Source organism: Roseobacter sp. HKCCD5988 (genome assembly GCF_037830355.1).
Lineage (GTDB): Bacteria > Pseudomonadota > Alphaproteobacteria > Rhodobacterales > Rhodobacteraceae > M30B80.
The window spans coordinates 399,913-628,825 of sequence record NZ_JBBLYJ010000002.1; the positions used below are offsets into that span (position 1 = coordinate 399,913).

Annotated in this window: 225 protein-coding genes, 5 tRNA genes, 1 other RNA gene, 5 pseudogenes and 1 riboswitch (2 of these 237 running past the window's edge); of the genes and pseudogenes, 133 read left to right on the forward strand and 103 right to left on the reverse strand. The window is 56.1% G+C overall.

Features of this window, described 5'->3' with window-relative positions:
* Positions 1–500, reverse strand: partial view of an adenylosuccinate synthase gene (locus AAC636_RS10040; protein WP_340301399.1) — the beginning only. The gene continues 796 nt to the left of window position 1, outside the view; only the first 500 of its 1,296 coding nucleotides appear in the window; it begins with the start codon at positions 498–500; its stop codon lies off the left edge, out of view.
* A 283-nt stretch (positions 501–783) separates the two neighbouring features.
* Here AAC636_RS10040 and secG point away from each other — a divergent pair, with 283 nt between their 5' ends.
* The 10 genes from secG (at position 784) to AAC636_RS10090 (ending at position 11,997) form a co-directional block, all read left to right on the forward strand.
* Complete coding sequence (gene secG / locus AAC636_RS10045; RefSeq protein WP_340301400.1) at positions 784–1,167, forward strand: preprotein translocase subunit SecG; 384 nt, start codon at positions 784–786, stop codon at positions 1,165–1,167.
* Positions 1,168–1,359: 192 nt separating this feature from the next.
* Positions 1,360–3,003 carry a CTP synthase gene (locus AAC636_RS10050; RefSeq protein WP_340301401.1) on the forward strand — a complete coding sequence of 548 codons (1,644 nt, stop codon included), beginning with the start codon at positions 1,360–1,362 and terminating at the stop codon, positions 3,001–3,003.
* A gap of 20 nt (positions 3,004–3,023) precedes the next feature.
* Complete coding sequence (rlmJ, locus tag AAC636_RS10055) at positions 3,024–3,812, forward strand: 23S rRNA (adenine(2030)-N(6))-methyltransferase RlmJ (protein WP_340301402.1); 789 nt, start codon at positions 3,024–3,026, stop codon at positions 3,810–3,812.
* 40 nt (positions 3,813–3,852) lie between these two features.
* Entirely contained in the window at positions 3,853–4,290 is a 438-nt protein-coding gene (locus AAC636_RS10060; RefSeq protein ID WP_340301403.1) for a tellurite resistance TerB family protein, read from the forward strand.
* Between the two features lie 74 nt (positions 4,291–4,364).
* Complete coding sequence (locus tag AAC636_RS10065; protein WP_340301404.1) at positions 4,365–5,699, forward strand: glutamine synthetase family protein; 1,335 nt, start codon at positions 4,365–4,367, stop codon at positions 5,697–5,699.
* A gap of 66 nt (positions 5,700–5,765) precedes the next feature.
* On the forward strand, positions 5,766–6,455 hold the full coding sequence (locus AAC636_RS10070; RefSeq protein ID WP_340301405.1) for a type 1 glutamine amidotransferase: 690 nt from the start codon (positions 5,766–5,768) through the stop codon (positions 6,453–6,455).
* Complete coding sequence (locus AAC636_RS10075) at positions 6,452–7,819, forward strand: glutamine synthetase family protein (RefSeq protein ID WP_340301406.1); 1,368 nt, start codon at positions 6,452–6,454, stop codon at positions 7,817–7,819. The genes AAC636_RS10070 and AAC636_RS10075 overlap by 4 nt, the downstream gene beginning before the upstream one ends.
* Positions 7,816–9,117 (forward strand): NAD(P)/FAD-dependent oxidoreductase, encoded by a 1,302-nt coding sequence (locus AAC636_RS10080; RefSeq protein ID WP_340301407.1) that lies wholly within the window; start codon positions 7,816–7,818, stop codon positions 9,115–9,117. Before AAC636_RS10075 ends, AAC636_RS10080 begins: the two co-directional genes overlap by 4 nt.
* Positions 9,118–9,249: 132 nt before the next feature.
* Entirely contained in the window at positions 9,250–10,476 is a 1,227-nt protein-coding gene (locus tag AAC636_RS10085) for a DegT/DnrJ/EryC1/StrS family aminotransferase (RefSeq protein ID WP_340301408.1), read from the forward strand.
* 144 nt (positions 10,477–10,620) lie between these two features.
* Positions 10,621–11,997, forward strand: a complete 1,377-nt coding sequence (locus tag AAC636_RS10090; protein WP_340301409.1) for an aminotransferase — start codon at positions 10,621–10,623, stop codon at positions 11,995–11,997.
* On the opposite strand, the gene AAC636_RS10095 is transcribed toward AAC636_RS10090, so the two are convergent.
* Genes AAC636_RS10095 through yajC form a run of 4 tightly spaced genes read right to left on the reverse strand, consistent with a single transcriptional unit; the run spans position 11,994 to position 15,347 of the window.
* A complete protein-coding gene (locus AAC636_RS10095; RefSeq protein WP_340301410.1) occupies positions 11,994–12,347 on the reverse strand; it encodes an Mth938-like domain-containing protein in 354 nt (117 codons plus the stop codon). The genes AAC636_RS10090 and AAC636_RS10095 overlap by 4 nt on opposite strands.
* A gap of 22 nt (positions 12,348–12,369) precedes the next feature.
* Positions 12,370–13,338, reverse strand: a complete 969-nt coding sequence (gene secF / locus AAC636_RS10100) for a protein translocase subunit SecF (protein ID WP_340301411.1) — start codon at positions 13,336–13,338, stop codon at positions 12,370–12,372.
* Between the two features lies 1 nt (position 13,339).
* Positions 13,340–15,007, reverse strand: a complete 1,668-nt coding sequence (secD, locus tag AAC636_RS10105) for a protein translocase subunit SecD (RefSeq protein ID WP_340301412.1) — start codon at positions 15,005–15,007, stop codon at positions 13,340–13,342.
* 58 nt (positions 15,008–15,065) lie between these two features.
* Positions 15,066–15,347 (reverse strand): preprotein translocase subunit YajC, encoded by a 282-nt coding sequence (yajC, locus tag AAC636_RS10110; RefSeq protein ID WP_340254518.1) that lies wholly within the window; start codon positions 15,345–15,347, stop codon positions 15,066–15,068.
* A gap of 335 nt (positions 15,348–15,682) precedes the next feature.
* On the opposite strand from yajC, the gene serS reads away from it, so the two are divergent.
* From serS to AAC636_RS10130, 4 genes are all read left to right on the forward strand, one after another.
* Positions 15,683–16,975 carry a serine--tRNA ligase gene (gene serS / locus AAC636_RS10115; RefSeq protein WP_340301413.1) on the forward strand — a complete coding sequence of 431 codons (1,293 nt, stop codon included), beginning with the start codon at positions 15,683–15,685 and terminating at the stop codon, positions 16,973–16,975.
* On the forward strand, positions 16,959–17,684 hold the full coding sequence (locus AAC636_RS10120) for a hypothetical protein (RefSeq protein WP_340301414.1): 726 nt from the start codon (positions 16,959–16,961) through the stop codon (positions 17,682–17,684). The genes serS and AAC636_RS10120 overlap by 17 nt, the downstream gene beginning before the upstream one ends.
* Positions 17,685–17,748: 64 nt before the next feature.
* The gene (locus AAC636_RS10125; RefSeq protein ID WP_340254509.1) at positions 17,749–19,161 is read left to right on the forward strand and encodes a helix-turn-helix domain-containing protein; all 1,413 of its coding nucleotides are present in this window, start codon (positions 17,749–17,751) and stop codon (positions 19,159–19,161) included.
* A 71-nt stretch (positions 19,162–19,232) separates the two neighbouring features.
* On the forward strand, positions 19,233–19,682 hold the full coding sequence (locus AAC636_RS10130; RefSeq protein WP_340301415.1) for a CoxG family protein: 450 nt from the start codon (positions 19,233–19,235) through the stop codon (positions 19,680–19,682).
* Between the two features lie 49 nt (positions 19,683–19,731).
* On the opposite strand, the gene AAC636_RS10135 is transcribed toward AAC636_RS10130, so the two are convergent.
* The gene (locus AAC636_RS10135; RefSeq protein ID WP_340256430.1) at positions 19,732–19,971 is read right to left on the reverse strand and encodes a YdcH family protein; all 240 of its coding nucleotides are present in this window, start codon (positions 19,969–19,971) and stop codon (positions 19,732–19,734) included.
* Positions 19,972–20,112: 141 nt separating this feature from the next.
* Between AAC636_RS10135 and AAC636_RS10140 the strand changes: the two genes are divergently transcribed.
* On the forward strand, positions 20,113–21,081 hold the full coding sequence (locus AAC636_RS10140; RefSeq protein WP_340301416.1) for a Gfo/Idh/MocA family protein: 969 nt from the start codon (positions 20,113–20,115) through the stop codon (positions 21,079–21,081).
* A 58-nt stretch (positions 21,082–21,139) separates the two neighbouring features.
* Here the strand turns inward: AAC636_RS10140 and AAC636_RS10145 are convergent, their stop codons facing one another.
* The 5 genes from AAC636_RS10145 to AAC636_RS10165 all read right to left on the reverse strand — a co-directional run bounded on the left by AAC636_RS10145 (position 21,140) and on the right by AAC636_RS10165 (position 25,957).
* Complete coding sequence (locus tag AAC636_RS10145; RefSeq protein WP_340301417.1) at positions 21,140–22,963, reverse strand: M3 family oligoendopeptidase; 1,824 nt, start codon at positions 22,961–22,963, stop codon at positions 21,140–21,142.
* Between the two features lie 102 nt (positions 22,964–23,065).
* Positions 23,066–24,073 carry an endonuclease/exonuclease/phosphatase family protein gene (locus AAC636_RS10150; protein ID WP_340301418.1) on the reverse strand — a complete coding sequence of 336 codons (1,008 nt, stop codon included), beginning with the start codon at positions 24,071–24,073 and terminating at the stop codon, positions 23,066–23,068.
* Positions 24,074–24,766: a molecular chaperone DjiA gene (locus tag AAC636_RS10155; RefSeq protein ID WP_340301419.1), complete on the reverse strand. Its 693-nt coding sequence runs from the start codon at positions 24,764–24,766 to the stop codon at positions 24,074–24,076. It abuts the gene before it with no gap.
* 60 nt (positions 24,767–24,826) lie between these two features.
* Positions 24,827–25,306: a GNAT family N-acetyltransferase gene (locus AAC636_RS10160; protein ID WP_340301420.1), complete on the reverse strand. Its 480-nt coding sequence runs from the start codon at positions 25,304–25,306 to the stop codon at positions 24,827–24,829.
* Positions 25,307–25,339: 33 nt separating this feature from the next.
* Positions 25,340–25,957, reverse strand: coding sequence for a VOC family protein (locus tag AAC636_RS10165; protein WP_340301421.1), 618 nt, complete (start codon positions 25,955–25,957; stop codon positions 25,340–25,342).
* Positions 25,958–26,068: 111 nt separating this feature from the next.
* Here AAC636_RS10165 and AAC636_RS10170 point away from each other — a divergent pair, with 111 nt between their 5' ends.
* The 5 genes from AAC636_RS10170 to AAC636_RS10190 all read left to right on the forward strand — a co-directional run bounded on the left by AAC636_RS10170 (position 26,069) and on the right by AAC636_RS10190 (position 30,571).
* A complete protein-coding gene (locus AAC636_RS10170; protein ID WP_340254487.1) occupies positions 26,069–26,662 on the forward strand; it encodes a 5-formyltetrahydrofolate cyclo-ligase in 594 nt (197 codons plus the stop codon).
* 10 nt (positions 26,663–26,672) lie between these two features.
* Complete coding sequence (locus AAC636_RS10175; protein ID WP_340301422.1) at positions 26,673–27,485, forward strand: TIGR00282 family metallophosphoesterase; 813 nt, start codon at positions 26,673–26,675, stop codon at positions 27,483–27,485.
* 84 nt (positions 27,486–27,569) lie between these two features.
* The gene (locus tag AAC636_RS10180; RefSeq protein ID WP_340301423.1) at positions 27,570–29,351 is read left to right on the forward strand and encodes an SLC13 family permease; all 1,782 of its coding nucleotides are present in this window, start codon (positions 27,570–27,572) and stop codon (positions 29,349–29,351) included.
* A gap of 15 nt (positions 29,352–29,366) precedes the next feature.
* Positions 29,367–29,750 carry a hypothetical protein gene (locus tag AAC636_RS10185; RefSeq protein WP_340301424.1) on the forward strand — a complete coding sequence of 128 codons (384 nt, stop codon included), beginning with the start codon at positions 29,367–29,369 and terminating at the stop codon, positions 29,748–29,750.
* An 80-nt stretch (positions 29,751–29,830) separates the two neighbouring features.
* Complete coding sequence (locus tag AAC636_RS10190) at positions 29,831–30,571, forward strand: YebC/PmpR family DNA-binding transcriptional regulator (protein ID WP_340301425.1); 741 nt, start codon at positions 29,831–29,833, stop codon at positions 30,569–30,571.
* A gap of 60 nt (positions 30,572–30,631) precedes the next feature.
* Here AAC636_RS10190 and AAC636_RS10195 read toward each other — a convergent pair whose 3' ends face one another.
* Both AAC636_RS10195 and AAC636_RS10200 read right to left on the reverse strand, forming a co-directional pair.
* On the reverse strand, positions 30,632–31,339 hold the full coding sequence (locus AAC636_RS10195; protein ID WP_340301426.1) for an HAD hydrolase-like protein: 708 nt from the start codon (positions 31,337–31,339) through the stop codon (positions 30,632–30,634).
* A gap of 149 nt (positions 31,340–31,488) precedes the next feature.
* A complete protein-coding gene (locus AAC636_RS10200; protein WP_340301427.1) occupies positions 31,489–32,409 on the reverse strand; it encodes a DMT family transporter in 921 nt (306 codons plus the stop codon).
* Between the two features lie 132 nt (positions 32,410–32,541).
* Here AAC636_RS10200 and AAC636_RS12505 point away from each other — a divergent pair, with 132 nt between their 5' ends.
* Complete coding sequence (locus tag AAC636_RS12505; RefSeq protein ID WP_445322562.1) at positions 32,542–32,775, forward strand: LysR family transcriptional regulator; 234 nt, start codon at positions 32,542–32,544, stop codon at positions 32,773–32,775.
* Positions 32,676–33,398 (forward strand): LysR substrate-binding domain-containing protein, encoded by a 723-nt coding sequence (locus AAC636_RS10205; RefSeq protein ID WP_340301428.1) that lies wholly within the window; start codon positions 32,676–32,678, stop codon positions 33,396–33,398. The genes AAC636_RS12505 and AAC636_RS10205 overlap by 100 nt, the downstream gene beginning before the upstream one ends.
* A 7-nt stretch (positions 33,399–33,405) precedes the next feature.
* Here the strand turns inward: AAC636_RS10205 and rpoH are convergent, their stop codons facing one another.
* The gene (gene rpoH, locus AAC636_RS10210; protein WP_340244363.1) at positions 33,406–34,299 is read right to left on the reverse strand and encodes an RNA polymerase sigma factor RpoH; all 894 of its coding nucleotides are present in this window, start codon (positions 34,297–34,299) and stop codon (positions 33,406–33,408) included.
* Between the two features lie 280 nt (positions 34,300–34,579).
* Between rpoH and AAC636_RS10215 the strand changes: the two genes are divergently transcribed.
* Positions 34,580–36,166 (forward strand): gamma-glutamyltransferase family protein, encoded by a 1,587-nt coding sequence (locus AAC636_RS10215; RefSeq protein WP_340301429.1) that lies wholly within the window; start codon positions 34,580–34,582, stop codon positions 36,164–36,166.
* Here the strand turns inward: AAC636_RS10215 and AAC636_RS10220 are convergent.
* Entirely contained in the window at positions 36,163–37,194 is a 1,032-nt protein-coding gene (locus AAC636_RS10220; RefSeq protein WP_340301430.1) for an RluA family pseudouridine synthase, read from the reverse strand. The genes AAC636_RS10215 and AAC636_RS10220 overlap by 4 nt on opposite strands.
* Here AAC636_RS10220 and AAC636_RS10225 point away from each other — a divergent pair.
* Entirely contained in the window at positions 37,193–37,522 is a 330-nt protein-coding gene (locus AAC636_RS10225) for a DUF6476 family protein (RefSeq protein ID WP_340301431.1), read from the forward strand. The two genes, AAC636_RS10220 and AAC636_RS10225, sit on opposite strands and share 2 nt — an antisense overlap.
* Positions 37,523–37,543: 21 nt before the next feature.
* Here the strand turns inward: AAC636_RS10225 and AAC636_RS10230 are convergent.
* A tRNA-His gene (locus AAC636_RS10230) sits at positions 37,544–37,620 on the reverse strand.
* Between the two features lie 140 nt (positions 37,621–37,760).
* Here AAC636_RS10230 and AAC636_RS10235 point away from each other — a divergent pair.
* The gene (locus tag AAC636_RS10235) at positions 37,761–37,949 is read left to right on the forward strand and encodes a DUF6324 family protein (RefSeq protein WP_340301432.1); all 189 of its coding nucleotides are present in this window, start codon (positions 37,761–37,763) and stop codon (positions 37,947–37,949) included.
* On the opposite strand, the gene AAC636_RS10240 is transcribed toward AAC636_RS10235, so the two are convergent.
* Positions 37,950–38,408 carry an MmcB family DNA repair protein gene (locus tag AAC636_RS10240; protein WP_445322572.1) on the reverse strand — a complete coding sequence of 153 codons (459 nt, stop codon included), beginning with the start codon at positions 38,406–38,408 and terminating at the stop codon, positions 37,950–37,952.
* A 96-nt stretch (positions 38,409–38,504) separates the two neighbouring features.
* Between AAC636_RS10240 and ssrS the strand changes: the two genes are divergently transcribed.
* Positions 38,505–38,660, forward strand: a non-coding RNA gene (gene ssrS / locus AAC636_RS10245) — 6S RNA.
* Positions 38,661–38,675: 15 nt separating this feature from the next.
* Here ssrS and AAC636_RS10250 read toward each other — a convergent pair.
* From AAC636_RS10250 to AAC636_RS10260, 3 genes are all read right to left on the reverse strand, one after another.
* Positions 38,676–38,987, reverse strand: a complete 312-nt coding sequence (locus tag AAC636_RS10250) for a hypothetical protein (protein WP_340301433.1) — start codon at positions 38,985–38,987, stop codon at positions 38,676–38,678.
* A 111-nt stretch (positions 38,988–39,098) separates the two neighbouring features.
* Positions 39,099–39,596 (reverse strand): transcription antitermination factor NusB, encoded by a 498-nt coding sequence (nusB, locus tag AAC636_RS10255; RefSeq protein WP_317655558.1) that lies wholly within the window; start codon positions 39,594–39,596, stop codon positions 39,099–39,101.
* A gap of 106 nt (positions 39,597–39,702) precedes the next feature.
* Positions 39,703–40,293, reverse strand: coding sequence for a riboflavin synthase (locus tag AAC636_RS10260; RefSeq protein WP_340301434.1), 591 nt, complete (start codon positions 40,291–40,293; stop codon positions 39,703–39,705).
* A 129-nt stretch (positions 40,294–40,422) separates the two neighbouring features.
* Here AAC636_RS10260 and AAC636_RS10265 point away from each other — a divergent pair, with 129 nt between their 5' ends.
* Positions 40,423–40,761 carry a capsular polysaccharide export protein, LipB/KpsS family gene (locus AAC636_RS10265; RefSeq protein ID WP_340301575.1) on the forward strand — a complete coding sequence of 113 codons (339 nt, stop codon included), beginning with the start codon at positions 40,423–40,425 and terminating at the stop codon, positions 40,759–40,761.
* Here the strand turns inward: AAC636_RS10265 and ribD are convergent.
* Positions 40,758–41,867, reverse strand: a complete 1,110-nt coding sequence (gene ribD, locus AAC636_RS10270) for a bifunctional diaminohydroxyphosphoribosylaminopyrimidine deaminase/5-amino-6-(5-phosphoribosylamino)uracil reductase RibD (RefSeq protein ID WP_340301435.1) — start codon at positions 41,865–41,867, stop codon at positions 40,758–40,760. The genes AAC636_RS10265 and ribD overlap by 4 nt on opposite strands.
* Before the next feature lie 6 nt (positions 41,868–41,873).
* On the reverse strand, positions 41,874–42,341 hold the full coding sequence (gene nrdR, locus AAC636_RS10275; RefSeq protein ID WP_317655566.1) for a transcriptional regulator NrdR: 468 nt from the start codon (positions 42,339–42,341) through the stop codon (positions 41,874–41,876).
* A gap of 276 nt (positions 42,342–42,617) precedes the next feature.
* On the opposite strand from nrdR, the gene rpmB reads away from it, so the two are divergent.
* From rpmB to AAC636_RS10305, 6 genes are all read left to right on the forward strand, one after another.
* A complete protein-coding gene (gene rpmB / locus AAC636_RS10280; protein WP_340254438.1) occupies positions 42,618–42,908 on the forward strand; it encodes a 50S ribosomal protein L28 in 291 nt (96 codons plus the stop codon).
* A 49-nt stretch (positions 42,909–42,957) separates the two neighbouring features.
* Positions 42,958–43,482, forward strand: coding sequence for a hypothetical protein (locus tag AAC636_RS10285; RefSeq protein WP_340301436.1), 525 nt, complete (start codon positions 42,958–42,960; stop codon positions 43,480–43,482).
* Positions 43,479–43,964 carry a copper chaperone PCu(A)C gene (locus AAC636_RS10290; protein ID WP_340254432.1) on the forward strand — a complete coding sequence of 162 codons (486 nt, stop codon included), beginning with the start codon at positions 43,479–43,481 and terminating at the stop codon, positions 43,962–43,964. Before AAC636_RS10285 ends, AAC636_RS10290 begins: the two co-directional genes overlap by 4 nt.
* A gap of 119 nt (positions 43,965–44,083) precedes the next feature.
* A complete protein-coding gene (lepA, locus tag AAC636_RS10295; protein ID WP_340301437.1) occupies positions 44,084–45,883 on the forward strand; it encodes a translation elongation factor 4 in 1,800 nt (599 codons plus the stop codon).
* Between the two features lie 290 nt (positions 45,884–46,173).
* Entirely contained in the window at positions 46,174–46,356 is a 183-nt protein-coding gene (locus AAC636_RS10300; protein ID WP_340301438.1) for a CTP synthetase, read from the forward strand.
* 16 nt (positions 46,357–46,372) lie between these two features.
* A complete protein-coding gene (locus tag AAC636_RS10305) occupies positions 46,373–46,861 on the forward strand; it encodes a cytochrome b (RefSeq protein ID WP_340301439.1) in 489 nt (162 codons plus the stop codon).
* On the opposite strand, the gene AAC636_RS10310 is transcribed toward AAC636_RS10305, so the two are convergent.
* Positions 46,858–47,610 carry an alpha/beta fold hydrolase gene (locus AAC636_RS10310; RefSeq protein WP_340301440.1) on the reverse strand — a complete coding sequence of 251 codons (753 nt, stop codon included), beginning with the start codon at positions 47,608–47,610 and terminating at the stop codon, positions 46,858–46,860. The genes AAC636_RS10305 and AAC636_RS10310 overlap by 4 nt on opposite strands.
* A 42-nt stretch (positions 47,611–47,652) precedes the next feature.
* Positions 47,653–48,564 (reverse strand): pirin family protein, encoded by a 912-nt coding sequence (locus AAC636_RS10315; protein WP_340301441.1) that lies wholly within the window; start codon positions 48,562–48,564, stop codon positions 47,653–47,655.
* 171 nt (positions 48,565–48,735) lie between these two features.
* Between AAC636_RS10315 and AAC636_RS10320 the strand changes: the two genes are divergently transcribed.
* Positions 48,736–49,245, forward strand: a complete 510-nt coding sequence (locus AAC636_RS10320; RefSeq protein ID WP_340301442.1) for a hypothetical protein — start codon at positions 48,736–48,738, stop codon at positions 49,243–49,245.
* Positions 49,246–49,270: 25 nt separating this feature from the next.
* Here AAC636_RS10320 and AAC636_RS10325 read toward each other — a convergent pair whose 3' ends face one another.
* Positions 49,271–50,707 carry a Glu/Leu/Phe/Val family dehydrogenase gene (locus AAC636_RS10325; RefSeq protein ID WP_340301443.1) on the reverse strand — a complete coding sequence of 479 codons (1,437 nt, stop codon included), beginning with the start codon at positions 50,705–50,707 and terminating at the stop codon, positions 49,271–49,273.
* A gap of 266 nt (positions 50,708–50,973) precedes the next feature.
* Between AAC636_RS10325 and AAC636_RS10330 the strand changes: the two genes are divergently transcribed.
* The 7 genes from AAC636_RS10330 (at position 50,974) to rpoD (ending at position 60,536) form a co-directional block, all read left to right on the forward strand.
* Complete coding sequence (locus AAC636_RS10330) at positions 50,974–51,312, forward strand: TadE/TadG family type IV pilus assembly protein (protein WP_340301444.1); 339 nt, start codon at positions 50,974–50,976, stop codon at positions 51,310–51,312.
* 73 nt (positions 51,313–51,385) lie between these two features.
* Positions 51,386–52,639 carry a sarcosine oxidase subunit beta family protein gene (locus AAC636_RS10335; RefSeq protein WP_340254414.1) on the forward strand — a complete coding sequence of 418 codons (1,254 nt, stop codon included), beginning with the start codon at positions 51,386–51,388 and terminating at the stop codon, positions 52,637–52,639.
* Positions 52,640–52,653: 14 nt separating this feature from the next.
* Positions 52,654–52,929: a sarcosine oxidase subunit delta gene (locus tag AAC636_RS10340; protein ID WP_340301445.1), complete on the forward strand. Its 276-nt coding sequence runs from the start codon at positions 52,654–52,656 to the stop codon at positions 52,927–52,929.
* A complete protein-coding gene (locus tag AAC636_RS10345) occupies positions 52,919–55,858 on the forward strand; it encodes a sarcosine oxidase subunit alpha family protein (protein ID WP_340301446.1) in 2,940 nt (979 codons plus the stop codon). Before AAC636_RS10340 ends, AAC636_RS10345 begins: the two co-directional genes overlap by 11 nt.
* Positions 55,851–56,414, forward strand: coding sequence for a sarcosine oxidase subunit gamma (locus AAC636_RS10350; RefSeq protein WP_340301447.1), 564 nt, complete (start codon positions 55,851–55,853; stop codon positions 56,412–56,414). Before AAC636_RS10345 ends, AAC636_RS10350 begins: the two co-directional genes overlap by 8 nt.
* Positions 56,415–56,492: 78 nt before the next feature.
* Complete coding sequence (gene dnaG / locus AAC636_RS10355; RefSeq protein ID WP_340301448.1) at positions 56,493–58,445, forward strand: DNA primase; 1,953 nt, start codon at positions 56,493–56,495, stop codon at positions 58,443–58,445.
* Positions 58,446–58,538: 93 nt separating this feature from the next.
* Positions 58,539–60,536 (forward strand): RNA polymerase sigma factor RpoD, encoded by a 1,998-nt coding sequence (gene rpoD, locus AAC636_RS10360; RefSeq protein WP_340301449.1) that lies wholly within the window; start codon positions 58,539–58,541, stop codon positions 60,534–60,536.
* Positions 60,537–60,594: 58 nt separating this feature from the next.
* On the opposite strand, the gene meaB is transcribed toward rpoD, so the two are convergent.
* Positions 60,595–61,584, reverse strand: coding sequence for a methylmalonyl Co-A mutase-associated GTPase MeaB (gene meaB, locus AAC636_RS10365; protein ID WP_445322563.1), 990 nt, complete (start codon positions 61,582–61,584; stop codon positions 60,595–60,597).
* A gap of 85 nt (positions 61,585–61,669) precedes the next feature.
* On the opposite strand from meaB, the gene hrpB reads away from it, so the two are divergent.
* Positions 61,670–64,078, forward strand: a complete 2,409-nt coding sequence (gene hrpB / locus AAC636_RS10370) for an ATP-dependent helicase HrpB (RefSeq protein WP_340301450.1) — start codon at positions 61,670–61,672, stop codon at positions 64,076–64,078.
* Positions 64,079–64,080: 2 nt separating this feature from the next.
* Here the strand turns inward: hrpB and AAC636_RS10375 are convergent, their stop codons facing one another.
* The gene (locus AAC636_RS10375; RefSeq protein WP_340301451.1) at positions 64,081–66,375 is read right to left on the reverse strand and encodes a xanthine dehydrogenase family protein molybdopterin-binding subunit; all 2,295 of its coding nucleotides are present in this window, start codon (positions 66,373–66,375) and stop codon (positions 64,081–64,083) included.
* A gap of 210 nt (positions 66,376–66,585) precedes the next feature.
* Between AAC636_RS10375 and AAC636_RS10380 the strand changes: the two genes are divergently transcribed.
* Positions 66,586–69,489, forward strand: a complete 2,904-nt coding sequence (locus tag AAC636_RS10380; RefSeq protein ID WP_340301452.1) for a valine--tRNA ligase — start codon at positions 66,586–66,588, stop codon at positions 69,487–69,489.
* A 68-nt stretch (positions 69,490–69,557) separates the two neighbouring features.
* Here the strand turns inward: AAC636_RS10380 and AAC636_RS10385 are convergent.
* The 5 genes and pseudogenes from AAC636_RS10385 to AAC636_RS10405 all read right to left on the reverse strand — a co-directional run bounded on the left by AAC636_RS10385 (position 69,558) and on the right by AAC636_RS10405 (position 74,303).
* Positions 69,558–69,634 (reverse strand) — tRNA-Met (locus tag AAC636_RS10385).
* A 70-nt stretch (positions 69,635–69,704) separates the two neighbouring features.
* The gene (cueR, locus tag AAC636_RS10390; protein WP_317655599.1) at positions 69,705–70,109 is read right to left on the reverse strand and encodes a Cu(I)-responsive transcriptional regulator; all 405 of its coding nucleotides are present in this window, start codon (positions 70,107–70,109) and stop codon (positions 69,705–69,707) included.
* Positions 70,109–72,547, reverse strand: coding sequence for a heavy metal translocating P-type ATPase (locus tag AAC636_RS10395; protein WP_340301453.1), 2,439 nt, complete (start codon positions 72,545–72,547; stop codon positions 70,109–70,111). Before AAC636_RS10395 ends, cueR begins: the two co-directional genes overlap by 1 nt.
* Positions 72,548–72,616: 69 nt before the next feature.
* A pseudogene (locus AAC636_RS10400) lies at positions 72,617–72,958 on the reverse strand (sugar phosphate nucleotidyltransferase); the annotation flags it as partial.
* Positions 72,959–73,097: 139 nt separating this feature from the next.
* On the reverse strand, positions 73,098–74,303 hold the full coding sequence (locus AAC636_RS10405) for an aminopeptidase P family protein (protein WP_340301454.1): 1,206 nt from the start codon (positions 74,301–74,303) through the stop codon (positions 73,098–73,100).
* Between the two features lie 163 nt (positions 74,304–74,466).
* Here AAC636_RS10405 and AAC636_RS10410 point away from each other — a divergent pair, with 163 nt between their 5' ends.
* The 5 genes from AAC636_RS10410 to AAC636_RS10430 are packed head-to-tail and all read left to right on the forward strand — an operon-like array spanning position 74,467 to position 79,552.
* Positions 74,467–75,405 (forward strand): ABC transporter permease, encoded by a 939-nt coding sequence (locus AAC636_RS10410; protein ID WP_340301455.1) that lies wholly within the window; start codon positions 74,467–74,469, stop codon positions 75,403–75,405.
* Entirely contained in the window at positions 75,402–76,223 is an 822-nt protein-coding gene (locus AAC636_RS10415; protein ID WP_340301456.1) for an ABC transporter permease, read from the forward strand. Before AAC636_RS10410 ends, AAC636_RS10415 begins: the two co-directional genes overlap by 4 nt.
* Complete coding sequence (locus AAC636_RS10420) at positions 76,220–77,818, forward strand: ABC transporter ATP-binding protein (RefSeq protein ID WP_340301457.1); 1,599 nt, start codon at positions 76,220–76,222, stop codon at positions 77,816–77,818. Before AAC636_RS10415 ends, AAC636_RS10420 begins: the two co-directional genes overlap by 4 nt.
* Positions 77,815–78,555, forward strand: coding sequence for an SDR family oxidoreductase (locus tag AAC636_RS10425; RefSeq protein WP_340301458.1), 741 nt, complete (start codon positions 77,815–77,817; stop codon positions 78,553–78,555). The genes AAC636_RS10420 and AAC636_RS10425 overlap by 4 nt, the downstream gene beginning before the upstream one ends.
* A 10-nt stretch (positions 78,556–78,565) precedes the next feature.
* Positions 78,566–79,552, forward strand: coding sequence for a P1 family peptidase (locus AAC636_RS10430; RefSeq protein WP_340301459.1), 987 nt, complete (start codon positions 78,566–78,568; stop codon positions 79,550–79,552).
* On the opposite strand, the gene ruvB is transcribed toward AAC636_RS10430, so the two are convergent.
* The 6 genes from ruvB to AAC636_RS10460 form a co-directional block, all read right to left on the reverse strand.
* Positions 79,553–80,587, reverse strand: coding sequence for a Holliday junction branch migration DNA helicase RuvB (gene ruvB / locus AAC636_RS10435; protein ID WP_317655609.1), 1,035 nt, complete (start codon positions 80,585–80,587; stop codon positions 79,553–79,555).
* Between the two features lies 1 nt (position 80,588).
* Entirely contained in the window at positions 80,589–81,272 is a 684-nt protein-coding gene (ruvA, locus tag AAC636_RS10440) for a Holliday junction branch migration protein RuvA (RefSeq protein ID WP_340301460.1), read from the reverse strand.
* A complete protein-coding gene (ruvC, locus tag AAC636_RS10445) occupies positions 81,269–81,772 on the reverse strand; it encodes a crossover junction endodeoxyribonuclease RuvC (protein WP_340259885.1) in 504 nt (167 codons plus the stop codon). The genes ruvA and ruvC overlap by 4 nt, the downstream gene beginning before the upstream one ends.
* Positions 81,773–81,858: 86 nt before the next feature.
* Positions 81,859–82,731 carry a 50S ribosomal protein L11 methyltransferase gene (locus AAC636_RS10450; protein ID WP_340301461.1) on the reverse strand — a complete coding sequence of 291 codons (873 nt, stop codon included), beginning with the start codon at positions 82,729–82,731 and terminating at the stop codon, positions 81,859–81,861.
* Between the two features lie 7 nt (positions 82,732–82,738).
* Positions 82,739–83,989 carry an MFS transporter gene (locus tag AAC636_RS10455; RefSeq protein WP_340301462.1) on the reverse strand — a complete coding sequence of 417 codons (1,251 nt, stop codon included), beginning with the start codon at positions 83,987–83,989 and terminating at the stop codon, positions 82,739–82,741.
* Positions 83,990–84,035: 46 nt separating this feature from the next.
* Positions 84,036–85,436: a YcjX family protein gene (locus tag AAC636_RS10460; protein WP_445322573.1), complete on the reverse strand. Its 1,401-nt coding sequence runs from the start codon at positions 85,434–85,436 to the stop codon at positions 84,036–84,038.
* Positions 85,437–85,567: 131 nt separating this feature from the next.
* Between AAC636_RS10460 and truA the strand changes: the two genes are divergently transcribed.
* The 14 genes from truA (at position 85,568) to folD (ending at position 100,993) form a co-directional block, all read left to right on the forward strand.
* Positions 85,568–86,347, forward strand: a complete 780-nt coding sequence (gene truA, locus AAC636_RS10465; protein ID WP_340301577.1) for a tRNA pseudouridine(38-40) synthase TruA — start codon at positions 85,568–85,570, stop codon at positions 86,345–86,347.
* Entirely contained in the window at positions 86,344–88,524 is a 2,181-nt protein-coding gene (gene selD, locus AAC636_RS10470) for a selenide, water dikinase SelD (protein ID WP_340301464.1), read from the forward strand. Before truA ends, selD begins: the two co-directional genes overlap by 4 nt.
* Positions 88,525–88,566: 42 nt before the next feature.
* On the forward strand, positions 88,567–89,202 hold the full coding sequence (locus AAC636_RS10475) for a hypothetical protein (RefSeq protein ID WP_340301465.1): 636 nt from the start codon (positions 88,567–88,569) through the stop codon (positions 89,200–89,202).
* Positions 89,203–89,204: 2 nt separating this feature from the next.
* On the forward strand, positions 89,205–89,594 hold the full coding sequence (ybgC, locus tag AAC636_RS10480) for a tol-pal system-associated acyl-CoA thioesterase (protein WP_340301466.1): 390 nt from the start codon (positions 89,205–89,207) through the stop codon (positions 89,592–89,594).
* A 182-nt stretch (positions 89,595–89,776) separates the two neighbouring features.
* Positions 89,777–90,469, forward strand: coding sequence for a protein TolQ (tolQ, locus tag AAC636_RS10485; protein ID WP_317655619.1), 693 nt, complete (start codon positions 89,777–89,779; stop codon positions 90,467–90,469).
* Entirely contained in the window at positions 90,469–90,960 is a 492-nt protein-coding gene (gene tolR / locus AAC636_RS10490) for a protein TolR (RefSeq protein WP_340301467.1), read from the forward strand. Before tolQ ends, tolR begins: the two co-directional genes overlap by 1 nt.
* A gap of 5 nt (positions 90,961–90,965) precedes the next feature.
* The gene (locus tag AAC636_RS10495; protein ID WP_340301468.1) at positions 90,966–91,973 is read left to right on the forward strand and encodes a hypothetical protein; all 1,008 of its coding nucleotides are present in this window, start codon (positions 90,966–90,968) and stop codon (positions 91,971–91,973) included.
* Entirely contained in the window at positions 91,970–93,316 is a 1,347-nt protein-coding gene (gene tolB, locus AAC636_RS10500) for a Tol-Pal system beta propeller repeat protein TolB (protein ID WP_445322564.1), read from the forward strand. Before AAC636_RS10495 ends, tolB begins: the two co-directional genes overlap by 4 nt.
* A gap of 125 nt (positions 93,317–93,441) precedes the next feature.
* Positions 93,442–93,939 (forward strand): peptidoglycan-associated lipoprotein Pal, encoded by a 498-nt coding sequence (pal, locus tag AAC636_RS10505; protein ID WP_340301469.1) that lies wholly within the window; start codon positions 93,442–93,444, stop codon positions 93,937–93,939.
* A 5-nt stretch (positions 93,940–93,944) separates the two neighbouring features.
* Positions 93,945–94,826, forward strand: a complete 882-nt coding sequence (gene ybgF / locus AAC636_RS10510; RefSeq protein WP_340301470.1) for a tol-pal system protein YbgF — start codon at positions 93,945–93,947, stop codon at positions 94,824–94,826.
* Entirely contained in the window at positions 94,817–96,118 is a 1,302-nt protein-coding gene (gene tilS / locus AAC636_RS10515; RefSeq protein ID WP_340301471.1) for a tRNA lysidine(34) synthetase TilS, read from the forward strand. The genes ybgF and tilS overlap by 10 nt, the downstream gene beginning before the upstream one ends.
* An 80-nt stretch (positions 96,119–96,198) precedes the next feature.
* A complete protein-coding gene (gene ftsH, locus AAC636_RS10520; RefSeq protein WP_340301472.1) occupies positions 96,199–98,115 on the forward strand; it encodes an ATP-dependent zinc metalloprotease FtsH in 1,917 nt (638 codons plus the stop codon).
* 202 nt (positions 98,116–98,317) lie between these two features.
* Complete coding sequence (locus tag AAC636_RS10525; protein WP_340244439.1) at positions 98,318–99,994, forward strand: formate--tetrahydrofolate ligase; 1,677 nt, start codon at positions 98,318–98,320, stop codon at positions 99,992–99,994.
* Between the two features lie 105 nt (positions 99,995–100,099).
* Entirely contained in the window at positions 100,100–100,993 is an 894-nt protein-coding gene (gene folD, locus AAC636_RS10530) for a bifunctional methylenetetrahydrofolate dehydrogenase/methenyltetrahydrofolate cyclohydrolase FolD (RefSeq protein WP_340301473.1), read from the forward strand.
* Here folD and pdeM read toward each other — a convergent pair.
* From pdeM to AAC636_RS10545, 3 genes are read right to left on the reverse strand one after another with little or no spacing between them, the layout of a single operon-like run.
* A complete protein-coding gene (gene pdeM, locus AAC636_RS10535) occupies positions 100,983–101,657 on the reverse strand; it encodes a ligase-associated DNA damage response endonuclease PdeM (RefSeq protein WP_340301474.1) in 675 nt (224 codons plus the stop codon). The genes folD and pdeM overlap by 11 nt on opposite strands.
* Positions 101,658–101,698: 41 nt before the next feature.
* Positions 101,699–104,104 (reverse strand): ligase-associated DNA damage response DEXH box helicase, encoded by a 2,406-nt coding sequence (locus AAC636_RS10540; protein WP_340301475.1) that lies wholly within the window; start codon positions 104,102–104,104, stop codon positions 101,699–101,701.
* A 42-nt stretch (positions 104,105–104,146) separates the two neighbouring features.
* Positions 104,147–104,308, reverse strand: a complete 162-nt coding sequence (locus AAC636_RS10545) for a hypothetical protein (protein WP_340301476.1) — start codon at positions 104,306–104,308, stop codon at positions 104,147–104,149.
* 38 nt (positions 104,309–104,346) lie between these two features.
* On the opposite strand from AAC636_RS10545, the pseudogene AAC636_RS10550 reads away from it, so the two are divergent.
* Positions 104,347–104,472, forward strand: a pseudogene (locus tag AAC636_RS10550) (lytic transglycosylase domain-containing protein); the annotation flags it as partial.
* 3 nt (positions 104,473–104,475) lie between these two features.
* Here the strand turns inward: AAC636_RS10550 and AAC636_RS10555 are convergent.
* The 3 genes from AAC636_RS10555 to AAC636_RS10565 all read right to left on the reverse strand — a co-directional run bounded on the left by AAC636_RS10555 (position 104,476) and on the right by AAC636_RS10565 (position 107,023).
* Positions 104,476–105,102: a CoA transferase subunit B gene (locus AAC636_RS10555; protein ID WP_317655652.1), complete on the reverse strand. Its 627-nt coding sequence runs from the start codon at positions 105,100–105,102 to the stop codon at positions 104,476–104,478.
* A gap of 3 nt (positions 105,103–105,105) precedes the next feature.
* A complete protein-coding gene (locus AAC636_RS10560; RefSeq protein WP_317655654.1) occupies positions 105,106–105,810 on the reverse strand; it encodes a CoA transferase subunit A in 705 nt (234 codons plus the stop codon).
* Between the two features lie 100 nt (positions 105,811–105,910).
* Positions 105,911–107,023: a class II histone deacetylase gene (locus AAC636_RS10565; RefSeq protein ID WP_340301579.1), complete on the reverse strand. Its 1,113-nt coding sequence runs from the start codon at positions 107,021–107,023 to the stop codon at positions 105,911–105,913.
* Positions 107,024–107,121: 98 nt separating this feature from the next.
* Between AAC636_RS10565 and AAC636_RS10570 the strand changes: the two genes are divergently transcribed.
* Positions 107,122–107,388, forward strand: coding sequence for a DUF167 domain-containing protein (locus AAC636_RS10570; RefSeq protein ID WP_317655655.1), 267 nt, complete (start codon positions 107,122–107,124; stop codon positions 107,386–107,388).
* On the opposite strand, the gene AAC636_RS10575 is transcribed toward AAC636_RS10570, so the two are convergent.
* Both AAC636_RS10575 and AAC636_RS10580 read right to left on the reverse strand, forming a co-directional pair.
* A complete protein-coding gene (locus AAC636_RS10575; RefSeq protein ID WP_340301477.1) occupies positions 107,385–108,263 on the reverse strand; it encodes a DMT family transporter in 879 nt (292 codons plus the stop codon). The two genes, AAC636_RS10570 and AAC636_RS10575, sit on opposite strands and share 4 nt — an antisense overlap.
* 9 nt (positions 108,264–108,272) lie before the next feature.
* Entirely contained in the window at positions 108,273–108,512 is a 240-nt protein-coding gene (locus AAC636_RS10580) for a hypothetical protein (protein WP_317655657.1), read from the reverse strand.
* 128 nt (positions 108,513–108,640) lie between these two features.
* On the opposite strand from AAC636_RS10580, the gene AAC636_RS10585 reads away from it, so the two are divergent.
* Positions 108,641–109,354, forward strand: a complete 714-nt coding sequence (locus AAC636_RS10585; protein WP_340301478.1) for a M57 family metalloprotease — start codon at positions 108,641–108,643, stop codon at positions 109,352–109,354.
* Between the two features lie 9 nt (positions 109,355–109,363).
* Here AAC636_RS10585 and rimO read toward each other — a convergent pair whose 3' ends face one another.
* Positions 109,364–110,722, reverse strand: coding sequence for a 30S ribosomal protein S12 methylthiotransferase RimO (gene rimO / locus AAC636_RS10590; protein WP_340298447.1), 1,359 nt, complete (start codon positions 110,720–110,722; stop codon positions 109,364–109,366).
* Between the two features lie 209 nt (positions 110,723–110,931).
* Between rimO and AAC636_RS10595 the strand changes: the two genes are divergently transcribed.
* Together AAC636_RS10595 and AAC636_RS10600 are read left to right on the forward strand one after the other, a co-directional pair.
* Complete coding sequence (locus AAC636_RS10595; RefSeq protein ID WP_340301479.1) at positions 110,932–112,896, forward strand: AsmA family protein; 1,965 nt, start codon at positions 110,932–110,934, stop codon at positions 112,894–112,896.
* A gap of 3 nt (positions 112,897–112,899) precedes the next feature.
* On the forward strand, positions 112,900–113,364 hold the full coding sequence (locus AAC636_RS10600) for a lytic transglycosylase domain-containing protein (RefSeq protein ID WP_340301480.1): 465 nt from the start codon (positions 112,900–112,902) through the stop codon (positions 113,362–113,364).
* 29 nt (positions 113,365–113,393) lie between these two features.
* On the opposite strand, the gene AAC636_RS10605 is transcribed toward AAC636_RS10600, so the two are convergent.
* Positions 113,394–114,380, reverse strand: coding sequence for a 2-hydroxyacid dehydrogenase (locus AAC636_RS10605; RefSeq protein ID WP_340301481.1), 987 nt, complete (start codon positions 114,378–114,380; stop codon positions 113,394–113,396).
* A gap of 201 nt (positions 114,381–114,581) precedes the next feature.
* Between AAC636_RS10605 and AAC636_RS10610 the strand changes: the two genes are divergently transcribed.
* Entirely contained in the window at positions 114,582–115,196 is a 615-nt protein-coding gene (locus AAC636_RS10610; protein WP_340301482.1) for an SH3 domain-containing protein, read from the forward strand.
* On the opposite strand, the gene AAC636_RS10615 is transcribed toward AAC636_RS10610, so the two are convergent.
* The 6 genes from AAC636_RS10615 to AAC636_RS10640 form a co-directional block, all read right to left on the reverse strand.
* Positions 115,193–116,233, reverse strand: coding sequence for a HesA/MoeB/ThiF family protein (locus AAC636_RS10615; protein ID WP_340301483.1), 1,041 nt, complete (start codon positions 116,231–116,233; stop codon positions 115,193–115,195). The genes AAC636_RS10610 and AAC636_RS10615 overlap by 4 nt on opposite strands.
* On the reverse strand, positions 116,233–116,703 hold the full coding sequence (gene dut, locus AAC636_RS10620) for a dUTP diphosphatase (RefSeq protein WP_317655669.1): 471 nt from the start codon (positions 116,701–116,703) through the stop codon (positions 116,233–116,235). The genes AAC636_RS10615 and dut overlap by 1 nt, the downstream gene beginning before the upstream one ends.
* The gene (gene coaBC, locus AAC636_RS10625; RefSeq protein WP_340301484.1) at positions 116,703–117,905 is read right to left on the reverse strand and encodes a bifunctional phosphopantothenoylcysteine decarboxylase/phosphopantothenate--cysteine ligase CoaBC; all 1,203 of its coding nucleotides are present in this window, start codon (positions 117,903–117,905) and stop codon (positions 116,703–116,705) included. Before coaBC ends, dut begins: the two co-directional genes overlap by 1 nt.
* A gap of 75 nt (positions 117,906–117,980) precedes the next feature.
* The gene (murJ, locus tag AAC636_RS10630) at positions 117,981–119,558 is read right to left on the reverse strand and encodes a murein biosynthesis integral membrane protein MurJ (RefSeq protein WP_340301485.1); all 1,578 of its coding nucleotides are present in this window, start codon (positions 119,556–119,558) and stop codon (positions 117,981–117,983) included.
* A gap of 5 nt (positions 119,559–119,563) precedes the next feature.
* Positions 119,564–122,389, reverse strand: coding sequence for a [protein-PII] uridylyltransferase (locus AAC636_RS10635; RefSeq protein ID WP_340301580.1), 2,826 nt, complete (start codon positions 122,387–122,389; stop codon positions 119,564–119,566).
* Positions 122,352–123,506: a penicillin-binding protein activator gene (locus AAC636_RS10640; protein WP_340301486.1), complete on the reverse strand. Its 1,155-nt coding sequence runs from the start codon at positions 123,504–123,506 to the stop codon at positions 122,352–122,354. Before AAC636_RS10640 ends, AAC636_RS10635 begins: the two co-directional genes overlap by 38 nt.
* Positions 123,507–123,609: 103 nt before the next feature.
* On the opposite strand from AAC636_RS10640, the gene rsmI reads away from it, so the two are divergent.
* From rsmI to gshB, 3 genes are all read left to right on the forward strand, one after another.
* Positions 123,610–124,506 carry a 16S rRNA (cytidine(1402)-2'-O)-methyltransferase gene (gene rsmI / locus AAC636_RS10645; RefSeq protein ID WP_340298432.1) on the forward strand — a complete coding sequence of 299 codons (897 nt, stop codon included), beginning with the start codon at positions 123,610–123,612 and terminating at the stop codon, positions 124,504–124,506.
* Entirely contained in the window at positions 124,503–124,856 is a 354-nt protein-coding gene (locus AAC636_RS10650; protein ID WP_340301487.1) for a YraN family protein, read from the forward strand. Before rsmI ends, AAC636_RS10650 begins: the two co-directional genes overlap by 4 nt.
* A gap of 78 nt (positions 124,857–124,934) precedes the next feature.
* A complete protein-coding gene (gene gshB, locus AAC636_RS10655; RefSeq protein WP_340301488.1) occupies positions 124,935–125,879 on the forward strand; it encodes a glutathione synthase in 945 nt (314 codons plus the stop codon).
* Here the strand turns inward: gshB and AAC636_RS10660 are convergent.
* The 3 genes and pseudogenes from AAC636_RS10660 to cobU all read right to left on the reverse strand — a co-directional run.
* Positions 125,876–125,992: pseudogene (locus AAC636_RS10660) on the reverse strand (hypothetical protein); the annotation flags it as partial. The gene gshB and the pseudogene AAC636_RS10660 sit on opposite strands and share 4 nt — an antisense overlap.
* A 115-nt stretch (positions 125,993–126,107) precedes the next feature.
* A complete protein-coding gene (locus tag AAC636_RS10665; RefSeq protein WP_340301489.1) occupies positions 126,108–126,683 on the reverse strand; it encodes a histidine phosphatase family protein in 576 nt (191 codons plus the stop codon).
* Positions 126,683–127,303: a bifunctional adenosylcobinamide kinase/adenosylcobinamide-phosphate guanylyltransferase gene (cobU, locus tag AAC636_RS10670; RefSeq protein ID WP_340301490.1), complete on the reverse strand. Its 621-nt coding sequence runs from the start codon at positions 127,301–127,303 to the stop codon at positions 126,683–126,685. Before cobU ends, AAC636_RS10665 begins: the two co-directional genes overlap by 1 nt.
* 38 nt (positions 127,304–127,341) lie before the next feature.
* Here cobU and AAC636_RS10675 point away from each other — a divergent pair, with 38 nt between their 5' ends.
* Entirely contained in the window at positions 127,342–128,223 is an 882-nt protein-coding gene (locus AAC636_RS10675) for an RNA polymerase factor sigma-32 (RefSeq protein ID WP_317655681.1), read from the forward strand.
* A gap of 123 nt (positions 128,224–128,346) precedes the next feature.
* Here the strand turns inward: AAC636_RS10675 and AAC636_RS10680 are convergent, their stop codons facing one another.
* Positions 128,347–129,030 carry a rhomboid family intramembrane serine protease gene (locus AAC636_RS10680; protein WP_340301491.1) on the reverse strand — a complete coding sequence of 228 codons (684 nt, stop codon included), beginning with the start codon at positions 129,028–129,030 and terminating at the stop codon, positions 128,347–128,349.
* A gap of 116 nt (positions 129,031–129,146) precedes the next feature.
* Between AAC636_RS10680 and trpS the strand changes: the two genes are divergently transcribed.
* From trpS to AAC636_RS10755, 15 genes are all read left to right on the forward strand, one after another.
* Positions 129,147–130,169 (forward strand): tryptophan--tRNA ligase, encoded by a 1,023-nt coding sequence (trpS, locus tag AAC636_RS10685; RefSeq protein ID WP_340301492.1) that lies wholly within the window; start codon positions 129,147–129,149, stop codon positions 130,167–130,169.
* Positions 130,170–130,262: 93 nt separating this feature from the next.
* Positions 130,263–130,745, forward strand: coding sequence for a VOC family protein (locus tag AAC636_RS10690; protein ID WP_340301493.1), 483 nt, complete (start codon positions 130,263–130,265; stop codon positions 130,743–130,745).
* Between the two features lie 177 nt (positions 130,746–130,922).
* Positions 130,923–131,078 (forward strand): hypothetical protein, encoded by a 156-nt coding sequence (locus tag AAC636_RS10695; RefSeq protein WP_340298422.1) that lies wholly within the window; start codon positions 130,923–130,925, stop codon positions 131,076–131,078.
* A gap of 34 nt (positions 131,079–131,112) precedes the next feature.
* Complete coding sequence (locus AAC636_RS10700; protein WP_340301494.1) at positions 131,113–131,982, forward strand: branched-chain amino acid aminotransferase; 870 nt, start codon at positions 131,113–131,115, stop codon at positions 131,980–131,982.
* 73 nt (positions 131,983–132,055) lie between these two features.
* Positions 132,056–132,511 carry a universal stress protein gene (locus AAC636_RS10705; protein ID WP_317655687.1) on the forward strand — a complete coding sequence of 152 codons (456 nt, stop codon included), beginning with the start codon at positions 132,056–132,058 and terminating at the stop codon, positions 132,509–132,511.
* Between the two features lie 88 nt (positions 132,512–132,599).
* The gene (locus tag AAC636_RS10710) at positions 132,600–133,163 is read left to right on the forward strand and encodes a NifU family protein (protein ID WP_340301495.1); all 564 of its coding nucleotides are present in this window, start codon (positions 132,600–132,602) and stop codon (positions 133,161–133,163) included.
* 6 nt (positions 133,164–133,169) lie between these two features.
* On the forward strand, positions 133,170–133,814 hold the full coding sequence (tsaB, locus tag AAC636_RS10715; RefSeq protein ID WP_340259846.1) for a tRNA (adenosine(37)-N6)-threonylcarbamoyltransferase complex dimerization subunit type 1 TsaB: 645 nt from the start codon (positions 133,170–133,172) through the stop codon (positions 133,812–133,814).
* The gene (gene rimI / locus AAC636_RS10720; RefSeq protein ID WP_340301496.1) at positions 133,811–134,236 is read left to right on the forward strand and encodes a ribosomal protein S18-alanine N-acetyltransferase; all 426 of its coding nucleotides are present in this window, start codon (positions 133,811–133,813) and stop codon (positions 134,234–134,236) included. The genes tsaB and rimI overlap by 4 nt, the downstream gene beginning before the upstream one ends.
* A 154-nt stretch (positions 134,237–134,390) precedes the next feature.
* Positions 134,391–135,407 carry a BMP family lipoprotein gene (locus AAC636_RS10725; protein ID WP_340254243.1) on the forward strand — a complete coding sequence of 339 codons (1,017 nt, stop codon included), beginning with the start codon at positions 134,391–134,393 and terminating at the stop codon, positions 135,405–135,407.
* Between the two features lie 56 nt (positions 135,408–135,463).
* Positions 135,464–136,993, forward strand: a complete 1,530-nt coding sequence (locus tag AAC636_RS10730; RefSeq protein WP_340259845.1) for an ABC transporter ATP-binding protein — start codon at positions 135,464–135,466, stop codon at positions 136,991–136,993.
* Positions 136,983–138,107 carry an ABC transporter permease gene (locus AAC636_RS10735; RefSeq protein ID WP_340301497.1) on the forward strand — a complete coding sequence of 375 codons (1,125 nt, stop codon included), beginning with the start codon at positions 136,983–136,985 and terminating at the stop codon, positions 138,105–138,107. Before AAC636_RS10730 ends, AAC636_RS10735 begins: the two co-directional genes overlap by 11 nt.
* Complete coding sequence (locus AAC636_RS10740) at positions 138,104–139,351, forward strand: ABC transporter permease (RefSeq protein ID WP_340301498.1); 1,248 nt, start codon at positions 138,104–138,106, stop codon at positions 139,349–139,351. Before AAC636_RS10735 ends, AAC636_RS10740 begins: the two co-directional genes overlap by 4 nt.
* A gap of 77 nt (positions 139,352–139,428) precedes the next feature.
* Positions 139,429–140,217, forward strand: coding sequence for a purine-nucleoside phosphorylase (locus AAC636_RS10745; RefSeq protein WP_340298415.1), 789 nt, complete (start codon positions 139,429–139,431; stop codon positions 140,215–140,217).
* A gap of 68 nt (positions 140,218–140,285) precedes the next feature.
* Complete coding sequence (locus AAC636_RS10750) at positions 140,286–141,206, forward strand: sulfite exporter TauE/SafE family protein (RefSeq protein ID WP_340301499.1); 921 nt, start codon at positions 140,286–140,288, stop codon at positions 141,204–141,206.
* A 2-nt stretch (positions 141,207–141,208) separates the two neighbouring features.
* Entirely contained in the window at positions 141,209–141,958 is a 750-nt protein-coding gene (locus AAC636_RS10755) for a TIGR02186 family protein (RefSeq protein WP_340301500.1), read from the forward strand.
* Here AAC636_RS10755 and AAC636_RS10760 read toward each other — a convergent pair.
* Positions 141,935–143,470, reverse strand: a complete 1,536-nt coding sequence (locus AAC636_RS10760) for an ATP-dependent DNA helicase (RefSeq protein ID WP_340301501.1) — start codon at positions 143,468–143,470, stop codon at positions 141,935–141,937. The genes AAC636_RS10755 and AAC636_RS10760 overlap by 24 nt on opposite strands.
* A gap of 214 nt (positions 143,471–143,684) precedes the next feature.
* Between AAC636_RS10760 and AAC636_RS10765 the strand changes: the two genes are divergently transcribed.
* Positions 143,685–143,996 (forward strand): hypothetical protein, encoded by a 312-nt coding sequence (locus tag AAC636_RS10765; RefSeq protein WP_340301502.1) that lies wholly within the window; start codon positions 143,685–143,687, stop codon positions 143,994–143,996.
* Here AAC636_RS10765 and doeB read toward each other — a convergent pair.
* Both doeB and doeA read right to left on the reverse strand, forming a co-directional pair.
* Entirely contained in the window at positions 143,993–144,976 is a 984-nt protein-coding gene (gene doeB / locus AAC636_RS10770; protein ID WP_340301503.1) for a N(2)-acetyl-L-2,4-diaminobutanoate deacetylase DoeB, read from the reverse strand. The genes AAC636_RS10765 and doeB overlap by 4 nt on opposite strands.
* Positions 144,973–146,151 carry an ectoine hydrolase DoeA gene (doeA, locus tag AAC636_RS10775; protein WP_340244512.1) on the reverse strand — a complete coding sequence of 393 codons (1,179 nt, stop codon included), beginning with the start codon at positions 146,149–146,151 and terminating at the stop codon, positions 144,973–144,975. The genes doeB and doeA overlap by 4 nt, the downstream gene beginning before the upstream one ends.
* Positions 146,152–146,361: 210 nt before the next feature.
* Between doeA and AAC636_RS10780 the strand changes: the two genes are divergently transcribed.
* Positions 146,362–147,732: an aspartate aminotransferase family protein gene (locus AAC636_RS10780; protein WP_340301504.1), complete on the forward strand. Its 1,371-nt coding sequence runs from the start codon at positions 146,362–146,364 to the stop codon at positions 147,730–147,732.
* Positions 147,733–147,908: 176 nt separating this feature from the next.
* Here AAC636_RS10780 and AAC636_RS10785 read toward each other — a convergent pair whose 3' ends face one another.
* A complete protein-coding gene (locus tag AAC636_RS10785) occupies positions 147,909–148,892 on the reverse strand; it encodes a sterol desaturase family protein (protein WP_340254217.1) in 984 nt (327 codons plus the stop codon).
* A 192-nt stretch (positions 148,893–149,084) separates the two neighbouring features.
* Between AAC636_RS10785 and AAC636_RS10790 the strand changes: the two genes are divergently transcribed.
* Both AAC636_RS10790 and AAC636_RS10795 read left to right on the forward strand, forming a co-directional pair.
* Positions 149,085–149,396 carry a UxaA family hydrolase gene (locus tag AAC636_RS10790; protein WP_340301505.1) on the forward strand — a complete coding sequence of 104 codons (312 nt, stop codon included), beginning with the start codon at positions 149,085–149,087 and terminating at the stop codon, positions 149,394–149,396.
* Positions 149,397–149,406: 10 nt separating this feature from the next.
* Positions 149,407–150,606 (forward strand): UxaA family hydrolase, encoded by a 1,200-nt coding sequence (locus AAC636_RS10795; protein ID WP_340254211.1) that lies wholly within the window; start codon positions 149,407–149,409, stop codon positions 150,604–150,606.
* Between the two features lie 83 nt (positions 150,607–150,689).
* On the opposite strand, the gene AAC636_RS10800 is transcribed toward AAC636_RS10795, so the two are convergent.
* Both AAC636_RS10800 and AAC636_RS10805 read right to left on the reverse strand, forming a co-directional pair.
* On the reverse strand, positions 150,690–151,748 hold the full coding sequence (locus tag AAC636_RS10800; protein ID WP_340301506.1) for a YeeE/YedE family protein: 1,059 nt from the start codon (positions 151,746–151,748) through the stop codon (positions 150,690–150,692).
* Positions 151,749–151,757: 9 nt separating this feature from the next.
* Entirely contained in the window at positions 151,758–151,934 is a 177-nt protein-coding gene (locus AAC636_RS10805) for a hypothetical protein (RefSeq protein WP_340301507.1), read from the reverse strand.
* 379 nt (positions 151,935–152,313) lie between these two features.
* Between AAC636_RS10805 and AAC636_RS10810 the strand changes: the two genes are divergently transcribed.
* Positions 152,314–153,012, forward strand: coding sequence for a hypothetical protein (locus tag AAC636_RS10810; protein ID WP_340301508.1), 699 nt, complete (start codon positions 152,314–152,316; stop codon positions 153,010–153,012).
* A 418-nt stretch (positions 153,013–153,430) separates the two neighbouring features.
* Here the strand turns inward: AAC636_RS10810 and AAC636_RS10815 are convergent.
* Together AAC636_RS10815 and AAC636_RS10820 are read right to left on the reverse strand one after the other, a co-directional pair.
* Positions 153,431–153,506, reverse strand: a tRNA-Ala gene (locus tag AAC636_RS10815).
* A 100-nt stretch (positions 153,507–153,606) separates the two neighbouring features.
* Positions 153,607–153,942 (reverse strand): TIGR02300 family protein, encoded by a 336-nt coding sequence (locus tag AAC636_RS10820; RefSeq protein WP_317655704.1) that lies wholly within the window; start codon positions 153,940–153,942, stop codon positions 153,607–153,609.
* A 132-nt stretch (positions 153,943–154,074) separates the two neighbouring features.
* On the opposite strand from AAC636_RS10820, the gene AAC636_RS10825 reads away from it, so the two are divergent.
* A complete protein-coding gene (locus tag AAC636_RS10825; RefSeq protein WP_340301509.1) occupies positions 154,075–154,794 on the forward strand; it encodes a M48 family metallopeptidase in 720 nt (239 codons plus the stop codon).
* Positions 154,795–154,816: 22 nt separating this feature from the next.
* Entirely contained in the window at positions 154,817–155,470 is a 654-nt protein-coding gene (locus tag AAC636_RS10830) for a GntR family transcriptional regulator (RefSeq protein WP_340254193.1), read from the forward strand.
* A 188-nt stretch (positions 155,471–155,658) separates the two neighbouring features.
* Here the strand turns inward: AAC636_RS10830 and lpdA are convergent, their stop codons facing one another.
* The 3 genes from lpdA to AAC636_RS10845 form a co-directional block, all read right to left on the reverse strand.
* Positions 155,659–157,047: a dihydrolipoyl dehydrogenase gene (lpdA, locus tag AAC636_RS10835; RefSeq protein WP_340301510.1), complete on the reverse strand. Its 1,389-nt coding sequence runs from the start codon at positions 157,045–157,047 to the stop codon at positions 155,659–155,661.
* Positions 157,048–157,212: 165 nt separating this feature from the next.
* On the reverse strand, positions 157,213–157,614 hold the full coding sequence (locus AAC636_RS10840; RefSeq protein WP_340301511.1) for an MAPEG family protein: 402 nt from the start codon (positions 157,612–157,614) through the stop codon (positions 157,213–157,215).
* Between the two features lie 29 nt (positions 157,615–157,643).
* Positions 157,644–158,435, reverse strand: a complete 792-nt coding sequence (locus AAC636_RS10845) for an SseB family protein (protein ID WP_340301512.1) — start codon at positions 158,433–158,435, stop codon at positions 157,644–157,646.
* 128 nt (positions 158,436–158,563) lie between these two features.
* Here AAC636_RS10845 and AAC636_RS12510 point away from each other — a divergent pair.
* The 4 genes and pseudogenes from AAC636_RS12510 to AAC636_RS10860 form a co-directional block, all read left to right on the forward strand.
* Positions 158,564–158,725 (forward strand): annotated as a pseudogene (locus tag AAC636_RS12510) (capsule biosynthesis protein); the annotation flags it as partial.
* Between the two features lie 5 nt (positions 158,726–158,730).
* The gene (gene kdsA, locus AAC636_RS10850; protein ID WP_340301513.1) at positions 158,731–159,564 is read left to right on the forward strand and encodes a 3-deoxy-8-phosphooctulonate synthase; all 834 of its coding nucleotides are present in this window, start codon (positions 158,731–158,733) and stop codon (positions 159,562–159,564) included.
* Between the two features lie 24 nt (positions 159,565–159,588).
* Positions 159,589–161,085 (forward strand): phosphomannomutase/phosphoglucomutase, encoded by a 1,497-nt coding sequence (locus tag AAC636_RS10855; protein WP_340301514.1) that lies wholly within the window; start codon positions 159,589–159,591, stop codon positions 161,083–161,085.
* An 80-nt stretch (positions 161,086–161,165) separates the two neighbouring features.
* A tRNA-Gln gene (locus AAC636_RS10860) sits at positions 161,166–161,240 on the forward strand.
* A gap of 86 nt (positions 161,241–161,326) precedes the next feature.
* Here AAC636_RS10860 and AAC636_RS10865 read toward each other — a convergent pair.
* Positions 161,327–162,208: a carbon-nitrogen hydrolase family protein gene (locus AAC636_RS10865; RefSeq protein WP_340301515.1), complete on the reverse strand. Its 882-nt coding sequence runs from the start codon at positions 162,206–162,208 to the stop codon at positions 161,327–161,329.
* The gene (locus tag AAC636_RS10870; RefSeq protein WP_445322565.1) at positions 162,205–162,927 is read right to left on the reverse strand and encodes an arylesterase; all 723 of its coding nucleotides are present in this window, start codon (positions 162,925–162,927) and stop codon (positions 162,205–162,207) included. Before AAC636_RS10870 ends, AAC636_RS10865 begins: the two co-directional genes overlap by 4 nt.
* On the opposite strand from AAC636_RS10870, the gene AAC636_RS10875 reads away from it, so the two are divergent.
* The 22 genes and pseudogenes from AAC636_RS10875 to AAC636_RS10980 form a co-directional block, all read left to right on the forward strand.
* Entirely contained in the window at positions 162,926–163,627 is a 702-nt protein-coding gene (locus AAC636_RS10875) for an ABC transporter ATP-binding protein (protein ID WP_340301516.1), read from the forward strand. The two genes, AAC636_RS10870 and AAC636_RS10875, sit on opposite strands and share 2 nt — an antisense overlap.
* Positions 163,624–166,164, forward strand: coding sequence for an ABC transporter permease (locus AAC636_RS10880; protein WP_340301517.1), 2,541 nt, complete (start codon positions 163,624–163,626; stop codon positions 166,162–166,164). The genes AAC636_RS10875 and AAC636_RS10880 overlap by 4 nt, the downstream gene beginning before the upstream one ends.
* Positions 166,113–166,997, forward strand: coding sequence for a serine/threonine protein phosphatase (locus AAC636_RS10885; RefSeq protein WP_340301518.1), 885 nt, complete (start codon positions 166,113–166,115; stop codon positions 166,995–166,997). Before AAC636_RS10880 ends, AAC636_RS10885 begins: the two co-directional genes overlap by 52 nt.
* Positions 166,998–167,309: 312 nt before the next feature.
* Entirely contained in the window at positions 167,310–168,248 is a 939-nt protein-coding gene (locus AAC636_RS10890; RefSeq protein ID WP_340259821.1) for a hydrogen peroxide-inducible genes activator, read from the forward strand.
* A gap of 119 nt (positions 168,249–168,367) precedes the next feature.
* Complete coding sequence (locus AAC636_RS10895; RefSeq protein ID WP_340301519.1) at positions 168,368–168,634, forward strand: hypothetical protein; 267 nt, start codon at positions 168,368–168,370, stop codon at positions 168,632–168,634.
* Positions 168,591–169,379 (forward strand): Ldh family oxidoreductase, encoded by a 789-nt coding sequence (locus AAC636_RS10900; RefSeq protein ID WP_340301520.1) that lies wholly within the window; start codon positions 168,591–168,593, stop codon positions 169,377–169,379. The genes AAC636_RS10895 and AAC636_RS10900 overlap by 44 nt, the downstream gene beginning before the upstream one ends.
* The gene (locus tag AAC636_RS10905; RefSeq protein WP_340301521.1) at positions 169,376–170,338 is read left to right on the forward strand and encodes a LysR family transcriptional regulator; all 963 of its coding nucleotides are present in this window, start codon (positions 169,376–169,378) and stop codon (positions 170,336–170,338) included. The genes AAC636_RS10900 and AAC636_RS10905 overlap by 4 nt, the downstream gene beginning before the upstream one ends.
* A gap of 651 nt (positions 170,339–170,989) precedes the next feature.
* Positions 170,990–172,861 carry an acetate--CoA ligase gene (acs, locus tag AAC636_RS10910; protein ID WP_445322574.1) on the forward strand — a complete coding sequence of 624 codons (1,872 nt, stop codon included), beginning with the start codon at positions 170,990–170,992 and terminating at the stop codon, positions 172,859–172,861.
* A gap of 17 nt (positions 172,862–172,878) precedes the next feature.
* A complete protein-coding gene (locus tag AAC636_RS10915) occupies positions 172,879–173,565 on the forward strand; it encodes an adenylate kinase (protein ID WP_445322566.1) in 687 nt (228 codons plus the stop codon).
* A gap of 98 nt (positions 173,566–173,663) precedes the next feature.
* A complete protein-coding gene (locus AAC636_RS10920) occupies positions 173,664–173,924 on the forward strand; it encodes a DUF4212 domain-containing protein (protein ID WP_317655725.1) in 261 nt (86 codons plus the stop codon).
* 15 nt (positions 173,925–173,939) lie between these two features.
* Positions 173,940–175,709 carry a sodium:solute symporter family protein gene (locus AAC636_RS10925; protein ID WP_340301524.1) on the forward strand — a complete coding sequence of 590 codons (1,770 nt, stop codon included), beginning with the start codon at positions 173,940–173,942 and terminating at the stop codon, positions 175,707–175,709.
* Positions 175,710–175,829: 120 nt separating this feature from the next.
* Positions 175,830–177,644, forward strand: a complete 1,815-nt coding sequence (locus AAC636_RS10930) for a DUF294 nucleotidyltransferase-like domain-containing protein (RefSeq protein ID WP_340301525.1) — start codon at positions 175,830–175,832, stop codon at positions 177,642–177,644.
* Positions 177,645–177,697: 53 nt separating this feature from the next.
* Positions 177,698–178,225, forward strand: coding sequence for a hypothetical protein (locus AAC636_RS10935; protein ID WP_340301526.1), 528 nt, complete (start codon positions 177,698–177,700; stop codon positions 178,223–178,225).
* Positions 178,226–178,264: 39 nt separating this feature from the next.
* A complete protein-coding gene (locus tag AAC636_RS10940) occupies positions 178,265–180,253 on the forward strand; it encodes a 3'-5' exonuclease (protein WP_340301527.1) in 1,989 nt (662 codons plus the stop codon).
* Positions 180,254–180,453: 200 nt separating this feature from the next.
* Complete coding sequence (ffh, locus tag AAC636_RS10945; RefSeq protein WP_317655730.1) at positions 180,454–181,947, forward strand: signal recognition particle protein; 1,494 nt, start codon at positions 180,454–180,456, stop codon at positions 181,945–181,947.
* Positions 181,948–181,959: 12 nt separating this feature from the next.
* Complete coding sequence (locus AAC636_RS10950) at positions 181,960–182,265, forward strand: chorismate mutase (RefSeq protein WP_317655731.1); 306 nt, start codon at positions 181,960–181,962, stop codon at positions 182,263–182,265.
* Between the two features lie 41 nt (positions 182,266–182,306).
* A complete protein-coding gene (rpsP, locus tag AAC636_RS10955) occupies positions 182,307–182,816 on the forward strand; it encodes a 30S ribosomal protein S16 (RefSeq protein WP_445322567.1) in 510 nt (169 codons plus the stop codon).
* 238 nt (positions 182,817–183,054) lie between these two features.
* Positions 183,055–183,579, forward strand: a complete 525-nt coding sequence (rimM, locus tag AAC636_RS10960) for a ribosome maturation factor RimM (protein ID WP_340298370.1) — start codon at positions 183,055–183,057, stop codon at positions 183,577–183,579.
* Complete coding sequence (gene trmD, locus AAC636_RS10965) at positions 183,569–184,393, forward strand: tRNA (guanosine(37)-N1)-methyltransferase TrmD (RefSeq protein WP_340301528.1); 825 nt, start codon at positions 183,569–183,571, stop codon at positions 184,391–184,393. The genes rimM and trmD overlap by 11 nt, the downstream gene beginning before the upstream one ends.
* Positions 184,394–184,659: 266 nt before the next feature.
* Positions 184,660–185,046: a 50S ribosomal protein L19 gene (gene rplS / locus AAC636_RS10970; RefSeq protein ID WP_340301529.1), complete on the forward strand. Its 387-nt coding sequence runs from the start codon at positions 184,660–184,662 to the stop codon at positions 185,044–185,046.
* Positions 185,047–185,060: 14 nt separating this feature from the next.
* Complete coding sequence (rpmE, locus tag AAC636_RS10975; protein ID WP_317655736.1) at positions 185,061–185,282, forward strand: 50S ribosomal protein L31; 222 nt, start codon at positions 185,061–185,063, stop codon at positions 185,280–185,282.
* A 172-nt stretch (positions 185,283–185,454) separates the two neighbouring features.
* Positions 185,455–185,655: pseudogene (locus AAC636_RS10980) on the forward strand (division plane positioning ATPase MipZ); the annotation flags it as partial.
* A 142-nt stretch (positions 185,656–185,797) separates the two neighbouring features.
* Here the strand turns inward: AAC636_RS10980 and rpsA are convergent.
* The 13 genes from rpsA to miaB form a co-directional block, all read right to left on the reverse strand.
* Complete coding sequence (gene rpsA / locus AAC636_RS10985; RefSeq protein WP_340301530.1) at positions 185,798–187,477, reverse strand: 30S ribosomal protein S1; 1,680 nt, start codon at positions 187,475–187,477, stop codon at positions 185,798–185,800.
* A 208-nt stretch (positions 187,478–187,685) separates the two neighbouring features.
* Positions 187,686–188,282, reverse strand: a complete 597-nt coding sequence (locus AAC636_RS10990; RefSeq protein ID WP_340301531.1) for a (d)CMP kinase — start codon at positions 188,280–188,282, stop codon at positions 187,686–187,688.
* A complete protein-coding gene (gene aroA / locus AAC636_RS10995; protein WP_340301532.1) occupies positions 188,279–189,631 on the reverse strand; it encodes a 3-phosphoshikimate 1-carboxyvinyltransferase in 1,353 nt (450 codons plus the stop codon). The genes AAC636_RS10990 and aroA overlap by 4 nt, the downstream gene beginning before the upstream one ends.
* Positions 189,632–189,707: 76 nt before the next feature.
* Positions 189,708–190,409 (reverse strand): tRNA (guanine(46)-N(7))-methyltransferase TrmB, encoded by a 702-nt coding sequence (trmB, locus tag AAC636_RS11000; protein WP_340301533.1) that lies wholly within the window; start codon positions 190,407–190,409, stop codon positions 189,708–189,710.
* 59 nt (positions 190,410–190,468) lie between these two features.
* Positions 190,469–191,650: a methionine adenosyltransferase gene (metK, locus tag AAC636_RS11005; RefSeq protein ID WP_317655744.1), complete on the reverse strand. Its 1,182-nt coding sequence runs from the start codon at positions 191,648–191,650 to the stop codon at positions 190,469–190,471.
* 6 nt (positions 191,651–191,656) lie between these two features.
* Positions 191,657–191,706, reverse strand: a riboswitch (SAM-SAH riboswitch).
* Positions 191,707–191,724: 18 nt separating this feature from the next.
* Positions 191,725–193,245 (reverse strand): apolipoprotein N-acyltransferase, encoded by a 1,521-nt coding sequence (lnt, locus tag AAC636_RS11010; protein WP_340301582.1) that lies wholly within the window; start codon positions 193,243–193,245, stop codon positions 191,725–191,727.
* A 2-nt stretch (positions 193,246–193,247) separates the two neighbouring features.
* A complete protein-coding gene (locus AAC636_RS11015; RefSeq protein ID WP_340301534.1) occupies positions 193,248–194,147 on the reverse strand; it encodes a hemolysin family protein in 900 nt (299 codons plus the stop codon).
* Positions 194,148–194,191: 44 nt separating this feature from the next.
* Complete coding sequence (ybeY, locus tag AAC636_RS11020; protein WP_340301535.1) at positions 194,192–194,686, reverse strand: rRNA maturation RNase YbeY; 495 nt, start codon at positions 194,684–194,686, stop codon at positions 194,192–194,194.
* An 11-nt stretch (positions 194,687–194,697) separates the two neighbouring features.
* The gene (locus AAC636_RS11025) at positions 194,698–195,717 is read right to left on the reverse strand and encodes a PhoH family protein (RefSeq protein ID WP_317655747.1); all 1,020 of its coding nucleotides are present in this window, start codon (positions 195,715–195,717) and stop codon (positions 194,698–194,700) included.
* Between the two features lie 124 nt (positions 195,718–195,841).
* Positions 195,842–196,168, reverse strand: a complete 327-nt coding sequence (locus tag AAC636_RS11030; RefSeq protein ID WP_340301536.1) for a hypothetical protein — start codon at positions 196,166–196,168, stop codon at positions 195,842–195,844.
* An 11-nt stretch (positions 196,169–196,179) separates the two neighbouring features.
* Entirely contained in the window at positions 196,180–196,548 is a 369-nt protein-coding gene (locus tag AAC636_RS11035) for an OmpA family protein (protein ID WP_340301537.1), read from the reverse strand.
* A 39-nt stretch (positions 196,549–196,587) separates the two neighbouring features.
* Positions 196,588–196,764, reverse strand: coding sequence for a hypothetical protein (locus tag AAC636_RS11040; RefSeq protein WP_340301538.1), 177 nt, complete (start codon positions 196,762–196,764; stop codon positions 196,588–196,590).
* A 205-nt stretch (positions 196,765–196,969) separates the two neighbouring features.
* Entirely contained in the window at positions 196,970–198,292 is a 1,323-nt protein-coding gene (miaB, locus tag AAC636_RS11045) for a tRNA (N6-isopentenyl adenosine(37)-C2)-methylthiotransferase MiaB (RefSeq protein WP_340244573.1), read from the reverse strand.
* A gap of 153 nt (positions 198,293–198,445) precedes the next feature.
* On the opposite strand from miaB, the gene AAC636_RS11050 reads away from it, so the two are divergent.
* Positions 198,446–199,330, forward strand: coding sequence for a hypothetical protein (locus tag AAC636_RS11050; protein WP_340301539.1), 885 nt, complete (start codon positions 198,446–198,448; stop codon positions 199,328–199,330).
* 80 nt (positions 199,331–199,410) lie between these two features.
* Here the strand turns inward: AAC636_RS11050 and AAC636_RS11055 are convergent, their stop codons facing one another.
* The 4 genes from AAC636_RS11055 to AAC636_RS11070 all read right to left on the reverse strand — a co-directional run bounded on the left by AAC636_RS11055 (position 199,411) and on the right by AAC636_RS11070 (position 204,021).
* Positions 199,411–199,884, reverse strand: coding sequence for an Hsp20 family protein (locus AAC636_RS11055; protein WP_340244575.1), 474 nt, complete (start codon positions 199,882–199,884; stop codon positions 199,411–199,413).
* 153 nt (positions 199,885–200,037) lie between these two features.
* Positions 200,038–201,360 (reverse strand): glycolate oxidase subunit GlcF, encoded by a 1,323-nt coding sequence (gene glcF / locus AAC636_RS11060; RefSeq protein WP_340301540.1) that lies wholly within the window; start codon positions 201,358–201,360, stop codon positions 200,038–200,040.
* Positions 201,361–201,378: 18 nt separating this feature from the next.
* Entirely contained in the window at positions 201,379–202,518 is a 1,140-nt protein-coding gene (locus AAC636_RS11065; RefSeq protein WP_340301583.1) for an FAD-binding protein, read from the reverse strand.
* A 63-nt stretch (positions 202,519–202,581) separates the two neighbouring features.
* On the reverse strand, positions 202,582–204,021 hold the full coding sequence (locus AAC636_RS11070; protein WP_340298353.1) for an FAD-linked oxidase C-terminal domain-containing protein: 1,440 nt from the start codon (positions 204,019–204,021) through the stop codon (positions 202,582–202,584).
* Between the two features lie 122 nt (positions 204,022–204,143).
* Between AAC636_RS11070 and AAC636_RS11075 the strand changes: the two genes are divergently transcribed.
* A complete protein-coding gene (locus AAC636_RS11075; RefSeq protein ID WP_340301541.1) occupies positions 204,144–204,554 on the forward strand; it encodes a CopD family protein in 411 nt (136 codons plus the stop codon).
* Here the strand turns inward: AAC636_RS11075 and AAC636_RS11080 are convergent.
* Genes AAC636_RS11080 through AAC636_RS11095 form a run of 4 tightly spaced genes read right to left on the reverse strand, consistent with a single transcriptional unit; the run spans position 204,541 to position 211,325 of the window.
* A complete protein-coding gene (locus tag AAC636_RS11080; RefSeq protein ID WP_340301542.1) occupies positions 204,541–206,631 on the reverse strand; it encodes a hypothetical protein in 2,091 nt (696 codons plus the stop codon). The genes AAC636_RS11075 and AAC636_RS11080 overlap by 14 nt on opposite strands.
* 3 nt (positions 206,632–206,634) lie before the next feature.
* Positions 206,635–209,430, reverse strand: coding sequence for a DUF4159 domain-containing protein (locus AAC636_RS11085; protein ID WP_340301543.1), 2,796 nt, complete (start codon positions 209,428–209,430; stop codon positions 206,635–206,637).
* Complete coding sequence (locus AAC636_RS11090; RefSeq protein ID WP_340301544.1) at positions 209,427–210,323, reverse strand: DUF58 domain-containing protein; 897 nt, start codon at positions 210,321–210,323, stop codon at positions 209,427–209,429. The genes AAC636_RS11085 and AAC636_RS11090 overlap by 4 nt, the downstream gene beginning before the upstream one ends.
* The gene (locus AAC636_RS11095; protein ID WP_340301545.1) at positions 210,324–211,325 is read right to left on the reverse strand and encodes an AAA family ATPase; all 1,002 of its coding nucleotides are present in this window, start codon (positions 211,323–211,325) and stop codon (positions 210,324–210,326) included.
* 112 nt (positions 211,326–211,437) lie between these two features.
* On the opposite strand from AAC636_RS11095, the gene AAC636_RS11100 reads away from it, so the two are divergent.
* Positions 211,438–212,004: a DUF1285 domain-containing protein gene (locus AAC636_RS11100; protein ID WP_340301546.1), complete on the forward strand. Its 567-nt coding sequence runs from the start codon at positions 211,438–211,440 to the stop codon at positions 212,002–212,004.
* 86 nt (positions 212,005–212,090) lie between these two features.
* Here the strand turns inward: AAC636_RS11100 and AAC636_RS11105 are convergent.
* A tRNA-Arg gene (locus AAC636_RS11105) sits at positions 212,091–212,167 on the reverse strand.
* Positions 212,168–212,214: 47 nt separating this feature from the next.
* Positions 212,215–213,606, reverse strand: coding sequence for a sensor histidine kinase (locus AAC636_RS11110; RefSeq protein ID WP_340301547.1), 1,392 nt, complete (start codon positions 213,604–213,606; stop codon positions 212,215–212,217).
* A gap of 243 nt (positions 213,607–213,849) precedes the next feature.
* On the opposite strand from AAC636_RS11110, the gene rpmH reads away from it, so the two are divergent.
* From rpmH to yidD, 3 genes are all read left to right on the forward strand, one after another.
* Complete coding sequence (gene rpmH / locus AAC636_RS11115; RefSeq protein WP_317657449.1) at positions 213,850–213,987, forward strand: 50S ribosomal protein L34; 138 nt, start codon at positions 213,850–213,852, stop codon at positions 213,985–213,987.
* A gap of 95 nt (positions 213,988–214,082) precedes the next feature.
* Positions 214,083–214,442, forward strand: coding sequence for a ribonuclease P protein component (gene rnpA / locus AAC636_RS11120; RefSeq protein WP_340259786.1), 360 nt, complete (start codon positions 214,083–214,085; stop codon positions 214,440–214,442).
* On the forward strand, positions 214,443–214,691 hold the full coding sequence (yidD, locus tag AAC636_RS11125) for a membrane protein insertion efficiency factor YidD (RefSeq protein WP_340301548.1): 249 nt from the start codon (positions 214,443–214,445) through the stop codon (positions 214,689–214,691).
* Here the strand turns inward: yidD and AAC636_RS11130 are convergent.
* Positions 214,673–215,197 (reverse strand): DUF3833 domain-containing protein, encoded by a 525-nt coding sequence (locus tag AAC636_RS11130; protein WP_340301549.1) that lies wholly within the window; start codon positions 215,195–215,197, stop codon positions 214,673–214,675. The genes yidD and AAC636_RS11130 overlap by 19 nt on opposite strands.
* 129 nt (positions 215,198–215,326) lie before the next feature.
* Between AAC636_RS11130 and ttcA the strand changes: the two genes are divergently transcribed.
* The 7 genes from ttcA (at position 215,327) to AAC636_RS11165 (ending at position 221,646) form a co-directional block, all read left to right on the forward strand.
* The gene (gene ttcA, locus AAC636_RS11135; RefSeq protein WP_340301584.1) at positions 215,327–216,172 is read left to right on the forward strand and encodes a tRNA 2-thiocytidine(32) synthetase TtcA; all 846 of its coding nucleotides are present in this window, start codon (positions 215,327–215,329) and stop codon (positions 216,170–216,172) included.
* Between the two features lie 105 nt (positions 216,173–216,277).
* Positions 216,278–218,101 (forward strand): membrane protein insertase YidC, encoded by a 1,824-nt coding sequence (yidC, locus tag AAC636_RS11140; RefSeq protein ID WP_340301550.1) that lies wholly within the window; start codon positions 216,278–216,280, stop codon positions 218,099–218,101.
* Complete coding sequence (locus tag AAC636_RS11145) at positions 218,098–218,844, forward strand: MOSC domain-containing protein (protein WP_340301551.1); 747 nt, start codon at positions 218,098–218,100, stop codon at positions 218,842–218,844. Before yidC ends, AAC636_RS11145 begins: the two co-directional genes overlap by 4 nt.
* On the forward strand, positions 218,841–219,497 hold the full coding sequence (yihA, locus tag AAC636_RS11150) for a ribosome biogenesis GTP-binding protein YihA/YsxC (protein ID WP_317657443.1): 657 nt from the start codon (positions 218,841–218,843) through the stop codon (positions 219,495–219,497). Before AAC636_RS11145 ends, yihA begins: the two co-directional genes overlap by 4 nt.
* A gap of 90 nt (positions 219,498–219,587) precedes the next feature.
* Positions 219,588–220,451: an acetylglutamate kinase gene (argB, locus tag AAC636_RS11155; RefSeq protein ID WP_340301552.1), complete on the forward strand. Its 864-nt coding sequence runs from the start codon at positions 219,588–219,590 to the stop codon at positions 220,449–220,451.
* Between the two features lie 41 nt (positions 220,452–220,492).
* The gene (locus AAC636_RS11160; RefSeq protein WP_340301553.1) at positions 220,493–221,143 is read left to right on the forward strand and encodes a ferredoxin; all 651 of its coding nucleotides are present in this window, start codon (positions 220,493–220,495) and stop codon (positions 221,141–221,143) included.
* Positions 221,140–221,646: a SixA phosphatase family protein gene (locus AAC636_RS11165; protein WP_340298338.1), complete on the forward strand. Its 507-nt coding sequence runs from the start codon at positions 221,140–221,142 to the stop codon at positions 221,644–221,646. Before AAC636_RS11160 ends, AAC636_RS11165 begins: the two co-directional genes overlap by 4 nt.
* Positions 221,647–221,652: 6 nt before the next feature.
* Here the strand turns inward: AAC636_RS11165 and AAC636_RS11170 are convergent, their stop codons facing one another.
* The 8 genes from AAC636_RS11170 to crcB all read right to left on the reverse strand — a co-directional run.
* Positions 221,653–222,453 (reverse strand): amino acid ABC transporter ATP-binding protein, encoded by an 801-nt coding sequence (locus tag AAC636_RS11170; protein WP_317657439.1) that lies wholly within the window; start codon positions 222,451–222,453, stop codon positions 221,653–221,655.
* A gap of 12 nt (positions 222,454–222,465) precedes the next feature.
* On the reverse strand, positions 222,466–223,782 hold the full coding sequence (locus AAC636_RS11175) for an amino acid ABC transporter permease (protein WP_340301554.1): 1,317 nt from the start codon (positions 223,780–223,782) through the stop codon (positions 222,466–222,468).
* A 1-nt stretch (position 223,783) separates the two neighbouring features.
* The gene (locus AAC636_RS11180; RefSeq protein WP_340301555.1) at positions 223,784–224,998 is read right to left on the reverse strand and encodes an amino acid ABC transporter permease; all 1,215 of its coding nucleotides are present in this window, start codon (positions 224,996–224,998) and stop codon (positions 223,784–223,786) included.
* Positions 224,999–225,133: 135 nt separating this feature from the next.
* Positions 225,134–226,153: an amino acid ABC transporter substrate-binding protein gene (locus AAC636_RS11185; protein WP_340254049.1), complete on the reverse strand. Its 1,020-nt coding sequence runs from the start codon at positions 226,151–226,153 to the stop codon at positions 225,134–225,136.
* Between the two features lie 232 nt (positions 226,154–226,385).
* Positions 226,386–227,117: an ATP12 family chaperone protein gene (locus tag AAC636_RS11190; protein WP_340301556.1), complete on the reverse strand. Its 732-nt coding sequence runs from the start codon at positions 227,115–227,117 to the stop codon at positions 226,386–226,388.
* Positions 227,114–227,797, reverse strand: coding sequence for an HAD-IA family hydrolase (locus tag AAC636_RS11195; RefSeq protein ID WP_340301557.1), 684 nt, complete (start codon positions 227,795–227,797; stop codon positions 227,114–227,116). Before AAC636_RS11195 ends, AAC636_RS11190 begins: the two co-directional genes overlap by 4 nt.
* Entirely contained in the window at positions 227,794–228,858 is a 1,065-nt protein-coding gene (locus tag AAC636_RS11200) for an RluA family pseudouridine synthase (RefSeq protein WP_340301558.1), read from the reverse strand. Before AAC636_RS11200 ends, AAC636_RS11195 begins: the two co-directional genes overlap by 4 nt.
* Positions 228,855–228,913, reverse strand: partial view of a fluoride efflux transporter CrcB gene (crcB, locus tag AAC636_RS11205; RefSeq protein WP_340301559.1) — the final stretch only. 322 nt of this gene lie beyond the right edge of the window; only the last 59 of its 381 coding nucleotides appear in the window; its start codon lies beyond the right edge, outside the window — the gene reads right to left on this strand; the stop codon is at positions 228,855–228,857. Before crcB ends, AAC636_RS11200 begins: the two co-directional genes overlap by 4 nt.

Genomic DNA, 228,913 nt, shown 5'->3' on the forward strand with positions numbered 1-228,913 from the left:
AGTGCGCGATCAACACGGGCGATCAAGGTGGCCTCATCCGCCAGATCCGCAACCCGCACCGAACGGCGACCAACCTTATCTTCATAGGCAGGGCCGATCCCGCGGCCTGTGGTGCCGATTTTGGTGCCAGCGCTAGCCGCATCTTCGCGGGCACGATCCAACTCACCATGGATTGGCAGGATCAGCGGGGTATTCTCCGCAATCATCAATGTTTCAGGGCTGATGGTCACACCATCTTGGCGGATCTTGCCGATCTCTTCGATGAGGTGCCAAGGATCTAGAACAACGCCATTTCCAATAACGCTCAGCTTGCCGCCGCGCACCACACCCGAAGGCAGCGCGTTGAGTTTGTAGACCTTGCCGTCAATAACCAATGTATGGCCTGCGTTATGCCCGCCTTGAAAGCGGCAAATCACATCTGCGCGCTCGCTGAGCCAGTCGACAAGCTTGCCCTTGCCTTCATCCCCCCATTGCGCGCCAACAACCACAACATTCGCCATTTTACGATCCGTCCTTATCCGCAGGCCAGAATGGCCGGCTCTTGCAAACGATGGCGTCTATAACGACACGCAGCCTCGGTGAAAAGCGCGAAACGCATAGCCCGCCTGCAGCAGAACGCGGGACGGGCCCGCATCCTTGGGTCATGGAACTGTCATATGTGTTGCAATATTCAAAGGATTCGCCTTAAAGTTGTGAAACTCTTGGCTTGCGGCGGCGGGTCGCATCCCCTAAGTAAGCCGCGAAAAGTGACGGATTGTCACAGACACGCACCTGAGGCCGCTCATGGAAAATATCGTTCTCGTCATCCATCTTATCCTTGCAATCTGCTTGATTGCCGTGGTGCTTTTGCAGCGCTCCGAAGGGGGCGGCATGGGCCTTGGTGGCGGCGGTGGTGCAGGCGGTGGTCTTATGACAGGCCGTCAAGCGGCAACAGCCCTCAGCAAACTCACATGGGCCTTTGCGACTGCGTTTCTAATTACATCGGTCACATTGACTATTTTGGCGGCGCAAAACTCGGCCACCACATCTGTGCTAGACCGCATTGGCACATCAGCCTCCGCTGACGGGGCCGCAACCGATGGCACAAGCGACAGCGCGCCCGCAGCAGATAGCCTTCTGCCCCCAGCATTGGGGGATGCGCCTGCGCTGCCGCCACGGGCGGAATAACGCAGCATCTAAAATTAATTCACCGCAAAGACCCAATAAATATTGGGTCTTTGTTATTTTTAGCCACATGATATAGCGCTGACCGCTTGCCCTAAGGACACGAATCCTGATACCGTCAAATCCCGTGATACAGGTGGCAAACGCGGTCTATTTCCAACAGACAAAATAGCCCGCGCGGGAGAATACAGGTATATGGCACGATACATTTTTATCACGGGTGGTGTGGTCTCTTCGCTTGGCAAGGGCCTCGCGTCAGCCGCGCTTGGTGCATTGCTACAGGCACGTGGCTACACCGTGCGTTTGCGCAAGCTTGACCCCTATCTCAACGTTGATCCTGGGACGATGTCGCCCTTTGAGCATGGCGAAGTTTTCGTGACCGATGATGGTGCGGAAACCGATCTGGATTTGGGCCATTACGAGCGCTTCACAGGCGTCTCTGCCCGCGCGACAGACAGCGTCTCATCAGGCCGTATCTATTCCAACGTTTTGGAGAAAGAGCGCCGTGGTGATTACCTAGGCAAAACCATCCAAGTGATTCCCCACGTCACCAATGAGATCAAAGATTTCATCGCCATCGGCGAGGATGAAGTGGATTTCATGCTGTGCGAAATCGGCGGCACGGTCGGCGATATCGAGGGCCTGCCGTTTTTTGAGGCGATCCGTCAATTCGGCCAAGAGCGCCCGCGTGGCCAGTGTATCTTTATGCACCTGACCCTGCTGCCCTATATCAAAGCATCGGGTGAGTTGAAAACGAAGCCCACCCAACACAGCGTAAAGGAGCTGCGCTCTATCGGGCTTGCCCCCGATATTTTGGTATGCCGTTCTGAGGGGCCGATCCCGCGCAAAGAGCGGGAGAAGCTTGCGCTATTTTGCAATGTGCGCCCCGATAGCGTGATTGCCGCACAAGACCTCAGCACGATTTATGATGCACCTTTGGCCTATCACCGCGAAGGGTTGGATCAGGCGGTGTTGGATGCTTTCCAAATCGCCCCCGCCCCGAAACCAGATCTCAGCCGTTGGGAAGATGTATCAGATCGTATCCACAATCCCGAAGGCGAAGTGCGCGTGGCGATTGTTGGCAAATACACGCAGTTGGAAGATGCCTATAAATCTATCGCCGAGGCGCTGACCCATGGCGGCATGGCCAATCGCGTCAAAGTGCGCGCCGAATGGATTGATGCCGAGATTTTCGACCGCGAAGATCCTGCGCCACATCTTGAGGGCTTCCATGCGATCCTTGTCCCTGGTGGGTTTGGCGAGCGCGGAACAGAGGGCAAGATCAAGGCTGCAGAATTCGCCCGAACCCGCAAGATCCCCTATTTGGGCATCTGCTTGGGTATGCAAATGGCGGTGATCGAGGCTGCGCGCAATCTGGCGGGCATGGTCAAAGCAGGGTCGGAGGAATTTGATCACGAAGCGGGTCAAAAGCGGTTCGAGCCGATTGTGTATCACCTCAAAGAATGGGTGCAGGGCAATTATAAAGTCACCCGCAAATCAGATGATGACAAAGGCGGCACGATGCGTTTGGGTGCCTATGATGCGGTTCTCGCAGAAGGCAGCCGCGTAGCCGAGGCCTATGGCACAACCGCCATCGAGGAACGTCATCGCCACCGCTATGAAGTCGATATCAAATATCGTGATAAACTTGAAAAATGCGGTCTGCTCTTCTCGGGCCTTTCGCCCGATGGGAAACTGCCCGAGATTGTCGAGATCAAAGACCACCCGTGGTATATCGGGGTTCAGTTCCATCCAGAATTGAAATCGAAACCCTTCGCACCGCACCCGCTGTTCCGTGACTTTGTGCGGGCGGCCAAGGATGTCAGCAGGCTTGTCTAAGCCTGCCTGACAGGCCCGCGATGCTGTCTTATCAACATATCTATCATGCGGGCAATTTGGCCGATGTGCATAAGCACGCGGCCCTCGCATGGGTATTGGATTACCTGACGCGCAAAGACAAACCGCTGAGTTATCTTGAAACCCATGCGGGGCGGGGGCTTTATGATCTTGCCGCCCCCGAAGCCGTAAAAACGGGCGAGGCAGAGGCAGGCATCGCCCGCTTGCGCGCAGGTTTTGAAGCAGATCATCCTTATGCGACCCTACAGAAAAAAATTGCCGCAAAATACGGCCCACAGGCCTATGCGGGTTCCCCCCTTTTGGCGGCTGAATTATTGCGGCCTATGGATAATTTACATCTCGCGGAATTGCATCCTCAGGAACATGAGGCCCTGCAGGCGGCAATGATCCAAGCGGGCGGGGCGCAGCTCTATCGCCAAGACGGGTTCGAGATGGCGCAATCCATTTGCCCACCTGATCCACGGCGTGGCCTGATGTTGATTGATCCCTCTTATGAGGTGAAGACCGACTATGCCCGCATCCCAAAAATCATGGGTCAGTTGGCGCGCAAATGGAATGTTGGGATTATAATCTTGTGGTATCCGATCCTCGCAAACACAGCCCATCAGCCGATGGAAACAGAGTTACGCCAAACCTTTCCTGATGCGATGCTCCACCGCCAAACCTTCCCCCCCGCCCGCGAAGGGCATGGGATGATTGGCTCGGGCCTGTTTATTCTCAACCCGCCTTTCGGCATGGAGGCCGCATTGGCCGAGATTGCAGCGGTGTTTGTAAAAGCCAAGGCGCATTAGGCGGGTTCTCTTATCGCAAAAACAGCTTATATTGGGGCCTATGTTTGCAGATCTCCTTCGCCGCCTTGGCGCGCCCAAACCAGAACCCATCACTGACAGCGATGCGCGGCTGGCGCTTTGCGCCTTACTCGTGCGTCTTGCGCGCAGTGACGGCGATTATGCCCAAGCGGAACGCGCAAAAATCGCGGAAACCTTAGCGGCGCGCTACCGCCTTGACCCGTCAGGCGTTGATGCCCTGATCCATGAGGCCGAGGCGGTTGAAGCAGAAGCCCCAGACACGGTGCGCTTTACACGCGCAATCAAGGAGTCGGTCGCCTATGAAGATCGGATTGTGGTGATTGAGGCCCTTTGGGCGATTGCCTTAGCCGATGGGCACCGCAGCGCGGATGAGGACGCGCTATTGCGTATGGTGGGGCCCATGTTGGGGATCAACGACCGCGACAGCGCCCTTGCGCGCCAACGTGTGGCCAAACTTTAGGCAGGCGCGGAAATTACGCGCAAGCCTGCGCGAATTTCGCTGCCATTTCAAAAATGCCGCGCTAGACTGGCCGCATGAGCAGCTATCTCAACGATAATCCTGAGATCAAAACGATCCGTGTTGCGGCCTCTGATCTCAATGGTCAGCCGCGCGGAAAACGGATTGCGCGGCGCTATGCGCAAAAAGCATGGGAAAATGGAACACGCTTTCCCTTCTCCGTCATGAACCTTGATATTTGGGGCGAAGATATCGATGACAGCCCGCTTGTCTTTGAAAGCGGTGATCCCGATGGTCTGCTTCTGCCGACCGAGCGGGGCTTTGTGCCAATGCCATGGCTGAGCAATCCAACCGCGCTGTTGCCGCTTTGGATGTTCCACGAAGATGGCCGCCCCTTTGCGGGTGATCCGCGCCACGCGCTGGCGCGGGTTCTAGATCGGTATAAGGCGCTTGGCCTGACCCCTGTTGTGGCCACTGAGTTGGAATTTTACATCATTGATGATCGCGGTCCCGACTTGCGCGTGCCGCCATCGCCCCGCTCAGGCAAAAGACGCAATCAAGCCGAAATTCTGGCCCTCAGGCAGCTTGATGCCTTTGATCAGTTCTTTACCGAAATTTATGATGCCTGCGAGGCGATGGATATACCCGCCGACACATTGATTTCCGAAGCAGGCCCCGGACAGTTCGAAATCAATATGATGCACCAATCCGATGCTTTGAAGGCGGCGGATGACGCGTGGCTGTTCAAGCTTTTGGTCAAAGGCGTTGCGCGCAAATACGGCTTTGCCGCCTCGTTTATGGCGAAACCCTACGAAGATTACGCGGGCAACGGAATGCATATGCATTTCTCGGTTCTTGATCAGCAGGGGCGCAATATTTTCGACAATGGCAGCGCCGAAGGATCAGAGGCGCTGCACCATGCCATTGCGGGGTGTTTGAAAGGGATGGCGGGGTCTATGCTGATCTGCGCCCCCCATGCCAGCAGCTATGATCGATTTGTGCCAGGCGCCCATGCGCCGACCGCTTTGGCGTGGGGTTATGAGAACCGCACAACCGCGCTGCGGGTTCCCTCTGGCGCGCCTGCCGCGCGGCGGATCGAACATCGGGTCGCAGGGGGCGATGTGAACCCCTATCTCTTGGTGTCCAGTATCCTTGGTGCGGCACTCACGGGGATTAAGGGCAAACTCACACCCCCCGCGCCCACCCATGGCAACGCCTATGATGCGGCGAGCCCGCATTTGCCCACCACATGGGGTGAGGCCATCGCGGCCTTTGAAGACTGCCAGATGACCGCGCAAATCTTTCCACGGGAGTTGGTTGCAAACTACCTCGCCACCAAGCGTCAAGAGATGCATTACATGGCCGAGCTTTCACCCGAAGAGCAGATGCAACTCTACCTCGACACTGTCTAAACTGCCCCCTTGCCGAAGGATGCGCGGCGGCGTAGCCTTTGGATATCCTTTTTTTACAGGCCACCCATGATCATTGGCATTTTACAAACAGGCCATATGCCTGACGAATTGAAACCTGATTTTACCGATTACGCGCGGCTTTTTGCCCAGCTTTTAGACGGGCAAGATTTCGAATTCCGCGTCTATAACGTGGTCGATATGGAGTTTCCCGCAGGCATATTTGATGCCGATGGGTGGCTCATTACTGGCTCACGTCATGGGGTCTACGAGGATCATCCGTTTATCCCGCCGCTCGAGGCATTGATCCGCGACATCCACGCCGCACGCATTCCTTTGGTTGGGGTATGTTTTGGGCACCAAATCATCGCGCAGGCCCTTGGCGGGCGGGTTGAAAAATTTTCAGGCGGCTGGTGTGTCGGACGGCAAAAATACCACCTCAAAGATGGCCGCAAATTGCATTTGAACGCATGGCATCAGGATCAGGTCATTACCCCCTGTGACGGCGCGGAAACCCTTGCCTCGAATGAATTTTGCGCCCATGCGATGCTGTCTTACGGGGGGCATACCTTTACTGTGCAGGCCCATCCAGAATTCGGGGCTGATGTGATTGCGGGGTTGATTGTACATCGGGGTCAAGGGATTGTGCCCGCCCCCCTCTTGCAGCGCGCCAAGGCCGAGCTGTCAGCCCCTACCGATAACGGGATTTTGGCTGAACAGATGGCCAGCCTATTCAAAAGCGCCAAGGTGCCTGCATGAGCAGCGTTTATGACAGTTTTCTTGACAAGCTTCCTGAGGTTGCGCGCAGTTTTCTAGAAAATCGCCGCTTGGACGAGGTGGAATGTATCGTCTCCGACCTTGCAGGTGTTGCGCGTGGTAAGGCCATGCCCGGCCAGAAATTTGCAAGCCAAACCCAGTTTTACCTGCCAAATTCTATCTTCTTCCAAACGATCACGGGGGATTGGGCGGATGCCTCGCCCGATGGGTTCACTGAACCTGATATGGTGTTGACCCCTGATTGGGATACTGCCCTGCCTGCGCCATGGACAGCCGATTGGACGCTACAGGTGATCCATAACATTCATGACCAACAGGGTCAGATGGTGCCTTTTGCCCCGCGCAATGTGCTGCGCCGCGTGGTCGAAATGTATAACGCCAAAGGGCTCGCGCCGATTGTGGCGCCTGAGATGGAATTTTACCTCGTGGCCCCAAACACCGACCCCGCCCGCGAGATCGAGCCACCTATGGGCCGCTCAGGGCGGCGGGCTGCCGCCCGACAGGCCTATTCCATGTCTGCGGTCGATGAATATGGCCCCGTGATTGACGATATCTACGACTTTGCCGAAGCCATGGGCCTTGAGATTGATGGTATTTTGCAAGAGGGCGGCGCAGGCCAAATTGAGTTGAACCTCCGCCATGGCGACCCTGTGCGATTGGCAGATGAGATTTTCTATTTCAAGCGCATGATCCGCGAGGCCGCGTTGCGCCACAACTGCTATGCCACCTTTATGGCGAAACCGATTGAGGGTGAGCCCGGTTCAGCGATGCATATCCATCATTCAGTGGTGGATATGGCCACAGGGCAAAATATGTTCTCGACCCTGTCAGGTGATGAAACGCCCGAATTTCTACATTTCATCGCAGGGCTGCAGAACAACCTGCCTGCTGCGATTGCCCTACTAGCCCCATATGTAAACAGCTATCGCCGCTATGTCCCTGATTTCGCGGCCCCCATTAACCTTGAATGGGGCCGCGATAATCGCACGACAGGCCTGCGTGTGCCCGTGTCCGACCCTGCAAGCCGCCGTGTCGAAAACCGCCTGCCAGGCATGGATTGCAACCCCTATCTTGGGATTGCCGCCTCTCTGGCCTGCGGTTTGATCGGGCTGCAAGAGAGCAAAATGCCAAGCGCAGAATTCAAGGGCGATGCCTATCAAGGCGATGACAATATTCCCCGCGGTCTTGGCGATGCTTTGGATTTATTCGTGGAAAACGCGGCAATGACCGAAATCCTCGGGCCTGAATTTTGTAGCGTCTACAAGACAGTCAAAGACCTCGAATATAAAGAATTCCTGCAAGTCATCAGCCCTTGGGAACGCGAGCATCTTTTGTTGAACGTATGAACCCGCTCTATCGCAACGACATTTCGGGACATCATGCCCCCTCTTGGTATGCGGCCTCAGTGCCTCCCGCGCCTGATCGGCCCGCATTGGCGGATACGATCCGCGCTGATGTGGCCATCTTGGGCGCAGGGTTCACAGGTCTTTGGGCGGCCCTAACCCTTGCTCGCCGTGGCGTGCGGGTTGTGGTTCTAGACGCGCATCGCGTGGGGTTTGGGGCATCGGGACGCAATGGCGGGCAGGTGCATTCTGGCTTTAACAAAGGGCAAGATTGGCTTGAGGCGCGGCTTGGGGCCGATGCGGCCCGCGCCTTGTGGGCCCTTAGCGAAGCGGCGAAGAAAAACCTGCGCGATTTTTGCGAGACCCACGCGCCCGAAGCAGAATATCGCTCAGGCATCGCGCATGGCGCCTATCGCATGGCCGAGCGGGATGAATTGGCCCGCGAGGCAGATTATATGGCCCGCACCTATGGTCATGAAATCCATGTGATGGATCGTTCCCAATTTGCAGAATTGGTCAAATCCCCGCTTTATCGCGGTGGCACGCTTGACCCAAGCGGCGGACATCTGCACCCCTTGGCTTATGCCCAAGCCCTTGCCCGCGCGGCCGAGGCCGAAGGGGCGGTCATCCACGACTGCAGCGAGGTGACAGAAATTGTCCGCGGGGCAAAGGCAACCCTGAAAACCACCAAGGGCAGCGTCATAGCAGATCACGTGATTGTCGCAGGAAATGGATATCTGCCCAATATTCTGCCGCAAGTGAATGCGGCCGTGATGCCCATTAACAGTTTCATCGCTGCGACCGAAGCCCTGCCCCAAAAATGGCAAGAGGTGCTGAGCCAAGATATTGCCGTGGCGGATAGCAAATTTGTTGTGAATTACTATCGCTTCAGCGCAGATCGGCGGTTTCTATTCGGCGGACGGGAAAGCTATTCGATTGGCTTTCCCGATGATATCTCCACCGCGCTTGTCGCACGGATGCATCGCCTATTCCCTCAGCTTGAGGGGGTGAAGATCGACTATGTTTGGGGCGGCGCGCTTGGCATCACCCCTACCCGTTTGCCGATGGTCAAGCGCATCGCGCCCAATATCATCGCCGCTGGCGGGTTTTCGGGACAGGGTGTTGCGCTGTCAGGCATGGCGGGGCGCGTTATGGCCGAGGCTATTTTGGGGGATGGGCGCGGGCTTGAGACAGTCGCAACTCTTCCCACGCCCCGCTTTCCAGGTGGCAGCGCATTGCGCGCGCCAATCCTTGCCCTTGCAATGACATGGTTCGCTTTGCGCGACCGATTGGGAATTTAGCGTTGCGTCACTGATGCCACAGACGCATGGCGAATTGCCCTGACCGCCCCAGTGTCACAAAAGCTTCGCTAGATTTTGAACCGCGTTTTATGTAAAGATTTTTGAAAGGGACTTTTTCAAAAAGGTGAAATCATGACCGTTGCGCCAAATGTTTATGTCGCAGAACCGATCCCCGAAGCCGCGCGTGCCGAGATCGACCGCCTTCTGCACTCTGGCGACCTGTTCCGCTACACCGCCCCCGCCGATGCGCCTGTTGCGCTGCTTGAGCGCGAATTTGCAGATTTGATGGGCGTGAAATACGCGCTAGCGGTGTCCTCTTGTTCCGCCGCGCTGTTTTTATCGCTCGAGGCGCTTGGCCTGAAGCAGGGCGCGCGGGTGATTATTCCTGCCTTCACCTTTGCCGCTGTCCCCTCGTCCATCGTGCATGCACGGATGCAGCCTGTATTGGTCGAAGTGGGCGAAAACTACCGCATTGACTTGGACGATTTCACAGCCAAGATCGACCAAAATATTGATGCGGTTTTGATCAGCCATATGCGCGGCCATACATCTGATATGGATGCCATCAAGGCGCTGTGTGACGCGCGCAATATCCCCGTGATTGAGGACGCGGCCCATTCGCTTGGCACGCTATGGCATGGCGAAAAAATTGGCACCATTGGCAAAGTTGGGTGTTTCTCTTTCCAGTCTTATAAAATGATCAACGCGGGCGAAGGCGGGATTTTAATCTCGAATGATCCCGACCTGATTGCCCGCGCTGTGATCATGTCAGGGGCCTATGAACATAATTGGAAAAAGCACAAAGGCCCGAATGGTCAAAATGACCAAGAATTGGCTGAGGCCTTTGCACGTTGGCAAAACCAATTGCCGCTTTACAACATGCGCCTGCAAAACCTGTCTGCCGCAGTGATCCGTCCGCAATTGCCTGAATTGGCGCGCCGTGTGCGCGATGGCCTTGCCAATCACGACTATGTCGCGGGTGAGTTGAACAAATCACCTTGGCTGAATGTGCCCCCTGCCTTGGCGCCAGAAACACGCGCACCAGATTCTATCCAGTTTAATCTGGTGGATTTTGCGCGCGATGAAGATGCGGTCGCCTTTCAAGATGCAGCAGCAGCACGCGGCGTGAAGGTGCAGGTCTTTGGCCTATCGACCGACAATGCCCGTGCGTTTTGGAACTGGCAATTCATTCCCGGTGAGAAGCCTGATCTGCCAAAGACCCGCGCGATGTTGATGCGCGCCTGCGATGTGCGCCTGCCTGCCCGCCTGACACGCAGCGAGCTTGACTTTATCATTAACGCGCTGGTGATGGCGGCTGAAGATGTGATGGGGTCAGAGGAGGCCGCCTACGGCACGTAACACAGCACCCCTGATCCAATAGCAAGACAGGCCCGCGCACAATTTTGCGCGGGCTTTTTATTATGGCTTTGGCGCGTTTGCCCAATTGCAGCAGCGCAGATGCGGCGCTAGCCTCTGCACAGACACGCTTGAAGGAGTGACCAGATGCCCGCGCATGATCATAGCCCGCTCAATTCATGGGAAGCCCGCGCTGAAGAATATAGTCTTTATGGCTTTACCGATCTGCCATCCGTTCGGGATCGTGGCACTGTCGTTTTAACCCATGGCGAGGGGCCTTATGTGTTCGACACAAACGGCAAACGCTATTTGGACGCGAACTCTGGCCTTTGGAATATGGTGGCGGGGTTTGATCACAAAGGTTTGGCCGAGGCCGCCAAGGCGCAATATGACCGCTTTCCTGGCTATCACGCCTTTTTCGGGCGGATGTCAGATCAGACTGTTGCTCTCTCTGAACGTCTGATTGAGGTATCCCCCTTTGACAGCGGCAAGGTGTTTTACACCAATTCTGGGTCTGAGGCGAATGACACCATGGTCAAGATGCTATGGTTCATGACACAGGCCGAGGGGCGGCCACAGGGGCGCAAGATTCTGACCCGCAAAAATGCCTATCATGGCGTTACCGCGGTTTCAGCCTCGATGACAGGCAAACCTTACAACAGCCTCTTTGGTCTTCCGATGGAGGGGTTCATCCACCTGACTTGTCCGCATTACTGGCGTGAAGGGCGCGCAGATGAAACCGAGGCAGAATTCAGCGCCCGCCTTGGCGCAGAATTGGAGGAGGTCATCACGCGGGAAGGTGCCGACACAATCGCAGGGTTTTTCGCAGAACCCGTCATGGGTGCAGGCGGCGTGATACCCCCCTCAGCAGGCTATTTCCAGATCGTGCAACAGATCTTGCGCAAGCACAACATCCCTCTCATCGCAGATGAGGTGATCTGCGGCTTTGGTCGCACGGGCAACATATGGGGATGCGACACTTATCAGTTTGTGCCTGATGCTATTATCTCCTCCAAGGTGCTGACCGCAGGCTATTTCCCGATGGGCGCCGTGATTTTAGGGCCAGAATTATCCGCGCGACTGCAATCCACCATCGACCCGGTCGAGGAATTTCCGCACGGCTTCACCGCCTCAGGCCATCCTGTGGGCTGCGCCGTTGCGTTTAAGGCAATCGATGTGGTTCTGAACGAGGGATTGGCCGATATGGTAAAGATCGGCGCACCCCGCATGGAGGCAGGTCTTCGCGAGATCGCGAAGCACCCAAATATCGGCGAGTTGCGCGGGATCGGCTATATGTGGGCGCTTGAGGCGGTGCAGGATCGCGCCACAAAAACCCCCTTTGCCTCTGATTTATCGGTCAGTGAGCGCATCGCCAACACCTGCACGGATCACGGCCTAATTTGCCGCCCCTTGGGACAGTCCGTGGTTCTATGTCCGCCGTTCAATCTGACCAATGGGCAAATGGACGAAATGTGCGACAAGCTGAACAGCGCATTGAACGCCGTGTTTCGGGAGGTTGCCTAAACAGGGAGTAGGGCCGCACCGATGCGCCGCCCCTCGCCAAGGAGCACATTATAGCTGCGCGCGGCTGAGGGGCTGCCCATCACCTCCACACCCAATCCCGCGCCTTCAAGTGCCGCGCGTAGTTTGGCGGGGATATGCGCAATTTCCGCCCCTGTGCCAATCAGCAAAACATCAATTAAACCCGCCGCTGCAAGCAGGGGCGCGTGATCATCATAGCCGCCCCAATCCTGCCGCCCATTGGGCAAGATCAGCTGAGCGCCGTGATAGACCGCCTCGTCAATGCGGAAAAAGCCTGCGCCATATCCATCAATCGGCATGCCGCCATTATAGCGCACCTCGTTAAGTTCCATCGGACATACGCCCCCCTTCGGATTAGGTTTTTTCCGCGAAGGTCGTGCCTGCCTTCTGGTCTGGTTTTGACCAATCGCGCTTTACGCCAATCATCAACACCACGTTCTTTGCAACATAGATCGAGGAATAGGTGCCAACGATGACACCCCAGAAAATCGCAAAGACGAAGCTGCGGATCACATCCCCCCCCAAAACAAGCAGCGCCAAAAGCGCCAAAAGGGTGGTGCCAGATGTCATCAAGGTGCGGCTGAGTGTTTCATTGGCCGATAGGTTCATCACATCCTGCAAATCGCGTTTTTTGTATTTGATCAAATTCTCGCGCAGGCGGTCAAAAATCACCACAGTATCGTTGATCGAATAACCGATTATCGTCAGAATCGCGGCAATGGTCGCCAGATCGAAACGGATTTGGAGAAGGGAAAAGAGGCCAATGGTCAGCAGAACGTCATGCACCAGCGCCGCAATTGCACCCACCGAAAATTGCCACTCAAATCGCAGCCAAATATAAATCAAAATCGCCGCAAGGGACGCGCCCACCGCAATGAGGGCTGTGGTGATCAATTCACCCGAGACTTTGGGGCCAACGGATTCCACCGATGGGAATGTCATATCAGCGGCGATGGTTTGCAACGCGGCTTCAACCGCCGCGATCATCTCGGGCGTAACAGACTCTTCACCCGCCTGTGCCTGAATTCGGATCATGGCCACATGTCGGTTTTCGCCAAAGCTTGGATCGAACACTTCGGAAATCGCGATATCGCCAAGGCCCAGCGGGCTGAGGGCTTCACGATAGGCCCCAACATCGACAGGGGTCGAGCTTTCGGCGCGGATGGTCGTGCCACCCAAAAAATCAATCCCAAAATTCAGACCAAGCGCGGACCAAATCCCAATGGACAGAAACACCGCCACCACAGAGGCCCCAAAGGTGATACGGGCATGACGGAAGAAGTCGATATTGGTGACTTCTGGAACCAGTCTCAGACGTTTCATATCAGACCTCGATCTTTTTGGGGCGGGCGCGTTCGAACCATGTCACGACCATGACCCGCGTCACATAAAGCGCAGTGAAAACAGATGTGATGATCCCAATGGCCAAAGTGACGGCAAAGCCTTTGACAGGGCCAGAGCCAAGGGTGAACAGGATCACCGCGATTATGAAGGTTGTGATATTGGCATCCACAATCGCCGACATCGCACGATCATAGCCTAGTTCAATCGCGCGGGCGGGGCCGCGTGCAGTTTTCAATTCTTCACGGATCCGTTCAAAGACCAACACATTGGCATCAACCGCCATACCAATCGTCAGGACGATCCCCGCAATCCCCGGCAATGTCAGGGTAGCACCCACAAGGCTTAGGATACCAAAGATCATCGCCACGTTCATCAGCAGCGCGATATTGGCGAAAAGGCCGAAAAGGCCGTAGCTCGCCTGCATGAACAGCAGCACCGCCACAAAGGCCACAATCGCGGCAATCCGACCCGCTGCGATACTATCAGCCCCCAATTCAGGGCCAATGGTGCGTTCCTCAAGGAAGGTCATCTCAGCAGGCAAGGCCCCTGCGCGCAGAAGAACCGCCAATTGGGTCGAACTTTCGACCGTAAAACTTCCTGTAATCTGACCAGAGCCGCCCGTGATCGCCTGACGGATTGTGGGCGCTGAAATAACCTCATTGTCCAGAACAATGGCAAAAGGCGCACCGACATTAGCGGATGTATATTCCCCAAAGAGGCGCGCGCCATGCGGGTTAAAGCGGAAGCTGACATTGGGTTGGCCATTTTGCGCGTCAAAACCGGGTTGGCTGTCAACAAGATCATCGCCCGTCACCACAGGGGTTTCTTCTAGAATATAATACGCGCCCTCTTCATCCATGGAGGGCAGCAGCAGTTGCCGCGCGTCCACACGGGCCTCAGGGTCGCTGGTGCGGGTGATGACAGGGTGAAAGGTCAGGCGTGCCGTGGTGCCAATCAGGTCTTTCAACTCTTGTGCAGAGCCGACACCAGGGACTTGGATCAAAATCCGATTTTCGCCTTGGCGTTGGATTGTCGGCTCGCGGGTGCCTGCCTCATCCACACGGCGGCGCACAATTTCCACAGATTGCTGCATAGTGCGATCATCGGTTGCGATCTTCTCCGCCTCAGAGAGCGAGACGATCAGCACATCGCCCTCGCCGCGCGCCTCAAGGCTGGCTGATCCTACACCTGTTAGGCTGACAACAGGGCCGCCCAAACCGCGGGCCAATTCCACCGCGCGGGCCATGCCCGAAGCCTCACCCAATTGCACCCGCAATTCGCCTGCGGGGGCATCGGTGCGGCGAATGGGGCCGACCTCATCGCGGGCATCGCGCAAGGCATCGCGCAACTCGGGCCACAGCGCGTCCATGCGTGCGGTATAGACATCCTCAACCCGCACCTCAGCCAAAAGATGCGCGCCACCGCGCAAATCAAGCCCAAGATTAACAAGGCTTGAGGGCAGAACAGACGGCCAAAGCGCCAAATCCGCTTCGAGTTCAGGCGTAGAGGGCGCGCCACCTTCGAGGGCAGCAAGAGCATCATTGTGACGCTCGACCCGATCATAGGCCAAATTTGGAACGGCCAAAGCCAGTGCAACCAGAACCACCCCCCAAATCAGGATGCGTTTCCATAGCGGGATATCGAGCATATCTTAGCCTTTTCTCACACAAAGCCCCGCCAAATGGCAGGGCTTGGTCAGTCGAAAATTATTCTTTGGCGGGTTCTGTTTTTGAAACAACCTGCGTGATGGTGTTGCGCACAACGCGGACATTTACACCCGCTGCAATCTCAAGCTCGACCTCGCGCTCATCCTTCACTTTGCTTACCTTGCCCATGATACCGCCTGCGGTCACAACCTGATCGCCACGGCGCAGGGCGGCAACCATCGCCTGATGCTCTTTGGCTTTTTTCTGCTGGGGACGGATCAAAAGCAGATACATGATCGCGAAGATCAAAATCAGCGGCACGAATTGTGCAAATGCTTCCATGGTCGGTCTATCCTTATATTCGCGCCCGCAGCGGCGGAGGCTTGATCAAATTCACCCAAGATCGGGCAGATGGTTGGCGGCCTTGGGTGTATAATGATCCAAGGCCCCTCAATTTGGCGGCACGTTACTTTCCCCCCGCCCGAAGCGCAAGGCAGGCCAATACTGCAACTGCGCCCTGCGGCAATCCTGCCATCGCGCCCTATATGGGTATAAGATGCAGTGCTGTCAGCCCCTGGGGCGCCAAGAATTGTAACACCCCCTTTCCCCGCGCCGCGCAATATTGCATACCGCCCAAAAGGGAACCTGCGCCCCGTTCTGAGATAAAGGCAAATCCAATGCATGACATCCGCGCCATTCGTGAAAACCCTGCACAATTTGACGCAAACCTTGCGCGCCGCAGTCTCGCCCCACTATCTGCGGAAATTCTGGCGTTGGACGAGGCACGGCGCGCCTGCATCACGGCATGCGAGGCGGCGCAGGCCGAACGCAATGCCGCATCAAAAGATGTGGGGGCGGCCAAAGCCCGCGGTGATGAGGCTGAATTCGAGCGCCTGCGCGCCCTTGTTGCAGAAAAGAAAGACGAAATTGCCCGCCTTGAGGACGAGGCCAAGACCCGTGATGCGGCTTTGCGCGATATGCTGGCCACGATCCCTAACGCGCCCGCCGCTGATGTGCCAGATGGGGCGGATGAGAATGACAATGTGGAATTGCACAAATGGGGCACCCCGCGCAGCTTTGATTCCAAACCTGTAGAGCATTTTGAATTGGCCGCTGTTGCGCCAAGCATGGATTTTGAGACAGCCGCAAAACTGTCAGGCTCGCGCTTTGTGATGCTTGGGGGTGCTGTGGCGCGGATCCACCGCGCCTTGGCGCAATTCATGCTCGACACCCATGTCGATCAAAACGGCCTGACTGAAATGAACGGCCCTGTCCTTGTGCGCCCTGAAACAATGTTCGGCACGGGCCAATTGCCGAAATTCGGCGAAGACAGTTATGAAACCACCAATGGTTGGTGGATGATCCCAACCTCCGAAGTGACGCTGACCAATATCGTCTCGGGCGAAATTGTGGAGGAGGCCGCATTGCCAATGCGCTATACCGCGCATTCTCTGTGCTTTCGGTCTGAGGCAGGCAGCGCAGGGCGCGATACGGCGGGGATGCTGCGTCAGCACCAGTTCGAAAAAGTTGAAATGGTTTCGATCACGCATCCCGATCACTCGGATGATGAACAAAAGCGGATGTTGCGCTGTGCTGAGGGCATTTTAGAGGCGCTCAATATTCCCTATCGCACCGTCACGCTCTGCACGGGCGATATGGGCTTTGGTGCGGTGCGCACCTTTGACATTGAAGCATGGCTTCCGGGTCAGGATTGCTATCGCGAGATTTCCTCAGTCTCAAGCTGCGGAGATTTCCAAGCACGCCGCATGAATGCGCGCTTCCGCCCATCAGGCGGCGGCAAGCCTGAATTTGTGCATACCCTCAACGGCTCTGGCCTTGCGGTTGGGCGCTGTTTGATCGCAGTGCTTGAAAATGGGCAAGAGGCAGATGGCTCCGTCACCCTGCCCGCGGCGCTGCACCGCTATTTGGGCGGCAAAACACGGCTTTTGGCGGATGGCACGCTTGGCTAACTCTGGTTTAAACCCCACAACATTTCGTGCCGCGGTCACGCTGGTCTTGGTTTTGGCCTTTGCAGGCGCGCCGCTTTTAACCGCGCCTTTCACAGGATTTGATCCCGCAACCCTGCCCTATGATGTCAGCACCCCCCCTGTGCAACCTGCGGGCTATGCTTTCGCGATTTGGGGAGTCATTTACCTATGGCTGATTGCAAGCGCGGGCTATGGGTTGTGGCGCCATGCCAACACTACAAACTGGGATGCTATGCGCTGGCCCCTAATCGTCAGCGCAGGCATTGGCGCAATCTGGATTGAGGTTGCGCTGCGCAGTCCGATTTGGGCCACGATCCTGATTTTCGTCATGCTGATCACCGCCGTTCTGGCCTGTTTGCGCGCACCAATAAGCCCAACCGCATGGGCGCGGGCGCCTTTGGGCCTATACGCGGGATGGCTTTCGGCTGCGGGGTTTGTGGCGCTTGCAACAACCTTGACGGGTTTTGACATAGTGCCCCGCGAGATCGCAGGTTGGGCAGGTCTTTTGGGGGCGCTCGCAACCGCCTCCGCCTTGACCACGCGGCTCAGGGTCATCACCTATCCGATTGCCGTGATCTGGGCCTTGGTTGGCGTGATTGTGTCGCAATGGCAAAGTGATCCATCGCTAAGCCTTGCCGCCGTTGGCGGGATCGCCGTCCTCGCCTATCAAGGGATCCGTGCCCGCGCGTGAGGCTTGCGCGCAATCTTGCAAATTGGCAAAATAGGGTTTGCAAAGCCAACCAAGGGGCAGATCCATGCGCGCAAATGGCCAAGACACACGCAAGCTCTATGTTGGTGCGAAATTGCGCGAATTACGTCAAAGGCTTGAGCTGACGCAGAAGGACTTCGCGGCCAAGCTTGGCATTTCCTTGCCCTATCTGAACCAAATGGAAAACAACAACCGCCCGCTTTCGACTGTGGTTGTTTTGGCCTTGGCGCAAGAATTTGGTTTTGATGTGACTGAACTGACCTCGGGCGATGCGGAACGCCTGATCTCTGATATGCGCGAGGCCTTGGCAGACCCTGTTTTCACGGATGGCCAACCCGCGCTGACCGATCTGAGGCTGGCCGCCTCGAACGCGCCCGCGCTTGCCCGCAGTTTCCTGTCCCTGCATCGCGCCTATCGTCAGGCGCAAGAGCGCCTCGCCTCCTTGGATGAGGCATTGGGCCGCGATGGCAGCGGCGCTGCCCCCTCACCTTGGGAGGAGGTGCGGGATTTCTTCCATTATTGCGACAATTACATTGATGCCGTGGATCATGCCGCCGAACGTTTTGCCGCGAAAGCGCAAGGGGACTTGGCCGCGCATACCGAGACCATGTTGGCCGCGCAAGGCGTCACAATTCGGCGCGCGACAGATCAGGGATTGCGCCGTTATGACACCGAAACGCGCGTTTTGACGCTGTCGCCACGCGCCGCGCCCGAAACACAGCGCTTTCAATTGCTGCATCAATACGCGCTTTTGGGGCAGGCGCAGTTGTTGGACGCAACGCTTGATTTCGCGCGGTTCCAATCGGAGACAGCGCGCGCCATTGCCCAAGTCGGCATGGCCAATTACTTCGCGGGCGCTGTGTTAATGCCCTATACCCGTTTTGCCGAGGCCGCGCGCACCACACGCCATGATCTAGAACGCCTGTCGATCCAGTTTGGCGCTTCAATTGAACAAGTTGCCCATCGTCTGGCCACCCTACAAAGACCAGGGGCCAAAGGGGTGCCGTTTTTCTTTACCCGTGTCGATCAAGCAGGCACGATTACCAAGCGCCATTCTGCGACACGCTTTCAATTCGCGCGCTTTGGCGGGGCTTGCCCCTTGTGGAATGTCCATCAGGCTTTTGAAACACCGACCCAATTCTTGCGTCAATTGGCCGAAACGCCTGACGGGGTGCGCTATTTTATTTTGGCGCGGGATGTTTCGAAATCAGGTGGGGCATGGGGCGCACCGCTGCGCCGCTTTGCGATCTCTTTGGGCTGCGAGGTTAAACATGCCAAGGAATTGATCTATGCCGATGGCATGCCCTTGGATGATGATGGGGCCTATCAGCCCATCGGAATTTCTTGCCGCATTTGCGAACGGCAAAATTGTCACCAACGCTCTGTGCCGCCTCTCGAAGGAAAACTGCGCGTTGATCCGCATGAACGCGGCACACTGCCCTATCGCCTCGAAACTTAGACCATGCTGAATTGACGGCTGACTACCCTAGGATATAGGGTTTTCGCAACATAGTGACGGAGATGACATCCATGGAATTAGCAGCCTCTCGTATTTTAAACGCAGACCGCGCAACCGTTTGGGCGGCGCTGAATTCCGCCGAGGTGCTCAAGGCCTGCATCCCAGGATGCGAGGAATTGACAGGCAGCCCTGAGGAAGGCTTCGCCGCTACAGTCAAACAGAAGGTTGGGCCTGTTTCAGCAACCTTTAAGGGCGAGGTCACGCTGTCCGATATCGTTCCGCTTGAAAGCTACACAATCACGGGCGAAGGCAAAGGCGGTGTCGCGGGCTTTGCCAAAGGGGGCGCGAAAGTGGCCTTATCCGATGCCGAGCGCGGTGGCACCGAACTGACATATGAGGTTGAGGCCAAAGTTGGCGGTAAAATCGCGCAACTTGGCTCGCGCTTGATTGATAGCTTTGCCACTAAAATGGCTGATCAATTCTTTGAACGCTTTCAGGCGCAGGTCGAAGCAACTGCTTAGGCTTAAGGCGGGGGCCAATCAGGCCCGCCCCCAAAGTTTCAGTCTGCGATTACGCCACCGCCAACATGGCGGCGATTTCGTCTTTGAGACGCATCCGCTCCTTGCGCAGCGCCATTTCAGCCAATTCTTCCAATGGCTCAACACCTGTCTCGGCACGATGCACGGCGCGGTTCACCGCGTGATAATCAGCCGCCAGTTTTGCAAAATGCGCGTTTTGGGTTTTCAGCTCATGGATTTTCTCAGCATCCTGCGGGAAATCTTCGGCCAGTTCATGCGGGGTGTTCGACAGCGGTTCGCGTCCTTTTGCCATTACAGTCACGCCCCATCTAAATCTCCAAACAGGCAGCGGTCTTTGCGCTAAATCAAATGATTGCGCTTTGCATGCGTCACAGCTTGGCGCTAGGGTTTCGGCATATAAGGGAGGGACAGAATGAAACATTACGTCAATTGGGGCATTTTGGGGGCATCCAATTTTGCACTAAACGAGATGGCACCCGCGCTGCATCTGGCGGGGCGTGGGCGTCTGGCGGGAATTGCCACGCGCGATGTCGGCAAGGCCGCGCCCTTCACTCGGATCGCCCCTGACCTGAACGTGCATCACAGCTATGACGCGCTCTTGGCGGATCCGATGATTGATGCGGTCTATATTCCGCTGCCCCATACGATGCATGTTGAATGGGGGATCAAAGCGCTCCAAGCGGGCAAGCATGTTTTGGTTGAGAAACCAACCGCAATGACCGCGCCCGAAATCCAACCTTTGATCGAAGCCCGAGATAAATCAGGTCTGGTTGCAAGCGAGGCCTTTATGATCGTGCATCACCCGCAATGGCAAATGGCCCGAGAGATTATTGCATCGGGCCAATTGGGGCAGGTGCAGCGCGTGCGTGCAGCCTTTACCTATAACAATGCGGCCGATACCCAGAACATCCGCAATAAGGCAGCCATGGGTGGCGGATCATTGCCCGATATCGGGGTTTACACCATCGGCTCGACCCGTTTTGCAACAGGTGGAACCTTACGCGAGATTTATGACGCGAAAATCGAATATGAGGGCGATTGTGAAGTTACCGCAGAGGCGCGTGCAGGCTTTGACGGGTTTGATGCGCAATGGCTCACCTCGATGCGGATGCACCCGTTCCAAGAGGTCACCTTCCACGGCAGCGATGGGGTTTTGCGCGTCCCAACCCCCTATAATGCGGGCGTGTTCGACCAAGCCCGCCTCGTGATTGAAACAGGGATGGAGCGCCGCGAAATCCGCTTCCCCAAGGTCAATCAATATGTGTTGCAGGTGGAAAATCTGAATGCGGCCATTTTGGATGGTGCCGCACTCAAATGGCGACTGGAAGATGCGGTTGAAACCCAAGAAACCATTGACGCAATCCGCGCCAAGGCGGGGTAAGAAAAAAGGGGCCACGCATCCGCGTGGCCCCTTTTTCTTTGGCTGTGGTGGCGCGGGGTTATTCCATCGCCTCTAGCTCATCAATCATGCTTTCAATCATCGACAGGCCCTTATCCCAAAACGCAGGGTCAGAGGCATCAAGCTCAAAGGGCGCAAGCAGTTCTTTGTGATGCTTTGATCCGCCTGCCTTTAGCATATCGAAATATTTCTCCTCGAACCCGTCTTGGCCCTCCTCATAGGCCGCATAAAGTGCATTCACCAACCCATCGCCAAAGGCGTAGGCATATACGTAGAAGGGCGAATGCACGAAATGCGGGATATAGGCCCAGAAGGTTTCATAGCCTTCCATGAAGTTAAACACAGGCCCAAGGCTTTCGGCTTGGACGCTCATCCAAAGCGCGTTGATATCGTCAGGGGTCAACTCCCCCTCGCGCCGTGCCGCATGGAGTTTGCATTCAAAATCATAAAACGCAATTTGCCGTACGACTGTGTTGATCATATCCTCAACCTTGCCCGCCAACATAACCTTGCGCGCAGCTTGATCTTTAGCTTCGGATAACATTCTGCGGAAGGTCAGCATCTCGCCAAACACGCTTGCCGTCTCCGCCAAGGTCAAAGGCGTGGAGGACAACAATTCGCCCTGCCCTGCCGCAAGGCGCTGATGCACCCCGTGGCCCAATTCATGCGCCAAGGTCATCACATCGCGCGGTTTCCCCAGATAGTTGAGCATCACATAAGGGTGGGCATCTGCCACAGTGGGATGCGCAAAGGCACCGGGCGCTTTGCCCTCTTTCACCGCCGCGTCAATCCAACCATCGGTGAAAAACGGCTCAGCCAATTCGGCCATGCGCGGATCAAAGGCCGAATAAGCCTCGGTCACAATACGGCGCGCCTCGATCCATGGCACGATGCGCTCATCCTCCATCGGCAGGGGCGCGTTGCGATCCCAGACCTCCAAGGTCTCAAGGCCCAGCCACTTGGCCTTAAGCGCGTAATAGCGGTGTGAAAGGCGCGGATAGGCCGCCACGACCGCGTTGCGCAGCGCCTCGACCACCTCGGGCTCGACATGGTTGGCCAAATGCCGTGCCGCCTGCGCGGAAGGCAATTTGCGCCACCGATCCTCGATCTCTTTTTCTTTGGCCAAAGTGTTATGCACCCGCGCAAAGAGGGGCAATTGCGCAGCAAACCCCTTTACCAACGCGCGCGCACCCGCCTCGCGCTTGGCGCGGTTCTGCTCAGATAGGCAATTGAGCGTGGCCTCAATCCCCATCACTTCGCCATCCACCTCAAAGCTCATGCCTGCGATCGTTTCGTCAAAAAGACGGTTCCACGCAGCCGCCCCCACGACCGATTGGTCATGCAGAAATTTCTCCATCTCGTCAGACAGCTGATAGGGCTTCATCGCGCGCATCCGATCAAAGACGGGGCGATACCGCGCCAGTTCGGCATTCGCAGCCGACAACGCCTCAAGATGGGCTTCGTCTAAACGGTTAAACTCAAGGCTAAAGAATACCAGCGCGGTGGTCGCGTTGGTGATCTTGTCCTGACAATCGGACATGAATTTCGCGCGGCCTGCATCGGTGGTTTTTTGGTAATAACGCAAACCTGCAAAGGACATGATGCGCCCTGCCACCATGTCGATCTTTTCATAGCGCAGCACGCAGTCCAGCATGGCCTTGGCATCGAGATTGGCCAATTTGCCCTCGTAATCCGCGGCAAATGCCGCGCATTCTTTGGTCAGAAATTCCATGTCGCGCTTGAGTTCGGGCGCATCAACTGATGGGTAAAGGTCGCTCAAATCCCATTCGGGCAAGTCCGCCCATGCCCCGCCACCTGTCTCGGACTGGGCATCGAATCGGCGGGGATCAGTATGATGGGTCATGGCACTGCCTTTGATAAACTGCGAAATATCTTTCCCAAGATATGCGGTGCAAACCCCGCGCCCTCAACCCCTAAGGCGCAGATTTCCTCTCAGGGCACCCAGTTAAAGGTCAAGATCAACAACAACGGGGAAGTGATCGGATGCCACCAATAGCGCCGTGCGCAGATCAATATCCGCATAGCAGGCGGCATTCTCGAACGGATGCCAGATGCGCCACTGCCCCCGTTTTGCGCGTAAATCTGGGCTAACCATGATGTAATCTAGCAGCGCAGACAGATAGCGCTTTTCCTCTGGGATATAAAACCGCGCGCTGGTTTGTGTTGCCGCAGTCAGGCTTTGCAGCGCGCGCGCGGCATGCGGATCAAACAATTGTTGCGTCCGCGGCAGATCGCAGCCCAAAACAATCTCAAGCGAGGAGCGCCCAAACAGTTTTTCATATTCATCCAAACCTGGCCCGTCATTGAAATCGCCCATCACAATCAACGGATCACCTGCGGCCAAATGGTCATCAACACGGGCACGCAACCAAATCGCTTGGGCCAGTTGTTTGCGCCGATTGACAATGGCGAGGCGCATCACTTCCTCGGGGCTACGGGCCCCATGCGGGGCTTTGGATTTCACATGAACACCGATCATGCGCATTGCGCCTTTGGCGGTTGTCACCGCGACCTCAAGCGGCGGCTTGGAAAAGCCGATCACATCGGCGCGCGCATCAATATCGAGATCAATTCGGAATTTTCCGTCAAACCGCGGCGCGGCCTCGCTTGCCACGGGATCATGGCGCACATCCATCTGATCAGGATCATACAAAAGCGCAATTTGCTGTTGTGTGTCGTTATCAAACCCTTTGATAGCCTTACGGCAGCGCAGCTCAAATCGGGCTGCAAAATTTTCAAGGGTACACACTGTGTCGCGGGATTTCTTGGTGTCTGGGGCTTCGATGATCATCACCGCATCGGCATTTAGCTCGATGAACACCCGCCCCAAGGCCCGCACTTGATCCGCGCGGGTGATCTTGTAGCGCGATGACCATGTGCCATCTTCAAGCAAGCTGCCATCATCCGCAAACAGCGCATCAAACCATTCGACATTGTAGCTGGCGAGGCGCATCTATCCCCCCTGCCGGGTCTGGGATTTTACAATCTCGTCATAGGCGCGGTTGATCGCCGCCATTTTATGAGCAGCAAGATTAACCGCTTCGGGCGGCACGCCACGGGCCTGCATCTGGTCTGGGTGGTTTTCCCGCACAAGCGTGCGATAGCGGCTGCGAATGTCCTCTGCGCTGGCCTCAGGGGATATGCCCAAAATGGCAAAGGGATCTTGCGGCGCATCAGGGATGAATGTTGCGCGCAGCGCCGAAAACCGCGCAGGCGAAATTCCAAAAATCTCGGACACCCGCGCCAAAAATTCATCTTCAGCGGGGTGATAATGACCATCGGCTTGGGCGATATGAAACAGACCTGAAAGCAGATCCTCTAAAATTGGTGCGGCGGGCTCAAACATCCGTGCGATGCGGCGCGCGTAATCCTGAAATCCCGCTACATCCTCTCGCGCTAGGTTGAAAACACGCGCGGCAGCAGCGGTATCCGCCGCAGGAATATGGAACACTTGCCGAAAGGCTGCGACCTCATCACGGGTGACTTGACCATCCGCCTTGGCCATTTTTGCCCCAAGCGCGATGACTGCGATGGTAAAGGCCACACTGCGCTCGGGCGGACGGCGCAGGCGCTCGAACAGAACCGAGAGGCTTTCACCACGGGCGAGGGCGGATATGGCATCCGATATTTTGGCCCAGATCGACATGGGCCTAGCCATAGCTTGTTTGGCAGGGCTTGTCAGAGTTTTTTGGGCTTTTGCCGCCACTCAAAGATCTTTCTGCATCAAGACCAGATCGTGCCAGCGTTCAAATTTCCACCCCATGCGCGGCATCCGCCCCGTTTCGGTATATCCCATCGATTTATGAAATTTCTGCGCGATGTCATTTTCGCCACCAATACCTGCCACAAAACGCGCGATGCCTGCCTTTCGCCCCTCGTCCTCAAGCGCCAATAGGAGGCGGGGGCCAAGCCCGCGTGCGCGCGCTGATGGGGCCATCAAGATCGTGTGTTCTGCGATGAACCTATAACCATCCCCCCCGCGAAACGGGCCAAAGCGCGCGAACCCAATGACCCGCGCGCCTTCAACCATAACAAGCGCGCATTGATCGGTGAGGATATGCTCCACATCTTCAATCGCCTTGAGCGTGCTTGTGAACGTATAGGCCGTGTCACGGATCACATGGTTCCAGATCTCAAGGATCGAAGGAATATGTGCGGCACGGGCGGGACAAATTTCCGGGGTCATTTTGAAGGTGTCGATTGTTGAGAGAACCACATTTTAAAGAACCACCGTGCCAGTTTCAGTCGCAAGCGATACGGAAATCTTAGCCGCGTCTGCCTTGGCGATAGACAGGCGAGTATCCGCGAAAAGAGGCGCAAGCGCGGCCCGAAGCGCCTCTGCCTGTGGCGTTTCCAGCGCGAGCGCCTCAAGCCGCACCCCAACCTCATTCAAGCGCGTTGCAGGGTGGCCGCCCGATTGCCATTCGATCAGCGCAGGGAAAAGGCCATCAAACGGCAAAATCCCATCTTCAGGGATCGTCATGCGCCACCGCAGATCACCACGGCCCAAATTCCAGACCTTGCCCACAGGAAAGGGAATTTGCGTCAAAGCAGCGTCCAAATCTGTAACCGCGCAGACCCAAGACCGCGCCCGCGGCGCGCCAGAGAACCGATCCAAATCAAACCAACGCGGTTGCGAAGGTGCGGGAATGTCTGGGCAGGGGGTGATCAGTTCCAAATATTCAGAAGGCCCAAGCCCAATCAGGCGGTTATGAGTGCCCATATCCATATGCTGACCGCCGCCTTGAAAGGTCAGGCCATGGGCCGCAGTCAATTCTGCCTCGGCGCTAGCCAAGTCTTCTGCGGCGATTGCCACGTGATCTAATACCATCATCATCTTCAAGTCGCCTTTATGCAGGGTTATGGTCGCGCGCAAACATCCTTGCGTCTTTGCACGACCTTATGATCGTGTTGAATGAAGATTTGGGCGCAAAGGCAAGAGGCAAAAATGACAACCCCGGATGACAAGGCGCTCTTGCGCAAATCTGCCTTCGCCGCGCGTAAATTGGCCCATACCGAATTAGGGCCTGCGCCTGAAGCCGCGACCGCGCGACTTTTGGCTGAAATCGGGCCAGTAGAGGGCGCAATCATCGCCGCGTATATCCCCATTCGCACGGAAATAGACCCCCGCCCTGCAATGGCACGTTTGGGGCAGAAAAATCGCCTTTGCCTTCCCGTAATCGTGGCCAAGGATACGGCGCTGCTGTTTCGAGAATGGGCTTATGATGGCCCGTTGATCACGGGGGAATTTTGCGCAGAAATCCCGCCCGAAGGGGCAAGCCTGATCCCTGATATCGTCATTGTGCCTTTGGTTGGGTTTGACGATCATGGCCAGCGTCTTGGGTATGGGGGCGGGTTTTACGACCGCAGCCTAGAAGGTCTGCGCGCAGCAAAGCCTAATTTGCGCGCGATTGGCTTTGCCTATAGTGCCCAACGATTTGGCGGCTTGCCCGTTGAGCCAACAGATCAACCTTTGGATGTGGTCGTCACCGAAAGCGGCCTTCACCATGCTGCGCTTGCGCAAAACACCAAAGGGGACTAGGGGTTTCCCCATGAAATGCCTTTTCTTAGGAGATGTGATGGGCCGCGCGGGGCGCGCCGCCATCACCACCCATCTGCCGCGTCTGCGCGAAGACTGGAAACTTGATTTTGTTGTTGTGAATGGCGAGAACGCTACTTCGGGTATGGGCCTGTCAGGTGGGCATGCGAAAGATATTCTGGCGGCTGGGGCTGATTGCATAACTTTGGGCGATCATGCGTTTGATCAAAAGGATATGTTTGGCTATATCGAAAATGAGCCGCGCGTGATACGGCCCCTAAATATCTCGAAAGCGGCACCCGGACAGGGCGCGCGTATTTTCACAGCACCGGGTGGGCGCAAAGTATTGGTTGCGCAGGCCTTGGGTCAGGTGTTCATGAAACACCCCTATGATGATCCTTTCTCAGCCCTTGATCCAATCCTAAAGTCGCATCCCTTGGGCGGCATGGTGCAAGCGGTCATTGTGGATTTCCACGCTGAAGCGACATCAGAGAAGATGGCCATGGGCCATTACTGCAATGGCCGCGCGAGCCTTGTTGTGGGCACCCACACCCATGTGCCAACGGCAGACACGATGATCTTGTCAAATGGCACCGCCTATCAAACAGATGCGGGGATGTGCGGCGATTATGACAGCGTGATCGGGATGGATAAGGCCGAACCGCTGCGCCGTTTCTTGACCCATATCCCAAAAGAGCGTTTCAGCCCCGCCCTCGGTGAGGCGACTTTATCTGGGGTCTACATTGAAACCGATGACCGCACAGGCCGCGCCACTGTCGCGCGCGCAGTGCGGGTCGGCGGCAAGCTGTCTCAGGCAACTGCGTGAATAGGGTGCTTGCGCTCTCCTGATCAGATGGGGAAGATGGGGCTGTGGGCGGGCTGACCTTGGCCTGCACAAGCGAGGGTGCCAATGCTAGACTTGGGACTGACACCAACGGGTGAGGCGATTACAACCCTGATCATTTTGGTTGGGATGTTCATCCTATTCCTGCGCGAGACCTACCCGACCGAGGTGGTGGCAATTGGGGCCGTTGGGCTGCTCCTAATCACAGGTCTTTTGCCCTATAGTGATGGTTTGGCAGTTTTGTCGAACCCCGCACCATGGACAATTGCGGCCATGTTCATCGTCATGGGGGCTTTGGTGCGCACAGGATCGCTTGATCGGGTGACGCGTTTGGCGGAAAGCACGGCCAAAACGCATCCAAAATTGGCGGTGACGCTGTTGCTTGGTTTTGCGGCTTTGGCCTCGGCCTTTATCAACAACACGCCCATTGTGGTCATCATGATCCCGATTTTCGTGCAGGTCGCGAAAATCCTCAAACAATCTGCGTCTAAACTTTTGATCCCGCTTTCCTATGCCGCAATCATGGGGGGCACGCTGACATTGATCGGCACATCAACCAATCTTTTGGTCGATGGGGTGGCGCGCAGTCAGGGACTAGAGCCTTTTACGATTTTTGAGGTAACGCCGCTTGGCCTTGTCGTGGTCGCATGGGGGATGATTTACCTTGCCTTGATCGGCCGGCATCTGCTGCCTAATCGCGCCTCTATGGCCACGCTTTTGGGTGGCAATCGGGCCAAAATGAAATTCTTTACCGAAGTGGCCATTCCAGAAGACAGTGCGCTGATCGGTCAAAATGTCACCGAGGTCGAGCTGTTTACCCGAGACGGGGTGCGCTTGATTGACGTTTTGCGCGGGGATGCCTCGTTGCGGCGCAACATGGACGGGGTCACGCTACAGTTGGGGGATCGCGTGGTTTTGCGCACCGAGATAGCCGAACTTTTGGGGATGCAAAGCTCAAAAGACCTGCGCACGATTGATAAGCTGTCTTCGGTGGAAACCACCACTGTTGAGGTTCTGATTACACCTGGTTGCCGCATGGTGGGTCGATCTCTCGGGTCTATGCGCCTGCGGCGGCGCTATGGCGTTTACCCATTGGCGGCGCATCGGCGGAACCAAAATATCGGTCGGCAATTAGATGACTTGGTTGTGCAAGTGGGCGACACACTGTTGTTGGAGGGCGATCCCGCCGACATCCAACGCCTTGCGGCTGACATGGATATGGTCGATGTCTCAACCCCGTCCGAACGCCCCTATCGCCGCGAGAAAGCGCCAATCGCGCTGTTGGCTATGGCAGGCATCGTGGTTTTGGCCGCACTGAATTTGGCCCCTATTTTGCCCTTGGCCGTCTTAGCCATGGCCGTGGTTCTGATTGCACGCTGCATTGACGCCGAGGAAGCATTCTCGTTTGTCGAAGGACGGCTTTTGGCTTTGATTTTTGCCATGCTGGCTGTTGGCGCAGCACTTGAACACACGGGCGCCATCGAGCTGTTGGTTGGCAGTCTTGCCCCTTGGCTTGAAAATGTGCCGCCCGTGGTTCTGATTTGGACAATCTATTTCATCACAACACTTCTGACGGAACTGGTGTCCAACAACGCAATCGCCGTGATTATGGCCCCGATTGCCATCGCGCTTGGGCAGACGATGGGGGTGGATCCGCGCCCCTTGGTCGTGGCGGTGATGATTGCAGCCTCTGCCTGTTTTGCGACACCGATTGGATACCAGACCAATATGCTTGTTTACGGGCCTGGGGGCTATCGCTTTACCGACTATCTCAAAGTGGGTATCCCTTTGAATGTATCCTTAGGTGTCGTGGTCTGTTTGACCATTCCTCTGCTTTGGCCACTGTGAAAAGGATGGTTCTTCATGACACGCAGTTTTGCACTTGTGCCTTTGGTTTTTGCGCTTTGTGCTTGCGCGCTTTCCCAAGCGAACCCAAACCCTACGGACATCCGCCTGTCGCGTGGTGACCTAGAGGTGCGAATGAGTGATGGCACGACCTGCACCGCAACCGCGCCCGAAGCGGATGTGACGCTGAGGCAAGGGGCGCTTGAGGGCTGCCCTGATGGCTTTGGCTATGTGGTTGAGATTGACCCGCGCAGCAATATCTTGCGCCGCGTGGTCGAATTGGTGGTCAAATCCGTGGCACCCGAAGCCGAGCTTCCCCCGGTGGCAAGCGTGAGCATCACCGATCCGCGGGGCCAGACCTACGAATTTGTATCACCCCGCCCCGTGGCCCCCATTCGCTGATCATTCCGAAAGCCGCGCTTGCGCAATCTGGGCCGCAGGGCTAAAACCCCGCGCGAGTTTCAAACACAAGGACGCATGCCATGGCAGGCCATTCAAAATGGGCGAATATTCAGCATCGCAAAGGGCGGCAGGACAAGCTGCGCTCTAAGCTGTTTTCTAAGCTGGCAAAGGAAATCACCGTTGCCGCGAAGATGGGCGACCCCGATCCTGATAAAAACCCACGTTTGCGCCTTGCCGTGAAAGAAGCGAAGTCAAGCTCGGTGCCGAAAGACGTGATTGAGCGCGCGATCAAGAAATCGCAAGGCGGCGATGCGGAGAATTACGAAGAAATCCGCTACGAAGGCTATGGCCCCAACGGGGTTGCGGTCATCGTAGAAGCCATGACAGACAACCGCAATCGCACCGCGTCAAATGTGCGTTCGACCTTTAGCAAGAATGGCGGGAATTTGGGCGAAACAGGGTCGGTTTCCTTTATGTTCGACCGCAAAGGTCAGGTCAGCTATCCCGCCTCAGCAGGGGATTCAGATAGCGTCATGATGGCCGCGATTGAGGCCGGGGCCGAGGATGTCGAAAGCAGCGAAGATGGCCATATCATCTGGTGCGCCGACACCGACCTGTCGGATGTTTCGACCGCCCTTGAGGATCAATTGGGGGAATCGGAAAGCACCAAATTGGTCTGGCGCCCCCAGACGACAACACCGCTTGATCTTGACGGGGCACAGAAGCTGATGAAGCTGATTGATGCGCTTGAAGATGATGACGATGTGCAAACCGTCACAGCGAATTTTGAAATTCCTGACGAGATCATGGATCAACTGTGATCTGATCTGCCCGCATGAGAATGAAAAAAGGCTGGCCATGTGGCCAGCCTTTTTTGCACCTTATTCAGCGGCGTGTTGACCTTGCCTATCGGGGGCGGGCCTGACCAATTTTGTAATATCCAAAATATGCAGCAAGGGCAGATCAGCAGGAAATTCGCCCTCTTCTGCCAAACGGCTAGGAAAGCCCACCACATGGCACCCCGCATCTTGCGCGGCATAGGCCGCGGCACCGCGATCAACGATTGCCAAAACCTTGTTTGCTGGCACCTCTAGCGCCCTGATGCAGCTTTGCATGGCCTCAGGATGGGGGGCATGGCGGGTGACATCGCCACGCAGCATCACAGCGTCAAAGGAAATTCCTTCACGGGCACGGGCCGTTGCCCCCAAAAGCGCACGCACAGGCATCAAATCCGAGCGCGAGACAAAGCCAAGACCCCGCCCCCCATGGGCCGCAGCGCGCAGCACATCGCGCACACCCGAACGCAAGTGAATGTTCTGAGCCAATTTCGCTGCAAAGATTTTCTGATGGGTCGCATCAAGTGCATCGGCACGATGATCTTCGCCATGCAACGCCGCATAGGCCGCCGCCAAATGACGATGCCCCACCTCATGGGTCAGGGATGCATATATTTCCCATGACCAGAACCAATCTAACCCATGGATACGAAAGGCCGCGTTCCACGCGGCAAGGTCAAGCTCTGCACAATCGGCCAATGTGCCAAGCCCGCCAAAAATCACCGCATCATAGCCCTGCAACCAGTCAGACATTCACCGCAACTCCTTTGGTTTGACTGAAGCAGATCAACGTAAAGGAACAATGAAATGGCCGCCCTTTCTGCATTGCAGCGTGGCGGGCTGGTGCGCGCTTGTGCAAAAAACAAGCGCGATGCCCAAGAAACAGGCAATCCAAAATTCACCTACTTTGTTTGCGGCACCGCTGGCGTGATTTGACGGCGATTTAAAACCGCTTCGCGCCATGTGATAAAGGAAATCGAGCCTATGATAATCGCCCCACCGAAAATCACATAGGGGTCAACCGCCTCGCCAAACACGACCGCCCCCATCGTGGTCGCCCATACCAGTTGAAGGAAGGTCACAGGCTGCGTCACAGTTAAAGGTGCAGCCGCAAAGGCCAAAGTCATAGTGTAATGTCCTGCCGTGGCGAAACAGGCCACAAGGAACAGCCAGAAAATCTGTTCCCACGTGGGTGTGATCCAAACTGCAAAAGCAAAGGGGGCAAGACCGATGGTCACTGTGACCGACAGCATCCCAACCACCACTGCCGCATCCACCCGATCTGCCATGATCTTGGCGACCAAATAGCCGCCTGCGAAAAACAGGGCTGTGAAAATCATCGCGAAATGCCCCATCGATAATTCGCGAAAGCCTGGGCGCAAGATCACAAGAGCCCCAACAAAGGCCAAAAGCACCGCAAGCGCGCGGCGCAGCGCCATACGTTCGCCCAAGAAGAGGACAGCCATAACAGTGACATAAACAGGGTTCAGATAGTTCATCGCCGTCACTTCAGCGATGGGGATTTGCGTCATCGCATAGAACCAACAAATCACGCCCAAACTGTGCAACACGCCCCGCAAAGAAAACAGCGCCAGATCCCCCCGCGTCAGGCGCGCGCGCAAAATGGGGCGGATCATCGGGATCAAGAAACCCAACCCTAAAATATAGCGCAAAAAGGCGGATTGTGCGGGCGGGACATCACTGCCAACATGTTTGACCAAGGCCGTCACTAGAACGAAACAGAGGCCCGTCAACAGCATACACGCCATCCCAATCACGGGGCGCGTGGATGTTTCGTTTTTGAGGCGTGGGGTGGTCGTCATAGGGCGAATGATGCGCCAATCTCAAAAAACCACAAGCCGCAAAATCCCGTGGGCGTGACGCGATGAAAGTCTTGATTTCCCTTCGCATTATTTATAATTATTCCTAATAATTATAAATAATGCAGGTTTGCCATGTTGGATTATGCTGCGCTTGCCGATTTTGCTGCTGTCTTGCGGACTGGGTCTTTTGACGCGGTCGCACAAATCTTGGGCGTCACGCAATCGGCTGTGTCACAGCGCGTCAAAGCATTGGAGGAACGGCTTAGGTGCAATTTGGTGCAACGCACCCGCCCGGCCGCCCAACCGAAGCGGGCCAAAGGATGCTGCGCCACATTGACGATGTTACCCTTATGGAAGCTCAGCTGATCAAAGATTTGGGCCTGCTTGCGCCCAATATCAGCGCGCATTTCCGCATCGCCGCCCCAAGCGAGGCGATTAATGGCCTGCTCCCGCGGGCTTTGGGACGCGCGCAAATGCAAAATTTTGAAATCGTGCAGCGCAATTCTGACGATGTGTTGGATTCATTACGGCGCGGCGAGGTGAATGCAGGGATCACAAGCCGCCCTTTGTCGATTTCGGATGTGGCAAGCTACAGGTTGCCCCCGATGGAAATTGTCGCCTGCGCAAGCCCTGCAATGGTGTGCAATTATCCAGAGGCAGCCATCCTAAAGGCCCCCCGTCTGGTCACCGCGCCAAAATCCTCTCTGCCCGATATTTGGGCCAAGGCGCATTTTGGCAATAAGCATGATGCGTTTGGCCCTGCGCGGATCATGCCCTCGCTCGGGGATTGCGTGATTGGCGCACAATCGGGGCTTGGATGGGTCGCGGCCCCGCATGACATGCTAAAAGGCCCCCTTGAAACCGGCAGTTTGGTGCAAATAGGCAGCGGCAGAGCGCGGGCCGAAAAGGCGTTTTACTGGCATCTTCAACAGCGACTTGAAGAGGCCTTTACCCCCCTCATCACAGCTTTGAACGCAGAACCCGCCTGAACGCAGGTTAGGCGGGAATGATCCCGCCCTCTACGGCCAGTTCACGCATTTTCTTTTGCAGCTTTTCAAAGGCACGCACCTCAATCTGGCGCACACGTTCGCGGCTGACATTGTATTTTCCAGACAGTTCCTCAAGGGTGACAGGCACATCTTGTAAGCGGCGCTGCGCGAGAATCTCACGCTCGCGCTCATTCAAAACTTCCATGGCCTGCTCCATCAAGGCCATACGGCTTTGATACTCATCCCGCTCGGCGTAATCTTCGGCTTGGTTAGCATCCTCGTCTTCAAGCCAGTCTTGCCATTGCGTGGCACCCTCGCCATCGCTGCCAATCACCGCATTTAGCGAGGCATCCCCGCCCGACAGGCGGCGGTTCATTGAGATCACTTCATCCTCAGTCACACCCAAATCTGTGGCGATTTTGGCGACATTCTCGGGGCGCAAATCGCCCTCCTCCAACACGCCGATCCGCGCCTTCGCCTTGCGCAAATTGAAGAACAGCTTTTTCTGTGCCGATGTCGTCCCAAGTTTTACAAGGCTCCAAGAGCGCAGGATGTATTCTTGGATCGCAGCGCGGATCCACCACATCGCGTAGGTGGCGAGACGAAACCCTTTTTCGGGATCAAAGCGTTTGACGGCCTGCATCAGGCCGACATTGGCCTCAGAGATCACCTCGGCCTGCGGCAAGCCATACCCACGATACCCCATCGCAATTTTAGCCGCCAAACGCAGATGCGATGTGACCAATTGATGGGCGGCTTCGGTATCTTGATCTTCCGCCCAACGCTTGGCCAACATGTATTCTTGTTCGGGCTCAAGCAGAGGGAATTTGCGAATTTCCTGCAAATAGCGGTTCAACCCCTGTTCGGGGGAAGGTGCTGGAAGATTTGCATAGCTGCTCATAAGCATGTGATCCCTGATGTTCGTCTTAATTTGCACGATTTTTTTACGAAACCGTGAATGTAACGATGATTAACTTCACCTCAGATGGGAATTTTTATCCCCCATTCAAGGGGAAGCGTGCAGAAAGACCCTAGGCCTACCCCCGCAACGAGCAGCAAACAAGGCATACTGCCATTTTTTATAGCAAAGCTCACGCGGATATGATCGCAATGCGCCCCACCCCTTGTCACGAGGCAGCCGCGACATAAGCTAAGGCTCAACGCGTGACGAGGGACAAACCATGCTTAACACCACACAAGGATTTCGGGGCGCCGTGACAGCCCCCCATCATTTGGCCGCACAGGCAGGTCAGGATATTCTCGCCGAGGGCGGCAGCGCCGTTGAAGCGATGGTGGCCATGGCCGCAACAATCGCCGTGACCTATCCGCATATGAACGGGATCGGCGGCGATGGGTTTTGGCTGATCAAACGCAAGGATGCCCCCGTGCAGGCGATTTTTGCTGGGGGCCACTCTGCTGCGTTGGCAAGCCAAGCGTGGTATGAGGCGGCAGGTTTCACCGATGCAATCCCCACCCGCGGCGCTAAGGCCGCGTTGACTGTTCCAGGATCAGTGGATGGGTGGCGCGCCGCGCTCGAAGCCGCTCCAAGCGCCACCCCCCTGCCCCTGTCGCGCCTTCTTGAGCATGCGATCTATCACGCAGAAGCAGGCTTTCCTGTCAGCAACAACCAATCCCAGTGCATCGCAGATAAGATTGACGGGCTGAAAGATGTGCCTGGATTTGCGGATACCTATCTGTTTGGCGGCGCAATCCCTGTTGCAGGTGCGCGGTTTACACAACCTGCTTTGGCGGCAACGCTGCGCCAGATCGCGCAAAAGGGCATTGCAGATTATTATCACGGCGATTTGGCCAAAACCCACGCGGCCTTTCTTGAGGCTCAAGGCAGCCCTTTGCGTCTTGAAGATTTCACCGCATATAGCGCCCGTGCTGTGACACCGCTGTCGGTCAAGACATCAAAAGCCATGCTTTACAACATGATCCCACCCACCCAAGGGATGTCATCACTGATGATTTTGGGGATTTATGATCGCATCCAAACATGGGCCAAAGAAGGGGTCGCGCCTATTCACGCCCTGATCGAAGCCACGAAGCAGGCCTTTATTCTGCGCAATCGTGAATTGGGTGACCTCAGCGCCATGCGGCAACCGCCCGAGACGTTCTTACAAGATCAGGTGCTAGACGATCTGGCAGGGCAAATTGACCACAAGCGCGCATTGCCATGGCCCTATGAGCCTAAGAACGGTGATACAATCTGGATGGGGGCCAGCGATGCTGAAGGCACATCTGTGAGCTTCATCCAAAGCGTCTACTGGGAATTTGGATCAGGCCTGACCTGCCCCGACACGGGCGTGTTTTTCCAAAACCGTGGTGCAGGCTTTGGCATGGGCGATGGCCCGAACCAAATCGCGCCGCGCAAAGTGCCATTCCATACCCTCAACCCCGCAATGGCCGTGTTCGAAAACGGGCGGGTCATGGCCTATGGCACGATGGGCGGCGAAGGGCAGCCACAAACCCAAGCGGCGATTTTTGCGCGCTATGCCTATCTGGGTCAGGAGTTGCAGCAGGCGGTTACCGCGCCGCGATGGCTGTTGGGGCGAACATGGGGCGATGCAACGACCTCTCTGAAACTCGAGGCGCGGTTTGACCCTGACTGGATCACGGCCCTCTCCGATATGGGGCATGAGACAGAAATCTTACCCGATTACAGCGATTTGGTTGGTCATGCGGGCGCTGTTGTCACCCATGTGGACGGCCTGGTTGAGGCCGCGACCGACCCCCGCGCAAATGGTTTGGCCTTGGCGCGCTAAGCTAAGGTTGCCTCAAGGCGGGTGACGAGGGTTGCCATATCCTCGGGCAAACCCGCCTCAAAGCGCATCCATTCGCTACTGGCAGGGTGTGCAAAGCCAAGCGAGGCAGCGTGCAGCGCCTGACGCGGAAATTGGTTCACGGCACCCGCAAGCTCGGGCCCAAACAGCTTCTCCGAAACCCTACGCCGCCCGCCATAGACGGGGTCCCCCACAAGCGCGTGACCTGCATGGGAAAGATGCACGCGAATTTGATGCGTGCGACCCGTCTCTAGCCTGCATTCAATCAAGGCCAAGGCATCGTGATAGCTTTGCAAGGGTTTGACCCGCGTCACGGCGTGACGCCCCCCTTGGAACAGAACCGCTTGACGTTGACGGTCAGTTTTATGGCGCGCCAATTGGGTGGTGATTTTTAGGATATTACCATCCTCAAAACTTGTGCCACGCACACCGCGCAGGCGAGGATCAGCGGGGTCAGGGCTGCCATGGCATAGCGCGATGTAATGACGCTCGGCACTATGGGCGGCGAATTGGTCGGCCAGCCCATGATGCGCACGATCTGATTTCGCAATGACCAGAAGGCCCGATGTGTCCTTATCGATGCGATGCACGATGCCTGGCCGCTTTTCGCCGCCCACCCCAGATAAATTGCCGCCAAAATGATGCAGCAGCGCATTCACAAGCGTATGGTCAGGACTGCCTGGTGCGGGGTGGACAACCAAACCTGCGGGCTTATTCACCACAATCAGATCGTCATCCTCGTAGCAAATATCAAGCGGGATATCCTGAGGACGGGTTTCCACCTCTGATGCCTCGGCCACGCGAATGGTGACCTGATCGCCCTCAACAACACGCGCGCGGGCGTCTGTGATTATTGCGCCATTGATCGCGACATCCCCCGCCACAATCAACCGAGCAAGGCGGGATCGGCTGAGCGCGGCTTCTTCTGGCACATCGCGGCCAAGTGCCTTATCAAGACGAGGTGCAGGCTCTGGCCCAATCTGGAAACTAATGATGCGGAGTTCCGCCATGAACACGCCTTCCTCAGGTGACGATCCCCAATCTGCCGCGCTGCCATCCCATTTGGTCTGGCTGCAGCGTATGGTTTGGGTTTTGACCCTTGTGATGATCTTGGGCCTGATAACGGTGGTTTCGGTTTTTGTCACCCGTTTCCCCAAGCCCGCGCAAAATGAAATCGCCCTTCCAACCGACCTTACCTTGCCCGAAGGGATCACAGCAACGGCCGTGACCTTTGGCGATGGGTGGATTGCGGTGGTCGATCAAGGCGCGCAGATCATTGTGTTTGACGCGACCACCATGGCCGAAATCGGACGGCTGGAAATCACAAACGCGCAGTAACGACAGACTGGGAGAGAGATATGGTACCGCCTCCCCGGCTTGAACGGGGGACCTCTGGATCCACAATCCAGCGCTCTAACCAACTGAGCTAAGGCGGCACTGTCGGCGGAAATAGCCCCCTCGCGCCGCGATTGCAAGGGGTGGATGACGCGGATATTGTCATTCATGGCGCAAAGGATTAGGGCCTTTGCCGCAAGGGGCAATGCATCCGTGCCTTTTGCCATCTGGAGAGGAAGAGATGAGTATCAATAGCGACAGCGATATCGCCGCGAATCTACAGATCGGGCCAACAAGCCTTGGGATGGTGCGCATCTATGTCGAGGCCGAAGGTGTCGACCTTCCGCTTGATTTCGATCCTGACGAGGCAGATGAGATCGCCGAAGAATTGCACCTCGCCGCCGAAGCCGCACGCAAATCGCGCAAATAATCAATAACGCCCCATCGGGTCGCGCATCCGCGCCAAGCGCCGCGCGGCAGTCTGCGCCAAATCATGCGTGATCTTTTTGCGCCGCGCGGGGGCCAGTTTCACCTCTGACCCCATGCGGATCACTTCGGCATCGTAATAGTCCGCAAAGATCAGCCCAGTATCCTCGGGCAGAATTCCGGTTGGGAAATCGGCATCAACCGCCCAGAAATAGCGGTCACACCATTCGAGGTAGCCATCCCATTTGCCGTCACTGCGAAAATCAGCCACGCCTGATTTGCACTCGATAATCCAAATTTCACCTTTGGGCCCAAGTGCGATGACATCAACGCGCTTGCCCCGTTTGGGGCAAAACTCCTCCAATGTGGTGAAACCAAGCCGCGCGAAATGTCGACACACCCCCCGTGCAAGACGTTGGCCTGCGGTCATTAAATCGGACGGGTGCGGATCAGAGGCAGTCATAGCCATATGATTGGAACAAACACGGAACAAAAGCAAGGCTTGGGTTGATCCCGCCCCACTTGTCGAAAGCAACGGAAAGACCTAAGTGAAGCGGTGACGGTTCTGCGCCATTCGTACCTGTGGCAACATTCCGGTGGCCTTAATCATTTCCGAGGGAGCTGGCTCTGTCACGGCCCTGGTCGCGTTACCTGGCACCCACCTGTATATGCAGGCTCTCGGGAATTACGCCTCTACGGTGGATGCGGTTCCGTCACCTCAGCCGTAAAATCAGCCGCGCTTATCCTCACGGATACGAACGGGAATTGGCTGCATCTCGGAGGTAAAGGCCCGATCACGGCGACCCTGATCGCCTTTGTCATCATCGGATAGGGTCATAATGCGATACCCGATTTGCGCCGAACCGAAGGTGATGGTGCAAAAGATATAGAGCATTACAACGGCAAGAACCCCATCGGCGCTGTTCAGAACCAAATGACGCAGATTGGCAAGGTTGAACCCCAACAGCATCGCAACAAAGGCAAAGGCAATCACGGCACCAATAGCCGCATGGCGTAGAATGAAACGGATATGTTCTGGCATCTCGCACCTCCCTTTGCAGGATAATTTGGGAATCCCTAAAAAGAGGTTAGCGCAAAGAAACGCCAGTGCAACTGCGATTCCTGCGACAGATCGGTCGCATGGCTTTGGCGGTTAAAACGCTTCGGGGCGTGCTTCGCGGGCGATATGATCTAGCACGGCGTTCACGAATTTTGGTTCGCGCCCTTCGGGAAAGAACGCCCGCGCAATATCAACAAACTCGGTGATGATGACCTTAGGCGGTGTATCAGACCCAACCAATTCCGCCCCAGCCGCGCGAAACAAAGCGCGCAAGGTGGGATCAATGCGGTCAATCGGCCATTTTGCAACCAAGGCACGATCGGTCATTTGGTCGATCTTGGCCTGACGCGCCACAGCATCCTCAAGAAGCTGGGTGAAGAGGTCGATATTGCCCTCAGCCATTTCTTCGCCATCGAGAACCGCACCAAAGCGATGCGCCTCGAATTCGCGGCGCACGGCGTCCACGCTTTGGCCAGAATGCTCCATCTGGAATAGGGCTTGCACCGCGTATAGACGGGCTGCCGATTTCATCTGCCGCGCATTTTGTGGGGCAGTCTCTCGGCTGGGGGTGTCATCTGACGGGGTGCTCATCGGGCTTGTATCAATCCTTGGGGCGCAGCATCTCGCGCGCGCATCATCTGTCATAAGTCGCGCCGCATCTAAGGTGCTTCGCGCGGCGCGTCAACGCAGAGAGGTGTTAAGCTTTCCAATCCTGCAATCGGGCGACATAGCGCGCGAGCATATCAATCTCGATATTGAGGCACGCGCCCACCGCCATTGCCCCCCAAGTAGTGACGGATTTCGTGTGGGGGATCACATTCACGCCGAACACATCGCCTTCCACTTCGTTCACCGTCAACGATGTGCCATTCAGCGCGACCGATCCTTTTGGCGCGATAAATCCGGCCAGATCGCGTGGCGCGCGAAATCGCATACGGGTGGATTGGCCTTCGTCATACATTTCAATCAATTCAGCCACGCCATCCACATGGCCCGAAACGATATGCCCCCCCATCTCATCACCCAAGCGCAAGGCCCGCTCAAGGTTGATGTGATGCCCCTCGACCCAGTCCGCAATCGTGGTTTTCGACACGGTCTCGGCCGAGATATCGACCGCGAACCAATCCTCACCCAATGAAACAACCGTCAAACAAACGCCGTCACAGGAAATCGAAGCCCCGATATCAATGCGTGTCGTGTCATAATGTGTAGAAATGCGCGCCCGCAAATCCCCGCGCGGCTCTAATGCCGTGACCGTTCCGATATCTGTGATGATGCCAGTGAACATCGGCCCGCCTTTCGTTTGAGACCCTCTTTGCCCCTCTGCCTAGCGCCGCCCCTGCCTTAGGGCAAGAGCGTGCCCCAAAAGCTGCGCCAAATTTGTGCCACAATTTAGCCCTACTGCAACCCCACCAAGCTGCTCGCCGAAATTGACCGGGTTATGACCATCTCCTCAACTTATGGGTTCGAGGCGCTTCTGCGGGGGGTTCCCGTGACCACAACAGGCGTGCCCTTTTATGCGGGATGGGGGCTAACGGATGATCTTTTACCACGACCTGAGCGGCGCAAAGGGATGCAGCCTGATCTTCTTTCGCTGACCTGTACCGCGCTCATCGCCTATCCGCGATATTATGATCCGATCACCAATAGCCCCTGTAGCATTGAGGTGGCGCTTGCCTGTCTCAAAGATCCACAACGGCGCAGCCGCATTCTGGCGGCCATGGATCGCCTAAATCGTCTGCGCAAGGCGTTTTAGACGCGCGACCATTGGCTGAGAATATCCGCCCCAACCGCACGATGCGTAAGGCGCGAGAACCGTGGTGCAGCGGCAAGTTCGGAAATCCCTAAAGCACCAAGCGCGGGCTTCCCCTCGGCACCAATCAGGCTGCCTGCGGAAAATACACTGAGACGATCCACCAAATCCGCCGATAATAGACCTGCGGCCAAAGCCCCCCCGCCCTCGCAGAAAACGGAGGTCAGACCTGCATCCCCCAACGCCTGCAATGCGGCGTTCAACTCAAGATGCCCCCCTTGGGACTGGGCTAGCGAGATCAAATGCGCCCCTGCCTCGCCCCAATAGGCACAGGCCTCATGCGGGGCGTCTTGGCCATGGACAAGCCAAAGCGGCGCCTTCGCGATAGAGGCTTGCAAGCTCCCCCCACGCGGCAAATCTAACCTGCGCGAAAGGATGACGCGCAACGGCTGATGCGGGCTGCCAATATCGCGCAAGGTGAGGTCAGGGTCATCGGCCCGCGCTGTGGCAGCACCGATCATCACAGCATCATGGCAGCCACGCATGACATGGGTCATACGCCGCGCCTCAGGGCCCGTGATCCAGCGGCTTTCGCCACTGGCCGTTGCGATGCGGCCATCAAGCGTTGTTGCCAGTTTCAAATGCACCAAGGGCCTACCGCGTGTCACACGCATGAAAAATCCTGCATGGGCCTGCGCAGCTTCGGGCGCGGCAATATCGGTCGTCACAGATATACCCGCGTCACGCAGCCGCGCGATGCCCTGCCCCGCGGTGCGCGGGTCGGGATCATCTTGGGCGATGACCACACGGGCCACCCCTGCCTCGATCAAGGCCATGCTGCAAGGCGGGGTTTGGCCGTGATGATTGCACGGCTCAAGCGTAACATAGGCAGTCGCCCCCCGCGCGCCCTCCCCCGCTTGTGCCAAGGCTTGCGTTTCGGCATGTGGCCGACCCGAAGGTGCGGTCACGCCCCGCCCGATGACCAAGCCATCTTTAACAATCAAACAGCCAACAGGAGGGTTTGGCCAAGTGCGACCTTGCCCGCGCTGTCCGAGTGTCAGCGCGGCCCGCATGAAGCGTAAATCTTCTTCCTGCGATGCCGCGATCATTGCGGCTTACCCCTCAGGGGGGATCGGCGGGCGCAATTCAGCAACGAAATCTTCGAAATCATCCGCAGCTTGGAAGTTCTTATACACGCTCGCAAAGCGCACATAGGCGACTGTATCAATCCGCGCGAGGCTTTCCATCACGATCTCACCGATGGTTTTCGATGGAATATCCGTGTCGCCGATGCTTTCCAAACGCCGTACAATGCCAGAGATCATTTGATCAATCCGCTCAGGCTCGACCGGACGCTTCTGCATAGAAATACGAATGGAGCGTTCAAGCTTATCGCGGTCGAAATCTTCGCGCTTACCATTGGTTTTCACGACCACCAAATCGCGCAGTTGCACCCTTTCATAAGTGGTGAACCGTCCCCCACAGCCTGGGCAGAGCCTACGGCGGCGGATGGCGACATGGTCTTCGGCGGGGCGGCTGTCTTTGACTTGGGTGTCAACATTTCCGCAAAAGGGGCAACGCATGGTGGTTCCTTATCCCTGCTCAATATCCTGCATCTGGATGTTAGTTATCCACAGCCAGTCTAGGGGAATCAATAGCGATTGGGTAGCGGCAGGTTCAAACTACTGCATTTTGCGACAAAAATACGCTTTCCACGATCTCGGACGGATGCAGAAATCTTGCCGATGAATCGCTTGACACCTGCGGCGAAGGCCCGTATCCCCTCGCGAGATTAAGGGGCGTGGAGCCTTCCGCGCCCTTTTATAGTTACACACTGTTCTTATGACGAGGATGATCCAATGTCACGCGTCTGCGAATTGACTGGCAAGGGGCCGATGTCTGGCAACAATGTCAGCCATGCCAACAACAAAACCAAGCGCCGCTTCCTGCCAAACCTGACGGAAGTGAATTTGGGCTCTGAAATTCTTGATCGCAGCTTCAAACTGCGTATTTCCAACTCTGCTTTGCGCACCGTAGATGCGCGCGGCGGTTTGGATGCTGTTCTTCTGCGCGCGAAGGATGACGTCTTGTCGCCCCGCGCCTTGAAGATCAAGCGCGAGATTGCCAAAGCGCAAGCTGCGCAAGCCTAATCATCGCTTATCGAGATCCTGACCTTCGCGGGTGAGGATGCTGCAAGAAATGCCCCCGACCCTTGGTTGCGGGGTGTTTCGTTTTATGCGGCAGCGCGACACCATCGCGCAGGGCCAGACATTATCTTTTGTGGTTTTGATTGGCGCCATGACACGCAAGGCTTCCAATTGGCTGATGACAGCGCTGATTGCGCTGATGGTGCTAACGAGCAGCGCCCACGCCATGGCGCGCGGTCAAATGGTTTGGGGCGACTTAACCACATTATGCCTCGGGGCCGAGCAGGTCTGGATCGTTACCGATGCGCAGGGCTTGCCACTTCTGGATCAAAACGGGGCGCCTGTCGCGCACAAACACGCCTGCCTTGATTGCCATCTGGCCCATGCTGCCCCGCTGATCCTAAGCCCCGCTTGGCAGGCGAATGCAAGCTATCATAAATTTGACCAGACACGTGAAGCCCCTACCCTAATTGGGGCCTCTCTCCCCCGCCACAAACAGGCCCGAGCCCCCCATCCTTCTGTGAGTTCAACCCTATTTGAATTTCAACACAGATCTGGATGGAGATATCCAAAATGAAAAAACAGTTTTTCGTCGCGGCAGCCCTCTGCGCGCTGCCCTCTTTTGCGTTGGCCGATATGGTCGTCAGCGATGCCTATGCCCGCAGCACAGGCCCCTCGGCCCCCACAGGTGCGGCCTTTATGCAAATCACCAACGACACGGGCCAAGATGACGTCATCACAGGCGTGATGTCAGATGCGGCTGCCAAAGTTGAACTACACACTCATATCGCCGATGGGGATGGGGTGATGCGTATGGTGCATGTCGAAGCGGGGTTTCCCATTGCAGCAGGCGAAACTATCTTGCTTGAACGTGGCGGCAAGCACGTGATGTTCATGGGGCTGAATGCACCGATGGAAAATGGCGCTGAGATCGAAGTGACGTTCACGTTCGAGACGGCAAGCCCGCTGACAGTGACCATCCCCGTTGATCTTGATCGCATGCCCGAAGGCCATTCCATGAGCGGCCATGGGTCGATGGGCGAAGGCCATAACAACTGATCCCGCAAACCCGCGCAGGCAGGGCATGTGCTTGCGCGGGTTTATCATCTGAGCCCTCTTTCCTATTGGCCCGCCTTGCGCTATCTGACCGCCTACTGCACGCATAGCCTAGGGCCAACATGACCGAGCTTTCTCGCATTCGTAACTTCTCCATCGTGGCGCATATCGACCACGGCAAATCCACCTTGGCGGATCGGCTGATCCAACTGACCGGCACTGTGGCCGAGCGGGATATGAAAGAGCAATTGCTTGACGCGATGGATATCGAGCGCGAACGCGGGATCACCATCAAGGCCAATACTGTGCGGATTGAATACCCTGCCAAGGACGGCCAGACCTACGTTCTGAACCTGATCGACACGCCCGGCCATGTCGATTTCGCCTATGAGGTCAGCCGCTCGATGCGGGCGGTGGAAGGGTCGCTATTGGTTGTGGATGCCAGCCAAGGCGTTGAAGCGCAGACCTTGGCCAATGTGTATCAGGCGATTGAAGCGGATCATGAGATTGTTCCGGTTCTCAATAAGATTGACCTGCCTGCCGCCGAACCTGAGCGGGTTTGCGAACAGATCGAAGATGTGATCGGGATTGATGCCTCAGACGCGGTCATGATTTCCGCGAAAACGGGTTTGGGCATCCCTGACGTTCTAGAGGCAATCGTCACCCGCCTGCCTGCACCCACAGGTGACGCGAATGCACCGCTCAAGGCCATGCTGATTGACAGCTATTATGACCCTTATCTCGGCGTGGTCGTTCTGATCCGCGTGGTGGATGGCAAGATCAAAAAGGGCGACCGCGTCCGTATGATGAAAACCGGCGGGCTGTATCAAATTGACCGCCTCGGCGTGTTCCGCCCCCAGATGGAAAATATTGCAGAGCTCGGGCCAGGCGAGATCGGGTTTTTGACCGCCTCCATCAAACAGGTGCGCGACACCCGTGTGGGCGACACCATCACCCATGATAAAGGCGGCTGTGCGGCAGCGCTTCCTGGGTTCAAGCCCTCGATCCCCGTGGTGTTCTGCGGCCTTTTCCCTGTGGATGCCAATGATTTCGAAGACCTGCGCGATGCGATTGAGAAATTGGCCCTCAATGACGCAAGCTTTACCTATGAGATGGAAACCTCAGCCGCGCTTGGGTTCGGCTTCCGCTGCGGGTTCTTGGGTCTTTTGCACCTTGAGGTCATCCGCGACCGTCTCGAACGAGAATATGATATCGACCTTATCACCACCGCGCCTTCGGTGATTTATCATGTGCATATGCGGGATGGGTCGATGGTGGAATTGCACAACCCCGCCGATATGCCCGACCTGACCTATGTCGATCATATCGAAGAGCCGCGGATCAAGGCCACGATCCTTGTGCCTGATGATTTCTTGGGCGATGTGCTGAAACTCTGCCAAGACCGCCGCGGGGTGCAGCTTGACCTCACCTATGCGGGCAACCGCGCGATGGTGGTCTATGATTTGCCGCTGAACGAAGTTGTGTTTGACTTCTACGACCGCCTGAAATCGGTCACCAAAGGCTATGCCAGCTTTGACTATCAGATGACGGGCTATCAGCAGGATTACTTGGTCAAAATGCAAATTCTGGTGAATGATGAGCCAGTTGATGCCCTTTCGACCATGGTGCATCGGGACCGCGCCGAACAGCGGGGCCGCATGATGTGCGAAAAGCTCAAAGAGCTGATCCCCCGCCATATGTTCAAAATCCCGATCCAAGCCGCGATTGGCGGGCGCATCATCGCACGCGAAACCTTGGCCGCGCTGCGCAAGGACGTGACCGCAAAATGTTATGGCGGGGATGCCACCCGCAAGCGGAAACTCTTGGATAAGCAGAAAGCGGGCAAGAAGAAGATGCGCCAATTCGGCAAGGTCGAAATCCCGCAAAGCGCGTTCATCAACGCGTTGAAGATGGATGATTGAGGGCGCGGGGAGGCAGATATGCCCGCCTCTCTCGCGTCTGCGCTCTTGACACATCCCCTTTAAGTCGTGTCACCTCCTCTCATGCGTCAATCGTGGCCAGCGAGTTGCGCAGGTGTGCTGGGGTGTAGTGAGTTTGCCAAAGTAACCGACCGCTTTGTGGGGGCAGTAGGGGCCTGCAGGCGGTCGGCCCTTTTGGCCGCGTCAAACCTGATCTAAATCAAGGCGCGGCAGATCTTTACGGCAATGATACCTTTTAAGAAACGTGCAGAACGAACCAAAAGGATCATATCATGCGCTTGTTTTTCCTCATATTTACATTGGCCGCGACAGCTTTGGCGGGGATCTGCGTAACAGCTGTGTTGGCCGCAGGTCTTGACGGGTGGCAGCCGATTGCCATTGCCGCAGGGGGTGGTGCGGTCATTGCCTTGCCCGCCGCGTGGATAATAGCGGGGCGTATTAAGGCATTAACCTGATAGGAACGGAAAAGAGATGTCAAAAACACTGGTCTATAGCGGCACGCAGATTGCGCTGCATTGGGGCATAGCCGCCCTCATCATTTATCAATTCGTCTACCACGAAGGCATTGAAGAGGCCTATGAGCAGGCGCTTGAAACAGGCGTTTACGCGCAATCCTTGGGATGGGCGAGCCACGCCATTCCTGGGATTTTGGTGCTGCTTTTGGTGATCTGGCGGCTTGTTCTGCGCCTGCGGCGCGGCGCGCCTGATGCCCCCGCAGAAGAGCCCGCGATTTTTGCGCAGCTGTCGCATCTCGCCCATTGGGCCTTTTATGCGCTTATGCTGGCCTTGCCAATCACGGGGATGCTGGCATGGGGCGGTCAGATTGAGGCGAGCGCCGCGGTGCATGAGGTTCTCAAGTCGCTTCTCATGCTTTTGTTCTTGGTGCATGTGGGCGCGGTTTTGGTGCATCAATTTGTCTGGAAGACCAATATCATGCAGCGCATGAAACGCGCAGGTTAGCCTAAGAACACCTTTAGGCTTTCCACAAATTCCCGCGGGGTGTCAGCATGCAGCCAATGCCCCGCTTGCGGAATTTTTGCGAATTTCGCATTGGGAAACAGCGCCTTAATGGCAGGGCGATGCTCGGGGCGGACATAATCGGAACGCCCGCCCGACAGGAATAAGATATCCCCCTCAAAAGGGATGAAATCCCCCTCAGGCCAGCCTGTGATCTTTGCCATTTCGCGCGAGAGCACATCTAAGTTTAGCCGCCACGCCTGTGCCTTAACATCCAGAGATTGCAGCAAAAACGCGCGAACCCCTGCATCGTCCACATGGGCCTGCAATTGACGATCTGCATCCCCGCGTGTTGCAACCGCACTGAGATCAATTGCGCGCATGGCATCAATCATAGGCTGTTGCGAATGGCCATAGGTCACTGGGGCAATATCCGCAATCACCGCGCGGCGGATCAAATCGGGCCGCGTCAGAGCCAGCATCATCACCGCCTTGCCTCCCATCGAATGGCCAACCACATCGGCACAGACGCCATGCGCCTCGATCACTTGGGCCAGATCATTGGCCAGATCAGGGTAGCTGTGACTGTCATACCATAGGCTTGCGCCGTGGTTACGCATATCAACGGTGAGACAATGCCGCTCGACCCGTTTCGCAATCACACCCCAATTGCGCGCTGATCCATAGAGACCATGGGCGATTAAAAGAGGCGGGCGATCCTGCGGCGTGCCATGTTCGACAATGTTCAACATAGGCCGCTTTTTAGGGGATCCCCCGCCCCTTGGAAAGGTGACTTAATGCGCGGGCGCCACAAAGGTGCCATTGCGCAAATCCGCAATGGCTTGGCGGATTTCGTCTTGGGTGTTCATCACAATTGGCCCATGCCACGCGACAGGTTCTTCAATAGGCGCACCCGAAATCAGAAGGAACCGCACACCTTCAGGCCCCGCCTGCACAGTGATCTCATCGCCTGTGCCAAATCGGATCAAGGTGCGATCGCCCGACATATCGCGAATGTTCACTTCTTGCCCCATGACCTCTTTTTCCAAAAGCACGCCTGCGGGTTGGCTTGCATCCGCGAATGCGGCTTGACCTTCGAAGACATAGGCAAAGGCGCGGCGATAGGTGTCGATGCGGAAGGTTTTCTTCACGCCCGCAGGGATCGAAATATCCAAATATTGAGGATCAGCGGCAATGCCATCAACGGGGCCCTTCTTGCCCCAAAACTCCCCAACGATCACTTTGACACGGGTGCCATCGTCATCAATCACCTCTGGGATTTCTTGCGCGGCGACATCTTGATAGCGCGGATCTGTCATTTTCATAGATGACGGCAGATTACCCCACAGCTGAAATCCGTGCATTTGCCCCTTGGCGTTTCCGAGCGGCATTTCTTGGTGCAAGATGCCCCGCCCTGCGGTCATCCATTGCACCGAACCTGCCCCCAATTTGCCAGTATTTCCAAGGCTGTCTGAATGCTCAACCGTGCCTGCCAGCACATAGGTGATGGTCTCAATCCCACGATGGGGATGCCAAGGGAACCCGTTCTGGAAATAGGCGGGGTCTTCGTTGCGAAAATCGTCAAACAACAAGAACGGATCAAGTTCGGTTGGATCTTGAAAGCCAAAGGCACGGTGCAAATGCACCCCTGCCCCTTCCAACGTGGGCTTTGCACTGCGCGCTTCGACAACAGGACGGATCGACATAAGCTTTCTCCTTCTCATGCCCCGTAAGATCTTTGGGGCGTGTTGTGAGTGAAACTAGGGCGCATCCCACACCATGACAATCTGCACAAATCCGCAAAAAGATGTGCATCTTTGCGAGGGCTGATATTCCATGTATGAGCGGGGGGCAGATTTCAGCGAAAGGAATGCTTCGTGGCCAAGAAACGCGCCCAAGACGAGATTATCGGCTATATCGCCCCCAATATTGCCCGCCGCAGCTTTGCGGTGTTTTGTTTGGGTGGCCTAGGGTTTCTTCTGATCATGATTGCGGCCACAAACCCGCCCCAAAATCTCTTCTGGCTCTTGCTGTTGATTGTGTTTGGCGTGGGGTCATTGGGGATGACCTATAAATTGTGGGAGGCCTCATCGCACAAATTGATCCTAACCCGCGAATGCCTACGCGAAGAGAATGGCCGCGTGCTGTTCCATATCGACAATGTCGAAAGCGTGGATCGCGGGTTTTCCGCGATGAAGCCCGCGGGGGGCTTTATCGTATTTTTGCACAAACCCGAGGAAGGGGGTCGCGTTTATGCCCCTGGTCTTTGGCGGCGTTGGGGGAAATCTGTGGCCGTTGGCGGCGTCACATCCGCGGGCGAAGCCAAGGCCGTAGCTGATTTGATCAAAATCATATTGGCGGAGCGGGATTTGGGGGCGAAATCCTAAAGCGCGAACCCGCCCCCGAAAGAGGTCATAACCCTTTTGCGCGATAGCTTGCCGCCACACGGGCAATGGACACCAAAAATCCCGCCATCCGCAAATCAGGCACATCGTGGCGATCGTGCCAGACCTCGCGCATCGCCTGATAGGCGGTGCGCATCGTATCATCGAGGCCCGAGCGCACCAATTCCAACTCTCCTGCGCCGCGCAGATATTTTTGTTTAAAATCGGGCGACAGCGTCCAACCAATGCCCGTGTCGCGCGACAGCCGCTCGAGCTCATCTACGATCAATTCATGGCGGCTTTCTTCTTGGCGGCGCTGCATCCGACCAAATCGGATATGTGACAGGTTCTTCACCCACTCGAAATAGGACACGGTCACACCGCCCGCATTGGCGTAAAGATCAGGAATGATCACCACGCCCTTTTCGCGCAGCACATCATCCGCGCCAGCGGTGATCGGGCCATTGGCCGCCTCAATGATGAGCGGTGCTTTGATCCGCGCGGCATTGGACAGGTTAATCACCCCTTCAAGCGCCGCAGGGATCAGGATATCGCACTCAGCCTCAAGCGCAGAGGCGCCATCCTCGATGAAGGTGCCGCCTTTGAAATCACGCACACCGCCCGTGGCAACGATGTGTGCGCGCAGGGCTTCGATATCCAACCCCTGATTATTATGAACCGCGCCATCGCGTTCGATCACATGGGTAATCTTCGCGCCATCCTCATCACGCAGAAACAGCGCCGCATGATAGCCCACATTGCCCAAGCCCTGCACAATGATACGCTTGTCCTCAAGGTCGCCCGATAGATTGGCCGCCTTGATATCCTCTGGATGGCGAAAGAATTCCCGCAAGGCATATTGCACGCCTCGCCCTGTGGCCTCGATACGGCCTTGAATACCCCCCGCATGAATGGGTTTCCCTGTAACGCAGGCCTTTGCATTAATGTCGGTTGTGTTCATGCGAGCATATTGATCTGCAATCACCGCCATCTCACGCTCGCCCGTGCCCATATCTGGGGCGGGCACGTTTTGACTGGGGTTGATGAGATCACGCTTGATCAACTCATAGGCAAAGCGGCGGGTGATGCGGTCGAGTTCATCTTCATCCCATTCGCGCGGGTCAATGCACAGACCACCTTTCGAGCCACCAAATGGCGCCTCTACAAGCGCACATTTAAACGTCATCAGGGACGCCAAGGCCTCAACCTCATCTTGATTGACATTGGGGGCATAGCGGATGCCACCTTTTACAGGTTCCATATGCTCGGAATGCACCGAGCGATAACCCGTAAAGGTCTTAATTTCACCGCGTAGCTTAACGCCAAAACGCACCACATAGGTGGAATTGCAGACGCGAATTTTCTCCTCCAATCCGGGGGAGAGATCCATCAACGCGGCCGCACGGTTGAACATCAGTTCAACGGATTGGCGAAAACTCGGTTCATTTGCAGGGATGCTGGCCATAGCTGTTCCTTCCTTAGACAGCGAACAAAACGGCGCGAGTGCGATTAAATTTGCATATCCCCCTTCATCGCACCCAAACTTTGCCAAATCATGACAATCAAAAAGGGTTTGTGATCTGTGTCACACCTCAAACCCTACGCCTTGCAACGAAGATTGCAAAAAACTTCGTAAACTCTTCCCGTAATCGCCGCATTTTCACCGCTCTTTGGGGACATGACAGGAAAGCCTCCGCCAAATCTGCGGTGGGTCAGGTCAATGGATTGAGGATGATGCAGGGAAAACCAAAAACGGCACAGCTTTGCCGCCATGGTTTGGGCGCGAACCGATTCTGGCGGGACGAGCAGGGCACAGTCACGATCTTTGTGGTGCTGTTGACGATGGTCATGGTCAGCCTCGATGGCTTGGCGGTGGATGTGATCCGCTTCGAATCTCAACGGGCGCAATTGCAAAGCGCGATTGATCGTGCGGTTCTTTCTGCGGCAGGCACCGCCAATGATGAGGCCGAAGTTTCTAGCATCGTCACACAATATTTGACCGCGCAAAACATTACGCCCTCGCGATTAACCCCTGATTATTTCATCCAAGATGGTCGGCAAAATACCTGAGTTTGTCGCAACTTGACGAAACCCTTCTGCGCTGCTGTCCTAGGGTGAGGCTAGGGACAAAGGGAGAGGTCAGATGCGCTATTCAGGCCTTCGTGTGATCAGCGAAGGATTGCGAGGGCAAAAATCATGGACGCGCGCGTGGCGCGATCCTGCTCCAAAAGCGCAGTATGACATGATTATCATTGGCGGTGGCGGCCACGGTCTGGCAACCGCCTATTACCTCGCCAAAAATCATGGCATCACAAATATTGCCGTGCTTGAGAAGGGCTATTTGGGCGGTGGCAATATCGGTCGTAATACCACCATTGTGCGCGCAAATTACCTACTTGAGGGCAATTCTCAATTTTACAGCCATTCCCTGAAACTGTGGGAAGGGCTAGAGCAAGACCTGAATTACAATGTCATGCACAGCCAGCGCGGCATCATCAACCTGTTCCATTCAGACGGGCAACGTGATGCCTTTGCGCGGCGCGGGAATGCGATGATCAATCAAGGCGATGATGCGATCTTGTTGGATCGCGATGAATTGCGGCGCATGATCCCCTATCTCGATTATGATCAAACACGTTTCCCAATTTTTGGCGGGCTCTACCACAAACGCGGCGGCACAGCGCGGCATGATGCGGTGGCTTGGGGCTATGCCCGCGCGGCGGATCAACGCGGTGTAGACCTCATCCAGAATTGCGAAGTCACAGGGATTGATGTGCATCAGGGCCGCGTCACGGGTGTCCAAACCACGCGGGGTGCAATTAGCGCACGCAAGATTGGCGTTGTGGTGGCGGGACGCAGTTCTCAGGTGGCCGCAATGGCAGGCCTGCGCTTGCCCATTGAGAGCCATGTGTTGCAGGCCTTTGTCACCGAAGGGCTAAAGCCTGCAATTGACCATGTGATCACTTATGGCATGGGGCATTTCTATATCAGCCAGTCTGACAAGGGCGGACTGGTCTTTGGCGGTGACCTTGATTTTTATGCATCCTATGCCTCGCGCGGGAACCTGCCCACCGCAGAGCATGTGGTGGAAACAGGCATGACGCTCATGCCGATGATCGGACAGGCCAAAATGCTGCGCTCTTGGGGCGGGATTATGGATATGTCCTCGGATGGCAGCCCCATTATCGACAAAAGCCCGATAGAGGGCCTCTATTTGAATTGTGGGTGGTGTTATGGCGGCTTTAAGGCTGTGCCGGGATCGGGTTATGCCTTCGCGCATCTTATGGCCACAGATCAGCCGCATCAAAGCGCCGAGCGCTTTCGCCTCGACCGGTTTGAGACGGGGCGGGGCCTCATGGATGAAGAAGGCCGCGGCAGCCAACATAATTTGCATTAGAGATCGAGACGGTTATGCGTATCCCCTGCCCCATTTGCGGCGAAAGAGACAGCCGCGAATTTCGTCCCAAAGGCGATATTACATATGCAGATCGCCCTGCGGCTGAGGCGGGCGTGGCGGCGTGGCACAGCTATCTGCATTTGCGAGACAATCAACCCGGCCAAATCGTTGAGATTTGGCGCCATGCACACGGCTGCGGGGCGTGGATATCTGTCACTCGAAACACAGTCAGCCACGCCATCCTAGGGGCACAGTTGCTACGCGATCGAAGGCAAGATCATGCGGGTTGAGGGCAAAGGACGGATCAATCGCGACAAGCCGCTCAATTTTACCTTTGACGGCAAAACCTATCAGGGGTTCGAGGGCGATAGCCTTGCCTCTGCCCTTCTGGCCAATGATGTCACATTGGTCGGGCGCAGTTTCAAATATCACCGCCCCCGCGGGATCGTGACGGCAGGCTCGGATGATCCAAACGGCTTGGTTGAACTGTCACGCGGGCCATATGGGGCCGCAATCCCGAACACACGCGCCACAATGCAATTCCTCTATGAGGGGCTTGTTGCGAACAGTCAAAACCATCTTGGGCCGCTTGGGTTTGATCTTTTGGCCGTGAATGATCTGGCCGCGCCCTTCTTAAGCGCGGGGTTTTACTACAAAACATTCATGTGGCCGCGCCGCTTTTGGGAAGCGGTTTACGAACCCCTGATCCGCCGCGCAGCGGGTTTGGGCCGCTTGTCCCGCGAGATGCAGGCAGAACCATCTGAAAAGGCCTTTGGGCATTGTGATCTTCTGGTCATTGGCGCTGGCCCTTCGGGCCTGACTGCCGCCCTTGTCGCGGCTGAGGCGGGCGCGGATGTGATCCTTGTTGACGAGAACACAGAACTCGGCGGCAGGCTTTGGCCTGAGGATGCTGCGATTGACGATATGCCTGCGCAAACTTGGCTCGCGCAGATATCGGCCAAGCTTTCTGCCATGCCCAATGTGCGGATCATGCCGCGTTGCACAGTCACGGGGGCCTATGATGGTGGCACCTATGGCATGATCGAGCGCGTGGGACTTGAGCACGCCCCGAATGGCACTGTGCCACGCGAATGTTTCTGGCGTATCACTGCGCGCGCTGCGATTTTGGCCACAGGCGCTGTTGAACGGCCCATCGCATTTGCAGACAATGACCGCCCCGCCATTATGATGGCAGGCGCAATGCGATCCTATCTCGACCGCTACGGCGTCTTGCCAGCGCGCAAAATCGCGCTGTTTGTCAGCACGGATCAAGGACATCGCGACGCGCTTGCCTTGCAGGCCGCGGGGGCAACCCTTGCCGCCGTCATCGATCCGCGCAGCGATGCGCCTGCGCTTGGCGATTATCCCCTTTATCGTGGTGCGGAGGTCGTGGCGACACGCGGCCGCACGCGTATCTCGGGCATAACCATTCGTGATGCCGCGGGAAAAACCACCGATATGGACATAGGCGCTTTGGGAATGTCTGGGGGATGGAACCCCAATATTCACCTTGCCTGCCATATGGGCGCCCACGCAATTTGGAACGCGGAGAAATCCTGTTTTCTTGCCCCTGAGGGCGCGGTGCCTGCCCTGCATTACGCAGGCAGTGCTGCAGGATATTTCAGCACTGCCGAGTGTTTCACCTCGGGGTTTGCAGCGGCGATCAATGCCCTGTCCGAATTGGGCCTGACGGCCCCTCATACGCCCTGCCCAATCGCCCCCGCTTCGCGCGAGACAGCGAGGCCCCATTGGGTGGTTTCTGGCAAAAAGCGGGCATGGATTGATTTTGCCAATGATGTGACCACCAAAGATATCCGCCTTGCCGCGCAAGAAGGGTATCAATCGGTCGAACATATGAAGCGCTACACGACCCAAGGAATGGCGCCCGATCAAGGACGCAGTTCAAACACGACCGCGATTGCGGTTTTGGCAGATGCCACGGGTCGTGGAATTTCCGAGACTGGCACGACAACCTATCGCCCGCCCTTTGTGCCCGTGTCCCTTGGTGCGATTGGCGCGGGCGCGCAAGGCAAAGGGTTTGCACCCGAACGCCTGACCACCAGCCATGCAGCAAGTGTCGCCCGCAATGCCCCGATGGTGGCCACGGGCCTGTGGTATCGTGCATCCTATTTCCCACAAAATGGCGAGACAACATGGCTGCAGTCCTGCAACCGCGAGGTGGGCTATGTGCGCAATGCGGTCGGTGTTGTCGATGTTTCCACTTTGGGCAAAATCGCCGTGTCTGGCCCTGATGCCGCGCGGTTCCTTGATTTTGTCTACAGCAATATGATGTCGACCCTGCCAGAGGGGCGTGTGCGCTATGGTTTGATGCTGCGCGAAGATGGGTTTGTTATGGATGACGGAACCTGCGCGCGGGTAGGCCCCTATGACTATGTGATCACCACGACCACTGCCGCCGCAGCCGAGGTCATGGCGCATCTGGAATTTGTGGCGCAGGTCTTTTGCCCTAATTGGAAACTCAGCCTGACCTCTACAACAGAGGCTTGGGCGCAATTCGCGGTGGCAGGGCCAAAGGCGTTTGACCTTGTGGCGGGTCTGACCACAGACCTGCGCCGCGATGAATTGCCCTTTATGGGATGGGTCGCGCGGGATGTTTTGGGCGTGCCTGCCCGCATTTTCCGCATCTCTTTCTCAGGCGAGGAAGGGTGTGAAATCGCGGTTCCCGTGGGCTATGGCGCAAGCCTTTATGACGCACTTATGACCCGCGCCGAAGCGATGGGGGGCGGGCCTTATGGGGTCGAGGCCCTCAATGTCTTACGTCTTGAAAAGGGCTTTATCACCCATGCCGAAATCAATGGCCGCGTGACCGCGGGTGACTTGGGCATGGCGGGGCTATTGTCCAAGAAGAAAACTGATTTCATCGGCCGTGCAGGCGCGGCGCGCGAAGGGTTGCTTGACCCTGCGCGCCCCGCATTAATCGGGTTGCGCCCTGTTGATGGCCAATCAAAAATTCTTGCAGGCGGGCATTTGTTCGAGGCCGATGCAAAACCCAGTCGGGAAACCTCAAAAGGCTACGTATCTTCCGCCTGTTTCTCGCCAACCTTGGGCCATCCAATCGCACTTGGCTTCTTTGTGGATGGGCGCGCACGACATGGGGATCAGGTGAAAATGGTTGATCATCTACGCGGGCAAGAAACCCTTTGCGAGATTTGCCCGCCTGTCTTCTTTGACCCTGACGGAGGGCGGATGCGTGACTGATCTTTCCCTAGCCCCAGTTGTAACGGGCCCCAGTGAAATCTCTCATGGCGCGATTCAGCTCAGCATTGATGCCCCCCAAAACATCACGGCACTCTTGCCCCATCCAAACTGCCTTAATGCGGTGAACACCATCCTGAAATCTGATTTGGGCCTAAAATTTCCTGCACCTAGTGAGGTCGTCACAAACGACACACTGCGGCTGATTTGGAACGGGCTAGATCATGCGCTTCTTTTGGGGGCTTCAGCCCCCCTTGCCCCCTTGGCACCTTACGCGCTTTTGGCAGATCAAAGCGGGGCTTTGGCGCGGTTCACGCTGACAGGGCCTGATCTGGCCGAGGTTTTGGCGCGGCTTTGTCCTTTGGATCTGCGCCCGACCGCCTTCGGGCCACGGCGTTCTGCGCGCAGTTTATTGGGCCATATTGATGCGCTATTTGTGACAGCCGATGACGGAGATCACATCGAGATATTTGTGATGCGATCCATGGCACAATCAGCCCTGACCGAACTGACCCATGCAATGCAAGGGGTGGCCGCGCGCAGATCAGCCGCGCTGTGAATTTGCCCACAGGGTTCTCCACAGAGGATCGCGCGGCGGCATCTGGACAGCGCCTGCGTTCGCGCAGATACTCGCCCCATGAGTTTACCGCCTGGATTTTTGGATGAATTGCGCACCCGCATCTCGCTGTCGCAGGTGGTCGGGCGCAAAGTCATGTGGGACAACCGCAAATCCAATGCGGCCAAGGGGGATATGTGGGCCCCTTGCCCCTTTCACCAAGAGAAAACCGCATCCTTCCATGTCGATGATCGCAAGGGGTTTTATTATTGTTTCGGCTGTCAGGCCAAAGGCGATGCAATCAGCTTTGTGAAAGATACTGAAAATGTCAGCTTCATAGAGGCGATTGAAATCCTTGCGCGTGAGGCAGGTATGCCCATGCCAGAACGAGATCCACGCGCACAGGAAAAATCAGACGCGCGCGAGAAATTGGCACAGGCCACCGAGGCGGCGGTGCAATTCTATAAGCTACAGTTGAAATCCTCTGCGGCCCGTGACGCGCGGGATTATCTTGAAAAGCGGGGCATAGATGAAGCCACGCTTGCGCGGTTTGAAATCGGCTTTGCCCCATCAGCACGGCGCGGGGCCTTTGAAGCATTGCAGGCCAAAGGTATCGCTGCCGAGGATATCATCACCGCAGGGATTGCCAGCAAACCCGATGACGGTGGCGCGCCCTATGATGCGTTTCGAGATCGGATCATGTTTCCCATCCGTGATCCGCGCGGGCGCTGCATCGGCTTTGGTGGGCGCGCGATGGATCCGAACGCACGCGCCAAATATCTCAACAGTCGCGAGACACCTCTGTTCGATAAGGGGCGCGCCTTGTTCAATCACGGCCCCTCCCGCGAAGCCGCGGGCAAGGGCCAGCCTTTGATCGTGGCAGAAGGCTATATGGATGTCATCGCGCTATGGCGTGCAGGGTTTGAGGCGGCGGTGGCCCCGCTTGGCACCGCCATCACCGCCGATCAATTGCACCTCATGTGGCGCATTTCGCCCGAGCCGATCATCGCCCTTGACGGGGATAAGGCGGGCTTGCGCGCCGCAATGCGCCTGATTGATCTAGCCCTGCCCATGTTGGGTGCGCAAAAATCCCTGCGGTTTTGCATCCTTCCTGAGGGCCAAGACCCTGATGATCTGATCCGTGCCAAAGGGCGCGGCGCAATGCAAACCCTGATTGACGGGGCGCAGCCCTTGGTCAACCTCTTGTGGCAGCGCGAAACCGAAGGCCGTGTTTTTGACAGCCCCGAACGGCGCGCCGAATTGGACAAATCGCTGCGCCGCGCCACGGCACAGATCAAAGATCCTGATTTACGCCACCACTACGATACAGCATTCAAAGACCTCAAATGGCAGCTGTTCCGCCAAAAACGGCAGAGTTCGGCAGCACCTAAAACAGCCCGCAGCCCCCGCAAGGCTGGGTTTATGCGCCCTGACCTCCCTCTCGAACCTTTGGCGGAAACCCTTGCCTCGGCCCTCGCATCAGGGGCAATTAGCGAAAAAGATCTGCGTTGGTCGGTCATCTTGGCGTTGTTGTGTCTTTACCCCGCCTTGCTCGATCATTTTGAGCCGCAGCTTGACCGACTACACCCTGAGCTGGAGGAATATCGCCGCCTGAGTGCGCATCTTTTGGGGACGCGATGCCGTGACAAAGAAAGCCTTAACCAAGAATTAGAGGCTTTTGGGTTATCTCCCCTTCTTGAAAATCTGCTCTCAATGGGCCATGTGCGCATCTCACCGCCCATTTTATCGCAGGGCGCGGAAGACAAAGCACGAGACTGCCTCACGGAGGAATTCGCGAAACTGGCCGCGTGGCATGGGATCGACCATGAAATGGCCGAAGCCCTTGAGGGGTTGGATCGCACCGAAGACGATCCGCACCTGTCATGGCGTTTAACTCAGGCCTTAAAGACGTTACAACAAGCCACAAAGCCGAAAAGAAACGACCAAGCGGATGCCAGTGAAGACACATCTGCATATTCAAACCGCCTGCGCCACTTGATAGAGGAGCGCGTGTGGGAGAAGAAAAAACGTTAATTCGCTTTGCGAATCACTGATTCGCACTACAATGATTTCAGGTGCAAGCGTCAGCCGACCTTGGCCGAGCTTGAACGAAAAGGATAATCGCCGATGGCCAAAGACAGCGATGACGGCAAACCCGAAGGCGAAGAGACCGAAATCGGTCTAGATATGAGCCAAGCTGCCGTCAAAAAAATGATCGCCGAGGCCCGCGCGCGTGGCTTTATCACCTATGATCAATTGAACGCTGTCTTGCCGCCTGAACAGGTCTCCTCTGAACAGATCGAAGATGTCATGTCGATGCTGTCTGAGATGGGCGTGAATATCATCGAAGATGATGAAGTCGAGGACGAGGAAAACAAATCCTCAGGCGGTGAGTTGGTGGAAACCTCCACCTCGCGCGAAGTGGCCTTGGCCAGCAGCGAGACCGAAAAACTGGATCGCACAGATGACCCTGTGCGGATGTATCTGCGCGAAATGGGCAGCGTTGAGTTGCTCTCGCGTGAAGGTGAAATTGCGATTGCCAAGCGCATTGAAGCGGGCCGCAACACCATGATCGCAGGGCTTTGTGAAAGCCCCCTGACCTTTCAGGCGATCACCATCTGGCGGGACGAATTGCTAGAAGAAGATATTCTTCTGCGCGATGTGATTGACCTAGACGCCACATTTGGCCGCTCAATCGGTGAAGAAGATGATGAAGCGCCCGTGGTTGGTGGTTTGGATGGCGACAACCGCGACAGCGGCAGTGCTGCATCGAACCAGAGTGACGATCCAGAATTGGACGCGGATGGGAACCCAATCGCCCGCGATGATGACGAGGACGAGGACGATCAAGCCAATATGAGCTTGGCCGCGATGGAGGCCGCGCTTAAGCCACGCGTTTTGGAAACCCTAGATCGTATCGCCAATGATTACATCTATCTGGCCGAAATGCAGGACAAGCGTATCTCGGCCACGCTGAATGAAGATTCTAGCTTTGATTCGGGCGATGAGGCCACCTATCAAAAACTGCGCGGCGAGATTGTGGAATTGGTGAATGAACTGCACCTGCACAACAACCGTATCGAGGCGCTGATTGACCAGCTTTACGGCATCAACCGCCGCATCATGTCGATCGATAGCGCCATGGTGAAACTGGCCGATCAGGCCCGTATCAATCGCCATGAATTCATCGAGGCCTATCGCGGCTATGAACTTGACCCCACATGGGTGGATCGCATGTCCGAAAAACCTGGCCGTGGGTGGCAAGCCCTGATGGAACGCTCCCGCGATAAGGTCGAAGACTTGCGCGCTGATATGGCCCAAGTTGGCCAATATGTCGGCCTTGATATCAGCGAATTCCGCCGCATCGTGAACCAAGTTCAAAAGGGCGAGAAAGAAGCGCGTCAGGCGAAGAAAGAAATGGTCGAGGCGAATTTGCGCCTCGTGATCTCCATCGCCAAGAAATATACCAATCGCGGCCTGCAATTCTTGGATTTGATTCAAGAGGGCAATATCGGCCTGATGAAGGCGGTGGATAAATTCGAATATCGCCGCGGCTATAAATTCTCGACCTATGCGACATGGTGGATCAGGCAGGCGATCACGCGTTCGATTGCGGATCAGGCTCGCACGATCCGTATCCCTGTGCATATGATTGAAACGATCAACAAACTGGTGCGCACAGGCCGTCAGATGTTGCACGAAATCGGCCGCGAACCCACGCCCGAGGAATTGGCCGAAAAGCTGCAAATGCCGCTTGAGAAAGTGCGCAAGGTCATGAAAATCGCCAAGGAACCTATTTCCTTGGAAACCCCGATTGGCGATGAAGAAGACAGCCAGCTTGGCGATTTCATCGAAGACAAGAACGCCGTGCTACCGTTGGACAGCGCCATTCAGGAAAATTTGAAGGAAACCACGACCCGCGTTCTGGCCTCGCTCACGCCGCGTGAGGAACGCGTGCTGCGGATGCGCTTCGGCATCGGGATGAATACCGACCATACGCTTGAGGAAGTGGGACAGCAGTTTTCCGTGACCCGCGAGCGGATCAGGCAGATCGAGGCGAAAGCCCTGCGGAAGCTGAAGCACCCCTCGCGGAGCAGGAAGCTGCGGAGTTTCTTGGATCAGTGATGCACGGCCTGCCTTGGCTTTTGTTGATCGCCAAAGGCGCGCTCATGCGGAAAACGGCCTAAGGGGCCATTTTTCCCAAAATCTCCGCCGCCGCCGCATCGGGGCTGATTTTGCCCTCTGCCACATCACGCACGCGGGTCTCGATGGCGGCGCGGATCGTTTGATCCTCGCGCAGCCGCGCCAATAACCCCTCACGCAATTCTGTCTCGAACCAATGAGCCGCTTGCGTGGCGCGGGTTTCTTCCCAGATGCCCGCCTCCCTTCGCCACTGCGCCAAGTTCTGCATCTCGGCCCATGCTGTCTCAATCCCTGCCCCTTCCGCGGCAGAAACGGCCAGTGCCTTGGGGAACCCTTCGGGGTCTTGCGGGCGTTTGCGCAACAGCCGCAGCGCGCCTGCGTAATCGGCAACTGTGCGCGTGGCGGTGGCGCGCAAATCACCATCAGCCTTGTTCACCAAGATCAGATCGGCGATTTCCATGATCCCGCGCTTGACCCCTTGCAATTCATCCCCGCCCGCGGGCGCCAAAAGCAGCACGAAAAGATCGCACATCTCGGCCACCATCGTTTCGGATTGGCCCACACCCACTGTCTCGATCAAGACCACATCAAACGCCGCCGCCTCGCACAGCGACACCGCCGCGCGGGTGCGGCGCGCCACACCGCCGAGGCTTGCCTGGCTGGGGGAGGGGCGGATAAAGGCCGAAGGCACGCGCGAGAGCTGCTCCATCCGCGTCTTATCGCCCAAGATTGACCCGCCTGAGCGCGCAGAGCTTGGATCAACCGCCAAAACCGCCACGCGCAGCCCTGCATCGGTCAGCATCATCCCAAAGGCCTCGATAAAGGTGGATTTCCCTACACCGGGCGTGCCCGAGAGGCCGATGCGCAGCGCCTCACGCCCATGGCCGCGCAGCGCGTCCAAAAGTGCGGCCGCCTGCGCACGATGATCAGCGCGGCTGCTTTCGACCAAGGTCACGGCACGGGCAAGCGCACGGCGTTCACCCGCCAAAATCCGATCCTTGAGATCGAGAATATCCAATTCTGCCGTCATCGGGGCTGATTACTCCTTGACCTTACAAGGGCTTTTCTGCCTGTTCGGCCAAGCTACGTCCACCCCGAAAGACTTTTGCCGCCCCATGCGCCTGCCGATTGATGATATCCTGCCCGAGCTGATCGCCGCCCTTGCGCGCGCAGGCCGCGCCGTTTTGCAGGCCCCGCCTGGCGCGGGCAAAACCACGCGTGTGCCCCTTGCCCTGCTTGAGGCGGGGGCGGTGCAGGGTCGTATCCTCATGCTTGAACCCCGCCGTTTGGCCGCGCGTGCCGCCGCCGAACGCATGGCGCAAACCTTGGGCGAGGGGGTGGGGCAGACCATCGGCTACCGCATGCGCGGCGACAGCAAAACAAACCCTGCGACGCGGATTGAGGTTGTGACCGAAGGCATCCTCACCCGCATGATCCAAGACGCGCCTGACCTGCCTGAAATTGGCGCGATCATCTTTGATGAATTCCACGAGCGGTCGCTCAATGCTGATCTTGGGCTTGCCTTGAGTTGGGAATTACGCGGCGCGCTTAGGCCAGATCTAAAGATCTTGGTCATGTCGGCCACATTGGATGCGGCCCCCGTGGCGGCACTCCTTGATGACGCGCCCGTTGTCACATCAGCGGGCCAAGCCTTTGAGGTGGTGACACATCATCTGCCCGCCCCCCTACCCAAGGAGACGCGGCTTGAGCGCGCGATGGCCGATCTGATCCTGCAGGCCCTGCACAAAACGGAGGGGGGCATCTTGGCCTTTTTGCCGGGTCAAGGCGAGATTGCGCGCACCGCAGCCCTGCTTGATTTACCCCGCGATATTCGCCTGCATCAACTTTATGGGGCAATGCCCTTGGCCGCACAGCGCGCGGCCATTACCCCCGAGGCAGATGGTGCGCGAAAATTGGTGCTTGCCACATCCATCGCAGAAACCTCACTGACCATTGCGGATATATCCGTGGTCATCGACAGTGGCCGCGCAAGGCGCGCGCGGTTTGACCCAGCCTCAGGCATGACACGGCTTGTAACCGAACCCGTCAGCCGCGCCGAGGCGGATCAACGCCGTGGCCGCGCGGGTCGTGTCTCGGCAGGCATTTGTTATCGAAATTGGACGAAGGGCAGCGAAGGCGCGCTACCCGCTTTCCCCCCCGCCGAAATCGAGGCCGCCGATTTGACAGGTTTGGCATTGGAATTGGCCCTTTGGGGCAGCGCGGATGGCTTGGCTTTTCTCACACAGCCCCCTCTGGGCGCTCTGGCCGAGGCGCGGGCCTTGTTGCAGGGGCTTGGGGGTTTGGACGCCGAAGGGCGGATCACGGCTCACGGGCGCGCGATGGCTGCAATGCCCTTGCACCCGCGTCTCGCGCATATGCTGTTGTCTGGGGATGCGCGCGCCGCCCGAATTGCGGCCCTTTTGGGCGAGCGTGACCCCCTGCAGGGGCAAACTTCGCAAAGTGATCTGAAGCTGCGTCTGCGCCTTTTGGATGGCCCTGCAGGAAAATCCCCTCCCCTTGCGCGTATCCGTCAGGAAATGGCGCGCCTCAAACCCTTGGCCACAGGTCGCGCGTTAAGTGACGCCCAATATCTGGCTTTGGCCTATCCCGACCGTATCGGGATGCGCCGCAAGGGAGATGCCCCGCGATACATTCTGTCAGGTGGAAAAGGTGCCATCTTTGACGCAGGCGATGAATTGGCAGGCGCGCGCTTGATTGTTGCCAGTGACCTTGATGGCAACCCGCGCGAAGCCCGGATCAGGGGCGCGCTTGCCCTGACCGAAGCCGAGTTGCGCGACATCTATGGCGATCAAATTGCATGGCAGAAGATTTGCGACTGGAACCCGCGCCTGCGGCGCGTTGAAACCAAGCTGCAAGAACGCTTTGGCGCACTCATCCTAGACGAGAGGCATGACCCCAAGCCAAACCCCGAGGAGGTTACAAAAGCCCTCTGCGCGGGTATTCGCGACCTTGGCCTAAACGCGTTAGGGTGGACACGCGGCGCAACATTTCTGCGGGCGCGCATTGCATTCGCGGGCTTGACTGATGTCAGCTATGAGGCGCTTTTGGCACGGCTTGAAGATTGGGCTTTGCCCTTCCTCGGCACAGCGCGCACTGCGGATGATCTGGGGCGGTTCGATCCAAGCGAGGGGCTAAAGCTGTTGGTGGGATATGAGGCCTTGGCCGAGCTTGATCGTCTTGCACCTGCGCATTGGACAACCCCCTTGGGGCGGCAAGTCGCGATTGACTACGGAGATGCCCAACCCGGCATTGCACTGCGCATCCAAGAGGTCTTTGGCGTGACCGAGCATCCGCGCATAGGGCCAGATCGCTTGCCCATTAAATTCACGCTGCTCTCTCCTGCGCAGCGCCCTATTCAGGTGACGCAAGATCTGCCGCAATTTTGGGAAGGCTCTTATGCGGATGTGCGCAAGGATATGCGTGCGCAATATCCCCGCCACCCTTGGCCCGAAGATCCACGCGCGGCTGACCCAACCCTGCGGGCCAAACCACGCGGGACATAACCCTATTCTGCCGCAATCGCGCGTGTGGCTTCGATGGCCTCCCACAGGCGGGCGGGGGTAAAGGGCATCTCAACCTTGGCCCCCATATCCGCAAGCGCATCATTGACCGCATTCGAAACTGCCGCCAACGCACCCACTGTGCCTGCCTCGCCGCAGCCTTTCATCCCCAATGGGTTCGCGGTTGAAGGAACAGGGCGAATGGAGAAGCCGATAAAGGGCATATTATCGGCACGCGGCATCGCGTAATCCATGAAGGTTGCTGTCAACAGCTGACCATCTGCGTCATAAACCACGCGCTCGCAAACCGCCTGACCAATCCCCTGCGCAACGCCACCATGCACTTGGCCCTCGGCCAGCATTGGGTTCATCATATTTCCGAAATCATCTACCACAGTGTAGCGATCCACGGCCATCACACCCGTTTCGGGGTCAATCTCGACCTCAGCAATATGGCACCCATTGGGATAGGAACGCCCGGGCAGTTTGACATATTCCTGCACCACACACAGATCAGCACGGCCCGCACCGCGCGCGGCCTCTGCAGCCTCTAGGAGCGTAACCACCACATTTGAGCCAGGCGCACGGAAGACACCTTCATCGGCATCGAAATTGACATCATCCGCATCGAGATGATCCGCCATGAAATCGCGCAAGCCACCGATGAGGCTATCACCTGCGGCGCGCAGCGCCATGCCCTGCACAGTGACCGAGCGCGATCCACCCGTGCCGCCACCCATTTCGATCAAATCACTATCACCCTGCACGATCTCAATCGCCTCAAGCGGAAGGCCCGTTTGATCATGGACAAGCTGCGGATAGACCGTTTCGTGGCCTTGCCCGTTTGATTGCGTCCCGACATAAACGCGCGCGCCGGCATCAGTGAGTTCGATCTTGGCCCGCTCATCGGGGTCGCCTAGAATTGACTCGATATAGTAACAAATCCCCGCGCCGCGCAGTTTGCCCTTGGCGGCGCTGGCCGCACGGCGTGCGTCAAAGCCCGACAGATCCGCTTTTTCCAAAGCACGATCCAAAAGCGCCCCAAACTCGCCCACATCGTATAGCTCCCCCGTTGCAGTGCGATAGGGCATCTGATCGGGGCGAATGAAATTGCGCCTGCGCAATTCGGCGGGATCCACCCCCAAGACGCGGGCAGCGTGATCCATGCTGCGCTCAAGGCAGAAAATCGCCTCAGGGCGCCCCGCCCCACGATAGGCATCGACCTGCGCGGTGTTGGTAAATACCGCACGGTTGCGGAAAAACACATTTTGAATGTCATAGGTGCCCGTCAAAACGCGGGCGAATAGGTTTGATTGGATCAGCTGCCCATATTGCGAGACATAGGCCCCAAGATTTGACCAACTGTCCAAATGATAGGCCACGAGGCGATAATTCTCGTCAAAGCCAAGCTCACTCACTGTGACCAAATCGCGGCCCGCGTTATCGGCCAACATGGCCTCGGTGCGATCGGACATCCACCGCACAGGGCGGCCCAGATGGCGGGCGGCCATCGCGGTTAGGAAATATTCGGGATAGCCCATGGTCTTCATCCCGAACCCGCCACCTACATCGGGCGTGGTCACACGGACGTGCGAAGGATCAATGCCAAAGAATTTGGATAGATCACCTTTGGTGCCCCAGACCCCCTGACCATTTACGCCCAGATGGATACGCTCACCCTGCGGTTCCGCGAAGCACCCACGCGGCTCGATTGAATTAACGATGATCCGGTTGTCTTCGATGCGCAGACTGACACGATGTTTAGCCTTTGCCATCGCAGTTTTGACAACCGCCTCATCGCCATGTTCCCAATTATAGGCCACGTTATCGGGCGCTTCGTCATGCAGCGCCGCGCCGCCTGCAGAAAGATCTAATTTCACGGGCAGATCATCAATATCCAATTCGATCAGTTCAGCCGCATCGCGCGCCTGCGCAAGGCTATCTGCCACGATAAAGGCCACGGCCTCGCCCACGAACCGCACCCGCGAGGTGGTCAGGACGGGGCGGGGCGGGGCAGCCGCATCGCTGCCATCGCCGTTTTTCACGGTGACATAGCGCATCGCATTCAGATACCCCGCCGCCTCGATATCAGCGCCCGTGATGACCAGATGCACCCCATCCGCGGCACGCGCGGCATCAAGATCAAGGGTGGTGATAGTCCCATGTGCAACAGGGCTGCGCAGCACGAACCCCACCAAGGCATCCTTTGGCGCAATATCATCAATATAGCGCCCCTGCCCCGTCAAAAGACGAGCATCTTCAAGGCGTTTCACCGATTGGCTTGATCCAAACTTTTTCATGATCCCTCCTACTGGCATGGCGCTGACCTGCGAAACGCGCCTTCGCTTATGTCGCACAGTAGCGGGCCAGATCGATCTGTCCAGTCTTGCCCGCCGCTTTCTCACGATTTCCCGTAGAGAAGCGCCCCCTTGCCCCTTGGCCTCACCCGCCCCATTGGGTAAGGGAGGCACTGAGAACCCACACGCAGATGCAGCCCGAAGGCAGATCAAATGGAAAAGACATTCGACGCAAAATCAGCCGAAGCGCGGATTTCAGCGAAATGGGAAGCAGGGGAATGCTTTAAGGCAGGGGCCAATGCCAAAGCAGGTTCTGAGGCGTTTAGCATCATGATCCCACCCCCCAATGTGACGGGCGTGCTGCATGTGGGCCATGCGTTCAACAACACGCTGCAAGATGTGCTTGTGCGGTGGCATCGGATGCGCGGCTTTGACACGCTGTGGCAACCGGGCACCGATCACGCGGGCATCGCCACGCAAATGGTGGTCGAGCGCGAATTGGCCAAGGAGGGCAAAGCGCGCCGCGATATGAGCCGCGAGGAATTCCTCTCCCATGTTTGGGCGTGGAAAAAGAAATCTGGCGGCACGATCATCGAACAGCTCAAGCGCCTTGGCGCCTCTTGCGACTGGTCACGCGAGGCCTTCACCATGTCAGGCGCACCCAATGCGCCCGCAGGCGAAGAGGGCAATTTCCATGATGCGGTGATCAAGGTCTTTGTCGATATGTATAACAAAGGCTACATCTATCGCGGCAAGCGGTTGGTGAACTGGGACCCGCATTTCGAGACTGCGATTTCCGATCTTGAGGTCGAGAATATCGACCAGACAGGCCATATGTGGCACTTCAAATATCCGCTCGCGGGTGGGGCCACCTATGAATATGTCGAGAAGGATGAGGACGGAAACGTCACCTTGCGCGAGACGCGCGATTATATCTCGATTGCCACCACACGGCCTGAAACCATGCTTGGCGATGGAGCGGTGGCCGTCCATCCCGATGACGAACGCTACAAGCCCATCGTGGGGATGCTCTGCGAAATTCCTGTCGGGCCAAAGGAACATCGCCGCCTGATCCCGATCATCACGGATGAATATCCTGACCCCAATTTCGGCTCGGGCGCGGTCAAGATCACGGGCGCGCATGATTTCAACGATTACGCCGTGGCCAAGCGGGGCAATATCCCCTGCTATCGCCTGATGGACACACGCGCGCATCTGCGCGCCGAAGGCGCAGCCTATGCCGAGGCCGCGAAGATTGCGCAAGAAGTGGCCAATGGGGACAAGACCCTGACCGAGGCCGAAGTGGACGCGCTGAACCTTGTTCCCGACCATCTGCGCGGGATGGAGCGTTACGCCGCCCGTGATGCGGTTGTGGCCGAAATCACCGCCGAAGGTCTGGCCGTGATGACACGCGCCGATGACCCCCGCCTTGGCAAAGCCGCGCTGAAAGCGGATGCAGAGGGCGCTGATGCCTTGGTGCCTTTGGTCGAAGAAAAGACCATCACGCAGCCCTTCGGGGATCGCTCAAAGGTCGTGATCGAACCGATGCTGACCGACCAATGGTTTGTTGACACCGCCAAAATCGTGGAACCCGCGCTAGAGGCCGTTCGCACGGGCCGCACGCGGATCATGCCCGAACAACACCGCAAGGTTTATTTCCACTGGCTTGAGAATATCGAGCCATGGACGATCTCGCGGCAACTCTGGTGGGGGCATCAGATTCCTGTGTGGTATGATGACGAAGGCGGAATGTATTGCGCCCCAACAGAGGCGGAAGCGCAGGCGATGGCAGGCGACAAATCCCTGACCCGCGACCCCGATGTTCTCGACACTTGGTTCTCCTCTGGCCTTTGGCCCATTGGCACGCTTGGCTGGCCTGAAAAGACACCAGAATTGGAACGCTATTTCCCGACCTCAACGCTTGTGTCGGGCTTTGACATCATCTTCTTCTGGGTTGCGCGGATGATGATGATGCAATTGGCTGTGGTCGATGATATCCCCTTCCGTGACGTTTACGTCCACGCGCTGGTGCGCGATGAAAAGGGGCGCAAGATGTCGAAATCCATCGGCAACGTGCTTGATCCCCTCGAATTGATTGACGAATTTGGCGCGGATGCGCTGCGCTTTACGCTGACCTCCATGGCCGCGATGGGGCGCGATTTGAAACTGTCGAAAGACCGCATCGCAGGCTATCGCAATTTCGGCACGAAACTGTGGAACGCCGCGCGGTTTGCGGAAATGAGCGATTGCAAACCTCTTGCAGGGTTTGATCCAAAATCGGTCAGTCAAACTGTAAACAAATGGATTATCGGCGAAACCGCGCAGGCGCGTTTGGCCCATGACGAGGCGCTGTCGCAATATCGGTTCAACGATGCGGCAAACGGGCTTTATGCCTTTGTCTGGGGCAAGGTATGCGATTGGTATGTCGAATTCGCCAAGCCGCTTTTTGCCTCTGATGACGCGGCTGTCATCGCCGAAACCCGCGCGACCATGGCATGGGTGATCGACCAATGTCTGATCCTTTTGCACCCCACAATGCCCTTCATCACCGAAGACCTGTGGGGCGAGATTGCAGATCGCCCCAAGATGCTGGTGCATACAGATTGGCCCGACTATGGCGCGGAACTGGTCGATGCCGAGGCCGCACGCGAGATGACTTGGGTGATTTCGCTGATCGAAGAAATCCGCTCCGTGCGCGCGCAAATGCATGTGCCTGTGGGGCTTAAGGTGCAATTGCTTCAGCTTGATCTCGATGCGCGCGGTCAGGCCGCGTGGGACAATAACGCAGCGATGATCGAACGGCTTGCCCGCATCTCGGAGCTGACCCATACCCAGACCATGCCCAAAGGGGCGGTCACAGTTGCGGTTGAGGGCGGCACGTTCGGCCTGCCCGTGGCTAATCTGATTGATGTGGCCGAGGAAAAGGCGCGCTTGCAAAAGCTGCTGGATAAGTTAGCCAAAGAAATCGGCGGGCTGAAGGGCCGCGTGAACAACCCCAAATTCGTGGCAAGCGCCCCCGAAGATGTGGTCGCGGAGGCCCGCGAAAACCTTGCGGCCCGTGAGGAAGAAGAAGCCAAGATTAAAACCGCCTTCGCGCGTTTGGCGGAATTGGGCTAAGATGAACGCGGCGGCGCACGAGCGCCGCTGCTGCGTCAATCACAGTGCAAAATGTGCAAGGAAAGGCTTGGTAGCGGAGGAGGGACTTGAACCCCCGACACGCGGATTATGATTCCGCTGCTCTAACCAACTGAGCTACTCCGCCAGAAGCATCGCGGAAGTAGGACAAGCGGGGGCAAGCGTCAACCTCAAAATCGAAGCGCCCGCGCAGTTTTTCAATCCACCCGCCCGCTTGGCTCAATCGCAAGATCCTCCAAGATTGGACAATCGGGGCGGTGATCCCCCGAACAGCGCGACACAAGATCGGCCAAGGTCGCCCGCATCGCGGCCAATTTGGCCATTTTCGCATCAATATCCTGCAAATGTTGTTGCGCGATCTCTTTCACATCGGCGCTTGCGCGCCCGCGATCCTCGTAAAGGGCCAAAAGCGCGCGGCACTCCTCGATGGAAAACCCCAATTCACGAGCGCGCCCAAGAAAGCCCAGCTTATGCACATCTTGTTGCGAAAAACTGCGGTATCCGTTTTCACCGCGCGCAGGCGCAATCAAACCAATTTCCTCGTAATAGCGGATGGTTTTGGCGGGCAGGCCCGTGGCCATGGCCGTTTGCGATATATTCATCAATGCCCCCCCACATGACGCAGGCGTAGCGCGTTCATCACCACAAAGACCGAGCTTGCCGCCATCGCGCCCGCCGCCAACATCGGGTTCAAAAGCGGCCCTCCGATCAGGGCCAATGCCCCTGCTGCGACAGGGATCAACGCCACATTATAGCCAAAAGCCCAAAATAGATTCTGCCAAATATTACGCAAAGTGGCCCGCGACAGGGTCATGGCATCCACAACACCCCATGGCGCGCCAGACACCAGAACCACATCTGCCGCCTGCATCGCGATATCGGTGCCACTGCCAAGCGCGATGCCCACATCTGCCTGCGCCAAAACAGGGGCGTCATTGATCCCATCACCGACAAAAACAACGCGCTGCCCCGCCTTTTGCCACGCCGCCACAAGTGCCAATTTATCTTCGGGCTTGAGGCGAGCATGGGCTTCTGTGATGTCCAATTCTGCGGCAAGCTCATCAACCGCAGGCGCAGCATCACCTGAAAGAAGCGCGATCTTCAGACCCATGTTTTTCAACGCGTCAATCGTGTCGCGGGCATCTTTCTTAGCAGGGTCACGAAAGGCCAGACTGCCGGCATAGGCACCATCCTGTGCCAAGTGGATCAGGCTTGCGCCCTGAGGGGGAATGTCTGGGACACTGACACCCAACTCTGCCAAATAGGCCTCTGTGCCTAGGGCGATCTCTGCGCCCCCGACAGTCGCGCGGACGCCACCACCGATGCTGTTCTGGAACCCTTGCATCGCCGCGATGGTCAGCCCACGCGCCTCGGCCTCGGCCACAATTGCTTGGGCGAAGGGATGTTCTGATCCGCGCTCAACACTTGCAGCCAAGGCAATCAGGCGATCTTCGTTCTGCGCGTTGTAACACGCCACAAGCGCAGGCGCGCCCGTGCTGAGGGTGCCTGTTTTGTCAAAGGCCACAATGTCGGCCTGCCGCAAATCTTGCAGTGCGCGTCCCTCACGGAAATGCACCCCCAATTCCGCAGCGCGCCCCGTTCCTGCCATAACAGAAACAGGTGTCGCCAGACCCATGGCGCAGGGGCAGGCAATAATGAGAACAGACACGCCAATCACCATAGCCTGTACGGGGGATGGGCCAAAGATCCACCAAAGCGCCGTGGTTACAAACGCCACAGCGATCACGACAGGCACAAAAACCGCCGCAACGCGATTTATCAAAGATTGGATGGGCAGGCGCGTCATCTGCGCCTTTGTGACCATATCCACGATCTGCGCGAGAACCGTTTGCCCACCTGTTGCAGTCACGCGGTAAATGGCGCTGCCCGCGCGGTTCATCGTGCCGCCCACAACACTATCACCCACAGATTTCGTCACTGGAACAGGCTCGCCTGTGATCATGCTTTCTTCAACCAAGGCCTCGCCCTCGGTCACGATGCCATCGGTGGCAATTTTGTCACCTGGCTTGACGCGGATCAGATCCCCGATCCGCAGTTCAGACGCTGCCACCTGGCGCTCGGCCCCATCTTGCAAGAGGGTGGCGGTGTCAGGGCGCAGTTCCATGAGGCTGCGAATAGCTGCGCCCGCCTGACCGCGCGCGCGAAATTCCAAAAAACGTCCCAAGAGGATCAAGGTGACGATGACCGCAGCGGCCTCGAAATAAATGAAACGGCTGGCTTCTGGGATTAAGTCTGGTGCGAATGTGACCACAGTGGAAAAGGCCCACGCCGCCGTGGCCCCCAACGCAACCAAGGAATTCATCTCTGGCGCGCCGCGCAGCAATGCAGGCACCCCTAGGCGGAAAAACACCGCACCTGGGCCAAATAAGACCAAGGTGGTCAGGGCGAATTGCACCAGACGGGTTGTAAATTCCCCAAAGATCGCAACCTGCCAGTGATGAAATGCGGGGATAAGATGCCCGCCCATCTCCATGATAAAGACAGGCAAGGTTAGGAGCGCCGCCAAGATCAACTGTCGCTTCAGCAGGTGCCCTTCATCCTCTGCGCCGCTCTCGGGCTGCACCTCTGCCGCGGCGGGCGCAGGCAGGATTGGATAGCCTGCTTGGCGCATCACATCGGTTAAATTGGAAAGGGCCAAATCGGGGGTCGCGGTGACATAGGCCTCTTTCATGGCCAGATTGACTTCGGCTTTGATCACGGCGGGATGGGCATTTAAGGCTTTTTCAGCGCGGGAGGCACAGCCCCCGCAACTGAGATTTTCCACGGCAAAACGCCAGTGATTGGTCTGCGCAGGGTCAAGCGCAACGCGATACCCCGCCTTGCGCATCGCTGCATCCATCGCCGACAGATCAAACTCTGGCGTGGCTGTCACTCGGGCGGTTTTGGTGGTCAAATTGACCTGAGCAGAACGAACATGCGGCAAGGCCGCAAGCGCCTTTTCCGCCCGCGCAGCACAGCCCCCACAAGAGAGGTTCTCAACAGTCAAAGGGATCACGCGCTGCGCTTGGTGGTCTAGCATTCTAAAGGGTCACTTATCAGTCAGTTGGGGTATTTCCCCCTTCAGATAAGGGTTCCAGTTACTGGAAGGTCAACCCCCTTTGATGAATGCCTGCAAATATTGCCCATATTCATTCTTGCCAAACAACTGGGCCCGCGCGGCAAGATCGGCCACCGAAATCCAACCTTTGTGATAGGCGATCTCATCGGAGCTGCCTGTCTGCAAACCTTGACGTTTTTGCAATGTATAGACGAATTCCGAAGCCTCGAGCAGACTGGCATGAGTGCCTGTGTCAAGCCACGCATACCCACGCCCCATTTGGCAAACATCCAACTGCCCATCGTCAAGATAGCTTTGCAAAAGCGAGGTGATCTCCAACTCTCCCCGCGCCGATGGGGTCACCGATTTGGCGCGCGCAGGCGCCGTGCCACCCGCCAAAATGATGCCTTTGCGTGCCATAGATCCCCGTGCGTTCCGCAAGCCTGATGTCAGCTTATGCTATGCAGGGGGCAAGGTTGAAGCAGAAACTTTAACGGAACGGGGCGGTCACTTGACCGCCCCTTCCGATAAATTACCCCACCACGTTTTCGGCAGGGCCGTATGGATAGCCCGTAATATCCTCGGCCCCATCCTTGGTGATGATCAAAATATCATGTTCGCGATAGCCCCCCGCGCCTGCCATTCCCTCGGGGATTGTCAGCATCGGCTCCATGGAAATCACCATGCCTTCTTCGAGAACAGTGTCGATATCCTCGCGCAGCTCAAGACCTGCTTCGCGGCCGTAATAATGGCTCAACACCCCAAATGAATGGCCATAGCCAAAACTGCGATATTGCAGCAAATCGCGTTCCGCGAAGAAATCATTGATCGCATGGGTGATCTCAGCACAGCTGACACCGGGCTTCATCCGGCTCATACCCAATTCGTGCGCCTCGATATTCGCCTGCCAATAACCAAGGCTTGCCGCATCCACTTCGCCCACAAACATCGTGCGCTCAAGCGCGGTGTAATAGCCCGAGATCATTGGGAAGGTATTGAGGCTCAGGATATCGCCGCGCTGCAAAACCCGCCCCGTGACAGGGTTATGCGCGCCATCGGTGTTAAGCCCCGATTGGAACCATACCCAAGTGTCCCGATATTCGGCATCGGGAAAGCGTTTGGCGATTTCCAGCTCCATCGCATCACGCCCCGCCATGGCGACATCAATCTCACGCACCCCCGCCTTCACGGCGTCCCGAATGGCATAACCGCCCACATCGGCAACTTGCGCGCCTGCGCGGATCAACTCGCGCTCAGCGACAGATTTCACCATGCGCTGGCGCATCGTGGCGGCCGCGACATCGGCGGTGGATTTTGGCGCCAAGAACTCATTGAGAAGCGCAAATTGGCTCAAGACGAGATGATCGGCTTCGTAACCAACTGCCTTGCCCTGCCCCGCCACATGGGCCACGGCGCGCCAGTAATTGTTGCGCTGCCAATCGGTATAGGTGATCCCATCACAGGCACAGCGCCGCCATGGCTGCCCCGCATCAATACCCGCAGAGATCACGACCGCCTCAGATGCGGTCACAACCAACGCATAGGGGCGGCCAAAGGCACAGTAGAGAAAACCCGAATAATAGGCGATATTATGCATCGAACTGAGGACAACCGCATCTAGGCCTTGCGCATCCATAATTGCGCGCAGCCCCATCAGACGGGCGTCATACTCAGCTTGAGAAAACGGAAGAATGGCTTTTTCGCCATTGTGGAAACGGAAGAATTCAGGTCGCTGCATCGCCGACCCTCCTTTGACAGAAGACCCCGGCGTTCAGGGCGGTTAAGGTCTGCCATAGGACGACGCCATCGTCCCCAACCTCGTGGCACTATCTGCCGCGAAAGCCTTGAGTCGCGCAAGTCCCCTCTAGCGGCCTAGCACGCCTTCGGTCTAAGGTTTTGCCATGTTGAGCTATTTTCTCAATCGGGCGCTTGCGATGATCCTTAGCCTTGCCGTGGCAAGCGTGGTTATCTTTTGCCTCATTGAGGTGATCCCTGGTGATCCTGCCAGTTTCATGCTTGGCCTAAACGCCACAGACGAGGCGGTTGCAAACCTACGGGCGGAACTGGGCCTCGATGGGGGGCTTCTGCCCCGATATCTGGCATGGGTCGGGGGCATGGTGCAGGGAGATTTTGGCCTATCCTACACCTATCGCGTGCCCGTGGCCGAGTTGATCCAAGATAGGCTTGCCGTTTCACTGCCCTTGGCCATTTACGCGCTGATCCTGTCAACGGCCCTCGCAATCCCCGTGGGGGTGTTGGCCGCGGCCAAGCGCGGCGCATGGCCCGATCTTGGGGTTATGGCGGCCGCGCAAATCGGCATCGCAATTCCCAATTTCTGGTTTGCGATGCTGTTGGTGCTGCTGTTCGCGATACAATTACAATGGGTGTCGGCGGGCGGATTTGCGGGATGGGACAGCTTTGGGGCGGGGCTCGCCTCGCTCACGCTGCCCGCCTTCGCCTTGGCCCTGCCGCAGGCGGCAATTTTGGCGCGGGTTTTGCGTTCAGCCCTCTTAGAGACATTAGAGCAAGACTATATCCGCACCGCCCGCGCCAAGGGCCTCAGCCGCAGGCAAACCCTATGGCGTCATGCCTTGCGCAATGCAGGCATTCCCGTGATGACGATTTTAGGCCTTCAATTCTCGTTTCTGCTTGCGGGCGCCATTATCATCGAAAATGTTTTCTTTCTTCCTGGGCTTGGTCGCCTGATCTTTCAGGGCATCACCCAACGCGATTTAATCGTGGTCGAGTCGGTCACCATGCTGCTTGTGTTCGCCGTGATCCTCGTGACCTTTTTGGTTGATCTGGCCTATGCGGCCCTTGACCCTAGGCTGCGCAGATGAAGGTGCAGCGATCCTTAATCCTTGGCGGTGCGATTAGCCTGTTTTTCCTTTCCCTCGCCACCCTTAGCCTCCTCTGGGTGCCCCATGAGGTCACAAGCCTTGCGATTGCCAATCGCCTGCAAGGGCCAAGCGCCACCTATCTGCTTGGCACGGATCAATTCGGGCGCGATGTCCTATCTTTGCTGATGGTGGGCGCGCAAACCTCTATTGCGGTGGCGGTGGCGGCCATTGGCATTGGGGCAAGCATTGGCGTGCCTTTGGGTCTGCTGGCGGCAGCACAGCATGGGCGCTTTGGCGATGAACTGATTATGCGGGGCAATGATCTGATCTTTGCCTTTCCCGCGCTGGTGATCGCCATTCTGATCACTGCAACCTACGGCCCCTCGGCGTTTAACGCGATCCTTGCAATTGGTATTTTCAATATCCCCGTCTTTGCCCGCGTGACACGTGCAGGGGCGCTGCCACTTTGGACATTGGATTACATCCTTGCCGCGCGTGTGGCGGGAAAATCCAAGTTTCGGATCAGCCTTGAACATATCTTGCCCAATATTCTGAATCTGATCATCGTGCAGGCCACGATCCAATTCAGCCTAGGGATTCTGGCTGAGGCCGCGCTCTCCTATGTCGGGCTTGGGGCACAACCGCCAACCCCCAGTTGGGGCCGCATGTTGGCCGAGGCGCAAACCATGATCTACACCCATCCGATGCTGGCCATTCTTCCCGGGGCCTGCATCATGGCCTTGGTTCTTGGCTTGAACTTGGCGGGGGATGGGCTGCGCGATCACCTTGACCCAAGACTGGAGCGCGCCCTGAAATGACCGCTTCGCCCCGCCTTGAACTGAAGAACCTGACAATCACCCATGACGTGGGTGCATTGGTTTCTGATCTGTCATTGACGCTCGCCGCGCATCGGATCACGGCCTTGGTTGGGGAATCTGGATCAGGCAAATCGATGACGGCGCTGGCGATTATGGGCCTATTGCCCCAAGGATGCAGCGCGCAGGGTTCGGTTCTTCTCAATGGCACTGACAGTCTCTTGGGCCTGTCAGATCGAAAAATGTGCCAGTTGCGCGGTCGAAGGATTGGGATGATTTTCCAAGAACCCATGACCGCGCTGAACCCCGTTCTGCAAATCGGCGCACAGGTTGCCGAAACCCTTATGGTGCATCGCATCAGTCCCAATCGGCGGGCCGCAATGGCGCAGGCCCGCGCCGTTTTAGATCGGGTTGGCTTGGCGCAGATTGCGCTTGATCGTTATCCCCATGAGCTGTCTGGCGGGCAAAGGCAGCGCGTGGCCATTGCCGCCGCAATCGCGGCAGCGCCCGATATTTTAATCGCGGACGAGGCAACAACCGCGCTTGATGTCACCACACAACAGGGGATTTTAGCGCTTTTGAAAACCCTCGTTGCCGAAGATGGCATGGCGCTTTTGCTGATCACGCATGATCTGGCCGTTGTGGCGTCGATGGCCGATGAGGTGGCGGTGATGAACCAAGGCCGCATCATTGAAAAAGGTGAGACAAAACGGCTTTTGTCCCGCCCGCGCGACCCTTACACCAAGGCGCTCTTATCCGGCGCCCGCCCCACCCCAAAAGAGCCCCAACCCGTGGCAGGCGAGACACTCTTATTCGTGGAAGGGGTCAGTCGCATCTATCCGCCCAAACGCCTAGGCTTGCGCAAATCTGAACCCTTCGTTGCGGTGCGTGATGCAAATCTTACCCTTAAGCGAGGGAAATGTTTGGGGATCGTAGGGGGCTCTGGATGCGGAAAATCCACGCTCGCCCGCGCCATTTTGGGGCTAGAGGCCGCGCAATCAGGGAAGATTGTCTTAGACGGCACAGAGGTGCATCCGAACATGCCGCTTGAAAATCGGCGGCGTCTGTCGATTGTGTTTCAAGACCCCTATGGCAGCTTTGACCCCCGTTGGCGGGTGGGGCGCGTGATCGCGGAACCGCTTGATCTGCAAAATGTCCCATCTAATGAGGTCACATCTCGCGTTGCGACTGCACTTGAGCAGGTCGGGCTTTCGCCTCAGGATGCGCAAAAATACCCGCACCAATTCTCAGGCGGGCAAAGACAGCGCATTGCCATTGCCCGCGCGCTGATCACGCGACCCGATATCGTGGTGCTTGATGAGGCGGTTTCAGCCCTTGATGTCTCAGTGCGCGCACGGGTTTTGGATTTGCTAAAATCACTGCAACAGGAATTGCAGCTTTCGTATATTTTCATCACCCACGATCTCGCGGTTGTGGCCCATATGGCCGACACTATTGCGGTGATGGAAAATGGGGTGATTGTCGAACAGGGGCCAGCGCCCCAAATTCTATCTGCCCCCAGACATCCTTATACACAAAACTTACTCAACACCGCGCCCCGCTTGGACGCGGCCCCACAGAAAGGGACAGTTTCATGAGGCTTGCAGGAAAAACCGCAATTGTAACGGGCGGCGCATCGGGATTTGGCGCAGGGATCGTGCGCAAATTCCGCGCCGAAGGGGCCGAGGTGATGATTGCCGATCTCAATGGTGCTGCAGCCCATGACATGGCACAAGCCACGGGCAGCCTTGCCCATGAAACCGATGTCGCCAAGGGCGAGAGCGTGGCCGCCCTCGCCCAATCTGCCCTCTCCGCATGGGGACGTATTGATATTGTTGTGAACAATGCGGGCATCACCCATCTGCCGCAGATGATGGAAGATGTCACCGAGGAGATGTTCGACCGCGTCCTCGCGGTGAATGCGAAATCTGTTTATCTGATGGCCCGCGAAATCGTGCCGCATATGAAAGCTGCACAAGCGGGCGCCATCCTCAATATCGCCTCAACCGCGGGCCTCAGCCCACGACCAAAGCTGAATTGGTATAATGCCTCAAAAGGTTGGATGATCACCGCAACCAAGGCGATGGCGGTGGAACTGGCCCCGCAAGGTATCCGCGTCAACGCGCTATGCCCTGTGGCGGGGGAAACCCCGCTTTTGTCCAGTTTTATGGGCGAGGACACGCCCGAAATGCGGGCAAAATTTCTATCAACCATCCCTTTGGGCCGCTTTTCCACGCCCGAGGATATGGGCAATGCTGCCTGCTTCTTGTGCTCGGATGAGGCGTCAATGATCACAGGTGCCGCCTTGGAGGTTGATGGCGGGCGCTGCATCTAGGGGGATTGCGATGTTTGAGAAAGGCGCAAAGAACTTAATCACCGATGTCGCGGGCCTCCATGTCGGCCACGCTCAGGATGACGTGATCAAAACAGGGGTCACTGTTCTAACAGCCGAGCGCCCCTTTGTGGCAGGGGTGCATATCATGGGCGGTGCGCCGGGCACGCGAGAAACGGCGCTCTTATCGCCTGAGCGATTGGTGCAGGAGGTGGATGCGCTGGTTCTTTCGGGCGGGTCTGCCTTTGGCCTTGATGCGGCCTCAGGTGTGATGGATGGCTTGCGGGCCGCAGGGCGCGGCTTCGCCGTTGGGGATCAACAGGTGCCAATCGTGCCCGCCGCAATTCTCTTTGATCTGATCAATGGCGGTGACAAAGCATGGGGTCAGAACCCCTATGCCGCCTTGGGACGTGCGGCGTTTGAGGCGGCATCGGCTGATTTTGACCTTGGGACAGTGGGCGCAGGAACTGGGGCGCTGACCGCTGACCTCAAGGGTGGGCTTGGCTCAGCCTCGGTCACCTTTGACGGGATTACGGTGGGCGCTCTGGTCGCTGTCAACGCGTTGGGCCGCGTGACTATGGGCGATGGCCCGCAATTCTGGGCAGCCCCATTTGAAATGGGTGCAGAATTTGGCGGGCTTGGAACAGGGGCGTTCGATCCATCCGTACGCCCCTTGGTCAAAGGGCATCGGGACGGGGCAACCACCATCGCGATTGTGGCGACAGATGCCATCTTGACCCAAGCGCAAGCCACCCGCATGGCCACCGCCGCGCATGATGGCATGGCGCGCGCGATTTATCCCGCGCATACGCCGATGGATGGGGATTTGGTCTTTGCCGCTGCAACGGGCGCGCGCGCCCTTCGCGATCCGCTCATGGATACGCTGCATTTGGGAAATGCGGCAGCCCTGTGCCTTTGCCGCGCGATTGCCCGCGCGGTCTATGAGGCCACCCCTGCAGCACATGATCCCCTGCCCACATGGGCCGAGAAATTTGGCTGATCACTCAAAAAGCCCCGTCTGGGCAGGCGGGGTAGGAACGGGCAGCCCCAGATGCGCAAAGGCCGATTGCGTCAGCATCCGCCCCCGCGGGCTGCGCGCGATCAGGCCTTGTTGCAAGAGATAGGGTTCAACCACCTCTTCGAGCGCATCGCGGCTTTCGGAAAGGGCGGCTGCAAGCGTTTCAATCCCGACAGGGCCGCCGCCATAAGACTCCGCAATTAGGCGCAAATACCGCCGATCTGCCCCGTCAAGCCCTAGCTTATCGACCCCAAGCCGTGTCAGGGCGCGATCTGCAATCGCCGCTGTTACGCGGCCATCCCCCTCGACCACGGCGAAATCGACCACGCGGCGCAATAAGCGCCCTGCAATGCGCGGGGTGCCGCGAGCGCGCTTGGCGATCTCCCGCGCCCCTTCCTCATCGGCAGGGGCGCCCATCAGGCGCGCACCACGGGTCACAATCTGCTCCAACTCAGGCGTGTCATAATACACCAGACGCGTGGGGATGCCGAACCGATCCCGCAAGGGCGTGGTCAACAGCCCCAAGCGCGTGGTGGCTCCGATCAAGGTAAAGGGCTGCAATTCGATGCGCACAGATCGCGCGGCAGGCCCCTCACCTATGACCAGATCCAATGCAAAATCCTCCATCGCGGGATAGAGCACCTCTTCCACTGCGGGGTTCAGGCGGTGGATTTCGTCAATAAACAAAACATCACGCGGCTCAAGATTGGTGAGGATCGCGGCCAAATCCCCCGCCTTTGCCAAAACGGGGCCAGAGGTCATGCGAAAATTCACCCCCAATTCGCGCGCCATAATTTGCGCCAAGGTGGTCTTGCCCAATCCGGGCGGGCCATGAAACAGCACATGATCCATCGCCTCACCGCGTTTGCGCGCGCTTTCGATAAACACCCGCAAATTCGCCCGCGCCTCGGCCTGACCAATAAACTCGGTCAGAAGTTCAGGACGCAACGCGCGATCTTCGCGCAGATCATCCTGCGGGTGCGGATCGGGGCGCAATGTTGGATCAGGCGTGCTCATATCAATCCTTCGGGGCCAGGAGGCGCAGTGCCGCACGGATCAGCGCAGGGGTCGTGTCGGCCTCATCTGACGCGCGCGCAACCGCACTTGCCGCGTCAGAGGGGCCATAGCCCAAATTGGTCAGGGCTGAAATTGCCTCGGCCTGACTTTGCGCATTGGCCTGCGTGGTTGCAGGCGGCGGCGATGCCGCAGGGGTGGATACAGGCCCCTGCGGGCCTTCCACCACGGGCGCAGGGGCATTCTGCGTCAAATCGCGGGCCAGACTGCCACCCATCGCCATCAAAGCGGGACCTTTATCCTTTAGTTCATTGACCACACGCTGCGCCAATTTCGGGCCCACACCAGGGGCTGCTTTGACCGCGCCCCAATCCCCAATCGCAATGGCACGGGCCAAGGCCTCTGTGCCAAGCGCACCCGAGATTGCCATCGCGGCTTTGGCCCCCACGCCCTGAACAGACACCAACAAACGATGCCACTCACGATCATACGGGGTTAAAAACCCAACAAGCTGCAAAAGGTCTTCGCGCACCAGAAGTTCGGTGTAAAGGCTTGCCACCTGCCCCGCATTCGGCAGGTTCGCAAGAGTGCGTTCTGAGCAATAAACCACATAGCCCACGCCACCGACATCCAAAAGCACATGGTCACTGGCGCGGTAATCCACGCGGCCTGTCAATTTCCCGATCACAGGCTTGCCCCCACTGCTTTCATGATCCGCGTCTGCGATTGCGCATGATGGGCATGACATATCGCAATCGCCAAAGCGTCAGCAGCATCCGGGGATTTTGGCGCGCATCCGGGCAATTGCAGGCGCACCATATGTCCAATCTGATCTTTATGCGCGTGCCCCACCCCAACCACGGTTTTCTTTACTGTGTTTGGCGCATATTCAGCCACAGGCAAGCCTGCCTTGGCAGGGGCCAACATCGCAACACCACGCGCCTGCCCCAATTTCAACGTGGCCGCGCCATCACGATTGACAAAGGTCTGTTCGACCGCCGCGCAATCTGGTGCAAATTCGGCAAGGACGGCGATTAATCCATCATATAGCGCCAAAAGACGCGGGGCGAGATCATCGCCCACCCCTTCGATAACGCCATTTGATATGTGGCGTAGGCGCGGGCCATCCGCCTCGATTACGCCCCACCCAAGATAGCGAAGCCCTGGGTCAATACCGATGATACGCATGGCCTGCTCGCCCTTTGTGGTTCTTTGCGTCAGCTTAGCCCATCAATAGCACGAAACAAGAACATTCAACAAGCGGGGCGTGCCAATCACCCCATATAGCGCAGTGTCAGCGCCGCCCATTCCCCATGCTCGGACGCATAAACCCGCTCGAACCCTGCCGCGAGATAGGCGGCAGTGACGTCCTCAGCCTGCTCCAACAAAAGGCCTGACAAGATCAAATAACCGCCCTGCGCGGCATGACGCGCCATATCGGGAGCCAGTTCGATCAGTGGCCCCTTTAGGATATTGGCAAAGATCAAATCAAAGGGCGCGCGGGCTGCAAGGGTGGGATGATCAAACCCTGCGGCTTGCACAGCCTCGATCCGATCTGCGAGGTCATTCGCTTGGGCGTTTACACGGGCGACATCAACCGCGATCTCATCAATATCCGAGGCCAGAACAGTCTGCGGAAAGACCCGTGCCGCAGCCAAGGCCAAGACCGCCGTGCCACAGCCAATATCAACCACATTTTTGAAAACATGGCCCTCAGTGAGCAGACGATCAAACGCAATCAAACATCCAGAGGTGGTGCCGTGATGCCCTGTGCCAAAGGCCATTGCGGCCTCAATCAGCAAGGGCACGGCATCGTTTGGAACTGTATCGGCATCATGGCTGCCGTAAAGGTAAAACCGCCCCGCGCGCACAGGGTGCAATTCACGGCGCACCTGCGCGACCCAATCGGTTTCGGGCAATTCTGAAACGACAAATTCCCGCGCGCCATGCGATGCCGCCAAAAGCGCCAATCCGATCTCATTGGGGGCCTCAAGGAAATAACCGCCCACCTCCCAACGGCCAGAGCCGTCTTCGATCTGAAAAACCCCTACGCCATAGGGCGCAGGATCAAGTGCCTCTATGACCTCACCCAAGGCTTCGGCGGCGGATTTAGCAGGCAATGTGGTAAAGGCGGTAAAGGTCGTCATAAGCACCCTATTTGATCACGGTGGTGATGGGCGCAGCCACGGGTAAACCGCGCCGCGCAAGTAAGGTTTCATTCCCCGCCTCTGGATGACGCGGCACCAAAAGCGACAAGGCGAAAGATGTGGCAGCCATCCCTGACGCAAGCAGGAACACCGCAATCGGCGAGGTCAGCCAGATATACCCCAAGATCGCAGGCAAGAACACCGCAGCGATATGGTTGATGGTAAAGGCCACGGCGGCCGTAGGCGCAATATCAGCGGGATCTGCGATTTTCTGAAAATAGGTTTTGATGGCGAGGGCCAGCGCAAAAAAGACGTGGTTGCCGACATAGAGCACCGCCGCCATACCCACGCCCCAATCAAAATGATAGAGGCCCGCATAAAGTAGGAAAATCACGAACAAGCCCGCATATTCAAACATCAAGGCCGCACGTTCCCCAAAAAAGGCAACAGCACGACCCAGAAGCGGTGCTGCGATCATATTGGCGACCAATGTGACCATGAACAGCGCTGTGATCTCATGCACGGCAAATCCATAGCGCTCGACCATCATGAAGCCTGCAAAGACCACGAAAATCTGCCGCCGCGCGCCCGACATGAATTGGAGCGCATAATAGAGCCAATAGCGGCGGCGCAGGATCATTTTGCGGTTCTGCGGGGTTGGGCCCTCAAATTGGGGGAAGGCGAAAAATGCAATCACTGCAACCAAGGCGGTAAAGCCGCCCGCCACCCCATAGACCAAGTCATAGCTCAAATCATAAGCACGCCATGTCAGCACGATTAACCCATAGGCCAAAAGCGTGGCCAAAGACCCCATCGACATCAGCCAACCAATGGTCTGTGGCGCGCGCTTTTTGTCGATCCATTGCAATTGAAGCGATTGGTTGACTGTCTCGTAATAATGGAACCCGATGGAGGAGATCAGGGTGACAATCAACAACCCCCCCAAGGAGGGGAATTGCGAGGTCAGCGCCGTGGCCAGACCCAACATAACCAAGGACACAAGCGCCAATTTCTGCTCGCGGATCACAAGCAATAGGGCAATCACGCCAATCGCGAGAAACCCTGGAATTTCGCGCACTGAATGCAGCCATCCTACATCAGCCCCGTCAAACCCTGCCGCCTCAATCACAAAATTATTGAGCAATGCAGACCATGTGGCAAAGGCCACAGGCATCGCAAAAGCCATCAGGAACAAAAGAACCTGCGGGCGCTGCCAGCGCGGCAAATGTGAGGTTTCAGAGAGGGGCACGAGCTTCATAGACTTTGCCATAGGCCCGAAGGGCTAGGCTTGGCAATTGAAACTTTCACCCCATACAATCTGCCAAAAGAAATTCCGCCGCCGCATCAAGGCGAATATGCGGGGGGCCGAGCCCCGCGCGCAGGCTTGATATAGGCGGGGCGAAATCTGTCACCGCGAATTCATGATCCGACCAATCCCGCGCGCCTTCGCGTGCAGGGGCAAGGATATGGTCGGGATGGTCTGGCAAGTGGCCCGCATAAAGGGCGCGCATCTGATTAGATTGCCCAACACGGCCCCGCACCAGATCAACCTCGGCCCCGTCTAGAATGCGGCTTTCCTCAACGGTGCTGCGCAGGCTTGCAATCGCCATAGCCCGCGTTTTCGCCCCCCGATAATCAGCGCGCTGTTTGGCCTGTTGCACCAAAGCCTCAAGAAGATTGGCATAGGCCTGATGCTGGGATTGATGCAGGTAATCTGCCTTGGTCGCGGCAAAAAGGATACGATCGGTTTTTTGCCCCAAGAGTGCCGCCAAAGGGCCATTCGCGCCGTGGCGGAACACCGACAAAATACCCGCCATCGCCTGTCGCAAATCTTCTAAGACCTCAGGCCCACCTTGCATGGCGCTGAGCAGATCCACTAAAACCATCTGACGATCAATGCGGGCAAAATGCGCGCGAAAGAACGGCCGCACGATTTGCGATTTATAGGCCTCAAAGCGCCGCGCGGCCTCGCGCGCGATTGTGCCACGCCTCAGGGCCTCAATCGGCAAGGGGCAAAAGGTTAGCGCAGGGCTGCCCTGCAATTCGCCCGGCAAGATAAAACGGCCGGGGGTCAATTGGCTGAACCCCGCCGCGCGCGCCGCGTGCAGATAGGCGGTGAAACTTTGCGCAAGGGCCGAGGCCTGCATCTCATCATGGCGCGTCTCAGCCACAGCTTCGGTGGCCATCGCCAAGAAATCTCGCGCCGCGGCCAAGCTCTGCGCTTTGGCGGAAATCTGCGCCAAACTGGACTTAGACCATTGCGCGTAGCTTTGCGTCAACAGTCCCAAATCCAACAACCATTCACCTGGATAATCAGTGATATCCAAATGCAAGCGGCGTGGGCCCGTCAGACGCGCAAACCGTGATTTTGGCGTGACGCGCAAGGACAAGCGCAATTGCGAAACGCTGCGCGTGCCAATCGGCCAATGCGCCTCTGGCCCCGTCATCGCGGCAAGATGGCTTTCGTAATCAAATCGCGCGACTGTATCATCGGGTTGTGGTTGCAGGTAGGCCGCTTCAATCCGACCTTCGCGCTCGGGCGAGGATGCCGCCATGCGGCCCCGCTCCATCAAATTGGCCACGAGAGAGGTGATAAACACCGTCTTTCCTGCGCGAGACACCCCTGTCACCCCCAAGCGCAGGCTTGGGTTTGAAAAGGCGCGCGTCAATGCTTCGCCCATGCTCTCCACGCTGTCACGCAGCATATCGCCCAAAGATGATATCACGCTTGGCCTGCCCCCATCTAATGCCTTGCGCAAAGATAGGATGCCAAAGCCGCCATGGATAGGGGGTTATGGGCAATTGCATGGCGCGCGCGTTTCCGTTAGCCAAAGCCATGGCCCGTTATGCGCTCAAAGTCGAATATGATGGTCGCCCCTTTGCGGGGTGGCAACGTCAGGCTGATCAACCCTCAGTGCAGGGTGCGATTGAGGCTGCGCTTTCACAGCTTGAGGCGGATGTGCCCTCCATCGCTGCGGCAGGGCGGACAGATGCAGGCGTTCATGCCACGGGTCAGGTCGCGCAATGTGACATGGCCCAAGAGTGGCATCCCTTTCGCCTGTCTGAGGCGCTGAATTATCATTTGAAACCTTTACCGGTGGCAATTGTGGCCTGTGCGCCCGTGTCAGAGGATTGGCACGCGCGGTTTTCCGCAGTTGAGCGGCGCTATACCTATCGGCTGATCAACCGCCGCGCGCCCTTGACCCTTGATGTGGGGCAGGCATGGGCCGTCAAGCAGCCCCTTGATCTTGCCGCCATGCAAGAGGCCGCACGCCATTTGATCGGCAAGCATGATTTCACAACCTTCCGTGCCTCTATCTGTCAGGCGAAATCGCCCGTCAAAACCCTTGATGAGATACGGATTGAGGCCTTCCCGCGCAGCGATACGGTCGAATTTCAATTTCACCTGCGCGCGCGCTCGTTCCTGCATAATCAAGTGCGCTCGATTGTCGGCACGCTTGAGCGGGTTGGGGCGGGATCATGGTCGCCTGACGATGTGCGCATCAGCCTAGAGGCGCGCGATCGGGCCGCCTGCGGCCCTGTTGCGCCGCCTGATGGATTAATCCTGACGGGCGTGGGGTATCCAGATGATCCGTTTAGGGGTCAAGGATCATGACCCCCACCGCTTGGCCCGTGACCCGCGAAATTGTGCTTGTGGGGGGCGGGCATAGTCACGCGCTTGTCACGCGTATGTGGGGGATGCGGCCGCTTGCGGGTGCGCGCTTGACCCTTGTCTCGCCCAACCCAACGGCGGCCTATTCAGGGATGCTGCCCGGTGCGATTGCGGGGCATTACCAACAAGACGAAATCGAGATTGATCTGGTTCGCCTTGCCCGTTTCGCCAATGCTCGCCTCATCCTTGCCCCCGCCATTGGGATTGAACGAGCGGGAAAACGCCTGCATCTCGCAGGGGGCAGGTCTATTTCCTATGATATCATGTCGATTGATATTGGCATCACGACTGATATGCCCGCCTTAGCAGGCTTTGCAGATCATGCCGTGCCCGTCAAACCTCTCGAGGGGTTTGCAGCCGCATGGGAGGGCTTTCTGACCCAAGCGCCCAATCCTGCACGCATCGCCCTTATCGGCGGCGGAATTGCGGGGGTTGAGGTCGCCATGGCCGTGGCGCACCGCCTGCGCACCACAGGGCGCAAGCCCGAGGTGACGATATTTGAGCGGGCACAGGCGTTGCAAGAATTGCCTCCGCGCGCGGCACGGCTTTTGCGACAAGACTTGCGCACCCAAAATATTACCCTGCGCGAGGGCGTAGAGATCACCGAGATCACCGCGCAAATGATCCATCTGCGAGATGAGTCCCCGCTGCCCTTTGATTTGATCCTTGGCGCGGCAGGCGCGCGGGCGCATCCGTGGCTGGCAGAGACAGGGCTTGCACTCAAAGATGGGTTCATCCGCGTGGGCGCCGATCTGCGCAGCGTGACAGACCCCGATATTTTCGCCACGGGGGATTGCGCGCATTTTGATCATGCCTCCCGCAGTAAGGCGGGCGTTTATGCGGTGCGCGCGGCAAAGCCCCTCTTTCACAATCTGCGCGCGGCTGTGATGGGGCGCAGTTCGCGCATCTATCAGCCGCAACGCCACTATCTCAAGCTGATTTCCTTGGGCGATAAGCGGGCCATTGCCACGCGCGGGCGGGTGGCTGCATCCTTTCCCTTTCTGTGGATGTGGAAAGACCAAATTGATCGCAAGTTCATGCGACAGCTGACCCAGTTGCCTGAGATGGCGGCACGACCGCAACCGCCGCAAGAACACGCGCTTGGCATAATCGAGGCCATGGGGCCAAAACCGCAATGCGGCGGCTGTGGCGCAAAACTGGGTCAAGCCGCGCTTGAGGCCGCCCTGCCCCCACCCCCAACCCACCGCAAAGACATTGAGATTGGGCGGGGGGATGATGCGGCGGTGCTGCATATGGGCGGCGCGCGCCAAGTGATTAGCACAGATCATCTGCGCGCGTTTTGCAATGACCCGGCCGTGATGGCGCGTATCACTGCCATTCACGCACTTGGCGACATTTGGGCCATGGGGGCCGCCCCGCAGTCAGCCTTGGCAATGATCACCCTGCCCCCCTTATCTGAACCGCTGCAAAGTGCTTGGTTGACCGAAATCATGTCAGCCGCCGCCGAGGTAATGTCAGCGGCAGGCGCCGATATTATCGGCGGCCATAGTGCAGCGGGGGCGGAACTGAGCATCGGGTTCACTGTTACAGGTCTTGTTGCAGATCGCGCAATCGGACTTACGGGGGCGCAAGCAGGGGATGCGCTGATCCTGACCAAACCCATTGGCACAGGCGTTCTTCTAGCGGCAGAGATGCAAGGATTGGCAAAGGGCGGCGACATTGCGCGCCTTTATCAGGGACTTACGACACCGCAGGGGGCGGTGGCGGATATTCTCGTCCCCCATGCGCGCGCCATGACCGATGTGACGGGGTTCGGCCTTGCGGGCCATATCATGAATATCGCCCGTGCCTCGGGCTTGGGGGCGCAGATTTGGCTTGATCAAATTCCTCTCTATCAAGGCGCGCTTGATTTGGCGGCGGCGGGGGTGCAATCGACCCTCTACCCGCAAACCCGCGCGCATCTTTTGGGGCAAATACGGGGCACAACATCGGGCCCGCGCGCCGATTTGTTATTTGATCCTCAAACCGCAGGCGGACTTTTGGCAGCCCTGCCCCAAACCGTCCTGCCAGAGGTGCAAGCGGGACTTCGGGCCGCAGGTCACAACGGATGGGTTATTGGCAAAATAACGGATCAAACTGGCACGCTAGAGATCAGCTGAGGGGATTGAACCACAGCCCCCAAGCCGCTAATCCCGTGGTCTATGACCCAAGATGCAGTCACACCCTATTTCACCCGCGCTGATGGCAGCTATCTCTTCGCCCGTTGGGGTCGGCCTATCGCCCCTGTGGTGTTTGGGGTTGAGGATGCGACCGTGTCCATCGTCAAGGGCGCGCTTGAGGCGATTGTCGCACTCGCGGGCCACCAGATGGCCGAGACAGATCCCGAACTGGGCGCGAATTTCATGGTGTTTTTCATCCGTGATTGGGACGAGGTGCTTGCCACACCCAATATGGATCGCCTGCTGCCCGATTTGGCCGAGATCATTGCGCGGCTCAAATCGATAGATGCCAACCAGTATCGCGCATTTCGGTTTGATGCAGATGGTGGCATCAAAGCGGCCTTTGTTTTTGTGCGCATGGATGCGGATTTATCGCGTCTACCCGCAGATACCATCGCGCTGTCACAAGCGGTGCAGACGATTTTACTATGGTCGGATCAAGCCTTTCTAGGGCAATCCCCACTGGCCGCAGGGACCGATGGCGCGGCGCGCCTGAAACCTGAAATTGCCGCGATTATTCGCGCAGGCTATGATCCTGTTATGCCCGTCTGCGCGCAAGACAGCACGCATGGCCTACGCATGGCGGCACGGGTGGCTGTCTTGGAGCATAGAAATTGAACATGACGCATCACTGGCCCATCCGTGTTTATTACGAAGATACCGATCTGGCGGGGATCGTCTATTATGCCAATTACCTAAAATTCATTGAGCGCGCCCGCAGCGAGATGGTGCGCGACCTTGGCATTGATCAAGCGGCGCTAAAGGCCACCCAAGATATCGTATTTGCCGTGCGCCGCGTTGAGGCTGATTACCGCGCGCCCGCAAAATTCGATGATGAATTGGTGGTTGAAACCAAAATTCTGCGCGCAAGCCCTGTGCGCTTGAAATTGAGCCAAGATGTCAGGCGCGCAGGCACCGTGATCTTTGCCGCCAAAATCACCCTCGCCACGATCAATGGTCAAGGCGGCGTGGCGAAACTGCAGCCCGAAGTGCTGTCGAAATTCCGCTAAGCCCTGAAAGCAAGGATTTGCCAATCACGCGGGCTTGAGCGCGCGCCCATTCCCAAGTGATTTTGAACCTGATATAGGTGCATGTGACCCCATACTGAGTGCCGCAAAAAGAACGGCGCCGATTTGGGGGTGCTTTGCTCAAAAGGCAAGGTCGGGCATCGAGGCAAATAGAAAGAACGGGCATGGACGCTACAACGCTTAGCATGGCGCAAGAGGCTGATTTCACCCTCATGGCGCTGTTTTTCCGCGCATCCTTTATTGTGCAGGCCGTGATGATCGCACTGATCGTGGCCTCCGTTTGGGTCTGGGCGATCACGATCAACAAATTTCGGATTTATCGCCGCGCAAGGCAAAACACAGCGGATTTTGACGCGGCTTTTTGGTCGGGTCAGCCGCTTGATTTGCTCTATGATCAAATCGCGGAAAGCCCGCAATCGGCCGCGGAACGTGTCTTTGTGGCCGGCATGGCCGAATGGCGCAACTCGCTGCGTGACGATGGCGCGCTCATCCCTGGTGTGCAGCAACGCGTGGATCGCTCGATGGATGTGGCGATTGCCCGCGAAGCAGAGCGCCTAACCGCGGGCTTGACCTTCCTTGCCACAACAGGCGCAACGGCACCGTTTGTTGGCCTCTTTGGTACAGTTTGGGGGATCATGCGATCCTTCCAAGAAATCGCGATTTCTGGCAACACATCCCTTGCCGTTGTGGCGCCTGGTATTGCCGAGGCCCTGCTTGCAACGGGTCTTGGCCTGTTGGCCGCGATCCCTGCCGTGATTTTCTACAACAAACTGTCGTCCGACTCAGATCGGATCATTGCAGGCTATGAGAGCTTTGCAGATGAGTTTTCCACCCTCTTGTCACGGCAGCTTGACTGATGGGGGCCTCGTTTGCGCAAAAATCGGACGGCGGTCGCAGAAGCGGCCGCAGACGGGCGGGCAGCAGCCGCGCCATGTCCGAAATCAACGTCACGCCCTTCGTGGACGTGATGTTATGCCTTTTGATCATCTTCATGGTGGCCGCCCCGTTGATGACTGTTGGTGTGCCGATTAACCTGCCAGACACCGCCGCAGAAGCCCTGCCGAGTGAGGAAGAAGAACCGCTCACTGTAACCATCGCCCCCGATGGGCGGGTGATGATCCAAACCACCGAAGTTTCGCGGGATGAACTGGTCACGCGGCTGTTGGCCATTGCAGGCGAGCGCGACAGCACACGTATTTTCCTGCGCGCAGATGGCGCCATTTCCTATGAGCAAGTGATGCAAATCATGGGCGCGCTGAATGCGGGCGGCTTTCGCGAAATCGGCCTTGTGACCGATGCGGGCGGGCCTGCGCTGGATGGCGCGGCGGGCAGCGGGCCTGAGGGGTAGGTTTGATGCGGCGGGAGCTTTATGTCTCGGCTGGGCTGCACATCGCGCTGCTCTTAGGGGTGGCGTTTGGAGATATTTTGTTTCACCGCAACACGGAAACCGATTTTCAGGTGACGGGCGTTCAAATCGTCTCAACCGCTGAATTTGAAGAACTCACCCAAGCGGCGAGCCTGCCGCCTGCGCCCGAACCTGCGCCAGAGCCAGCGCCAGACCCTGCACCGCAACCCGAGGTGCAACCACAGCCCCCAGAAATCAGCGCACCCCCTTTGGGCGCAGAGAATGCGCCCCCGTCAGACACGCCAACACCTGAGGCTACGCCGCGCGTGGCACCAACACCCGCGCCTGCACCGCCGCCTGATGCCGAAATCGCGCCGACTGTTGTCGAGGCAACCCCTGAGCCTGATGCACAGAGTGAAACACCCGTTGAACAAGAGGTGGCCCAAGCCCCCGAAGCCGCAACGACCCAGATCGTAACAGAGGCCGAAAAACCCGCAGCAAGCCTTGCACCGATTGCGTCACCTGTGCCGACCGCACGGCCACAGCGCCCCACACCCGAACCAACACCCGAACCAGAGCCGCAGCCTGAACCTGAACCCGCGCCTGAACCTGCTGACCCGCTCGCTAATGCGATTGCGGCGGCGGTTGCAGATGCGGTCAGCGCCCCTGCGACACCCTCCGTCCCCTCTGGCCCGCCCCTCAGCAGCGGCGAGGTGGATGGTTTGATCGCGGATGTGCGCGCCTGTTGGAATGTGGGCGCGCTATCCTCCGACGCGCAGCGCACAATTGTCACCATCTCGGTCACCTTGGGGCAAGATGGGCGGCCAGATGCGGGGTCTATCCGAATGATCGACAGTTCTGGTGGCTCGGATGCATCGGTCTCCCAAGCATTTGAAGCAGGACGCCGTGCGATTTTGCGCTGTGGCGCAAACGGGTTTAACCTGCCTCCAGAAAAATATGACCAATGGCAAACCATCGAGATGGTCTTCAACCCTGAACAGATGAGGCTGAGATGAAGGCGCAGTTGATTACAGTTTTTCGCGGCTTGGGGCTGTGCCTTGCGCTTGGCGCAAGCAGCCTACCCGCATGGGCCCAAGGTGCAGGCGGGCCTTTGCGCATTGAAATCACCGAAGGTGTGATTGAGCCGCTCCCCTTCGCCCTGCCTATCTTTATCGCGGATACGCCCGACATGGCCGATGCCGCCCAAGATATCACGCGGGTGATTGCCGCCGATCTGCGTGGCACAGGCCTGTTTCGCGAAATCCCAGCCGAGGCTCATATTTCCACAATCACCAGTTTTGACAGCCCCGTGCAATTTGCCGATTGGCAAGCCATCAATGCCCAAGCCCTGATCACAGGTTCGGTGGGCCGCACCCCAGAGGGGCAGATGGTTGTGCGCTTTCGGCTTTTTGATGTGTTCTCGCAACTGCCGCTCGGGGATGGGCTGCAATTCGTGGCAACGCCCGAAACATGGCGGCGCATGGCGCATCGGGTGGCAGATCAAGTCTATAGCCGCATTACAGGCGAAAGCGGATATTTCGACACGCGCGTGGCCTTCATCAACGAGGAAGGGCCCAAAAACGCGCGGCTTAAGCGTCTGGCCCTGATGGATTATGACGGCGCGAATGTTCAATATCTAACAGATAGCACCGCAATTGTTCTTGCGCCCCGCTTTTCGCCAGATGGGCGCAGCTTGCTCTACACATCCTATGAAAGTGGCACACCGCGCATCTATCAGATGGATATTGCGAGCGTGACCCATCGTCCTTTGGCCGATCTTCCTGGAACTATGACCTTTGCCCCGCGCTATTCCCCTGACGGGCAGCGCGTTGTGTTTTCGGTCGAGCGTGGCGGAAATAGCGATATTTATGTGCTTGATTTGGTCACGGGCACGCAGACACGTTTGACCGAAGCGCCTTCGATTGAAACGGCTCCAAGCTTTTCACCAGATGGCCGCCAAGTCGTGTTTGAAAGCGACCGCTCTGGCAACCAGCAGCTTTACATCATGCCTGCCACGGGTGGCCCTGCGCAGCGTATCAGCCGCGGCAGCGGTCGTTATGGCACCCCCGTCTGGAGCCCGCGCGGCGACTATATCGCCTTCACCAAACAAGAGGCAGGGCGGTTCCATATCGGCGTCATGCGTATTGATGGCAGCGAAGAGCGCCTTTTGACAGCGTCTTTCCTTGATGAAGGACCAACTTGGGCGCCGAATGGGCGCGTGGTTATGTTCACCCGCGAAACTGCAGGCACAAATGGCGCGCCCGCGCTTTATTCGGTCGATATTTCGGGTCGCAACCTTCAGCGTGTCGCGACACCGGGAATGGCGTCCGATCCCGCTTGGTCGCCGCTGTTGCAATAACCCGCACGTGATTGGCCAAATCATTATGCCCGATTCACAACGCGCTTTGGACATGTTACACAGGGCCAAAGCGGTGCCCACAATCGGGGCAGAATGACCTGCCCCTTGTCTTAGGAATGTAAACGATGAAACTTTTGGTAAAATCAACTTTGATGGTTGCGATGCTTGGTCTTGCAGCCTGTTCGCAAGCAGGGCTTGGCGGCAATGGCGCAAGTGGCCAATATGGCGCGGGCGCAGGCGGGAATTACGCCCCTACAAGCCCCGAATATTTCAACCAAACCATTGGTGACCGCGTGTTCTTTGCGGTGGATCAATCGAACCTGTCGGCTGAGGCAATTGCGACCCTAGACCAACAGGCGAACTGGCTGTTGAGCAATCCAAACTACACCGCGATTATCGAGGGCCACGCGGATGAACAAGGCACGCGCGAGTATAACCTTGCTCTTGGCGCGCGCCGCGCGGCATCGGCACAGGAATATCTGATCAGCCGTGGGGTAGCCCCCAATCGTCTGTCGACCATCTCTTATGGTAAGGAGCGCCCAATTGAGATTTGCTCGAACGAAGCGTGCTATAGCCGCAACCGCCGCGCGGTGACGGTGATTGCCGCAGGTGCGGGGGTCTAAGCGATATGCTCAAGCGGGCGCTGATCTGCGGGGTTATGGTCATTGGCCTTGGGGGTGGCATGCCCCCCCATGCGGCCTTTGCCCAAACTGACCAAGCCCAAAGCCTTGCCGATATTCGACAAGAGCTATCGGTGCTTTACTTCGAGATACAGCGCCTCAGGCTTGAGCTCTCAACAACGGGCGGGCCAAGCCTGCCCGCAGGAACGGCGAACCCGCTTTCGCGGCTTGATGCCATTGAGGCGGAATTGCGCCGTATGACCGCCGCAACCGAAACGCTGCAATTGCGCATCGAGGCGATTGTGGGTGACGGCACCAACCGCATTGGTGATCTGGAATTCCGCCTTTGTGAATTGGAACCTGATTGCGATATCGCAACGCTGGGTGAGACGCCGTCCTTGGGCGGTGTTGCCCCCGATGGGGACACAGGCACGCCCTTGGGCCAAGGCAGCAACCTTGCGCCCGCGCCAAGCACCGGCGGGGCCAATGATGGCCCGCAATTGGCCGTTGCAGAACAATCAGATTTTGACCGCGCCCTTGCGGCCTATGATGCGGGCAATTGGGCAGAGGCCGCGCAAGCCTTTAGCCGCTTCGCAGAAACTTATCCGGGCGGCCCATTATCGGGCGAAGCGCATTTCCTGCGAGGTGAGGCCGAAGTCCAGCAAGGGGCGTGGAGCCGTGCAGCCCGCGCCTTTCTTGACAGTTTCTCAGGCAGCCCCGATGGCCCACGCGCGCCTGCGGCCTTGGCCCGCCTTGGGCAATCCTTAGGCGAATTGGGCCAAATCGAGGAAGCCTGTATCACGCTGTCAGAGGTCGCTACGCGCTATCCAGAGGCACGCAGCGAAATTGCGACTGCCGAAGCAACGCGTGCGGCGCTTGCGTGCAATTGAGCCTGAGCGATAAATTTCATAGTGAGATGGCGCGGCTATGCCCCGCGCCTTTACCACCAGTTTTGGCCATCATGGTTTCAGGCGGCAGCGATAGCCTTGCCTTGATGATGCTGGCCCATGATTGGGCCGCAGAGATGCGCCAAGACCCTGACAATGGCCCCGTGACGCTAATTGCGATTACTGTAGATCACGGATTGCGCCCCGAAAGCGCGGCTGAGGCGGAAGGGGTGGCGAAAATCGCGCATGATCTTGGAATTGATCACGTCACTTTACAATGGAAATGGGATGGCGTGGGCAACCTACAGGCAGCCGCGCGCGCTGCGCGCTATAGTCTTGTTCAAGAATGGCGCAGACGCAAACGGCCTGAAATTGGCGCGATCCTTGTGGGCCATACCCGTGATGATCAGGCCGAAACCTTTTTGATGCGCCTATCGCGCGGATCGGGCATTGAGGGGTTGTCAGCTATGAAAGCCCTGCCGCTCTCGCATAAGGCCGCAGATGCGGCAGGGGCTGCCCCAGTTATTCGCCCAATCCTTTGGGCGTCCCGCGCTGACCTGCGTGCGGCCCTGCAAGCGCGCGGGATGGGGTGGGTCGATGACCCCTCAAACGATAACGAAGATTATCTGCGCGTGCGCACGCGCAAGGCGATGCGCGATCTGGCCGAAATTGGTCTTGATGTCGACACCCTTACGCGCACGGCAGACCACATGGCCCGCGCCAGCGTTGCACTTTGGGCGCGCGCGGCGGATGTGGCACGCGATGTTGTCACCGAACCCTATCCAGGCATTCTGCGGTTTGACCTGACGCGCCTTGAACGGATTGAAGAAGAAACCCAATTGCGCCTCTTGGCGCATGGGATTGGGTGCTTGACCCAAGCCCCCTACAGGCCCCGCCTCAGCAGCCTAGAGGCCTTGGCAGAAGCCGCATATGCGGGGCGCGGGGCAACGCTTCAAGGGGTGCAAAGTTTTGTGCAAGATGATGCGCTGATCTTGGTGCGTGAATTGCGCGCAGTGGCCGATTATGAATGCCCTTCAGATGGGGCGTCTGCGTGGGATGGGCGGTGGCGCATCAAAGGGCGCCGTTTGGACGAGGCGGTGATCCGCCCCTTGGGCGCGCAAAGCCTTGCTGCGCTTGAGCTGCCAAAGGGTTTGCCAAAGGCCGCGTTTCAGTCTTATCCCGCGCTTTGGGCGGGGCAAGCCTTGGTCGCCGTGCCCTATTTGGCGCGCGCGGGACTATGCGCGCCGCAATATGATCCATCGGCAGAGTTCCACCGATCCATATTATCGCATTGAAGTCAGCCAAAGCTTCCTTATCTTAGGGGAAACGCAAGCGCGCATGTGGCGCGGCTGCCGCGAAAGCGAGGAGAATTCTCTTGGGCAATGCTCGTAATATCGCCTTTTGGGTCATTTTGTTTTTGTTGATCCTTGCGCTGTTCAATCTGTTCAGCGGCAACCAGTCATCGGTCAATGCCCGATCAGTGGCTTACTCTGATTTCATCTCTCAAGTCGAACAAGGCTCGGTGAGCACGGCAACGATAGATGGCGAAGCGGTGCAGTTCACCACTTCGGAGGGCACATTTGAAACCACCCGCCCTGCGGACAGTGACATCGCCACCGCCTTGATTGACCAAGGCGTGCGGGTCGAGGTTCGGCCACAGGAGCAGTCAGGATTTATGTCCATCTTGTCACTGTGGCTGCCCGTTCTGGTTCTCATCGGGATCTGGATTTTCTTCATGAATCGCATGCAGGGCGGCGGTCGTGGCGGGGCTATGGGTTTTGGAAAATCCAAGGCGAAACTGCTGACCGAGAAGCATGGCCGCGTCACCTTTGACGATGTTGCAGGGATCGATGAAGCCAAGGAAGAATTGGAAGAAATCGTTGAATTCCTAAGGAATCCGCAGAAATTCAGCAAGCTTGGCGGCAAGATCCCCAAGGGTGCGCTGCTTGTCGGCCCTCCCGGAACGGGTAAGACCTTGCTTGCACGCGCCATCGCTGGCGAGGCCGGTGTGCCCTTCTTTACCATCTCTGGCTCTGACTTTGTCGAGATGTTCGTGGGTGTCGGCGCAAGCCGCGTGCGCGATATGTTTGAGCAGGCCAAAAAGAACGCGCCTTGTATAGTCTTCATTGACGAGATTGACGCGGTCGGGCGCTCGCGCGGTGTTGGCTATGGTGGCGGCAATGATGAACGCGAGCAAACCTTGAACCAGCTTCTGGTTGAGATGGACGGCTTTGAGGCCAACGAGGGTATTATCATCGTTGCGGCGACCAACCGCCCCGATGTTCTTGACCCTGCCCTTCTGCGTCCAGGTCGTTTCGACCGGCAGGTGCAGGTGCCCAACCCAGACATCAAAGGCCGTGAAAAAATCTTGGGCGTTCATGCGCGCAAAGTGCCTCTTGGCCCGAATGTCGATCTGCGAATCATCGCAAGGGGCACGCCAGGCTTTTCGGGCGCTGATCTGGCCAATTTGGTGAATGAGGCCGCTTTGATGGCGGCCCGCGTCAATCGCCGCTTTGTCACGATGGAAGATTTCGAGAATGCCAAAGACAAGGTGATGATGGGGGCTGAACGCCGCTCAATGGTGATGACTGAGGATGAAAAACGCCTCACCGCCTATCACGAAGCGGGCCACGCGGTGGTTGGATTGAACGTGCCGCAGCACGATCCAATTCACAAAGCGACAATCATCCCGCGCGGTCGTGCCTTGGGTTTGGTTCTTTCCCTGCCTGAGCGCGATCAACTGTCCGTCAGCTACACAAAATACACCTCGAAAATCGCAATGGCGATGGGGGGCCGTGTGGCTGAGGAGTTGGTATTTGGCAAAGAGAACGTCACCTCTGGGGCCGCCTCTGATATTCAACAGGTCAGCCGCATTGCACGCGCCATGGTCACGCAGTTTGGCTATGCCGAAGAGCTAGGCTATGTCGATTACGCCAATGAGCAGCAATCTTATTTGGGCTCTTATGGCGGCGGCACGAACCATTCGGCGGCGACGCAAAAGATCATTGACGATAAGGTCAAGGAATTGGTGGATCAAGGCTATGACACCGCCAAGCGCATCTTGACCGAAAAGCGCGATGATCTTGAGCGTTTGGCACAAGGTCTGCTTGAATATGAAACCCTCACGGGCTCTGAGATCACCCGTGTCATCGCGGGCGAACCTTTGAACCGCGGCGATGATGGGGATGACACAGGCACAGGGGGCGGTGCCTCGATCACCGCGATCCCAAAAACCAAATCGCGCAAACCGCGCAATGATGATGGCGGGATGGAGCCTGAACCTACGCCCTAAGCGGCCATGGTTTTCTAGACCACAAAACACCCCCCGATCCGTTTCGATCTGGGGGTGTTTTCATTTATACGCGCTCTGCTTCTGGCGCACCACGGCGCGAAAAGGTCGAAAACAGTCCGCGCGATTCAGAATCGTCTCCCTATAGTCGCGCTGAATTCGACCTTTTTTCTCAACCCCAAACTATGAATGGGACACGCGCATCATGGCCTTCAAAACCGACATCGAAATCGCACGCGCCGCAAACAAACAGCCAATCAAAGACATCGGCGAAAAGCTGGATATCCCATATGAGGCGCTGCTGCCCTATGGGCACGACAAGGCAAAAGTGTCTCAGGATTTCATCAACAGTCTTGAGGGCCGCGACAATGGCAAGCTGATCCTTGTGACTGCGATCAACCCCACCCCTGCGGGCGAAGGCAAAACCACCACCACAGTGGGGCTTGGGGATGGTCTTTGTGCGATTGGCAAAAAGGCCGCGATTTGTATCCGCGAAGCCTCGCTTGGGCCAAACTTCGGCATGAAGGGCGGCGCGGCTGGCGGCGGCTTGGCGCAAGTTGTCCCAATGGAAGAAATGAACCTGCATTTTACAGGCGATTTTCATGCGATTACGGCAGCGCATAACCTGCTCTCTGCGATGATCGACAACCATATCTACTGGGGCAACGAGCTGCAGATTGACGAGCGCCGCGTAGTCTGGCGCCGTGTTCTCGATATGAACGACCGCGCCTTGCGCGATGTTGTGACCTCGCTTGGCGGTGTGTCCAACGGCTTCCCACGGCAGACAGGGTTTGACATCACAGTAGCCTCCGAAGTGATGGCCATCTTGTGCTTGGCAGATGATTTGGCGGATTTGCAGCGCCGTTTGGGGGATATGATCGTGGCCTATCGCCGTGACCGCAGCCCGATTTACGCACGCGACATCAAGGCCGATGGCGCAATGACTGTTCTGCTCAAAGATGCCATGCAGCCAAACCTCGTGCAGACCCTCGAGAACAACCCCGCTTTTGTGCATGGTGGCCCCTTTGCCAATATCGCGCATGGCTGTAACTCGGTCATTGCCACCAAAACCGCGCTGAAATTGGCGGATTATGTGGTCACCGAAGCGGGCTTTGGTGCGGATCTCGGCGCTGAAAAATTCATGAATATCAAATGCCGCAAAGCAGGGCTTTCGCCCGATTGCGTGGTCTTGGTTGCCACTGTGCGGGCAATGAAAATGAATGGTGGCGTTGCTAAGGCTGACTTGGGCGCAGAAAATGTTGAAGCGGTCAAAAAAGGCTGCCCAAACCTTGGTCGCCACATTGAGAACCTCAAAGGTTTTGGTGTTCCCGTGGTTGTCGCAATCAACCATTTCTACAGCGACACAGATGCCGAAGTCGCCGCCGTTCAGGACTATGTGAAATCACTGGGATCTGAGGCCATCTTGTGCCGCCACTGGGCAGAAGGATCAAAGGGGATCACCGACCTTGCGACCCGCGTGGCGCAATTGGCGGATAGCGGTTCTGCTGCCTTCCAAACGCTCTATGCCGATGACATGCCACTGTTCCAAAAAATCGAAACAGTGGCCAAGCGGATTTATCGCGCGGACGAGGTGTTAGCGGATCAAAAAATCCGTGATCAGCTCAAAGCATGGGAGGATGCAGGCTATCAAAACCTGCCCGTCTGTATGGCAAAAACACAATATAGCTTTACCACAGATCCAAACCGCCGCGGCGCACCAACAGGCCATTCCTTGCCCGTGCGCGAAGTGCGTCTTTCGGCAGGTGCAGGGTTTATCGTTGTGATCTGCGGCGAGATCATGACCATGCCTGGCCTGCCGCGCGTCCCCAGTGCGGAGAATATCCGCCTGAATGACGCAGGCGAGGTTGAGGGGCTGTTCTAAGCGCCTTTTTCAATAACGCGATCCCCGCCCGTTGCAGCAGTAACGCGGTGGGGATATGTGGCTTGCCAATAGACCGAAAAACGACCCCGAATAAGGAATGACGCCATGACCGCCCATATCATTGACGGCAAAGCTTTCTCAGCCAAAGTTCAGCAAATGGTGACTGACCATGTGACCGCAATGAAAGCAGATCATGGCATCACCCCAGGCCTTGCTGTGGTGTTGGTCGGCGAAGATCCTGCAAGCGAGGTTTATGTGCGCTCAAAAGGCAAGCGCACAGTTGAGGCGGGGATGAATTCCTATGAACACCGCCTCGATGCCACAACCTCGCAGGCGGACCTGCTGGCCTTGATTGATCAATTAAACGCGGATCAATCGGTGCATGGTATTTTGGTGCAATTGCCCCTGCCTGACCACATTGACAGCGCGCTTGTGATCAATGCGATTGACCCTGCGAAGGATGTGGATGGGTTCCATATCTCGAATGTGGGTCTGCTTGGAACGGGGCAGAAGTCCATGGTGCCCTGCACGCCATTGGGCTGCTTGATGATGTTGCGCGATCATCACGGCAGCCTTTCTGGCCTCAACGCTGTGGTTGTTGGGCGCTCGAATATTGTGGGCAAACCTATGGCGCAACTTTTGCTTGGCGACAGCTGCACTGTCACCATCGCCCATTCCCGCAGCAAGGATTTGGCCGCAATTTGCCGTGGCGCAGATATTCTGGTGGCCGCTGTCGGCCGCCCTGAGATGATCACGGGTGACTTCGTCAAAGAGGGGGCCACGGTGATTGATGTGGGCATCAACCGCATCGCCACCCCTGAGGGCAAAACCCGCCTTGTCGGCGATTGTCATTATGACAGCTGCGCGGCCAAAGCGGGCGCGATCACCCCTGTTCCTGGCGGTGTCGGGCCAATGACCATTGCCTGCCTTTTGGCCAATACGCTCACCGCCTGCGCGCGCAGCCATGGCTTACCCGAGCCCGAAGGGCTTACCGCTTAAGCGGGATCATGACAGGCGGCTGTCCCAAAACGATGGCCGCCGCATCTGCCCCCAACAGCCCCGCAAAGGCGGGATCATCGGCCCAAAGACCGCCTGTATAAGCCCCAAATGCGGGCAAGATCAGGCGCTGTGCATCCATCAAAAACGCAGCGCGCGACAGGCTACGCCCACGCAAAGCCACGCGCATTTTTGGATGATAATGACCTGAAATCTCAAACTGCCCTTCGGGTAAATCAGCCCGCGCGATATGGCGCAGGATAAAGGGCGGCGTTTCAAATTCATCCAGATGTTCGCCCGAAAGATTCACAGGGCCTGCATCATGATTGCCCAAAATCCAAACCCATTTGCGCCCTGCTTGGATTGGCCCTAAACGCCGCGCCAAATAGGGAGAGAGGTTCCGCGCGGCCTCTAGGTCGTCAAAACTATCCCCCAGACAGATCACCACAGCGGGATCATAGGTGGCAATCTCTTCCGTCAATCGCGCAAGGGTTTCGGGGGTGTCATAGGGCGGCAATAACCCTGCACCACGCCGCGCCATCCGTTCAGATTTTCCCAGATGAAGGTCGGACACAATGAGAACATCCGCCTTTGGCCAATAAAGCGCGCCTTGCGGCGTAGCCAAAAGGCGTTCCATGCCAAACTGAAATTCAAGATGGGCTTGCATCGCCTATAGATGCGCCAAGCCAAAGACAGGGGCAAGCCCCCTCACCTGTAACCAAGCGCGGCTTGGGGCAGGAATTTTGCGGCTTCTTCCTCCAACAGACGTTGATCGGCAGAACCATGGACAGGGATGCGCCCCGCCTCAAGCAACAAGGGCGCCGCGAACGGGCTGACGCGGGGCAGCGCGATATGGTCAATACGCCCGCCTACGCGGGCCAACATTTCATCAATGCGACCAAAATCGACCAAACCCCGCAACGCATCACGGCGCGTCATCTCAAGTAAGATATGGTCGCTGTCATATTTGCGCAGGGTGTCATAAAGGATATCTGACGAAAACACAGCCTGCCGCCCTGTTTTCTTGGTGCCGTTCACGCTGCGCTCGATCAGCCCAGAGATCAACGCAACCGCCTTGAAACTGCGCTTCATGACGGCGTTTTCTGACAGCCACCCTTCAAACGCCGCATGCAATAAATCAGGCGCAAAGAGCGGCCTTGGATCAGCTATGGGATCAAGCCCCCAAATCAGCGTGGCATAATCATTGGCCACAAAGCCCATCGGGGCGAGACCCAGTTGATCCATGCGATGGGTCAGAACAAAGCCAAGGGTCTGCTGTGCATTGCGCCCCGCAAAACCATGCACACAAAGATGCGCGCGGCCCTCATGGGGGTAGGTTTCCACCAGCAATCGGTCACGCTGCGGCAAGCGGGACAGCCGCGTCTGATGATCCAGCCAGTCGGCAATATGGGCGGGCAAACCCGACCAATCGCCACTTTCCAATCGCGCCAAAATGCGATCAGAAAGTTGCAGAGAGGTTGCGAATTTCGTGCCCATGAATGTTGCAATTTTCGGCCGCTTTTGGGGGCTTGGGCTGACCTCAACCACCAATTCGCGCATGCCCTCATAGCGCACGATCTGCCCCCCGATGAGGAAACTGTCACCTTGGCGCAATTGCGCGGCAAAGTTTTCTTCAACCTCGCCCAAAGGTGCCCCGCCGCGCCGTTTGGCCATGCGCACTTTCAACCTGTCGGTTTCGATAATCGTGCCAATATTTTGGCGGATGCGCGCCGCACTGCGTGGATCTCGTAAAGCTAGCGTCCCATCGGGCCGCGTGACCAGTCTTTGCCAGCGATCATAAGCGCGCAGCGCGTAGCCACCTGTCGCGCAAAACTCCAAGGCGCGGTCGAACTCGGCACGGGTCACGCCCACATAGGGCGCGGCTGAGGTGATCTCGGCATAAAGATCATCGGGTGCAATCGGCCCTGCACAGGCACAGATCAAGATATGCTGGCACAGAACGTCCAGCCCGCCCTGACGGATGGGGTCATCTTCAAGCCCGCCATCGCGCACCGCCTCAAGCGCCGCTTGGCATTCGAGATATTCAAAGCGGTTGGCGGGCAAAATACGCGCCTTAGATGCAAGATCAAAGCGGTGCCCCGCGCGCCCGATGCGTTGCACAAGGCGCTTAACCTCTTTGGGTGCACCAATTTGGATCACCAGATCAACATCGCCCCAGTCGATCCCTAGATCGAGACTGCCTGTGCAGACGATTGCGCGCAGGCTGCCCTCACTCATCGCGGCCTCGACCTTAGCGCGGGCCTCGCGCGACAACGCGCCGTGATGGATGCCAATCGGCAGGGTGTCCTCATTGGCCTGCCACAATTCGTGGAAAAACAGTTCGGCATTGGCGCGGGTGTTGTGAAAGATCAGCGTGGCGCGATGGCGTTTAATCTGGTCATAGACCGCCTGCACGCCATATCGCCCGCCGCCCCCCGCCCATGGGGGCGGGATATCCGCCTCAAGAATGGCGATATCGGGCGCGGGGCCTTGCGGCGCGGTGATGATCTCAGCCCCGCTGTCCGGCGCCAAATAGGCCGCGATTTGAGAGGGGTCTTTTACTGTGGCGGACAAACCCACACAGGTCATCTGGGGGGACAACCGCGCAAGCCGCGCGAGACACAACATCAGTTGATCGCCCCGTTTGCTGTCAATCAGCGCATGAATTTCATCTAGAATAACCCGCTTCACCGAGGCAAAAATTTTATCCGCGTCAGGATAGGACAATAACAGCGCAAGCGATTCAGGCGTGGTCAGCAAAATCTGAGGCGGGTCAGCGCGTTGACGCCGCCGCATATGGGCCGATGTATCACCCGTTCGATCCTCAATACGAATATCAAGGCCCATCTCGGCAACAGGGATCTGAAGATTGCGCCTAATATCTGCCGCAAGCGCCTTGAGCGGCGAGATGTAGAGCGTGTGCAGCCCTTGTTTGGGTGCATGGATCAAATCCACAAGCGAAGGGAGAAAGCCCGACAGGGTTTTGCCCGCACCCGTGGGGGCGATCAAAACCTGCGCAGGTGATGTCGCGCGCAGCATCGCGCGCTGATGCGGGTGCATCTGCCATCCGCGCGTAGCGAACCAATTGTCAATTTGGGCAGGCAATGCGTCCATACCCCGATCATAGGGCGGCCCGCCTGCCCGTCCAATCAAAGATCAGATTTGCGCCGCGCCTAAGCCAAGATAAAGGATCAATGTGCCCGCTAAGGCCACGCCCATAGGAAACAATTTTCCGGCCTCCCAACTGGCCCATGTTGCGGTAACCTTGCGGATCAAGGTGATTTTGCCCGCAATACGATGCACCAACCACGACGCCAACAAAACGCCTGCAAAAAGAACCAAAAATGCTGCCCATCCCCTTTGCCGAGACCCGTGCCTATGTGCCAAAAGTGGCTGGGGCGTGGCAGGTGGCGCGGCTGTTATGCATCACGCCACCTGAATTGATTTCGGATGGCTGCGTTTTTGCAACCATGCAGCCCTAAGGGTCAGACAATATGCGCCTCTGTTGCCGCGCGCAGTTCAGCTTCGGTGACACCATCGGCCAGTTGCACGATCTTGAGGCCGCCTTCGACCACATCCAGAACGCCCAAATTGGTGATGATGCGATGCACAACGCCCGTTCCTGTCAGCGGCAAGGTGCAAGATTTCAAAACCTTGCTTTCCCCATGCTTGTTGGTGTGATCCATCACAACCACAACACGGCGCACGCCTGCGACCAAGTCCATCGCGCCGCCCATACCTTTGACCAATTTGCCAGGGATCATCCAATTGGCAAGATCGCCCGTCTCAGACACTTCCATCGCGCCCAAAATTGCCATCGCAATCTTGCCGCCACGGATCATCGCAAATGATGTTGCGCTGTCAAAATAGGCGGTATGGGGCAATTCAGTGATCGTCTGCTTACCCGCATTGATCAGGTCTGGATCTTCCTCGCCCTCATAGGGGAAAGGCCCCATGCCCAGCATTCCGTTTTCGGATTGCAAGGTCACGGTCATGCCTTCTGGAATATAATTTGACACGAGGGTTGGAATCCCGATGCCAAGGTTCACATACATCCCGTCTTCAAGTTCTTGTGCCGCGCGGGCGGCCATTTGATTGCGATCCCATGGCATGGATTAGGCCTCCTCACGCTGGCGCACAGTGCGCTGTTCAATTCGTTTCTCATGCTGCCCCTTGATCAAGCGATGCACGAAAATTCCAGGCAAATGGATATGATCAGGGTCTAGGCTGCCCGCGGGCACGATTTCTTCGACCTCCATGATGCAAACCTTGCCACAGGTCGCAGCAGGCACATTGAAGTTCCGCGCGGTCTTACGGAAAATCGCATTGCCCGTTTCATCAGCCTTCCACGCTTTGACGATAGAGATATCCGCGAAAATCCCTTCCTCAAGGATATAGGTTTCGCCGTTAAAATCTTTGTGGTCTTTGCCTTCCGCAATCACTGTGCCCACACCTGTCTTGGTGTAGAACCCCGGAATGCCTGCCCCCCCTGCGCGCATCCGCTCGGCCAAAGTGCCTTGGGGGTTGAATTCCAGTTCCAATTCACCCGCCAGATATTGGCGCATGAATTCTGCGTTCTCGCCCACATAAGAAGACATCATCTTTTTGATCTGGCGTGTGGCCAGAAGTTTGCCCAAACCAAAATCATCAACGCCCGCGTTGTTGGAGGCCACGGTCAAATCTTTAACACCGCTGTCCACGATGCCATCAATCAGCAATTCAGGAATCCCGCAGAGGCCAAAGCCGCCTGCCGCGATCAGCATTCCATCCTGCAAAAGGCCATCCAAAGCCTCAGCAGCAGAGCCATAGATTTTCTTCATCGGGTCTCACCCTTTTTCCAAAAAGATTTGTGGCAAATTGACCCGCAACCTGCGCGGTGTCAACGTGCTGCAATGCAGCAAATATCAGTTTGCGGGTCTGTTAGCGCATATCAGAAAGGCTTGCTTCCATCTCGGCGATCCATTCGCTCACAAATGCATCAAACCGCACATCGGGTTGCTGTGCGGTGATCCGTTCTGACAAAGGATCAGGGGCGGTGATGCGACTGCCGCTCATAACCTCCAGAACCGCATGGGCGCAGAACGGCACGTGCAATTCGGAATAACCGCCTTCATGCACCATCACGAGGCGACCCTCGCACAGCGCGTCAGCCGCGTCCCGCACCTGTTCTGCCATCGCACGGAACGTGTGGCTGCCTGCCATCATTCGCCCCAAAGGATCAACACCTGACGCGTCAAACCCACAAGCGATGATAATCACATCAGGCGCAAAGCGTTCCAATTCGGGGATCACCAAACGCTCCATCGCCTCAAGATAGGCATTATGCCCGCCCCCTGGGGGCAGCGGGATATTGAGGTTAAACCCTGCCCCAGCACCCGATCCACGATCCTCAAACGCACCGCTATCGCGGGGATAATTGCGATCTTGGTGAAGGGAGATGGTCAGAACATCATCACGATCATAGAAAATCGCCTCAGTTCCGTTGCCGTGATGCACATCCCAGTCAATCACGGCAAATTTCGTGGCCAGCCCTTCGGCCCGCGCGGCCTCAATCGCGATGGCGATATTGGCAAGTAGGCAAAACCCATTGGGAAAATCAGGCAAACAGTGATGCCCTGGCGGACGAGACAGCGCATAGGCATTCTCCAAATCCCCCTCAAGCACTGCAAACAGGGCTGATTTGGCCAAACCGGCAGACAGGGCTGCAATCTCGAACCCATCGGGGCCGAAAGGTGTGCGCAACCCCAACTCGCCCCCACCCTGCGCTGAAATATCTTGAAACTGGCGCAAATAGGTTTCGGGATGAATGCGCAAAATATCTTCTTCGGTTGCAGGATCCGCATGGCGGGGCGCAAGTTCAGACCACAGTCCCGTGATCTCAAGTAGGTTTTTCAAGCGCCGCTTCGTTTCAGGATTTTCGGGCAGGCCGCCTGCGGCAAGAGGTTGAACCAATCCGCCCACAGGGGCGAGAAAGGCATAATTGCCACCCGAATGCCAAAAGCAGCGCTCATCCCAGAAAAACCCTGTTGCCATGATCAAACCTTTCCTCATCACCAAATCCACCGCGTGCATCTTGCACCCTAAGAGACAGAGTGCAAGTTTGCTGCTCATTGGCTTTTGAGAGGCACCCCTTGCGCAAATCCCTACCCGACCTCAGCGCCTATGCGCAGACCGGTATACGGCTAAATTTACGCGTCACCCCAAAGGCCGCGCAGAACCGTATCGTGGTCGAAGAAGACCTGTTGCGGGTCTATGTGACCCAAGCACCCGATAGCGGCAAAGCAAATCGTGCGGTTCTCAAACTCTTGGCTCAGGCAATCGGGATCGCGCCCTCATGCCTGACGCTGATACGCGGCGAGACGGATCGGAACAAAGTGGTTGGCGTTAATATGGGCTAAACCCTGCGGCTTTGCCAAACCGTATAAAGGCCCGAGGCAACAATAATCAAACTGCCAATCAAGGTCAGGGCATCGGGACGTTCGCCAAACACGGCCACGGCCAAGATCATAGCGAAAACCAAACGGGTATACCGAAATGGGGCAATAACGGCAATTTGCCCTGTTCGCATGGCCATAGTCAGGCACATATAGGCGGCAACGCCAAATAAGATGGCAGGCCCTGTCAGAACCATGCCGCCCGCGCCTAGTGGGGCCACGCCGCCCTGATAACCCCAAACGATACCGCCTGCGATGCTCAGCATGATAAACCCGTAAACGCCAAGCTGCGCCGTTGTCATGCTCTTTGGTGCGGCGCGTGTCGCCAGATCACGGCCAGCAAAGCCGATCATGCCCAAGACCGCGAAGAGGGACAGCGGTTCAAACGCGTCCAGCCCAGGCCGTAGGATTAATAGCACCCCAACAAACCCTGCGCCAATCGCCGCCCATTGCCGCCAGCCCACGGTTTCGCGAAAGACCATCACCGCCCCCCCCGCCACCACCAAAGGTGTGGCTTGCAAAATCGCACTGGCCGAGGACAGGGGCGTTAAAGCAATCGCGACCGTGTAACATACCCGACCCGTTATTTCGAACAAGGCACGCCACGCCATGGCGCGACCAAAGGCCTGAGGGTGCAACATCACCTCGCCCCGAAGGCGCGCCATGGCCACAAAGGCCAACAGCCCACCAACCCCAAAGGTCACCATAACTTGGCCCAAGGGGATATGCGCCGCTGCCGCCTTGATAAAGACATCCTCGAGGGTAAAGGCAAGCATTGCCAAAACCATGAACAAACTGCCGCGCAAATTGGCCGCGTGATGGGATGTATCAGGGGTCATTGGGGGGTCTTAGCGGGTCGGGCGATCAATCCGATACACCCCTTCTGGCAAGTTCAGCGCTGCCGCCAACTCCCGCAACTGCGCCATAGAGATTGAGATTTTCTGAATGCTATCACTGCGCGGGTCATATTGTTCAACCTGAACGACCTCTTCAAAAGCCGTCAGCACGACATCCTCTTGGAGCGGGCTTTCCCCCTCATCCATCAAGGTTACAACCGTGGCGTCAAAATCATGCTCAATGCTAAACATAAGATCACGCTAGGGGGGAATTTCCCTCTTGGCAATCATGTGATCCTCTGGTGATGAGAATTCGATTGAGATATCTCAAAATGGGCGGCTAAATAGGGTTGGCCTCAACACAAAGGTATTTGGTTCTGATGCGTGCAATTCTGATTTTGCCGATGCTTGCATTTCTTGCCGCGTGTCAGGTGGCAAGCCCGCCACCAAGCGGCGCACCTACAAGCACGACAAGCAGCGATAATCTGCCCAAACTAGCCCCAGATGTGGCAATGAATAATTTCCGCACAGTGGTCGCCAAGGTCGAACCCATTGCCGAAGATATTTGCCGCCAAGAAACACCAGATCAAAACTGTAATTTCACCATTGCGATTGAGCGTGACAGAAATGCAGGCATCAACGCGTTTCAAACCTTGGACAGTGCGGGCAACCCATATCTGGTCTTTACGATTGGCCTTATTGAAGATGCGCGCAATATTGACGAATTGGCCTTTGTAATGGGTCATGAGGCTGCGCATCACATCGCCCGCCATATTCCCCGCCAACGGGCCTCTGCCCAAGGGGGGGCGTTAATTTTCGGCGTGCTTGCAGGGATTGCGGGTGGCGATGCCTCTATGGTGCAAAACGCGGCGGATATTGGCGCCACAGTGGGCGCGCGCCGTTTTAGCCAAGATCACGAATTGCAAGCCGATGCTTTGGGCACTGTCATCGCCTATCGCGCGGGGTTTGATCCGGAGCTTGGCGCACAATATTTTACCCGCCTGCCTGATCCGGGCGAAACCTTTCTTGGAACGCACCCGCCCAATGCGAACCGCATTCAAATCGTACGGGATACGATGGCAAGCTTGCGCTAAGGGTGGGGGTCAGGCGATCTGACCCCAAAGATCATATTCACTTGCCTCATCAACTGTCACAGTCACGATGTCGCCCGCTTTGAGATCTTGGAACCCTTCATCGATAAAGAGATTGCCATCAATCTCTGGCGCGTCTGATTTGGTGCGGCAGGTGGCCCCTTCATCGTCCACCTCATCCACGATCACCTCAAGACGCGTGCCAATTTTGGCGGCCAATTTCGCCTCGGAAATGCTCTGCGCCTTTTCCATAAAGCGCGCAAAACGCTCGTCCTTGACCTCTTGCGGCACATGGTCTGGCAAATCATTTGACCGCGCACCCGCAACATTTTCGTATGTGAAACAGCCGACCCGATCGAGCTGCGCCTCATCCAACCAATCAAGCAGGATCTGGAATTCGGCCTCTGTTTCGCCCGGATACCCCACGATAAAGGTTGAGCGCAGGGTGATCTCAGGGCAGTCCGCACGCCAAGCTGCAATTTCGTCTAAGGTTTTACTCGATGCCGCAGGGCGGGCCATACGTTGCAACGTATCGCGATGGGCATGTTGGAATGGGATATCCAGATAAGGCAGAACCAACCCTTCGGCCATCAAAGGGATCAACTCCCGCACATGCGGATAGGGGTAGACGTAATGCAACCGCACCCACGCGCCCAGTTGGCCCAAATCGCGCGCCAAAGGAAGAATTGGGAATTTCTCATCCCGACCAGCCCAATCCGTGCCATAGGCCGAGGTGTCCTGACTGATGACCAGAAGTTCCTTCACCCCTGCCTCAACCAGTTTTTCTGCCTCACGCAACACGGCCTTTGCGGGACGGCTTTGCAGGCGGCCCCGCATATCGGGGATGATGCAAAACTTGCACTTGTGATTGCAGCCCTCGGAAATCTTGAGATAGCTATAATGACGGGGCGTTAGGCTTACGCCTGAACTTGGCAAAAGATCGACAAACGGATCAGGCGCGGGTGGCACGGCAGCATGCACCGCATCCAAGACCTGCTCATATTGGTGCGGGCCCGTTACGGCCAGAACACGCGGATGCGCGCCTGTGATATAGTCAGGCTCGGCCCCCAAACAGCCCGTCACGATCACGCGGCCATTTTCGCGCAGCGCCTCGCCAATCGCGTCCAAACTTTCGGCCTTGGCGCTGTCGAGAAAGCCGCAGGTGTTCACAATTACCGCATCGGCACCGCCATAATCGGCGCAGATCCCATAGCCTTCGGCGCGCAGTCGGGTCAGGATCCGCTCACTATCCACAAGCGCCTTGGGGCAACCAAGCGAGACCATCCCGATTTTGGGCTGACCCTCGCGGATCGTCTCCTCAATGCGCGCACGGGCAAGATCTGGGCGAAGATTTGGTGGGTTCTGTGTCATATCCCGCGCTATAGCGTGGCTTTTGGCCATCGTGAAGCAAGAAAGCACTCAGGCACCATCGGCGCGGGGCCACATCCAGCCTAATCTTGTTCTGCCGTGACCTCGCGCAACCTTGAACATAAAGGCACCGCCAAGGCTTTACGGCCCCGAACCATAGCCGCTAAACACAAAGGTGCTTGGGGTTACAAAAATAGTTTGGGGGATTCTCGATGAAGTGGGTGTTGCGGGTCATTTTGGCTGTCGTGATTTTCGTGGGCGTGGTTGTTGGAGGGATTGCGTTAATTCCAACGGACACCATTGCCAGATTGGCGACAGAGCGGCTATCGGCCAGCCTCGCGCGTGATGTGACCCTGACGGGCGCAGTGCGGCCAAGTTTTTACCCCATGATCGGGATCAGCGCCGAAGGTTTTGAAATTTCCAACCCTGACTGGGCTGCGGATCAAGGCCCGATGCTGGGGGCTGAGGCGTTGCATATTGGGGTCGAAGTCATGCCCCTTTTTTCTGGCGAGGTGCGGATTGCGCGCGCTGAACTGATAAAGCCTGACATCATTTTGCTGCGAAACGCGGATGGACAGGCCAATTGGGAATTTTCAACCACCGCCCCCACAGCCGAGACAGGCACAAGCGGTGACCTGCCGCAAATCAGCCGCAGCCTTGCACAGATCAGCGATGGCACCCTGCGCTATACTGATGCCACAACAGCGCAAAGCTATGCGGCCGAAGCGGTCAATCTTCGCCTTGAAGCGCCCGATCTGAACGGCAGTCTGACAGGCAGCTTTAACGCCGCAGTCAATGGCGCGCGCTTGAGGGGCGATGTGACCCTCACCACCCTTTCTGATGCGCTTGCGGGGCGTGAGGCGCGCATTGATATGTCCCTGTCTTGGACAGGCGGCAGCCTTGGCTATCGCGGCGCGCTTATGCTTGCCCCGTTCAGCCTTGCGGGCGAGGTGAATGCCGATATCACCGACCTGACCCCGATCACGACTGCGGCGGGTGTCGCAGCGGTGACTTTGCCCGCGGGATTGGGTCGTGATCGTATCGCGCTGAACGGCCCCATTGCGATCACGCCCGAGGGCGTTGCGCAGATCATGGATGCAACCCTTGCGCTAGATGACACGGCCATAACCCTATCTGCAGATCTCAGCACAGGCGGTGAGCGCCCTAAGATCACGGGCCGCATCGCGGGCGGGCGCGTTGACCTAAGCGCCCTGACAGAAGGCAGCGCAACCGAGGGCAGCAGCGCAGGCGGCGGATTGCCGCGTGACGAAATCGACCTCACGGGCCTGTTCGCGGTAGATGCCAATCTTGATCTGGCCCTTGCCGAATTGGATTTGGGTATGATGCGGCTGTCAGATATTGCGCTACAAACCACGCTTGATGCGGGCCGTCTGCAGCTCGATTTGACGCGCGCCGTGGCCTATGGCGGCACGATTGCAGGGCAAACTGTGATAAATGGCCGTGGCAATGGATCCGTGGCCAGCAACATGGCGATCCGTGCGGTGCAATTGCAACCCTTGTTGCAAGATTTTGCAGATTATGACCGCCTTTCAGGCACGGGAAACGTCACCTTTAACATTTTAGCGGGCGGGCGGTCTGTAGCGGCATGGATGAACAGCCTTGAGGGCAGTGCCGCGCTTGACTTTGGTCAGGGGGCGATTGAGGGGCTTGATCTTGCGGGGATGATCCGCAATCTCGACAGCTCCTATCGGGGCGAAGGCGCGCGCACAGTCTATGACAGCATCACCGCGACCCTTGCGATCACGGGCGGTGTGGCGCGCAATGACGACCTCACCCTAACCGCTGGATGGGGCGGTGTCACAGGGACGGGCGAGATCAATATTGGGGGCCAGTCAGTGGAATATCGCGTGATCCCCGCTGTGCAAACATCCTCCGATGGGTCGAATATTGCCGTGCCCGTCATCGTGCGCGGCCCTTGGGCTGATCTCAGTTTTGCACCTGATCTAGAATATTTGGCCAATCAGCGGCTAGAACTGGAACGCGCAGAACTTGAAGCTGCGGCCCAAGCCCGCATTGACGAAGAGCGTGCTAGGCTGGAACAAGAGGCGCGCGATCGGCTTAACCTGCCCGCCGAGGGCGATGCGCGCGATGCCATCGAAAATCAACTGCGCAATGAGGTCGAAGGTGCCTTGCGCGGCCTGTTCAGGGGGAATTGATCTATGCGCCGCCTTATGATCACAGCCCTTTGCGTGATGCTTGTGGCCTGCATTGGCACACCCGAACCTGATCTATACCCAGGCGAAACAGCAGAAATTCGGGCCCTCGTGAATAAAATGGCGCGCCAATATGATGTGCCCGCCCCCCTGATCCACCGCGTGATCCAACGTGAAAGCGACTATCGCGCCCATGCCCGCAACGGCCCCTATTACGGGATGATGCAAATCATGCCCACCACAGCCCGCAATATGGGGTTTACGGGTGAAGATGCCGATTTACTGGATGCAGAAACCAATCTCACCTATGCGGTCAAATATCTGCGCGGCGCATGGCTGCTGTCAGATGGATCTTATGACACGGCCGTCATGCATTACGCGCGTGGCTATTACTATGTAGCACGGGACAGATGCATGTTGGTCGAGACAGGCCTGCGGGAACGCGAGGTCAGGCGGGACTGTCAGGGGTGAAACGACTATTTCCGCGCATCATCGCTGCCTTAATGCATGCTCGGCAAAACCAGATCAGGGGGGCGATGGCCATCTGCAAAGGTTTTGATGTTGATCAAGACCTTCTCGCCCATCTCAATCCGCCCTTCGAGGGTCGCTGACCCCATATGAGGAAGGAGGATCACATTATCCAATTCCCGCAATCGGGGGTTTACATCATGGCCACGCTCAAAAACATCCAAGCCCGCACCCGCGATCTCGCCCGCGCGCAACATGCGGGTAAGTGCGTTTTCATCAATCACCTCTCCACGCGATGTATTCACAATCACCGCTGATGGCTTCATCAGCTTCAACCTGCGTGCATTGATCAAATGAAAGGTCGAAGGGGTGTGCGGGCAATTCACTGAAATCACATCCATCCGCGCCAACATTTGATCCAAGCTTTCCCAATAAGTCGCGCCGAGCGCGGCCTCTATATCAGCGTGAACCCTGCGGCGGTTGTGGTAGTGAACCTGCATTCCAAAAGCAGCCGCGCGGCGGGCTACGGCCTGACCGATGCGACCCATGCCCAAAATACCCAAACGCTTACCCGCGATACGCCCCCCCATAAACGCGGTTGGCGCCCAACCCTGCCATGCGCCCGTTTGCATGACAGCCTGCCCTTCTGGCACGCGGCGCAGAACACCCAAGATCATCGCCATGGTCATATCGGCGGTATCATCCGTCATGACACCGGGTGTATTGGTGACCAATACCCCGCGTTGGCGTGCGGTGGCAACGTCAATATGATCGACCCCTGCACCATAATTGGCAATCAGCTTGAGCCGTTCGCCCGCTTGCCCCAACATGCCTGCATCAATCTGATCCGTCACACATGGCACCAGAACATCTGCCGATTTCATAGCTGCGGCCAGATCATCGCGGCTCATTTTGCGGTCTTCGTCATTGAGCTGAACATCAAACAATTCGCTCATGCGGGTTTCCACCGCTTCGGGCAAATGGCGGGTAACGACAACTTTTAACCTTGGTGCGGGCATGGGCTTCTCCTGAGGCGGATGGCATGTCTGACGCTGTTACCCTTCCCCATTCTGCGCGCGGGTGCAAGCGTTCGAAGGGCCTTGGCCGCGACAGGCGCTTCGTAATGTCATCTTCCCCCGCGATGGCTTTCTCGCTATGGTGTGGGAAAGATCAAAATAACCCAGCCCAAAGCGGCGGGACGAGGCCTATTGAGGATAGTCATGCCACGGTCAGATTGGCGCATAACCCTAGCGATGGGTGCGGTTTGTCTTGTGTTTGCGGCCACCGCAGGGGCGCAAAGCACGGATGGCGCGGTGCCGTTGCCACGCCCTGACAATCTTGTGCCAGTCGAGACACCCGAACTTGAGACCGCCACCCCCACCCCAACGCCCAGTTTTGACGCCCCGACCACTGGGCCAGAAACAGGCTTTCCGCTGCCGCGCTATGTTTCGATGGATGCGACACGCGGCTATGCACGGCGCGGCCCCTCGCGCAACCACCGCATTGATTGGGTCTTTCAAGAACGCAATATGCCGCTGATGGTTGTGGCCGAGCATGGGCATTGGCGGCGGGTCGTTGATCATGATGGGGTGGGCGGATGGATGCATTACGCCCTTTTGTCAGGGCGGCGCACAGCGCAAATTGACATTGACCTTGCCGATTTGCGCCAACGCCCTGATCCAGAGGCCACTGTCATTGCCCAAGCCCAACGCGGCGTGGTCGGACAGGTGAGCGAATGCGAACGCGACTGGTGTCGCTTTGCCGTTGATGGGTATACAGGATGGGTCGAGAAATCCACCCTTTGGGGCGTGATGGAGGACGAGATTTTCGACTAGTCCCCTGCGCAAACGGGGCAAGCCACATTGCGCTTTAGCTTGACGATCCGTGTCTCAGGCGCAAGCCCATCATAGAGCAGCATACACCCCAGAAGCCCCTGACCCGCACCTGTAATCTGCTTGATGGCCTCAAGTGCCATCATGGTGCCCACCACCCCCGGAAGCGCGCCGATGACACCCGTCTCGGCACAGGTGGCAGCCATCCCTGCCTGTGGTGGATTGGGAAAGACACAGGCCATGCATGCCCCGCCAGCACTTGGATGATAGAGGGTGATCTGCCCCTCCCATGCTGAAATTGCCCCTGCCAAAAGCGGGCGCTTGGCAGACACCGCAGCGCGGTTGATCATCGCCCGCGTTTCAAACTGATCCGTGCCATCAATGATTAGATCATAGTCCGCGAATAGCTCTGCCGCGATCGTCTCGTCCAAAGCACGATTGTAAGGGCGGATATCAAGATGCGGATTTATCGCCTTCATCGCACGTTCCGCTGAAAACACTTTGGGCATATCTTGATCGGCATCGCGGTGAATGATTTGGCGTTGCAGGTTCGACAGGCTGACATGATCCGCGTCAATCACCCCAATGCGCCCGACCCCCGCAGCTGCGAGATACAGCAAAACAGGCGAGCCCAAACCACCCGCCCCCACCACCAAAACCTTGGCCGATTTCAGCGCCTTTTGCCCCTGCCCACCAATGTCAGGCAGGGTGATGTGGCGGGCATAGCGCTCTAATTCCTCTGGCGTGAAGGTGCCGCTTTGGCGCGGCGCGGGCGTAATCATGGGCTGGGCCACGCGGCGCAAGCGGTTTAGACCCGCACGATAGGCCAGAACCAACAGAACCGCGCCGCCTAAAATCAACCATGGCGCGGCAGTTTCGCCTGTCGCGATGCGCAATGGGTGGCCCTCGGGCAAAACGAAATGGCCCAAGACCACCACCCCATAGACAAGGGCGATCATCACAAGACGGGGGGTATAGGCAGTTTTCATCACCGCCCCAAAGCCCCAAAGCGCAGCCATGATTGCAAGAACCGTGACCATCAGCCCTGCCCAGTTGAGCCGAAACCACCCGCCCCACGCGCGGTTTCATCCAAACGCGACACAAGCGTAAAACGGACTTGGGTCACTGGCGCCACAACGCCTTGAGCAATCCGATCCCCATGGCCAATAACAAAAGGTGCATCGCCCAAATTGATGAGGATAACCCCCAACGGCCCGCGATAATCGCAGTCAACCGTTCCGGGCGCATTAGCAAGCGTCACCCCGTGTTTCAGTGCAAGGCCAGATCGCGGCCGAATTTGCAGCTCATACCCGCGTGGCACAGCCACACGAAACCCTGTTTGGATCAAGGCGCGCGTCTGAGGGGCAAGCGTCAGCCCTGCCTCGCGGGCGTCAGCCGTGAACTGCGCGCGCAGATCAAAACCCGCCGCCCCATCGGTTTCATATCGCGGCAAGGGCAGGTCAGGATCGGCCCAGTCTTCGCGTAAGAACTTTACTTCTACTTGCGCCATTATGCCTGCCCCAAAACCTCGGCCACGCGCAGGGCAAGCCGTGCTGCAGTCTCAGATTTGCTCAAGCGCGGCCATGGATCAGCACCTGTGCGCGTGATCAGCGTGACCGCATTATATGCCCCCCCCATGATCCCCGTTTCAGGGGACACATCATTGGCCACAATCCAATCACATCCTTTGCGCGCCAATTTCGCTTGCGCATGATCAACCAGATTTTCGGTTTCGGCGGCAAAGCCCACAACCAAGGCCGGGCGGCCTTTTTTCATCTGCGCCACAGATGCCAAAATATCTGGGTTTTCCTTAAAGCTGAGACGGGGCAGCGCGCCATCGCCCGATTTCTTGATCTTTTGGTTTGCGGCATTATCCACGCGCCAATCTGCAACGGCAGCGGCAAATATAGCGGCATCTGCAGGTAGGGCCTCTGTCACGGCCTTTGCCATCTGCGCGGCAGTCTCGACCTTGATCACATCCACACCATACGGCGGTGGCACAGATGCAGGGCCTGTGACGAAACTGACCCGCGCGCCCAAATCGCGACAGGCCGCAGCAAGCGCCGCCCCCTGCGCCCCTGACGAGCGGTTGGCGATATAGCGCACGGGATCTATGGGTTCATGTGTTGGGCCAGAAGTAATCAGAACATGTCGCCCCGCAAGCGGGCCTTCAGCAAATTGCGCGGCAATAGCGCTGACAATCTCATCGGGTTCAGCCATGCGGCCTAAGCCAAATTCACCGCAGGCCATGCTGCCCTCATTGGGGCCAACAGAACGAATCCCATCCCCCAAAAGCTGCGCCAAATTGCGCTGGGTGGCGGGATGTTCCCACATCCGCACATTCATTGCAGGGGCGATCAGCACGGGCTTGTCAGTTGCCATCAGCAGGGTCGAGGCCATATCATCTGCATGACCGCCCGCCATTTTGGCCATCAAATTCGCCGTTGCTGGGGCCACCACCACTAGATCTGAGGCGCGGGATAATTCGATATGGCCCATTTCGGCCTCATCGGTCAGATCAAAGAGATGCGTGTATGGCTTTTGGCCCGCGAGGGCTGCGACCGAGAGTGGTGTCACAAATTCCTGTGCGGCCTGTGTGAGAACAGGGGTAACAGCGGCCCCTTGGTCGCGCAAACGGCGGATCAGCTCAAGGCATTTATAGGCCGCGATCCCGCCCCCTATGATCAACAATATACGTTTCCCCGAAATCATGATGATCTCACCTTTTCGCCTGTTCTGTTGCGAAACCTATGTGGCGCGGCGGCGTGGGGCAATGGGAAATGCCCCTCACGCGGCCTCTTTGCGGCGCAGCGCGCCCAGAATTTCTCCGAATGAAAAGGCGCCAAACAGGCGACCAAAAAGGGCATAGGCCCCCGCGCCAACTGCAATCAGCCCCGCAAGCGCGAGATAGCGCACGCCTCCCCCCTCAAGAACGGGGGCAAGGATCAATCCCGCACCATAGAGCACCGCCCCCATCGCGATGGCCGCCCCCGCAATGCGTGGAATGCGCGCGAGATACCGCGCATCATAGGCAGCGACATCACCATAGTTCTTTGCACCACGGCGCAGCTGATAGGCCATGACCCATGCAGAAATAGTGGTGGCCAATGCGGCGGCAACATAGCCGATGAAAAAGGCAAGCCCGATGGCGAGAGCGGCATTTATGACCATTGCCACTAAAGCATAGTGAAATGGGCGCTTGGTATCCTCGCGCGCGTAAAACACGGGCTGCCAGATTTTCTGAAGAACAAAGGCAGGCAACCCTGCCCCATAAATCGCCACCGCCCAAGCCGTGGCAATAGTGTCTTGGCCCTCAAAGGCCCCACGCTCAAACAAGACCGAGACCAAAGGCACTGGGATAACCATCAACGCAACCGCGGCAGGAATGGTCAGGGTCATCCCAATCTCAGCCGCACGCGATAAAGCCTGCCGCCCCCCTGCATCATCGCCTGCCCGCAAGCGGCGCGAGAGATCTGGCAACAACACAATCCCGATTGCGATCCCAACCACACCGAGCGGCAATTGATATAGCCTGTCGGCATAAGACAACCATGCAATCGCCCCATCAAAGAAGCTTGCAACCTGACGCCCCACCAAAAGATTGACCTGCACCACCCCGCCTGCAAGCATGGCAGGCCCTGCCACAACGGCCAGTCGGCGCAGATCAGGCGTGAATTTCGGCCAAGTTGGGCGGATGACCAACCCTGCGCGTGCAGCTGCCCCCCACACCAAAACCAGTTGCGCCACGCCCGCCACGGGCACCCCCCAAGACAGGGCCAGCCCGATCATGCGCGCGGCTTCGGGGCTGTCCGTAGCGCTCTGCGCGCCAAAGATCAGCGCCGAGACGAGGATCACATTCAACAGCACAGGCACCGCAGCAGCAGCCGCAAAGCGACCCGCAGCATTCAACATGCCCGAAATCAACGCCGCCAGTGAGATCAGCAAAATATAGGCGAAACAGATACGGCCAAATTCCACCGCGATCCCAAAGCGGGGATCATCGGCAAAGCCCGATGCCATCGCCAAAACCAACCAAGGCATGGCAATCTGCGCAAGCAGGGTGAAGCCAATCAGAAACACAGCAAGCATGGATAATGCATTGCGCGCAAATGGCATCGCATCGCTGCCGCCTTCGAGTTTTTTGGAAAAAATCGGTACAAAGGCCGTGTTCATTGCACCCTCAGCAAAAAAGCGGCGGAACATATTTGGTAAAGAAAACGCCACCAAAAACGCCTCGGCCACGCCGCCCGCACCAAGATAGCGGGCAATCAGAATATCGCGCAGAAATCCCAAGACGCGGCTTACCAATGTCCAACCACCGACAGTGAGAAAGCCAAAGCCCAATCTGATTTGCGGGGCCGCCACAGCCGCTAGACCCCTGCCCGCTCGGCCACGCGCGCGATGGCATCGCGCAACTTGCGCTCCAACACATCTTGGCGGGATTTGGAGTGGAGTTTGAGACCGAACATATCTTTCACGTAAAACACATCTACCACCTGAACACCGAAGGTCGCGATCATCGCACTGGCGATGTAAATATTATTCGCGGCTAAGGTCTTGGTCAGATCATATAGCAGACCAGGGCGGTCGCGTGTATCCACTTCGATGATCGTGTAGATTTCCGACCCGTCATTATCGAAGGTGATATTGGTCGCCACGTTAAACGTGCGCTCGCGCTTTTTGATCTTGTCGCGCCCCTCAAACGCTTTTGAGGCTACAACCTCGCCCTTTAGGGTTTTGTCGATCATCGAAGTCAGACGCGGCAGGCGGGCATCCTCATAGGGGTTGCCATCAGCATCTTGAACCCAGAACACGGCAGTCGCATAGCCATCTTTCGAGGTATAGGTGCGGGCATCGACCACATTCGCGCCCACCAGTGACAGGGCGCCAGAAAGGCGACTAAAGATGCCTGGGTGATCCACAAGCGCAAAGCAGACGCGGGTCGCATCGCGGTCAGTATCACGCTGTGTGTCAATCCGAATTTCATCATCCCGAAGGCCAAGCAGCATATTGGCAAAGATAATCTGGCTGGCCAGATCAAGCCCTTGCCAATAGGGGCCATAATGGCGGTCTATTTCAGTTTTAAGATCCGCCTTAGGCCAAGTTGCCAAGGCATCACGCAGGGCCTTTTTGCCCTCGCTTTCCAACTTGTCGCGGTTAAGATCCTCAAGACCCGTTTCCAAGGCTTCAGCCGTGGCGCGATAGAGGCCGCGCAACAGCGTGGCTTTCCAGTTGTTCCATGTGTCAGGCCCAACCCCGCGAATATCGCAAACTGTCAAAACAGTCAGCAAATCCAGACGCTGCCGCGTTTTTACCAGTTTGGCGAAGTCCCGCACTGTGCGGGGATCTGCAATGTCGCGTTTTTGGGCCATGTCGGACATCAACAGGTGGTAGCGCACAAGCCATTCGACTGTTTCAGTCTCATCGGGTTTGAGGCCCAAGCGAGGGCAGAGTGCACGTGCAATCCGCGCGCCCAAAATCGAATGATCTTCTTTCCGACCTTTGCCAATGTCATGCAGCAAACAGGCCACATAAAGCACTTTGCGGTTTACCCCACGCTTCAAAATACCAGATGCAATCGGCAATTCCTCGACCAATTCGCCCCGTTCGATCTGCGCAAGGGTAGAGACAACTTGGATCGTATGCTCGTCCACAGTGTAGCTGTGATACATATTGAATTGCATCATCGCCACGATAGCCGCGAAATCAGGGATGAATGCGCCCAAGAACCCCAATTCATTCATCCGCCGCAAGGCACGTTCGGGATTGCCTTGCTTCAAAAGCAAATCAAGGAAAATGCGGTTCGCCTCTTTGTCGCGGCGCATTGCTGTGTCAATGAGGAGCAAATTGGCCGAGATCATCCGCATTGCATCGGGGTGCAGAAGATAGCCTGTGCGCAACGCTTCCTCAAAAATGCGTAATAGATTGATCTTATCGGCCAAAAACGCCTTTTCATTTTCGACAGTCAGACGATTTTGTTTCAGCGCATAGCCGTCTTTGAGTTTCTTTTTGCGGCTGCGCCCGCGCAAAAAGCCTAAGATCATCGGTTCGCTTTTGGCGTGACTGGCCTCAAGCGCGGTCAAAAAGATGCGGGTCAATTCGCCCACGCGGGTGGCATGGCGGAAATAATCCTGCATGAAATGCTCAACCGCACGGCGGCCTGAGTGATCGGCATATTGCATGCGTTCCGCGACCTGCACTTGCAAATCGAAACTCAAACCATCCTGCGGGCGGCCTGCAATTGCGTGCAAATGACAGCGCACCGACCACAAGAACCGTTCGGCCGCATCAAACGCGTCAAATTCTTCGCGGCTGAACACCTTGAGGGCGACCAGATCTTCGGCCCGCGCCACGCCATGCTGATATTTCGCAATCCAATAGAGCGTCTGCAAATCGCGCAGACCGCCCTTCCCCTCTTTTACATTCGGCTCCAACATATAGCGTTGGCCACCTTGCTTTTTGTGGCGGCTGACCCGTTCCTCAAGCTTGGCTTCGATGAATTCGGAAAGGCTGCCCTCAAACAAATCTTTGCGCAGTGCCGTCTTGAGCTTGGCCGATAATTCGGCATTGCCCGTCAAGTGGCGCATTTCCAACAAGGCCGTGCGGATTGTAAAATCCTCGCGCCCCAGACGCAGACAATCTTTGATGTTGCGGGTGGCGTGGCCCACTTTCAGCTTGAGATCCCAAAGCATGTAGAGACTAGATTCAATCACGCTTTCGACCCAACCTGTGCTTTTCCATGGGGTCAAAAACAGAAGATCAACATCCGAGAACGGGGCCATCTCGCCACGCCCATAGCCGCCAACCGCCAAGATCGCCATCCTCTCCCCCTCGGTCGGGGTGGGATTGGGGTGTAAGCGTGTAGATGAGACACGCAACACCTGCTGCACCAACCCATCGGTCAGATGGACATAGGCGCGCGTCACACGGCGTGCGGTTAGGGGATTTTCCGCAAAGGCCGCATCAATGGCAGATCGACCCTTTGCTTGGGCATCTTGCAAGATCGCCACGACCGCAGCGCGAATTTTGGCAGGATCGCTGAGATCAGATATCGCGCCATCAATTGCGGCAGTAACGGCCTCTGCGTCAAAAATATCTTCCGTGGGACAAATCAATTGCCCCGCAGCAGATGGGATGACCGAAAGGCGTGGGTTCTGTTCAGAATCCAGCGCCGAGGGTTCTTGGGGCGGGGTCAACAAGGATGATCTGCCTGTCTTGCAAAGTCACTACGGCAAGGCCGCGTTCAATAGAGCCATCGGGTAGCAATCGGAATACGCCGTTCGCGCCCGCAAAGCCAGAGCCTGATGCAAAATCCACACCGCCCAAACGGCCCGTGCGACCCACGGTGTCAATCACAGCGCGCATCCCGTCATAGGCCAAGGGCGCAAGGTTATGGGGGGCTTGCTGATAGGCCAATTGATAGCGGGTGCGGAACGCACTTTCGGCATTGGGATCGGGCAGGACAAACCACCCGCCCTGCAAGCCACGAATTTCCAAGGTCTGCGCAGGGATATCCCAACGGGTCAGACCAATGATTTTGGTGGCCTCAGTGTCAAAGCCATTATCTGGCAAGAGTTGACCGAAGAGCGGCAAAGCCCCTGAGGCGTCCGCGGTCAAAATCATCGCATTTGCGCCAGTTTGTGCGACCATTGCCTCAACCTCAGGTAAGGCAGCAACAACGCCAGTCTGACTGAACTCATAGGCGATTTCACCCACAACAGTGGCACCTGAGGCCGCCGCCGCACGGCGCACTGCATCACGCGCCACTTCACCCGCCAAATTGCGCGCATGCACCACCATGATGCGATCACGGCCATTCGCCGCCGCATAGGACACCATCCGCGCGGCGGCATTGTCGTAAGTCAGGCCAAGCACAAACAGATTGCGCCCTGCAATGCTGGCATTGTTCGAGAAACTAAGAACCGAGACATTGGTATTCGCCACGGCCACACCGACCGCCGCCGCCGCGTCCGAGCGCAATGGCCCAAGGATCACATCCGCCCCTTCCGCAACCGCCTGCTGTGCCACAGCTGCGGCCATGCCTGCATCGGCTTGCGTTGGATAAACCACCAATTCGATTTGCGTGCCAACGGCCTCGGCGGCAGCGAGGCGCGCGGCGTTCTCAAGGCTACTTGCCAGAAGGTCGTCCCCTGCATTGGGCGAACCATGGGGCAGCAGCATCGCAACGCGCACAGATTGCCCGACCTGTGGCCCTGTTCCCATTGTGGCCTGACAGGCCGACAGAACCACGCCAAAGAGCAAAAGCAAACTCAACCGCAAGAACTTGCGAAATTTTTTCAAAGCAGGGATCATAGTGATCTCTCCCAGTGGGGCCAATTTGCACAAACCCTAGCCAGTCCTGTCCGCCAAGTAAACGCTCGCAATGGACAGACCGCGCAGATATGTAAGTGAGCTGATGCGAAACGACACAGAAAACGGGCGCGAATTTGCCTACACCCCCAGCGACAGCAAACTGGCCGCAGGTTTGTATTTTGTCGCAACCCCGATTGGCAGCGCGCGCGACATCACCTTGCGCGGGTTAGACATCCTTGCAAGCTGCGATGTCATCGCCGCAGAAGACACGCGCACCTTGCGCCATTTGATGGAAATTCATGGGGTGGCGCTGAATGGCCGCGCAGTCTTGCCTTATCACGATCATAACGGCGCAGAGATGCGGCCAAAGATCATGTCCCTTTTGGGCGAAGGAAAATCCGTGGCCTATGCATCAGAGGCAGGGACGCCTTTGGTGGCCGACCCTGGTTTTGCCTTGGGGCGTGCTGCCATTGCGGATGGGCATATGGTCACCACCGCACCGGGGGCATCCGCCTCACTGGCAGCACTGACCGTGTCGGGCCTGCCCAGTGACCGCTTTCTTTTTGCGGGCTTCCCACCCTCAAAATCGGGGGAACGGCGCAAATTTCTGCAAGATTTAGATCAGACCCAAGCGACACTGATCTTATATGAAAGCCCGAAGCGCATTCATAAATTGTTAAACGAGATGGCCGAGATTTGGAGCCAAGATCGCCAGATCGCTCTGTGCCGCGAATTGACCAAGAAATTTGAGGAGGTCATTCGCGGATCGCTTGCAGATGTGATTGCGGCAATCGAAGATCGAGCATTGAAAGGTGAGATCGTGCTTGTCATTGACCGCGCGGAAAAGCAGGCCGCTGATGAGGCCACCGTGATTGCGGCGCTTCGGGCGCGACTTAAGACTGCACGGCTGAAGGAGGCTGCGGCACAGGTGGCAACCGAACTGGGCCTGCCGAAACGCGATGTTTATCAATTGGGTCTGTCCTTGGACGCGGATCCGTGAGCGGGAAAGCCGCCTATCTTGCGGGGCTGTCAGCCGAGGATCAGGAGGCGCGGCTCTATGAAACCCATGGCTATCACTTGCGGGCGCGGCGATGGCGCGGGCGGGGTGGCGAGATAGATCTAATCTTCGAAAAATCAGGCGAAATAACTTTTGTGGAAGTTAAAAAATCGCAGGATTTTGACACCGCTGTGTCACGTGTGAGCCCCGCGCAAAGGGCGCGCATCCTACAGACGGGTGATGAGTATTTGGGTCTGTGTCCCATGGGCCTTGCGACACCGTGCCGTTATGATCTCGCAGCCCTCAACCAGATCGGACAGGTTCACATCATCGCGAATGCGTTTCTCGAGTAGCCTGCCTCACATGAATTGGGCATTGCGTCCCCCCCTGCCAAAGGCCATGAAAGGGTTGGTATAGTTACGGGGTGAGACATGGCACTCAAAGTCGCAATTCAGATGGATCCAATCGCGCCGATTAACATTGACGCGGATAGCACGTTTCGCGTGGGGCTGGAGGCACAGGCGCGGGGGCATGAGCTGTTTTATTACACTCCAGACCGTTTGTTTTTTGACGAGGGTCGTGTCTGCGCGCGCGGGTGGCCGATCACCTTGCGCCGCGAAAAAGGGAACCACTTCACCCTTGGGGCAGAACAGACCATCGACCTAGGCGATTGGGATGTGGTGCTTTTGCGCCAAGACCCGCCTTTTGACATGGGTTACATCACCACCACCCATCTTTTGGAACGGATTCATCCTAAAACCTTGATCGTGAATGACCCGTTTTGGGTGCGCAATTATCCTGAAAAATTGTTGGTTCTGGAATTCCCCAATTTAACCCCGCCCACTATGATCGCCCGCGATATTGGTGCTTTGCGTGAGTTTCGCGCGCGACACGGGGATATCATCATCAAACCGCTCTACGGCAATGGTGGCGCGGGCGTGTTTCGTCTTGAACCTACGGATCGCAACCTCAACTCCTTGCATGAGATGTTCACCTCTATCAGCCGCGAACCCCTGATTGCGCAAAAATTCTTGCCTGATGTGACGGCAGGGGACAAGCGGATCATCTTGATTGACGGCGAGCCCGTTGGGGCGATCAACCGCGTGCCTGCCGAAGGCGAAACCAGATCAAATATGCATGTTGGTGGACGGGCTGAAAAAATCGGGCTGACCGCGCGCGAACATGAGATCTGCGCCAAAATTGGCCCGCTGCTGCGCGAAAAAGGCCAGATTTTTGTGGGGATTGATGTGATCGGCGATTACCTAACCGAGATCAACGTGACCTCACCTACGGGCATTCAAGAATTAGAACGCTTTGACGGAATCAATGTCGCCGAAATCATTTGGCAAGCCATCGAGGCAAGGCGTGCGGGCTAATCCTCACGCCCTGTGCTGATGCGATAACTGACCGCTTCGAGGATATGCGCCTCTTCGGTTTTGTCGGAGGCAGCCAAATCCGCAATGGTGCGTCCCAGACGCAATACGCGGTGATAGCCACGCGCCTATAGTCCAAACCGCTCTGCCGCCCGTGTCATCACAGCGCGTGCGGCAGGGGTGATCTGCGCGATCTCCTCTAGCAATTTTCCTGTGCCAAGGACACCACCGCTAGGGGCAATACCCGATTCTCACAACAGACCATCTGCCTTCTCTCTGGTGAAATTCAGTGACCGAGAGAGGGGGGATGGTATGTGCATAAGCCTGATATGCGCTTAGCCCTGAATGGCGCGCGATTTGCGTTAGGATTGCGCCGAAATGGCATGTAAAGATCACATCTTGATCTGGGTGCTGCGCCAGAACGCGATCAGACGCGCGGCTCACCCGCGCCATGACCATCGCCCAACTTTCCCCGTTGGGCGGGCAGATGTCTTCCCCCCCCTCCCAAAAGGCGCGCGAAAGTTCAGGGGCGGATTGGCTAACCGCATCAAACCCCTGTCCCTCCCATTCGCCAAAATGAAATTCGCGCAGATGAGGCTCATGAGGCAGGCGCAGGCGCGGCGATAGCGCATCTGCAGTGGCCGCAGCACGGATGAGGTCAGAGGAAATCATCACGGCCTGTGCGGGAAGATAGGCATCAAGCCGCGCTATTTGCGCGTGATCGCTGAGATCAGCAGGAACATCACGCCACCCCGTGATCACCTTGGCATGGGTCGGCCCATGGCGCAGCCAAAAGGCACGGCGCATCACCCCTGCCCCTTCGGCAACTGCCCTTTGAGGACGAGAGGCAGGCCTGCGGCCACCATCACCACAAGATCCGCTGTGGCAGCGATGGCTTGGTTCAATTCCCCTTGATCCTGACGAAAGGCCCGCGAGAGGGAATGATCCGGCACAACGCCCATTCCAAGCTCATTCGAGATAATGACAACAGGGGCTGGGCAATCGGCGATGGCGTGGGCCAGCGCCGCCCATTCAGCCCGCCAGTCCCGTTTAGCCATACCCAAATTGGCCAACCACAGCGTGGCGCAATCAATCAACACGGCCTCGCTTTTGTGCAGTTGCGTCAGAGCCGCAGGAATATCGGTCAGCACTTCGACTGTGCGCCACTGGGCCGCCGCTCGCGCAGATTTATGCTTGGCGATTTTGGCGTCCATCTCGGCATCATGGGCCTGTGCTGTCGCGAGATAAACGGGCGACAGCCCCGTGTTCAGCACCAAATCCTCGCCAAAGCGCGACTTGCCAGAAGCCGCACCGCCAAAAACCAATGTCAAACCCGCCAAACCCGTCAAAAGAAATTCCTCACCAAAAGTGATCCATTCATCATGCTGCCGCGTAACACCAATAGAACCGCACAAGATGCGGAACAAGACACTGCCAAAAATGATACGCCAACAGGGGGTGCGTTATGGCTTTGGACATGGGTGGAGAAAAAGCGCTTTCGCGCCGTGCGATGAAAGCGGAACTGTTAGACGCAGAGACGGAATTGCGGCTGGCCTATGCTTGGCGCGATCATCGCGATGAGGAAGCCTTGCACCGTCTGGTGACGGCCTATATGCGCCTTGCGATTTCCATGGCCGCGAAATTCAAGCGCTACGGCGCGCCAATGAATGACCTGATCCAAGAGGCGGGTCTGGGTTTGATGAAGGCGGCAGATAAATTTGACCCTGATCGTGGCGTGCGGTTTTCAACCTATGCCGTGTGGTGGATCAAGGCATCTATCCAAGATTACGTGATGCGCAATTGGTCGATGGTGCGCACGGGGTCTACCTCCAGCCAAAAATCACTTTTTTTCAATATGCGCCGCGTGCAGACGCGCATCGAACGCGAGGCAATGGCCGCAGGCCAAAACCTCGACAAGCATCAATTGTTGCAGATGATCGCCACAGAGGTCGGCGTGCCGCTGCATGATGTTGAGATGATGGAAGGTCGCCTTGCAGGATCTGATTATTCTTTGAACGCCACGCAATCCGTTGAGGATGAAGGGCGCGAATGGATCGACACGCTTGAGGATGACAGCGAACAGGCTGCAGATTTGGTTGAGCACGCCCGCGACCGCGCGCAACTGCGCGAATGGTTGTTGAATGCCTTGTCATCATTGAACGAGCGCGAGCGGTTCATTGTGCGCGAACGCAAATTGCGGGATGAGCCGCGCACATTGGAATCGTTGGGCGAAGAACTGGGCCTGTCCAAGGAACGTGTGCGCCAACTTGAGGCTGCCGCATTTGCCAAGATGCGCAAATCCCTTGAGGCGCAATCGCATGAGGTGACAGCATTTCTCGCGGGTTGATCCTTCACGCGCCGCTTGCGGTGATTTTTGGCTTGGCCATCTTGGCCATGACCACAAACACGCCACAAGCGGTGGTAACAACATCCCCGATTGAGCCAATAATCGTGGCTGCCGCCCGCTAGATTAGCGTTTGCGAAGGCGTTGCAAAAGCAAGGCCCACCCCTCTGGGATCAATACAAACGACAGAGCAAATCCTGTCACAAATCCTGAAAGATCAGAGACCACGCTGCCCCAATCGCCTTGCAAAAAAGCGAATAAGATTTGAATGCCCAAAAGCATTGCAATCAGGGAAAAAGCACGCATCGGATTGTCGCCTGTCCGACCCATATTGGCCCAGAGGATGAAGGTGAAGGCACCGATCAGAGCATAGACACCCGGATACCCGCCGATCAGGGGATAGGTGCTGTTAAACAGGCCCACAAAGGCCAAAGCCCCGATGATGGAACCCGCAAAGAACAGAACCAAGATCGACAGCCCTGAGAAAACCTGTGACACCATTTTGCCAATGGCCAGTATGAACACACTAACGAACACGGCATGAATAAAACCGCCATGGATCAGCGGATAGGTCACAAGACGCATCAGGTCATTTGCGGGATAGCTGTTATTGGCAAACATCCAAGCGGCAATTTCGTGGAACACGCCATAATCCCGCACCGCGGCCATGCGCCACCCAATCCCGCCTGACCCGCCCAAAAGCCCAGCAGTGACCAGCTGAAACATCACCTCAAGGCCGAAGATCACCACAGCCAAACCAAGAACGACTGGGTGAAGGTCGTTGAACGGGCTATTATTCTCTTGATCCATGGCTGCACCTTCGGTTGACCTTGTTGCGCCTCGTGGGTAAGCGATGCGCAAGGCAAATGCCAGTATTGTGGAATGATTTTCTTCTGGCATCCGATCACAACCGCAATAGGTCACTAATGGCTGAGACAAAATTCACACCACGCGTCTTTTCCGGCATCCAACCTTCGGGCGGGCTGACCCTTGGGAATTACTTAGGCGCGATGAAGCGTTTTGTAGATATGCAAGAGGCGGGCGGATTTCAGACCATCTATTGCATGGTGGACATGCACGCGATTACCGTTTGGCAGAAGCCAAGTGACCTTACCAAAAACACCCGCGAGCTTTGTGCGGGCTTCATTGCCGCAGGGATTGATCCAGAAAAATCCATCCTCTTCAATCAAAGCCAAGTGCCTGAACATGCGCAGCTTGGGTGGTTGTTTAATTGCGTGGCCCGCATGGGATGGATGGGCCGCATGACCCAATGGAAGGACAAAGCGGGGAAAAACGCCGAAAACGCCTCGCTGGGGTTATTCGCATATCCCGCGCTGATGGCCGCCGATATTTTGGTCTATCACGCCACCCATGTGCCGGTCGGCGAAGATCAAAAACAACATTTGGAACTGACCCGCGATATTGCGGCCAAGTTCAACCATGATTTTGGGGTCGACTTCTTCCCGATCGCTGAGCCCGTGATTGAAGGGGCGGCAACACGGGTTATGAGCCTAAAAGACGGCACCAAAAAGATGTCGAAATCCGACCCTGCAGATGCAAGTCGGATTAATATGACCGATGATGCTGATGCGATTTCCAAGAAAATCCGCAAGGCGAAGACGGACCCTGATCCGCTGCCGGATGCATTGGCCGAACTGGCGGCGCGGCCCGAGGCCCGCAATCTGGTCAATATCTACGCCGCTTTGGCAGAAATTGATCCGCAGGCCGTTTTGGATCAGCATCAAGGAGCGCTCTTTGGTCATTTCAAAATGGCGCTGTCTGATTTGGCTGTGGCAAAACTTGCCCCAATCTCGGCGGAAATGGCGCGCCTGATGCAGGATCAGGCCGAAATTGATCGCATTCTCGGTCGCGGTGCAGAACGTGCGCGCGAAATTGCAGCGCCGATTTTGGCGCAGGCCTATGACATTGTCGGGATGGTGCGCAGCTAGACGCCATTAGTGCATTTTTGCACAGAACCCCTGCGAAATGGTCAGTTTATGTGCGCGTGCTTTGGGAGCAGATTGCCCGCAAAGGAGGACATCATGACATATACTGCACCTGACAGCTTGGCCATTGGCCATGTCCACCTGAAAGTCACCGATCTTGAGCGCTCTATCGCATTTTATCGCGATGTCTTGGGGTTAGAGCTAAAACAACGCTATGGCCGCCAAGCGGCATTTCTATCGGCCGGGGGGTATCACCACCATATTGGTCTCAACACTTGGGAATCCGCGGGGGCTGGCCCCGCACCGCGGCGGGCGGCGGGTCTTTACCACGTGGCTTTCCTCTATCCTGACCGCAAAAGCCTTGGCGGTGCCCTAGCGAATGTGGTTGCCAAAGGCGTGCAGCTTGAAGGGGCGGCAGATCATGGCGTGTCTGAGGCGCTCTATCTTTCTGACCCCGATGGCAATGGGATTGAACTCTACCGCGACCGCGCGCCTGCTGATTGGCCCCGCGATGCATCAGGCGCATTGGAGATGGTCAACGCCCCGCTTGATCTAGAGGCGCTCTTAGCGGAGGCTTGACTTTTTGCTGCATTGCAGCGTATATTTTGCAAGCGCGGCAAGAATAGTGCCGCGCTTAATACTTTCTTTGTCATACCGTTGTTAAGGTTTGCACGCATTCTAAGGCAGGGCGCTTTTGCGCCCTCAACCTCCGTTGGTTGATTTCGGTCGACGGTTCACGGGAAACGGAGGTTCGACATGACTACGATATCGAAGAATGGAACACCGCAGCCGCCCAAATTGGGCGCAGCAGCAAAGGCGGCAAAGCCTGCTCAAGATCCGAAAGCTGGCCCAAAACCCGCGTCATCAGCGATGGAATATCAATTGGGCTTTGCGACTGGCCCAACGGGCTGAAGCGGCCTATAGGTAGCCATGAAGAGGATCACTCATGGCAACTGGCAACAATATAAAAACCTATTTTAACGGCGCTTGGCATGATGGGGATATCCCTGTCATCCGCGCCGCTGATCATGGCGCTTGGCTTGGCTCGAATGTGTTTGACGGCGCGCGCTATGTGGACGGGCTTGCGCCTGACTTGATGGCGCATTGCGCAAGGGTCAACAGATCTGCCGAGGCGTTGATGATCACGCCAAGCCATAGCCCAAAGGCCATGTATGAAATCATTTGGGAAGGATTGGCGCGCTATCCCGCGGATGCCGCCGTATATATTCGCCCCATGTATTGGGCGCTTGATGGGGGCGAATTGGGGATATTGCCAAAGGCGGGCGCAACAGGATTTGCGATCAGCCTTGAAGAAATCCCAATGCCCGACCCCAAGAAAACCGTGCGCCTGACCACCACATATTTCCGCCGCCCCGTCTTGGCGGATAATGTGGTCAACGCAAAAGCAGGCTGCCTATACCCCAACAATGCGCGGATGCTTCTTGAGGCGAAAACCAAGGGTTTTGACAACGCACTTGTGGCCGATGCGATGGGGAATGTTGCGGAAACCGCCACCGCAAACGTCTTTATGGTGCGCGATGGCGTGGTCTATACGCCAATTCCAAATGGCACATTTTTGGCAGGCATAACACGCGCGCGCCATATCAAAAACATGCGCGAAAATGGCATCACGGTGATTGAAACCGTGCTCAGTTTTGATGATTTCCGCCGCGCCGATGAGGTGTTTTTGACGGGCAACTTGCAAAAAATCACCCCTGTCAGCGCCTTTGACGAGATCACCTATGAGATCGGGCCCATCAGCTTGAAAGCGCGCGATCTCTATTGGGATTGGGCGCGTAGCGAGGCGGCCTCGTAAGGCATCACGCGTTTGTTGTTGAAATGGCGCGTGCAAATGCGCATCCTTTGGCGCGGTGAGAGGGGATGGAAAAATGCGCAAGTTTCTGGTGGTTCTAGACGACACGCGTGAATGTCTTAACGCGATGCGCTTTGCCGCGATGCGGGCAGCCAACACCAAGGGTGCGGTTGAAATCCTCTCCATCATCCCACCTGAGGAATTCCAACACTGGATCGGCATTGGCGATTTGATGCGCGCCGAGGCGCGGGAACGGATTGAGGCACATTTCGAAGTATTTGCAAAATGGATGCGCGACCGACAGGGAATTGATCCCAGTCTCGCCATCCGTGAAGGGGAACCTGTCCAAGAAATTCTCGCGCATATTCACGATGATCCCAATATCGGTGTATTGGTTCTTGGGGCAGGATCGGGCAAGGGTGGGCCTGGCCCATTGGTCACGCAATTGACGAAACAGGCCGGCAGTTTGCCTGCGCCGATCACCATTGTTCCAGGTGAGTTGACCAAAGAACAGCTTGAGCAGATCACCTGATTGGTAAGTTTTAGAATTATTCTAAAACTTGACTTATCGGGGGTGCCATATCATATCAGGCTCATGCTTGCGCGCAGGAGATAGCCCAATGTTTATTCAAACGGAATCCACCCCGAACCCAGCCACGCTGAAGTTTTTGCCAGGGCAAACCGTTCTGGACATGGGCACAGCCGATTTTCCATCGCGCGAGACGGCGGATAAATCGCCACTTGCCGCGCGCATTTTCGCGGTTGATGGCGTGACGGCGGTATTTTTTGGCACCGATTTCGTGACTGTGACCAAGGCCGATACAATCGAATGGGATCATATCAAGCCTGCCCTTCTCGGCGCGATTATGGAGCATTTCCAGTCTGGCGCGCCCGTGATGGGGGATGAGGCGCCCGCCGCAGGGGGCCATGCTGACCACAGCGGCGAGGATGCCGAGATCGTGGGTCAGATCAAAGAATTGCTCGACACCCGTGTGCGCCCTGCTGTGGCGCAAGATGGCGGCGACATTACCTTTCACGGCTTTGATCGTGGGGTGGTGTATCTGCATATGCAAGGGGCCTGCGCGGGCTGCCCCTCATCAACCTTGACCCTGAAAATGGGTATTGAAAATCTGTTGCGCCATTACATCCCCGAAGTGGTGGAAGTGCGCCCTGTCACGGTCTAATCCCCTTTGCTTTGCTTAGGAATAGATACATCGGCCGCGCATTGCGCAGCCGCTTTGGTAGACGGGGGCACAGTACTTGCTGCGCGGTTTGAACCAATGGCGAAAGGTCAGGCGGAACGCCTGATGCCTTTGGTAGATGAGATTTTCGCAGAAGCAGGTAAAACAGCCGCAGACTTGGGTGCCATTGGTGTTGGCATCGGGCCGGGCAATTTCACAGGCCTACGTATTTCCGTCTCAGCCGCCCGTGGTCTTGCACTGGCCTTAGCGCGACCTGCGATTGGTGTCTCAATTTTTGAAGCGCGCCGTTATGGGATCAAAGGCCCCCTCAGCGTGATCGAAGATGCCCGCCGCGATGAGGCCTATCTGCAAAGCTTTGATGATCAGGGCCAAGCAGATGAAGCGCGACTTGTCGGCTTGAACACGCTCACCCCTCGTGAGCTTGCAAAGCAGGTCACAGGAAGTCTGGGACAGCATATTGCCGATGCCTACGGGCTGATCTATGTCGCCCCATCCGTCATGATTGCCACGGCCATCGCGCATATCGCCGAAACAAAACACGCGGCAGATATGCCGCTGCCGCGCCCTTCGCCGCTTTACTTGCGCGCGGCAGATGCAGCCCCTGCGCGCGAATATGGGCCGCGTTTGCTGTGACCCGCACCGCTGCACAAATGGCCGAATTACACGCCCGCGCCTTTAACCAAGGCGGCGCATGGACGCGCAAGGATTTTGAAGAGTTGCTTGTGGCGCACAATATGACCATCAGCCATCATGATCACGGCTTTGCCGTTCTTCGGATCGTGCCACCAGAGGCTGAAATCTTAACCATTGCAATTGACCCAAACCATCAGGGAAAGGGTCACGGAAAAGCTCTGCTTTCTAGACTAATCTCAATAGCTAAGGAGTCTCAAATTAAAGAGATTTTTTTGGAAGTGGACAACAAAAACAGTATTGGCCGGGCGCTCTACACCTCTTTTGGTTTCAACGAAATTGGATTTCGCAAAGGCTATTATCAGTACAAAAATGGCAAGTGCAGCGACGCGATAATGTTAGCAAAAACTCTAGATACAAATTAAAAATCGCCGGTTGATCTAAAATCATTGTGAAAGTTTTATTTTTTTTCCAATATCCTCTCCTGCCAGTAGACTACCCAATAAAAAACGACTTGGCTTAGATCTCGTAACCACCAGGCCCATTCCTTAGGTTCAGATCACAAACATGGAGGTTAAAATGAAATTTGTAAAACAAACTAGCCTTGCAATAGGCTTCACGCTCTTATGCACTGCATCAGCCAATGCATTCACTGCATGCCAAGTTACTGACGTTGGCGGAATTGATGACGCTAGCTTCAACCAAACAGCTTGGCATGGGGTTGAAAACGCGATTGCCAATAGAGGGATCGAAGGAAGATTTTTAGAGTCCCAATCAGAAACTGACTACGCAGCTAATCTCAACGCATTGATGGATGGATCATGCGATATAATTGTTACTGTAGGTTTCCTGATGGGAGAAGCCACCGCTAATGCAGCCACTGCAAACCCTAATCAAAAATTCTCCATTGTGGATTTTGCATATGATCCCACAATTCCAAACGTCCTTGGGCAAGTTTTCGCGACTGACGAAGCCGCGTTTTTAGCCGGATACCTGGCCGCAGGAATGACAGAAACAGGTACTATCGGCACATTTGGGGGTTTAAACATACCTCCTGTGACGGCCTTCATGAATGGCCTTGTATATGGCGTTGACTATTATAATGAACAACACGGTACATCCGTAGCAGTTCTTGGCTGGAACCCAAGTTCACAGGAAGGCCTATTTACGAATAACTTCGATAGCTTGGATGACGGCCGTGCATTTGCACAAAACCTATATGATGAAGGTGCCGATATTGTAATGCCAGTAGCTGGTCCCGTTGGCTTGGGCTCGGCTGCACTAGCGGCAGAACTAGGTTCCGACAGTTTGAAAATTATCGGCGTGGACGCCGATTTAGTTGCTACTGATCCAGAACGTGCTGATGTATACCTAACTTCAGTCCTCAAGCGTATGGATAGTACTGTTGAAGCAGTTATCAACGCAGCTATGGATGGATCTTTTGAAGGAGGCCTTACCGTTGGCACTTTAGCTAACAACGGAGTAGGGATCGCACCATATCATAACTTTGAGAGTGCTGTCCCCTCTGAATTAAAGGCGGAAATTGACGCGGTTCGTGCCGGAATAATTGACGGCTCGATTTCTGTAGGGCCTTAACAGCCTAATCCCTCCCCTGATAAGTTCGGGGGAGGGATCCTTAAGGGTCTATGACAATGGACATAGAATTAAAAGGCATTACAAAACGGTTTGGTTCTGTAATTGCGAACGATCAAATTAACCTGCAAATCAAAGCGGGCGAAGTGCTGGGCTTACTTGGTGAAAATGGCGCTGGAAAATCCACGCTTATGAACATCCTTTCTGGGCTTTATGCGCCCGATGAAGGAAAATTACTAATCGACGGCATTGAAGTAAATTTTCGAGGCCCTGGAGACAGTATCTCTGCAGGAATAGGGATGGTCCATCAGCATTTTATGCTGGTACCAATATTTTCAGTCGCTGAAAATGTAATTCTTGGAGTTGAACCAATTAAGACAGCTGACTATTTAGATTTATCAAAGGCTCGCACTCTAGTTAATAAAATTAGCTCTGAATATGGCCTATCAGTTCCCCCAGATGCCATTATCGAAGACCTTCCAGTTGGGATACAACAGAAAGTTGAAATTATAAAAGTTTTATTTCGAGAAGCTAATGTAATTATTTTTGACGAGCCAACTGCGGTCCTGACACCAAGTGAAGTAGAAGACTTTTTTTCAATAGTAAGGGCCCTTAAAGCGTCAGGTAAGGCGATCGTATTTATTACTCATAAATTACACGAAATCAAAGAAATCGCCGATCGTGTTACAGTGCTGAGGCACGGGCGTGTTACAGGCGAAGGAAATCCTAAAAGACTTACCAAAGAAAAGCTTGCAGAGATGATGGTCGGGCGACAGGTATCTTTTACGGTAAATAAAATAAAGTCAAAAATTGGCCATCCTATTTTAAAGCTCGATAATGTCGAGCTCTATACAAAAGATAACGAACGAGTTCTAAAAAATATAAATTTCAGTATTAACGCTGGAGAAATAGTAGGTGTTGCCGGTATTCAGGGGAATGGCCAGACAGAATTAATAGAAGTCATTACAGGATTAAGAAAAAACTACGCAGGTGAAATGTTTTTAGGCGAACTAGATATTACGAAAGCTAATGCACGCCAGCGCCATATAGCAGGTATGGCCCACATTCCAGAAGACCGTCATAAATTTGGAATGGTTGAAAACTTTTCAATCACAGAAAATATTATTATCAATAATTACTATGAAAATAGTATCTCTAATTTTATCACAATAAATTGGAAAAAAGCTAGGTCGATTGCAGAACTATTGTGTGAAGAATTCGATGTGCGGACGCCGTCAGTTGAACTTAATGGCAAGAGCTTGTCTGGCGGCAATCAACAAAAAATGGTTGTTGCAAGAGAACTAGGTCGCAAACCAAAAATCGTCATTGCTGCACAACCGACGAGAGGCGTTGATGTTGGCTCGATAGAGTATATCCACAGCCGCCTCGTCCAGAGCCGTGATGATGGAAATGGTGTGTTACTTGTTTCATCTGAGTTAGACGAAATCATATCTTTATCTGACCGGATACTTGTCATGTATGATGGCTCTATTGTTGCAGAATTTGACAATACAGATGCAAAACCCAAGCGAAACCAAATTGGATTAGCGATGGCAGGTTCGACAGAAGAAATTTACAATGATCACTAAATCAACCTTTCGAAAAACTGCCGCTGATTTACTAATGCTACAGCAAGGCGCTTACCGAGACGCCATAGTTTTGCCGATCATAGCTATAGCAGCTGCGCTCCTAATTGGCGCGCTTATAATGACTGCAACCGGAGTTGATATTGATACTATTGGTAGAAGTTTTTCTGCATTGGGATACGGTGCATTTGGATCAATTAATGCAATTTCTGAAACTTTTACCGCCGCGATACCGTTGATATTAGCAGGTTTGGGGATTGGCTTAGGCTTCCGAGCGGGATTATTCAACATCGGAGCAGAAGGCCAGATAATTATCGGTGGCCTACTAGCAGTAATCTTTAGTTTTACTTTCTCAGATCTGCCAACAATCGTTTTAGTTACTTTTACGTTAATTGTGGGATCCTTGGCAGGAGCAGCCTACGCGGGAATTGCGGGGGTGTTGCGTGCTGTCACAGGCGCGCACGAAGTAATTCTTACAATTATGTTGAATTTAATAAGCTATCGGATCCTTGACTATGCATTACGCCAACCATTCATACAAAAAGATGGTCGCTCGGATCCAATATCTAAGTCGGTCCCAGACAATGGACAATTACCAAAATTACTAGACTGGATAGATCCAAATCTACGCCTTCATGTAGGTGTTTTTTTGATGCTAGGGGCTGTCATCCTACTGTGGTGGTTAATAAGAAAATCAAAAATGGGTTTTGCCATTCGTACAAACGGAGAGAACTCGCATGCAGCGCTTTACGCGGGCATGAACCCCAAGATGGTAATTATAGGCTCCATGGCAATAGCCGGAGGATTAGCCGGCCTTGCTGGCGCAGTGCAAATTTCGGGCGTTTTAGAACGCGCCAGTCCTGGTTTTTCCGCGGGTATTGGATTTGATGCAATCGCGGTGGCGCTCTTAGGTCGTAGCCATCCAATTGGCATTTTATTCGCGGGGATATTGTTTGGGGGACTTGAAGCAGGCGGCCGTCAAATGCAAATTGATGCAGGAGTTTCAATCGATCTAATTAGTATAATCCAAGCATTGGTTGTTGTGTTTATCGCTGCACCCTTAATTATTCGTACGATTACTCCATGGGCATTCTCAAAAAATAAGAGAACATCATGAGGATTTCCAATATTTTTAATCATAAAAAAATAAATAGATCTCAAACGAGTGGGATAATCCTTTTAACGCTTTCCGCTATTGTTCTGTTCTTTTTGAATGTACCAGATGGATCGTATGCAACTTTCAAACTATCGCGGCCAAACGATGCCCTACCTTTGAAAGACTTAGTTCTATCCGGTGGACCATTTAACACTGTGGCTTCAATGATCCTCGCATTTATTGGTGTGCGGCAATTTTTGAAGGGAGGTGGCCGATGGATCGCGCTTTCTTTAGGATTTGGCTTTCTGATCACAGTCGCCGCTTTTCTGGTTTGGGCCACTGCTGATAAAAGTCTTAATCTCACAGGAATGCTGCAAGCTACCGTAGTGAGGGCCGTACCAATAGCATTAGGTGCACTTGCGGGCCTTCTTTCAGAAAGAGTTGCAGTGATCAATATTGCTATCGAGGGAATGCTACTTGCGGGCGCATTCACGGGTGCACTGGCAGGATCATTGTTCGGTGGCTGGGGCGGAATGATTAGTGCAATAATCATTGGTGGAAGCTTTGGCTTTATCCTCGCAACGTTAGTTATCACTTTCCGTATGGATCAAATTATTGCCGGAGTGGTCATAAACCTATTAGTGCTTGGACTTACCTCATACGTATCCTCGCAGGTTTTTTCCGAATACAGACATCTGAACAACGCGCCAGTATTTAGGGCAATAAAAATCCCATTACTAAGCGATATACCTATAATCGGACCAGTAATTTTTTCCCAAAATATATTTGTTTATGGCGCACTAATTTTAGTTGCAATCACCACCTATTATCTTTTCTACACGCGCAATGGCCTTAGGGCTCGAGCAGTGGGCGAACATCCGAAAGCGGCAGACACCTTAGGTATAAACGTAATTCGTACGAGGTATTTCCACGTTGTGTTGGCCGGCGCAGTCGCTGGCTTTGGCGGGGCTTGGTTCACGCTCGGTTCAGTTGGACGATTTGATGAAGGGATGACCGGCGGCCGTGGCTTCATCGGCTTGGCGGCGATGATATTTGGACGTTGGCATCCTGTAGGTGCATTGTCAGCTGCACTCGTTTTTGGCTTTGCCGATAGTCTTCAACAAAAACTTGCGCTGCTGAATACTCCAATACCATCTGAATTTCTTGCGATGGCACCTTACTTAGCAACTATAGTCGTCGTCGCAGGTATAATCGGACATGCACGGCCTCCTGGCGCAATAGGAAAACCGTACCAGAAAGAATAGCCAACCACTCAAAATGTGATTTGACTATTTGTTCTCCACCAAACGCAAACTATAAATGAAATTATTGCAGTTAAAAAATGGATAATATCTCAAAAATTCAGTCAATTACGGGAACTATGCCACCCGATATAGGTGTAATCTTAGGGTCAGGAATGGGCCATCTTTTAGATTTAGTTCAGGGACACAAGATACCCTACTCTGATCTTTTAAATTTTCCAATTTCTAAGGTTTCAGGTCACAAATCTGAACTTGTTATAGGAGAATTGGAAGGTCGCAGAGTTTTAATTTTTAATGGCCGAAGTCACTACTATGAACAAGGCAAAGCAGATGCAATGCGCACACCGTTAGAAACTTTCAAGAAACTCGGTGGCAAGAGGATTATAATCACCAACGCGGCGGGATCGTTAAGTTCAGAATCTCTTCCCGGAGACTTAATGTTAATAAACGATCACATCAATTTTTCAGGACTAAACCCACTTATCGGTATCGAAGACGATGCCCGATTTGTTCCGATGAAAAATGCTTATAGTACTGCGATGCGTGCAGACTTGCGCCATGCCGCAGAGGAAAAGGGCATCCGCCTTCGCGAAGGGGTCTATGCGTGGTATTCTGGCCCTTCCTTCGAGACGCCAGCCGAAATCCGCGCAATCCGCACCCTTGGCGCAGATGCGGTGGGAATGTCCACTGTGCCCGAAGTCATCTTATGTCGCTTTTTAGGTCTTGAGGTCGCGGCGGTATCGGTCATCACAAACATGGCAGCAGGCCTCTCTGATGAAGCCATCAGCCATGAGCATACAAAGGCCATGGCCCCCTTGGGAGCACAGAAATTCGAAAGCCTTTTGCGGCACTATCTCAAAAATGGTTAAAGAAATTTAACTTTTCCCGACTGTCTGCCTGTGCTGTAAGGGGATAAGAGTGATGAACGGCCCCCCTTATGCAAATCTATCTGCCCATCGCCGAAGTCAGTGTTGACGCTTTTGCCATTCTCGGGATTGGCGGATTGGTTGGCATATTGTCAGGTATGTTTGGGGTCGGCGGCGGCTTTTTGATCACGCCTTTGCTGTTTTTCATCGGCATCCCCCCCGCTGTGGCGGTTGCCACATCCGCCAGTCAGGTCGTGGCGTCATCCGTTTCAGGCGTGATGGCCCATCTCAAGCGGCGCACAGTTGATTTGCGCATGGGTATGGTTTTGCTGATTGGCGGCTTGATCGGCGCAGGCGCAGGTGTGCAGCTTTTCGCGATTTTGCGCGCCATGGGTCAGGTCGATCTGGTGGTGCAGATTTCCTATGTGGTGTTCTTGGGCATCATCGGCAGCATGATGTTTGTCGAAAGCCTACGCGCCTTGCGCAGAAGTCGCCATGGCACAGCCCCAAAGCGGCGCAAACATAACTGGGTTCACGCCCTGCCCTTCAAAATGAAATTCCGTGTTTCGGGGCTGTATATTTCTGTAATCCCCCCACTTGTTGCAGGGGCGTTTGTCGGGCTTTTGGCGGCCATCATGGGGGTCGGTGGCGGGTTCATCATGGTGCCTGTCATGATCTATCTCCTGGGAATGCCCACCAAAGTTGTGGTTGGCACATCCCTGTTCCAGATTATTTTTGTCACTGGCTTTGCCACTGTGATGCATGCCGCAACGAACCGCACGGTCGATATTTTTTTGGCGATTGTTCTTTTGGTCGGCGGCGCGATTGGCGCGCAAATCGGAACGCAAATCGGCACAAAATTACGGGCCGAGCAATTGCGGATTTTATTGGCGAGCCTCGTCTTGATCGTCTGTGCAAAATTGGCTTTTGATCTCTTGGTCGAACCCGCCGAGCTCTATTCCATCTCTTACCAAGCGGGGGTGGGACTATGAGAATGCTTGTCGCACTCTTCGTTTATCTGTCCACGCTTCTGCCGGTCTGGGCCGAAGATGTGGTCGCTGGGTTCAGCCAAGACAGCATCTCGATTACGACCAATTTCTCTGGTTCCGAAATTTTGATTTTTGGGGCTGTGCGGCGCGAAGCGCCCATTGCACGCGATACAGACCTTGAGGTCGTGGTGACTGTCGCAGGCCCAAGCCGCCCTGTCACAATGCGGCGTAAGGAACGCTTTGGCGGGATTTGGATCAACCGCGCCTTTGCGCATATCGATGCTGCGCCAACATTTTATGCTGTCGCCACCAGCGCCCCCTATCGTGACGCGATTAGCAGTGTTTCTGATGTGCTTTATAGCATCTCTCTGCCGCGTGCGTTTCGCAATGCCGCTGGCGGAGCAGATCATGCCAGTGGGTTCCTCGAAGCCCTAGCCCGTCTGCGCGCCGAAGAAGGCCTCTATCAGATTAATGAAAACAGTGTCGATCTGCGGGAAGATACCCTATTTTCGACCTCTATCACCCTGCCCGCAAATTTGGTTGAGGGGGATTACTTGGTGCGCATTTTCCTGACCCGTGAAGGGCGCGTCATCAGTGCACATGAAAACACGATTGCCGTTCGAAAAGTCGGGATTGAGCGCGCAGCCTATCGTCTCGCAAATGAACAGCCGCTGCTTTACGGGTTTTTGGCGCTCTTCATCGCCATTGCCGTGGGGTGGCTTGTCTCCGCCCTATTCCGCATAATCCGGGCCTGATTGGGCAGCTAAGACCAAAGGAGCGCTTGGCACCTCCAGATCACTGACCCCAAGCGGGCTTTTGGGCTTTGACAGCATATAGCGCGTCACCCAAATCAAGCGGTTCTCGGCCCGCGTAATCGCCACATAGGCCAAGCGCTTCCATAATGGTTGCCCCGCTTCGACACGGCCCATGCGGCTTGCCGCGTAAAGATCAGGGGCAAAGACCTGCACATCGGGCCATTGGCTGCCTTGTGCCTTATGGATCGTCACCGCAGCCCCATGCAAAAACGCAGCGCCCATATGGGCGGCATAGGGGATGAATGGTTCCTCCTCATCGGGCAGTTCAATTTTCACGATAGAGGCGGCCGAAAGGCGCGGCGCCTCGGCCCCTATGACATGCAAGCGCGAAAACCCAGGTTTTGAGCCTGGCCCAACATAGACAACCTGCGCCCCCTTAATCAATCCGCGCGCCTCAAGATCGATGCGCTTCTTGCGATGCTTCAGCGGCAATTCAATCCCATCACAAATCAGAGGTTCGCCTGGCAATAGCGCATCAGAGGGCGCGCCATGCACCGATCGGAAGCCCGTGATCAATCGCACCCGTGTGGCATTGCGCCAAACCAAAACGGGGCTGCGAGCCATCAAATCACTGTCAGCGCGCGGCGAAACAACCACGCGCTCATCCCGCGCGGCCGCCTGCTCAATCATCCGTGCAAATTGCTCGAACTCAAGCGCGGGATCCCCCAAGGCATGGGCCAGATCAAGGATCGGGTTATCTGCATCTTGGCGATGGATACGGCCCAAGGAAAAAACCGCTTTTTGGTTGATCTGCTCGAACACCATTTTGCCTGACTGCCCCACGGGCGCCAATTGGGCGGGATCGCCGAACAGAACAAGCGCGGGAAATATCTCGCGCAAATCCGTGAATTGCTTATCATCCAACATGCTGGCCTCATCGACCAGACCGATATCCAATGGCTCCTCTCGCCGTTTCCAGCCTGTGATGAAATCCGACCCACGCAAGCCCGCTGCAGCCAAGGCTGCAGGAACCGATTTATGGGTTTCATAGGTCAGGCGCGCGCGCTCTAACGCCTCATCACTCAGGGCTTCAATCTGCGGCCTTTCCCCCTGCCCTGTGAGCCATTCTGCGACCTTTTCAAATTCAGGGTCATAAACAGGCGTATACAGAATGCGGTGGATCGTTGTGGCTGGCACCCCGCGCATGCGCAAAACGCTTGCGGCTTTATTGGTGGGGGCAAGGATTGCAGCAGACCTGCGGTCTTTTCGGCGGCGCGGCTCGAAATCACCTGTGATCAGGTCGACCCCTGCGGCCTCAAGACCTTTTACCAAGGCCGATAACAGCATTGTTTTCCCAGAGCCCGCTTTTCCCGTAATCGCCAGAACGCCTGATTGGCCATCTGAGATTGGGGTGATCGTCTCGGCTTCAATGTCCACACCATGCCCCGCCAACATGGCGGCAACATTATCAAAGGCCTCGGCCTGATCAGAGGAGAAGGTCAACGCAGACATGGGCGCACCCTAACGCCCAAGATGCCCCCCTTCCACGGCAAAAACACCGCTTCGGAGAAGTTAACCAAAATTCATGGAAAGTGTTTTTCAAATTTTTGGGTTTTTTTATTCATCTTGGCACGGCATGTGCAGCACCAGAGCGCCCGCAGGAAAAGCCTGTCAGGATACGGCTCGGAGAATCCAGCCATAATTAATTGGTACGGGAAAACCCCACATGTCCATGGAAGATGAAGAACTGCTTGAGGCAGTTTTGGCTTTGCTTGTGTCTGAAACATCAGATTTCAGCGATTGCGCCAAAAAACTTGCAAAAGAATGGCCCGAAGTGCGCGTGTCCGATTTGATCGGCATAGTGCTAAAGGCCTGCGAAGTGATCGCACGCACTTTCAAGGATGGCGAAAATCGTCAAGACATCTGCAAAGGGCGTGAGTTCGCTCTATGGCTCTCTTACACGGCTTACGAACTCACCCAGCGCGGGGTCGATCCCGTGCTCATGCAAGACCTGCACAAGGTTGAGGGCGCAGATTAGGCAGCGCCCAACTCGACAGCCAACACCGCTGCACAATCGCCTGATTTGATCAGGCCAGGTGCGTGGCGGGCCACAAGCAAACCATCACGCTTGGCCAGAAGGCCGAGCGGGGGTTTGCCTGTGGCCTCAACAGGCCAAATACGGGCAACAAGATCGCCCGCGCGCAGGCGTGCGCCCAAATCAACAACGGGTTCATAAAGCCCATTCATTTCGGCAAAGGTAAAACAATCCGCATCAGGCATATCTAACAGGCTACTTGGCGCCTCTTCTACCTTGCCCTGCACAACGCCCAAATGAACCAAAAAATTGCGCACCCCGCGCTTGGCAATCGCGACTGTTTCCGCGCGCGCCATCCCTGCGCCACCAAGCTCGGTCGTCACGAAGGTTTTCCCTGCGCGCTCAACCGCGCCGTCAAACATACCTGTGTCATCAATCTCAAGCATTTTAGCAGTATAAGGTGCGCCAAAGGCGCGGGCGGCCTGCGCACAAGCCTGATCTTGGGCCGCATCGGACAAGACATGGCTTGCGGCAAAGGGCAGAAAATCCAACGTCTTGCCGCCTGAGTGGAAATCCAAAACCGCATCAACCCGCGGCAGGAGTTCATCGTTGAGATATGCTGCGATTTTCTGTGTGACCGTGCCGCGCGCATTTCCAGGGAAGGCGCGGTTCATATTGCCTTGATCAATCGGCGATGTGCGGCTTGCCGCCAAAAAGGCGGGCGTATTCATCTGCGGCAGAATGATGACCCGCCCCGCGACATCAGAGGCCTCAAGTGAATAAGCCAAATCATGCAGGGCAATCGGCCCTTCATACTCATCCCCATGATTGCCGCCCGTCAACAAAACGGTCGGGCCATCCCCATTGCCGATGACGCAGATGGGAATCATAACGTGGCCCCATGCGCTGTCATCACGGCTATGGGGCAGGCGCAAATGGCCATGCGCCTTGCCCATGCCATCAAGGGCAATGGTTGGGGTCATTTCACAAATACCTCGCGTGGCAAGTTAGACAGGCATTCAACACCTGTCTCGGTAATCAGGATCGGCTCAGTAATTTCAAGCCCGCCATCATCCAACCACAAAGCAGGCATGAAATGGAAGGTCATTCCTGGTTTAAGAACGGAACGATCCCCGCGCCGAAAGCTCATCGTGCGCTCGCCCCAGTCAGGCGGATAGCTTAGACCAATCGCGTAGCCACAGCGACTGTCTTTCTCGAACCCCATTTCATTGAGCTTTTTGTTAAAGGCATTCGCAATATCTTCACAGAAATTCCCTGGCTTTGCTTGTTCAAGGCCTGCATGGATTGCCTCGACCACCGCCTCTTCGGCACGGCGATATTTTTCAGGCGGCTCGCCCAAGAATAGGGTTCGCGATTGAGGGCAATGATAGCGGCGATAACAGCCTGCGATTTCAAAAAAGGTCGCTTCGCCCGCAGCCATAGGTTTGTCATCCCATGTCAGATGCGGGGCCGTGGCATCCACACCTGAGGGGGTCAGGGGCACGATGGCGGGATAATCGCCCCAATGACCATCCGCACCCAAAATGCCTGTGCGGCTAATCTCGGCCACAAGAGCGTTTTTCGGCATGCCAGGCTCAGCCGTTTCACGGATGACTTCGTGCATCCGCTCCACAATCTTTGCAGCGCGGCGCATATAGGTGATTTCCTGCTCGGATTTCACCGCGCGTTGCCAATTGACCAAACCTGTGCTGTCCACAAATTCAGCATCAGGCAGCCCCTTCACTAGAGCCGCATAGGCAGCAGCAGAGAAATAGTAATTATCCATCTCAACGCCAATGCGCCCTCGCAGGCCACCATGATCATGGATCAGGCTCGCAAGGGTTTCATGCGGGTGTTTTTCGGGGTTTTGCACATAGGTGTCATCATAGCCAACCACAGCGTCATCTGACATCCAGACTGTGCGTAAAGCACCCAATCCATCCATCGCGCGGCCCCACCAAATCGGCTCGCCTTTATGGCCCAAGAGCACCGCTTGATGGACGTAAAATGACCAACCGTCATAGCCCGTCAACCACGCCATATTGGACGGGTCAGTTACAATGATGAAATCCAAATTTCGCGCGGCCATCTCGGCGCGCGTGCGCGCAATACGCGCCTGATATTCTTGGGTTGGAAAGTTATGAATGCGAGAAACCATCTGCCGCCTCCTGTTGGTGGGCCAAGTTTTCGATAATTCACCGCCCACCGCTTCCCGCTTCGCGTCATTGCTTGCACCAAAAACGTCGCTTGCGCCAATCACAGTGTCGGGTCTGTGATCCATGACTTCGCCGCAAGGCATGGCACTGGGACGGATTTTCTCTTAGGCTTGCGGCAAACGTGCCAAACCACATGACAAAGGACAAAGCCGATGCTTACCAATGATCAGCTGTCGAAATGGGATCGCGACAGCTTCATGCACCCTTCAACACATCTTGCGCAGCACGCCCGCGGCGAAAGCCCCAATCGGATCGTGCAAACCGCAAGCGGCTGTCACATCACCGACCGCGATGGAAATCGTTTTTTGGACGCATTTGCTGGGCTTTACTGCGTGAATATCGGCTATGGCCGTCAAGAAGTGGCCGAGGCCATTGCCGAGCAAGCCCGCGAATTGGCATATTACCACGCCTATGTAGGCCATGGCACTGAGGCCTCAATCACGCTTGCGCAGATGGTCATGGATCGTGCGCCCGACCATATGTCAAAGGTCTATTTCGGGCTTGGTGGATCGGATGCCAATGAAACCAACATCAAACTGGTTTGGTATTACAACAATATCCGTGGGTTGCCGCAGAAGAAAAAGATCATCTCGCGCTGGCGCGGCTATCACGGCTCAGGCCTGATGTCGGGATCCCTGACAGGGTTGAGCCTGTTCCATCAAAAATTTGACCTGCCTCTTGATGCGGTCTTGCACACAACCAGCCCTTATTACTTCCGCCGTGATGACCTCAGCCTCTCCGAGGCGGAATTCTCTGCCAAATGCGCGGCTGATCTTGAGGAGCTGATCGCCCGCGAAGGTGCAGACACTATCGCGGCCTTTATCGCAGAACCCTTGCTGGGAACAGGCGGGATTGTGCCGCCGCCGGCAGGGTATTGGGAGGCAATCCAACCCGTTCTGCAAAAGCATGACATCTTGTTGATTGCAGATGAAGTGGTCACGGGCTTTGGCCGCATGGGATCAATGTTTGGCTCGCCCCATTATGGCATCACACCAGACATCATGACCATCGCCAAAGGCCTAACCTCGGCCTATGCGCCGCTCTCAGGATCCATTATTTCCAACAAAGTTTGGAAGGTTCTTGAGGATGGCACCGATGAATTCGGCCCCTTGGGGCATGGTTGGACATATTCCGCCCACCCCATCGGCGCGGCGGCAGGTGTTGCCAATCTCAAACTTTTGGACAGCCTGAATTTGGTTGAGAATGCCCGCGACACGGGCGCCTATTTCAACCAAGCCATGCGCACCGCCCTTGCTGAGCATGCCCAAGTGGGCGAGGTGCGTGGTGATGGGATGCTATGCGCGGTAGAATTGGTTGAGGATCGCGAAACGCGCACCTTCTTTGACCCCGCCAAGAAGATTACCCCCCAGATTGTCGCCGCAATGGCGCGGCGCGGGGTGGTTGCACGGGCCATGCCACAGGGCGATATCATTGGCTATGCGCCACCGCTATGCCTCAGCCGCGAGGAAGCGGATACTGTCGTCAGCGTGACGGCAGAGGCAATCAAAGAGGTTTTGCAATGACGTTAAATGGGGTCAACGCAACTTGGCCCCATTTAAACTCCACAATTTCTCAGCAAATAGTAGATCTTAGCAGTCTTACAGAAGGACTGTCCTCAAGCGTTATAATTTCAAAAAACGGGATCCCTCAAAACCATTTGTGACTGCATTTTACGAGGCTCAAAATACTCTTGAGAGACCTATACACTCTTTTTGCTAACTTTTAGACGGACACGATTTGTGGCTTCTTTGGTGCCGTCATGATCTGTACCAAACCAAACGTCTAATGGAACCTCCATAGTTCCATAGTTACATTCAAAATACCTATGATGTAACTGATGATGGAAGTCCGCCGAGTCGAGTAACGTCGTCTTTTTAGCCAGAATTTTTTCAAAACCAGAATGTGAAAAAGCCGGGCCAAGCGACGTCATAAATAGATGAACAAAGACTATAGCGGGTTCGGACGGTATCACAAAATGTATCAATACTGACGATTGATAAATTAAGTTTTCGATTGGATGCATTGAAATGCCAGACCATGGACCGGTGTGCACGTTCCTATGATGGGTACTGTGGACATGCTTGTACAAGAAGGGATGATGCAGCAACCGATGGATAAAATAAAAGTGACCAGATCGAACCATTGGCAGCACCAAAAGCCATGCAAAAAATTGTAAAGGGTGGTCGTTGAATGGCATCACGCTTATCAAGCCATTGGCGAGAAGATTTAAATACAAAATCTCGTATGCCGTCCACACGGTAACACCGCTAACCAGGCTCCAAAAAATATTGTCATACACCTGGTCATTAAAACTGAAAAACTTGTTTTTTTGGGCCATTTTTCGTTTTAAAAATTTAAAGTCATCTCCCTGCATCCTTAAAGAATAAAGATACATATGAAGTGACCCGGCCACCAAAAATAGTATGGCTGAGTTACGAACGTAGGTTAAAGCTATAATTTCAGAACTTGGTTCCTGAAAGGCTTCAAGGCTAGGAGTTAAGTAATGATAAGCTCCAACCGCTAGTATTGCGATAAACAATGCCCGTGAAATGCTGATCCAACGGAAAACAATCCATCTGAACGTCTTCGCGACATCGATAGGCCACTCAAACAACGGATTGTATCGAATAGGCTCATTTGGACTATAGTTCCAAGATTTTTTATCAACGGAGGAATTAGCCATTTTTTATCACCAAGCCGAAAACACAAGACACTCGTACCCCAGAGACCACCTAGATCGAAAAAAGCGAATTCGTCAGCGGAACCCGTATGCTACTGCAGAATTCGTAATCTTCATAGTTCTCAAACAGTTTTGACAAAGCTTACCTTATTATTTCATGTTTCTATAAGTGTAAGCTTCAGAGGCAGTGTACCTATGACAGAACTCAAAGCATGCCCATTTATGCGACTTCATCCTGATGACAACACACTTGTTGCGAGAATTAACGCTGATGAGGGCACAAAGATCGACATGGATGGAGGCCAGGTGCAATTGTCTCAAATGATCGCAATTGCTCACAAGATCGCCTGCAGGCATATCAAGTCTGGAGATGTAGTCTTAAAATATGGCATGCCGATCGGCGTAGCTACAGTGGACATCGCGCCTGGCGAACATGTGCACGTCCACAACGTACGTTCTGCCTATACACCAAGCGTTGTATTACACGACGCAGATGCCGTCAGCTGAGGAAAGTAAAATGATTGAAGGCTGGCTGCGACAAGATGGCAGAAAAGGTATACGAAACAGTGTTTTAGTAGCGTATTTGGTGGAATGCGCACATTTTGTAGCATCCGAAATCGTGACAGAGTTCCGGGGCCAAGACGTACAATTAATTGGTTTTCCAGGTTGCTTTCCTAATGAATATGCTGCGCAAATGATGGAGCGCCTCTGCACCCATCCCAATGTTGGTGCAGTCCTATTCGTTTCTCTGGGATGTGAAAGCTTCGACAAAGTGCGTGTTTCTGCAGCCGTAGAAGCATCGGGCAGGCCCGTCCGCACGCTTGTAATTCAGAAAGCAGGTGGCACTAAATCGACAATAAAATTAGGCCAGGACTGGATAAAAAGCGCACTTTTAGAAATTGACAATGTTTCGCGCACACCGTTGGCACCCTCTGACCTAGTAATCGGGACGGTCTGTGGCGGATCAGATGGAACATCAGGCATATCAGGTAATCCTGCCGCCGGACGCGCATTCGATTTCCTAGTAGCAGAAGGCGCAGCCTGTATTTTCGAAGAAACAGGGGAGCTAATCGGTTGCGAAGAAATCATGGCAGAACGCGCAGTGACCCCAGAATTAGGGCAGGCAATACGAGAAAGTGTACTCAAAGCCGAACGTTATTATCAAACACTTGGGTATGGGAGCTTTGCTGCAGGTAATGCCGCAGGTGGGTTATCCACAATTGAAGAAAAATCACTCGGGGCCTATGTAAAATCCGGCAGTAGTCAAATATCCGGCCTTATCAAACCAGGCGATATCCCTCCATGCGGCGGACTGTATCTAATGGACGTGGTACCGGATGGAGACGTTCGGTTTGGCTTCCCGAACATCAGCGACAATGCTGAAATCGTTGAGATGATAGCCTCTGGTGCGCACATGACCCTATTCGTCACAGGGCGCGGCTCAGTGGTAGGCTCTGCAATATCACCAGTCATTAAAATTTGTGCCAATCCAGAGACCTATCGTGCCCTATTTGACGATATGGATATTAACGCAGGCGACATTATCGAAGGTCATCGTACGATCGACGAAGTAGGACAAGAGATTAGTGAACTTGTATATGCTGTCGCAGGCGGTCAACAAACTAAATCTGAACAGCTCGGTCATCGAGAATTCATACTTACCTACAAAAGCTTTGAGCCGATTGGACCAGCCTGTTTACCAAATCTTCATTCATAACTTGAGTGTTTATTGGCAAAGCATCTAATCATAGCTAACGGTTGCTCTGGGCTTTGAGAAACAAACAATCAAGAGTGCGCTGATTACGTGGCCGGTTGTACTGATGCGTTGGGTGCTTTTGAGCCATGTTCAAAAGGCACTACAGCGAGTATAAAGCGCATAAGCGCGCCCCCCAGTGCGATCGCCGTCAACGCCAAGATCGCTGCGAATGACAGGGTAGGCACACCAGACAAGCCAGCACCCACGGTGCATCCGCCGGCCAGAACTGCACCAAAGCCCATCAGTCCGGCACCAGCCAAATAGCGCGCGGTTTGGCGAGGGCTGTCAAAGCTAGACCAAGCAAATTGCCCCCGTAAGAGCGCCGCCGAACCCGCACCCAGCACTGTGCCTCCCATCAATCCCACACCAAAGCCAGGCGCAATGGCGGTCGAGGCAACAACCCAAAACAAAGTTTCGGTGACAGGTGCCGTGAAAGACAGGCTTTGCAATGCGATTGGATCGAAGTCGTCAAACAGTAGAAAGCCCGTGCCAACCCAGCCCAGAGGCACCAAAAGCCCCAACAGCGCTGCCAGAGCCAGCATTCCAGCCCCGTGGCCCGAACGCCAGGCAAAGACCAATGCAGCGCCCGCAATCAGCGCCGCCAACAGAAGTGGCGTACCCGGCAGGGTAGGGGCCAGATCTATGGTGATAGCTTTTAAACCGGTCCGCAGGCCCGACAGCACCCCTTTTGAAGTGGCATGGGCGACAATTGCGAAGACTACTAGAACCAGAAGCGCGCGCAGATTGCCACTGGCGCCCAGTACGGTCAGCCGCGCCACGCATCCGCGCGTCAGGATCATGCCGGCGCCGAAGGCAAACCCACCAACGAGAATTGCAACAACGGGCAGATCTGTGACCATAAAGCGATGATCTGCAAAATCGATCCAGCCCATCAGTTTGGCTGCCTGCGTACCCAGGGTAGCTGTAGCCAGCGCCATCAGCCAGGTACCGGCGGCTTGGCGGCGATCCTCACCATCGATCATCCGGCGAAAGCAGAGGCGCGTGATTTGCGCCAAAGCACCAAAGGCGCATCCCAAAGCCAATGCAAACCACAGTGCGGCCTGAGGAGCGGTAAGGGTTTCAAAGCCCAGCTGTTCGAACATGGCGAATCCTCACAAAAGCGGAACGTTGTCCTCTTTTGAGGAAAAATAAGGTGCTGACAAGCCCGGAATAGCCCAGAAATACGGCTGAATATGGAACATATGTTCTGTTTTTTTGCCTATAGGTAAACGCCTTTCTGCCCAAGCGCCGAGGCAAAAGAAAATGGCCCGCCAGATCCGGCGGGCCATAACCATGGTTCTTTTTGTTTTACCGCCCGCGAATGCGCATACTTATTGGAAGCACAGCGCGTGGGTAGTCAATCGTGATAACCCAAAGGTAGGCCCATAGCAGAGCCATAGAGGCGCTGAGAGCGTGGCAGGGTGAGATGTTGGAGCATTTCAGGTGGTGTCGCTACCCTAAGTAATCTGACGTGGATTTTTGAGGCATTTTCTGCTATCGTCATGTTGGAAGACGGCCTCTGCTGAACCGACACTCCAGAAGATGGCCTATCCCTCAAGTGGTCCAAGCATACCGTCTTCCACCCCCATCAGCCACAGCGGCTTATCCCCTCAAAGCTTGACCAAGTAACCCTGTGCGCTCAAGCTGTGGTGAAACAGGAGCCATGTGATGAAGCACCTCGTAGCCATAGCGCTCACCGCCACACTTCTAGCCCTAACATCAGCTACGGCACAGGAAGTTGATCCTCGCATAGAGGCAATGGTCTCAGAACTTCATGCAGAAGGTTACACGGAGTTTACGCTCAATGACTCCATCTTCACGCCACCGACTTTGGTAGCTGAACAAGCGGCTATCCTTCTTCGGCTAAGGCTTGATCCTGATACTCTTGCACCAACAGCAGCTTCTATGGCGTTAGACACGGACGGTGACGGCATACTCTCTGCACGAGAGCGGCGTAAGCGGATTGAGCTAGTGGATGCATCTGGTCAAGCAATCTTGGCGTTGAGCGCAATAAACGAAATAACTAACCGTATTGAACAACATATGCAGCAGGCTTCGATGCTGGCTCAATCTCTAGGGGGTGCTGGAGGCAGTTCGAGGACATTTTTGTTTAGCGCTTGTGGTATTGATGTAAACTGTCACTATGATCCAACGTGTGGGTGTGTAGCTCAATATTCAGACCTGTCCCCTGTTGGTAAAGCATTGGCCGATGGCAAATTCGGTGGTGGACAAAATAGAGATGCCGTTAGAGATGCTGCAAGAGATGCCGCAACGCCTGCCATCAATGATCGTGCTAACGATGCCAGAGATGCCGCCAGAGACACCGCAAGAGATGCCATCAGTGATCGTGTAAGCGATAGACGATAGGGCCACGCCATGAAGCGCATCATCTTAGCCACAACCATTGCAGCCGCTACTTTGGCAGGGCCAGCTTTGGCAGGACAGAATGATGGATAACCTTCTTCACCCAGCTAATCGACACAAGCAGAGATGCCCTAGATGTCACTCACCACTGAACACCGTTGTAGTTCATGGGCATGAGCAGTGTGCTATATGTAAGTCCAATATTTTTGAATGCTGTTCAGGCGATACTTGTGAGACTGACCACAACCTGAATGTGGGCTATAAGCGGGGATGAAATTGACGGGTCATTCCGATGGCCCCCTAAACCCCTCCTTTGGAGCCTATGCGTACGTGTCGCCATACGTACCACTGTACGTAACAAATGGTATTTTGTTAATTATATCTATATATTTTATAATAAAATCAATGGGTTAGGAGGATTTGGTGGAGCCTAGGGGGATCGAACCCCTGACCTCTTGCATGCCATGCAAGCGCTCTCCCAGCTGAGCTAAGGCCCCGTAACCATGCGCAACATTTGTTGCGATCTGCGGTGTATGGTGTCGCGCGGGGCAGATCAAGCGAAAAATCCGCCCCACACGCAACGGTTTTCAGAGTGGTTTACTCGTCATCATCCGAACCGACATCGGCAATGTCATCGAGCGAGACATTGTCGTCATCGTCATCTTCGAGAAGATCATCATCGAGATCGGAATCATCATCCAATACCAAATCATCTTCATCATCCAAGACCACCTCATCATCCGCATGGGCGTTGGACTTAGCCGCAGACGCGGCAGATGGTTTTTCGGCGACCAAGCTGCGGCTGCCTTTACCAGTATCTAATGTGACCACCTCGCCCGTATATGGGCTGACGATTGGGTCTTTGTTTAGGTCGTAGAAACGCTTGCCTGTGGTTGGGCATACGCGTTTAACACCCCATTCCTCTTTGGGCATGACACCCCCTTCAATGAACGCTATCGAGAGAATTGCGATCCCCTGCCACAATGTGAATAGGGTGTCAAAGGCTTTCCGAAAACTAATGCGCGGATTGCCCGTTCGATTGACGAAACACAGAGGCTTATTGCGATGCGGCGCAAGACATCATCTTGGATTCACCATTTGGACGGGCCACCGCCCGTTGAGGTGGTGATGAAGAAATCAGTGCGCGCCACGCGATTTTCGTTACGCGTGTCCAATCGAGATGACACTGTCAGCCTAACCATGCCCCATTGGGCGCCAGAAGGTGAGGCCTTGGCCTTTCTGCACGCTCGCCGTGATTGGTTGATGGGGCATTTGCAAAACCGCCCCACAGCACAGCGCCCTGTCATTGGTGCGGTGATTCCCATCGAAGGTATTCCCCATCCAATCATCGCGGGCAGTGGCCGTTCCGCAAAGCTGGTCGATGGATGCTTGAGCGTTACCGATGATCTACGCCTGCCCATTCGCGTGGCCGCCTTTCTAAAAAACCGCGCCAATGCGCGGCTCCACACAGCCTCGGAATATTACGCGAATAAACTGGGAAGACAGTTTTCCAAGCTCACACTTCGTGACACCAAAAGCCGCTGGGGCAGTTGCTCGGCGCAGGGTCATTTGATGTATTCTTGGCGACTGATCATGGCCCCGCCTGAGGTGCTAGATTATGTCGCCGCCCATGAGGTTGCGCATTTGGCAGAAATGAACCACGGTCCAAAATTCTGGGCACATTGCGCCTCGCTCTGCCCTGATTATCAACGGCATCGCGCATGGCTGAAAACCCATGGGAACGAGATTTTAGCGTGGCGCTTTGAGAGCTTGCCAACAGGATAGGGTTTGTGATCACATATGGCCTATGCCGACTAACCCGCGCCCAACTGAACAAACCGTTGCGGTGGCCCATGAACGGGTCTATCGCGCTTTGCGCTCGCGCATTATGCATGGCGAAATTTTGCCAGGGCGGGCGATGACGCTGCGTGGAATTGGCCAAGAATTTCAGGTCTCGATGACGCCTGCACGCGAGGCGGTTAGGCGTTTGGTGAGCGAAGGCGCACTGTCCCTATCGGCGTCAGGCCGCGTGTCGACCCCCGAACTCAGCAATGAACGGATCGAAGAACTGGCGGCGTTGCGCGCATTGCTTGAGCCTGAATTGGCCGCACGCGCCCTGCCGCGGGCGCATATGGCCCTCATCGAACGAATGGAAAGCACTAATAGCGCTATTGCAGGGGTGATCCATACGGGCGATGCCATTGCCTATATCCGCCACAACCTTGAATTCCACCGCACGCTCTATTTGCGGGCGCAAGCGCCAGCAATGTTAGCTTTGGCCGAAACGGTTTGGCTGCAATTGGGACCAACAATGCGCGCGCTCTACGGGCGGCTACACCGAACCGATGCGCCACAGCATCATCGTTCCATCCTCGCCGCATTAAAAGCTGGAGATGAGCCAGGGCTGCGATTGGCTGTTCGGGCCGATGTCACCCATGGATTGAGGCTATTGGCCACCTGAGGCTGACCATTAACCATTGCTTAAACTGCATCAGGTTTTGAATGGGCCATGCGGTTTACAGCCCCCCAATCAGGAACCCGCCGTTAGACTTGCCCAAGGTTTTTTCAACTGTTGTGCAAGACACCCCAATGGAGAGATACCGAATGCCTCCCCTGCATTCGGCATCTCTTTGTTTTAGACGCCGCAAGTCAGGCGTGGATCGCCCCATCCCCACAGGCCAATGCCGCCTCGCGCACTGCCTCAGAGAATGTAGGATGCGCATGACAAGTCAGCGCCAAATCCTGCGCACTGGCGCCAAATTCCATCGCGACACAAACCTCATGGATCAAATCCCCTGCCGCAGGGCCAATGATATGAGCCCCCAAAATGCGGTCAGTGTCTTTGTCGGCAAGGATTTTCACAAAACCATCCGCCGCGAAATTCGCCTTAGCGCGGCCGTTGCCCATAAAGGAGAATTTCCCAACCTTACAGGCACGGCCCTCAGCCTTCAGCATCTCCTCAGTCGCGCCGACCGAAGCCACTTCGGGGTTTGTGTAAACCACGCCAGGGATCACACCATAATTCACATGGCCATGTTTGCCCGCAACAACCTCGGCAACGGCCATACCTTCGTCCTCGGCTTTATGCGCCAACATTGGGCCTGCGATACAATCACCAATCGCATAAACGCCCTTAATATTGGTCTGCCAGTGGCCATCCGTTTTGATTTGTCCGCGCTCGGACAGTTCCACCCCAAGCGCATCAAGGCCAAGCCCCTCAGTGTAGGGTTTGCGCCCAGTCGCAACCAGAACCACATCTGCAACAACCTGATGGTCGCTGTCATCTTTCTTCAATTTGTAGCTGACAGTCGCATTGGTCTTGGTTGTTTTTACCCCTTGAACAGCGGCCCCAAGCGTAAATTTCAAACCCTGTTTTGAAAGGATTTTTTGGAAATTCTTGGCAACTTCACTGTCCATACCGGGGGTAATGGTATCGAGATACTCAATCACCTCGACCTCGGCCCCAAGACGGGCATAGACCGAGCCAAGCTCAAGACCGATGACCCCAGCACCAATGACAACCATTTTCTTGGGCACTTTACCCAGAGCCAAGGCGCCCTCAGAAGTGACCACGATTTTTTCGTCTATCTCAATGCCTGGCAGCGTGGACGGCGTTGAGCCAGATGCAATGATGATCGATTTTGCGTTGTGGGTTGTGTCGCCAACCTTTACCTGCCCCGCTGCAGGGATGGAGCCGAACCCTTTGATCCAATCCACCTTGTTCTTTTTGAACAGGAACTCGATCCCTTTGGTGTTTTGGCCAATCACGTCATCTTTATAGGCCAGCATACCTTTCCAATCGACCTTGGGCGCAGCACCTTTGAGGCCCATCTTGGCGAAGTTATGTTCTGCCTCGTGCAAGGCATGGCTTGCGTGCAGCAGCGCCTTAGACGGAATGCAGCCAATATTAAGGCATGTGCCGCCCAATGTGTCGCGGGCTTCGACACAGGCGGTCTTAAGGCCCAATTGTGCGCAACGGATTGCGCACACATAGCCACCAGGGCCTGCGCCAATAACGATAACATCATAATCTGCCATAATCTTCGCCTCCTTGGCGCTTGGTCGTGGCCCTGTATCAGGCCGAATTTGCCAAGCGCATAGGAAATTGACGTGCGCGAAACAAGGATTTTCACCCCTCACCCCCCCGAAAACGGGCCAAAATAGCGCGGCTCAGGGGGTGATTTTCGGCTTTGTGATCACAAATTAAAAAACTGCGATCACAACCATAGCGATTGTCGCAAAGAACCCAACCGCCCAAATGATAGACCGCCACGGCGTGAGTCCCTGCGCATAGGCCGGCACATAAAGAATCCGCGCCACCAAATAGGCATGGGCGCAAATTTCGGTGGCGGCATTAGATGCCCCAAGCGCTGTCACCAAACCCACCGCGATAGCAAAGAAGATCAATGCCTCAAAATGGTTGTTTAAGGCGCGCTGCAATCGGCCCGCAACACCCGTTAGACTTTTGGCTGTATCCCGCGCACTCATGGAATACCCGACCCCGACCTGTAAATTCGCAACAACGCCATACAGCATCAATTGGAATACCTGTAAAAAGAAAGCGAGGGCGAGAATGTAGAGCTCGGTCGTCAATGCGGTTTGCATGGCTAAGCCTTTCGTTGCAGCGGGCCAAGCTATCGCAGCTTGGGTGGGTTATCTGGGTCCGATCCCGGCGCGGGGCGTTCCCGTGGCTTTTCAACCTCTCGCAGATCAAAACGCAAGCCAACCTTAGCCAATTTCGCGACAAAGACCTCATGCGCCGGCAAAAACACCACATCAAGCATGCCCGCCTCAACGCCAGACAGATGGAGCGTTTCTGAAACGGCGCGCGCCAAAGCCGCATGCGCCTCCGGCGCTGCATCGATAAAGCATAGGATATGGCTGTGACTGCCATCGGCATACTCGGCTAAGGCAAGATAGGCCCCTGTGGCCAATCCCGTCAGCCCTGCTAATTTGGCGTCCAAAGCAATCAACACATCTTGCGGCAGGCCGCGTGGTGCGTTCAGCGACACGGGGCGCGCATCTATGGATGTTGGCCCCTGCTCGGCAATATCGCGCAGCCAAATCATCGCAGCGCCGTCAAGCAAGATCTCGCTGGGCGCGACCCCAAGGTTCAAGCCCAGACCAATATTCTGAGGCGCCAACATTTTGGCCAAGGCCCGCCCCGTAAGCGCAGCATAGGGCGCTTCTATCCCGTCCACGAACTGAGACAGCCGCTCTTCTCGGTCAAAGGCTAAGACGAAGGAAACCCCCTCAGATGTCAGGATTTTTGGCTCAATCCGATCCTGCCAAGCGGCCATTGGGCGCTCAAGCAGCACGAATAGCTCAGCCCCCAAAAGGCGGTCATAGAACCGCAGTCGCGGCATCTGGGCATCTGGGTCTGCTTGCATTTGCGCATAGGCATGATCCAAGGGCGTTTCGGTCATCCATCAACACTCCAACATCTTGCGCAAAAGACGCGCAGGTCAGGATTATTCACCCCATCCCGTATTGCCCCGCCTCGGCCTCCGCAAGGGCGGGGGGCAGGATCAGACGCAATCTTGCAACAAAATGCCAAACACTTTACCTATCTATGAGTGTCTTTCCTGTCGCGCCTGACGAGGCGGCTTATCAGCGCAGTTTTGAAAATACATTGCTTGCCTTCCTTGTGTTTTCGGGCATCTACCTGTTGATATCAATGACAGCATCCATTCTTCGCGAACAGGTATCGGCGTAAAAAATATGAGAGACGTGCAAATCGGAAATCTGACGGTCGGCAACGACCGCCCGCTCACCCTTATTGCGGGGCCTTGCCAATTGGAAAGCGCGGATCATGCGCAGATGATTGCAGGTATCCTAAAAGAGGCCTGCGAAAAGGCAGGCGCGCAGTATATTTTCAAGGGCAGCTTTGATAAGGCCAATCGCACCTCACTCAATGCCGCGCCCCCCTTGGGCTTGGATAAAGGCCTTGAGGTTTTGGCATCTGTTAAATCCACGATTGGCGTGCCTGTTCTGACCGATATTCACGAAAAAGAGCAATGCGCGCCCGTGGCCGAGGTGGTGGATATTCTCCAGATCCCTGCTTTTCTGTGTCGCCAAACCGCCCTTTTGCTAGCGGCGGGAAGGACGGGTGCCGTGATCAACGTCAAAAAGGGACAGTTTCTTGCCCCGTGGGATATTCCCAATGTGGTCGCCAAAATCGAAAGCACGGGCAATGATCGGATCCTGCTCACCGAGCGCGGGGTCAGTTTCGGCTATAACCGCCTCGTGGTTGATATGCAGTCTCTGCCCGAGATGGCAAAAACGGGCTGCCCCGTTGTAATGGATGCAACCCACGCTGTGGCACAACCTGGGGGCTTGGGTGGCGCATCAGGCGGGCAGCGCGAATTTGCACCTGTTTTGGCCCGCGCCGCCGTGGCGGTTGGTGTGGCCGCGGTCTTTACCGAGACGCACCAAGACCCCGACAACGCCCCTTGCGATGGCCCCAACATGATCCGCCTGGCGGATATGCCCGCATTAATTGAAATGTTGATGCAGCTTGACCACTTGGCCAAAGCCAACCCAATCCGCATTTAACCCAAGCCCAATAAGGTATTCGTCATGACAAAACCCCTCACCGAGGTCACCCCGAATACATGGGCCTTCTTGCGCGATCCGATGATCAAACCGACAGGGTTTCGCGAATATGATGCACGCTGGCGTTTTCCCGAAGAGATTAACCTGCCAGGCGTTACTGCCTTGGGTCTAGGGCTTGGCACACAAATGCATGAGGCCGGCATTCGCCCTGAGATCGTGGTGGCCAATGATTACCGCGACTATTCGCTCTCGGTCAAAAACGCGCTGATCTTGGGTTTGATGCAGGCGGGGATCAAGGTGCGGGATATCGGCCCCGCCCTCAGCCCGATGGCCTATTTTGCGCAATTTCACCTTGATGCGCCAGCCGTGGCCATGGTGACAGCCAGCCATAACCCCAATGGATGGACAGGGGTGAAAATGGGATTTGAAAAGCCCCTCACCCATGGCCCAGTCGAGATGGCGCGTTTGCGCGATATCGTTTTGGACGGCGCGGGCGTGGCGCGCACGGGCGGCGCGTATGAGTTTGTCGATGGAGTCAAAGAGGCCTATTTGGATGATCTCGTTGGCGATTTCAAAATGACCCGCAAGCTGCGCGTGGTCTGCGCCACGGGCAATGGCACGGCTTCGGCCTTTGCCCCTGAGTTATTCGCGCGCATGGGGGTCGAGGTGGTCGCATCGCATAATGCGCTTGATTACACATTCCCGCATTACAACCCAAACCCCGAAGCGATGGAAATGTTGCATGACATGGCGGACACGGTGCGTGAAAGCGGCGCTGATTTCGCGCTTGGGTTTGACGGGGACGGCGATCGTTGCGGCGTGGTCGACAATGAAGGCGAAGAAATTTTTGCCGATAAGATGGGCGTGATCTTGGCCCGCGATCTGGCCAAACATCACAAGGGTGCGATTTTCGTAGCTGATGTGAAATCTACGGGGCTGTATGCCTCTGACCCTGAATTGCGGGCGCTTCGCGCGCGGGCGGATTATTGGAAAACCGGCCACAGCCATATGAAACGCCGCGTGCATGAATTGGGCGCACTCGCGGGGTTCGAAAAATCGGGCCACTACTTCTTCGCGCCGCCTCTGGGACGTGGCTATGATTGCGGCATGCGCGTTGCGGTAGAAATCTGCAAATTGATGGATCGCAACCCTGACGCCTCTATGGCGGATCTGCGCCGCGCTTTGCCCCAAACCTACGCCACCCCGACCATGTCGCCCTATTGCGCGGACACGCAAAAATACGATGTTCTCGCTCGGTTGGTGGAAAAACTCGTGGCTTTACATGGTCAAGGCGGCTCACTGGGCGGGCAGAAAATCGTGGATGTCGTAACGGTAAATGGCGCGCGGGTAGTGTTGGAAAATGGCGGATGGGGCCTTGTGCGGGCCTCATCCAACACGCCAAATTTGGTGGTTGTCTGCGAAAGTCCCGCCAGTGAAGCAGAAATGCGCGCAATCTTCCAAGACCTAGACGCGATCATTCGAACAGAACCCGATGTCGGGGCCTATGATCAAACGATTTGAGACCACGAAAATAAACCAAAGATTTTTCACACAAGGGTCTTGATCCTACGACCCGCGCAAAGTAACTAGCGCGTCACGGTTGGGGTGTAGCCAAGTGGTAAGGCAACGGTTTTTGGTACCGCGTACCGTAGGTTCGAATCCTACCACCCCAGCCAGTTCTTCCCAAAACTGACCGCTACACCCGACAGGTAACAAAATGGCGCGCTCCCGGCTGATCATGCCATCCCAGCAGTGGATACGTCTATATTTCGTTGGGATTGCGCGCTTTGATGCGCGCATCCTTTCGCGATAGCTGATAGGGTCTCTCATTGGACAGGTTCGGAATTTGTGCCCGCGCGTGATCTGCACGGCTCAAATCCAAATCGCAGATATGCAAGGCGGGCGCGGCCGTGCCTGCATCCAATAAAATCTCGCCCCATGGAGCGACAACCATCGAATGACCATAGGTGCTGCGCCCATCTTCATGGCTGCCTGATTGGGCGGCGGCTACGATAAAACTGCCCGTCTCAATGGCACGAGCACGCAGCAGAACCTCCCAATGAGCTTGGCCCGTGGTCACCGTAAAGGCCGATGGCACAAAGATCATGCGTGCGCCCGCCTTGGCATAGTCGCGAAAGAGATGGGCAAAGCGGATATCATAACACACGCTCATCCCCCACGGGCCCCAAGGGGTGTCGACCAACATCGCCTGATCCCCCGCGTTAAATCGGCTCGACTCTCCAATTGGGGCCTGCCCGTCCAATGCGATATCAAACAGATGAATCTTATCATAGACCGCGACCACATCCCCATCAGGCGCGATCAAAACAGCGTGATTGCGGAATTTTTCTGCGCCTTCAGGTCGGATCGGTGTTGTGCCTGCTTGGATCCAAAGGTTGTGCCTGCGCGCCGCATTGCGCGCGGCATCCAGAAACGGATCTTCCGAAGCGGTCTTGACCTGTGCCAAAGCTTTCTCACGATCGCGGCACATCAAACCCGCCACTTCAGGCAGACATAAAAGATCTGCGCCCGCTGCCGCTGCATCGCGTGCAAACTCTTGCATCACGGCGATATTTGGGGCGTGGGTCGTGGCAGAACACATCTGCCCAAGAGCCACACGCAGATGATCGGCGGCCTCGCTCATGACCCGCCTGCCTCGGCGCGGGCAATAAGGTTTGCAACCTCAGGGCCAAGTGCCTCGACCACCAAAGCCACGCCCTTGGCATTAGGGTGAATGCCATCGGGCTGCATCAAATCGCTCAATGCCTCTTGGCGGTTACTTTCTGCGGCCGCGGCAATAGGCCCAAGAAAATCAAGCACAAGACTAGTCTCATATTGGGCCGCGAGATCGGGGTAAATCGCGTCAAATTCAGCCGTAAATGCGGGGCCGTAATTATTGGGCGCGGGCAAGCCCACCAAAAGAACAGGCAAATTGCGCGCAGATATTTTCTGCAAAATTGCCTCAAGGTTGGCGCGACTGGTTGCAGGTGGAATCCCACGCAATAGGTCATTTCCCCCCAATGCCACGATCACGGCATCCACATCAGGGGTCAGCGTCCAGTCAATCCGAGACAGCCCCCCTGCGGTCGTGTCACCCGAGACACCCGCATTGACGACTTGTGCATCAAGACCTTGCTCATTGATCCAATTTTGCAGCTGCGGCACGAAACCTTCGCCTTGGGGCAAGCCGTATCCTTGGGTCAGACTGTCGCCCAGGGCAACGACCTGCACCTGCGCGACCCCCGTCTGTGGCAGCAGCATCAGCAGCACGCCAAAGAGCGCCGCCCAGACAAGCCGCCCCTTGCCGCAGCGCGGCAAAACCCCATATCGAGTTTCAACCAAGTATGCGGGGTTATTGAACATGGCCGAAACCATCCTTTCGCTTGAAGACGCAAGTCTGTCCTTGATGGGCAATGCGGGCCCTGTCGATATCCTACATGGGGTGTCTTTGACGATAAGCAAAGGGGAAAGCGTCAGCCTCGTTGGGCCATCGGGTTCGGGCAAGTCTTCGCTCTTAATGTTGATGGGTGGATTAGAGCGCCCCACATCGGGCACAGTGCGTGCGCTTGATCATGATTTGGGACGTATGGATGAAGATGCCTTAGCGCGGTTTCGCCGCAACCATATGGGCGTTGTTTTTCAATCTTTTCACCTCATCCCAACCATGACTGCGCTTGAGAATGTTGCAACGCCCCTTGAATTGGCAGGGGTGGCAGATGCGTTTGATCGGGCCGAGGCGGAACTGGCTTCGGTTGGCCTTGCGCATCGTGCGGGGCATTATCCTGCGCAAATGTCAGGCGGTGAACAACAGCGCGTAGCCTTGGCCCGTGCGGCAGCACCGCGCCCCTCGATCTTATTGGCGGATGAACCCACAGGTAATTTGGACGCAACCAATGGGGCGCAGATCATGGACCTTCTGATAGATCTGCAAACCCGTCACGGGGCTACGCTGATCCTCGTCACCCATTCTTCGGAACTGGCCGCAAAATGTGACCGCATGGTCACCTTGCGCGATGGTCGGGTCGTCTCAGAAACACGCCCGCAAAAAGGATCGTGCATATGATCATGGCGTGGCGAATTGCGCAGCGCGAATTGCGCGCGCAATGGCGTGCGGAGTTGCGTGGTTTTCGCATTTTTCTCGCCTGTTTGATTTTGGGCGTGGCGGCTATCGGCACTGTTGGCACAGTGCGCAGCGCAATTGGCGATGGCTTGTCGCGTGAGGGGGCGGTGATCCTTGGCGGTGACGCTGAAATGGAATTCACCTATCGCGGCCCAAATGATGAAGAGCGCGCCTTTATGGCAGCAATCTCAACGGATGTCTCTGAGACCATCGAACTGCGGTCTATGGCGGGTTTCACGGGGCCCGAGGGGATGGATTACACCCTGACCCAATTGCGGGCGGTCGATGCGGCCTATCCGCTCTATGGCGCGGCGGGTCTTATACCAGATCACCCGATCCAAGAGGCCATTTCAGCGCAAAACGGCCTGTATGGCGCGGTGATGCAGCAAGTGCTGATTGATCGTTTGGGCATGCAAATTGGTGATATCTTCACCATTGGAACAGCAGAATTTCAACTGCGCGCCGCCCTTGATGCAGAACCTGATGGCGCGGCAGGCGGCTTTGGCCTTGGCCCGCGCACCATCATATCGCTGGACGGATTAACCGCCTCAGGCCTGATCCAACCCGGCACACTGTATGAAACCGAAGTGCGGCTGAAACTGCCCGAAGGGGCAAATTTCGATAGCTTGCGCAGTCAGATGGAGGCAGCTTTTCCCGAAGGCGGTATCCGCTGGCAAGACAGCCGCCGCGCGGCCCCGGGGGTGCAACGCTTTGTCGATCGTATCGGCACGTTCTTGGTGTTGGTTGGCCTCGCAGGTCTGGCCGTAGGTGGGGTTGGCATTGCTGCCGCGGTGCGGGCCTATTTGGAAAATCGTCTATCCACCATTGCGATCCTGAAAACCATCGGGGCCGAGGGGCATACGATCTTTGCCGCCTATCTGATCCAAATTATTATTTTGGGTGCCGTTGGCGTTGGCATGGGAGTGGTGCTTGGGGCGCTGTTGCCGCTTGTGGCGGCTCCGTTCTTGGCGCCGCATATGCCTGTGGATTTGAACATAACCATCGCCCCTGCTGCCCTTCTTGAGGCGGCGAGCTATGGCGCGCTGACGGCGTTAATCTTTACGCTGCTACCCTTGGCGCAAACCGAACGCCTGCGCGCCGCAGCGATCTTTCGAGATGCGGCAAGCCCAGCCATTGCCATCCCGCGCAAACGCTATATCGCAGCGCTGCTTGGCCTATGCGCCGCGCTCTTGGGACTGGCGCTATGGCGGTCTGGCGTGCCGATTTTGACGCTTGGCGCAGCAGGGGGGATTGCCGCAGCCATTTTGATCCTATGGGTGGCTGCATGGGTGTTGCGCCGCGTCTTGCGCAATTTGGCGCGCGGGCGCGCCTTACGCGGACGGGTCATGTTGCGCGCGGCCCTCGCTGCGATTGCCGCCCCCCGTTCAGAAGCGACCGCGGTGATGATCTCGCTGGGTCTGGGCCTGTCAGTTCTGGCGGCGGTGGGGCAAATCTCGTCCAATCTACAAAATGCGATTGACCGCGACCTTCCCGAGGTTGCCCCCTCCTATTTCTTTGTCGATATCCAACCAAACCAGATTGACCCCTTTCTCACCCGCACGGCAAGCGACCCTGCGGTATCACGGGTGGAAACCGCGCCCATGCTGCGCGGCATCGTGACGGAGATCAACGGGCAAGACGCGCGCGAAGTAGCAGGGGATCACTGGGTCGTGCGCGGGGATCGTGGCCTGACCTATCTGGACGAAGCCCCACCATCTGACCAAATCGTTGCAGGGCAATGGTGGGATCAAGGCTATGACGGGCCACCATTGATGGCCTTTGCTGCCGAAGAGGCCGCCGAATTAGGTGTCGGGCTTGGCGATCAGATCACTGTTAACGTTTTGGGGCGGGACATCACCGCGACCATTGCCGCGCTGCGTGAGGTTGATTTCTCGAATGCAGGGATTGGGTTTGTTATGACCCTCTCCTCTAACGCGCTTGCAGGCGCACCTCATACATTCATCGCAACAGTCTATGCCGAAGAGTCCGCAGAAGCGCAGTTGTTGCGTGATATTGCGGGCGATGCCCCCAATATTACCGCCATTCGCATCCGTGATGCACTAGACCGCGTGGCCGAGGCGCTTGGGGCCATTGCAACGGCAACGTCCCTTGGCGCAGGCGTGACCCTGTTGACAGGATTGATCGTCTTAATCGGTGCGGCCGCATCGGGCGAACGGGCGCGCAGCTATGAGGCGGCACTTTTGAAAACCCTCGGCGCCTCGCGTGGGCAAATCCTGTCATCCTTCGCCCTTCGTTCCGCATTGTTAGGGGCGATGGCGGGCTTGGTCGCCCTTGGCGCAGGCACGCTTGGAGGCTTTGCGGTCATGGAATTTGTGATGGAGGCGCCCTTTCAGTTTGATCTTACCTCGGCCATTCTCATCATTGGGGGCGGTGCCTTGGTCAGCCTTGCTGCGGGGCTTGGTTACGCATGGCGACCTTTGGCCATGCGCCCTGCGGGACGGTTGCGCGCGCGCGATTAAGCGCGCGGCCGCGCCGCAAATTTAGCCTTGCTTATGCGCCCATATCCGCGCAGATTTTAACCATGTTCAAACTGTTCAAGCGCACCCCCAAACCCACAGGACAGGCAGCCTTAGGTCAGGGCAAAGGCGGGCAACCGCGGCCTGAATTAGCAAGCTATATCGTGGGCGACCTTATGGGCTGCGCCAGTTTGCTTGAAGGCATTTTGGCGCGCATTGATGCCCATATCGGCAATAGTGGCGCAACAAATCCACAATTGGTTTTCGTTGGAAATTACTTGCACGCGGGCGGTCAAGGGTTAGCCACGCTCGACCGCCTGATTGATCTGACCCAAGAATTTCCAAATAACGTCACCTGTCTTTGCGGTGCGCAGGAACGGCTTTTGCTCGATAGTTTAGATGCGCCGGCGGTGCGACTTCAACGCTGGCTGCGTGCAGGGGCACCGCGATTTTTGCAGGAACTCAAGCTTGACCCGAACCTGCCACCCGATGACTTGGTTACACATTTATCAGAAGTCTTGGGAGAGGCGCGCATTACATGGTTAGCCAACCTGCCGTTGTTTTGGAAATCAGGCAGCTTGGCTGCAACCCATGCTGGCGCTGATCCGCATCATCCGCTTGACCAACAAAGCGGGCGCAATCTGATCTGGGGCCATCCTGAATTTGCCTATCGCCTGCGTGGAGATGGCCTATGGATAGCCCACGGCCATAACGCTGTCGAAAGCGCAACCCAAGCGGAGGGGCGCATCGCGCTAAACACCCGCCCCGATGAAACAGGACGCCTAAGCGCCGTGGCAATTTTGCCCGATGGCAGCACCACCGAATTGCATACCTAAGAGAGAGGTGAGCGCGGACTAACCGGGGAGAGCTGATTAATCCGCGCTTTTAAGGAGAAATCGGGTGTCCCTCAGGGGTGACGGCAGGATCCCGTTAGGACACCCGAAACGCTTTGCCCATCTCAAACCACTGGAAGGGACTAACAACCAGAGACTTGGGCCTTGCGTGTAAATGGCCTTTGCGCGCGTGGCTTCGCATCGGCCCAATCAGGTTTGCGCCTGATCATGACCAAGATTTAGGGTCACCCTTGCTGAAAGAAAATATTGCATTACAACATATTTTGATAGGAAAAAACTAACGAAGCATCTGCCATGCCAATTCCAAAAATTCCGCTTACCTTGCGCCAACTTCGGTACTTGGTCGCGATTGAGGAAACGGGCCATTTCCGCCTAGCGGCAGAATCCTGTGGGATATCGCAACCCTCGCTCTCGGTGCAGATCAAAACCCTGGAGGAGGCATTATCCCTGACCCTGATTGAACGGGGGCGCGGGCCTGTAAAATTGACCCTAGCGGGACGCGAAGTTGTGGCGCGCGCGCGCGATATTTTGGACGCGACTCAAGCGATTGTTGATCTATCCGCAACCTTGCAAACGGGCCTCGCGGGCACATTGCGCCTTGGCACGTCCACCACGCTGGGGCCTTATCTGATGCCACATATCGTGGGCGATTTGCATCGCTCCCACCCTGATCTGCGCCTATATGTGCGCGAGGCGGCCCCACATGACCTTGCCCGTCAAATCAGCGAAGGGGGCCATGATCTGATCCTGACGCAATTGCCAATCCCTGGCGCGTCTTTGGTCACGGAGCGGTTGTTCCGAGAGCCCTTGGTCGTGGCAATCTCAGCCGATCATCCGCTCGCGCAGCGCAGCCAAATTGAACCGCAAGACCTCAGCGGCGAAACAATCCTGTCACTGTCGCCGAATTATGCGCTGCATGATCAGATATCTGCACTTTGTGTTGAAACAGGGGCGACATTGTCGCGCGAATATGAGGGCACATCGCTTGATGCCCTGCGCCAGATGGTTGCAATGGGGATGGGGGCCACGTTTTTGCCTGCGCTTTATGTGCGTTCTGAAATATTGGGGCGCGCGCAGGATGTTGCGGTAAGGCCTTTTAAGGGCAAGCGTTTTTCGCGCTCTATTGGGCTTGTATGGCGCTCAACCTCAGGGGCCAGCACTGCGCATCGGCAATTGGCCGATGTGATCCGCGGCTATGCGCGTCAATTGCCCGAACTGATCATCGAGGGCTAGGCGCGCCCCAATATCGCACCGCTTTTGCCGCGCTTGCGCCCTTCTGCCGCCGTTCTTGAGTGAAACAATCTGTCCCATAGAGACTCAATGTTGAGCCGCAGTGTAGAAGGCGACAGAGTATGAATGGGCAGCAAGACGAAAACAATCAACGGCTAAGCCTTGCCGATTTAGAGGCGCTGAGTTTTGACAGCCTCAGCAGATTGTCGGCCAAAACACATCAAGCCAAACCTCTTGCACGCCGCATCGCCCGCGCCGAAGCCGAGGGACGCGCCCGCGCAGGCCTTCGCTATTTATTGCATTGCCTTGAGGATCTGGCGCTTGGTCGCTGTGATGGGGGGGGCGATGCCGAAATTGCAGCCCAGACAAGGCGTGCGGTTACATTGTGACATCGCCAACGGCTTTTTGCCCGCAGCCTTTGATCTGGCCCTGCCCGAGTTTCTGCAGATCGCCGAGGCGGAAGGCACGGCCTGTTTGGCCTTTGCCAATGGTCATAGCCCAGGATTTCTGCCGCAGATGGCCGAAGACGTTGCGCGGCGCGGCTATGTGAGCTTGGCGCTATCGACCGACACGGCATGCATCAGCACAAACCCGCCTTTGCCCCCGACTTTGGGGGATAATCCAATGGCACTGGCAGTCCCTGACAAGCGCGGACAGGGTGTGTTGATTTTTGAACAAGGCCAAGCCGCGATATCGCGCGACACTGTGTTTGATCACATCAAATCAAGAACCACGCTGCCGCCCCACCTTGCGCTTGATGACCACGGGCGCGCCACGCAAAATCCCCGCGCGGCGATTGAGGGCAGCATCTTGCCTGTTCAGGGCAGCTACGGGTTCAATATTGCGGTAATGGTCGAAATTCTCGTGCTCAGCCTTGTTGGGGCGGGGGCCTCGGCCATGATCAGTGACCCTGATGATCGAAGCAGCGGGCCGCTGCGCATGGGGCATTGTCTTTTTGCCATCAAGCCGCAATCATACGGGCAGGTATCGGCGCTTGAGCAATTCGCCCAAGCCCTTCTCGCCGATGCCCCCAATAGGTTGCAGGCGCTTTCGCGTAGGCAAAAATTTGAAACCGCGCTGACAGAAGGGGTCGCTGTGCCTCAGGCGCTATTGGAACGGATCATCGCCGCATGACGCGACCCGATCTTAAGGGGATCAGCCTCAAGAGCCTTGAGACCTTCGAGGTAATGGCGCGCACGGGATCGCTGTCCGATGCGGCAGAGGAAATGGGTCTATCCGTGCCCGCCGCCTCGCAACAACTGCGCAATTTATCTTTGGCGGTGGGGGTTGAATTGATTGACACCCGCAGGCGGCCTATTGGCCTGACACCTGCGGGGCGGTTGTTCCTAAAACGGGTGCAAGTGGCGCTTGGCGCGCTGCGTGCAGGGCAAAAAGATCTCAGCCGCCTAAACCTATCGGGCATATCCGCCCTTGGTCTTGGGGTTATTGATGATTTTGAGAATGATCTAACCCCACAATTGGCCGCACGTTTGGCCGAGACGCTCAGCGATTGTAAATTCCGCCTACAAACTGGGGCGAGCCACATCTTGCTCAATATGTTGGCCAAGCGGAACCTTGATATGATCATTTGCGCCGCACCGCAGACCGCGCCCGCAGATATCGTGGCGCACCCGATTGTGCAGGATCCCTATATTTTGGCCCTCCCAAAAGGATATGCCTTTGAGGGAAGGTTCGAAGACTTGGGCGGGCTTGCTTTTTTGGGGCGCGACCCTGCGCAGGTCATGGCGCAGCATATTGATGAGTATCTTCAGATGCATGATATGCAGGTTAGTCGCAGATTTGAGATCGACTCGAACCAATCCATTTCGGCCCTCGTGGCGGCAGGGCTTGGCTTCACCATCACAACGCCCCTGAGCCTGATGCGGGGCGAGCGATTTGCGGATGGGATTGACACCTACCCCTTGCCCTCACCCGCGCAACCGCGCCAGATCATGCTCTATTGCAGTGATGACTGGACGGGCGCCATTCCCAGTGAAATGGCGAACCTGATCCGCGATCTTTCACAAAAGCTGTTCATCGCGCCAGCCCTGCAAAGGATGCCTTGGCTGGGGGCGGATTTCCGCCTTCTTTAGCGCCCTTAATTTCGGGTGACTCGCGCGCGGTTTTGGCCCTCCATCAACCGATAATCAGGAAAAACACCACATGTTGGGGTTGCGCCGCAGCGCAGAATTTAGCGCTAACTCTCTAAAAGCGCACAAATACAACCTATGGTTTAAATTTGCCCGCCACCAAACTAGGTATGTTTTCCGAGGAAATTTTCGAAAATTGTTAATAAATTTACAAATTCCGCAACGCAGTGTAAATTTGTTACACAGAAATCGCGGAAATCAGGATGTATTCCTTCTGAAGCCAAAAACTTGGTGTAAACTGTTTGTGATTGATAGCGGTGTGCGTGATCGGGAAATCAGGCCAAGAATGGGGCCACTGTCGACTTTGCGAAACCGCCCAATGGAGGGGGTAAGGACGCAAAATTTGGGGATCGGGGAGGATCTGTTTTAGTCATCACATGAGCTGCGTTTGTGTCGTTTGTTTACGTTGAACAGGCACGAACCGCCATATTTCCACGAAGGGATCGGGGTGAGCGACACCCAAGCTGCGGCGCGGCACCCTTTGTCAAACGACATCCGCGCCGCCACCTTTGAGGGAGAACTACATTGCCAACGACTTCGAAATTCCCTGACCTTCTTGCTGGCGCGCATATTGACGCGGATAAGTACACAGCAATGTATGAGGCCTCCATTTCCGATCCCGAGGCGTTTTGGGGCGAACAAGGCAAGCGCCTTGATTGGATCAAGCCCTACACCAAGGTCAAAAACACCTCCTTTGCCTATGATAATGTAGATATCCGTTGGTATGAGGACGGCACGCTGAACGTAGCGGCAAACTGCATTGATCGCCATTTGGCAACGCGCGGCGATCAGACCGCGATTTTGTTTGAACCAGACGATCCCAACGAAGCCGCGCAGCATATCACCTACGCACAGCTTGGCGATGAAGTGGGCCGTTTTGCCAACACCCTGAAATCATTGGGCGTTAAGCGCGGTGATCGTGTTGTTCTCTATTTGCCTATGATCCCCGAGGCAGCCTATGCCATGCTTGCGTGCGCGCGCATCGGCGCGATCCACTCCGTGGTCTTCGCGGGCTTCTCGCCTGACGCATTGGCAAATCGGATCAATGACTCGGAAGCACGGGTTGTCATCACTTCGGACGGCGCTCCCCGCGGCGGTCGTGTGACCGATCTGAAATCTAACGTGGATAAGGCGTTTTTGCATTGTGATGACAATGTGAAATGCTTGGTCGTGAAGCGCACAGGTCAAGATGTAACTTGGACCGATGGTCGCGATATCTGGTATCATGACGCCTCTGCGGGCCAATCCACCGCCTGCCCTGCGGAAGAAATGAACGCTGAAGATCCGCTGTTCATTCTTTACACCTCGGGCTCAACGGGAAAGCCGAAGGGCGTTGTTCATACGTCAGGTGGCTATCTGACTTATGCTGCGATGACGCATCAATACACATTCGACTATCATGATGGCGATGTGTTCTGGTGCACTGCCGATGTGGGTTGGGTGACAGGCCACAGCTATATCATCTACGGCCCGCTTGCGAATGGCGCGACAACCTTGATGTTTGAAGGCGTGCCAACCTATCCAGACGCGGGCCGTTTCTGGGCTGTTTGTGAAAAGCACAAAGTGAACCAATTCTACACCGCCCCTACAGCCATTCGTTTGCTGATGGGTCAGGGTAATGAATTCGTGACCAAATACGATCTCTCTAGCCTCAAGCTTTTGGGGTCGGTGGGCGAGCCTATCAACCCAGAAGCATGGAATTGGTATAGTGACGTTGTTGGCAAGGGGAACTGCCCCATTGTTGACACATGGTGGCAGACCGAAACGGGCGGCCATTTGATTACGCCTCTGCCAGGTGCAACCAAACTCAAGCCGGGCTCAGCGACAAATCCATTCTTCGGCGTTCAGCCCGTGCTGTTGGATGCGACCACTGGTCAAGAAATCCACGAAACCGCCGCAGAAGGCGTTTTGTGTATCAAAGACAGCTGGCCTGGTCAGATGCGCACTCTGTGGGGTGATCCTGATCGCTTTGTGCAGGCTTATTTCAGTGACTACAAAGGCTATTACTTCACAGGGGACGGATGCCGCCGTGACGAAGATGGCTATTACTGGATCACGGGCCGCGTGGATGATGTGATCAACGTGTCGGGCCACCGCATGGGCACAGCCGAGGTTGAATCGGCGCTTGTGGCACATGAAAAAGTATCAGAGGCCGCAGTGGTGGGCTTCCCCCATGATCTCAAAGGTCAGGGGATCTACTGCTACGTCACGTTGATGGCGGGTGAAGAGCCCTCCGAAGAATTGCGGGCAGAATTGACCAATTGGGTGCGTAAAGAGATCGGCCCAATTGCAAAACCAGACGCGCTGCAATTTGCACCTGGCCTGCCAAAAACGCGGTCGGGGAAAATCATGCGCCGCATTTTGCGTAAGATTGCCGAAAACGATTTCGGCAGCCTTGGCGACACATCGACCTTGGCAGATCCAAGCGTGGTGGATGACCTCATCGCCAATCGCATCGTTAAGTAACGCGTGGAATTCAGTAAATGACGGCAGTTACGATGACACGACCAGTTAACTTAATCCTTCTCGGGCCTCCGGGCGCTGGGAAGGGCACCCAAGCCCGCATGCTAGAAGAGGCATTCGGGCTTGTGCAGCTGTCCACTGGTGACTTGCTGCGTGGCGCAGTCAATGCAGGCACACCCGCAGGCTTGACCGCGAAATCGGTTATGGAAAAGGGCGAGTTGGTCTCGGATGAGATTGTGCTCGCCGTTCTCGAAGAACGCCTTCAGCAGCCCGATGTGGCCGCAGGCACAATTCTGGATGGTTTCCCCCGCACCGCCGCGCAAGCCGAGGCACTTGATGGCCTTTTGGCGGCACGGAACCAGCTGATTGACGCTGTCATCAGCCTTGAGGTGGATGATGAAGCGATGGTGGCCCGCGTATCGGGTCGCTATACCTGCGCCGATTGTGGCGAAGGATATCATGACGAATTCAAGCAACCCGCAACAGAGGGTGTTTGTGACAAATGTCAGGGCAGCTCGTTTAAGCGCCGCCCTGATGATAATGCCGAAACAGTGCGCACGCGCCTGTCGGCATATCATGCCCAAACGGCCCCCCTTATCGAGTATTACAATGCCCGCGGCACGCTTAGCAAAGTCGCGGCTATGGGGGCTATTGACGATATTGCCAAGGCACTTGGCAATATCGTGTCCCACCTCACTGGGGCGTAATTGGGCAAAAGAATTCTGTCGGCGCCTTAGGAGGAGGCGGCGTCAGATGTCACCGTTGGGGCAGTGCCTCACTGGTTAGAAACCGAAGGGAGATATCAATGGCCGAAAAGGCAAATAACTCTGAATACTGGGCCGCGAACATCCGCTTGGTCACCCTATGCTTGGTGATCTGGGCGCTGTGTTCCTATGGCTTTGCTATTCTTTTCCGCCCGATGCTTAGCGGCATCGCGGTGGGTGGCACAGATCTGGGCTTCTGGTTTGCTCAGCAAGGTTCAATCCTCGTATTCCTTGTTCTGATTTTCTTCTACGCAGCGCGTATGAACAAATTAGACAAAGAATATGGCGTGGACGAAGAGTAAGGGACGGGCCAGATTATGGAACAAACAACACTCAATATTATCGTTGTGGGGCTGTCGTTTGCGCTCTACTTCGGTATCGCAATTTGGGCCCGCGCGGGCTCCACATCTGAATTCTACGCCGCTGGGCGTGGTGTTCCGCCTGTCTTGAACGGTATGGCAACTGCAGCTGACTGGATGTCGGCGGCCTCCTTCATCTCAATGGCAGGTCTTATCGCATTCGTAGGCTATAACAACTCGACCTTCCTCATGGGCTGGACGGGCGGTTACGTGCTTATGGCGATGCTTCTTGCACCCTATTTGCGCAAATTTGGCAAGTATACGGTTCCTGAGTTCGTAGGCGACCGTTTCTACAGCCAAACTGCACGCGTTGTGGCCGTAGCCTCACTGATTGTGATGTCCGTGACTTACGTTATCGGTCAGATGACTGGTGCTGGCGTGGCCTTCTCTCGCTTCCTCGAAGTTGACAAAACAACGGGTCTCTACATTGCCTCCGCAACCGTTTTCGTTTACGCGGTTTTAGGTGGCATGAAGGGCATCACCTATACGCAGGTGGCGCAGTATTGTGTTCTGATCACTGCGTATACGATCCCTGCTGTGTTCATCTCACTGCAACTGACAGGTAACCCAATCCCAAGCCTCGGCCTCTTCTCCGAGCACACCGCCTCTGGCCAGCCTCTGCTGACCACATTGGACGGCTTGCTGACGGATCTGGGCTTCAATGCTTACACCACAGGCTCTAGCCCATGGTTGATGGCCTTGTTTACCTTGTCTCTAATGATTGGTACCGCGGGTCTGCCCCACGTGATCATTCGCTTCTTCACCGTTCCCAAAGTGTCAGACGCACGTTGGTCTGCTGGCTGGGCACTGGTGTTCATCGCGCTGCTTTACCTAACCGCTCCTGCGGTGGGTGCTATGGCTCGTTTGAACATCATGACCACCATGTGGCCAAATGGCGTTGAAGGTGAGCCTGTTGCACAAGCTGATCTGCCTGATTGGTTCAACACTTGGTCGGTGACTGGCCTTCTGGCTGTTGAAGACAAGAACGGCGATGGCCTGATCCAGTACTACAATGAAAATAACGCTGGTATGGCTGAAATGGCAGCTGAGCGTGGTTGGGCAGGAAACGAGCTTGTCACGTTCAACCGTGACATCCTCGTTTTGGCAAACCCAGAAATCGCACAGCTTCCAGGTTGGGTTATCGCTCTGATCGCGGCAGGTGGTCTGGCAGCGGCTCTGTCCACTGCGGCGGGTCTTCTGTTGGCGATCTCCTCTTCCATCAGCCACGATTTGATCAAGTCGGTGATCAATCCTGACATCTCGGAGAGAGGCGAGCTTCTGGCCGCACGCATCTCGATGGCAGGCGCGATTGCTTTGGCAACCTATCTTGGTCTGAACCCTCCAGGCTTTGCGGCGCAAACCGTGGCTCTGGCATTCGGTCTGGCAGCAGCTTCGCTGTTCCCAACACTGATGATGGGTATCTTCTCCAAGCGCATGAACTCCGCAGGTGCAACAGCAGGTATGCTTGCAGGTTTGATTTCAACCTGTCTCTACCTGTTCACATTCTTGGGTTGGTTCTTCATCCCAGGCACCAACATGCTGGATAACACTGCAGCGAACTACCTGTTCGGCATCCCACCAACCCATTTCGGGCCAGTGGGCGCATTGCTGAACTTTGCAGTTGCATTCGCAGTAGCCCGCGTGACAGCAGAGCCTCCGCAGGAGATCCAAGACCTCGTGGAATCCGTACGTATCCCACGTGGCGCAGGTGCAGCCATCAACAAGTGATCCTTTGATCACTTAGGGGCTACCCCTTAAGAAAAATGGGCGCATTCCGATCAATCGGGATGCGCCTTTTTCATAAATAGTCTAGGCTGAGCCAGACCGACCAAACAGACCCAGATCCAGATGCCAAAAGAAATCCTGACACTTCTGTCACAAACGCACCCCTATGACAGCTTACCGCATGATTATCTGGCGGAACTGGCAGGGCAGGTGAACCGCTCCATGGCGAAAGCGGGCGCTGTGATTTATCACGCGGGCGCGCCGCTTGAGGCGCTTTACCTCATCGTGTCAGGGCAGGTTGATATCACCGAACCCAATGGTGAACTGGTCTCGATCCTCGGCCCAAAAAACTCCTTCGGAGAGCGTGGCTTGATGCGCGATGGTATTGCGCCTGTCACCGCAACCGCGGTGAAACCAACCGAACTTTTGGAAGTCAAGGCGCCACTTTTCCATAAATTGGTGAAAGAGCACCCCGCCTTTCTAGATTTCTTTGACCGCACCCGCCCAGCCCGCGCCAAGCGCAGTGCGTTGTCGACGCAAACCTTGGGCGATTTAATGACGCGCAATCCTCTGACCTGCACAGCGCAAGACAGCTTGCTGAGCGCCGCGAAAAAGATGCGGGATCACCGCGTCTCTTGCTTGCTTGTCACCTCCGAAACGGGGGCGCTGCAAGGGATCATCACCACACGCGACTTAACCAATCGCGCGATGGCGGCGGGGCTGCCATCAGACACGGCCGTGGCTGAAGTGATGACGCGCGACCCCAAGACCTTGCCCGCCTCCGCCCTTGTGGCTGATGCGCTGCATTTGATGGTCGAGCATGGGTTTACCCATATGCCCGTCATGGATCGCGGGCAGCCCGAAGGCATATTAAGCCAGACCGATATGATGCGCTTTCAGGCGACCAGTTCCGCCTCAATCATCATGGATATCGCCTATGCCGCAAATAGCGCAGAAATTGCCAAATATGTAAAAGGCATCCCTGCCCTTTTGATGCAATTGGTTGGGGCAAATAATGATCATCAGGTGGTCACACGCCTGATCACCGATATCGGTGATGCCGCGACCCGGCGGTTGCTAAAACTTGCCGAAGACCATCTTGGGCCGCCGCCTGTGCCCTATCTGTGGCTGGCCTGTGGCAGCCAAGGTCGGCAAGAACAAACGGGCTTGTCCGACCAAGACAATTGCCTGATCATAGACGATGCCATGCGCCCAGAAGACGACGCGTATTTCGCCGCTTTGGCAAAATTCGTCTCGGATGGTTTAGATGAGGCAGGCTATTTCTACTGCCCAGGTGATATGATGGCGACCGCCGCGCGTTGGCGGCAACCCTTACGCGTTTGGCGAAACTATTTCTCGAAATGGATTAACAAACCTGACACCGAGGCGCAGATGTTGGCGTCGGTGATGTTTGACCTACGGCCCATTGGCGGCACGATGGCCCTATTTGACGATCTTCACGCCTCGACCCTTGCAGAGGCTTCGGAAAATTCGATTTTTGTGGCTCATATGATTTCTAATTCGCTCAAGCATACGCCCCCGCTTGGTCTCTTTCGGGGCTTTGCCACTGTTCGGTCGGGCGAGCATAAAGATCGCATTGATCTCAAGCATAACGGCGTTGTGCCCGTGGTGGATTTGGGGCGCATCTATGCGCTGAAAGGACAGTTGAACGAAGTAAACACCCGCGCGCGCTTGGTTGCCGCAATTGACGGAGGTGCGGTTTCTGCCTCGGGCGGACGGGATTTATTGGATGCCTATGACATGATCGCGGAAGCGCGGCTTGCGCATCAAACGCGCCAAATCCGCAATGGCCACGCGCCCGATAATTTCATGGCACCTGCTTATTTATCCGATTTTGATCGAAGTCATCTCCGCGATGCCTTCGTTGTGATTAAAACAATGCAATCGGCAATCGGACAGCGGAGCGGGTTTTTATAACCCCCACGCCTGTTTTTGGTTGCCACGAAAAGAGAAAGACCAACGAAATGCAAATGTTCCTCGTCCTTATTGCGGCACTGTCCTCGGCCTTTGCAGGGGCAGGCATCGCCTATGGCCTGCGCCGCCTGATAGGAGAGCGGATACCAAAATGGTTCGTGCCTGCAGGCGCGGGGCTGGCGATGATCCTGACCACAATATCCCTCGAATATTCATGGGCGCGCGGCGTCATGGCCACCCTGCCCACAGACGCTGTAATGATCGCCACGCGCGAACAGCGCGCTGTTTGGCAGCCGTGGACATATGTGAAGCCATGGATCAAAGGCTTTGTCGCGGTTACCCCGTCAGAGACTATCGAAACAGTCGAAGGCTCGGGCCAATGGGTTGTGCAAACGCGCCTGCATGAGCGGTGGCAGCCCGCGATCATCAAACCCATCTTGGTGGATTGCACCACCCCCGCCCGCGCAGAGATTTTTCCAACCACCAGTTTTGATGCTGATGGCCGCGCCGAGAATGCCGATTGGTTAGCGGTTTCCGCGGATGATCCGTTGATTGCCGTGGTCTGCCCAACTCTGGGCGACTAGGCCGCGTCACCGCTGCGGGAGGAGGAGGCCCGCACGCACATGTTCACCCATCTTAGTTTGCGTTTGCGCATCTTTTTGTTCTTTGCGCTCTTGGCCCTTGGGGGCGCGGCCCTGCTGACCGCGGGTCTGGTGATTGGGTATGTTCGTTTGGGCGAGGATCACGCGCTATCGGCCTTTATCACCGCAGGGGCGGTTGGGGCATTTGCAATTATCGGCCTGTCTGCTTGGGTTTGGACGAAGTTCGATGAGTATGTCGCCCGCCCCCTTGAGGCATTGGCCGCGGATATGCGCGCCCGCGCCCATGCCGATGTGGATGATGAAATCAATCCAAACTATGCGCGATATTTGGGTGATTTAGCCCCTGCTGCTGCGGCTGTTGCCGCGCATTTGACCGAAACGCGCAACGCAATGGCATTGGCCGTGGGGCGTGAAACAGCACGGCTTGGCCTTGAGAAGCAGCGCCTTGAAACCTTACTAGCCGAAATTCCCGATGGGGTCGTGTTCTGCACGCCTGACCATAAAATCGCGCTTTACAATGGCAAGATGCGGGACCTCTTCAATGATGATGAGGGGTTGGGTCTGAACCGCCCCCTTGATCAGCTTTTGCGCATGGCCCCCTTGCGCGAGGCTTATGGCAGGCTGTTGCGCGCACAGAGCGCCAAGGGCACGGATATTTTGGTAACAACCCGCCACGATGCCCGCCTTTTCGAGGCACGGATGCGCTTATTCTGGCTCGAAGGTCAGGAAACAGCCGATCCTGCCTATCTCTTGTGCTTGCAGGACCGATCCAAGGATTTGGCACTGCATGGCATGCGCGAGGCCCTGTTTGCCGATTTAATTGAGGCCGTGGATGCTGTTTTGCCAGACCTGCCCCAAGGGACGCCGCGTGCGCAGTTGGAAAAGACGTTACGCGATGTGCAAAAAGAAAAAGCCAAAACCGATACAGCATGGTGGCCCCTTGAGCAGCTTGACCTATCCGATATTGCAATCGCGCTTGCCACGCGCTTGGCGCAAAAGGATATCCAACTGCAGTATGACGCGCTGCCTGACCTGCGACTGCGCGCCGATGGCTTTGCCATCAGCCGCTTGTTAGAGCGCCTGACGCTGTCGTGGATTGGCGCGGGGGCGTCTGACATTCGACTTTCGGCCCGACTAACAGAGGGAGAGGCCATTCTTGACCTGCAGGGAGATGCAAAGGCCCCTGACGCGGCACGGCTCAATGATTGGTTAGACAGCCCCCTGATCACGGGCCATTCACGCTTTGCGGGGGCCGATGTTTTGCGCAGCCACGGCGCCAAGATCGAAACCACAGATCAACGGATCAGCCTGTCCCTAGCCGCCGCCCCCGAAGCGCTACAAACGCCGCGCGTGATCCAATATGATTTTGACCTGTTGCAAACCGCACTGCCTGCTAAGCTGTCACAGGCCCCGCTGAAAAACTTGTCTTTCGTGGTGTTCGATACAGAAACCACCGGGCTGAACCCGCAAGTCGATGAAATCTGTCAGATCGCCGCGATGCGGATTGTAAACGGCAAATTGGTCGAGAGCGAACGCTTTGACACATTGGTCAACCCTGCGCGCAAAATCCCTGCGGCCTCAACAGCGGTGCATCACATCACCAATGAGATGGTGGCAGACGCCCCATCGGTTGTTGATGCCTTATCGCGGTTTCATCGCTTTGCCGATGGCGCGGTTCTGGTGGCCCATAATGCCCCCTTTGACATGGCTTTTCTACAGCGCCGCGAAGCGGCCATTGGCGCGCGTTTTGATCAGCCGATCTTGGACACTGTTCTGTGTTCGGCCATCCTTTTTGGTCAGTCTGCGGAACACACATTGGACGCGCTATGTGACCGCCTCAGCATCCGCATACCCGACAATGCCCGTCATACCGCACTTGGCGACACATTGGGAACGGCGCGGGCCTTTGTGAAGATGTTGCCCATGCTTGAGGCGACAGATATTCAAAATTTAGGGCAGTTGATCACGGCCTTTGATCGTCATGCGCGGCTCTTGCGCCATTTGAACTAAGGCGCGAAGGCTTGACATTCCCCTCTTCGCGCGCTTAAGAGCAGTGCAACTTCCAGCAAGCTTTGGCTTTCTGGTCTTAGGACATGTCCAAGATCGCCCCTCGTCAGCGAGTTTCGCCCACGGGGGCCTTGGTGCATTGCAATGCGGTGGCCTGATGCACAGATCACCAGAGAGATGACGCGACAAAGGGGCCTTGGCCAATGTTTGAAACACTTTCAGAACGCCTCTCCTCGGTCTTTGAGGGGCTGACAAAGCAAGGCGCTTTGTCTGCTGATGATGTGAAAACAGCCCTGCGCGAAGTGCGGGTGGCTTTGCTTGAGGCAGATGTTTCTTTGCCCGTGGCGCGGGAATTTATTCGCGCGGTCGAGAAAAAGGCCACAGGCGCTGCGGTGACAAAATCGGTGACCCCGGGTCAACAGGTCGTCAAAATTGTGCATGATGAATTGATCGCCACCCTTCAGGGCGAAGGCGAGATTGGCGCACTGAAAATCGACAACCCGCCTGCACCCATCCTGATGGTGGGTCTGCAAGGCTCAGGGAAAACCACAACAACCGCGAAACTGGCCAAGCGCCTGAAGGAGCGCGAAGGCAAGCGCGTGTTGATGGCATCCCTTGACACAAACCGCCCTGCCGCGATGGAGCAGTTGGCCATCCTTGGCCAACAAATTGGCGTGGATACCCTGCCCATCATCCAAGGTGAAAACCCTGAGACGATTGCAAAGCGCGCCAAAACCCAAGCGGGGCTTGGTGGCTATGATGTCTATATCCTCGACACCGCAGGGCGCTTGCATATTGATCAAGACCTGATCGCGCAGGCCGCAGCCGTGCGTGACATTGCCAACCCACGCGAGACACTCTTGGTCGTGGATGGCCTCACGGGCCAAGATGCGGTGAATGTTGCGCAGGAATTTGACGATAAAATTGGCGTTTCTGGCATCGTTTTAACTCGTATGGATGGCGATGGTCGCGGCGGCGCGGCACTGTCGATGCGCGCCGTCACGGGCAAACCGATCCGCTTTGTGGGGTTGGGTGAAAAGCTCGAGGCGCTTGAGACATTCGAAGCACAGCGTGTCGCTGGCCGCATCTTAGGCATGGGCGATATCGTGGCCCTTGTTGAAAAAGCCCAAGAAACCCTCGAGGCTGAACAGGCCGAGCGCATGATGAAGCGCTTCCAAAAAGGTCAGTTCAACATGAACGACCTTAAAGGCCAGTTAGAGCAGATGCTGAAAATGGGCGGGATGCAGGGCATGATGTCGATGATGCCGGGCATGGCCAAGATGCAAAAGCAGCTTGATGATGCAGGGCTTGATGACAAGGTGATCAAACGCCAGATCGCGCTGATCCAATCCATGACAAAGCGGGAAAGGGCCAACCCTGACCTTTTGCAGGCAAGCCGCAAAAAGCGCATTGCCGCAGGCGCAGGGCAAGATGTCTCTGACCTGAACAAGCTTTTGAAAATGCACCGCCAAATGGCCGATGCGATGAAGAAGCTGGGAAAAATGGGCAAAGGAGGAATGCTCAAGCAGGGCCTTGGCGCATTAATGGGCAAAGGCGCACCCAAAGATTTGGCGGGCATGGATCCTTCAGCAATGGATCCCAAAGCGATGGAGGCCGCAGCCCGCAAGATGGGGCTTGGCGGCTTGGGTGGCGGCGGTGGTCTGCCGCCCCTGACGGGCTTTGGCAAAAAGAAATAAAGGGATCACATCATGACTGATACAGCCGCCCGCGCCGCAGCGTTGCTCAAGGAACATCGCGCCTCGATTGATCGCTTAGACGCAATTCTTGTCTATACCCTTGGCGAGCGGTTTAAGCACACCCAAGCCGTAGGGAAGTTGAAGGCACAGCATGATTTGCCCCCTTCCGACCCAGACCGCGAAGCCAAACAAATCGCGCGGCTTGAGCGTTTGGCTGAGGAGGCCGATCTCGACCCCGAATTCGCCAAGACCTTTCTGAAATTCATCATTCAGGAGGTCATCCGTCACCATGAACAACACATTGAAAACGGGCAATAAACAAAGACGCCCCGATCATCTATCCGAAGGAGAAGACTAACATGGCAATGAAAATCCGCTTGGCCCGTGGTGGCTCGAAAAAGCGCCCATTCTACAGCATCGTGGCCTCTGACAGCCGCATGCCCCGCGATGGCCGCTTCATCGAGAAGCTCGGCACATATAACCCGCTCTTGGCAAAAGACAGCGAAGATCGCGTGAAAATGAACATGGAGCGCATGAAATACTGGCTCGAGCAGGGTGCGCAGCCCACCGACCGCGTAAGCCGTTTCTTGGAAGCAGCTGGCGTTTTGGCAGCGAAAACCCGCAACAACCCGAACAAAGCCGTTCCAGGCAAAAAAGCACAAGAGCGCGCAGAAGAAAAAGCCGCTAAGGCCGCAGAAGCAGCCGAAGCAGCAGCCGCACCTGCACCTACCGCTGAAGAAGCGCCCGCAGAAGAGGCCGTTGTTGAAGAAGCAGCAGCACCTGAAGAAGCGCCTGCCGCTGAGGAAGCGCCTGCCGCTGAGGAAGCGCCTGCCGCTGAGGAAGCCGCAGAAGAAGCAAAGGCTGAGTAATCAGCCCCTGCCTTGCCCCCGCTTGTTGTGTACTGGGGGCAAGGTGGCCTTAGGGCCAAGCGTAGATGTGGCTTTGAGTATCTTAAATGCGCCGCCTGATCCTAATTTCGATCCTATGCCTTTTCGCCTACATAGGTGGGCGCGTTGAAGAACGGCGCAATGCGCAAGCGGCCTGTATTGCCCTTTCGGGCGAATGGGTCAGCGCAGATCGGTTATGCCTAAGAGAGGGCCCCGTGGAATGAGCGATCAAAACCTGATTTGTGTCGGTGCGATTGCAGGCTCCTTTGGCGTGCGCGGTGAAGTGCGCCTCAAAAGTTTTTGCGCCAATCCCGAAGATATCGGCACTTACACGCCACTGTTTTCTGAAAAAGGCGACCGCAGTTTTGAGCTTAAAATCACCCGTGCCGTCAAAGGTGGTTTTGCCGCGCGGGTTGTTGGGGTGATGACAAAAGAAGCGGCAGATGGCCTTCGCGGCACCCGTCTGTTTGCACCGCGCACGGCCCTGCCCGCCCTACCTGATGATGAGTTTTATCACAGCGACCTTCTCGGTCTTAACGTGGTCGACACAGGCGGCGCGGCGCGCGGCAAGGTGGCGGCCGTGTTGAACCATGGCGCAGGTGATATTCTCGAACTGCGCAGCGTGCCCAATCACAAAGGCAGCGTTCTTGTGCCTTTTACACAGGCGGTTGTTCCCACAGTCGACCTCAGCGCCAAGCGCATCGTGATTGATCCGCCAGAAGGCTTGTTTGACGATGACGTCTAAACCACCCCGCAGCTATGGCCGTCTGTCGATTTCGGCCAATGCGGCCCCACGGGACTTGATGGGGCCGCAGCGCCTGAAGGACGCATGGTGCGCGAAGGTCATCACACTCTTCCCTGACATGTTTCCAGGTGTCTTGGGGGGCTCACTGACGGGTAAGGCATTGCAAAGCGGTCTTTGGGCATTAGACACCATCGACCTGCGCATCTTCGGCGAGGGCAAGCACCGCAATGTTGATGATACGCCCGCAGGGGGCGGCGCAGGGCTGGTCTTGCGTCCCGACATTTTGGGGCGCGCCATGGACATGGCCGCTAATAACACACCACCTAACCCCGCACGATGGCCACGCGTCTATCTGTCACCTCGGGGGCGGCCTTTTACACAGGCCGATGCCGCGCGCTTTGCGGGCTGTGACGGCATGACCCTGTTGTGCGGGCGGTTCGAAGGGGTGGATCAACGTGTGATTGACCATTACGAGATGGAAGAAATCTCACTAGGTGATTTTGTTCTGACGGGCGGCGAGATTGCCGCCCAAGCGGTGCTTGATGCCACCATTCGCCTTATTCCGGGTGTATTGGGAAATTTTGACTCGACCCAAGAAGAAAGTTTTTCCAATGGCCTGTTGGAGCATCCGCACTATACCCGCCCCGCTGAATGGCGTGGGATGGTGATCCCCGAGGTTTTGACATCTGGCAATCACGCCCGCGTTGCCGAGTGGCGCCATGCCCAAGCCGAGGCTTTGACGCAATCGCGCCGCCCTGATCTTTGGGCGGAATATCTCTCTAAACAGGGCAAGACAGGGCGCGATAAGGCTTGATCCTTTAGGATTTGCAGCCTATACGCCATCCGTCCGCAGTCGGAATCGGCTGATCGGGCCTCTTTGGTTTTTCTTGGGGCTTTGTCCCCGCGCTTTTGCGGAACTTCGGCGCAAGGCAGATTGGCCAAAGATCACATTAGGAAAGTCAGCGTGACCTCTGGCGGACACCCCCATATGGGAACAGGTGGATCCGGTCGAAGACCAGAGCTCTCAGATGCGACCACACCTTCGCGGAGCAACCGCGAGCATTTAGAGGAGAAGATCCAATGGATCTGATCGCACAAATCGAGGCGGAACAGATTGCCGCCCTTGGGAAGACCGTTCCCGATTTCAAAGCTGGCGACACCATTCGCGTTGGCTTTAAAGTGACCGAAGGGTCGCGTTCTCGTGTGCAGATGTATGAAGGCGTTTGCATCAGCCGTAAAAACGGCAAAGGGATCGCAGGTTCGTTCACTGTTCGCAAAATTTCATTTGGTGAAGGCGTAGAGCGCGTATTCCCCCTCTACTCGACCAATATCGATTCAATCGAAGTGGTGCGCCGCGGCCGTGTTCGCCGCGCGAAGCTGTACTACTTGCGTGATCGCCGTGGTAAGTCGGCCCGTATCGCCGAGAAAACAAACTATCGCGAACTCAGCGATAACGCAGAAGCGTAAGAAGGGCTTAGACGATGAAAAAAGACATCCATCCCGATTACCACGTCATCGATGTCAAAATGACCGATGGCACCGTTGTTCAGATGAAATCCACTTGGGGTTCCGAGGGCGATACGCTTGCGCTGGATATTGACCCTTCTGTGCACCCTGCATGGACAGGTGGTGGCGCGCGCTTGATGGATACAGGCGGCCGCGTTTCCAAGTTCAAAAAGAAATACGAAGGTCTGGGTTTCTAATCCAATCGCACCTAACTGTTTCAAAACACCGTCCCTTTGGGGCGGTGTTTTTCATTTTAGCCATAAGTTAAATGTCTTTCTTGATAAATAGCGCAGCATTCCTTCCGTATATTGAGGATCAACGGAATGCGCCCACAATATCGGGTGCGCAGTGGGGTAAGTGAGGTTCGTTTTGGCGCATATTATCGTATTCGGGAACGAAAAGGGCGATTCGGGCAAGTCGACCACAACCATGCATGTGGCCACAGCACTGGTGCGCGAGGGGTTTAAGGTTGGTGGTCTAGATCTGGATTTGCGGCAGCGCAGTTTCCACCGCTATATCGAAAACCGCCAAGCCACGATGCAAAAACGTGCAATCTCTCTGCCCTGCCCGCATTGATGCTTAGTTCTCCAGCAAGGCGCAAAAGATGAAAAATCTATGGGCTGCGACAGCCTGTCGCTCCGACAAAGAAAAAGCCCCGCTCTGCTGAGCGGGGCAATTCCATCTCATAACGGGGCGAAGGCCCGCGTGATGATTATTCGTCTTTGTTCAATGCAGCGCCAAGGATATCGCCCAAGCTTGCACCAGAATCGGATGAGCCATACTGCTCGACCGCTTCTTTTTCTTCGGCGATTTCGCGTGCCTTGATCGACAGGCCCAGTTTGCGGGTCTTCGCATCGATATTGGTTACGCGCACATCGATCTTGTCACCAACCGAGAAACGGTCAGAGCGCTGATCACCACGGTCGCGGCTGAGGTCAGAGCGGCGAATGAAGGATTTCATGCCTTCATATTCCACTTCCAAACCGCCTTCTTCGACCGAAGTCACAACAACAGTGATGACCGAGCCACGCTTCACACCGCCAACGGCATCTGCGAATGGGTCGCCATCAACAGCTTTGATCGACAGGGAGATACGCTCTTTCTCAACGTCAACTTCGGCTACAACCGCTTTAACCATATCGCCTTTGCGGTAATCGCCGATCACATCCTCGCCACGGCCTTCCCATGTCAGGTCAGACAGGTGAACCATGCCGTCAATGTCGTTGTCGAGGCCGATGAACAAACCGAATTCGGTGATGTTCTTGATCTCGCCTTCAACCGCGGTGCCAACAGGATGGGTTTCTGCAAACACTTCCCATGGGTTGCGCATGGTCTGCTTGAGACCAAGCGATACGCGGCGTTTGGAGCTGTCGATCTCCAGAACCATAACTTCGACTTCTTGGCTGGTCGAAACGATCTTGCCAGGATGCACGTTTTTCTTTGTCCAAGACATCTCAGAAACGTGCACGAGACCTTCAACGCCAGGCTCCAGCTCAACAAATGCACCGTAATCGGTGATGTTGGTCACGCGGCCCATGTGAACGGATTCAAGCGGGAATTTCGCTTCAACGGAATCCCATGGATCGTCCAACAGCTGCTTCATGCCGAGGCTGATGCGATGGGTATCTTTGTTGACCTTGATCACCTGAACCTTCACGGTCTCACCAATTGTGAGAACCTCTTTTGGATCATTCACACGGCGCCATGCCATGTCGGTGACGTGCAACAGGCCGTCAACACCGCCCAAGTCAACAAATGCGCCGTATTCGGTGATGTTCTTGACCACACCATCCACGATGTCGCCTTCGCCCAGTTTGCCGATAACTTCGGCGCGCTGCTCGGCGCGGCTTTCCTCAAGGATTGCACGGCGGGACACAACGATATTGCCACGGCGGCGATCCATTTTCAGGATTTGGAATGGCTGCTTGAGGCCCATCAAAGGCCCTGCATCCCGCACGGGGCGCACGTCAACCTGAGACCCAGGCAAGAACGCAACAGCACCGCCAAGATCAACGGTGAAGCCACCTTTGACGCGGCCAAAGATTGCGCCATCGACACGCTCTTCTGCGGCATATGCTTTTTCCAAGCGATCCCATGCGGCTTCGCGGCGGGCCATTTCGCGGCTCAGAACCGCTTCGCCACGCGCGTTTTCCACATTGCGCAGGTACACCTCTACCTCATCGCCAACTGCGATTTCGGGGGCCTCGCCGGGATTTGCGAATTCTTTAAGGTCGATGCGGCCTTCCATTTTGTAGCCCACATCAATGATGGCTTGGCCCGCTTCGATTGCGATGACCTTACCAGTGACAACCGCACCTTCCGCGGGGGTGTCAATCTCGAAGCTTTCATTCAGAAGGGCTTCGAATTCTTCCATAGTTGCTTTAGCGCACATAGATATTCAGTTCCTTTTCATAGAGCTATTCGGGCCATGCGGTTGTCTCCGCAGGTCTTTGGTTTCGTTTTCAATCGCCCCCTCGAAAATGATGAAGGGCCGGAGGATATCCCGACCCTGCTCAATCCGAGACGTTGACCGTCTACTTGATTGCGTGGCTCTTACAGTCATTGCGCCAGTATGACAAGGGTTTTGGCCATTTTTCACACTAGCCCTTGAGGCGGGCTGTCACATGTTCTGCCGCAAGGCGAACAGCCGCCTCAATGTCCAAATCGCTGGTGTCGATCACCACCGCATCCTCGGCGGCACGCAATGGGGCATCTGCACGCGAAATATCGCGGCTGTCGCGCTCAATGATATCGTTCAAGATCTGCGCTTCATCTCCCCCAAGTTCCAAATAGCGGCGATGCGCGCGCACTTCGGGGCGGGCTGTGATGAATAATTTCAAATCCGCATCGGGGCAGATCACCGTGCCAATATCGCGCCCATCTAAAACGGCGCCGCCGTTTCGACGGGCAAACTCGCGTTGAAATGTCACCAAGGCACTGCGCACCTCGGGGATCACAGCAACTTTTGAGGCAGCTTGCCCCGCCGCATGGCTTCGCAGATCAGTTTGGGCCAGATCGGCAGCTGTCAGATTTTGCGCGGCTATCTCAGGCGCGGCGCCATCGGCCACTTTTGCCCCAACGGCCCGATAAAGCAGGCCTGTATCGAGATGGGCAAAGCCAAATTGATCAGCCAAGCGGCGGCTTATCGTGCCCTTACCTGCGGCCGCAGGCCCATCAATGGCGACCGTGAAAATCAAACGTCCACCTCGCCAAGCGTGGCGCCAAGCCCCCGCATCAGGTCAATGAAGATGGGGAATGAAGTCGTAATTGGCCCGCCATCATCAATTTGCACGGGTTCTTTGGTGGACAGCCCCAAGCACAAGAAAGACATGGCGATCCGATGATCCAAATGCGTTGCACATATCGCGCCGCCTTGCACACCGCCCGCACCGCGGCCCTGCACAATCCACCAATCAGGGCCATCTTCCACCTCAACCCCATTTGCGCGCAGACCTGTGGCCATGGCATCAATGCGGTCGCTTTCCTTGACGCGCAGTTCTTTGACCCCGCGCATCACAGTCGCGCCCGTGGCATTCGCGGCCACAACCGACAGAATTGGGTATTCATCAATCATACTTGCGGCGCGCTCAGGCGGAACTTCGATCCCCTTGAGATGAGGTGAGAAACGCGCACGGATGTCTGCCATAGGCTCTCCGCCTTCATCGCGGATGTTTTCATAGGTCAAATCCGCCCCCATCTCGATCAGGGTTTCAAACAAACCTGCGCGGGTGTGGTTAAGTCCGATATTTGGCACCAATACATCTGAGCCTTCCGTGATAAGCGCCGCACAAATTGGGAAGGCCGCGGAGGAGGGATCACGGGGCACAGTGATATCCTGTGGGCGCAATTCTGGTTGGCCCTCTAAGGTGATCACGCGCCCCTCATCGGTCTGCTCGCTCGTAATCGTTGCGCCAAAACCCGCAAGCATCCGTTCGGTATGGTCCCGCGTGGCCTCTTCTTCGATGACCACAGTTTGTCCACGCACATTCAAGCCCGCCAACAGAACCGCAGATTTGACCTGCGCTGAGGGCACAGGCAACTTATAGCGCACAGGCACGGGGGTTTCCGCACCGATAATCGTCATCGGCAAGCGCCCGCCTGAGCGCCCAAAGGCCTGTGCACCAAAAAGGGCGAGCGGGTCTGTGACCCGTGCCATGGGGCGCTTATTGAGGCTTGCATCGCCTGTAAAGGTGGCGGCAATTGGGGTTGTGGCCATAGCCCCCATAATCAGACGCACACCCGTTCCAGAATTGCCGCAATCAATCACATGATCAGGCTCGGCAAAGCCACCAACACCAACGCCGTCCACATGCCACTCGCCATCCGCAACACGCGTGACGCGGGCACCGAAGGAGGCCATCGCCTTGGCCGTATCCAAAACATCTTGCCCCTCAAGCAACCCTTTGATGCGCGTCTGCCCAATGGCCATCGCCCCAAAAATAAGGCTGCGATGCGAGATGGATTTATCGCCTGGCACATGCGCCTCGCCCGACAAACCCGCGGATTTCCGCGCCTGCATTTTTATAGGTTTTCCGTGGGCAGACATGCTTCATTCCCTCGCAAATTAACTTGGCCCATCTGATAGCGGTGACAGCCCGCCGCGTCCACAGGCTTTGGGGGTATTACCCCAATCGGCGGAAGGTCAGATAATGGGGAACCCGCCCCTCCCGCAGGGCTTTTTGTTCGTAACGGGTGGAAATCCAATCGCCCCAAGGTTTGCGCCAATCCTCTGGTCCTTCGGCCAACCATTCAAACCCTGCCTTTGGAACTTCCTCCAATGTCTGGCGGACATAGTCGGGAATATCAGTGGCAACCCGAAAAATCGCGGCGGGCTGCAAAACCCGCGCTAAAGGTTCCAAATGCTCAGGCGTGACGAAACGGCGGCGATGGTGGCGTTTCTTCGGCCACGGATCAGGATAAAGCAAAAACGCACGCGCTATTGATGCATCAGGCAGCACATCAAACATATCGCGCACATCGCCCGGAAAAACCCGCAGATTGGCGACACCGCTGGCGCGGATTTTGCCAAGCAGCATGGCCACGCCATTGATATAGGGCTCGCAACCAATCAATCCGACATTGGGGTTCAGCGCGGCTTGGTGCACCATGTGCTCGCCGCCGCCAAACCCAACCTCAAGCCAAACATCGCGCCCGCCAAATATCGTCTCAAGATCAAGGGCTGTGCGATCGGGGTTCTCGTCCCAATCAACCGCGCCAGGACTAAGCTTGGCCAAGTCTTGTTCCAAATAGGCTTCTTGGCTGTCGCGCAGGTTATGCCCTTTGCGGCGGCCATAGAAATTGCGGTGAGGTCTGGCTTCAGTCATCTTTGAAAGAAGGCCCCAACCAAATCGGTCAGGGCCATACTCCATGTGCAAGGTTCAAATTAGAGCGCGGATTTGATCGCATCGACCAGATCAGTGCGCTCCCACGAGAAGCCACCATCTGCCTCGGGGGCGCGGCCAAAATGGCCATAGGCCGCGGTGCGCTGGAAGATTGGCTTATTCAAACCCAAATGTAGGCGAATGCCGCGTGGGGTCAGGTTCATCGCCTGCGCCACGGCGCGCTCAATCGCGGCCTCATCGACATTGCCCGTGCCATGTGTGTCGGCATAGATCGACAAAGGCTTGGCCACGCCAATCGCATAGGACAGCTGAATAGTGCAGCGATCTGCAAGACCCGCAGCCACCACGTTTTTCGCCAAATAGCGCGCCGCATAGGCGGCTGAGCGATCCACCTTGGTTGGATCTTTGCCCGAGAACGCACCGCCGCCATGTGGGGCCGCGCCACCATAGGTGTCTACGATGATCTTGCGCCCTGTGAGGCCCGCATCGCCATCAGGGCCACCAATAACGAATTTACCCGTTGGGTTAACGTGCCATTCTGTGGCGGCGGTCAGCCACCCCTCGGGCAGCACTTCGCGGATATAAGGCTCGACCAAGTCCCGCACATCGGCGGAGGTCATGCTTTCGTCCAAATGCTGTGTCGACAAAACCAAGGAAGTGATTTCAACTGGCTTGCCATCCTCATAGCGCACAGAAAGCTGCGATTTCGCATCTGGCCCAAGCTGCGGGGCCGCACCCGATTTGCGTGCCTCAGCCAAACGGCGCAGGATCGCATGGGAATATTGGATCGGGGCGGGCATCAGATCAGGGGTTTCATTGGTGGCAAAGCCAAACATGATCCCTTGGTCGCCTGCACCCTCGTCTTTATCCTCTGCGGCGTTCACGCCTTGTGCGATATGGGCGGATTGCTCGTGCAAGAGGTTGGTGATCTCACAGGTTTTCCAATGGAATTTGTCCTGCTCATACCCAATGTCGCGGATACACGCGCGGGCGATATCTTCGATACGGCCCATGTAGTCGCGCAGCTTATCTTGGTCGGACAAACCAACCTCGCCTCCGATAACAACGCGATTGGTCGTGGCGAAAGTCTCGCAGGCAACACGCGCTTCTGGTTCTTCGGACAAAAACGCGTCCAAGACCGCATCAGAGATACGATCGCATACTTTATCAGGATGACCTTCCGAAACGGATTCGGAGGTGAAAACATAGTGCTTACGGGACATGATAAGTGCTCCATTGGGGTTAAAGCCGCCACGTCAGGAAGCCGTTGTGGGGCCAAGATTGCGCCGCTTTATCTTCAACTGCGGGTGGGATCAACCATATCAACACGCCGCTTGCGCAAAAATGCGCCCAAGAGCCCCAAAAGCATCACCCCATAAGCTACATCCCCAAACCGCGCATAAAGGGTCGGGGGTAAGGATGGGGGCAAGGTGGCATCAATCACACCCATCTCTCCCATTCCCAAAGCAGACATGATTTCGCCACGCGCATCTATCACGGCGCTGACCCCTGTATTGGCGGCGCGCAAAACAGGCAAACCTTGCTCCGCTGCGCGCAGCTGAAGCAGGGCCAAATGCTGGTACGGGCCTGAAAACTGACCAAACCACGCATCATTGGTGGCATGGAACATCCAATCAGGGCGCGGCACATCCGCAATATAATGCGGGAAAATAGCCTCGTAACAGACCACCGGGAACACCGTTCCAAGATCTGCGCCGAGGTCAAAGACCTGTGGCCCTGACCCGCGTGAGAAACTTAGACCCATGCGATTTGCGAGCCCGTGTAACCCCATCTCGCGCGCAAGGGATTGCAAGGGCATATATTCCCCGAAAGGCACCAAATGATGCTTATCATAGGTTGCGGTAACTGCGCCCGTTTGATCCACCAAGGCAAGGGAGTTATAAGCAATCTCCCCCTCAAGACGTTGTGCGCCCAAAAACAACAGGCCACCGCCTGCAGCAGAGGCCAGATCTTGGCGGATGGTTTCGGTATTCTCCAGGAGCGAAGTTAAAACCGTTTCGGGATAAAGCACCAAATCGGGCCGTGCGCCCCCTGCCTCACGGACGGGCAGAGCGGTGAGATCAAGAATCCGATCTTGAAAAAACGGCTTCATCTCAGGCCGCCATTTGAGGTCTTGTGCAGCATTGGGTTGAATGATGCGGATCAGCGGCGCATCTGGGGCCGCCTGTGGCGCGGGAAAGACTGGCATGAACACCCAAAGCGCCACAATGCCGCCCAACAGCCCCCCAACGAAACGCCACGCGCCGTTAATTGTAAAATGGGCCAAAAGACCCGCAGCACTGAGCAACAGGAGGCCCATCCCATGCGCACCGATGACCCCCGCCAAAATCCGCAAATTGGTGCCAATCATGGCGTGGCCAAACATTGCCCAAGGAAACCCCGTCAGGATATAGGCGCGCAGATATTCCCCAAATGACAGCGCCAGAACAATCGCCATGATGCGGGCCGCACGGCCTTGGGGACGGGCCAAGGCGCATATCACCCAGACGGGCAGTGCGAAAAACAGAGCCAACCCACCTGATAAGGCCAAAATAGCAAAAGGGGCCATCCACCCCTCTTGCGCTGCATAGACCATGAAGGGCTCGACAATCCAATGCAGCGCAAGGATGAAGTAGCCCAATCCCCCCCAAAACGCGGAAACCGCGGCGGCCTTAGGGGTTGGCGATTGGGCCAAGAGATAGATCAAAGCGCCCAATCCCAACGGGGTCGCGATGAGTATGTTAAACGGCGCAATGCCCAGAGCCGCGCCTAAACCTGCGCAAAATGCCAACAGACGCGGATCGCGCAGCCGTGTCATGATCACGCAGCGTCACCTTTGGGCAATCGCACACGCAACCGTTTGATCCGCCGCGCATCGGCATCGACAACTTCGAACTCGGCACCAGAAGGGTGCGGAACGATTTCCCCGCGCGCGGGAATACGCCCCGTCAGTTTGAACACCAAACCACCAAGGGTGTCTATTTCCTCATCTTCGTCAGCGTCCAGCAGTTTGATCCCAATCTCGGCTTCAAACTCGTCTAATGGGGCACGGGCAAGGGCGAGATAAGCGCCTGATTTCTCATGGCTCCATGGGCTGTCTTCTTCGACATCATGCTCATCTTCGATCTCACCGATAACCTGTTCGATCAAATCTTCGATGGTCACCAAACCATCGGCACCGCCATATTCGTCAATCACCAAAGCCATATGGGTGCGCTCGGTCTGCATTTTTTGCAGAAGCACCCCAATCGGCATGGAGGGCGGCGCATAGAGCAAGGGCCGCAGCATAGAGCGTAAATCGAAATCACCGTCCGACTTGTGAAAGCCATGGCCTAAGGCAACGTCTTTCAAATGGACGAGGCCGATGGGGCTATCGAGGGTGCCATCGTAAACAGGTAGGCGCGTGTTGCCGCTTTCGCGAAACACCGCGATGAGATCGTCAAGGCTGATATCAGCGGGCACCGCCGTTATCTCGACACGCGGGATCGACACATCCTCGACCCGCAAACGGCGCAGATTGGACATGCCAAATTGCGCAAAGGATTTACCCTCACTTGCGGGGTGGCTCAGGCTTTCGCCTTCGGCATGATCTGCATGATCGGGGTCTGATGGGCTAGACCCAAAAAGACGGGAGAAGAAACTTTGCCTTTGCGGCAGAGGCTCGTCATCAAGGGGCGCGCTTTGCGCCGCGATAGACGAGGGTTCGGGATTTGAGCTCATAGCCCCTTTCCAAGGTTACACTGACAAAACTTGTGCCATCCGCCCTAATATGGGTCAGCAACCCCCAGTCTGGCAAGGATGCGTGTCTCTAAACTTTCCATCACCGTGGCATCGGGATCATTTATATGATCAAATCCCAACAAATGAAGGATCGAATGAACCATCAAATGGGTCAAATGATCATCAAAATCTTTGCCCTGCTCCTCCGCCTCGCGGGCGCAAGTCTCATAGGCGACTGCAATATCGCCCAATTCATGTGGTGGGCCATCCGCGGCGGGGGTCGGCAATTTGGGCATTTGACCACGGGGCAGATCAATCTCTTCTGCGGGCCAAGACAACACATTGGTCGGTGTCGGCTTGCCGCGAAAATCGCTGTTTAGGGTTGCGATTCTGGTATCGTCACAGGCCAAAACCGAAACTGCAAACCGCGCAGGATCAAGCCTAAGCTCGGCACAAATACCTTCCGCCGCGCGCGCAGTGACATCTTCAATGTCACAAGCCTGCCACGCAGGGGTTTCGATCAGAATGTCAATTTCCATGCGCCTTGCGCCTAACCTTTAACCTCATCGGCGTCATAGGCCTCGATAATCTTGGCGACCATCGGATGACGCACCACATCTTTTGCGGTGAAATAGTTAAAGCTGATCCCTGAGACAGCACCCAAAATGCGTTCGGCCTCAGCAAGGCCAGAATTTACGCCACGCGGCAAATCAACCTGACTGCGATCACCCGTGATAACCATGCGGCTGCCGCGTCCCAGACGGGTCAAGAACATCTTCATTTGCATTGTGGTTGCGTTTTGGGCTTCGTCTAAAACCACATAGGCATTGGCCAATGTCCGCCCCCGCATAAACGCCAAAGGTGCAATTTCAATGGTTTTTTCTTCCATCAATTTTTGCAATTGCCGACCGGGCAGAAAATCGTGCAGCGCATCATAAAGGGGCTGCATATAGGGATCGACCTTGTCCTTCATATCCCCAGGCAAGAATCCTAAACGCTCGCCCGCTTCCACAGCAGGGCGCGACAAGATGATCCGATCCACATGGCCATTGATCAAGCGGTTCACAGCGACAGCAACCGCCAAATAGGTTTTTCCCGTTCCCGCAGGGCCAATCCCAAAGGCCAGTTCGTTTTTCAGCAAGTTTTGAACATAGGCTTTTTGCGCATCGGTGCGAGGCTCGACCGTTTTCTTTCGGGTGCCGATTTCCAACGAGGATGCACCAAACATTTCAATCTGGTCCCCCGCGCGAACGCCTGTCCCCTCAACAGAGCCACGCATACGGATTGCGCCCTCGACATCTTCGGCCTCTACTGATTTTCCTGCCTCTAATCGCGCATAGAGACTGCCCAAAACTTCGGCCGCGCGCTCCCGCGCCTCGCCATGCACGGCCAATTGGTTGCCACGGCGAATGATCTGCACCGACAGCGTTGTTTCAATTTGCGTGAGATTTCGATCAAATTCTCCACAAAGGTCGATCAGAAGGCGATTGTCAGGAAAGCTCAGCTGCAAATCCGCAGGGGGGCCAGATTTAGGGGTGGCGGGTGCGCTCAACGTGGACAATGCCAACATACTCTCCTTCGCTTAGAGAAGATTCCTGAGTTGAGAGTGCCAAGCCCTCGCAGCCAAATCAATAGTTAGTGTGATATGCACGAAAATTTCACATATCTAGGCGACAGATGACCGATATTTGCGCCTAGAACAGACCAGCAGAGCGAATATCAGGCACAACCCCACCCGTGGCGTAGTCACCAACAACTGAATTTGGCGGGGTAAAAGTCGTGCAAACAGGCAAGCCAGACACGGGATCACGGCAGCGCGACCAATACCCTTCCGCGCCATCGTCAATCATCCAAATGTGGCAACCATCAGGGTCGACATAGATGGCGGCCTGTAACTGGCTAAGGTCTTTTGCGTCCAAACCGCGATCACGATTACTCGCAATTGGGCGGTCTAGACCTGAACAGCCCGACAAAACTGTAGCCGCCCCAATTAGGGCAATCGCCAAATATCGCTGACGCATCATGGCCCCCTTCATCTATAACATACGATTTCAACGCGGCGGTTGCGCTGCATATTGGAGGCGCTGTCATTGGGCGCAATTGGTCGGCGTTCGCCATAGCCAATTTCACGCGCCACGCGCGCCCCAACACCGCGCGCCATATTGGCCACCGATTCGGCACGGGCCTGCGAGAGGCGGATATTGTATTCATCTGAGGCGCGCGCATCAGTATGCCCATAAATCACATAGGCAAACGCACCCGCCGAGCGGAAAAACTGTTCCAACTGCGCGCGACCATTTGCGGTCAAATGCGCGCTGTCTGTCGCGAAAAGAACATGGCTATTCGTCACTGCGCAGGTGTTGACGCGCATACAGACAGGCATCCCCGTTTGGGGGTTCACACGTCCCTCCACGTAGCCCTCAAGACCGCCATCGGCGACTCAATGCATACAGCCGTCAGGATCAATCCAGATCCCCGGCTGCACGCGACCAGAAATAGCCCCACTCTGCGCCGCCGCGAATTGCGGCACAAAGGCAAGCAGCCCAATCGCCAAAAACCGCGCAGCATGTGCCATTCCATGTTGGATAAAGCTGTTCAAAAACACGCCCAATCTCAAAATTCTTTCCCTGCGACCATCCCGCTAAAATGCGGAAGAATGGTTAACAGCGCGATTATTCGAGAGAATATCCGAGCAATTTCGCTTCGGAAAGAAAAATATTTCAATATTTATATATAAATTAAGAAACAATCTCAACAAATCGTTAGAAATTGTTCCTGTTGGGGCATCCTAACCGCCGAAGGCCACCCCAGACATCCGCAGACTATACCAACGCGCCTGTCAAGGAATTAGTGGCAGACTTAATGATTCGAACCATTGCCACTTGACCAATTAATTCAGCAGGCGCGATAGCATGAACCGAATGCAAATAGCCCGATTTTCCAATCAATTGCCCCTCTTGGCGCCCATGCTTTTCAAACAGAACTGGCATTTCGCGCCCCACCATGCCGTCTTGAGCCGCCCTTTGTTGTTCGGTCAAAAGCGCCTGCAATTCTTGCAAACGGGCATCTGCAATCTCAGGCGCAACATCAGCACGCTCGGCTGCGGGCGTGCCGGGACGCGCGGAATATTTGAACGAATAAGCCTGTCCGTAATTCACTTTGCGCACCAAATCCATCGTTTGCGCAAAATCTTCATCTGTCTCGCCGGGGAAGCCCACGATGAAATCCCCAGACAGCAACAAATCAGGGCGCGCGTCGCGGATGCGCGCAATCAGGTCGAGATAGTCCTGCGCGGTATGTTTGCGGTTCATCGCTTTGAGAATACGATCAGACCCCGATTGCACAGGCAAATGAAGATAGGGCATCAGCTTGTCACAATCGCCAAAAGCCGCGATCAAGTCATCTTCCATGTCATTGGGGTGCGATGTGGTAAAGCGGATACGCGCCAAATCTTCGATTTTCGCCAATTCACGGATCAGGCGCGCAAGCCCCCATTCACGCCCATCCTCATCTTGCCCATGATAGGCATTCACATTTTGCCCCAAAAGCGTGATTTCGCGCACGCCGCGTTCGACCAGATCGCGCGCCTCCCCCAAAATGCGCGCAACGGGGCGACTGACCTCAGCGCCTCGGGTATAGGGCACAACGCAAAACGCACAGAATTTGTCGCAGCCTTCCTGCACCGTTAAAAACGCACAAGGCCCGCGCTTGGCACGGCGATCTTTTGGCAGATGCAGAAACTTATCTTCTTCGGGGAAATCTGTATCAAGGGCCTTTTCCCCTGCCTCAACCGCGCGCATCATGGCAGGAAGGCGGTGATAGGTCTGCGGGCCAACGACCAAGTCCACAATCGGTTGACGGCGCATAATCTCTTCGCCTTCGGCCTGCGCGACACAGCCCGCAACACCGATTTTCAGATTGGGGTTCTCATCGCGCAAAGGTTTAAGGCGGCCCAATTCCGAGTAGATCTTTTCCGATGCTTTCTCGCGAATGTGGCACGTGTTCAGCAGGATCATATCCGCTTCTTCCGCACTGCCCACCTGCTCATAGCCCTGACCAGACAGCGCCTCTGCCATACGCTCGCTGTCATAGACATTCATCTGGCAGCCATAGGTTTTCACGAATAGCTTTTTGGGTTCAGTCATTGCACAGGGCCTTTTTCGCAGATCGCAGCACAGGGTCATTTAGCCCAATAGGGGGCGCACATCAACGCATGTGACCCATTGAAATAGACCACAAAGCCCCGCAAATTGGGGTTGGGTTACAAAAATTTCAGAATTGGTCGGAATAAACCGCATATGCAGATCAAAGACTATGCATCTTTGGCCGAATTTCGCCGCCTGCCGCGGGGCGGGTTTGGCAAGGGGCCTTTTGCAATTTTGATTGCAGAGGATCGGGTTGAATTGGCCTCGACACTGTCTCATTTGATGCAATTGGGGTTTCGCCATGTGTTCATCGCAGCCCCCGCTGGTTTAGACATCTCACCCGAGACAGAGGGGCACACCCCAAACACTGTTTCGATTATTCGCGCGCAAACCCGCCGCGCAGATGCCGCTGCCAGTCTTGTGAATGCGCTGATCCCTCTCGTGCCAAATGAATGGGTGCATTACTGCTATAACGCTGAATATTTCTTTTACCCGTTCTGCGAGGATCGCACTGTGGGAGAAATGGCAGCCTTCATCGCGGAAGAACGCCGCGACTGCGCGCTGACCTATGTGATTGATCTCTACGCACAAGACCTGAACATTGCACCAAATGCCGTGAACCTAGATCATGCCATGCTCGACAGTGCAGGGTATTTTGCCGATGCGCGCCGTGATGAAACGGGCCGCGCTAAGGACCGCCAACATGATTTTTTGGGCGGTTTACGCTGGCGCTTTGAGGAACATGTTCCCAAAGAACGGCGGCGCATTGATCGGATCGGGTTCTTTTTGGCGAAGGAAGGGCTGCAAATGTTCGAAGATCATCGCCTCAGTGACGAGGAAATGAACACTTTTGCGTGCCAATGGCACCATTCCGTCACCGCAACCATATGTTCGTTTCGCGTGGCCAAAGCACTGCGCAGCAATGCAGGATCTCGCTATGATATCGGGGATTTTCGCTGGCACCGCTCAAAGCGGTTCCAATGGTCTAGTCAGCAATTGATGGATTTGGGCCTGATGGAACCAGGGCAGTGGTTCTAGTCTCACAGACGCCCCTGCTACGGAACACCGCCTGCGCGCACGAGGGAGGGCGCGCGCGCAGGGGTGTCTGAAGGTCTGTCTCAGACCTCTACATCTGTCACTTCAAGTGCAGGTGTTTGTTTGGATGCCTTGCCAGATGTGATTGCAATCTGACGCGGTTTTTTTGCCTCTGGCACCTCACGCAAGAGATCGACATGCAACATGCCGTTCTCATGGCTTGCTTGGGTCACGCGCACATGATCGGCCAATTGGAACCGCTTCTCAAAAGCGCGGGTTGCAATGCCACGATGCAAATAGGTGCGGGCGGTGTCGTCTTTTTCTTTGCGGGCCGCGATGACCAGTTCCGTCTCGCGTTGCTCAACACGCAATTCAGCCTCTGAAAAACCCGCAACAGCGATTGAGATACGATAGGTATTCTCATCGGTTTTTTCGATATTATAGGGGGGGTAGCTGTTCGCGCCCGTTTCTTGCGTCAGCAGGCTGTCTAACAAATCAGCCATACGATCAAAGCCGACAGTGGCGCGGTATAGGGGGGTTAGGTCGTAGTTTCGCATAGGACATCCTCCATCAGAAGCGATACCAAGATTTGCGTGGCGCTCTACATCATGAGACACGCCAACAAGGGTTCAGGTCGGCCCGCTTGGCGGCACCGACCTTTCTGATATTGGAAGCAGCTGTTTGGGTTTCAAGACCCCTGAAACAGGGATTTAGCGCAAGATTGGCACAGGCATTTCCTGAGGTGCGCGCGACATCGCAGGCGGTTTCGGCCCACCTGTGGCCCAATCAAGCAACTCGACAGTATGCACTATAGGATGCCCTGTGCCTGACCCAATTTGCATCATGCAGCCGATATTGCCCGCAGCAATCACATCGGGCTGCAGGGCCTCAAGCGTGCGGATTTTGCGCGCCTTAAGCTTGCCCGAGATTTCAGGTTGCATAAGGTTATATGTGCCTGCCGATCCACAGCATAAGTGACTGTCGGCAGGTTCCAGCACCGTGAACCCCGCGGCTCTGAGCAAATCCTTCGGCGCGGTTTTCACCTTTTGGCCATGTTGCAGCGAACAGGCTGCATGATAGGCCACGTTCAAATCTTCGGGGGCTTTGGCGTCAGAGAAGTCCAGCTTTTGCAGAAGCTCCGAAATATCCATCGCAAGACCTGATATGGTTGCAGCATCTTCCGCCAAAGGATCGTTGCGGAACATATGTCCGTAATCCTTGACTGTGGTTCCACAGCCAGACGTGTTGATCACAATCGCGTCCAATCCTGCGCCGCGCGCCTCGCGCATCCATGCTTTGATATTGGCTGCCGCAAAGGCATGCGATTCCGTCTCGCGGCCCATGTGATGGGTCAAGGCCCCACAGCAGCCTGCACCTTCGGCCACAACCACCTCGCAGCCCAAACGGCGCAACAGGCGAATTGTGGCATCGTTGATATCCGTATTCAGCGCCCGTTGTGCGCATCCCGTCATCAAAGCAACCCGCATTTTGCGCGCGCCATGCGGCGCAAAACTTTGTGCATCATCATTGCGACTAACGGGCGGGATTTGCGCAGGCACCATGCTCAACATCGCCTTGAGCCGCGCATCAGGCATCAAAAAGGCAAAAGGCCGCCCAATCTTCGCCCCCAAAAGTGCAAGGCGAAACCGTGTCGGATAGGGCAGAATTTTCGCCAAGGCAAAGCGCAGAACACGATCCGTAAAAGGGCGCTTATAGGTGCGCTCAATATGGGCGCGGGCGTGGTCGACCAAATGCATGTAATGCACCCCCGAAGGGCAGGTGGTCATGCAGGCCAAACAGGACAAGCAGCGGTCAATATGTTTGACGGTCTTTGCGTCTGCTGGGCGCCCAGATTCAAGCATATCCTTGATCAGATAAATCCGCCCACGCGGACTGTCCAATTCATCGCCCAACACTTGATAGGTTGGGCAAGTGGCCGTGCAAAATCCGCAATGCACACAGGCGCGCAAAATCTCGTTCGAGCGCGCGGTGGCAGGATCGGCAAGCTGTTCTGGGGTGAATGTCGTCTGCATGGCGAAACACGCCCTTCCTTATGCGGCGGGCATGGCCGTGGCCATCAGCCCTGTGTTCAATATTCCTTTTGGGTCGAATTTGCGGCGCAACCCATCTGACAGCGCCGCCAAAGGCGCAGGCTCAGGGTGGAAGGTCGGGATGCGGGCATGCGTGGCCTCAGACGCACGGATCAGCGTGGCATGGCCACCAAATGCACCAAGGGTCTTGCGCAGATCATGCCCTTCGCCAACCAAGGCCCAAATGAGACCGCCACCCCAGTCATAGATCACTTCGCCCTTGATTTTCGCGCCGATTGCAGGCCCGTCACTGGGTTTGCACGAGATGCGCCAGACATCGCCCGTTTGCCCCGCATACGCAGTCACATCGCGTTGATCTTTCCACATCTGGCGCACCAGATCGGGATCAGATATCATCTCCACTTCCCCGAACTCGGCAAGAACGGCGCGTAGGGCATCTGTGCGATAGGCCACGCTTTTGGCAAAGCCTTCAAGACGCAGCATGGTGCGTGACCTGCCACCACGATTGGCGGCATGCGCGGCCCCTGTCACCTCATAGGGTGAGGCTAGGGCACGCGACAGCGCGGCCACGGCGGACTGATCCGACAGCCCCTCAAGGATCAGGCAGGCGCAGGTTTCGACTTCAGGAAGAAGCTTGAAGGAGACTTCGGAAAGAACCCCAAGCGTGCCGTAACTGCCTGCAATCAGTTTCACGAGGTCATAGCCCGTGACGTTTTTCATCACGCGACCGCCATTCTTGATGACGGTTCCCGCCCCATCAACAAAACGCACGCCAATCAAGCCGTCACGCGCGGCGCCCGCTTGAATACGGCGCGGCCCCGAAACATTGCCAGCAACCACCCCACCGATTGTGGGCGTTCCGTCTGTGCCCAATAGCGCGCGATGATCCATCGGCTCGAAGGGCAGGCGTTGGTTCTCGGCATGAAGCACTGCCTCAATTTCGGCCAATGGCGTGCCAGCTTGCGCGACCAAGGTCAGCGCGCCAGGCTCGTAAAGCGTGATCCCCTTCAAGGCCGCCGTTGACAAAACTTCGCCCGCAACCGCGCGGCCAATCGGGCGTGTGCCACCCCCACGGATCGCCATGGGATGTTTTGCTGCGGCGAGACAATCGGCCAATTCAGCCTCGGATTTCGGTTGCAACATAGCGCAACGCCCCTTTCATAAGGTAGGCCCCCAAGATGAGATCAGGGGATGAAATTTCGCTTAGGCAGCGTGATCGCGGCGGGTTTCAGTGACCGAAAGCGGAAACACCTTTGCTGGGTTCAAGAGCCATTTGGGGTCGAACACATCCTTCACCCAAAGCTGCGCTTCGAGGTCTGTTGGGTTATATTGCGTCAGCATCAGATCACGCTTTTCAATGCCCACCCCATGTTCGCCCGTCAGGCAACCGCCCACCTCAACACAGAGCTTGAGGATATCCGCCCCAAAAGCCTCGCACAGTTCCAGATCGCCTGGTTTGTTGGCATCAAACAGGATCAACGGGTGCATATTTCCATCCCCTGCATGAAAGACATTGGCAACGCCAAGTCCGTATTCCTTGCTCATCTCGCCGATGCGGCGCAGAACGTAAGGCAAGCTTGAGACGGGGATCGTGCCATCAAGGCACATATAATCATTGATCTGGCCCATCGCACCGAAGGCTGATTTTCGGCCCAACCAAATGCGTGCGGCCTGATCGGCATCTGCTGCCTCGCGCAATTCCACGGGATTGTGGCGCTTGGCAATGTCGAGGATCACATCAAGTTGTTCGCGGATTTCCGCTTCAGATCCTTCTACCTCGACAATCAACAAAGCCTCGCACATCGGGTAGCCCGCCTTGGCAAAGGCCTCAGTCGCCTCGATACAGGGTCGATCCATGAATTCGATTGCCACAGGCAGAACGCCCGCCTTGATAATATCAGAGACGCATTCCCCTGCGACCTCATTGCTGTCAAATCCCATCAATACGGGGCGCGCACCTTCGGGTTTGCGGAGGATACGCAAAGTGGCCTCCGTGACCACGCCAAGCTGTCCTTCGCTGCCGCAAATCACGCCCAATAGATCAAGGCCGCCCGCATCCAAATGCGCGCCACCAATCTCAACGACTGTGCCATCCATCATCACCATCGTGACGCCCAATAAGTTGTTGGTCGTCACCCCATATTTTAAGCAATGCGCACCGCCAGAATTCATCCCGATATTCCCCGCAATCGCACAGGCCAATTGGCTTGATGGGTCGGGGGCATAGAAAAAATCATTCGCCTCAACAGCGCCCGTCACGCTGAGATTGGTGCGCCCTGTCTGCACACGGATGAATCGATTGTCGTAATCGGTTTCCAACACCTGTGTCAGGCGCGCCACCCCCAAAATGACGCTATCGGCCGTAGGCAAGGCCCCGCCCGCAAGCGAAGTGCCAGAACCACGCGGAACAACGGGCACACCCTCCTCGTGACAAATGCGCAGCACCTCAGAGACTTCAGCCGTGGACTGGGGCAACACCGCCGCCAAAGGCGGGCAGCGATAGGCCGTCAAAGCGTCACATTCATAGGCCCGCGTTTCATGCGGATCATCGATAACCGCATCATGGGGCAGCACATCGCGCAACCGCGAAATGATCCGCGTGCGCTTGGCCAAAATGGCGGGGTTTGGTTTTGGCATTTCCATAATCAGCCCTCCCTACGGTATTGGTAAGATTTCTAGACCAATTTGAAGGATTTCGCAAGCAAAAGCCATGCGCGACCGAATTGCCCATAGACGAGACATAACAAAACAGGCAGCAAGGCAGCATGGATTGGGTCAAAGTCATACATATTCTTTGCGTCATGGGCTGGATGACAGGTATTTTTGCCGTCCCCCGCGCCATTATCTTTTGGAAACGGGAATATGCGCAGCTTGGTGAATTTGGCCCAACAGGCGATCTGACGATTCGCATTTACCGCTTTTCGCTAGGGCTTGGTGTGATTGCGATTGCCACTGGGCTATGGCTTGGGTGGTTTTGGAATTTCGCGCCTTGGGTCTGGGTGAAACTGAGCCTCGTCAGCCTGCTTGGCGCGCATTACGCCTGGACGGGTCGCTTGATCCTGCGCGCCCTAAAAGGCGAGTTCCGCGAAAGCGATTTTTACCTACGGGTCTTTAATGAGGTCAGCGTGTTTGGCACCATCGCCGTTTTGATCGTGGTGGTCTTTAAGCCCCTCTAAAGCGCCCTTCGCGCAGCCATGCGGCGGCAAGCGCAGCCAAACCTGCGATGAGATACACCCAAACAGGAACAAGCGGTCGGGCGCGCACATCCTGTATAACAAAGGCATCACGGGCATAAAGCCCCATCCAACCGCGCCCTACTGCACCGCGCCCTTCGGGCACAAGACGCAGATCAGGCAGGGCATCGCGCAGGAAAAACACCACCCCGCCCGTTGCCTCAAGGTGAGGACGAAGAAGATCGCCTGTCGCTATAACCTCGCTAAATTCGCGCGGGTTGGCAGGGCCAATGCCCACAACGATATCTGACAGATCTGCCGCATTTGGATCACTTACGCGGTAAAGCCCATCTTCGGGGGCAAGATAGCTGCCTTCAAACATGCCTTCGGCCGTCTCATGCAATGGCACGGTGATGTCTTCCCCATCTGGCGCTGTCACAATGACTGAGGCAACGCCCGCCCCCATAGTTTGACGGGTAATGCGCATCTCGCGACCATCGGCTTCGGCGCTTAGCGCCTCCTCCTCAAGATCTGGCTCTTTCATCATCCAATGGGCCAGACGGCGCAAAAGCTCTAATTGTGGGCCGCCGCCCTCGTATCCCCGATCCCACAGCCATGCATGATCCGAGGCCAAGAGCGCGACACGCCCCTCACCCACGCGATCCAAGATCAAAAGCGGCGCATCACCTACCCCCTCAAGCACGACATCGCCCGCGTTTGGGGCAACCTCAACTTGCCGGAACCACCGCCCCCATGGCTGATCTGATCCTGCAATGGGTAAATGCGCCGCCTCAAGGCCCCGCGTCACAGGGTGGCGCGCACCAAGGCGGGAAAGATGCGGCACATATGGTTCTTCAAACACGCGCGCGGTCGGCTCGGCGGGCAGAATATCGGCCAAAGGTGAACGATAAAGCGACCCTGCCCCCGCAAAATCAGGGCCTGCCGCCACCAAAACCGCGCCGCCATCGCGGACATAGCGCGCCACGTTTTCAAGATAGATCAGGGGCAATATCCCGCGCCGTTGATACCGATCAAAGATGATCAAATCGAAATCATCAATTTGATCCATGAACAGCTCACGTGTGGGAAAGGCTATCAAGGACAATTCTGACACAGGAACATTATCGCGCTTTTCAGGGGGGCGCAGAATGGTAAAATGCACCAAATCCACCGCAGGGTCAGATTTCAACAAATTGCGCCATGTCCGTTGGCCCATATGTGGCTCGCCTGAGACAAGCAGCACCGACAAACGATCCCGCACCCCATTGACCTGCGCATAAGCGACATTGTTGCGCGGGGTTAATTCCCCCGCCTGCACAGGCACCTCAAAGCGCACAACGTTCCGCCCTGCATGGGCGAGGTTCAATGTTAATTCAAGCGGCTGCCCAACTGGCACAATCGCGCGTTGAGGTTCGTTCCCGTCAATCGAATAAATCACCTCGGTCTGGCGCGCATCCACCCCATCAGGGAGGGGGCCGAAATCACTGACACGCAATGCGATTTTTACATCTTCGCCCAAAATGCCATAGGCGGGGGCAGTTTCAATTTGAAGGGCGCGATCCCAATCATCCGCCTGCCCCGTGATCAGCGCGTGAACCGGGCCAACCCCTGTGAGCATTGCGTCCAGATCATGCACTTGCCCATCTGTCAGCAAAAATGAGCCTGCAATGCGCTCTTGGGGCAATTCCGCAGCAAGCCCGCTTAAGGCAGACAAAAGCTGCGTCCCTTGATTGCCATCAGCATCGGCCACATAGCGCAGTTCAACCTCGACCCCTTTTGTCTCTAATTCTGCGACAAGGGCTGCAAGCGTGGCTTCGGTTTGGGCGGGACGATCGGCCAAACCTTGCGATGCCGATTGATCCACCACCACTAGGGCGATATCGGCCAGAGGGGCGCGGGTTTCCTCCTGCCAGATTGGGCGCATCAGCGCCACAAGTGCAACCATCGCCGCAACGGCACGATAGGGCCACCCGCGCAGGCCGCGCAGTGCAGCATAGCCCGTGATCATCAACAACACAGCCGCCACAACAGCCACGACCATGGGAGGGAGATAAGGATCGAATAGGATCATCATTCCCATCCCTTAATTCCCCAATCTTTGCAGCAAGGCCGGCACATGGACTTGGTCGGATTTGTAATTTCCAGACAAGACATGCATCACAAGATTGACCCCAAACCGGAGCGCAATTTCACGCTGACGCTCACCCGCATATCCGCGCCCAATGGGCAAGAGTGGGCGACCTGCCTCATCAACCGCCCATGCCGCAGCCCAGTCATTGTCACCAATAATCACGGGGCTCACCCCATCATTGAGCGCGCGAAAGGGCATGCCCTCGGCAGGATCAGGTTCTGGTGGGGCCGCCTCAACCCAAATATCGCGCGAAGTATAGCGCCCTGGGAAATCGGCCAATAAATAGAAGGCGCGGGTCAAAACATGATCCTCAGGGATTGGCGCGAGGGGCGGAATGTCCAAGCCCTGCGCCAAATCCTGCAAACGGCGTGCAGCGGGCGTTGCGCCACCAATGCCGCCAAGATCTCCATCTCGGGTATCGAAAACAATCATGCCCCCGCCGCGCAAATAGGCGTTGAGGCGCTGATAGACATCATCAGAAGGGCGGTTTTGACTTTCTGTCACGGGCCAATACAGGAGCGGGAAAAACGCCAACTCATCGCGCGTCAACTCCACGCCTACGGGTGGGCTCGGCTCAATCGTGGTGCGCGCCCAAAGCGTATCGGACAAACCCTGCAGCCCTGCGCGCGAAATCTCGTCCACCGCATCATCGCCCGTAAGGACATATGCCAAGCGCAAATCTTCGGTAGCGATCAGGCCAAACATGTCTTCGGGCGTTAGGGTTTGCGCGTCACTGGGTGCAAAGGGCGCCACCAAGACCACCACAAAAAGCGCGGCTTTGGCCCGCACAGGCAGCCGCCCCGTAACAGCCAAGCTGCCAATCATATCTGCGGCAAGCGCAATCAGCGCCAACAGGAACAACCAAGGCGCAAGGGGCGTTGGTGGGGCGCTCAGTCCCCGTATGACCAACACATTTGCAGGCCAATCTGCCACAGTCAGATCCTGCGCAGATTTGATCACATTTAGAGCCACGCGACCCGTAGTGGTCTGATACAGGCCTGGCGGCATATCGGCCGATAGTGCCCCGCTTTGCAAATCTTCACCCGCAACTGTGATTTCGCCCTGCGCATCATAAAGCGCACCAAACCCGTCCAACACCTGCGCGGAAACAAAGCTAAGCCCTGTGTAATCTTTGCCCTCCGCGCTGATCGGGGGGGTAGAGACAGAGAGCCGCTCTAACATCTGCACAAACAGACCCGACAGCGGCAGGTTTGACCATTCTGCATTGGCGGTCACATGGAATAACACAGCACGCCCTGCCCCCCGTGTCATTTGCGTGACCAATGGCGTGCCATCTTCCAAGGCGGCCAAACTGCGCGCCGCCAAATCTGGGCCTGGCTGCGCCAAAACCTGTTGGCTGATCGTAACCTCATCAGGGATGGCAAGGCCAAAAAACGGGGATGTCTCTGGGAAAGGGTTTAGCTTGCGCGGATCGGCCCATGACATCGCCCCGCCCAAAGCACGCCCGCCTTGGCGCAGTTGCACGGGCATCAGTGCATCGGCTTGCATCTCGGCGGGTGACAATGCGGCCATTCGTGGCCCAGCAAAGCGCAGTAACAGGCCACCTTGCTCCACCCATGCCATCAAATCGGATTGGTCTGTTTCCGGCAAACGGGTCACATCAACCAAAATGATCACATCAGGATTTGCGGGCAAAATCTCGGCCAAACCGCCCTCGATAAGATCGACATTCGGGGACAGCGCCTCGCGCAGATAATGGAAGGGGGAAAGCAAGGCCTGCCCCTCTTGAGGGGCATTTGACGCAACCAACCCAATCTCGCGCCGTGCGAGACTGTCATCAATCAATAAACGGGCAGCCGCCTGCGGTTGTCCCGCCACCTCAAAGCGGGTTAGGCGATTGCGCAATTCGGGCGGCAGGGTAAGGGCAAGGTTGGCCTCTACAGCCCCCTCTTCAAAGACCGCTTCAGCCTCAACCAACACGCGCGGCACGCCTGATGGATCAGGCCCAAAGCCTTGCACGAGATAACGCGCCATTGGCAACGCGGGCCATTCCGCGCGCAAGAGCCTGAGCGTGACACCATCCCCGCCTTGCTCAAGCGGGGCAAGGGCGACCATCCGCGAAAGGTTATCGCCCGTTTCGATCACGCGCAGCCGCGCCGCCCGCGCCGCCAAAAGCTCAGCCAAGCCCGCGCGTTCACTGCCATGCGCCAATCCGTCTGAAAACCAAAGCCCGTCAAAGGGAATGGATTGCTCTGCGAACCAATCTGACCAAGCGGCATAATCGGGCGCGAAGGGTGCGGGGCGCATCGCAGAGAGCCGCGTGATTTCCTCATCCCCAGAGGTCAGCAGCGCCTCAAGCGAAGCCAGAGGCTGCTCGGTCAGGCTAATGACGACAGCAGCACGCCCATCGCGGATGGCGGCGCGTAAATTGGCCTCTATGGCCTGTTGTTCTGCAGACCAATCAAGCGCGCTTGCCCAACCTCCATCGCGCAAAATCACCAAAGGGGCTTGTGGCGTTTCATCTCCCTCAGACGCAGGCGGGTTCACCACGGGGCCAGACAAGGCCAAGATTAAAAACCCTGCCGCCATAAGGCGTAGCATCAACAGCCACCACGGGGTTTTGGCACTGTCATTTTCTTTATCGGTCAATCCCAGCAAAAAGATCAGCGCGGGGAAGTAAACGCGCGTTGGCTGCGGCGGAACAACGCGCAACAGCCACCAAAGGGCGGGCAACACCGCCAAAGCCGCCAAGACCCACGCCGCCGAAAATCCAAGCGCCCCAATCATTGCCGCGCCTCTGACAAAGCCTGATAGAGGGACATCAACGCCACACTGGCAGGGTGGTCGGTTACATGAGTGAAAAAGGGCCATCCATGGCGCTGTGCCTCGATCATCAGATTGGCACGATGGGCGTCTAACCGCGCTTGATACTCATCGCGCAATGCATCTGCCGCTTGCGTCTCGAACTCGGGCCCTGCGGGATGATCTCGGAACAAAACACGCCCCGCAAAAGGGAAGGCCATTTCAGCGGGATCCATAAGATGAAGAATGACACCGCGCGCGCGCGCCTCGGTCGCCTTGCGCAGAACCATGACCAATTCATCCGTTCCCCGCAGAAAATCGGACAGGATCACAATCTTTGCGCCGTTGGGTATAGTCTGCGCAATGACCTCGCCTGATTTTGGGGCATGTAAATCGCGCGCTAAACCTTCGCGCTGTGTAACCCCTGCACGCGGCGGGGTCTGGCTATTTAACCACCCAACCCGTTCACCTGCGCGCAAAACCAATTCGGCCAAGGCCAACGCAATCACATTAGCGCGCATCCGTTTTTGCGCCATTGGATCCGAGAGAGAGCTATACCGCATAGACTCTGCAGGGTCAGACCATATAAGCAGGCTTTGCGCAGCCTGCCATTCGGTTTGGCGGGCGTAATATCCATCCCCTCGCCCCGACCTGCGCCAATCAATCGCTGTGGCGCTGTCCCCTGCTTGGACATGTCGATATTGCCAAAACTCATCCCCCCCGCCTGCGCGGCGGCGGCCATGATCCCCCAAATGCAGGCTGGACGCCAAATGCTCTGCAGCAACCAACAACGCGGGCAAACCTGCCGCATGGGCAGCCGCATCAGCGCGGAGGCGCATGAGATCGGTTGGATCACTATGCGAGGCGCGCGGGGGCATTTAGGCTGCGTGATCCAAAACAAGATCAATTTCGCGGGCCAAGAGAACGGCCAGATCATGGCCTTCGGCCCGCGCGGCAAAACCAAGCGCCATTCGGTGGATCAAAACCGCAGGGGCCATAGCGCGAATATCCTCGACAGAAGGCGCATATCGCCCCTCCATCAACGCCCGTGCGCGCACTGAAACCATTAAGGCCTGCGCGGCACGCGGCCCCGCACCCCAAGCCAAATGCGCCGCGATCCGCGCGGGATCAGCCGTAGGGTCAGGGCGACATCCGCGCACCAAATCAAGGATCATGTCACAAATCCGATTCCCTACGGGCATGTGGCGCACCAAATTTTGTGCCGCAATCAAATCGGCTTCGGTAAAAACTTGGGCCGTTGCCGCCTCACTTGGGCCCGTTGTCGCAATCAATATGTCCCGCTCCGCCGCGCGATCAGGATAGGCCACATCAATGCGCAACAAAAAGCGATCAAGCTGCGCCTCAGGCAATGGATATGTGCCCTCTTGTTCAATCGGGTTCTGCGTGGCCAGAACCAAAAATGGGGCGGGCAATGGGCGTGCAGCACCCGCGATTGTGACCTCTCGCTCCTGCATCGCTTGAAGGAGGGCGCTTTGCGTGCGCGGGCTGGCGCGATTGATCTCATCGGCCATCAACAGCTGACAAAATACAGGCCCCTCCAAAAAGCGAAAGCTGCGCTGCCCATCGGGGCCTGTATCCAAAACTTCGGACCCCAGAATATCGGCGGGCATCAGGTCAGGGGTAAATTGCACCCGATTGGCACGCAGACCCATGACTTGGGCCATCGTGTCGACAAGCCGTGTTTTCCCCAAACCCGGCAACCCCATCAGCAGGGCATGGCCGTTTGACAACATCGCCGCCAAAGCCAGACTGACCACTTGATCTTGACCGATAATGCGTTTGGAAATTTCTGCCCGCGCCTGACCAAGCTGCGCACCAAGCCGATCAATCTCGGATGTCAGGTTTTCAAGCTCAGCCATAGAAATGCTCCGCATAATGATTATGTTGGGGTCGTAACCTGTTCGCTAGTAAATCTAACTATGGCGCCGACCACAAATGGCAAAAGCCCATAGGAGACAAAACATCGTGACCATGACGCCTGAGTCCCTGCTTGCCGCCGCGACCAATGCGCAAAAGCAATGCAAACTGCCCCCTGTTGATCAATGGAACCCACCTTTTTGCGGCGATATCGACATGGAAATTCGGCGTGACGGGACATGGTTTTACAACGGCACCCCGATTGGGCGACCGCGCATGGTGCGCCTGTTTTCAACGATTCTGAAACGGGAGGGGGATAAATATTTCCTCGTGACCCCCGTAGAAAAGGTGGGGATCCGGGTCGAAGATGCCCCGTTCGTAGCGCAGGATTTTATTGTGAGAGGCGAGGGCGCGGCGCAAGAGGTGCAATTTACAACCAATGTGGGCGACACCATCAGCGCCAGCGCCCAAAGCCCCATTCGCCTCACCCGCAGCGCGGATGGGGAACCTTCGCCTTACGTTTTAGTGCGGCGCGGTCTTGAGGCGCTTATCGATCGCAAGAGCTTTTATCGGCTTGTCGATCTTGGTGTGGCGCATAACACGGGCGGCGCAGATTGGTTCGGCGTTTGGTCTTGCGGGACATTCTTTCCCTTTATTCCTGTCTCAGAACTCACAACCTAAGCCAAAGCTCTACTCGCGTCATGCCGCTGGAACTCAAGCGCAGGGGCGAGACACTGCGGACAAACAAACCTAAACTGTAAGGGAAATGGCGCGCTGGGGAGGATTCGAACCCCCGACCCCTTGATTCGTAGTCAAGTACTCTATCCAACTGAGCTACCAGCGCGTGGAGGTGGCTCTTAACGCCCATGTCACCGCAGCGCAAGGGCGAATTCACCCCAAAGGTTGTGAGGGCAGCCAAATTCTAAATTCAGTTCCCTTAGAGGTGCTGCATTCTAAAGTCAGCGCGCCACCATGCCCGCGCACCAATTCCGCCGCTATGGCAAGGCCAAGACCCGAGCCACCTTTGCGCGCGCCACCTTGGAAAGGTTTGAACAAATGTTCTAGCGCCTTTTTTGGCAGTCCCGGCCCCGTGTCGCGAATACGAATTTCCCACCCGTCTTCATTTGGGGCAGCTTGGGCCGAGATACGGATCACGCCTACCCCCCCTTGTGCTGCAATGGCCTGCCTTGCGTTGCGGATGAGGTTGCTCAACACGCGGAAAATCTGTTCAGCATCGCAGCGCAGGGTCAAACCTGTTTCAACACAGACATCGAATTCAATCGCCTCCGCATCTGGCCCAAGCGATTCACTTTCGACCACATCGCGCAGCAGCCCCGCTGCATCTACCCGCGCCAAAGCAGGTGGTGGCTCTTGCGCACGACCAAAGGCCAAGGTGCCTTCGCAAAGATTGACCGCCCGTGACAAAGATTGCAGCAACTTTGGCGTGGTGCGCTGCACGGCAGGATCATCGCTGCCCTCCAAACGATCCGCCATCAGACTGGTTGTGGTCAGGATATTTCGCAAATCATGGCTGATTTTGGCCACAGCCGCGCCCATCTGCGCAAGATGATCCTTCTGCTTCAGGGCGGCGGTCAGTTGGGTCTGCATCTTGTTCAAAGCGACCTCAGCATCCCGCAACTCATGCAAGCCCGCACTTGGCGTTATGATGCGGCGGGCATCTTCGGGTGCATCCGCATAGGCGCGCACCTGCCCGACCACGCGGTTCATCGGTGTCACAAGGAAATACCGCACAGAGAAAAATAAAAGCGCCGCCGTGAAGGCAGAAATCACCGCCGACAGGGCAAGGATCCGCAGACCAAACTCGACCATCGCGGCGCGTAAGGGGGCGCTGTGCATGGTCACCTCGATCTCAAGGCCCGCATCGCGCACAGGCGCGCCAATCACGCGGATTGTGCGATCTCTTTGATCCCAAAGCTGCATCATGGCATCGCGGATCAAACCCAAGGATGGAGGATTGCGCAGATCATAGGTGGTGGCCACAGGCGGGATTTGCGGCGCAGCCAGCACCAGTTCCCGCACCGCGTCCCGCCGCAACACAACGTTTAAAACATCTGAATTGAGCAGCAATTCATCCTCAAGCGCAGGATCAACCATCCCATCATTCGCCAAGAGGGCCAGTGACGCAATTTGCGCCCTCTCAAGGCGCGACAAAAGATAATCCTCACGGAATCGGGCCACCGATGGCACGAAGATCAAAACCTCTGCCAACATTACGAAGCACAGGGTCAAAATCAAAAATCGTCCCGAGAGTGTGTTAAACACGAAACCTTCCCCGCATACCCTCAGCCACATAGATAGTTGTTTTATTGTGGAATTGTAACGCCCCGCGCATATGTTGCGCGATTCTATGCCCATCACAATAAACTTGAGTTAGGTTGCATTTTACCGCGCGCATTTATTGACACGCCGCTTTGCTTTGCGTATGCCGCAGTCCTTATACGGATTCTTTTGGTCGTGTGACTTGTGCGCGTAGGCGCGCGCCGACCAGCAAACTGGAGCAAGCCGATGTCAAAACGGACTTTTCAGCCTTCAAACCTCGTGCGCAAGCGCCGTCATGGCTTCCGCGCACGCATGGCGACCAAAGCAGGCCGCAAGGTTTTGAACGCGCGCCGAGCGCGTGGCCGCAAATCTCTGAGCGCATAAGCGTTTCTCAGGCTTTGAGGGGCAACCCTCAACGCGCCCCTGCCGAGATTTCGTCAGGGGCTTTTTGCATTTGAACGCCAAATCGGGCTTGGATCATGGAAACCTTGTGCAAACGTGCCGATTTCTTACGGGCTGCCAAAGCGGCCCGTGCGCCTGCGCCTGCCTTCTTGCTTCAGGCGCGCAAGCGTGACGCGGATGAGGGCGTGGATCCAAAGGTGATCCGCGTTGGCTATACCTGCTCTAAAAAGATCGGCAATGCGGTGGCGCGTAACCGCGCAAAGCGCCGCTTGCGTGAAATTGCGCGCGACACATTAGCCCTGCATGGGCAAGCGGGGTGGGACTATGTGTTGGTGGGCCGTCCCGAAGTCACCTTGTTGCATCCTTTTGCGCAAATGCAGGTAGAGTTGGTCGCAGCCTTATCCCGCATCCACGCGCCGCGAAAGCGGGGGGCGTAGATGCGCATATTGGCATGGATCCTATCTTTGCCTATTCGGGCTTATCGGGTGATTTTCAGCCCATGGGTAGGGTTTAACTGCCGCTATCAGCCGACCTGCAGCGCCTATGCGCTTGAGGCGCTTGAGCGACATGGACCGATCAAAGGCAGCTATCTTTTGCTGCGCCGCATTGGACGCTGCCACCCTCTTGGCGGATCAGGTTACGACCCAGTGCCACCAAAGGGCGGGGATCAAACCCGTTCGAAATAAATGATGACCTCACCGATGGTCACGCCAAAGCGCTTCATATAGGCACGGTTGAGCAATCGGTCATCACTCAAGAGCCACATCCAGTCATCAAAGCTGACCCGCAGCGTTTCACCCTGCTCCACTGGCAGGTCAATCGTATAGGCCCAATTAAAGACATCTCCACGCTCCTCGCCCGTTGCGATGCCGATCACCCCGTCAGCCGTTCCTTGCCATCGTTGTTCGTCCAGCTTTTCCAAGAGCCAAATACGCTGTTCGGTGCTGCCATCTTCATAAACGAAATCTTCGACCAAACGCAGGGTTTCCCCATCCCATGTCCCGTTGATCTTCACCTCAAAGCGGCGGCGCACCTCGCCCAAGACATCCTGAAACTGACCATAGGCCACAAGATCACCTTGAAAAAATTCTTCTAGGTTCAAGGCGCGGCTGCTGAGATTTGGATCATCAAGCGCAGGTTTACCCGTGCAGGCCGTAAACATCAAAAGCGCCGCCAATGCCAATTTTTTCATGATGCCCCGTCCTTATCTGCCTATTTGCGAAGCTAGCGCAAACGAGCAAAATGCAAGTTTACTTGACGTTTCTGCCTTGCCTCGCCTATGGCAGGCACATCAAAACCGCGTGAAGATGAAGGCCGCACCATGTTGGACGATGCAGAGGATATCCACCCGCTCTTTCACGGCGCGCCCTCAAGCACCGAATTTAAAAAACTGCGCAAGCGGATCATCCGTGAAACCCGCGAGGCGATTGACCGCTACGGCATGATCGAGCGCGGCGCGAAATGGTTGGTCTGCCTGTCGGGCGGCAAAGACAGTTACACGCTTTTGGCAGCCTTGACCGAATTGCAGTGGCGCGGCGTGCTGCCCGTAGAGATTTTGGCCTGCAACTTAGATCAGGGCCAACCTGGATTTCCTGCAACGGTATTGCCAGAGTTTCTCACAAAGATGGGCGTGCCGCATCGGATTGAATATCAAGACACCTATTCAATTGTGATGGATAAAGTGCCGCAAGGCCGCACCTATTGCGCGCTGTGTTCACGATTGCGCCGTGGCAACTTATATCGCATTGCCCGCGAAGAAGGGTGTTCAGCCGTTGTTTTGGGCCACCACCGCGATGACATTCTAGAAACATTTTTCCTCAATCTGTTTCACGGCGGCAAACTGGCCTCGATGCCACCCAAGCTTTTGAATGATGAAGGGGATCTTTTTGTCTATCGTCCGCTGGCCCATGTCAGCGAAGCGGATTGTGAAACCTTCGCCCGCGCGATGAACTATCCCATCATTCCCTGTGATCTGTGCGGATCGCAAGACGGGCTACAACGCCAAGCCATCAAACGCCTCTTGGATGAGTGGGAAGCCCGCGCACCTGGGCGGCGGCAAAAGATTTTCTCGGCCTTAATGAATGTGCGCCCATCGCATCTGCTTGACCCTGAATTATTTGATTTCATCGGCCTGACGCGGCGTGCCGAAAATACGGGACAAGACTAGGCCAGATTGGCGCAGTTCTCGCGATATTCGGCGCAAACCCCTTGACCTTTGCGCCGCTAGCCTATTGAACCCGACTGTCAATAAATCATAGGGCATAGCGCGATCATGGAAGATCAGAACAAGAACCTGATCCTGGCCACGGCCTTGAGCTTTCTCGTCATTTTGGTGTGGTTTCTTCTGTTTCCCCCTGAAGACCCACAGGTAACGCAAACGGACGCGGCAGCCGCATCCGATACGACCGCGCCCGCAGATGCCATTCTGCCGCCAAGCGCAGGATCAGGCGACCCTGTTCTGATCGGTGCGGAAGAAACACGCGCCGTGGCTTTATCCTCCTCGGCACGCGTGGCGATTGAAACCGATGAATTGCTCGGCTCAATCTCACTCTTGGGCGGGCGAATTGATGACCTGTCCCTAAAAAACTACCGTGAAACGATTGATGAAGACGCAAATATCGTGCGACTTCTATCGCCAGTTGGCGGCCCAAATGCCTATTACGCCCTTTATGGATGGGCGCCCGGCGGCGCGCTTGATTTTGACCAAGTGCCTGGCCCCAACAGCGAATGGCGTTTGGTCGAGGGCGAAACCCTAACGACCACGACCCCCGTTACCCTTGAATGGGATAATGGCAACGACCTGATTTTCAATCGCGTGATCTCGGTCGATGAGAATTTCATTTTCTCTGTAACGCAATCTGTGCGCAACACCTCGGGCGCGCCTGTGCGCTTGGCCCCTTACGGTATCGTGGCCCGCCACGGCCTACCCGCAGATTTGCAGAATTTCTTCATCCTTCACGAAGGTGTTGTTCGTAAAGCAGACGGCACTTTGGACGAGATCGGTTATGAAAACGTCACCGAATTCGATGTCATGCCCAGCGAAGGCGCGGCGGCAGAATTGGTGGATGTTGCCGAAAACGGCTGGATCGGCTTTACCGATAAATATTGGATGACCACCTTGATCCCTGGTGCGGGTCAGCCCTTTGTGGCCGCAACGCGCCACGTGGCGGGGGCGGATATCTATCAAACCGAAGCGCGGATGCCCGCAGTTGATGTTGCTGCTGGGGCAACGGCCGAAGTCACCACCATGCTCTTTGCAGGAGCGAAGGAATGGGAAACCATCCGCAACTATCAGGACGCAGGCGGGATTGATCGCTTTCTCGACTCGATTGACTGGGGTTGGTTCTATTTCATCACCAAGCCGATGTTCTGGCTGCTGCACAATCTGAATGTGATGATTGGCAATATGGGTCTTGCGATTATTGCGCTGACTTTCATCGTCAAGGCTGTCTTATTCCCGCTTGCCTATAAATCCTATGCCTCCATGGCGCGGATGAAAGAGCTTCAACCAGAGATGGAGAAGCTGAAAGAGCGCGCAGGTGATGACCGCGAAGCCATGCAAAAAGGCATGATGGAGCTGTATAAGAAGAACAAGGTGAACCCCGCTTCGGGCTGCTTGCCGATTTTGCTGCAAATCCCGATTTTCTTCTCGCTCTATAAGGTGATTTTCGTGACGCTAGAATTGCGCCACGCACCGTTCTTTGGCTGGGTTCGGGATCTGTCAGCACCTGATACAACCTCGATCTTCAACCTGTTCGGCCTGTTCCCATGGCCAGCGCCAGAGCCAGGCAGTATCCTTGCGCTGATCTTTATCGGGGTTCTGCCCATCCTTTTGGGCATCTCGATGTGGTTGCAGCAAAAGCTGAATCCAGCGCCCACTGACCCAACACAGGCCGCGATTTTCGCGTGGCTGCCCTTTATCTTTATGTTCATGTTGGGCCATTTCGCGACAGGCTTGTTGATTTACTGGATCGTGAACAACACCCTGACCTTTGCGCAGCAATACACGATCATGCGCCACCAAGGGTATAAGCCCGATCTGTTTGGCAATATCCGCGCAAGTTTCAAACGCGGCGGCGCAAAGAACGCTAAGTGAGCGTCACACTCGACCAAATATGGCGACACCCGATTAAGGGTATTGGCGCAGAACGTATTTCGGGGGCCTTTATGGCCCCCGATTGCGCTTTGCCGCTTGATCGTGCCTATGCGGTTATTGAAGCGGGGGCTGACCCCGTGCAGGGGCAATGGCAGCCCTGCCGAAATTTCCTGCGCGGCGCAAAGGCCCCTCAGCTTATGGCCATCACGGCCTGCTGTTTGGACAATGGCACAATCCGCCTGTCGCACCCTGATTTGCCAGATCACATATTCGACCCAAAATGCGACCACAGCGATTTGATTGCATGGCTAGGGGCAATTTATCCGCCCGAGCGACCCGACCCGATGGCGGTGGTCACAGCGCCTAAATCAGGCATGACCGATGCAAATTTTGCCTCGATTTCAATTCTAAATCTTGCCTCGCTGCGCGCCTTAGAGGCGCGGGCCGATACGCCACTGGATCCGCGCCGCTTTCGTGGGAATCTTTGGCTTGAGGGTCTAGCCCCTTGGGAAGAGCTTGACCTGATTGGGGCGACCCTCGCGATTGGCGAGGCCCGCCTAAAAATCGTAGAACCAATAACCCGTTGTCGTGCAACTGAAGCAAATCCTGACACAGGGGTAAGGGATGTGCCAACTCTGCAAATATTGCAAAGCGGTTGGGATCACAGCGAATTTGGCGTATACGCAGAAACCACCCAAGCAGGGCATATCGCCCAAGGGGATAAAGTGGAGATTATCTGGTGAGTGCAGCCCTGCCTTTCCCGCTGGCCGAAGATGCCGATGAGATCAGCCTTGAGAAGGGGCGGCTGCTGTTTGCGCGCGGTGCAGATTTTGTCAAAGGCGTTGTTGCCATGGATGGCCTGCCCCCTGCAGATCGGCTTGAAATATGCTTTGCTGGGCGCTCAAATGTTGGGAAATCTTCGCTGATCAATGCGCTGACCGGGCGCAAAAACTTGGCGCGGGCCTCAAACACACCCGGACGGACGCAAGAAATCAACTTCTTCACACTTGGCGAGAGCCATTATGTGGTCGACTTGCCGGGCTATGGCTATGCAGAAGCGCCTGTTGCGGTGGTCGAGAAATGGCAGAAATTGCTCAAGGCCTATCTGTCAGGCCGCGTCTCATTGCGCCGCGCTTTCGTGCTTATCGACACTCGGCATGGGATCAAGGCGGTTGATGACGAGATCATGACCCTGCTTGATCAATCAGCTGTGACCTTTCAGGTCGTGATGACCAAAGCCGACAAGGTAAAAGAAGCTGAACGCGATAAAATTTTGGCCCAAGTGCGCAAGGCGCTGTCAAAACACCCCGCCGCCTATCCCGAGCTCTTGATGACCTCTTCAGAAAAAGGTTGGGGTATTGAAAACCTTCGGGCCTTGATCGCAGGGCTTGCTTGAGAACAGCCACCTTCACAGCCAAGCCTTCCTGCCTTATGGAAGTAATCGAGCGCGCCCAATATGGCGCGGGATCAGTTTGGAACGCCAAAGATGAAGAAGCAGACAGCCAAAATGCGTGATTTTCTCTCGACCGCCCGCACCTTGAACGAAGCCCTGCCTTACTTGCAGCGCTATCACGGGGCGATTGTGGTGATCAAATTGGGCGGTCATGCGATGGGATCGGATGAGGGGATGGCCTCATTCGCGCGCGATGTGATGCTGATGCGCACGGTTGGGGTGAACCCTGTGGTGGTGCATGGCGGCGGGCCAATGATCAATGAGATGCTTGAAAAGCTTGGCGTGACCTCCACCTTCACGCGCGGCAAGCGGGTCACGGATGCCGCCACCATGGCTGTTGTGGAAATGGTTCTGTCGGGTCAAGTCAATAAGCGCATCGTGCAGGCGATCAACGCCGAAGGCGGGCGCGCAGTTGGTCTGTCGGGCAAAGATGCCTCGATGATCACCTGCACAATGGCCGACCCCGAACTTGGCTTTGTCGGCGAACCCAGTGAGGTAGAAACGACCCTTCTGCGGCAACTCTTTGAGGCCGAGATGATCCCTGTGATTGCCCCCATTGGTGCAGATCGTGATGGTCACAGCTATAATATCAATGGCGACACGGCAGCGGGGGCTATTGCCGCCGCCCTGAAGGCAGATCGCCTGCTGCTTTTGACTGATGTGTCGGGCGTCAAAAATGCCGATGGCGAAGTGGTAACCGAATTGAGCACCGCCGATGTTGAGGCCATGACCGAAAGCGGGGTCATCGCAGGCGGCATGATCCCCAAAACCGAAACGGCCCTGTCAGCCGTGCGCGCAGGCGTGCGCGCTGCCGTTATTTTGGACGGGCGCGCGCCCAATGCCTGCCTTTTGGAATTGTTCACGGATCACGGGGCAGGATCAATCATCCGCGCCTAGTTTCGCTTGCGCAGCGCAGAGCAATCAGCGCAGGCTAAAGAATGAACCTGACCGACCTTTTACAAGGCGCGCATGCGCGGCACCTTCGCATTTTGGGGCATTTTGCCCCAGACGGCAGTCACGGCCTAGGCCATGAGGTAAAAACCGTGGTGCTTTTGGGGCCTGATGAGCCTCACTTTTGGTCTGCGTTTGAAGACAGCTCCGAATATCGTGATGGCGCCCCTGACCCGATGGATCGTTGGTCTGCGCGGGTCATCGGTGACTGGGCCCGCGAGATTGGGGGGGAAGCCTATTTTCCCTTTGGTGGCCCACCCTATGCACCATTTTACCAATGGGCTTTGGCGACAGGTGCGGTATGGCCCAGCCCAATAAGGCTGCTCATCCATGCGCAATCGGGATTGTTTGTCTCCTTTCGCGGCGCACTTGGCTTGCCCTATGCAGTGCCTCAAGCGCCTGCCCAAGACCGCCCATGCGACAGCTGCACGCACCAACCCTGCCGCAGCGCATGCCCTGTCGCAGCCTTTGACGGATCGGGCTATGATACGATCCGATGCCACAACCATCTGAAAACAATGGCGGGGGCAGATTGCATTACCAAGGGCTGCAGGGCGCGGCGCGCCTGCCCGATCTCACAAAACTTTGGACGCGTTGAGGCGCAATCACATTTCCACATGCGGAGCTTTCACCCATGACCCTGACGTTGACCTTAATCCGCCATGCAAAATCAGATTGGGGCGATGCAGGGTTGGATGACCATGACCGCCCCCTCAATGCCCGCGGAATAGAGGATGCACCGCGCGTTGGAACATGGCTTAAGGCGCAGGGGTATCGGCCTGATCATGTGCTTTGCTCGACCGCAACCCGTGCTGTCGATACATGGGCGGCGATTTCCCGATGCTTGAGCGGTGCGGAAATCGAAGTTTCTTATACACGCGCGCTCTATCTCGCGATGCCGCCAGATATGCTGAATGTCATCAGGGCCAGTGAGGGCCACACATTGGCCGTCATCGGGCATAATCCCGGCATTGGTAGCTTGGCGCGCTCTCTGGTGGCAACACAGCCCCAACACGAGAAATTCACCCGCTACCCTACAGCCGCGACCTTGGTCGTGGACTTTAACGCAACTTCTTGGGCCAACATAGAAATAGGCGCGGGGGTCGCCCGCGCCTTTATCACACCGCGTGACTTGCCCTAAGCGGGATCAGTGACCCAAGATTTGGCTCAAGAACAGCTTGGTGCGGTCATTTTGCGGGTTGGTGAAGAACGGCTCAGGCTCGTTTTGCTCAACAATCTGGCCTGCATCCATAAAGATCACGCGATTGGCAACCTGACGGGCAAAGCCCATCTCATGGGTCACGCAGAGCATGGTCATACCTTCTTCAGCCAATTGGATCATCGTATCCAAAACTTCCTTGATCATCTCAGGATCAAGTGCCGATGTCGGTTCGTCAAACAGCATGATACGCGGACGCATGCAGAGGCTGCGCGCGATGGCCACACGCTGCTGCTGGCCCCCTGACAGTTGACCTGGATATTTGTGCGCTTGATCGGGGATTTTCACCTTCTCAAGGAAATACATTGCCGTTTCTTCGGCCTCTTTCTTGGGCGTCTTGCGCACCCAAATTGGGGCCAATGTGCAGTTTTCCAAAATGGTCAAATGCGGAAACAGGTTGAAATGCTGAAAGCACATCCCGACCTCGGAACGGATTTTGTCAATGTTCTTGAGGTCATTTGACAGCAATGTGCCATCCACAGTGATGGAGCCCTTTTGATGCTCCTCCAATGCATTGATGCAGCGGATCAGCGTAGATTTCCCCGAGCCAGATGGCCCACAGATGACGATACGTTCGCCGCGGTTCACAGTGAGGTTGATGTCCCGCAAAACATGGAACGAACCATACCATTTGTTCATATCGCGAATTTCAACCGCCACCTCATCGGTGACTTTCATCTGCGAACGGTTGATCTCACGATCTTGGATGGAGGGGGTGGCTTCACTCATATCGGCCTCTCCTTAATGACGATCTGTTGCGAGCTTGCGCTCAAGATATTGCGAATAGCGGGACATCGCGTAGCAAAACACAAAGAAGCAAAGCCCGATGAAGATGAACAATTCCCAGTAAATCCCGTTCCATTCGGTCGTGGCGCGGATCGCGTTAGACAAACCGATTGGGTCAAGCAGACCGATGAACACCACGAGGGTTGTGTCTTTGAACAAACCTATAAACGTGTTCACGATGCCCGGAATTGAGATTTTCAAAGCCTGAGGCAGGATGATCAAGCGCATGGATTGCCAGTAATCCAAGCCCAGACTATCTGCCCCCTCATATTGCCCACGAGGCAGGGCGGCCAAACCACCGCGCACAACCTCGGCCATATAGGCAGCGGCAAAGAGCGTGACCATGATAATCACGCGGAGCATCAGGTCAAAATTCGTTCCCGGTGGCAGGAAGTAGTTCAACAAAAGCGATGCCGTGAACAGCCACACAATCAACGGAACGCCACGGATCACCTCAATAAAGATCACCGAGAATTTGTTGATGATGAACAAATCAGACTGACGCCCAAGCGCCAGCAAAATCCCAAGCGGCAAAGACAGAACAATGCCCGTGATCCCGATGATCAGCGCCAACATGAACCCGCCGAAATCCTTGGATTGGATATTTTCAATTCCAATGGGCAAGATGCCATCGGCCAGTCCCGTTAGTGGGGCAACCCCAAAGCGCCAATAGATCAGCGGCACAAGGATGCTCGCCACGATACCTGCCAAAGCCCCGAATTGCCGTGTGATCTGGCCATAGGCCAACCATGCCAAAACAAAGCCCAGAGCCGTCAGGATTGGCCCCCAAATCGACCCGCCCCATAACAGCCAGTAGCAAATGAAGGGCGACACGGCCGAGAAGATCGCCAATTTGCGGCCACCAAAGTTGAACATCACAGGCGCAACGGCGCTGAAAAACACAATCAAAGCCACAACAGGGCGCCAATATGCATCGGCGGGGTAGAACCCAAATAGAAGTTGGTTCCAACGCTCGCTCAAGACGGCCCAACAGGCGACATTGCGACCATCGGCGTAAAGCGCGTCACGCACCTCACGGCATTCACTCAGTGAATTTGCAGTCCAAATGCCATAGGCGAACCACTGGAAAACATGGCTGACCACCCAATAGATCGCGACCAAAGACAGAATTGTTAGGATTGTATTGAGCGGCCCAGAGAACAAGTTTTCACGCACCCATTTCACCACGCCTGCTTCCGAGACAGGCGGGGACTGCTCGGGCAGCATCTCGGTGCGCACATAAGAAACGGAGCTATTCGCAGAATTTGCCATCTCAGCGCTCCTTCAACTTAACGGCGTTGTTGTAGACATTCATCACGCCCGAAATGATTAGGGATGTGACCAAGTAAAAGACGCCCAAGAGGAGCATCCCTTCAAGCTCGCGGCCTGTTTGGTTGATCGTGATCCCACCCAAGGTAGACCGCACATCCATATAACCCACAGCAATCGCCAAGGAGGAGTTCTTGGTCAGGTTCAGATATTGCGAAATCAGGGGAGGGATGATCACGCGCAAGGCCTGCGGCAGGATCACCAAATTCATCGTGCGGTTGGGGCGCAAGCCCAAGGCAAAGGCTGCTTCGGTTTGCCCGCGTGACACCGCCAAAATACCTGAGCGCACAATCTCTGCGATGAACGCACCCGTGTAGAGCGACAACGCAAACCATAAGGCAATCAGCGAGTTGCGCACCTGTAGGCCGCCCGTAAAGTTGAACCCACCCAATTCAGGCAACTGCAGCGTGACTGGCCCGCCCAGAATGAAGTAGAAAATAACCGAAGGCACAAAGAACAAAGCCGTAGAAATCCAGAACACAGGCAGGATTTGACCCGTTGCCTCTTGTTTTTTGCGCGCATAGCGGCGGAAGGCCCAAATCGCAAAGAGTGAAGCAAAAAACACAGCCACAAGCAGGGTTGAGCCCTCACCCCAAATCGGACGCGGGATAAAGATACCGCGATTTGTAATCGCGATACTGTCGAACAGGATCATGGACGCATCCCCGCCTTCGCGGAAATCGCGCGGCTGTGGGGTGGCTTCGGTCATGACGGCGAAGATCACAAGGATCCACAACAGCAACGGCACATTGCGGAACCCTTCCACATAAACCGCCATCAACCGCGCTACGATCCAGTTTTTTGACAGACGCAAAACGCCTGCGATCACGCCAATTATCGTGGCAAGAATACAGCCCAGAAAAGCGACTAGCAGCGTGTTTAATATCCCAATAATCGCAGCACGGCCATGGGTGCTGTCGTTGGAATATTCGATCAAGCGCTGGTTGATATCATAGCCCGCGCGCGACCCTAGAAAGCCAAAATCAAAATCTTTGCCAAGCGCGGACAGGTTTTGAACCGTGTTCCAGCCAAGCTGCCAAAGAAAGGCCATGATCGTAATGAAAGCGAATACTTGGATCGTCATTGAGCGATAACGACGATCGTAAATCAACTGACCCAAGCGGAAGGGTTCAGAACTTGGATCCGGTGTCGAGGCCATGGCGGAATCCTGTCAATAAATCAGCGTAAAAAAGTTTGAGTGCGGCACAAACGGGTCGCAACACTTTCAGCGTAATTTTGGATATTAAAATAGAAGAAGGGCGCGAGAATGCCGCGCCCAACTTCCGTTCAGACCTTAGCGGAATGGTGGGGTGTAGAGCAGGCCACCATTAGTCCACTGCGCGTTCAAGCCGCGTGCCAGACCGATTGGGGTGCTTTCGCCCAAGTAACGCTCAAAGATCTCGCCATAGTTACCACCAGCAGAGATCGCGTTAACCGCCCAGTTTGCCTCAAGACCGAGCATCGCGCCGAGGTCGCCCTCAGTGCCAAGAATACGGTTGATTTCTGGGTTCTGACCAGGTGCAGCAGCCAATTCAGCAATGTTTGCCGAAGTGATGCCCAGCTCTTCAGCTGCGATCAAAGCGTTCAAAGACCAGCGAACGATGTCGCCCCACTCGTTGTCGCCGTGACGAACAAGCGGCCCGAGAGGCTCTTTGGAGATGATTTCAGGCAGAACAACGTGGTCACCTGGGTTCTCGAAGGTCGCGCGGGTTGCCGCAAGACCAGACGCGTCTGTGGTGTAAACGTCACAAGCGTTTGCGAGATACTGCTGCTGTGCTTCCGCGTTTGTTTCGATAGGCACGGGCTCGTAGCTCATGTTGTTCGAAGCAAAGAAGTCAGCCAAGTTCAACTCGGTGGTTGTGCCAGTCTGGATACATACGGTTGCACCGTCCAACTCAAGCGCGGAAGACACGCCCAAGGATGCAGGAACCATAAAGCCCTGACCGTCATAGTAGTTCACGCCCACGAATTCGAACTTCAGATCAACGTCACGGCTGAAGGTCCATGTGGTGTTACGTGCCAACATATCAACTTCGCCAGAGGCCAACGCGGTGAAGCGGGTCTGACCAGTGGTTGGAACGAACTCAACCGCCATTGGGTCGCCGAATACGGCGGCTGCAACGGCACGGCATACCGCAACGTCAAAACCTTCCCAAACGCCGCTGGCATTTGGTTCTGCGAAGCCTGTGAGACCTGTGGTCACACCACAGTTCATGCTGCCACGCGCTTTGACCTCATCAAGGGTCGACGCTTGGGACATACCCGCAGCCATACCAGCAACTGCCAGCGTAGCTAGGACTACAGATTTTTTCATATTTACCTCTTCCTATTGGACCGCCCTTTTGGGCTGTTTCCTCAATGGCCGTAAGACCACCTTCATGTCAGTGGCCCGCAGAAGCGAGCCAATGCCGCTTAATTGGGCAAATATACCGCCCAAGGTCAAGGCTTGAAGCTACGTTTATGAAACATTAAGCCTAACTTTATAGCAGCCGTTCGTGGGATGTTTGCTGCTTAGGCAGATTACATATTCATTAAAAAACAAGGCCTCAACCTGCCACAAGGGCCTCGTGCCCGCCTGCAAGTCTGTAAAAATGTGCTGCGAGAAGAAAAGCGTCCTTTTTCTTTGCTGCCACATCCAAGGCTTCTTCGTCTTCGCCCCAAAGCTCTGCCTGAAAATTTTCATCGATTCGCGACAGATTCCATGCCTCTTGCGGCGAGAACTGCCCTTTCGCCACGGCGAGCCCCAATAGGACTGAGCCAGAGATGGAAATCAGGTCATGCAATGCGGTCAAAGAAAAATTATCAAACTGCGAGAGAAGTTGATGCACCCGATCAAGGCTATCCTGCGGTTGCGGCACGGGCAAAACGCCGATTGTGACGATCAAGGGCGCGTTCAGCTCGCTTGCAGCCCAGTCCAAAACGGGTCGCCATCCCGCTTCTTGGCGTGTGGCCAATTCCTGTGGGTGATCTGCCCTGTGACAGAGTAAATCTGTCTCAGCATAGGCCGCTAGCATCGCCACAACCTCTGGCTTTTGTGCGCTGACCTTATCAATCGCGGCATTTGCCGACCGTGTGACAGGCATGGTGAGGGGCTTGATCTCTTCGGCTTGGGCCATCCATTCTGCTGCAATCGCCTCGGCCATGGTTTGGGTTGGCACAATCAGCGGCGCCTTAAGCGGTGTTTTGACGGCCCGTGTGTCCAAGTGAACCGTATAGCCACCTTCCACCGTTTCAACGCTGGCAGATGTCCAAAAACGGCGGGCTTTCCATTCGCTCATGTCAGGCTCCAAATTCGTTCAAGGGCAGCGGGCAAATCACCAAAGCGCTGCAAAATGGGGTCGGCCCCAGACTGCCGCAAATCCTCTACGCTGTGATACCCCCAAGAGACGCCAATAGCCTGTGCGCCTGCGGCCTTCGCCATTTCGACATCATAGGTCGCGTCACCAATCACCACGGCCCGCGCGGCGGGCACATCACATTCAGACAAACAGGCCTTCACCATCGCGGGATGTGGCTTTGAGGGGTGATCATCCGCAACCTGAACGGAGGCAAAATAGGGTCGCAGCCCATGTTGATCCAAAATATGTTCCATCCCCCGCCGTGACTTGCCAGTTGCAATAGCCAAAACAAAGCGCGGGTCAGCCTGCAGCGTCTCTAGAACTGACATCGCCCCCTCAAACAACGGCGACAAGGCCGCGCCATCCGCGCTGAGGCGCAAAGATTGAAAGGCCGCCTTATACCCTTCGACCAAATCAGCGCGCATCTCGGCACTATGATCAGGCGCAAGGCGCAGCATGGCCACGGGTAGCGATAGGCCTACGATTGACAAGGTCTGCGCACGGCTTGGCGCAGGCAAATCAAGGCCGCCAAATGCCGCCTCCATCGAAGCTACAATATGTGCCTGACTGTCGATTAACGTGCCATCGACATCGAAAATGATCAGATAAAGCGCAGTCATCCGAGCTCGTCATAAAACGGGTCAACGGGCACATCTTCGGCGCGCCAGTCGAACAATTCCCAAGTGCGGGCCATGTGATCAGGCAAGGCTGCGGTTAGCGTGAGATCCCGTTTGGTGAAAGGGTGACGGAATTTCAGATAGCGCGCGTGAAGATGCAGTTTGCGGCTGATTTCACCCCCCAATTGCGCGCCCCATCCATCGCCCAAATTTTCCTGACTGCTGCCGCCATATTTGCCATCCCCCACGATCGGGTGGCCAAGTTCTGCGATATGGGCGCGCAATTGATGGGTGCGACCAGTAATCGGCACCATCGCCACCCATGACACCCGCCCCCCAAGCGCAGAGAGCGTCGCATAATCCGTCTCGGCCCGCTTGGCCCCATCGGTGGTGGCGATTTCAGATGGATGAAGGCAGCGCATCTTTTCGCCTTCGCCCCCTTTGCCATGGCCTGCGGCCTTTACCAATCCAAACTTGATTTTGCCCATTCGGGGCAAAGGCGCGCCTGCAACGGCGGCCCAGTAAATCTTGCGCGTCTCACGATGGCGAAAGGCATCGCTGAGGGCCTGCGCGGCTTGCCTGCTGCGCGCCAAGAGCAAAACGCCCGATGTGTCCTTATCCAAGCGATGAACAAGGCGCGGCTTATCCTCACCCTCGCGCGCGAGACAGGCCGCCAACGCATCAACGTGCCGCCCCCCTTGCCCACTGCCGCCTTGCGTGGGCAAGCCTGCGGGTTTGTTAATCGCAATCAGATGATCGTCTTGATAGATGACCGCGCAGCGCATCATCGCGGCATCCGCGTCCGAGATGGCCGATTTTTGCACCCGCGGCGCGCCAAGCGCATCTTCGGGCATTGGGTCAGGCAAGGGGGGGATGCGCACCTCCTGCCCAGATTGCAGGCGTGTCGCAGGTTTCACGCGCCCGCCATCGACACGGATTTCACCTTTACGGCACATCTTCTCAATGCGGCCTTGCGGGATATGCGGGAAAAGCCGGCGGAACCACCGATCAAGCCGCTGATCCGCATCTGCATCCGCGACAGCCAAAACCTGAACACCCGTCATGGCAGCGCCACCCGTGTCAGCATCAAACCCAAGAAAATCGCAACGATAGAGAGGA

Excerpts from the sequence above, each read along its gene's own strand:
- AAC636_RS10195 (WP_340301426.1), bottom strand. The coding sequence starts at position 31,339 with ATGTCTGACTGGTTGCAGGGCTATGATGCGGTGATTTTTGGCGGGCTT.
- AAC636_RS11070 (WP_340298353.1), bottom strand. The coding sequence starts at position 204,021 with ATGGAAATGCCAAAACCAAACCCCGCCATTTTGGCCAAGCGCACGCGG.
- AAC636_RS10125 (WP_340254509.1), top strand. The coding sequence starts at position 17,749 with ATGCGCGCAAATGGCCAAGACACACGCAAGCTCTATGTTGGTGCGAAA.
- AAC636_RS10610 (WP_340301482.1), top strand. The coding sequence starts at position 114,582 with ATGCCACGGTCAGATTGGCGCATAACCCTAGCGATGGGTGCGGTTTGT.
- AAC636_RS10785 (WP_340254217.1), bottom strand. The coding sequence starts at position 148,892 with ATGGCTAATTCCTCCGTTGATAAAAAATCTTGGAACTATAGTCCAAAT.
- AAC636_RS10060 (WP_340301403.1), top strand. The coding sequence starts at position 3,853 with ATGTTTGCAGATCTCCTTCGCCGCCTTGGCGCGCCCAAACCAGAACCC.
- AAC636_RS11165 (WP_340298338.1), top strand. The coding sequence starts at position 221,140 with ATGACCCTGACGTTGACCTTAATCCGCCATGCAAAATCAGATTGGGGC.
- ybgC (WP_340301466.1), top strand. The coding sequence starts at position 89,205 with ATGACGCATCACTGGCCCATCCGTGTTTATTACGAAGATACCGATCTG.
- AAC636_RS10080 (WP_340301407.1), top strand. The coding sequence starts at position 7,816 with ATGAACCCGCTCTATCGCAACGACATTTCGGGACATCATGCCCCCTCT.
- AAC636_RS10615 (WP_340301483.1), bottom strand. The coding sequence starts at position 116,233 with ATGGTCACGGTTCTTGCAATCATGGCTGCGCTTTGGGGCTTTGGGGCG.
- rpsA (WP_340301530.1), bottom strand. The coding sequence starts at position 187,477 with ATGTGCGCTAAAGCAACTATGGAAGAATTCGAAGCCCTTCTGAATGAA.
- miaB (WP_340244573.1), bottom strand. The coding sequence starts at position 198,292 with ATGACTGAACCCAAAAAGCTATTCGTGAAAACCTATGGCTGCCAGATG.
- rlmJ (WP_340301402.1), top strand. The coding sequence starts at position 3,024 with ATGCTGTCTTATCAACATATCTATCATGCGGGCAATTTGGCCGATGTG.
- AAC636_RS10895 (WP_340301519.1), top strand. The coding sequence starts at position 168,368 with ATGAATGGGCAGCAAGACGAAAACAATCAACGGCTAAGCCTTGCCGAT.
- AAC636_RS10145 (WP_340301417.1), bottom strand. The coding sequence starts at position 22,963 with ATGACCCATCATACTGATCCCCGCCGATTCGATGCCCAGTCCGAGACA.
- AAC636_RS10580 (WP_317655657.1), bottom strand. The coding sequence starts at position 108,512 with ATGTTTAGCATTGAGCATGATTTTGACGCCACGGTTGTAACCTTGATG.
- AAC636_RS10605 (WP_340301481.1), bottom strand. The coding sequence starts at position 114,380 with ATGCCCGCACCAAGGTTAAAAGTTGTCGTTACCCGCCATTTGCCCGAA.
- AAC636_RS10950 (WP_317655731.1), top strand. The coding sequence starts at position 181,960 with ATGACTGATACAGCCGCCCGCGCCGCAGCGTTGCTCAAGGAACATCGC.
- AAC636_RS10810 (WP_340301508.1), top strand. The coding sequence starts at position 152,314 with ATGAAGCACCTCGTAGCCATAGCGCTCACCGCCACACTTCTAGCCCTA.
- rpsP (WP_445322567.1), top strand. The coding sequence starts at position 182,307 with ATGGCAATGAAAATCCGCTTGGCCCGTGGTGGCTCGAAAAAGCGCCCA.
- truA (WP_340301577.1), top strand. The coding sequence starts at position 85,568 with ATGGCCCGTTATGCGCTCAAAGTCGAATATGATGGTCGCCCCTTTGCG.
- AAC636_RS10065 (WP_340301404.1), top strand. The coding sequence starts at position 4,365 with ATGAGCAGCTATCTCAACGATAATCCTGAGATCAAAACGATCCGTGTT.
- AAC636_RS10870 (WP_445322565.1), bottom strand. The coding sequence starts at position 162,927 with ATGTTCAATAACCCCGCATACTTGGTTGAAACTCGATATGGGGTTTTG.
- AAC636_RS10335 (WP_340254414.1), top strand. The coding sequence starts at position 51,386 with ATGCGCTATTCAGGCCTTCGTGTGATCAGCGAAGGATTGCGAGGGCAA.
- rpmE (WP_317655736.1), top strand. The coding sequence starts at position 185,061 with ATGAAAAAAGACATCCATCCCGATTACCACGTCATCGATGTCAAAATG.
- AAC636_RS10915 (WP_445322566.1), top strand. The coding sequence starts at position 172,879 with ATGACGGCAGTTACGATGACACGACCAGTTAACTTAATCCTTCTCGGG.
- trpS (WP_340301492.1), top strand. The coding sequence starts at position 129,147 with ATGGCTGAGACAAAATTCACACCACGCGTCTTTTCCGGCATCCAACCT.
- AAC636_RS10675 (WP_317655681.1), top strand. The coding sequence starts at position 127,342 with ATGGCTTTGGACATGGGTGGAGAAAAAGCGCTTTCGCGCCGTGCGATG.
- kdsA (WP_340301513.1), top strand. The coding sequence starts at position 158,731 with ATGAGAGACGTGCAAATCGGAAATCTGACGGTCGGCAACGACCGCCCG.
- AAC636_RS10525 (WP_340244439.1), top strand. The coding sequence starts at position 98,318 with ATGGCCTTCAAAACCGACATCGAAATCGCACGCGCCGCAAACAAACAG.
- AAC636_RS10905 (WP_340301521.1), top strand. The coding sequence starts at position 169,376 with ATGACGCGACCCGATCTTAAGGGGATCAGCCTCAAGAGCCTTGAGACC.
- AAC636_RS12505 (WP_445322562.1), top strand. The coding sequence starts at position 32,542 with ATGTTGGATTATGCTGCGCTTGCCGATTTTGCTGCTGTCTTGCGGACT.
- AAC636_RS10600 (WP_340301480.1), top strand. The coding sequence starts at position 112,900 with ATGCGCCGCCTTATGATCACAGCCCTTTGCGTGATGCTTGTGGCCTGC.
- AAC636_RS10890 (WP_340259821.1), top strand. The coding sequence starts at position 167,310 with ATGCCAATTCCAAAAATTCCGCTTACCTTGCGCCAACTTCGGTACTTG.
- AAC636_RS10410 (WP_340301455.1), top strand. The coding sequence starts at position 74,467 with ATGTTGAGCTATTTTCTCAATCGGGCGCTTGCGATGATCCTTAGCCTT.
- AAC636_RS10325 (WP_340301443.1), bottom strand. The coding sequence starts at position 50,707 with ATGGCCAGCATCCCTGCAAATGAACCGAGTTTTCGCCAATCCGTTGAA.
- AAC636_RS10475 (WP_340301465.1), top strand. The coding sequence starts at position 88,567 with ATGACCCAAGATGCAGTCACACCCTATTTCACCCGCGCTGATGGCAGC.
- rpoD (WP_340301449.1), top strand. The coding sequence starts at position 58,539 with ATGGCCAAAGACAGCGATGACGGCAAACCCGAAGGCGAAGAGACCGAA.
- metK (WP_317655744.1), bottom strand. The coding sequence starts at position 191,650 with ATGTCCCGTAAGCACTATGTTTTCACCTCCGAATCCGTTTCGGAAGGT.
- AAC636_RS11195 (WP_340301557.1), bottom strand. The coding sequence starts at position 227,797 with ATGACTGCGCTTTATCTGATCATTTTCGATGTCGATGGCACGTTAATC.
- AAC636_RS10290 (WP_340254432.1), top strand. The coding sequence starts at position 43,479 with ATGAAAAAACAGTTTTTCGTCGCGGCAGCCCTCTGCGCGCTGCCCTCT.
- AAC636_RS10090 (WP_340301409.1), top strand. The coding sequence starts at position 10,621 with ATGCCCGCGCATGATCATAGCCCGCTCAATTCATGGGAAGCCCGCGCT.
- AAC636_RS11050 (WP_340301539.1), top strand. The coding sequence starts at position 198,446 with ATGCAGATCAAAGACTATGCATCTTTGGCCGAATTTCGCCGCCTGCCG.
- AAC636_RS11015 (WP_340301534.1), bottom strand. The coding sequence starts at position 194,147 with ATGAGCTCAAATCCCGAACCCTCGTCTATCGCGGCGCAAAGCGCGCCC.
- AAC636_RS10405 (WP_340301454.1), bottom strand. The coding sequence starts at position 74,303 with ATGCAGCGACCTGAATTCTTCCGTTTCCACAATGGCGAAAAAGCCATT.
- AAC636_RS10705 (WP_317655687.1), top strand. The coding sequence starts at position 132,056 with ATGCGCAAGTTTCTGGTGGTTCTAGACGACACGCGTGAATGTCTTAAC.
- rimO (WP_340298447.1), bottom strand. The coding sequence starts at position 110,722 with ATGACACAGAACCCACCAAATCTTCGCCCAGATCTTGCCCGTGCGCGC.
- AAC636_RS11170 (WP_317657439.1), bottom strand. The coding sequence starts at position 222,453 with ATGAGTGAAGCCACCCCCTCCATCCAAGATCGTGAGATCAACCGTTCG.
- AAC636_RS10640 (WP_340301486.1), bottom strand. The coding sequence starts at position 123,506 with ATGATCCCTGCTTTGAAAAAATTTCGCAAGTTCTTGCGGTTGAGTTTG.
- AAC636_RS10755 (WP_340301500.1), top strand. The coding sequence starts at position 141,209 with ATGCTTGTCGCACTCTTCGTTTATCTGTCCACGCTTCTGCCGGTCTGG.
- AAC636_RS10085 (WP_340301408.1), top strand. The coding sequence starts at position 9,250 with ATGACCGTTGCGCCAAATGTTTATGTCGCAGAACCGATCCCCGAAGCC.
- AAC636_RS11075 (WP_340301541.1), top strand. The coding sequence starts at position 204,144 with ATGGATTGGGTCAAAGTCATACATATTCTTTGCGTCATGGGCTGGATG.
- folD (WP_340301473.1), top strand. The coding sequence starts at position 100,100 with ATGACCGCCCATATCATTGACGGCAAAGCTTTCTCAGCCAAAGTTCAG.
- AAC636_RS10200 (WP_340301427.1), bottom strand. The coding sequence starts at position 32,409 with ATGACGACCACCCCACGCCTCAAAAACGAAACATCCACGCGCCCCGTG.
- AAC636_RS10150 (WP_340301418.1), bottom strand. The coding sequence starts at position 24,073 with ATGCGCCTCGCCAGCTACAATGTCGAATGGTTTGATGCGCTGTTTGCG.
- lepA (WP_340301437.1), top strand. The coding sequence starts at position 44,084 with ATGACCGAGCTTTCTCGCATTCGTAACTTCTCCATCGTGGCGCATATC.
- AAC636_RS10165 (WP_340301421.1), bottom strand. The coding sequence starts at position 25,957 with ATGATGATGGTATTAGATCACGTGGCAATCGCCGCAGAAGACTTGGCT.
- AAC636_RS10305 (WP_340301439.1), top strand. The coding sequence starts at position 46,373 with ATGTCAAAAACACTGGTCTATAGCGGCACGCAGATTGCGCTGCATTGG.
- aroA (WP_340301532.1), bottom strand. The coding sequence starts at position 189,631 with ATGTCTGCCCACGGAAAACCTATAAAAATGCAGGCGCGGAAATCCGCG.
- AAC636_RS10875 (WP_340301516.1), top strand. The coding sequence starts at position 162,926 with ATGGCCGAAACCATCCTTTCGCTTGAAGACGCAAGTCTGTCCTTGATG.
- AAC636_RS10820 (WP_317655704.1), bottom strand. The coding sequence starts at position 153,942 with ATGCCCAAAGAGGAATGGGGTGTTAAACGCGTATGCCCAACCACAGGC.
- argB (WP_340301552.1), top strand. The coding sequence starts at position 219,588 with ATGAAGAAGCAGACAGCCAAAATGCGTGATTTTCTCTCGACCGCCCGC.
- AAC636_RS10565 (WP_340301579.1), bottom strand. The coding sequence starts at position 107,023 with ATGGCAACAGGGTTTTTCTGGGATGAGCGCTGCTTTTGGCATTCGGGT.
- AAC636_RS10540 (WP_340301475.1), bottom strand. The coding sequence starts at position 104,104 with ATGGACGCATTGCCTGCCCAAATTGACAATTGGTTCGCTACGCGCGGA.
- AAC636_RS10900 (WP_340301520.1), top strand. The coding sequence starts at position 168,591 with ATGCCGAAATTGCAGCCCAGACAAGGCGTGCGGTTACATTGTGACATC.
- AAC636_RS10170 (WP_340254487.1), top strand. The coding sequence starts at position 26,069 with ATGACAACCCCGGATGACAAGGCGCTCTTGCGCAAATCTGCCTTCGCC.
- AAC636_RS10840 (WP_340301511.1), bottom strand. The coding sequence starts at position 157,614 with ATGCAAACCGCATTGACGACCGAGCTCTACATTCTCGCCCTCGCTTTC.
- AAC636_RS10740 (WP_340301498.1), top strand. The coding sequence starts at position 138,104 with ATGAGGATTTCCAATATTTTTAATCATAAAAAAATAAATAGATCTCAA.
- AAC636_RS10750 (WP_340301499.1), top strand. The coding sequence starts at position 140,286 with ATGCAAATCTATCTGCCCATCGCCGAAGTCAGTGTTGACGCTTTTGCC.
- AAC636_RS10415 (WP_340301456.1), top strand. The coding sequence starts at position 75,402 with ATGAAGGTGCAGCGATCCTTAATCCTTGGCGGTGCGATTAGCCTGTTT.
- AAC636_RS10760 (WP_340301501.1), bottom strand. The coding sequence starts at position 143,470 with ATGTCTGCGTTGACCTTCTCCTCTGATCAGGCCGAGGCCTTTGATAAT.
- AAC636_RS11100 (WP_340301546.1), top strand. The coding sequence starts at position 211,438 with ATGACGCCTGAGTCCCTGCTTGCCGCCGCGACCAATGCGCAAAAGCAA.
- AAC636_RS10855 (WP_340301514.1), top strand. The coding sequence starts at position 159,589 with ATGACAAAACCCCTCACCGAGGTCACCCCGAATACATGGGCCTTCTTG.
- pdeM (WP_340301474.1), bottom strand. The coding sequence starts at position 101,657 with ATGCAAGCCCATCTTGAATTTCAGTTTGGCATGGAACGCCTTTTGGCT.
- AAC636_RS10395 (WP_340301453.1), bottom strand. The coding sequence starts at position 72,547 with ATGCTAGACCACCAAGCGCAGCGCGTGATCCCTTTGACTGTTGAGAAC.
- AAC636_RS10865 (WP_340301515.1), bottom strand. The coding sequence starts at position 162,208 with ATGAGCGAGGCCGCCGATCATCTGCGTGTGGCTCTTGGGCAGATGTGT.
- AAC636_RS10220 (WP_340301430.1), bottom strand. The coding sequence starts at position 37,194 with ATGGCGGAACTCCGCATCATTAGTTTCCAGATTGGGCCAGAGCCTGCA.
- AAC636_RS10140 (WP_340301416.1), top strand. The coding sequence starts at position 20,113 with ATGAAACATTACGTCAATTGGGGCATTTTGGGGGCATCCAATTTTGCA.
- AAC636_RS10330 (WP_340301444.1), top strand. The coding sequence starts at position 50,974 with ATGATGCAGGGAAAACCAAAAACGGCACAGCTTTGCCGCCATGGTTTG.
- AAC636_RS10730 (WP_340259845.1), top strand. The coding sequence starts at position 135,464 with ATGGACATAGAATTAAAAGGCATTACAAAACGGTTTGGTTCTGTAATT.
- AAC636_RS10780 (WP_340301504.1), top strand. The coding sequence starts at position 146,362 with ATGCTTACCAATGATCAGCTGTCGAAATGGGATCGCGACAGCTTCATG.
- AAC636_RS10380 (WP_340301452.1), top strand. The coding sequence starts at position 66,586 with ATGGAAAAGACATTCGACGCAAAATCAGCCGAAGCGCGGATTTCAGCG.
- AAC636_RS10940 (WP_340301527.1), top strand. The coding sequence starts at position 178,265 with ATGTTCACCCATCTTAGTTTGCGTTTGCGCATCTTTTTGTTCTTTGCG.
- acs (WP_445322574.1), top strand. The coding sequence starts at position 170,990 with ATGTATGAGGCCTCCATTTCCGATCCCGAGGCGTTTTGGGGCGAACAA.
- AAC636_RS10460 (WP_445322573.1), bottom strand. The coding sequence starts at position 85,436 with ATGCTGCGTGACAGCGTGGAGAGCATGGGCGAAGCATTGACGCGCGCC.
- AAC636_RS10070 (WP_340301405.1), top strand. The coding sequence starts at position 5,766 with ATGATCATTGGCATTTTACAAACAGGCCATATGCCTGACGAATTGAAA.
- AAC636_RS10450 (WP_340301461.1), bottom strand. The coding sequence starts at position 82,731 with ATGACGACCTTTACCGCCTTTACCACATTGCCTGCTAAATCCGCCGCC.
- AAC636_RS10185 (WP_340301424.1), top strand. The coding sequence starts at position 29,367 with ATGACACGCAGTTTTGCACTTGTGCCTTTGGTTTTTGCGCTTTGTGCT.
- secG (WP_340301400.1), top strand. The coding sequence starts at position 784 with ATGGAAAATATCGTTCTCGTCATCCATCTTATCCTTGCAATCTGCTTG.
- AAC636_RS10880 (WP_340301517.1), top strand. The coding sequence starts at position 163,624 with ATGATCATGGCGTGGCGAATTGCGCAGCGCGAATTGCGCGCGCAATGG.
- AAC636_RS11085 (WP_340301543.1), bottom strand. The coding sequence starts at position 209,430 with ATGATTGGGGCGCTTGGATTTTCGGCGGCGTGGGTCTTGGCGGCTTTG.
- AAC636_RS10425 (WP_340301458.1), top strand. The coding sequence starts at position 77,815 with ATGAGGCTTGCAGGAAAAACCGCAATTGTAACGGGCGGCGCATCGGGA.
- nusB (WP_317655558.1), bottom strand. The coding sequence starts at position 39,596 with ATGAGCACCCCGTCAGATGACACCCCCAGCCGAGAGACTGCCCCACAA.
- AAC636_RS11055 (WP_340244575.1), bottom strand. The coding sequence starts at position 199,884 with ATGCGAAACTACGACCTAACCCCCCTATACCGCGCCACTGTCGGCTTT.
- rimM (WP_340298370.1), top strand. The coding sequence starts at position 183,055 with ATGAGCGATCAAAACCTGATTTGTGTCGGTGCGATTGCAGGCTCCTTT.
- tolQ (WP_317655619.1), top strand. The coding sequence starts at position 89,777 with ATGGACGCTACAACGCTTAGCATGGCGCAAGAGGCTGATTTCACCCTC.
- AAC636_RS10430 (WP_340301459.1), top strand. The coding sequence starts at position 78,566 with ATGTTTGAGAAAGGCGCAAAGAACTTAATCACCGATGTCGCGGGCCTC.
- AAC636_RS10805 (WP_340301507.1), bottom strand. The coding sequence starts at position 151,934 with ATGGCCCGCCGGATCTGGCGGGCCATTTTCTTTTGCCTCGGCGCTTGG.
- AAC636_RS11095 (WP_340301545.1), bottom strand. The coding sequence starts at position 211,325 with ATGGCTGAGCTTGAAAACCTGACATCCGAGATTGATCGGCTTGGTGCG.
- gshB (WP_340301488.1), top strand. The coding sequence starts at position 124,935 with ATGGCACTCAAAGTCGCAATTCAGATGGATCCAATCGCGCCGATTAAC.
- AAC636_RS10420 (WP_340301457.1), top strand. The coding sequence starts at position 76,220 with ATGACCGCTTCGCCCCGCCTTGAACTGAAGAACCTGACAATCACCCAT.
- rnpA (WP_340259786.1), top strand. The coding sequence starts at position 214,083 with ATGGAAACCTTGTGCAAACGTGCCGATTTCTTACGGGCTGCCAAAGCG.
- AAC636_RS10050 (WP_340301401.1), top strand. The coding sequence starts at position 1,360 with ATGGCACGATACATTTTTATCACGGGTGGTGTGGTCTCTTCGCTTGGC.
- yidC (WP_340301550.1), top strand. The coding sequence starts at position 216,278 with ATGGAAGATCAGAACAAGAACCTGATCCTGGCCACGGCCTTGAGCTTT.
- lnt (WP_340301582.1), bottom strand. The coding sequence starts at position 193,245 with ATGACACGGCTGCGCGATCCGCGTCTGTTGGCATTTTGCGCAGGTTTA.
- AAC636_RS10300 (WP_340301438.1), top strand. The coding sequence starts at position 46,174 with ATGCGCTTGTTTTTCCTCATATTTACATTGGCCGCGACAGCTTTGGCG.
- AAC636_RS10765 (WP_340301502.1), top strand. The coding sequence starts at position 143,685 with ATGTCCATGGAAGATGAAGAACTGCTTGAGGCAGTTTTGGCTTTGCTT.
- AAC636_RS11175 (WP_340301554.1), bottom strand. The coding sequence starts at position 223,782 with ATGGCAAATTCTGCGAATAGCTCCGTTTCTTATGTGCGCACCGAGATG.
- AAC636_RS10225 (WP_340301431.1), top strand. The coding sequence starts at position 37,193 with ATGAACACGCCTTCCTCAGGTGACGATCCCCAATCTGCCGCGCTGCCA.
- trmD (WP_340301528.1), top strand. The coding sequence starts at position 183,569 with ATGACGTCTAAACCACCCCGCAGCTATGGCCGTCTGTCGATTTCGGCC.
- AAC636_RS10710 (WP_340301495.1), top strand. The coding sequence starts at position 132,600 with ATGTTTATTCAAACGGAATCCACCCCGAACCCAGCCACGCTGAAGTTT.
- AAC636_RS10665 (WP_340301489.1), bottom strand. The coding sequence starts at position 126,683 with ATGCGCCGTGCCTTTTGGCTGCGCCATGGGCCGACCCATGCCAAGGTG.
- AAC636_RS10240 (WP_445322572.1), bottom strand. The coding sequence starts at position 38,408 with ATGACTGCCTCTGATCCGCACCCGTCCGATTTAATGACCGCAGGCCAA.
- AAC636_RS10455 (WP_340301462.1), bottom strand. The coding sequence starts at position 83,989 with ATGAAGCTCGTGCCCCTCTCTGAAACCTCACATTTGCCGCGCTGGCAG.
- AAC636_RS11025 (WP_317655747.1), bottom strand. The coding sequence starts at position 195,717 with ATGTTGGCATTGTCCACGTTGAGCGCACCCGCCACCCCTAAATCTGGC.
- AAC636_RS11180 (WP_340301555.1), bottom strand. The coding sequence starts at position 224,998 with ATGGCCTCGACACCGGATCCAAGTTCTGAACCCTTCCGCTTGGGTCAG.
- selD (WP_340301464.1), top strand. The coding sequence starts at position 86,344 with ATGACCCCCACCGCTTGGCCCGTGACCCGCGAAATTGTGCTTGTGGGG.
- AAC636_RS10120 (WP_340301414.1), top strand. The coding sequence starts at position 16,959 with ATGGCACGCTTGGCTAACTCTGGTTTAAACCCCACAACATTTCGTGCC.
- doeB (WP_340301503.1), bottom strand. The coding sequence starts at position 144,976 with ATGACCCCAACCATTGCCCTTGATGGCATGGGCAAGGCGCATGGCCAT.
- meaB (WP_445322563.1), bottom strand. The coding sequence starts at position 61,584 with ATGACGGCAGAATTGGATATTCTCGATCTCAAGGATCGGATTTTGGCG.
- AAC636_RS10745 (WP_340298415.1), top strand. The coding sequence starts at position 139,429 with ATGGATAATATCTCAAAAATTCAGTCAATTACGGGAACTATGCCACCC.
- AAC636_RS10735 (WP_340301497.1), top strand. The coding sequence starts at position 136,983 with ATGATCACTAAATCAACCTTTCGAAAAACTGCCGCTGATTTACTAATG.
- AAC636_RS10555 (WP_317655652.1), bottom strand. The coding sequence starts at position 105,102 with ATGCCATGGGATCGCAATCAAATGGCCGCCCGCGCGGCACAAGAACTT.
- ruvC (WP_340259885.1), bottom strand. The coding sequence starts at position 81,772 with ATGCGTATCATCGGTATTGACCCAGGGCTTCGCTATCTTGGGTGGGGC.
- secF (WP_340301411.1), bottom strand. The coding sequence starts at position 13,338 with ATGAAACGTCTGAGACTGGTTCCAGAAGTCACCAATATCGACTTCTTC.
- AAC636_RS10130 (WP_340301415.1), top strand. The coding sequence starts at position 19,233 with ATGGAATTAGCAGCCTCTCGTATTTTAAACGCAGACCGCGCAACCGTT.
- AAC636_RS10315 (WP_340301441.1), bottom strand. The coding sequence starts at position 48,564 with ATGTCGATCCGTCCTGTTGTCGAAGCGCGCAGTGCAAAGCCCACGTTG.
- nrdR (WP_317655566.1), bottom strand. The coding sequence starts at position 42,341 with ATGCGTTGCCCCTTTTGCGGAAATGTTGACACCCAAGTCAAAGACAGC.
- pal (WP_340301469.1), top strand. The coding sequence starts at position 93,442 with ATGAAACTTTTGGTAAAATCAACTTTGATGGTTGCGATGCTTGGTCTT.
- AAC636_RS11080 (WP_340301542.1), bottom strand. The coding sequence starts at position 206,631 with ATGGGAATGATGATCCTATTCGATCCTTATCTCCCTCCCATGGTCGTG.
- AAC636_RS10830 (WP_340254193.1), top strand. The coding sequence starts at position 154,817 with ATGCCGACTAACCCGCGCCCAACTGAACAAACCGTTGCGGTGGCCCAT.
- AAC636_RS10250 (WP_340301433.1), bottom strand. The coding sequence starts at position 38,987 with ATGCCAGAACATATCCGTTTCATTCTACGCCATGCGGCTATTGGTGCC.
- AAC636_RS10885 (WP_340301518.1), top strand. The coding sequence starts at position 166,113 with ATGGCGACCTTTGGCCATGCGCCCTGCGGGACGGTTGCGCGCGCGCGA.
- ruvB (WP_317655609.1), bottom strand. The coding sequence starts at position 80,587 with ATGAGCACGCCTGATCCAACATTGCGCCCCGATCCGCACCCGCAGGAT.
- AAC636_RS10575 (WP_340301477.1), bottom strand. The coding sequence starts at position 108,263 with ATGACCCCTGATACATCCCATCACGCGGCCAATTTGCGCGGCAGTTTG.
- lpdA (WP_340301510.1), bottom strand. The coding sequence starts at position 157,047 with ATGGCAGATTATGATGTTATCGTTATTGGCGCAGGCCCTGGTGGCTAT.
- AAC636_RS10725 (WP_340254243.1), top strand. The coding sequence starts at position 134,391 with ATGAAATTTGTAAAACAAACTAGCCTTGCAATAGGCTTCACGCTCTTA.
- yajC (WP_340254518.1), bottom strand. The coding sequence starts at position 15,347 with ATGGAAGCATTTGCACAATTCGTGCCGCTGATTTTGATCTTCGCGATC.
- AAC636_RS10825 (WP_340301509.1), top strand. The coding sequence starts at position 154,075 with ATGCGGCGCAAGACATCATCTTGGATTCACCATTTGGACGGGCCACCG.
- AAC636_RS11190 (WP_340301556.1), bottom strand. The coding sequence starts at position 227,117 with ATGAGCGAATGGAAAGCCCGCCGTTTTTGGACATCTGCCAGCGTTGAA.
- AAC636_RS10285 (WP_340301436.1), top strand. The coding sequence starts at position 42,958 with ATGCCCCCGACCCTTGGTTGCGGGGTGTTTCGTTTTATGCGGCAGCGC.
- AAC636_RS10495 (WP_340301468.1), top strand. The coding sequence starts at position 90,966 with ATGCGGCGGGAGCTTTATGTCTCGGCTGGGCTGCACATCGCGCTGCTC.
- AAC636_RS10700 (WP_340301494.1), top strand. The coding sequence starts at position 131,113 with ATGGCAACTGGCAACAATATAAAAACCTATTTTAACGGCGCTTGGCAT.
- AAC636_RS10180 (WP_340301423.1), top strand. The coding sequence starts at position 27,570 with ATGCTAGACTTGGGACTGACACCAACGGGTGAGGCGATTACAACCCTG.
- AAC636_RS10375 (WP_340301451.1), bottom strand. The coding sequence starts at position 66,375 with ATGAAAAAGTTTGGATCAAGCCAATCGGTGAAACGCCTTGAAGATGCT.
- AAC636_RS10095 (WP_340301410.1), bottom strand. The coding sequence starts at position 12,347 with ATGGAACTTAACGAGGTGCGCTATAATGGCGGCATGCCGATTGATGGA.
- AAC636_RS10930 (WP_340301525.1), top strand. The coding sequence starts at position 175,830 with ATGCCAAAAGAAATCCTGACACTTCTGTCACAAACGCACCCCTATGAC.
- AAC636_RS11200 (WP_340301558.1), bottom strand. The coding sequence starts at position 228,858 with ATGACGGGTGTTCAGGTTTTGGCTGTCGCGGATGCAGATGCGGATCAG.
- ybeY (WP_340301535.1), bottom strand. The coding sequence starts at position 194,686 with ATGGAAATTGACATTCTGATCGAAACCCCTGCGTGGCAGGCTTGTGAC.
- AAC636_RS10155 (WP_340301419.1), bottom strand. The coding sequence starts at position 24,766 with ATGTCGATCTGGGCCAAAATATCGGATGCCATATCCGCCCTCGCCCGT.
- AAC636_RS10695 (WP_340298422.1), top strand. The coding sequence starts at position 130,923 with ATGACTACGATATCGAAGAATGGAACACCGCAGCCGCCCAAATTGGGC.
- AAC636_RS10680 (WP_340301491.1), bottom strand. The coding sequence starts at position 129,030 with ATGGATCAAGAGAATAATAGCCCGTTCAACGACCTTCACCCAGTCGTT.
- ribD (WP_340301435.1), bottom strand. The coding sequence starts at position 41,867 with ATGATCGCGGCATCGCAGGAAGAAGATTTACGCTTCATGCGGGCCGCG.
- AAC636_RS10235 (WP_340301432.1), top strand. The coding sequence starts at position 37,761 with ATGAGTATCAATAGCGACAGCGATATCGCCGCGAATCTACAGATCGGG.
- AAC636_RS10160 (WP_340301420.1), bottom strand. The coding sequence starts at position 25,306 with ATGACCCCGGAAATTTGTCCCGCCCGTGCCGCACATATTCCTTCGATC.
- AAC636_RS10595 (WP_340301479.1), top strand. The coding sequence starts at position 110,932 with ATGAAGTGGGTGTTGCGGGTCATTTTGGCTGTCGTGATTTTCGTGGGC.
- yidD (WP_340301548.1), top strand. The coding sequence starts at position 214,443 with ATGCGCATATTGGCATGGATCCTATCTTTGCCTATTCGGGCTTATCGG.
- AAC636_RS11160 (WP_340301553.1), top strand. The coding sequence starts at position 220,493 with ATGAACCTGACCGACCTTTTACAAGGCGCGCATGCGCGGCACCTTCGC.
- AAC636_RS10215 (WP_340301429.1), top strand. The coding sequence starts at position 34,580 with ATGCTTAACACCACACAAGGATTTCGGGGCGCCGTGACAGCCCCCCAT.
- tolB (WP_445322564.1), top strand. The coding sequence starts at position 91,970 with ATGAAGGCGCAGTTGATTACAGTTTTTCGCGGCTTGGGGCTGTGCCTT.
- coaBC (WP_340301484.1), bottom strand. The coding sequence starts at position 117,905 with ATGATTTCGGGGAAACGTATATTGTTGATCATAGGGGGCGGGATCGCG.
- AAC636_RS10310 (WP_340301440.1), bottom strand. The coding sequence starts at position 47,610 with ATGTTGAACATTGTCGAACATGGCACGCCGCAGGATCGCCCGCCTCTT.
- AAC636_RS10560 (WP_317655654.1), bottom strand. The coding sequence starts at position 105,810 with ATGAAGAAAATCTATGGCTCTGCTGCTGAGGCTTTGGATGGCCTTTTG.
- AAC636_RS11030 (WP_340301536.1), bottom strand. The coding sequence starts at position 196,168 with ATGCGTCAGCGATATTTGGCGATTGCCCTAATTGGGGCGGCTACAGTT.
- rpoH (WP_340244363.1), bottom strand. The coding sequence starts at position 34,299 with ATGAGCAGCTATGCAAATCTTCCAGCACCTTCCCCCGAACAGGGGTTG.
- glcF (WP_340301540.1), bottom strand. The coding sequence starts at position 201,360 with ATGCAGACGACATTCACCCCAGAACAGCTTGCCGATCCTGCCACCGCG.
- rsmI (WP_340298432.1), top strand. The coding sequence starts at position 123,610 with ATGCGAAACGACACAGAAAACGGGCGCGAATTTGCCTACACCCCCAGC.
- rpmB (WP_340254438.1), top strand. The coding sequence starts at position 42,618 with ATGTCACGCGTCTGCGAATTGACTGGCAAGGGGCCGATGTCTGGCAAC.
- AAC636_RS10340 (WP_340301445.1), top strand. The coding sequence starts at position 52,654 with ATGCGTATCCCCTGCCCCATTTGCGGCGAAAGAGACAGCCGCGAATTT.
- cueR (WP_317655599.1), bottom strand. The coding sequence starts at position 70,109 with ATGAATATATCGCAAACGGCCATGGCCACGGGCCTGCCCGCCAAAACC.
- AAC636_RS10175 (WP_340301422.1), top strand. The coding sequence starts at position 26,673 with ATGAAATGCCTTTTCTTAGGAGATGTGATGGGCCGCGCGGGGCGCGCC.
- AAC636_RS10690 (WP_340301493.1), top strand. The coding sequence starts at position 130,263 with ATGACATATACTGCACCTGACAGCTTGGCCATTGGCCATGTCCACCTG.
- ttcA (WP_340301584.1), top strand. The coding sequence starts at position 215,327 with ATGTTGGACGATGCAGAGGATATCCACCCGCTCTTTCACGGCGCGCCC.
- AAC636_RS10920 (WP_317655725.1), top strand. The coding sequence starts at position 173,664 with ATGGCCGAAAAGGCAAATAACTCTGAATACTGGGCCGCGAACATCCGC.
- ybgF (WP_340301470.1), top strand. The coding sequence starts at position 93,945 with ATGCTCAAGCGGGCGCTGATCTGCGGGGTTATGGTCATTGGCCTTGGG.
- AAC636_RS10935 (WP_340301526.1), top strand. The coding sequence starts at position 177,698 with ATGTTCCTCGTCCTTATTGCGGCACTGTCCTCGGCCTTTGCAGGGGCA.
- AAC636_RS10795 (WP_340254211.1), top strand. The coding sequence starts at position 149,407 with ATGATTGAAGGCTGGCTGCGACAAGATGGCAGAAAAGGTATACGAAAC.
- AAC636_RS11130 (WP_340301549.1), bottom strand. The coding sequence starts at position 215,197 with ATGAAAAAATTGGCATTGGCGGCGCTTTTGATGTTTACGGCCTGCACG.
- AAC636_RS10585 (WP_340301478.1), top strand. The coding sequence starts at position 108,641 with ATGCGTGCAATTCTGATTTTGCCGATGCTTGCATTTCTTGCCGCGTGT.
- tolR (WP_340301467.1), top strand. The coding sequence starts at position 90,469 with ATGGGGGCCTCGTTTGCGCAAAAATCGGACGGCGGTCGCAGAAGCGGC.
- doeA (WP_340244512.1), bottom strand. The coding sequence starts at position 146,151 with ATGGTTTCTCGCATTCATAACTTTCCAACCCAAGAATATCAGGCGCGT.
- dnaG (WP_340301448.1), top strand. The coding sequence starts at position 56,493 with ATGAGTTTACCGCCTGGATTTTTGGATGAATTGCGCACCCGCATCTCG.
- AAC636_RS10075 (WP_340301406.1), top strand. The coding sequence starts at position 6,452 with ATGAGCAGCGTTTATGACAGTTTTCTTGACAAGCTTCCTGAGGTTGCG.
- AAC636_RS10800 (WP_340301506.1), bottom strand. The coding sequence starts at position 151,748 with ATGTTCGAACAGCTGGGCTTTGAAACCCTTACCGCTCCTCAGGCCGCA.
- AAC636_RS11185 (WP_340254049.1), bottom strand. The coding sequence starts at position 226,153 with ATGAAAAAATCTGTAGTCCTAGCTACGCTGGCAGTTGCTGGTATGGCT.
- AAC636_RS10845 (WP_340301512.1), bottom strand. The coding sequence starts at position 158,435 with ATGACCGAAACGCCCTTGGATCATGCCTATGCGCAAATGCAAGCAGAC.
- rpmH (WP_317657449.1), top strand. The coding sequence starts at position 213,850 with ATGTCAAAACGGACTTTTCAGCCTTCAAACCTCGTGCGCAAGCGCCGT.
- rplS (WP_340301529.1), top strand. The coding sequence starts at position 184,660 with ATGGATCTGATCGCACAAATCGAGGCGGAACAGATTGCCGCCCTTGGG.
- AAC636_RS11090 (WP_340301544.1), bottom strand. The coding sequence starts at position 210,323 with ATGCCCCCGCGCGCCTCGCATAGTGATCCAACCGATCTCATGCGCCTC.
- AAC636_RS10790 (WP_340301505.1), top strand. The coding sequence starts at position 149,085 with ATGACAGAACTCAAAGCATGCCCATTTATGCGACTTCATCCTGATGAC.
- AAC636_RS10925 (WP_340301524.1), top strand. The coding sequence starts at position 173,940 with ATGGAACAAACAACACTCAATATTATCGTTGTGGGGCTGTCGTTTGCG.
- serS (WP_340301413.1), top strand. The coding sequence starts at position 15,683 with ATGCATGACATCCGCGCCATTCGTGAAAACCCTGCACAATTTGACGCA.
- AAC636_RS10260 (WP_340301434.1), bottom strand. The coding sequence starts at position 40,293 with ATGTTCACTGGCATCATCACAGATATCGGAACGGTCACGGCATTAGAG.
- AAC636_RS10190 (WP_340301425.1), top strand. The coding sequence starts at position 29,831 with ATGGCAGGCCATTCAAAATGGGCGAATATTCAGCATCGCAAAGGGCGG.
- AAC636_RS10345 (WP_340301446.1), top strand. The coding sequence starts at position 52,919 with ATGCGGGTTGAGGGCAAAGGACGGATCAATCGCGACAAGCCGCTCAAT.
- ffh (WP_317655730.1), top strand. The coding sequence starts at position 180,454 with ATGTTTGAAACACTTTCAGAACGCCTCTCCTCGGTCTTTGAGGGGCTG.
- secD (WP_340301412.1), bottom strand. The coding sequence starts at position 15,007 with ATGCTCGATATCCCGCTATGGAAACGCATCCTGATTTGGGGGGTGGTT.
- trmB (WP_340301533.1), bottom strand. The coding sequence starts at position 190,409 with ATGACTGAAGCCAGACCTCACCGCAATTTCTATGGCCGCCGCAAAGGG.
- dut (WP_317655669.1), bottom strand. The coding sequence starts at position 116,703 with ATGGCGCAAGTAGAAGTAAAGTTCTTACGCGAAGACTGGGCCGATCCT.
- hrpB (WP_340301450.1), top strand. The coding sequence starts at position 61,670 with ATGCGCCTGCCGATTGATGATATCCTGCCCGAGCTGATCGCCGCCCTT.